Source organism: Halosimplex rarum, assembly GCF_047715405.1.
Taxonomy (GTDB): Archaea; Halobacteriota; Halobacteria; order Halobacteriales; family Haloarculaceae; genus Halosimplex; species Halosimplex rarum.
The window spans coordinates 3464974-3688302 of record NZ_CP180412.1; the positions used below are offsets into that span (position 1 = coordinate 3464974).

Here is a 223329-nt window from a genome sequence, read left to right on the forward strand (position 1 = left end):
ATCGCCGAGTACGAACTCGTCTGTCCGGTCTGTGGCACGGGTCTGGCCGGCCAGGCTATCGAGGAGTTCAACCTCATGTTCGAAACAAACATCGGCCCGGGTTCCTCCTCACCCGGCTACCTGCGTCCCGAGACCGCCCAGGGTATCTTCGTCGAGTTCCCGCAGCTCGCGGAGTACGCCCGCAACCAGCTTCCCTTCGGCGTCACGCAGGTCGGCCGCGCCTACCGCAACGAGATCAGCCCCCGGAAGTCGCTCGTGCGCGTCCGGGAGTTCACCCAGGCCGAACTCGAACTGTTCATCGATCCGGAAGAAGACGAGCCGGACCTCTCGGCGGTCGAAGACGTCGTCGCACCCTTCTATAGCGCCGAGGCACAGGAAGACGACGACGGCGAGGCCCGGGAGCTGACGATCCGGGAAGCCGTCGACGAGGGCCTCGTCGCCGACCCGTGGATCGCCTACTACCTCGGCGTCGCCACCGAGTGGTACGAGCGCATCGGCGTCGACATGGACCGGTTCCGGTTCCGCCAGCACCTCGGCGGCGAACTCGCCCACTACGCCGCCGACTGCTGGGACGCCGAGAGCTACATCACCGGTGACTGGGTCGAGATCGCCGGGTTCGCCTACCGCTCGGACTACGACCTCTCGAAACACGACGAGTACTCCGACGAGGACTACACGATATTCAAGCAGTACGACGAGCCGGTCACCGTCGAGCGCCCCACCGTCGACCCCGACATGAGCTACCTCGGGCCGGAGTTCGGCGGCGCCGCCGGCGACGTCGCCGACGCGCTGGAGACCCTCGCCGAGTCCGACCCCGACGCGTTCCGCGACGCCGCGGACGACCCCGAGGGCGACGGCACCGTCACCGTCGAGGTCGACGGCGAGTCCCACGAGGTGCCCGTCGGCCAGACCGGCTTCGCCGTCGAGGAGGTCACGGAGTCGGGCGAACACATCCTGCCCCACGTCGTCGAACCGTCGCTCGGTATCGACCGCGCGCTGTACACCGTCCTCGACCACTGCTACCGCGAGGACGAGATCGACGGCGAGGAACGGACCTTCCTCGAACTCCCGGCCGAGGTGGCGCCGACGACCGTCGGCGTCTTCCCGCTGATGGACCGCGACGGTCTGGGCGAGCGCGCCCGCGAGGTCGCGGCCGACCTGCGCGAGCAGGGCCTCTCGGTCGCCTACGACGACTCCGGCGCCATCGGCCGGCGCTACCGGCGCCAGGACGAGGTCGGCACCCCGTTCTGCGTCACCGTCGACTACGCGACCGTCGGCGAGGCGCGCGACGAGGACGAGGGCGAGCCCGGCACGGTCACCGTGCGCGAGCGCGACACGACCGCCCAGCGACGCCTGCCCATCGAGGAACTGCCCGAGACGCTCGAAGCTCTGCGGGACGGCGACCTGGAATTCGCGGAGCTGTAGGCCCGGCCGGGCCCACGGCACCGAGATCGCGACGGAATCAGTTCAATGCGCGACGAAATCGTCCGACGGCTGGTGCACGCCAGCGGGACAGCGGTGCCGCTGTCGTACCTGCTCGTCGCCGAGATCACCTGGCGGCACATCCAGGTCCTGCTGGTCGCCGGCCTCATGGTGGCGTTCGTCCTCGAAGTGATCCGCCTGATCGTCGGCCTCGACTGGCGGATCTACGAGAAGCTCACCCGCGAGTACGAGCAGGACAACCTCGCCGGCTACTTCCTCGCCGTCTTCGGGATGACCGTCGTGGCGTTAGTCTTCGAACCCGAGATCGCGGTGCCCGCACTGTTGATGCTCACCATCGCCGACCCCGTCAGCGGTCTGCTCGGGTCCGGCGAACTCCGGACCGCCAAGGACGTCTCCGTGCTGCTGGTCACGTTCGCCGTCGCGACGCTGCTCGCGGTCCCGTTCGTCCCGCCGGTGGCCGCAGTCCTCGGGGGCGTCGCCGCCACCGTCGCCGACGGGATCAAGCCCGTCATCCGCGGCTACGTCATCGACGACAATCTCACGATCCCCGTCGCCGGCGCCGTCGCGATGTTCCTCGCCATCCGGTACCTGCCCGCCAGCCCGCTCTGATCGAAAGGACGGCGACTGAGACCCGGTGTTGCCGCCGGGTCCCGCACTTGCCACGGCAGGCCGGGCGTTGATTGCCGAACCGCGGTAACCGCCGCTATGCTCGAAGCGCCAGACTGGGACGAGTACATCGGCGAGCGCGTCCGCGACCGCGGCAAGCCGGTCGGAACCGTCGTCGACTATGACGACGAGCGCGGGGAACTGTTCCTCGAACCGTCGCCCGAGATCGACGAGAACTCCTGGGACGGGCTGGGCTGGGGCGACCGCGCCGAGTACGACGTCAACTGGGAAGACGTCGACTACCAGCGCTGGCGGGACGGGGAGAGCGACCTCCCCGTCGATTACGACGAGTGGCCCTGCACGCTGCCGAACGCCCGCCTCGAAGACGGCGAGGACGGCCTCCAGCTCGTTCACCTGCCCTGACGGGGACCGACCTCGGCGGCGAGGTCGAGCCGCGACCGCCCGCGTTTTCACTTCCACCGCGCTACCTGAAGCCTTATCCACGGGCACGGCCAACCGGAACGTAATGGCGACGACCGACGAGGGGGAGGGCGTGACGGGGCCGCTGCTGGTCGACGGCTTCCTGGAGGACCGCAGGTATCAGCGCGAACTCGCCGACGCCGCGCTGCGCACGCACACGCTGGTCTGCCTCCCGACCGGCCTGGGCAAGACGACGGTGAGTCTGCTGGTCACCGCCGAGCGGCTGGCCGGCGACGTGGTCAACAAGTCCCTGCTGCTCGCCCCGACGAAACCCCTCGTCCAGCAACACGCCGACTTCTACCGCGAGGCGCTGGAGGTCCACGACGACGAGATCGTCGTCTACACCGGCGACACGCGCCCCGACGACCGCGCGGACCTGTGGTCCGGCGCACGCGTCGTCGTCGCGACGCCCGAGGTCGTCGAGAACGACCTGGTGGGGTCGCGGATCGACCTCACCGACGTCGTCCACTGCACCTTCGACGAGTGCCACCGCGCGACCGGCGACTACGCGTACAACTACATCGCCGAGCGCTACCACGAACAGGCCCGCGACCCCCTGGCAACCGGGATGAGCGCCTCCCCCGGCGACGACGAGGAGGCCATCCTCGAAGTGTGCCACAACCTCGGCCTCCGCCAGGTCGAGGTGATGACCGAGGCGGACGCCGACGTCGACGACTACACCCACGAGACCAGCGTCGACTGGGAGCGCATCGAGCTTCCGGAGACCGTGGTCGAGATCCGCGACGCGATAAACGAGGTCATCGAGGACCGCCTCGGGAAGCTCCGGGAACTGGGCGTCACGAACACGAGCAAGGCCGACGTCTCCGAGCGGGAGATCCAGAAGATCCAGGGCAAGCTCCGCGAGCTGATGAACAACGATCAGTCGGAGGGCTACGAGGGCATGAGCCTGCTCGCCGAGGTTCGAAAGCTCCGGACCGCGGTCACCTACGCCGAGACCCAGAGCGTCGAGAGCCTCCGCCGGTACTTCGAGCGCCAGAAGCAGGCCGCCCGCTCGTCGGGCGCCTCGAAGGCCGACCAGCGAATGATCTCCGAACCCAAAGTACGGGAAGCGATACGCCGCGCCGAGGACTACGACGACCTCCACCCGAAGTTCCGCCGGACGCGGATGCTCATCGCGCAGACGCTCGGCATCGAGAACGGCGAGCGCGTCATCGTCTTCACGGAGTCGCGCGACACCGCCGAGACGCTGACGGACTTCCTGAACGAGCACTTCACGGCCCGGAAGTTCGTCGGCCAGTCCGACACCGACGGCAGCGACGGGATGACGCAGACGGAGCAACAGGAGACGCTGGACGACTTTCGCGCCGGCGAGTTCGAGGTGCTCGTCTCGACGTCCGTGGCCGAGGAGGGGCTGGACGTGCCCGAAGTCGACCTCGTCCTGTTCTACGAGCCCGTCCCGACCGCGATCCGCGCCATCCAGCGCAAGGGCCGGACCGGCCGCCAGACCGAGGGCGCGGTGTCGGTCCTGCTCGCCGAGGACACCCGCGACGAGGCGTACTTCTGGAAGGCCCGCAACGACCAGAAGCGGATGAAAGACGAGTTGCGGTCGCTCAAGTCGATAACCGGCGAGATCGAGAGCGAACTGAGCAGCCAGACCGAGATGGCCGCGTTCGACGACGGCGCGAGTGGCGACGGCGGCCCGGCTGCCGACGGCGACGCTCCACACGAAACGGGGGGCGAAACCGCAACGGAGGCTGAGGAGGCCGCGTCTTCCGGTAGCGACGTCGCAAGCGGTCGAGGCGAAACCGGGAGTGACGGTGACGAGTCCGCAACTACCGCGCAATCGGCCGAGAACGACGGCCAAGCGGGCCTCGACGCGTTCGCGGGCGGCGAAGGTGGCGAGTCCAGTACGGAAGAGGGCGACGCCGACCGGGACGCCGCGGAATCGGCCGACCGCGACGATCCGGACGGGGAGATCGCGACCGCGAGCGCGGACGACGAGGAGTCGGTCGAAGTCGTGGTCGACCAGCGGGAACTGGACGCCTCCATCGCGAAAGACCTCTCGCGGAAGGACGAGATCGAGACGCGCCTGGAGACGCTCGCCGTCGGCGACTACGTCCTCTCCGACCGGGTCGTCGTCGAGCGCAAGACCGTCGCCGACTTCATGGACACGCTCACGGGCGGCGACGAGCGTTCGATGTTCGAGCAGGTGAAAGACGCGACCCGCTACTACGCCCGGCCGGTCGTCGTCGTCGAGGGCGAGGACCTCTACGGCGAGCGGAACGTCCACCCGAACGCCGTCCGCGGCGCGCTGGCTTCGCTCGCCGTCGACTTCGGCGCGAGCGTTCTCCGGACGACCGACGAGGACGAGACGACGGAGTTGCTCAGGGTGATCGCCACGCGCGAGCAGGAGACCGAGGACCGAACGGTCAGCGTCCACGGGGAGAAGAGTTCGAAGACGCTCGCCGAACAGCAGGCGTACGTCGTCGCGAGCGTCGCGGAGGTCGGGCCGGTCACGGCCGAGTCGCTGCTCGCCGAGTTCGGCAGCGTCGAAGCGGTGATGGCCGCCGACGTCGAGGACCTGCAGGCCGCCGAGGGGGTCGGCGAGGTGACCGCCGAGCGGTTCCGCGAAGTCGTCGGCAGCGACTACGACGGCTGATTCCCCCCTGATTCGGCGGCGTAGCCCGCCCGGCGACCCGAGCGTTCCACCGGACAACCCCTTCGTTTCGAGTGGAGTTTCTGACCGATCACAACAACGAATACCCCCGGGCGCGTTGGTGCCGACCACAGGGGGCTACAGATGAGCGACGGCATGCACTGGATCGTCAGGTTCGAGTTGCCGAACGGGGGGCCTGGGCCGGACACGGTCGCGAGCGAGGATCTCGCGGCCGAGTTCGACGCCGTGGTCGTGCTCCTCTTGCGAGACCACTACTGCCAGGTGTCCCGGGACCGCGCGATGGCCTACAGCGACGCGTTCGAGTCGTTCGCGGCCGAAGACGTGGCCGTCGTCGGCGCGCTCCCCGACACCGAGGACCGGGCGACGTACTGGCGTCGTCGCTACGACCTGACGTACCCGGTGCTCGCCGACTCCGCGGAACTGGCCGCTACCCCGGACGCCGACGCCGGGGCGGCCCCCGCGATGACGGACGGGACGCCACGCTTCGACGCGTTCGCGGACGTGGAGACGGGCGCCGACACGCTCCCGGGGATCGGCGTCCTCGACACGCGCTCGAAATTCCCGCGCCTCATCTACACCGAGGGCGGGGAGACGCTCCAGGAGTGTCCGAGCCCGGACGAAGCGCTCGACGCAGCGCTCGACGCGCTCGACAGATAGAATCGCAGGGGCGAAGGCGGCGGTACCGCGTCTGTTCCGCGTCAGTACGAACTGGACAGCGCCGACAGCGCCTCGGCGGCCTCGCGCGCGGCGGTGAGGTGGTCGCGAGCGCGTCGGGGGTCGTCGCAGTTCTCCGCGCGCTCGGCGTGTTTCCGGAGCGTCCGGACCAGCGACGCGCGCGCCACCCCGAAGTCGTCGCTCGAATCGGCCGGTACGCTCGGTCGGTCGGCCGGTTGCGACTGCTGACCGGTCGATGGCTGTCGGTTCGACGATGCGGGCTCGTTCTGGCCGGACGGCGGTGATTGGGAAGTACCGCCCGCGACGGTACTCTCGTCGGAACCGGTCGCGTCCGTCTGGCTGACATCGCTCGCGTTCACACCTGCCGCGTCCGCTCCGGGCGCGTCGGCCTCCGACGCGCCCGCTGCGGACTCGTCGGCCTGGTCGGCGCCAGTTCCGACGGCAGGCCCGTCGGGCTGTTTGATCTCGATGTGGTCCGGTGCGTCGCCGTTCTCGGCGTCGGGTCCGGTCTCGTCGAGACCAGTCGAATCCCCAGTGGCGTCGTCGCGATCGCCCTGCTGGTCGGTCTCGGCGGCCTCCTCGGCATCGTCGCTGGTGACGACCTGCTGGCAGGTGGGACAGAACTCGTCGCCGTCGTAGCGGAAGATGGGGTCGCCGCAGTTCCCGCAGTGGGAGTTCGTCATCGTCGCGCCCTTGAGGAGGAGGTCGCTCATCCGCTCGCTGGCTTCCCGCTTTTGCTGGTCGCGCTCGTACTTCTCCCGGAGCCGTTCGCGCTCGGCTTCCTTGTCGAAGTCGCTCATACCAGAGTGATACCAGCGACCGCCAAAAAGGCCGTCGCCACGAACCCCGACCGGTTCGGCGAGTCGGATCGTCGTCCGTCGAACCGAGAATTGACGACTGACGGGTCGAGAGGGCAGGGTCCGATAGATTTACCCACCGAACGGGGCAACGATTTACGTGGTATGACGAAAGTTAGCATCGTCGGTGCCGCAGGCACCGTCGGGGCAGCAGCGGGGTACAACCTGGCGCTTCGGGACATCGTGGACGAGCTGGTCTTCGTCGACATCCCGGACCAGGAGGACGTGACGATCGGTCAGGCCGCGGACGCCAACCACGGCGTGGCATACGACTCGAACACGACCGTCCGGCAGGGCACCTACGAGGACACCGCCGGCTCGGACGTCGTCGTCATCACGGCGGGCATCCCGCGCCAACCCGGCCAGACGCGGATCGACCTCGCGGGCGACAACGCGCCGATCATGGACGACATCGGTTCCTCGCTCGCCGAGCACAACGACGACTACGTGACCGTGACGACGTCGAACCCGGTCGACCTCCTGAATCGGCACCTCTACGAGACCGGCGACCGCGACCGCCAGCAGGTCGTCGGCTTCGGCGGCCGACTGGACTCGGCCCGGTTCCGCTACGTCCTCTCCGAGCGCTTCGACACGCAGGTCCAGAACGTCGAAGCCACGATCCTGGGCGAACACGGCGACGCGCAGGTCCCCGTCTTCTCGAAGGTCCGCGTCGACGGCCGCGACCCCGAGTTCTCCGCCGACGAGCGCGAGGAGATCCTCGAAGACCTCCAGGAGTCCGCGATGAACGTCATCGAGCGCAAGGGCGCGACCGAGTGGGGCCCGGCGACCGGCGTCGCGCACATGGTCGAAGCCATCCTGCACGACACCGGCGAGGTCCTGCCCGGTTCCGTCGTCCTCGACGGCGAGTACGGCTACGAGGACACCGCCTTCGGCGTCCCCGTCAAGCTCGGCTCGGACGGCGTCGAAGAAGTCGTCGAGTGGGAGCTGTCCGACTACGAGCACGACCTCATGGACGAGGCGGCCGAGAAGCTCTCCGACCAGTACGAGCAGATGACCAGCGAGGACTGACGGGGCTATCGCCGCTCGATTTCTACCGGCGGGGACCGTCCGGGGCGTCGTCGCTCGCTTCGCCGGCGCGTCTCAACCGCCCTGACGAGGGTCCGACCAGTCGGCGGAGCTGTCGCCCCCTGGACCCTCGTCGAGGGCCTCTTCCGACACGCGCTCGTCGAGCAGGGAGGCCCACTCTTCGAGGTGTGATCGCTGTCGGTGCACTGGAAACACTCCGTTGAGACGAGTATCGACGGCCGAGAGTATAACGATTGTGCCTGCACCGGAAACCGCACGAATACGCCCAGACTACCCCGGAATCCGGGCGGTTCCCCGCGCGTTCAGAACGGGTACCGCCTCTGTTTCCGCTGGACGGACACCCACTTCGGCTCGGTGAACTCGCGGACGACCGCCTCGCCGTTGTAACGGCCGATGCCCGAGGCCTTGCGCCCGCCGAACGGGACGTGCGGTTCCTCGTTGATCGGCTGGTCGTTGACGTGGACCATGCCCGCGTCGACGGCGTCCGCGACCGTCTCCGCCCGACCGATATCGCCGCCGAACACCGCCGCCGCGAGGCCGTATTCTGTGTCGTTGGCGAGTTCGACGGCCTCGTCGTCGTCCGCGAACGTGATGACGGGAGCCACGGGACCGAAGTGCTCGTTGCACGCCGCCGCCATGTCGTTAGTCACCTCCGAGAGGACGGTCGGCGCGACGACCAGCGAGTCGTCGAGGCCGTCGATCGAGACCGTCTCGCCCCCCGTTTCGAGTGTAGCGCCGGCTTCGACGGTGTCGTCGACGTGTTCGAGGACGCTGTCACGCTGGCGCTCGTCGATCAGCGGGCCGACGACCGTCTCCTCGTCGTGTGCGCTCCCGGTCGGGACGTCGGCGAGCCGGTCCGCGAGTCGGTCGACGTACTCGTCGGCGAGCGACTCGTGGACGAGGTGACGATTGATGGAGATGCACGCCTGACCGCTGTGGTAGACAGTTCCGTACACCGCGGCGTCGACGGCGGCGTCGAGGTCGGCGTCGTCGAGGACGACGAACGGCGCGTTCCCCCCGAGTTCGAGTGCAGGGAACGCCAGCGAGTCGACGGCGCGCTTCCCGACGCGCCGACCGACCTCCGTCGATCCCGTGAACGCGACGACATCGGCGCCGCTGTGTCCCGAAATCGCGTCCCCCACCTCCTCGTCGCGACCCGTGACGACGTTGAGTAAGCCAGGCTCCAGCCCCGCCTCCTCGAAGAGCCGGGCGAAGACGAGTCCACCCGAAACAGGGGTGTTCGGCGCGGGTTTCAGGACGACCGTGTTGCCGAGCGCGAGCGCTGGTAGGACCGCGCGGGCGGTGAGGCTGAGCGGGAAGTTCCACGGCGTGATGACGGTGACGACGCCCGCGGGGATGCGCTCGACCCGGTTGTCCTTCCCCGGGATGAGGGAGTCCTTGAGTTCGCCGGAGAGACGGGTGGGAAAGCCCGCCGCTTCCTGGGCGACGCCCTTCGCCGTCATGACCTCGAATTTGGCCTTCGTGGCGCAGCTACCCGATTCCTCCGTGAGCAGCGTCTGCAACGCTCCGAAGTGGTCGTCGAGCGCGTCGACGAACGAACGGATGACCGACGCTTTCCGGTGAGGCGGTGTCTCGGCCCATTCGGGTTGTGCCGATTCGGCCGCGTCGTAGGCCGCGTCGACGTCGTCGGTCGTCCCGGCGGGGACGGTCGCGACCCGCTCTCGCGTGGACGGGTCGAACACGTCGATTCCGTCCCGGTCCCCCCGTTCGATCCACTCGCCGTCGACGTACTGGACCCCCCAGTCGGCGTCGATGGAGAGCGACCCCTCCGTCGGCTGTGACGCCTGGCGTGTCATACGCTATCTGGGGCCGGTACCGGTAAAAAGATCGTGTAGAATTGGCCGGTCGCTCGGGGAGGTCGCCGCCGGCTCGGTGGCAGTGGGACTGTCGCGACCGATCTTCGAGAGAAGGGGCGCAGGAGGTCAGGCGTCGGCCTGGCGCCAGGTCTCGGGCACCTGGATGCTGTAGCGGCCGTCTTCCTGGAGCGCGATGATGTACTCCTCGCGGTCGTAGAGCTCCATCAGATTGAGTTCGTACTGCCCGGGTTCGAGGACGCGGATGCTCTCGAACTGGTCGTTGAGCTCCTCGCGCAGTTCCGACAGGTCCGGCCGGTCGGCGCGTTCGGCGTCGGGTTCGTCCGCCACCGTTCGGTCGGGCGCGGGCTCCTCGACCGATTCCGCGGACGGAGACGACGTCGACGCGTCCACCCCGTCGACGGTTTCGGCTGCGTCGGCGGTGGATTCGGCTGCATCGCCGTCGGCGGGGGCGACGTCGGACGCTTCCCGTTCGGCGGGATCGAAGCCCTCGGATTCGGGCATCTCGTCGGGGTCGACGAGCTGGCTCCGGGCGTCGGCCTGTGCCGTGTCTTCGCCCTCGACGGGCTCGGACTCGGCGACGATGATGTCGTCGTCGAGCGCGGTGTTCGAAGCGTCCGCGGATTCGCCAGTGGCCGCGGTCGTCGACGCGTCGGTCGCGGACGCGGACTCGGTCGACGGGGAGTCCGCGGGCGGTTTCGCTCGCGTCGCGTCGCTGCCCGCGGAACCGCTGACCAGGTCTCGGACAGTCGCGGCGGCGTTGCCGACCGTTCGCGTCATCGAGTCGCCGGGCCGGTCGGTCGGTTCCGGCGGCGACTCGGCGGTCGAGGGCGATTCCGCGGCCGCTGTCGAATCGGCGCTGCCGCTCTCGCCGCCCGACCCGCCGAAGCCGTCCGGTCGGAACTGGAACTTCGTGCCGCCACACTCCGGACAGCCCGACAGCATCTCCTTGGAGCCGTCGGAGAACGTCCGGTCGCAGTTCGTACACTGATGGGGCATACCTGGCTATTTCCGCGATACGAGGGCGCTGATGAGGGTCTCGTCCTTGTGGAGCGTCTCGATCTGATTGGCCGGGCCGATCACGGTGAGCTTCTTCGTCTCCTCTTTGCCCATGAGCCTACCGAGCAGGCTCGAATCGTCGGCCTGGGACTTGGGATAGGTCTCGATCTCGATGCCGTTGAACTCGTCGGGGCTGATCTCGGTCATCGTGACCTCGATGAGCCGCGACTCCTCGTCGGGGGTCAGGCCGGCTTCGAGGATGACGATGTTGTTGTCCCGGACGCCGTCTAAGATCATCCGGATCTTCTCCATCGTCGTCTTGCCGTCCATCCGCTCGGCACTGATCAGGTCGATCTGCACACCGTCTTCGTCTTCGGGGTGTCGTGCTTCAGCCATGATTCACCCGAAGTACTCCGCTATCTGGTCGTACACTTCGTCCATGTTGTCTCCTTCGAGCGCCGACAGCTCCGTCGTCTCGTGTTGCGGGAACGCGTTGCGGATCCGCTGGACGCTCGACTCCTCTAAGTCGATCTTGTTCGCGAGGATCAGCACGGGCAGGTCCTGGCTCTCGATGATCCCGATGAGCATCGTGTTGACCTGCGTGAACGGGTCCTCGGTCGAGTCGAGCACGTAGATGACGCCGTCGACGTCCTCGCGAAGCCAGTGCATCGCTTCGGCGACGCCCTCGGTGGCCTCGCGGGAGCGACGGACGGCGTCGTCTTTCTCCATGTCGTGTTCGAGAAACTCGGTGTAGTCGACCTTCGTCGTCACGCCGGGCGTGTCGACGATGTCGATGGTCACCGTCTTGCCGTCGCGTTCGATCTCGACGTTCTCTTTGCGGCGCGCGCGCCGCGTTTCGTGGGGAACGTGACTCTCGGGGCCGACGGCGTCGCCGGTCCAGTCGCGCGCGATGCGGTTCGCGAGCGTCGTCTTCCCCGCGTTCGGCGGGCCGTAAATACCGATGCGTTTCGGGTCTTCCTCGGAGAACAGCGTCGAAGCTGCCCGCGAGATGCTGTCTTTGAGTTCTGTGAACAGTCCCATCCTATCCTCCTGCGCCACAGGGGCGCATCTGAGCGAATAAGCCGTGCCGACTCACTTAAGCCTACGTCAGACAAATATAAATTATACGAAGTAAGGGCCGGAATTCCGGCGGCTCGGCCGTCGATTCGGTCCCTCACGAACGAGGCCGGAACTAGAGTCAGATCTGTGACGTTTCGCCGGTATCGTGGTATAGGATTGCAGGCCGACCGTTGGGCTGCCCGGTAGAAGTGCGATCCCGAGCGGCAGTCCGGAAGCCGTTCTCTCTATCTCGTGACTACCTCTATCTCGGGACTGCCTCTATCTCGGGACTGGGTCAGGACAAGTTCGGTGCGGAGTCGGTGGAGAGTCAGTGTGGAGTCAGTACGGAGCTACTTCGAAGTCGGTGCGGAGTCGAAACGAGGGGGAAATTGGAGTGATCCGTAACGTACGAGCGATATTGAGGACCCGCAGAGCCAGACAAACTGAGTCAGCCACACCCCCACCCCCTCGTTTCAGGTGGAACCAGGGAGGACCGTGGTGACCGTCCGGCGTGTTCGACGGCAGGGGATCGCAGCGGAGTGAGATGGTGATTACCCAGAGTGATTCCAAGTGATCAGGAGATACCCTCTAGACATCGTCCGATAACCACGAGACATTATAACCCTAGTCCTAGAAATAAAACCCGATGAAAATTTGTTTTCCTACTAGTGCGGGTTTGGTTTTAGTGACTAGGTAGTAAATCTTTCTCTCGACATCTGCTAATCGAAATCCTGCTGACCCCCCACCACCTCTTCTCGCGTTCCACTCGAAACGAAGGGGTGGGGGTGTTCCGGCTAGAATATCTCGAACGGTGACATGATACTTCGTTCTCCGCGGTAAGTCGCGTCGGAGTCCGATCCAGGGTGGACCAAGCGACCAGTGAAATTCTGGTAATGTTCCGTTTGAAGGCGTCACTTCCGGAATCTCTCTGTCTAGCCGAACCACCGGTGCGCTATTCACCGAAATATTTAATATCGTATCAACCACGGGTTCTTGTGGTTCAACTGGACACGCCGTCACATTCGAAACCAGTAGATGACGGCGTATCAGTCGGTTTGAGAGCGGTTCCGAGGACGCGTGGCCGTCTTTCCAGACGAAATAGAGGGGTTCGGTATCGCGGTAATCACAGAATGATGGACGGGGACGACAACGATCAGGAAACGACGCTCGATTCACCGGAGCAGGTGGATGGGGCGGACGACGAGGAGGAACCGGTACCGGCGCCATCGGACGGAGAGGCGTCGCGAACAGACGACGATCGACCGACGAATCCGACCGAGGAGGACGTCGGAGCGGACCAGTCGCCCGTTCCCAGCGAGTCGGCAGACAGCGACGGATCGACTCCGGCTGTCGGGTCCGATGCAGCCGGTGGGGGAGACGAATCGGTGGAGACGCCGCCGTCCGGTGAGGTCGGCGACGCGCCGGACTCGCCTCCTACTCCCGACACCGATTCCGATGACGCTCAGCTGTCCGGTTCGGCCGACGAGGAGTCCGACGGGATCGACTCGTCCCAGACGGTCCGCGGTTCGGCGGACTCGTCCCCGACCGTGGATATCGAGGCGGATCCGGGTTCGAGGCCGGATTCGGACGCCGACGACGGGGACGCCGACTCGTCCGTCCTCGACGAGGTGATGCTCGACGATGTCCCCTCAGACGATACCGAGGAGGCCTCCCAGGGGCTGTTCGACGACCTCCTCGCTGGCGATCCGATATTCGAGAACAAGGAGGTGCTGCGCCCCTCCTACACGCCGCGCAAGCTCCCTCATCGCGAGGAGCAGATCAACAACATGGCGACGATCCTCGTCACGGCGCTGCGCGGGGACTCCCCGTCGAACATCCTCATCTATGGCAAGACCGGGACGGGCAAGACCGCCAGCGCGAAGTTCGTCAGCACGGAGCTGGAGTCGACCTCCCAGAAGTACGAGGTCCCCTGCGAGGTCGAGTACATCAACTGCGAGGTGACGGACACGCAGTACCGCGTCCTCGCTCAGCTCGCCAACAAGTTCATCGAGAAGAACGAGGCGGTCATCGACGAGGAACTCGAAGAACTCACCGATGTTCGTGAGCGTGCGCGCGAGAACGAACGGGTTCTCGCGGAGACAGCGTACGACTCGCTCGCGGCCGTCGAGGACCGGATCGACACGCTCCGGGAGGACCGGGAGTCGTTCGAACACGTCCCCATGACCGGGTGGCCGACCGACCGGGTGTACAGCACCTTCTTCGACGCCGTCGACTACCACGAACGGGTCGTCGTCATCATGCTCGACGAGATCGACAAGCTCGTCGAGAAGAGCGGCGACGACACCCTCTACAACCTCTCGCGGATGAACTCGGAGCTCGAACGCTCCCGCGTGTCGATCATGGGCATCTCGAACGACCTGAAGTTCACCGACTTCCTGGACCCTCGAGTAAAGTCCAGCCTCGGCGAAGAGGAGATCGTCTTCCCGCCCTACGACGCCAACCAGCTCCGGGACATCCTCGAACACCGCGCCGAGGTCGCCTTCGAGGGCGACGCGCTCACCGACGACGTGATCCCGCTGTGCGCGGCCTTCGCGGCCCAGGAACACGGCGACGCCCGCCGCGCGCTCGACCTGCTCAGGACGGCCGGCGAACTCGCCGAGCGCGACCAGACCGACAACGTCAACGAGGCCCACGTCCGCAAGGCTCAGGAGAAGATCGAACTCGACCGAGTCGTCGAGGTCGTCCGCACTCTCCCGACCCAGTCGAAGCTCGTCCTCTTCTCGATCATCATGCTCGAGAAGAACGGCGTCCACAACATCAACACCGGCGAGGTGTACAACGTCTACCAGCGGCTCTGCGAGGAGATCGACGTCGACACGCTCACCCAGCGGCGGGTGACCGATCTCATCTCCGAACTCGACATGCTCGGCATCGTCAACGCCGTCGTCGTGAGCAAGGGCCGCTACGGCCGGACGAAGGAGATATCGCTGTCGGTCCCTATCGACGAGACCGAGGCAGTGCTCCTCTCGGACTCGCGGCTCTCTGACATCGAAGACACCCAGCCGTTCGTCCAGACCCGCTTCGACAACGACTGACCCGTTCGCACCCGCTCTTCTCAGCGCGATTCGAGGACCTCAGCACACCGATGACCGCCGACGCGGAATGGCGCCTATCCGGCCGTCTCGTTGCAGAGACACGACCGTTCGAAGGTGGTGGCGCCGGCGGCCGGGGCGGAGAGCCCGAGCATCCCGTCGGCACAGCCTTCGGAGCGCAGGCGGATGCAGCCCAGTTTCGGGACGCGGACTTCGGCCGTGCCGACGACCCAGGCGGGCTTGACGGGGCCACTCAGTGTCTGCGCCTGGTCGTAGACGCCGTTGGCGTCGCCCTTGGTGACGAATCCGGCGTGCGGGGCGGGACAGTTCGGCAGGGCGTCGTCGGGGGTGTCCCCGCACTCGCTGTACCGGCCGATCGACTGTTTGTCGGCCTTCTCGTACCAGTTCTCGCTCTCGTTGACCCAGAACATCGCCCGGTGGATGATCGGGGTGGCGCTTTCGCTGCCGTCCGGCTTGTAGACGATCACGTCGCCGGTCTTCGCGAACTTCCGGTAGTCGGTCCGCTCGCCCGTCTGGGCGGTGACGACGCCGGTCCCGGCGATCGCGCCGTCGCCGGGGAAGCGCTGTTCCTCCATGACGAAGACCAGGTCGCCGGTCTTCATGTGCGGGGTCATGCTCGGGCTCTCGACCGCGACCATCGGCGGCCAGACGCCGCTGACCGCGAACAGGAGCACGCCGACCAGCAAGACCGCGATCGCGCTGCTCAGAACGTCGATCACGAACGTCCGCAGCGCGCCGCTTCCCTCGCGCTCGGCGTCCGCGTCGGTCCGTCGGGCCGGCGGCGCGTCGACGGTCCCGCCGGCGCCGTTCGGAGCCACGCCGCGCTCGGTGTCGGACTCCCTCGACGGGTTCCCTTCGGATCCCGACGTCGCCGCTCTATCGGGATCGAGTGGGTCCGCAGCGGAGGAATCGTCTGTTGTCGGCTCGTCATCCGAGTGGTCCTCGCTCGGGAGGTCATCCGTCGAGTGCTCCTCGCGCAACTGGTCGTCCGCGGGGGCGGTGTGCGCGGGATCGCCGCGAGTCGAATCGTCGTCGGAGGGGGAGCCGTCGGCGGGCTGAGAGGGACCGTCGGAGGCGTTGTCGGGGAGGGAACCGTGGTCGGCGGGTCCGTCGTCCGGAGAATCCTCGCCGTCGCGGGGCGGACTCATTGACAGTCCGTTGGTGCAGCGGGCGTTTGAATGTTCTGACCGGGGTCGCGGGGCGACAGCCGAGTCGTGACAGGTCGGTTCGGCTCCACGTGTGCGGCCGTGTCAGACCCTCTCTGGCGGACTGCGAACCACTCGCTTGCAGGTTCGCTACGCTTTTGCGGACCGCCTCCGATCACCTACTGTGCCGCTCGAGACGCCGGTTCACGTCGCCAACGCGCTCGCCAGACGCGGGTACAACGCGGAACCCGAGGCGGTCACCCTGATCGCCTCCGCGCCCGACCCCGCCGCGGCCCTCGAACGGACGCTCGACGCGGTCCCCGACGGGGCCGTGAAACTCACCGCCGACCACGTCAAAGACGTCATCGAGACCCGCTCACGGTCTGGGGACCCTGCCGGCGACGTCTCCGTCGACGCGTCCCCGGAAACCGGAGATTCCGCTCGGTCCAGCGATTCCCCTGGTACCGACGACCCCTCTGTTTCAACTGGAGAGTCGAAACCCCGTTCGGCAGACACCGGTTCGGACGCTCCAGTCGAAACCGAGGGGGTTGACCGAGACGAATCCGCGGCCGCGAGCGCCGAGAGCGCGGGGGCCGCGACGGCAGGTGGAGAGCGCGAACAGACGAGCGGAGGCGAACGGACAGCGGAAGACGGGCCGACCTCGGAGGGCGGGCGGACGCCGGCCGACCCCGACGCGCAATCGATCGACATCGAGGGCGACATCTCCAGCACGGGGACCGGCGAGTACTCGGACTTCGTCGCGGTGTTCCGCGACCGCTACGAGAAACTCTCGAAGCAACTTCGGGGACGGGTCAACCACCGACCGACCGACGCCATCGAGTCGATGCCCGGTGGGAGCGAGGCCGCCATGGTCGGGATGGTCTCGGACATCCGCTCGACCGCCAGCGGCCACTGGCTGGTCGAACTGGAGGACACCAACGGGACCTTCCCCTGCCTGGTGATGAAAGACCGCGACATCGCCGACCTCGTGAACGAACTCCTGCTGGACGAGGTGATCGCCGTCGACGGGACGCTCGCCGACGACGGCGGGATCCTCTTCGTCGACTCGCTGTACTTCCCGGAGATCCCCCGCACGTACGAACCCTCGACCGCCGACCGGGAGGTCGAAGCGGCGCTCATCAGCGACGTCCACGTCGGCAGTCAGGAGTTCGAGGCCGACGCCTGGCACCGCTTCACCGACTGGCTGCACACCGCCGACGCCGACCGGGTGGAGTACCTCCTCATCGCGGGCGACATGGTGGAGGGCGTCGGGGTCTACCCCGGACAGGACGAGGAACTCGACATCGTCGACCTCTACGAGCAGTACGAGCGCTTCAGCGAGTACCTCAAAGAGGTGCCAGGCGACGTGGAGATCGTCATGATCCCGGGCAACCACGACGCGGTCCGCCTCGCCGAGCCACAGCCGGCGTTCGACGAGGAACTCCGGGACATCATGAGCGCCCACGAGGCCCGCATCTCGGGCAACCCCTCCACGGTCACCGTCGAGGGCGTCGACGTGCTGATGTACCACGGCGTCTCGCTCGACGAAGTGATCGCCGAACTCCCCGACGAGAAGGCCACCTACGAGGAGCCACACAAGCCGATGTACCAGCTTCTCAAGAAGCGCCACGTCGCGCCGCAGTTCGGCGGGCAGACCCGTCTCGCGCCGGAGACGGAGGACCACCTCGTCATCGAGTCGGTGCCCGACATTTTCCACTCGGGCCACGTCCACAAACTGGGGTACGGCAAGTACCACAACGTCCTCACCATCAACTCCGGCTGCTGGCAGGCCCAGACCGACTTCCAGAAGAGCGTCAACATCGACCCCGACGTGGCGTTCGCGCCCATCGTCTCGCTGGATACGCTCGACCTGCGGATCCACGACTTCGAGTGACGAGGTCCGGAGTCGGGACGTGGAGTGAGCCGGGCGTGCAGACGCCTTCGTTTCGGGTGGAACCGACCGATCAACCGAGCAGCGGCGTCTCCTCGCCGGCGACCACGAGGACGAACCCGAGCAACGCGACCACCGGATACGCGGGATGCGCGGCGGCGAAGGCGACCAGTGCGGTGAGCGTGCCGACGTCCGCGGTGGTCGTGACGGCGTTCGTCCCCGACTGGCTGGGTACCGAGAGCCCGTGAGGCGTGGTGATACTCGCGGCGGTGACCGCGACTGTACAGACGACCGTGACCAGTCCGGCGATACGGAGGGTCTGTTTCGCTAGCCTCGCTCCCAGTCCCCGTTTCGCTTTCCCGCCGAGCCGTTCCATCGGGCGTGTGAACGGCGGATCTGCTCATAAGTCTACGTCAGACGCCTACTGGTGTGTGTCCGAAAGCAGAACTGTCGGTCTGCCTACTCTCTCCGGACGTCCGCCCCGTTTATCCACCGAGTATCGGCGTCTCGTCGCCGGCGACGACCAGCACGAACCCGACGAGCACCGCGACCGGATAGGCGGGGTGGGCCGCCGCGAACTCGACGAGCGCGCTGGCGATGCTCACGTCGGCCGTGTACGCGGCCGTCTGGCTCTCCCCACCCACGGTGACAGCCAGTCCGTACTCGGTGGAGACGCTCAATCCCGCGACGCCGGCGGACAGCAGGACGGTGAGCAAGCCGACGACCCGGAGCACCTGCGCGCTGACGGTCGCGACCAGTCGCGATCCGATCCCCGTGTGACTCATTAGCGGACACGCGGACGCGAACGGACTTATAGACGCGTCAGACGCTCGTCGCGACGGGAGGGATCGGTACGGGCCGTCGGCACCCTGAGGTGTATCGCGCGGACGAATCGGTTCGGGCGGGCGCGAAATCCTGCCGGAACCGCCGACAACTGGCGGGAATGGCCCGCTGACCGGGACTTATGTGTCCGGAGACCCTCAACCGGTGTATCCATGTCTGATGACTGGGATCCGGCGACCGAGGCGTTGCACGTAGGACAGGAAGAGCCCGACGCGGCCACCGGCGCGCGCGCGCCACCGATCTACCAGACGACGTCGTACGTCTTCGATGACGCCGACGACGCCGCCGCGCAGTTCGCGCTGGAGAAGCCGGGCCACATCTACTCGCGGCTGATGAACCCGACGAACGCGGTCCTCGAAGAGCGCATCGCGGCGCTGGAGAACGGCGCCGCGGCGATCGCAACGTCCTCGGGGATGGCCGCGCTGAACCTCGCGACGTTTATGCTCGCGGACGTGGGCGACAACATCGTCACCGCCTCGTCGCTGTACGGGGGGACCTACACGTACTACACCCACACCGCGCCGCGGATGGGCGTCGAGGCGCGCTTCGTCGACACGCTCGACTACGAGGCCTACGAGGAGGCCATCGACGACGACACCGCCTACGTCCACTTCGAGACCATCGGCAACCCCGCCCTGGTGACGCCGGACATCGAGCGCATCGCGGACATCGCCCACGACCACGGCGTCCCGCTGTTCGTCGACAACACCTTCGCGACGCCGCACCTCTGCCGGCCCCTCGACCACGGCGCCGACTTGGTGTGGAACTCCACCACGAAGTGGATCCACGGCCACGGCACGACCGTCGGTGGCGTCCTCGTCGACGGCGGCTCCTTCCCCTGGGACGAGCACGCCGAGAAGTTCCCCGAGATCGCCGAGCCGAACCCCGCCTACCACGGCGTCAACTTCCGCGAGCGCTTCGGCGACGCCGCGTTCACCTACGCGGCGGTCGCTCGCGGCCTGCGCGACCTGGGGAGCCAGCAGTCGCCGTTCGACTCGTGGACGACCCTGCAGGGCCTGGAGTCGCTCCCGATGCGGATGGACCGCCACTGCGAGAACGCGCTCGAAGTGGCCGAGCACCTCGCCGACCACCCCGAGGTCTCGTGGGTCACCTACCCCGGACTCGACGACCACGAGACCCACGACGAGGCCAGCGAGTACCTCGACGGCGGCTACGGCGGCATGATCACGTTCGGTCTCGCCGAAGGCTACGACGCCGCCCGCACGACGGTCGAGTCGACGGAGATCGCCTCCCTGCTCGCGAACGTCGGCGACGCGAAGACCCTGATCATCCACCCGGCGTCGACGACCCACCAGCAACTGAGCGACGAGGAGAAGGCCGCCGCGGGCGTGACCGACGACATGGTCCGCCTGTCGGTCGGCCTCGAATCGGTCGACGACATCGTCGCCGACCTCGACCAGGCCATCGAGAGCGCGACGGAATAACGCCCTCGCACCGACCCGCACTGTCTCGCCCGCGACTCCCCGACGACTTTTATAGATCAAGTGCGTTCGTTTGTCCTATCGTATGGATCGGGGGCCCCAGCCGACCGAAATTGACAATCAGGCGTTCTTCGAGACGCTCGTCGGCGCCGTCGACGCTGGGATCGTGGCTTGCGACGGCGACGGACGGATCGCATTCGCAAACGAGGCCGTCGAGACGATGCTCGGCGCCGAGAGCGGGTCGCTGGTCGGCTCGCCGGTCGCCGAGACGGCGCTCGTCGATGCCGACTCCGGGGCCGAGTGGGTCGCCGGGCTCGACGGTCCGTCGACCGTCGAGCGGACGATCGAGCGCGATCCCGACGGGGTCCCGGTCCTCGACGGGGGGCCGGTGGACGGAGCCGGCTCGCCCGTGTCCGCACCGCGTACCGCCGACAGGCTGTCGGTCGCGCTCGAAGACGCGCGGGAGGTCGCGCTGGAAGTGACGGCGAAGCCGGTCGCCGTCGCCGGCGAGCGGTACGCGCTGTTGACCGTCCGGGACGTCACCGAGCGCGCGCTTCTCGACCGGGAGAGCAGCATCCTCGACACCATCTTCGAGTCGATCCCGGTGTATCTCTTCATCAAAGACGAGGAGGGCCGGCACGTCCGCGTGAGCGACTACAACTCGGAGGCGCGCGAGTACATCGGCCAGACCGACCTGGATATCTGGGGCGAGGAGGGCCGCGAGAGCTACGAGGACGACATGCGCGTCATCGAGGAGGGCGAGGAGATCGTCGACAAGGTGAGCGCCGATCCGGAGTGGAACTACTTCTTCATCACGTCGAAGGTGCCCTGGCGGGACGAGAACGGGGAGATCCGCGGGCTGATCGGTCTCACGCACGACCTGAGCGACTGGAAGCGCCAGGAACGACAGCTCGAACGCCAGAACGAGCGCCTGCGGACCGTCGCCAGCGTCATCTCTCACGATATCCGCAACCCGCTCCAGGTCGCCTCCGGCCACCTGGAACTGGCGAGCAGTGGGTCGGAGAGCGAACACGTCGACTCGGCCGCCGACGCGCTCGATCGGATGGCCGCGCTGCTCGAAGAGCTGCTCGAGCTGGTTCGCCACGGACAGTGGGTCGAGGACCCCGATCCGGTCTCACTGGAGACGGTCGCCGGGGACTGCTGGGCGACGGCCACCGGCGACGCGGGAACGCTGACGTTCGACTACGACCTCACCGTGGAGGCCGACCGCGGGCGCCTCCGACAGCTCCTGGAGAACCTCTTTCGGAACGCGGTCGTCCACGGCGGCGACGACGTGACCGTCAGGATCGGTCCACTCGGCGACTGGTCGGGCTTCTACGTCGAGGACGACGGTCCGGGGGTCCCGGCGGACGAGCGCGAGAAGGTCTTCGAGTCGGGGTACACGACCTCCGAAGAGGGGACCGGCTTCGGGCTCGCCATCGTCCAGGTCATCGCGGAGGCCCACGGCTGGCGCGTCGCGCTCGGCGACAGCGACGACTACGCCGGGCCGGAAGACGCCCCCGGAGATCACGAACCCCTCGGGGGCGCTCGCTTCGAGTTCCGCGGGGTCGAGTTTGTCTGATCGGCGCGGCTCGATCCGTTATTCGAGGACGCGTTCAGCTTCGAGGACGTCCTGCAGTTCGGCCATCGTCTCGACGATGGTGTCGCAGGCGGGCGCGACGGCCGGTTTCGGGTCGAACCCGACGGCGAGCCCGGCGACCTGCAGCATCGGGAGGTCGTTGGCGCCGTCGCCGACGGCGATGGTGTCGTCGCGGTCCTCGCCGATAGCGGCCGTGAGGACTTCCAGTGCGTCGTCTTTCGTTCCCTCGATGAGCGGACCGTCGACGGTGCCGGTCAGTTTCCCATTCGCCACCGGGAGTCGGTTCGCGACGATGGCGTCGACCTCGACCCCCTCCTTTTCGAGTGCAGCGGCGACGCCGCGGTCGAAGCCGCCGGTGAGGATGGCGACGTAGACGCCGGCCTCGCGGAGCGCCTCGATCACGTCGGCGGCGCCCGGGCGCAACTCGACCTGGTCGAAGGCTTCCTGGGCCTGTTCGTCCGGCAGGTCTTCGAGCAGCGCGCAGCGCTGGCGGAGGCTCTCGGCGTACTCGATCTCGTCGTTCATCGCTCGCTCGGTGATCTCGGCCATGTCGTCGGCCGTGCCGTTCTGGCGGCCGAGGAGGACGGTCATCTCCGAGTCCGAGAGCGTGCCGTCGAAGTCGAACGCGACTACGGTCATGGCTCACCCGTTCGATACGGGGGGATTCAAACCCCCCGGTTTCGGGTGGAACGAGCGCGCCGCTGGAGGCGCGGAAACAGGGGAGGCGGCCGTCGTGATGACGGGGTCAGTCGTCGCGGACCGGGACGTAGATCTCTCGGTCGGCGTGGGTCGAGGGGTCGCGGCGGGTCTCGTAGCGTTCGAAGATGGGATTGCGGACGCCGTCGTCGTCGTCGGTGTGGTCGAGGTCCTCCTCGTGGATCTGGAGGATCATCTCGTCGATGGACTCGTAGTCGGGCTGGAGAACGGCGTAGGTGGCCTCTGGGATCTCGACGACGGTCAGTTCCGGCGAGAGGTCGTCGGCGGAATCGACCTCGCGGCCGGCGACGTAGGTGAACTCTCCGCTGTCGGCGTCGACGTCGAACATGACCGAATAGTAGTCGGTGCCGACGGCGTGGGCGTCGAGGTCGTCCGCGTAGTCGTCGAGCGAGGCCCACAGCGCCGACTCGTCGACTTCGGTCCCGCGATGGGCGACGCCCGCGATCAGGAAGTCACCGTGCCGTTCGGTCTCCGACTCGTGTGTGTCGAGTACCATACGCTCGATTGGGGTGGAACCGGCTTACGTCCCCGGAATCGGGGGATAACCCGACGAACAGGTCGCGCCCAGCCCGCACGTACTCGCACCCACTCCTTGCAGGTTCAACGCCGCGCACGTACCGCGACAGCGCATCGACGAGCGGATCCGGCGTCAAGACGCGTCGTCACGGCCGCGGCGGCTCGCCGTCGTAGCCGTCCACGTCCTGAGAGAAGTTCAGCAGCGCGAACTTCAGCTTCTGGGGGTCGATGTCGACCATCTCGCGGGTTTCCTCCGGCGGAACGTACCCCGGACGGCGACGGGAACTATCGTCAGGAGCCGGTCGTCAAGACGAGGTCGCGGTCGGTGATCGGGGCCGCGTTTTCCGGCGGATCCAGTATTGCCTCGGCGCTGAATTCCCAGCGGGTATCGGCCTCGAGGTAGGTTTCGTTGGCCCGCCCGATCGCCCGGAAGTATCCGTCCTCGTCGTAGAAGGGCGCGAGCACCTCCAGGTAGTCGTAGGCCTCGCGGACCTCGACAGTTCCCTCGATGTCGGGATTGGAGAGGATGTCAGTCTCTATCTCCTCGGAGTCGACGATCTCCGCACCATCGGGATGCGATAGCGGAACGATCCGGTCCTGTTCACCGACCGCTGCTTCGACGGTGTCGACTTCCTCGTCCCCGTGGTACTCCCCGTACGCCCGCCAGACGGCGTTGCCGGGGACCGCCATGACGTTCACTCGGTCGGTGTCGATCGTCTCGCCGTCGGCGTCCCGGCAGACGATGTCCACCTCGGCGTAGCCGTGGTAGTTCCCGGTCGAGTTCTCTACGTCGACACACACGTACCGGTCCGGCCCGAACATGTCCTCGACGTCGGTCAGCCTCGTGTCGACGACCGTCAGGTCGCCCGGTTGCGGCGTCGGCGTCGACATCTCAGTTGGCGTCGGCGACGGCGTCGGCGCCTCTGTGGCGGTCGGCGTCCGCGTCTCCACTCGTCCGCGTCGTTCGGTTGGGCTCGGGGTCGCCGCGGTGGCTTCAGTCGACGACCGCTGCTCCGTGGGATCTAGTTCCGTCGGAGCGACCGGTTCCGGCTCTGGCGTGTCCGTCCCAGCCGATTCGATGCCGACACAGCCGCCGAGCGTGCCGAGCCCGGCCGCCAACGAGAGGAACGTTCGGCGGTCCATATTCCTGTACTCTGCTCTCAAGGTAAATAATTTGATAACTAGACACCGTTCAACGGCGTCATCCGGGCGAACTGCGGGCTACGGCGTCGGCGGTTCGCCGTCGTAGCCGTCCACGTCCTGGTGAGACCACCTTTTTCTCCTCGGGGTCGCTCCGCGACCCACTCGTCGAAAAACGTGGGCGAAAAAAGCCGGACGCTCACTGCGTTCGCGTCCGGTGACTTGACCTCACGGCCGCGGGGGGTCGCCGTCGTAGCCGTCCACGTCCTGGTAGAAGTTCAGGAGCGCGAACTTCAGTTTCTCGGGGTCGATGTCGACCATCTCGCGGCGGTCCTCCGGCGGGAACGTCCCCCGGACCGAGTAGTCCCGCATCTCGACCTCCGAGCGCTCGGTGTAGCGCCTGTCCAGCAGGATCCGCGCGCCGAAGTCCTCCGGCGAGCGCACGACCCGGCCGAGCGCCTGCCGGGTCTTCCGGACGGTCGGGATCTCGACCGCGTAGCGCCAGCCCGCTCCCTCGTCGTCACTCTCACGGCTGTTCGCACCGCCGCGACCCTGTTCGTCGTCTTCGCCGAAGGCAGCGTCGTAGGCCTCCTGGACGGCGTCCATGCGGTCGTCGAGGTGCGGGTACGGGACGCCCACGACGACGACAGTGCGAGCGTCGTCGCCGTCGAAACTCACGCCCTCGGCGAGGGTGCCCCACAGCGAGGTGAAGAGGACGGCGTCGTCGTCGCTCGTGAACGCCTCGCGGAGGTCTTTCGCGGACGTGCCCGGGCGGTCGAGGTACGTCGCCCCGCCGGCGTCGACCCGCTGGTGGTAGCGCTCGGCCTCGCTGTAGCTCGGGAAGAAGGCGAGCGTGTTGCCGGGCGTGAAGCGGGCGGCGTCCTCCAGCACCTCGGCGACGGTCGACTGGACCTCCATGTCGTCGCGCTTGCTGGCGAAGAGGGCGGGACCGTCGACGGCGTAGGTGCGACGGCGCTCCTCGGGGAACTGCGGTCCGTAGGCCAGCGTTTCCGGCTCGTCCAGCCCGAGGACGTCCTCTGTGACGTCGAAGGGCCGAAGCGTCGCGCTCATCAGGACGCCCGCGTGCAGGTCGCCGAAGAGATCCGCGGTGACCGAACTCGGAATGCACGTGTACAGCTCCGCGCGACCGTAAATCTCGCCGGCATCGCGGGATCCCCCCTCTTCCGCACGCCTGACGCTCACAACGGGGTACTGGCCCTCGGCGGCGGACTCGTCGAGCCAGTCCTCGACGAAGCTCGCGGCCTGCAGGGTCTGGCACTCCTGTCGCGTCGTCGTCTCGCCGTTCTTGTAGGCCTCCTCGTAGGACTGGTCGAGCTCCCGCCCGAGGTCGAGCGTCCGGTCGAGTTCCTCGTGGAAGCCCGGTCCGGAGTAGTGCTGCAGGAAGGCGAGGGTCAGGTCGTCGCGGGCGTCGTCGTTGTCGATCGAGAGGTCGTACCAGTGCTCGTCGACGCCCTCGCGCTCGCCGAAGGAAAAGGCCTCCTCGTAGGCGTCGACCAGCGCGTCGCGGAAGGTGGTGAGGACGTTCAGCGCGGCGTCCGCGCGGGGGTCCTCCGTCGTCTCCAGTTCGTCGACGGCCTGGTCGAGGATGGTTTCGGTGAGCGTCCGGCGGGCGTGGTCGCGGGCGGCGTCCTCGACGTTGTGGGCCTCGTCGAAGACGGCGATGACGTCCTCGGGATCGCGACCCAGCCAGCGGAAGAACTGCTCGCGGATCATCGGGTCGAGCAGGTGGTGGTAGTTGCAGACGACCAGATCGACGCCGTCCATGCCTTCCTTGAGGAGTTCGTAGCCACAGAGCCCCTCGCGGTCGGCGTAGTCGTAGACGTCCTCGGGCGTGCGGACGCCGTCGAACAGCCAGCCGTAGAACTCGTCGGTGTCGGCGGTCAGGTTGCGGTAGTAGTGGTCGCAGACGTTGCGCTCCTCGCGGATCTGGCCGATCTCCTCCTCGACGGACTCGAGTTCGTCCATCACCGCGCCGCGGGCGTCGGCGGCCTCGCTGCTCCCGTCCTGGCTCTCCTCCAGCAGGGCGCGCTGCTGTGCTTCCAGCTCTGCCCTGTTCTCCTCGGCGTCGACGAGTTCGCGCGTCGTGTCCCGGAGCGCCTGGCACTCCTCGTAGCCGACGTCGATGTGGCACATCGAGGCCTTCCCCTGGAAGACGACCGCGCGGATCGGCTCCTGGTCGGTGATCGCGGCGGCCTCGCGGACGAACTGGCGCATCTGCTGGTGGACGTTGGTCGTGATGACCACGGTCTTGCTCGTCTCGCGGGCGTATTCGAGCGCGGGCGCGAGCGCCGAGAGGGTCTTGCCGGTGCCGGTCGCCCCCTCGAAGAGGACGTTCCGCGCCTCCTCGAGCGCGTCGTAGATGCTGCCCATCGCCTCGGTCTGGTGGTCGTACGGCTCGTCGTACGGGAAAAAGCGGAGATAGTCCGGTGGGTCTGACGCGCTCGCCACTGTGGATAGCTGTTTGCGCGCCCGAATAAAAGCCCTAGCCCCATCGCGGTGAAAGTGGTCCAGGGGTCCGCACCGGACGGGCCGCCCGCCGAGCGCTACACCTCGGGTTCGAGGTAGACCGTGCGGACGCTCGCGTTCGTCGCCTTCATCTCCTCCTCGATCTCGGTGATGATGGCGTCGAGGTCTCCCCCCTGGAACCCGGGTGCGAACTCCACGTCCGCGGAGACGACGATGCGCTCGGGACCGAAGTAGACGGTTCGGAAGTCGACGATGCGGTCGACCTCCTCGCGGTCCGTGACGATGGCTCTGAGCTTGCGTTCCTCGTCCTGCGGGAGGCTCTCGCCGAGGATGAGCCGCTTGTTCTCCCAGGCGAGCGCGACGGCGAACACCATCAGCATCGCCCCGATGACCAGTGCGCCGGCGGCGTCGAACAACGGCTCGTCGAACACTCGCGCGAGGGTGATCCCGAGGAGCGCGACGACCAGCCCCAGCAGCGCGATGGTGTCCTCGGTCAGCGCCGTGAGCGTGGTCACGTCGCTGGTCTTTCGGAACGCCTCCCGGATCCCGCCCCAGTCGTTCTCAGCCATCTGTCGGCGCATCTCGGCCCAGGCCTTCTTGAACGCCCAGGACTCGAAGACGATGGCCGCGAGCAGGACCGCGACGTTGACGTAGAACAGGTCGAACCCGAACGCGGGGTCGTACGTGAACCCGAGGAACTCGATGGCCCCGCCGGCCTCGGTGCCCCCGTGCGTGAGGACGTGGTACCCGTGTTTCAGCGATTCCCAACCCGCGATGCCGAAGAGGAACACGGAGACGAGGAAGGCGTAGAAAAACTGCGCCTTTCCGTAGCCGAATGGGTGTTGCCGGTCGGCCTCGCGGCCGCCGAAGCGGAGCCCGATCAGCAGGAACACCTGGTTGCCCGTGTCGGAGATGGAGTGGTACGTCTCCGAGAGCATCGACGGGCTCGCGGTCAACAGGAATCCGATGAACTTCAGAATCGCGATCGCACCGTTCGCGAACAACGCTGCGATCACGACGCCTCTGCTACCTGCCATTTCCTGTTGAGTCGACCGGACCGGGCAAAACGCTTGGGTTAGACTCGCGGCGTTTTTGTCCGTCGACGCCCGCCTTCCGGCCGTGATCACTGTCCTCTCGGACACCCACGGCACCGACGGACACCGACTTGAGGGGCGAACCCTGGAGGCGGTCCGCGCGGCGGACCTGGTGATCCACGCCGGCGACTTCACCACGGAGGCGGTGCTGGATGCCTTCGAATCGGAGGCCGGCGCCGACGCGGACGGCGACGGCGAGTTCGTCGCGGTGTACGGGAACAACGACGACGCGGGGACCCGCGGGCGGTTGGAGGCGGCGCGGACGGTGGAGTGGGCGGGATTTCGGTTCGTCGTCGTGCACGGCCACGAGCACGACGACACCGCGCTCTCGCTCCTCGGGCGCCAGGAGCGGGCGGACGTCGTCGTGGTCGGGCACTCCCACGAGCCAGGCCGACGGGCGATGGGGGCGGTCACGGTCCTGAATCCCGGGAGCCACGCCGACCCGCGCTGGTACCGCCCGGCGCACGCGGAGCTCGACCCGACCGAGGAGGGGCTACGGGGTCGGCTCGTGGCGCCGGACGGGGAGGTCTACAGCGAGTTCGACCTGCCCGCCACAGGGCGGGAGTGACGGGGGCCGAAGCGGGCGGCGTGCATCCGTTGTTTCGAGTGGGACGGAAAAGTAGGCGACGGAAACTCAAACGCGGATTTCAGTTAGCGAGGTACCAGACGAGGAGCCCGCCGAGCAGGACGGCTGCGCCGCCGAGGAAGAAGAAGGCGCCCGGCGGCAGACCGGCGGCGGCGCCGGTCGTGGCGTCGACGGCACCGGCGTCGGGGACCGGCGTCGGGGTTCGCGCCGCGGCGGCCGCGCCGTCGCCGCCCGTCGAGCCCCCGTCGCTCCCAAACGAGGGCAGGACGGACCCGCCCGCGAGCGCCTGGACGACCAGACTGACGACGGCGAGCAGGCCGACCGCGCCGAGCAGTCGCGAGAGGGCGGTGCGGATACTTGTCGACTTCTCCTGATCGCCGGCGAAGATGACCAGCGGCTGGTCGGCGGGCGCGTAGACGTCCATCTCGCGGCCCTTCTGGGAGTAGGCGGTGTCGACGACTTCGACGGCGCCGGCCTCTTCGAGGTTTTCGAGGTGGTACTGGGCGTTCTGGAGCGAGGTGTCGACTCGCTCGGCGAGTTCGGCCGGCGGTGCGGGGTCCTCGTGGAGTTCGCTCAGGAGTCTGCGGGCGGTCCCGGAAGAGAGCGCAGAGAGGAGGTCGTCGGCGTCGTCGCTCTCGACGCCGACCACCCGCGGCTCCGCGTCTTCGGCCGCGGTGGAGTCGGGTTTGGAGGGCAGCAGCGACATCTCACGTCGCGCTTTGCACTGTGGGGCTATCAGTCTTATCACCCGATTGGCGCGTTCGCCGCCGTCGGGTGCGGCCCACGACCGCGTGACGGCGCGGCCGCGTCCGCCGTGGCGTCGCCTCGCGGGCCGACGCCCGGGGGAGGTCGTGCCGAAACCTCTTTGACCGGCGGGGCGGTAGCCCGCCCTATGCAGATCGGTGATCTGGTCTCCGGGTTCTTCGAGGACCCGGTCCTCGTCTTCATCGTCGTGGTCCTCCTCGGGTTCGTCTTCCTCGTGTACCTGTTCCTCCGCCGGACCGCACAGGGCTTCAAGGAAGGCATGAACCAGGGTCGCCAGTAGCCGACCGTCCTCCAGCAGCGTCCCGGCCACCGATACCATCCCGGCCTCACCGTTTCCTGCGCCGCTCGCCGCTCAGGCGACCGCGCGTTCGACGCCGTCGAGCGCTCGCGCTACGTCTTCGTCGTCCACGTCCCAGTGCGTACAGAAACGCACGCGGTGCTCACCGAAGGCGACGCAGCCGACGCCCTCGCGTTCGCAGGCGGCGACCACGTCCTCGGCCGGGTCGACGGTCCGCACGACGACGATGTTCGTCTCGGGTTCGGGCGCTTCCATCCCGTCGATGTCGTCGAGACCCGCTGCGAGCCGTCGCGCCCGTTCGTGGTCGGCGGCGAGACGGTCGCGGTTTTCGAGCGCGAGCAGGCCGGGTGCGGCGAGGATCCCGGCCTGGCGCATCCCGCCGCCCATGAGCTTGCGGACGCGATGGGCGCGCTCGACGAACGCCTCGCTCCCCGCCAGCACCGATCCGACGGGCGCGCCGAGCCCCTTCGAGAGACAGACCATCACCGAGTCGACCTCGCGAACGAACCGCTCTGCGGGGACGTCGAGCGCGGCCGCGGCGTTGAACAGGCGCGCGCCGTCGAGGTGGACGGAGACGCCTCGCTCGCGGGCGGCGGCCGCCGCGTCGTCGATCCGTTCGGGCGCGATGGCGGTGCCACCCTTGCTGTTGTGGGTGTTCTCCAGCGCGAGCAGACCCGTGCCGGCACGGTGGCCGTCCGCTTCGACGTACGCGTCGCGGACCTGTTCGGGGGCGACGACGCCGCGTTCGTCACCGTCGACGGGGCGAGCCTGGGCGGCAGAGTGCTGGGCGACCCCGCCGAGTTCCCACTTGTAGACGTGGCTCTCGCGTTCGAGGATCACCTCTTCGCCCCGTTCGGTGTGGGTACGCACGGCGACCTGGTTGCCCATCGTCCCCGAGGGGACCAAAAGCGCGTCCTCGGTCCCGAGCACATCGGCGACGCGGGCTTCGAGTTCGTTGACGGTCGGGTCCTCTCCGTAGACGTCGTCGCCGACCTCCGCGTCGCGAGCGGCCGTCCGCATCGCGTCGTCGGGTTTCGTGACGGTGTCGCTGCGCAAGTCGATCATGCGCTCCGATTGGCGCTCGCGGCGGAAATAGGTGGCTCGACGCGACCGCGATCGTCCGTCGACGGTGCCGACCGGCGGCTCAGTGCTGGTCGACCAGGTCGCTGGGTGAGACCTCGGTGCCGTTGTAGTCGATCCGGAAGTCGGCGTCGCCGCCGGTCCGCTGGAAGTCGGTCACGTCGCCGGTGACGGCGTAGGTGTCGCCGTAGCCGGCGTTCCCGGTGAAGCCGTCGACGGTGACGGTGCCGTCGCCGTTGTCGGTGACGGTGTCGTTGCCCCCGGCGGAGCGTTTCGGGCCGGCGTTGGTGACAGGCCTGGCGACGCCGTCGACGGTGAACTCGTAGTCGACCTCGCCGGACTCGGTGGCGACGACGGCGAGGAGGTCGGTCGCGGGCGAGGTGTCCTCGAGGATGCGCCACTCGGACTCCCGGAGCACGTAGTCGCCGGGGCCGCCGGTCTGCTCGAACGACGTGATCTCCCCGTTGACGGCGTAGACGTCGCCGTATCCGGGGTTCCCGGTCGACCCGGTGGCCGTCCACGTGCCGTCGCCGTTGTCGCTGATGGCGTCGTTGCCGTCGGGGGTGGCGCCGCGCCGGTCAAAAAGGGTGACCGCGCGCACGGGACCGTCGACCGTGAACTCGTAGTCGACGGCGCCCTCGGTCGCGCCCACGATCTCGATGCAGCGGTCCTGGCAGCTCTCCTTCCCGAGGAGGTACTTGTCGGCGGCCGGGTTGCGCACGTAGTGGGTCGTGTAGTTGAGGTCGTAGGAGATTTCGAACGCTTCGACGACCTTCCCCTCGTTCTCCCCCGTCCCACGGTAGACGCCCGGGATCTCGGTCGGCGGCCCCTCGTAGTGATACACGTTCTCGGTAGTTCCGTCCACGAAATGTAGATCGAGGGTCGAGATCAGGCTGTCCGGCGTCGCGTCGACGTCCAGGAATTCCCCGTCCCGGACCGTCACGCGCGAGTCGGTGAACGTGACCGCCTTCGCGCCCGGATCGCAGTCGGTCGGGTCGTTCGAGACCGTTCGGTCGTTGCCGTTCGAGTCGGTGAACGTGACCGATTCGACGACGCGGCCGGGCGCGCCGAAGCGGTCGGGCGTCCCATCGCCGATCGAGACGAAACTGCCGTCCCGGAAGACGGCGCGAGCGCCGGACGCGGTGTCCCAGTCGGAGACCTCGACAGTCGAGCAGGCTATCGTGAACTCGGGATCTGGCGCCGTTGCAGCCGTTTCACCGGCGCTCCCAGTCGTTGCAATTCCCCCGAGGGCCCCCAGTGCGCTCGCCGCGAGGAACGTCCGCCGCGTGTTCCGCAGTGGTCGGTCCGTCATAGCACGCTATCCCGGTAGGGCGATTCCCGTATTTCGTTATAGACACGGAACCGCGCGGTAAGCGCCGGTTACGTCGGCTCCGCTCTCCCGCCGAGCGGCCGACGGCGGACGGTTCGCCGGACGGTCTTTGTGGCTCGTTACCTAGTCACAAATTAGCATTTTACGACTCGCGTATGTGTATCGGTCGTGACGCGCCTGACCGACCACTACAAACTGGTCCGCGAACGGAACGACTACCGACCTGTAACCGGCGCCGTCGGTCCGATCCCGACGGCGCAGCGCCGGCGCTTCGTAGCGGCGGACGACCCCGGTGTGTTCGACCGCGCCACCGATCGCCGAACGCTGGTCACGACGGGCGTCGGGATGACCGGCCCACCCCACCTGGGTACCGTCGGCCAGATCCTGACCGCAGTCGAACTCCAGCGAGCGGGGCTCGACGTCCAGTTCGTGATCGCCGACCTCGAACCGTATCACAACGGCGCGCCGCTGGAGCGGGTGCAGTCCCTCGCGGAGCGCTACCGCGAGTTCATCCGCGACCTGGGGTTCGATCCCGAACAGGGCCGGCTCCGCACCCAGTCGGAGGCGCGCGACGTGATGCAAACCGCCCAGCTACTGGCGCCGTACTACGACCCGGACTCGTGGGACGACGGTGAGGACGCGGACCACTCGCGGACGGCGTGGGAACGGGCCGTCAGCGACGCCTACGAGGCGACTGACGGCGAGTGGACCGTCGAACACTCGGGGCCGACCTCTGAGGCGGCCCGAACCCACAGCGCCGTCCTCCACGGCGTCGACTTCCTCCACCCGCTGTACGCGGGCGAATACGAGCAGTTGGTCCTCTCGTTCGGGATCGACGAGCACCACCTGGCCCGCATGGCGCGCCGGTTCCGCGACGCCGCGCCGGTCGAGGGGGGCGTCGCCGGCCTCTACACCAGGATGCTGCCGGGGTTCGACGGCGCGCCGAAGATGGCGAAGTCGATCCCCGGATCGGGGGTCTCGCTCGACATGTCGCCCGAGACGATCCGCGAGCGGATCGACGGCGACGAGGGAGGCGATCCGGCGGGGTCGCCGGTATTCCAGTCGATGTGTCTCGCGTCGCGCGACGACGCCGAGCGCCTCGACGAGTTCGAAGCCGCCTGCGAGGCCGGCGGCGCGGAGTGGGAGCGGGCGAAGGAGGAGTACGCGGAGTACGTCGTCGATCTCGGCGAGCAGTGGCAGGCGACTGGGGAGTGAGCGGGCCTCGGACCGTCGGCATCGGCTCGACGACGAAACCGGTTTCACCGTTCCGTCCGAGGAGTGGGGCATGGACCCGCGCGTTCGCGAACACGCCGAGATAATCTGTGACCACTCCGTCGACCTGCAGGCGGGCGACCAGGTCGTCATCGACGCCCACCCCGAGGCCGAGGACCTGGTGACCGCGCTCCACGAGGTCATCGCCGACCGGGACGCCCTGCCGCTGGTCGTCCAGGATCGTATGGGCAAGCGCTTCCAGCGCGCCTTCCAGCGCAACCACGACGGGGACTTCGACCTGCCGGAACATCAGATGGCGCTCTACGAGGAGATGGACGTCTACATCGTCATCCGGGGCAGCGACAACGTCACCCAGACCAGCGACGTCGACCCCGAGGTGTCGACGGCCTACGCGGCCTCCCAGCAGCCCCTGTTGAACGAGCGGCTCTCGAAGCGGTGGTGTCTCACGCAGTACCCCGCGCCCGCGAACGCTCAACTCGGGCAGATGAGCACCGAGGGCTACGAGAACTTCGTCTGGGACGCCATCCTCCGCGACTGGGACGAACAGCGCGCGTTTCAGGAGAACATGGTCGAGATCATGGACGACGCCGACGAGGTGCGCATCGTCTCCGGGGACTCGACGGACGTGACCATGAGCGTCGCCGGCAACCCGACGCTCAACGACTACGGCGAGCGCAACCTCCCCGGCGGCGAGGTGTTCACCGCGCCCGTCCCCGACTCCGTCGAGGGCGAGGTCTACTTCGACAAACCGCTCTACCACCAGGGTCGGGAAGTCACCGACGTGCGGTGTACGTTCGAGGGCGGCGAGGTCGTCGACTACGCCGCCGGCAAGAACGAGGAGGTGTTGCGGAACGTGCTGGAGACCGACGACGGGTCGAACCGCTTGGGCGAACTCGGTATCGGGATGAACCGCGCCATCGACCGGTTCACGTACAACATGCTGTTCGACGAGAAGATGGGCGACACCGTCCACATGGCCGTCGGCCGCGCCTACGACGACACCGTCGGCGAGGGCAACGAACAGAACGACTCGGCCGTCCACGTCGACATGATCGTCGACATGAGCGAGGACTCGTTCATCGAAGTCGACGGCGAGGTCGTCCAGCGGGACGGCACTTTCAGGTTCGAAGACGGATTCGAGGAGTGAGAGCCACTACTTCCAAGCGGGGAACGCAGTGACCCGCGAGGACGGCTTCGAGGAGTGAGCGGCGTCAAACCCCGGCCGAAAAGGGCGCCTTACGCGTCTGCGGTGTCGGATTCGCCGTCGAAGTCGAGCAACGGGAGATCGACCTCGATCGCGTCGTACCACACGGTGGGTCGTTTCGACTGTCCGTCGGCCTCGAAGTCGATCAGGCCGAGGGTCTCCAGTTCCGTCAGGTTCCGGTGGACCTGTCGAACGTCGCGCCCGACGAGGCGGGCGGTCTCGCGGATCCCGGTCGGTTCTTCGCGGGCGATGACTCGAAGTAACTCCAGATTCTTCGGCCGCGTCACCTGATGTAACTGGTCGGAGTCGTGGAAGGTGACTTCGAAGTACGGCTCCGGTTCCTCGCCGCCGTCTATCGCGCGGAGCGTCTCTTCGATGCGGTCGCTGTTGCTCCGCTCGAAGCGGATGTGCAGGACGCGTTCTGGCTCGGTGCCCGGGTCAGTTCCAGTCGTGGCCATGGTCGTTCACCTCGGATTTGAACCGCCGATACAGGGCAGCGACGCCGTCGAATTCGACGCCGTCGACGTTCCCGTCCTCCCCGTGTCTGTGGTGATGTGGCGCATCGGGATGGTCCGGGAAGTTGTCGTACCTGACTATCGTGTCTCTGTCGAATTCACCGTATTGGAAGCTGTACTTCACTCCGTCCGGGTAGCGATCGGATTCGGGGACGTTCCACGCCTCGACTTCCGCGTACCGTTCGTCGAAGTTCTGCCGCTCTCGGATGAGGAGCGTGGCCGAGTCGTCCCCGCCCATCGGCTGTTGTTACCACCTCCAACGGCATAAGACTGTTGTCGTGCCCTCCAACGGCGGCCGATCCTACCCCACTAGCGCACCGAACACCGATCGTTCGATCTTCTGGAGGTGTTCGCCGACGGTCGCGGACGAGCAGCCGACGACCTCGGCGACGTCCTCGTGGGTGGCCTGCCGGGGCGTCTCGTAGTAGCCGACGGTGACGGCGGCCTCCAGCACTTCCCGCTGGCGGCTGGTGAGCGCGTCGACGAGCCGGCCGCCCTCGGGGTGGTAGTCGCCCGTCTTCTCGATGTCGATGTCGTAGCCCTCGGGTTCGTCGAACCGGGCGGCGCGGGCGAACGCCTCCTCGGTACCGACGAGGGTGACCCGTTGGTCGCCGCCGTCGGTGATCTCGATGGGCATGTCGCGGACGAGTTCGAGCTCGCGGTCGCGTTCGAGCATGTACTCGACGAGGGCGGTCGTCTCGACGCGTGAGTAGCCCCACGCGCGGTCGTCGTCGCCGTCGGCGACCGTGAACTCGTGGACCTCCGGGGAGTCGGCGAGGATCTGGCGGTAGCGGTCGGCGTCGCCCGTGACCTCGGCGAGCAGCGTTACCGTCCCGTCCCCGAGGTCGTTCATCCGATGGATCGCCTCGCGGGTCAGGGCCGGGTCGCGGGCGAGGCGCTCGCTGATCGGATGAAACCCCGCCCCCTCGACCGGCGAGACCACCAGTGTGACGTACCGCATGGGCGCGTCTACGCGGGCAGTGCCTAAGATTCGTCGGTCATCCGTCGGCGAGGAGAGGGGTGGTCGGCGTCATATCCTGACCCCGTCTCGCCGCTGCCTGCGGCTGACGACGACGAACGCGAGTGTGAGGAGCCCGAGCGCAGTCACGGTCACGGTCGCGACCCAGTACCCGAACAGCTCGGCCCCGACGACGAGGTACGGCAGAGCGAGCAAGGCGATGATGAGGTTCTGTCGGCGCTCGATACCGCGGAGCCGCGCCTGGAGGGCGTCGTCGTCCATACTGGGCGACGTGTTGCCGAGAAGTCATAATTCTCCCGCCCGACGCGGCGGAGCGACCCGGCCCGACCTACTTTGTGAGACCGCCACGAAATCCGGCCATGGACGAACTCACGGGCGGCGTCTACGCGCTCACGGAGACGATCGAGGCCGACGGCGGCGAACGGGCCTTCCACCCGGCGGCCGTCGAGACGGAACGGGGGCTGGTGCTGATCGACGCCGGCCTCCCGGGCCAGGCCGACGCGCTCGCGGCCGAACTCGCCGAGGCGGGGTTCGACTGGACGGACGTGTGGGCGGTGCTGGTCACCCACCAGGACGGCGATCACGCGGGCGCGCTGGCGGCCGTCCGCGAGGAGACCGGTGCGGTCGTGTTCGCCCACGAGGACTGTGCCCCCTACGTCGACGGGCGCGAGGACCCGATCAAGGGTGACGGGGAGCGCTACCCGCCGGTCCCGGTCGACGTGGAACTGGTGGGCGAGGAGCGGTTCCGGACCGCGGCGGGACCGATGGAAGTGGTGTACACCCCCGGCCACGCGCCTGGCCACGTGTCGCTGTACCTGCCCGAGGCGCGGCTGCTGCTCGCGGCCGACGCGCTGACGGCCGCCGGCGGGGAGTTACAGGGGCCTAACGACCGCTTCACGCTCGACATGGCCGAAGCCGGCCAGTCGGTCGACCGGCTGGCCGCGCTGGATGTCGAGCGGGTGCTCTGCTACCACGGGGGCGCCGTCGCGGTCGACGACGACCGGATCCCCGAGATCGGCGAGTCGATCGACGCCTGATACGTCCGGCCGTGAGCGGCGAACCGCCAGCGGTCACGACCGACGATCGGTCGGTCCCGCGCCGTCTCGCCCTGTCGGTCGACGGTCGTGCCTCACGTCTCCACCCGCCATCGTGCGCGTGCATGGTTCAACTATCACTATCAGCGCCCCGTTCTCCGGGTCCGTCATCCGCGCGTCTGACGGTCGTCCGACACCAGGTTTTCAACTCCTGAGAATCGTTCCGGCAGGTTTATAGGTGGTTGCTACATGTTGTCACACATGGCGCCGGATATGGTCGCTGAAGCCGAGGTGGAAGCGAACGCCGAGGTCATGGCCTCTGTCGAGGAGGGTCCCACCGAAACCCTCGTAATCGCCGATATCAGCTGTGACGACGCGTATCTCACAGCGCCCCTCGCCGACGCCGCCACCCTTCCGGAATGGCGGTAGGCGCACCCTCAGTTTCGACTCGTCACTTTTCTTCGTGGTAACTGACCGGTACCCGTCGTTGCCGATCGACGCCCAGTTGCGCGGTCAGCGTCTCGGCCGCTGCCAGTTCGATGTCGAGACTTCGGCCGTGAGCGCTGACCGTCTCGGTCACGCCCGGTGTCTGCTCGCAGACTGTGTCGACAGTGTCGAGTGTGTCCTCGCCTGCGTCCGGAGAAAACAAGCGTTATACCGGCTGGCGGGGATCCCACGCCCATGAAGGTACTCGTCACGGACCCGATCGCCGACGCGGGTCTGGACAGATTCCGCGAGGCGGGCCACGAGGTCGAGACAGCCTACGACGTCGAGGGCGACGCGCTCCTCGCTGCCGTCGAGGACGCCGACGCGATGGTCGTGCGCTCGGGGACGGAGGTCACCGCAGAGGTGTTCGCCGCCGCGCCGAACCTCCAGATCGTCGGCCGCGCCGGCATCGGCGTCGACAACATCGACATCGAGGCCGCCACCGAACACGGCGTCATCGTCGCCAACGCGCCGCAGGGCAACGTCCGCGCCGCCGCCGAACACTCCGTCGCGATGGCATTCGCCACCGCGCGCTCCATCCCGCAGGCGCACAACCGCCTGCGCGGCGGCGAGTGGGCCAAGGGAGACTTCCTCGGCACCGAACTCAACGAGAAGACCCTCGGCGTCGTCGGCTTCGGCCGCGTCGGCCAGGAGGTCGCCCGCCGCCTCGACGCGCTGGGCATGGATCTCGTCACCTACGACCCCTACATCAGCGAGGAGCGCGCCGAGCGCTTCGGCGCGGAACTCGTCGACTCGCTCGACGAGTGTCTCGAACGGGCGGACTTCATCACCGTCCACACGCCGCTGACCGACGAGACCGAGAACATGATCGGCGAGGAGGAGATCGCCCAGCTCGAGGGCGGTTACGTCGTCAACTGCGCCCGCGGCGGCATCATCGACGAGCCCGCCCTGGCCGAGGCCGTCGAGGACGGCCTGCTCAAGGGCGCCGCCATCGACGTCTTCGCCGACGAACCGGTCGACCCCGACAACCCGCTGCTTGCCGTCGAGGACGTCGTCGTGACGCCGCACCTTGGCGCCTCGACGGAGGCCGCCCAGGAGCACGTCGCCACCTCGACCGCCGATCAGATAATCGCCGCGTTCAACGGCGAGCCGGTCATCAATGCGCTGAACGCCCCCTCGATGGACGAGAGCGCGTTCCCCGCGGTCGAGCCGTATCTCGACCTCGCTGACACAGCCGGGACCATCGCCGTCCAGCTGTTCGATGGAGGCATCTCCGACGTGGAGGTCACTTACGCCGGCGACATCGCCGACCACGACACCGAGATCGTGACGGCGACGGCCCTCAAGGGCGTCTTCGAGGATGTCGTCGAGACGCAGGTCAACGCCGTCAACGCCGAGCGCATCGCCGAGGAGCGCGGCATCGACGTCACCGAGTCGAAGACCAGTTCCGCCGAGGACTTCCAGAGCCTCATTACCGTCACCGTCTCCGACGGCGACGAGGAGATCAGTGTCTCCGGGACGCAGTTCGCCGGCGACGACGCGCGCATCGTCCGCATCGACGGCTACCGCGTCGACGCCGTCCCGCACGGCCACATGCTCGTCGCCCGCAACGAGGACGTCCCCGGCGTCATCGGCTTCATCGGCACCGTCCTCGGCGAGGCCGACGTCAACATCGCCGGCATGTTCAACGGCCGCGAGACCATCGGCGGCGAGGCGCTGACCGTCTACAACCTCGACGACCCCGTCCCCGAGGAGACGGTCGAGCGCCTGCTCGACGACGAGCGCGTCATCGACATCACGCAGATCCAGCTCAACGGACAGTAAGAGCAGTTCTGCGGCTGTTTTGTGGTTCGTACTGCGCGGAAAAGCGGGTTCTCCTCCCCACGTGCGACGGCCGCGACTAGCTGAACAGTGCCCGGAGCCGGTCGAGCGGGCCGGTCGAACGGTCGGACGGACGGTCTCGTTCGGTTGACTCTCGGTCGGCCCGTTCGCTCCGGTGGGCGGCTTCGTCCGCGTCCGAGCGGACTGTGTCGAACTCGTCGGACACGAGTGGTTCGTCGCGGCAGGCGTCACGTTCCTGGAGAACGTGTTCGTAGCGGTCGACGACGTGCTGGAGGTCGCGCTCTTTCGATTCGAGGTCCGCTTCGAGCGTCTCGACTCTCGCTTCGAGCATCGCGATCCGTACCAGATACAGCGTCTCAGGCGTGTGATCGACGGCGCTGTCGGCCGCCTCGATCTTCGGCGTCGGTGCTACGCACGACTCGCCCGCCGACTGGCGGTCGGTGCATGGGACTTCCCCCTGATTGGGTGCGTCGGCGTTTGCGGCCATGCTTTCGAACAGAGGTGACACGCGTGCAAAAAGACCGGGCAGACGGGCACCCGACGCGCGTCTGACGATCAGTCGCATACCGGCGTTGTATTGCGATTCGTGGCGGTGTGGATCCCGTCACAACTCACTCGCTAGCAGCCGGAACGGCAGCCGACAGCAAGGGATGAAAGCCCTCGGCCCGCTCGGGCGGTCTGTGCGGGATATCCTCGGTCGCTGGCGCTCCCTCGGATAGGGCCCGCGCAGACCGCTCCACCGCGCCTCACGGCTCCCGATGGTCGCCGTTCGGCCAGCCGTGGCGCTCCCTGCGATCGCGCCACGCGCGCCTCGCCCTTTCAGTCCACCAGGAACAGCAGGACCGCACCACACAGCACCGCGCCACACGCCTCCCCAACCGATTGCGGTGCTCCCTCGCTCCGCAGGCTCCGCTCGGTGCGCTCCTCATCCCTCGCGCGACTACGTCGCGGCACGGGGGCCGCGACAGCGCGCGCCACAAGTTTGCCACATCGGCTGTGTCACCGAATGCGTCGAGCACCGGATCCGGTGGGGTTTTCCCGGCGCTGGTCTATCATTCGGCCATGACTGACCCGATCACGGAGCGCGTCGACGACCCGGATGCGGCCCGCGAGTCCGGCCGCCGGAAGATGGAGTGGGCGCGCCAGCACATGCCGATCTGCGAGTCGCTGCGCGAGGACTTCGAGGCGAACCAGCCCTTCGCGGGCGAAGTCGTCGGCATGGCGATGCACGTCGAGGCCAAGACCGCGATCCTCGCCGAACTGCTCGCCGCGGGCGGCGCGGAGGTCGCCATCACCGGCTGTAACCCCCTCTCGACGCACGACGACGTGAGCGTCGCCCTCGACGCGGTGGAGGGCGTCACCTCCTACGCCGAGCGCGAGGTCGACGACGAGGAGTACTACGCCGCCATCGAGGCGGTCATCCAGCACGAGCCGACCATCACCGTCGACGACGGGATGGACCTCGTCGCGGCGATTCACGAGGACTACCCCGAACTCATCGACTCCATCGTCGGCGGGTGCGAGGAGACGACGACCGGTGTCCACCGCCTGCGGGCGATGGACGCCGACGGCGAACTCGCCTACCCGATGTTCGCCGTCAACGACACGCCGATGAAGCGCCTGTTCGACAACGTCCACGGGACCGGCGAGTCCTCGCTGGCCTCCATCGCGATGACTACCAATCTCTCGTGGGCCGGCAAGACCGTCGTCGTCGCCGGCTACGGCCACTGCGGCAAGGGCGTCGCCATGAAGGCCAGCGGCCAGAACGCGAACGTCGTCGTCACCGAGGTCGAGCCCCGCCGCGCGCTCGAAGCGCACATGGAAGGCTACGACGTGATGCCGATGGACGAGGCCGCTGCGGTCGGCGACGTGTTCATCACGACGACGGGCAACCGCGACGTCGTCGTCGAGGAGCACTTCGAGGAGATGGGCGACGGCGTCCTGCTCGCGAACGCGGGCCACTTCGACGTGGAGATCGACCTCGACGCGCTCTCGGACCTGGCCGTTGACTCCTACGAGGCCCGCGACGGCGTGCAGGCCTACGAGCTGGAGGACGGTCGGCGCCTGAACGTCCTCGCCGAGGGGCGGCTGGTGAACCTCGCGACGCCCATCGCGCTGGGCCACCCGGTCGAGGTGATGGACCAGAGCTTCGGCGTGCAGGCGGTCTGCGTGCGGGAACTCGTGGAGTCCGGCGACGAGTACGAGGCCGGCGTCCACGACGTGCCCGACGTGCTCGACAAGGAAGTGGCGGAGATCAAACTGGAGGCCGAGGGCGTCGCGTTCGACGAGCTGACGGAGACCCAGGAAGAGTATATGGGGTCGTGGCAGCACGGGACGTAGTGAGGTCGCGAACGGAGTGAGCGACCTCCAAAGTGCGAGCGGGAGCGAACGGAGTGAGCGACACGCGACCAGTAGCGAGGCGCGAACGCAGTGAGCGCCTCGTACCGGAGCGGGGAGCGCTAGCGACCCGCGAAGGACGTAGCGTGGTTTGAGCGAGCGAAAACCACGTAAACGCGAGCAGTAGCGAAGTTCGTCGCGAGAAGGCGCACGTCGCTCTATCGAGCGAAGACCGCTCAGTCGTCGGATTCGGTGAGACAGAAGACGAGGCTGCCGTCGTCGAGGCCGGTGACGCGGGTCTGGGCGGTGAACTCCGCGCCGTCGTCGGACGCGTAGCGGCAGCCGCCGGTCCACTGCCAGTTGTCGCGGACGGTCTCGATAGCGGTCGATTCGAGGCGTTCGACCTCGTCGTCGGGGAAGCACGTCTGCCAGGGGCGGCCCGCCAGATCGTCGGGTTCGAGGCCGAGGCGGCTGGCGAACACGCGGTTGGCGAAGGTGATCGTGCCGTCGGGGCCGACGACGGCGATGCCGTCGCGGGCGGCCTCGATGGCGGTGAGGCTGCGGTTGGCCGCCTGCAGCGTGCGGTGGTGGTCGACGAGGCGACGGATCCGACCGGCGAGGATCGGCATCGCCGTCTTCGGGTCGTCCTTCCGGAGGAACTCCGTCCAGATGTCGTCGGGGAACCGCTCGGCGAGTTCCTCCTGGGTCGACCCGGTGAAGAGCACGAACGGGAGTGTCGGCGAGCGCTTGCGAACCTCGGTGTGCAGGCCGAGGCCGTCCATCCCCGGCATGTCGTAGTCGCTGACCACGCAGTCGACCTGGTCCACCGCGTCGAGCGCGGCGGAGGAGACGGTCTCCGTGCGGATCGAGAGGTCATCGTGCTCGGAGAGGGACGCCTCGATCAGCTCGAGGTAGTCGGGGTCGTCGTCGACGCAGAGAACCTCGATCGCCTCTTCGAGGCTCGGCCGCGCCGAGGCGGTCGCGTCGTGGTAGTCGGTCATCGTCATTCACTCACTCCGCGTGGCGTCGCGTGGCTCGCTCGCCGCACACCCACCCCGCGTCCTCATTGCTCGATGGGCTCGGTTCGGTCGGACTGGATCCAGGCGTGTTCGTTCTCCGGGTCGGCGATCATGGCCAGGCGCGTGTCGCCGACGTCGTACTCCTCGTAGGTCTCGCGGATCGCCTCGTCGGTGGTCTCGGTGGTGTGCGTCGACATCGTCAGGCCACCCTCCCGTCGATCGTGACCGTCCGTTCCTCGTCGACGACGACCGTGTGGCCATCGTACTCGAACTCGACCGAGGCCACCGCTCCGTTCTCGTAGAGTGAGTCGAGCGCGTCCGTGTCGACGACGTCGTACAGCGGGGGATCCATCGTCAACGGGTCCGTGCCGGTCACGGTCGCGATCGCTTCTATCACTTCGAGACTGACCTGGTCGCCGGTGTCGTGAACTGCCATGCCGTCCATTATACTTCTCCCTCCGTCGACTACCGGTATCGGTCTGGCCGCTACGTGAATAACAGGTGCCCGTGGAAAGGGGCAATATGTATAGCCCCACCTCGGAACCCGATCCACGCTGGACCGTCGAGACTCTCGCGCGTCCGCCACCGAGACAGCCGTTTGTAGCGATCCGTTACCGGTAGTAGGCCGGGGCTGCTGCGCGGGGGCGGCGCCGAGCCGCCGGAGAGCGGGGTCGGCGGGGAAGTTCCGGACGGTTACTGGTAGCGACGTGTCACGTATTCGGGAAGTAACGGTTAATTGCACGTGCTTTCAAAGGCTACCAATGGACGCTGGTTCGATCCGCGACGCTTTCGGCGGCGGCGCCGGGGACACGGGGGACCGCATCGAGCGAGCCGACGACCCCCCTCCGAGTCGAACGGGCGCAGAGTCGAATCTCGCGAGCGACCGTCGGGGGGGCGGTCGCCGCGCGGGACTGGCGCTCGTCGCGCTCGCGTTCGGGGCCGCGGCCGTCGCCGCGGTCGCCGCGCACGGGCCGTCGGCGCTGCGGGGCGGTCCGGGAGCCGTCGGGGGACTGCTCGCTACGGGCGTCGTCGCGCTGGCGGCGTCGAGCGACGGCGAGGACGCCATCGCCGCGCTGACGGAGCGGATAGAGCGCGCCCGTCGGGGAGAGGACGTCGACTTCGAGACCGACCGAGAGGGAGCGCTGGGCGAACTGACGGAGGCGGTCGCGGGGCTCGCCGACGATCTGTCCGAGTGCGAGCGCGAGCGGGACCTCCGCGAGCGGGTCATCGACTCGGCGCCGGTCGGCATCACCGTCGCCGACGCCACCGCGGAGGACTGTCCGCTGGTGTCAGTCAACGATCGATTCGAGGAACTGACCGGCTACGAGGAGGCGGAATGCCTCGGCGAGAACTGTCGGTTCCTCCAGGGGGAGGGGACCGCGGACGAGCCGGTTGCGGAGATGCGCCGGGCTATCGAGGCCGAGGAGGAGACGACGGTCGAGCTGCGCAACTACCGTAACGACGGCACGGAGTTCTGGAACCGGATCCGGCTGGCGCCGGTCGAGAACGACGCGGGGGAGGTGACCCACTTCGTCGGCTTCCAGGAGGACGTGACCGAGCGCGTCGAACGGGAGGCGGAACTACAGCGGCGCGGGTCGCTGCTCGACGCCGTCTTCGAGCAGCTGCCGCTGCACATCTACGTCAAGGACCGCGAGGCGCGCCACGTCCGCTACAGCACCGCGTTCGCGGCGGAGTCGGGCCCCGACCTGACCGAGGGCGAGATCATCGGGAAGACGGACCCGGAAGTGTTCGACGCCGAGTTCGCCGAGCAGTCCTACGAGGACGACCTGCACGTGATCGAGACGGGCGAGCCCCTCGTCAACAGGGAGGAGTACGTCGACCACGCCGACGAGTGGAACCTCACGACGAAAGTCCCCTGGCGCGGCGCGGACGGGGAGATCAGGGGCCTGCTTGGCGTCTCCCGACAGATAACCGAACGCAAGCGGCGCCAGCAGGAACTCGAGCAGTACCGGTCGTACACCGACGACATTCTGGACGCTATCGACGACGTGTTCTACGTCCTCGACAGCGAGGGGGACCTCCAGCGGTGGAACGAGACGCTGACGGAGGTGACCGGCTACGACGGCGACGAGATCGCGTCGATGCACGCGACCGACTTCATCGCCGAGGAAGACCGCGACGCCATCCGGCGGGGGATCACGAACATCGACCGGGCGGCGGGCGTGCCGCTGGAGGCGAGGATGCAGACGAAAGACGGCGAGCGGATCCCCTACGAGATCGTCGCCTCGCCCATGGAGGACCCAGACGGCGAGCGGGTCATCGTCGGGCTCGGTCGCGACATCTCCGAGCGGAGAGAGCGCGAACGACAGCTGGAGGCCATCGTCCAGAACACGGAGGACCCGATCTACATCAAGGACTGCGAGGGCCGATACGAGTTCGCGAACGAGGCCGTGGCGACGCCCTTCGACGCCGACCCGGCCGACGTGATCGGGAAGACCGACGAGGACTTCTTCGACGAGGAGACCGTCGAAGACATCCGCGCGGACGACCGGCGAGTCGTCGAGGACGGGGAGTCGGTCTCCAGGGAAGTGATCCGCCCCATCCACGGGAACGAGCGGGTCTTCCTCGACCACAAGTACCCCTACCGCGACGACGAGGGCGAGATAATCGGGCTCATGGGGATCAGCCGCGACATCACCGAGCGGAAGGCCGCCGAGCGCGAGTTGCGAGAGCGCGAGCGGCGCCTCGAAGAGTACCGGGAGTACACCGAGGCGATCCTCGACGCGGTCGACGACGTGTTCTACGTGCTCGACGCCGAAGGTGGTCTCCAGCGGTGGAACGAGACGCTGGCGGAGGTGACCGGCTACGGCGACGACGAGATGGCGTCGATGCACGCGACCGACTTCTTCGCCGACGAGGACCACGACGATATCGTCGCGGCCATCGAGACGGCGCTGGAGACCGGTGACACGGTCGTCGAGGCGCCGTTCCTGACCGCGGACGGCGAGCAGATACCCTTCGAGTTCGTCGCCTCTCGGATCGAGAACCCCGACGGCGAGACCGTCATCGTCGGCATCGGCCGGGACGTCTCGGACCGCAAGGCGGCGAAACAGGCGTTGCACGAGCGCGAGCAGCGCCTCGAGGAGTACCGGGAGTACACGGAGGACATCCTGGACGCGATCGACGACGTGTTCTACGTGTTCGACGACGCGGGGCGGATCAAGCGGTGGAACGAGAGCTTCTGCGAGGTGACCGGCTACACCGACGCGGAGATCGAGTCGATGCACGGGACGGACTTTTTCCCGGAGAGCGAACACGGGGCGATCGCCGAGGCCATCGCGTCGGTCTTCTCGACGGGCGAGGACGGCCGCGTCGAGGCGTCCGTCCTGGCGAAAGACGGCGAGCGGATCCCGTACGAGTTCGTCGCCTCGCGGCTGGAGAACCCCGACGGCGATCACGTCCTCGTGGGGATCGGCCGCGACGTCTCCGTCCGGAAGGCCCGCGAGCGGGAGCTGCGGACGACCAAAGAGCGCCTGCAGAAGTTCATCGACACCTCCCCGGTCGGGGTCGCCGCGACCGACCCGGACGGACGCGTCACGCTCTGGAACGACGCCATGGAGGACATCCTCGGCTGGACCGAGGAGGAAATACTCTGGGAGCCCTACCCCGCGGTGCCCGAGGGGGACGCGGGCGAGGTCCGCCAACGGGTGCTCGACGGCGAGTCCGTCTCCGGCGTGGAACTCCAGCGAGTCCGGAAGGACGGCGAGGTGATCGACATCTCGCTGTCGACGGGCCCCGTCCGGAACGAGGACGGTGAGGTGACCGAGATCGTCGGCTACATCGAGGACATCACCGAGCGCAAGGAGCGCGAGCGGGAACTGGCGGCCCGCTCGGCGGCGATCGAGCAGGCCAGCGACGGGATGGCGATCCTCGACGAGAACGGGGTCTACGAGTTCGTCAACCAGGCCCACGCCGACGTCTACGGCTACGACGACCCGTCGGCGTTCCTGGGCGAGACGTGGCAGATGTGTTACGACGCCGACGAGCGCGAGCGACTCACCGAGGAGGCCCTCCCGGCGCTCGCGAACGAGGGCGACTGGCGCGGCGAGGCCGTCGGGGTGACGGCCGACGGGGAGCGGTTCCCGCAGGAGCTGTCGCTGACGGTCCTCGACGACGGGCGACAGATCTGCGTGGTTCGGGACATCACCGAGCGCAAGGAACGCGAACGCGAACTCGAACGGACGACGGACCTCCTCAGCCGCGCCGAGGAGATGGCCGACGTCGGCGGCTGGACGGCCACGATCCGGGAGGACGGCGACGAGGCCCAGTGGACCGACAACGTCTACGAAATCTTCGAGGTGCCCCCCGAAGAGGGGCCGCTGATCGAAGGCCTGTTCGAGTACATCCATCCCGACGACCGGGAGAGCCACCGCCGGGATATCGAACGCGCGCGGACGGGCGGCGAGCCCTGGGACACGGAGTTCCGGGTGCTCACGGGCGAGGGGAACGAGCGGTGGGTTCACTCGATCTGCGAGCCGGTCGTCGAGGACGGGGAGGTGGTCGAGCTCCGCGGCTCGCTCCAGGACATCACCGAGCGCAAGGAGCGCGAACTCGCCCTGGAGTCGCTCCACGAGGCGACGCGGGGGCTGCTCGGCGTCGAGGACGACGCCGAGACGGCGGAGCTGGTCGTCGACACGGCCCACGCGGTGCTTGACGTGGCGGGCGTGGCGGTCTACCTGCTCGACGACACCACCAACCAGCTCGACGCGCTCGCCTGTTCGGAGGGGTTCGAGGCGCTGTGCGACGCGGCGCCGGTGGGGGCCGGCGCGGGCGACTCGCTGCTGTGGAACGCGTACGTGACGGGGACGCCGACGGTGTTCGACGACACGCAGACCGTCGCCCAGTCCAGCGTATTCGGCCCGGACGTCGGGGGTGGCCTGCTGGTGCCGATCGGTGACCACGGCGTGTTCGTCGTCGCCACGCGCGACCGGGCGGTCGACCAGGCGACCCGGCGGCTGGCGGAGACGCTCGTCGCGACGACCGAGGCGGCGTTCGACCGGCTGGCCAGCGAGGAGACGCTGCGCGAGCGCGACGCCGAACTGGAGGCGCGCAACCGCCGCCTGCGCCGGCAGATCCAGATCACCGACCTGCTCCGGCGGATCGACCAGTCGCTCATCCAGGCCGAGTCGCGCGAGGCGATCGAGTCGGCTGTCTGCGACCGCCTCGTCGAGAGCGACGACGTGGCCTTCGCGTGGATCGGGTCGCTCGATCCCGCGGGCGACCGCGTCGAACCGAGCGCCTGGGCGGGCGAGGGCGCCGACTACCTCGATACGGTGTCGCTGGCGACCGGTGGTGACGGCGTCGAACCCGGCGTCGCCACGGCCGTCTCGGAGTCGCCCACCGTCGTCCGCAACGTGGTCGACGACCTCAAGCGCGAGGACTGGCGCCAGGCCGCGCTCTCGGAGGGGTTCCAGTCGGTGCTGAGCGTCCCCATCGCCTTCGAGGAGTACTTCTACGGCGTGTTGACCGTCTACGCGTCGGAGCCGGACGCCTTCGGCGACCTCGAACGGGAGGTGTTCGCCGAACTCGGGGAGAACGTCGCCCACTCGATGAACGCCGTCGAGACCCAGCGAGCGCTCCACACCGACCAGCGGGTCGAACTCACCCTCGAGTTCGACGCCGGCGACGACGTGCTCGGTCGCCTGGCGGCGGAGGCCGACTGCGAGGTCGAGTTCGCCGGCCTGTCCACCCACTCGGATGCGGAGACCGGGCTGTTCGTCACCGTCTCCGGCGCGCCGGCCGAGCGCGTCGCCGCGGCGCTCGACGACCTCGTCTCGGTCTCGGACTACCGCCTCGTGAGCGACGGCGACGCCGAGAGCGACGGGGACGGCGACGGCGGCAGTTCGCTGTTCGAGGTGACCGTCGGCGGCGAGGCGCTGCCCTCGCGGTTCGTCCGCCACGGCGCCGGCCCGCAGTCTATCCGCGCGACCGCCGCGGGCATCGAGGCGGTCGTCGACGTGCCGACCGGGACGGACGTCCGCGAGTTCGTCGAGATGCTCGCGGAGACCCACCCGAGCGTCGACCTCGCGAGCCGGCGGACCGTCGAGCGGGGCGACGAGACCGGCGGGACGTTCGCGACCAGACTGTTCGAGGCGCTGACCGACCGCCAGCTGGAGGTACTCCGGACCGCCTACTTCGCCGGCTTCTTCGAGTGGCCCCGCACCTCCACCGGCGAGGACGTCGCCGAGATGCTCGACGTCAGCCAGCCCACCGTCAACCGCCACCTCCGCCTCGGCCAGCAGCGACTCCTCCGACAGCTCTTCGAGGAGTCCGCCGCCGAGGTCGGGCCGACGGCCGACTGACGGACCCGACTCGTCGCCGGCGCGTTCGACCGCCGGTCGACTGATCGCTCGCTTGCGAGTCCCTATCGCGCCGGGGCAACGTTCAGGGCCCGGGCGCGCCCAGTCGCGGTATGGCAGACGATGTCTCCGGGGACCGCCACGCCGACGCTCCGAACGACGGCGGCTCCGGAGCCTCCAACGACTGGGACCCCGACGCCTACGACCGCGACACCGGGTTCGTCCACGAGTACGGCGGGTCCGTCGTCGACCTGCTGGACCCGAGACCCGGCGAGCGCGTGCTCGACCTGGGCTGTGGCACCGGCCACCTGACCGCCGAGATCGCCGACGCCGTCGGCGAGTCGGGGGCGGCCGTCGGCGTCGACCAATCCGCCGAGATGGTCGAGCGGGCGCGGGAGAGCTATCCCGACTTGCGGTTCGACGTCGCCGACGCCCGGGCCTACTCGGTCGACGGACAGTTCGACGCGGTGTTCTCCAACGCCGCGCTCCACTGGATCCCCGAGGCTGACCAGGCCGCCGTGGCCGAACGAGTGCGGGAGTCGCTGGCGCCCGGTGGTCGCTTCGTCGCCGAGATGGGCGGAACCGGGAACGTCGGGACCATCGTCGACGCGGCGGTGGCCGAACTGCGCGAGCGGGGCGCCGACGCGGCGAACCCGTGGCACTTCCCGACAGTCGGGGACCAGGCCGCCGTGCTGGAGTCGGCCGGCTTCGAGGTGCGATTGGCCCGCCTGTTCGACCGGCCGACGGAACTGGAGGGCGGAGCTGAAGGGCTGGCTCGCTGGCTGGACGTCTTCGGCGACTCGCTGTTCGCCGACCTCGCCGACGACGAGAAAGCCGACGTGGTCGCCGCTGTGGAAGACAGGGTCCGCGGGGAGATTTTTGACCCCGATGCCGGGGAAGACGGGGCCTGGACGGCCGATTACCGGCGATTGCGATTCGTCGCCGTCCGGGAGTGAAGGGTACCGTTTCGGGTCGAACCGGTCCGGGTTGACAGTTTCACTCCGTGGCGGACGTTTATACGCGGTCGTGTCGACTCAGTGGTGTGATGGTGATGACACAGCGTTCGTCGGTGGTGGGACAGCGTTCAGGAGCAGTCCGGAACTCGGTGGTAGCCCGGAGTTCGGTGGTGGTCGGATGAAGTTGAGTACCGTCTACGTCGGCGTCGAGGACATGGACCGGGCGCTCGCGTTCTACGAGGACGTCTTCGAGATGGCGCCCGAGCAGGCCGAGGAGCGGTTCTCGATCTTCGAGTTCGACGGCGCCGACTTCGGTCTCTACAACGCCGGCGCCGACGGCCACGAGTTCGAGTTCGGCGACAACTGCGTCCCGAACTTCGAAGTCGACGACGTGGATTCGGAATACGAGCGGATCGCGGATCTCGCTCCCGAGATCGTCTCCGACGGGATCTTCGACATCGACGGCTACCGGGGCTTCCACGTCCGCGACACCGAAGGCAACGTCGTCGAGGTCTTCTCTGTCGACGCCGAGTGAGTTCGGCGCGTTCTCCCCTCGTCAGGAGTGGCTTTTCCGGCAGCTGACGGTGAGCGCTGAGACCTCTCTCCGCGGTCGCTAGCAGTTGCTCCGACCGGACTCGACAGTGAGAGTCGAAAGCCCTCGGCGCGCTCGCTGGCACTCGAAACAGCCGTCGACAGCATGCGATGAAAGCCCTCGGCGCGCTCGCGGCCGCTGGGCGGGATATCCTCAGTCGCTTCGCTCCTTCGGATAGGGCCCGCCCAGCGACTCCGTTCGCTACGCTCACCGCGAGCGGACCTCGCCCTTTCAGTCCACCAGGAACAGCACCGCCCCGCACAGCACCGCAGACAGCCACATTCCTCCCCAACCGATTGCGATGCTCGCAGGCTGCGCTTCTCATCCCTCGCGCGACTATTTCGAGCGGCCCGCCAAGCGGCGGGCACGCTCGACAGCGCGCGCCAGAATCAAATTCACTCGCCGAAACCCGCGTGAAACCGTCTCTCGGTCCGATTACCGGTTGTCGAGGCTCCAGTCGGGGATGGGGACCTGGCCGCCGTCGACGCGGAGTTCGTGGCCGTTGACGTAGTCGGCGGCGGGGGAGGCGAGGAAGGCGACGCCGTTGGCGATGTCCTCGGGTTCGGCGAAGTGACCGAGCGGGTTGAGCTCCGTGATCTGTTCGGTGACGGCCTCGGAGAAGCCGTCGGTCATGCGGGTGTTCACCCAGCCGGGGGCGACGGCATTGACGCGGATGCCCTCGCGGCCGAGTTCGAGCGCGAGGCTCTTGGTGAGGCCGAGGAGGCTCCACTTGCCGACGTCGTACTGCGGGGACTGGCCGACGGCGTTCTTGGTGTGGATGGAGGTGATGTTGACGATCTTGCCGTAGCCACGCTCGACCATGCCGTCGACGACGGCGCGCGTGCAGTTGATCGAGCCGAACAGGTGGACTTCGATGTTCAGCCGGAAGTCCGAGTCGTAGCCCTCGTCGAGGAACGGTCCGGCGTTGCCGACGCCGGCGTTGTTGACGAGGATGTCGACGCTCCCGAGTTCTTCCTCACCGTGTTCGACCATCGCCGCGACCTCGTCCTCGTCGGTCACGTCGGCGGCGACGCCGACGGCGTCGCTGTCGTCGTCGCGATCGCGGATGGTCTGTGCGGTGTCGTTCGCCACGTCTTCGTCGAGGTCGTTGACGACGACGTCGGCGCCGTGGGAGGCGAGTTCGAGCGCGATGGCGCGGCCGTTGCCGCGGCCGCCGCCGGTCACCAGTGCCGTCTCGCCGGTTAGATCGAGATCCATGGCCGCGAGTTCGGGGGCACCCGCCTTCAAGCCCGGTCCTCGCGGAACCGCGCCGGGGTGTCGGAAACGTTTTTTGTCGAGCCACTCGCTGTAGTGGGTATGGATTACCTGGAACTGGAGGGCGCTCGCGAGTTCGTCGCCCGCCTCGAACACGGCGCGGACTGGCGCGCCCAGATCGAGGCCTTCGCCGCCGACGAGGGAGTCGACGCCGCCTTCTTCTTCGGCCTCGGCGCGGTGCAGGACGCCGAGATACTGTACTACGACCAGGAGGACGAGGAGTACTACCCCCAGACCTTCGACGAGCCGCTGGAGATGGCCGCCTGCGTCGGCAACGTCTCCGAACTCGACGGCGAGCCGTTCGCCCACACCCACGCCGTCCTCTCGCGGGAGGACGGGACGACGCTGGCGGGGCACCTCGACAGCGCGACCGTCTTCGCCGGCGAGCTGTACGTCCGCGAGTTCGACGTGCCGCTGGAGCGGGAGTACGACGAGGAGACCGCGCTCGACCTCTGGCCGCTGTGATGGGAGCGCGACGATGAAACCCGAGGACGAGCGCTACTTCGAACGACTGGAGTCGGGGCTGGACGACGCGTTCGAGGTGGCCGAGGCGGCCCGCGAGCGCGGCGGCGACCCCACCGACGGCGTGGAGATCCCCGTCGCCCGCGACATGGCCGACCGCGTCGAGAACATCCTCGGCATCGACGGCGTCGCCGAGCGCGTCCGCGAACTGGAGGGCGAGATGAGCCGCGAGGAGGCGGCGCTCGAACTCGTCTCGGACTTCGTGGACGGCGACGTGGGGGACTACGACACCCGCGCCGGGAAGGTCGAGGGCGCGGTCCGCACCGCGGTCGCCCTGCTCACCGAGGGCGTCGTCGCCGCGCCCATCGAGGGGATCGACCGCGTCGAGATCCTCGAGAACGACGACGGCACGGAGTTCGTCAACGTCTACTACGCCGGGCCGATCCGCTCTGCGGGCGGGACCGCGCAGGCGCTCTCGGTGCTGGTCGCGGACTACGCCCGCGCGATGCTCGGCATCGATCAGTACAAAGCGAGGGACGACGAGATCGGTCGCTACGCCGAGGAGATCGACCTCTACGACAAGGAGACGGGCCTGCAGTACACGCCGAAGGAGAAGGAGAGCAAGTTCATCGCCGAGCACATGCCGATCATGCTCGACGGCGAGGCCACGGGCGACGAGGAGGTCTCGGGCTATCGGGACCTCGAACGGATCGACTCCAACTCCGCCCGCGGCGGGATGTGTCTCGTCATGGCCGAGGGGATCGCGTTGAAGGCCCCAAAGATCCAGCGCTACACCCGCAATCTCGACGAGGTCGACTGGCCGTGGCTTCAGGACCTCATCGACGGCACCATCGGCAAAGAGGAGGGCGACGCCGACGGCGAGGGGGACGGAGAGGGCGACGACGCGGAAGCAGACGACGCCGAAGCGGACGACGGCGACGAGAGCGAGGAAGCGGCCGGCCCGCCCCGCCTCGACCCTTCGAAGAAGTTCCTGCGGGACCTCATCGCCGGTCGCCCCGTCTTCTCGCACCCGAGCGAGGCCGGCGGCTTCCGTCTGCGCTACGGCCGTGCACGCAACCACGGGAACGCGACCGCCGGCGTCCACCCGGCGACAATGCACCTCGTCGACGACTTCCTCGCGACGGGCACCCAGATCAAGACCGAGCGCCCCGGCAAAGCCGCGGGCGTCGTCCCCGTCGACACCATCGAAGGGCCAACCGTCCGCCTCGCCAACGGCGAGGTCCGGCGGATCGACGACCCCGAGGACGCGCTGGAAGTCCGCAACGGCGTCGAGAAGGTGATCGACCTCGGGGAGTACCTCGTCAACTACGGCGAGTTCGTCGAGAACAACCACCCGCTGGCCCCGGCCTCTTACACCGTCGAGTGGTGGGCCCAGGAGTTCGACGAGGCCGGCGCGGACGTGCAGGCCATGCGCGACTCGACGGACGTGGATCTGTCGGACCCCAGCGCCCAGGAAGCGCTCGACTGGGCCGACGAGTACGACGCGCCGCTGCACCCCAAATACACCTACTGCTGGCACGACCTGAGCGTCGACGAGGTGTGCGCGCTCGCGGACGCCGTGGAGCAGGGCAGAGTCGCGCAGACCGACGGCGCCGTGGCGAGAGACCCGGAGGACCGCGACGACGTCGGTGCGGGAGCGGTCCAGCACGACGCCGCGACCGACGGCCACGACCGCGACGCGGGCGCCGCGGCCGCCGGCGACCTCGTGCTCCCGCGCTCCCCCCCGGTCCGCGAGGCGGTCGAACACCTGCTCGTCGAGCACACCCAGACCGACGACACGCTCGTGATCCCGGACTGGCGCCCGCTCGTCCGCACCCTCGGCTTTTCAGATTCGCTGGAACGGGAGTGGACTCCCGCCGACCTCTCGGAGCGCGCCCGGACCTACGGCGGCGGCGAGGCCAGCGACGCCCAGCTGGAATCCTCGGCGGCCTCGACCGAAGACGGCGCCAACGCGATCCTCGCGGTCAACGAGATCGCCCCCTTCCCGGTCCGCGAGCGCGCCCCGACGCGCATCGGCAACCGGATGGGACGCCCCGAGAAATCCGAGAGCCGGGACCTCTCGCCGGCGGTCCACACGCTGTTCCCCATCGGCGACGCCGGCGGCTCACAGCGGAAGGTCGGCGACGCCGCCGTCGCCGGCGACAGTTACGACGACAGCCAGGGCAAGGTCGAGGTCGAGGTCGGCCGCCAGGAGTGCACCGACTGCGGGACCCGGACGTACAAGCCCCGCTGTCCCGACTGCGGCGGCGTCTGCGAGGCCGTCTACGTCTGCCCCGACTGCGACAGCGAGGTCGCGGTCGACGAGTCCGGCCGTGCGGAGTGTTCGCGCTGCGAGACGCTCGCCCGCCCGACACAGACCGAGGTCGTCGACGTCAACAGCGAGTTCAAGGACGCGCTGGCAAACCTCAACGAGCGTCCGACCGCCTACGACGCGCTCAAGGCAGTCAAGGGGCTCTCCTCGGAGAAGAAGACGCCCGAACCGATGGAGAAAGGCATCCTCCGCGCGAAACACGGCGTCTCGGCGTTCAAGGACGGCACCGTCCGCTACGACATGACGGACCTCCCCGTCACGGCCGTCCGCCCCTCCGAGTTGGACGTGACCGCCGAGGCCTTCCGCGCGCTGGGCTACGGGGAGGACATCCACGGCCAGCCCCTCCAGCACGACGACCAGCTGGTCGAACTCAACGTCCAGGACGTCGTCCTCTCGGAGGGCGCCGCCGAGCACATGCTCAAGACCGCCGACTTTGTCGACGACCTGCTGGAGTCGTACTACGGCCTCGACCCCTTCTACAACCTCGAAGAGCGCGACGACCTCGTCGGCGAACTCGTCTTCGGGATGGCCCCCCACACTAGCGCCGCGACCGTCGGCCGTATTGTCGGATTCACGACAGCAGCAGTTGGGTACGCTCATCCCTATTTCCACGCCGCGAAGCGAAGGAACTGCGACGGCGACGAAGACTGCGTGATGCTTCTCATGGACGGGCTGCTCAACTTCTCGAAGCAGTTCCTGCCTGACCAGCGAGGGGGGCAGATGGACGCGCCGCTGGTCATGTCCTCTCGGATCGACCCGGCGGAGATCGACGACGAGGCGCACAACATCGACATCATGCGGGAGTACCCGAAGGAGTTCTACGAGGCGACCCGCGAGCTGGCCGACCCGGAGGACGTCGAGGACGTCATGACTATCGCGGAGGCGACGCTGGGGACCGACGAGGAGTACACGGGCTTCGACCACACCCACGACACGGCGGACATCGCCGCGGGGCCGGCGCTGTCGGCGTACAAGACGCTCGGGTCGATGGAGGAGAAGATGGACGCCCAGCTCAACCTCTCGCGGAAGATCCGGGCGGTCGACGAGACCGACGTCGCCGAGCGCATCATCGAGTACCACTTCCTGCCGGACCTGATCGGGAACCTCCGGGCCTTTTCCCGGCAGGACGTGCGCTGTCTGGACTGCGGCGAGAAGTACCGGCGGATGCCCCTCTCGGGCGACTGCCGGGAGTGCGGCGGCCGCGTGAACCTGACGGTCCACGAGGGCTCGGTCAACAAGTACATCGAGACCGCCACGCGCGTCGCCGAGGAGTTCGACTGTCGCACCTACACCAAACAGCGCATCGAACTGCTCGACCGGAAGATAAACCGCATCTTCGAGGACGACACCAACAAGCAGAGCGGGATTGCGGACTTTATGTAAAGACCATCTTTTTCGCCGGGGGGTGTCCTCGGTCGCTTCGCTCCCTGCGGGCACCCCCGGGCCAAAAACATGGGTGAAAAAGGCCGCATCTCGGCCTTCGACCTCGATGCGGTGTCCGCAGGAGTGAGCACCGCGAACGACTGCGGACTCGTCAGAGCGGCGCTCTGACGGTGAAACGCCTCGCTTCGCTCGGCGTATGCTCAGTACAGTGTTTTAACTAAACACAACCTTCTGTACAGAGGCTCGATCTTCGACGGCGAACAAGTTAAATCAACTGTGAGTAATGATTCGTGTGTTGACGACGAACGTTCCTTCACTATCTACCGGGCTTTGAGATAGCGTAAGACGATATGGTGATGGAGCTTGTCGTGCCGTTTCGAGAATTTTAAGCAATATCGCCGGACGGCTCGCCGAGCTGAGTGAATTGTTTACTCACCAAGCCCGAGTGATTGGAACCCTGGGAAAGTGTATATTCATCCATGTGTATAACTTATTGACTGACTAATCGAAATTTCATGCTGAGATTACTATACACAAAGCCACGTGTAACAATATGATCATCAGATTGATGAATGAGTGGAGTGATCACAAATTGCCACTCAACAGAAGAACATACCTGGGACTGTTGTCAGCAGCGGGATTGACTACGTTCGGGGTATCACGCGTCACAAGCCAAGAACAGCCGGACTCAGTCGATCTAGGGGCGGCCGGTAACTATACGATCCTAGCGAAATCGGGAATCGATAGTGTTCCCGATTCCGATGTGACGGGAGATATCGGTGTGAGCCCAATCGACTCGACTGCCATCACTGGTTTCGCTTTGGAGCTGGATTCCTCAGGCGAATACGCGACATCGGATCAAGTGGGCGGACGTGTATACGCGGCTGACTACGATGACCCGACCCCATCCGAGTTGACCACGGCTGTGAGCGATATGGAATCAGCGTATACCGATGCTGCCAACCGCGTACCTGAATTCCAAGACGTAAACGGTGGAGACATCGGCGGTGAGACCCTGGTTCCTGGGGTCTACAACTGGAGCTCGGCCGTTTCAATAAGCGACGACGTTACTCTCGAGGGTGGTCCGGATGATATCTGGATCTTCCAGATCGATGGCAATCTTACGACGGCCAGCGGCACGAACGTCGTCTTGAGTGGTGGCGCCCAGGTCGAGAACATCTTCTGGCAGGTCGCTGGCGGTGCCGGCGTGGAGATCGGAACGAACGCCCAATTCTCGGGGGTCGTACTGACTCAAGCGAAGATAGATGTGCTTACTGGAGCAACGGTGGACGGGTGCCTGTACGCACAGACTGCAGTCAATCTGCAAATGGCGACAGTTACAGGCTGCGACCACTCCACGACAGACCCCGACACGCCAGACGATACCGACACGCCAGACGATACCGACACGCCAGACGATACCGACACGCCAGACGATACCGACACGCCCGACGATACCGACACGCCAGACGATACCGACACGCCAGACGATACCGACACGCCAGACGATACCGACACGCCCGACGATACCGACACGCCAGACGATACCGACACGCCAGACGATACCGACACGCCCGACGATACCGACACGCCCGACGATACCGACACGCCAGACGATACCGACACGCCAGACGATACCGACACGCCCGACGATACCGACACGCCAGACGATACCGACACGCCAGACGATACCGACACGCCAGACGATACCGACACGCCAGACGATACCGACACGCCAGACGATACCGACGAAGATGAGAAAGAGGACGACAAAAAGAAGCCGGATGTGAAAAATGATGTTCGGTTCAAGGCGAAATGCAAAACAGACAAACGTATCAAACACGCCGTCCACAACGACACGAAACACGATCTGAAGTTCTCCTACAAGCTGAAGGGAACGAAAAAGGGCGGCAAGGTTAGAGTTGACAAGCACGACTGCAAATACTTCTGGACCAAAAACAAGAAAGACGTCTGCACAGTGATATTCATGTACGACGGCGAGAAGATCGCGACGGTCGACGTCGAGTCGATCCCGGAGTGTGGCTGCGACTGAAGGGTGAGCCTCTAGCCCGCTCGGGTCGCTTTCTCTACTTTCCGCGCAACCGAACTTATTGCCGCGGCTCGGAGCGTGTGGCAAACGTAGGCTCAACCGCTACCTGCGGCCAGTTCAGAAGTCGTCAGGTTTCACGAGCACGCCGTCACCGTAGGGGAATGTGTCTCAACACTTGGATCAACGGATCTGGTGAATCGCAGTACGGCGTCGGCTTCAACCGTTAGAACTAGGAAAGTGAAGCGGGAAACCGTCGATGTCCATGTCGAAAATTTCCCGCTTCACTGAGAAGGTCGTGACGTTAACCAAAAATGCTGTTGGTGGGCGAGGCGACGTCGCCACCCCCTTCGGGGGCGGCGGCTTGGCCGAGTATGCGGTACTGTCGCTGCACTGTCTGCGGGTTTACCTGGAGAAATCGTACGGAGAAACCCTCGACCTGCTGAGTGAGATGCCACAAATACTCGGGGATATCGGCCTCAACGCGGTCGATCTCCCCGACCACTAGACGCTAGTCAAGTGATTTGACAGGATCAAGACCGGACTCTGGCGAGTGCTGCTGCGCCTCTCGGCGCAGCTGCACGACCCGAGCGGTCACGCCGCGATCGACGCGACGTTTTTCGACCGCGAAACCGCCAGCAAACACTACTGCCGCCGGACGAATTACCGCGTCCAGACGCTCAAAACGACCGCTCTCGTCGACACAGACAGCCACGCGATTCTGGACGTTCACTGTACGACCGAGAAAACGCACGACACACAGCTCGACTGGCAGGTCGCCCGCCGCAACGCGGGCGCCTCGCCAGCCTCGCTGCAGACAAAGGCTACGACTGGATGGAATTACGCGAAAAACTCCGCGAAGAGGGGATGAGACCGCTGATCAAACACCGCGAGTTCCGGCCCATCGACTACGCGCACAACGCGCGGATCGATAGGCCTCGCTACCGCCAACGATCGACGTGTGAATCCGTCTTCTCGACGATAAAGCGCACGCTCGGCGATGCCGTGCGTGCGCGAGCGTGGTTTCGGGAGTTCCGCGAAATCGCCCTGAAGTGTGTCGTTCACAACATCAAGCGAGCCGTGACACCGTGAAATCAAGCTCTGTCTAGCGATTCGCCACGGCCGGATCAACGGAATCGAGAGTGCCAGACGACGGCAAGTGACCCGACCATCGCGAGGAGCCCAGCACCTAGCAGGACCAACCGATCGGCGACGCCGCTTGATACGAACTCACGATCCCCAGTACCGGCATCGTGATTCACCCCTGCCTCATCGTCTGCTGAGTGTGTGCTGGTGTCTGAACCGGTCGGGTCGTCTTCCGCAGACGACTCCGTGTCGTCGCTAGTCTGTTCCGGCAGCTCGGCCGACTGATCGGTGCCGCTCTCTTTGTCAACGAGTTGCAGAACCACGACGACCTGCCCGTGAGACGCCTGCGGCGTGAAGCTCCACCCTCCGCCCGTTTCCTCGTAGGATACCGGATCGACGGTTGGATCCACCGTCGAATCCCAGGTCTGTCTTGACTGTTCGATGTATCCGACGAGCTCGATTTTGTGCGCGGACGGTCCATCGATCGACGCTTCCCCGAACTCGATTGTTTCGTTACTCGAGAGCCCGTGGAACTCCACGCAATGCGAGTCGAGGTATCCGTCCCCCTGCGGGAGCTCCGGGTTCGTGCCGAACTGGTCGGCGTCAAGCGGACGGTCGTAGTGCTGGGTAAGCGGGTATTGGACCGTAATCGGATCCGCGGAACTATGCCACCCGATCGATTCGCCGGTGGGGACTGTTACCGTCGTATTCGGCACGCTCTCACCGATGATCGGTTCGCCGACTTCGTTGAGAAGGGTGACACAGATCTTTGCAGATCCATTCCCGAGGTACGGGCTGCGGTACTCGTCGCGCGGGTTGACGTAGCTTATCCACTCGCCATCGGGATCTTGGGCTTCGAAATATTGGTCGCCTGGCTCGGGGACCGGTTCGACGTAGGCGGTCTCGCTCACGTTCGTAGCGGCGATCGGACCGGCGGTTCCGCCGATTAGGAGGAGAATCGCTACGACCAACAGTGCCACCCAGAACGGAACGGGGGAGAAACGGGAGGTCCCTCTAAAGAACATCGTCATGGGCCTCCCGTTCCGCGACCTTCGGCGGTTCTCGTGTCAGAGCGCAACGAGACCACGAGCAGACGATCGGGACTGTTTGGTCCACACCATCGGGACGTTGTTCGAGCTCGTCCCACGTAGAACAGTGCGAGGACTCAACGTCGTTCTGCGGTACGTACATGCCTCGAATCAGTAATATGTTCCCCGGTAAATGGGTATGAAGAAACTAACAACCCGGAAATACGAACCTACGAAGGGACCAGGGGTCTCACACACCACTCACGCCCGTGAACCGGGGGGCGGAGCGAATGATCCACCCTGGCGATCCGTCTTCCGGTTTAATCGGTCTACACGGGTTTCGATCAGTATCTGTACAGTGCAATTGCCGTTACTGATTTGTCGACATCGATCGGCACTAATTACGGACAGGCGACTCCATTGATGTCAACGTCTATTTCCACTCGTGAGAACGCGTTTAACCAGAACGGCTTACGCAAGATACGCGCACTGTTTCTTGCCCGAATCCTCGTAGATCCCCAGAATCTATCATAAAATCCAGCGCTCAATACGCACGTGGACCGAACACCGCGAGTATCCAGCACCCAAATCCCGAAGTAGCTGTACTCGCTGTACTACCTATGGCACCCGTCCCGTGGCCAGCGGTGGCCTCGTTGCTGGCCGCGGGCGGCACCGTGCTGCTGGTCCGGTACCTCTGGCGCTACCGCGACAAGCCCGGTGCGGACTGGTTCCTCGCGAGTCTCTCCTTCCAGACTGTGTGGAGCGTCGCGTACGGGGTCGCGCTCCTCACGTTCGCCGAGCCGATCCGCTGGGCGCTGGAGGTCGTCTCGTGGGCGGCGATGGCCGGGACCGGCGTCTACTTCCTGGCGTTCGCGCTGGCGTACACCGGTCGCGGGACCATCGTCGATCGCTGGTGGCGGGGCGTCGCGGCCTTCCCGCTGCTGATCGGGCTGATCGGGGCGACGAACCCGCTCCACGGGCTGGCGTGGACCGACTTCGCGGTGGTCCCGGTCGCGGGGATGGCGGGGGCGACCTACGATATGCGGCTGTGGGCGGTCGTCGCGGCGACGGCCGGCGTCTCGCTGATCGCCGTCGGGAGCCTCGTGCTGTTCGACACGGTCGTCAGCTACGGGCCGCTCTACCGCCGGGAGGCGATCGCGGTCGGGTTGAGCACGATTCCACCGGTGGTCGCGGTGCTCGGCTGGCTCTACGGCGCGGGGCCGATCCCGGAGGTGAACCTCGCGACGGCCGCGTTCGTCCCGCACGTCGCCCTCGACGCGTACGCATTCGCCCGGAGCGACATGTTCGAGTTCCACCCGGCGACGCGACGGGCGGGCGAGCGAGCGGCGATCGACGACCTCGGCGCGCCGGTGGTCATCGTCGACGAACAGCGCCGGGTCGTCACGCTCAACGGCGCGGCGGAGACGGCCTTCGGCGTGACGAAGGCGGCGGCGCTGACGCGGCCGCTCGACGCACTGCTCGGCGAGGAAGACGCCGACTCGGCCAGCGGGGACGACCCCGCCGCCGGGGAGGGCGTCATCGGTGCGGACGACGTAGTGACGGTCCGTGACGGCGGGCGCCAGCGGATCTACGCGGTGACGGCGACCCCTCTCTCGGACGCGGGCGGGACGCACGTCGGCCACACGGTCGTCTTCCAGGACGTGACCGACGAGCGCCGGCGCGAGCAGCGCCTCGACGTCCTCAACCGCGTCCTCCGACACAACCTCCGCAACGACATGACGGTGGTGCAGGGATTCACAGAGGCGGCGGCCGAGCGCGTCGACGACGACGAGGTCCGGTCGATGCTCGACCGTGCGGCCTCGAAATCGACCGAACTGGCGGCGCTCGGGGAGAAGGCGCGGACGGTCGAGCGCGTCATCGACAGCGACCCGCGCTCGGACCGAGTCGCCGTCGACGACCTGCTCGCAGAGGTCCGAGACGAGCACGTCGACGGGAGCGAGGACGGAACGGTGACCGTCGACGCGCCCGACGTGGCGGTCACGACCGATCCCGCGGTCCTGCAGGTCGTCGTCGGGGCGCTGCTGGAGAACGCACTCGAACACGCCGGTGAGGCGCCGACGGTCGAACTCTCGGCCGAGCGGCGGGACGGGGAGGTCGCGGTCGCCGTCGCCGACGACGGGCCGGGCGTGCCGGACCACGAACTCGCCGTCCTCACCGCGGGCGCGGAGTCGGCGCTGGAACACGGGTCGGGACTCGGCCTCTGGCTGGCCGACTGGGGCGCGACGGCGCTCGGCGGGGATATCGTCGTCGACACCGCTGGCGGGACGACCGCGACGATCACCGTACCGGACGGGGAGCGACCGGTAGACGCCTGATGCGTCGGCCGGAACCGGCCGCGCTCAGAGCCGGTCTTCGAGGACGGCGCCGAAGCCGGCGGCGCCGATACAGAAGGCGACGAGGCCGCCGATGCCGGTCAGGACGAGGCCGCCGTTCATCGCGGCGGCGACGACGAGGGGTTTCAGCCAGTCGTCGCCGTCCCGGCCGACGAGGCGCTCGGCGATGGCGAGGAAGGCGACGGCGGCGCCGACGGCCCAGACGACGTAGGTGAGCAGTCCGAGACCGAGCGCGAGCGGAATCCCGATCAGCGTGAAAAAGAGGATCAGGATCGCGAGTACCGCGAAGATCAGGACGAGGAATCCGTAGACGAACGACCCGACGGGGTCGTCCAACACCGCGGCCATCCGGTCTTCGGTGAACTCCGGGGCGACGGCGACGAGAATTGCGCCGACGATCAGCGTCGTCAGGAAGGATCCGACGGCGCTCCCGACGACGTTGGCGACCGGATCGAGGTTCACGTCCACGTCGATCTGGAGGACGAACGACGAGAGATCGACGTGCAGCGCTAGCGCCGAGAGGTCGACTGCTGGGGAAAACATACTGCGAACAGTCGACGGACGCCGTTAAGAAGTCATCGGCGGGTGCGGCCCGCCGTCGTCACCGCTCGACGCAGACGTCCACGAAGTTGCGCAGGATCCGCAGGCCGGTCTCGCCGGACTTCTCGGGGTGGAACTGGGTACCGAAGACGTTGCCGCGGTCGTTGGCGACGACGGAGGCGAAGTCCGTCCCGTAGTCGGTCGTCGCGACGACGGCGTCGGCGTCGTCGGGCTCGGCGTAGTAGGAGTGGACGAAGTAGGCGTACTGGCCGTCGACCCCCTCGACGAGCGGGTGGTCGCGCTGGACGTCGAGTTCGTTCCAGCCCATGTGTGGCACCTTCAGGTCGCCCTGGAAGCGGACGTTCCGGCCGGGGACGAGGTCGAGTCCCTGCACGCCCCCCTGTCCCTCGCGCTCGGCCTCCTCGCTGCTCGTGAGGAGCATCTGCATGCCGAGGCAGATGCCGAACAGGGGCGTACCGGCCTCGGCCTGGTCGACCAGCGCGTCGCGGAAGGGGCCGGCGTTGTCCATCCCCTCGGAGAAGGCGCCGACGCCAGGGAGGACGATCCCGTCGGCGCCGTCGAAGTCACCGGGGTCGTCGCTGAGCTCGACGGTCGCGCCCGCGCGTTCGAGGCCGCGCGTGACGCTCCGGAGGTTCCCCAGCCCGTAGTCGACCACGACGACCTCGGCCGCGGTCTGTCGCGTGTTCATGGGGGAGCCTACGAACACCGCGGACAAGTCGCTTTCCGTCCGGACCGGCTCGCCGGCCGTCCGGTGGGTAGTATCGAGAGCGCGGATCCGGACCAGTCAGAAGTCGCCGATGCGCGACTGGCCGCTCGTCTCGTCGGTGAACTCGGCGGCCCGTTCCAGCGTCGACGCGAACGTGTCGCGCTGGGAAGGGTCGTACAGCGTCGCCGCAGGATGAACGCAGATCAGTACCCGCCGCCGCTCGCGCCCGAGTTCGGCCTCGACGACGTCGCCGGCCTCGTTCGTGACGCCGACGTCGCGTTCGAGCAGGTGTTCTGCGGGCACCTTCCCGAGCGTGACGACGACCTCGGGGTCGATCCGGTCGATCTCCGTTTCGAGATACCCCCGGCAGTTCGCGAGTTCGTCGTCGGTCGGGTCGCGGTTGTCGGGCGGGCGACAGCGGACGCAGTTGGTGATGCGTACGTCGCCGCGGTCGAGGCCGGCGTCGCGGAGGCCGTCGTCGAGCACGTCGCCGCTGCGGCCGACGAACGGCTCGCCCTGTTCGTCCTCGTACTGGCCGGGGGCCTCGCCGACGAACAGCAGGTCCGCGTCCCCGGGTCCGGTGCCGTTGACGATGCGGCTGCGGCACTCGACGAGCGTCGGGCACCGCTCGCAGGCGGTCACTTCGAGGCCGTCCATCGCGCCGTCGCTCATGTCTCCCCGTCCACCGGGCAGGCCTATAACCGGGTCGGTCCCCGCCCGGGAGCGACTGGTTACGCCGAGTCCGCACCGCCGAACCGCTCGTCGGCGGCGCGAGCGGCCAGCCGCGCGACCCGGAGCGGTTCCGGCCGGCCGCCCTCGGGCGTGAACGCCCTGACCACGTCGGCGGCCTCCTCGTCGTCGAGCCCCGCCGAGCGGACGTAGACCGTCTCGCCGCCGACAGTCACGGGCCGTCGGTCGGGCTGACGGCGGTAGGTCGCCAGGCGCTCGTCGAGGGCGTCGCCGTCGAAGGCGTCGCGGAGCGCGGACTCCAGGCCCTCGCTCGCCTCGAAGCTGACCGAGAGGACCGGTCGGTCGACGCGCTCGCGGATCGCCGGCAGGTCGAAGAGGTTGAACCACGCGGGCGCGATGCCCGCGAGAAGTACGTACCGCACGTCCTCGCGGTCGAGGCTATCGACCAGCGAGGCGACCGTTTCGCTGGCGTCGGTGCCGCCCACCGCGCAGGTGTCGAACGCGAACCCGTCGACGACCCGGCTCGCGCGGACGACGGCGCCGGCCAGCGTGCTGTGCTGCCCTCGGTACGATTCGGCCACACCGAGGGCGCGGACCCCTGTCTTCACGTGTTGTCCTTGATGTCCTCCAGCCGGTCCAACAGCTCGTCGTTCGAGGCGTCGAACTCGTAGGACACGTCTCCGTCGTGTGTGTTTTCTGCCGTGTTGACTCCGTCCTCGTCTTCGAGGTCGGCGTCAAGCTCCTGGTTCTCTTGTTCTGATTCGTCGTAGCTCCCGAACCCCATACGAGTGATCATAACACGGTGATCGTGAAAAATCATACGCCCGGTGGGGAGTAATGGGCAATTAACTGATCGAACATCGATTACTGTGCGACAAACGGGATGATAATCGAAAAACAGGGTGTAACACGAACGTTAGTCAAGATACCTGCCGGATAACTGTACACCCGTGAGACGCGATATCACACCGCGGGACGGTCGACTGCCCGGCGACGATCCGGGTATTTCGGACACCACGTCGCCTGAGCGGGGAAGTAATCGGGTCCTACGGGCGAGAGCGAGCCGTTACTGACAATAGAGCGACTGATACCTCGATCGAGGCCGAATTCGGAGCGACCGAAGCGGCGATATTTTGGGCCGACGATTCGGGCCGCCAGTCGGCCCGAACGGTATGACAGAATATGTATCTATAGGGTCCGGATCGGTTCGATATCCGATAGGTCACGGCGGGCGTGCGCCGCCGCGGCGCTGGATTGGTGACTGCGGGTCACTCGCCGACAGACGGGCCGAAAATCGCTGCATACCCGATTCAGACGCGGTTTTCCGGTCCGCGAGATCGGGTCCGAGAGTGTCCGTCTCGATGACCTTTTCCGCTCCCCGACCGTACCGGATGGTATGACGCGAACGACACGTCATCGAGCCCTCTCGGTCGCCCTCGGCCTCGGCAGCGGTGCGGGACTCTGGTGGCTCGGTACTGATCCCGTGCTCACGACCGCGGCCGGGATCTCTGTGCTCGTCCTCGGTCTGATCGGTGGGCGACTCGTGCGCGACCATCCCGACTACGCGAGCGTCGGCCGGAGCTGGCGCGACAACGGGTGGAGCGCTGCGGGCCAGGCGTTCGTCGTCTTGGTCGCGTTCCAGGCCGTCTACGCGGTGTCGGTCTCGTTCGCGGACCGGGTCGGACTCCTCGTCGTCGTCATCGCCACGTTCATGATCGGCTACTTCGCCGGCGGACTCGACGCGCTGGAGCGCGATTCGACCGGGACGGGCGACGGGCAGGCCGACGCCGTCGTCTCCGCGGACGACTGACCTGCCGACCCGGAGCGAGGTTCTGACCGCGGTTCTCACCCACTGCTCAGGTCCTCGGACGTGCGCTCGGGGAGGTAGATGTGCGCGTCGGGGCTCTGGTCGGCGTCCTCGGCGATGTCGTCTCGTTCGCGCGCCTCGTTTATCGCGGTGTTCGCGTCCGGGCGGTCGACCCGACCGAGGAGCATGAGCGCCTCGACGACCGCCTTCTCCGGGACGCCCCCGCCGGGGCCGCCGAGCGAGAGGTCGTCGAGGTAGTCGGGGTCCTCGTCCAGCATGAACTCGACGTACTCGCGCACGTCGGTCGACCCGCCGAGCCGCTCGTGCCACGCCGCCGGAAACAGGCTGATCCGGCGGTCGTCGACGCTGTCGCCGATCTCGTAGTACACCCCGCCTTCCCACCAGTCGGCGTCGGTCGTGTTCGCGTCGACGTGGGCGAGGAAGTCCTCCGCGTCGAAGGCGTAGTCGTCGCGCGCTTCGAGTTCCGCGGCGTAGGCCTCGACCGTCGCCCATTCGACGCCGGCCTCCCGGTGATAGCGTTCGATCAACTCGACCAGGTCGCGAGCGCCCATCGACTCCCCCTCTCGGACGGCCTCGTCGACGACCGCCTGGTTCGGTTCGCTCATGCGATCGGTTAGGCCGTCAGGCGAATAAATCACAGGCCGCTCGTGAGCACGCCGTCGGGTTCCCGCGGTCGAAGCGCGCTCCGAGGGAGGCGATTAAATACGAGCGAGGGATATCCGTGGCAATGCCAAGCGCGCTCGTCGTCGCCGACGACCTCACCGGCGCGATGGACACGGGTCACGGCTTCGCCGCGCGCGGTCGGTCCGTTCGGGTCCGCCGCGCCGTCGGGGGAGATCCCTCCGACACCGGCCACGCCGACGTGCTCGTCGTCGACACGGACAGCCGCGACGACGACCCCGCGGCGGCCGCGACCGCCGTCGCGCGCGCAGTCGACGCCCACCCCGCCGAACTCGTCTACAAGAAGGTCGACTCGACGCTCCGGGGCAACGTCGTCGCGGAGGTCGACGCGGCCGTCGCGGCGGCGCGAGCGGACCTGGCCGTCGTCGCGCCCGCGTTCCCGGCGACGGGGCGGACCACCGAAGGCGGCCGCCACCTCGTCGACGGCACGCCGCTGGCCGAGGCGGGATACGGCGCGAGCGAGTCGGCCCTGCGAACCCTGTTCGCGCCGTCCGACTATCCGGCCGCTCGCGTCGAATCGCCGACGGTCGAAGCTGGGGCGGACGCCGTCGCGGACCGACTTACCGCAATCGCGTCCAGTAACCGGCCGGCGCTGGCGATCTGCGACGCGGCCACCGACGACCACCTCGCAGCGATCGCGGACGGGGCGGCGTCGACGGGTCCGAACGCGCTCTATGTCGGGAGCGGCGGCCTCGCGGCCCGCGTCGCAGTCCCGGGTGAGTCCCCGGCGGCAGCCGATCCGCGCGCCGATTCGAGCGGCGAATCGGGCGTTCTCGGCGTCGTCGGGAGCGTCAACGAGCGGACGCTCGCGCAACTCGCGCCGGTGGACGACGCGGTCGTGGTGACACTCGATCCGGCGGCCGCAGTCCGGGACCCGGAAACGGTCGGTCGTGCGGCCGCGGACGCCCTCACCGATTCGCTCGGCCGGCGCGGGCGAGCGGTGGTGACTGCCGCGACCGGCGCCGACGACGTGAGGGTGGCCGAGCGAGGGGCTGCGGACGTCGACGCGGTGGCCGCCGACAGGATCGCGACGGCCCTCGCCGCGGCCGCGCGGGCGACCGTCGACGGCGCGGCCCTCGGCGGGCTGTTCCTCACCGGCGGCGACGTGGCCGGGTCGGTCCTCGACGCGCTCGACGCGGCGGAACTCGCGCTCGCTGGCGAGTCGGTCGCCGACGGCGTCCCGGTGGGGCAGATCACCGCGGGGCCGGCGGCGGGGACGCGGGTCGTCACGAAGGCCGGCGGCTTCGGCGACCGAAGAGTCATCCTCAACTGTCTGGACGCGGTGGGTGCGTAGCATGGAGCGACCGACAGTCGCCGTGACGATGGGCGACCCCGCGGGCGTCGGCCCGGAGGTCGTCGTCGGGGCGTATCCGGCGCTGCTCGACGCGGCCGGCCCGCTCGTCGTCGGCGACGCCGACGTGCTGCGGGCGGCCGTCGAGACGCGCGACAGCGACCTCGCCGTCGCCGCCGTCGAGTCGGCGGCCGGGGCGACCGCCGAACCCGGAACGATCCCCGTGCTCGACCTGGACAACGTCGACGCGGAGGCCCTGGAGCACGGCGTCGTCAGGGAGGCCTACGGCGCGGCGAGCCTCGACTACGTCCGACGGGCGATCGACCTCGCGACCGCGGGGGCGGTCGACGCCGTCGCGACCGCGCCGATCAACAAGCAGGCGACGCGCCTCGCGGGCTGCGAACACGCGGGTCACACCGGACTGCTCGCCGACGCGACCGGCACGGACGACTATGCGATGATGCTCGTGGAGGGCGTTGGTTCTACCAACGGAGCCAGCGTCGGCTCCACAGACGGAGAGAGCGTCGGCTCCGCAGACGGAGAGAGCGTCGGCTCCGCAGACGGAGAGAGCGTCGGCTCGGCCGCCGACTACGACCTCGCGGTCACGCACGTCAGCACGCACGTCCCGCTGACGGAGGCCTGCGACCTGGTCTCGACCGGGCGGGTCCGGACGACCGTCGACCTGACCCACGAGGGGATGCGCGACCTCGGGGTCGAGGACCCGACCATCGCGGTCGCGGGGCTCAACCCCCACGCGGGCGACGGGGGTATCCTCGGCGTCACGGAGGGCACCGAGATCGAACCGGCAGTCGACGACGCCCGCGCGGCCGGCCTGGACGTCCGTGGCCCGGAATCGCCGGACACCGTCTTCGCGCGGGCGGCCGCCGGCGACTACGACTGCGTGGTGGCGATGTACCACGACCAGGGCCACATCCCGATCAAGATGCTCGGCTTCGCCAGCGACGACGCCGTCTCGGGCGTCAACGTCACCGTCGGCCTGCCGATCGTCCGCACGAGCGTCGACCACGGCACGGCCTTCGACATCGCCGGCGAGGGCGTCGCGAGCGAGCGGAGCATGGTCGAGGCCGTCGAACTCGCCGCGCGGATCGCGCGCAACCGCGCCGCCCGCGAGGACGCCCTGGCGGCGCATTCCGGCGAGGGCCGATGAACGTCGACTTCCCGGACGCCGACGCCCTGGCCGGCGCCAACGAGTACACCGTCGACGACTTGCCCGAGTTCGCCGTCGCCCACCGCGAGCGGGACCCGGAATCCGTCGAGGACGTGGCCGCGGCCGCGCGCGACGCCGTGGACGCCATCGCGGAGTTCGACGACCTCGACGCAGGTGCGACGGTCGCGGTCACTGCCGGGAGCCGCGGGATCCACGATATGCCGGCCGCCCTCGCGGCCGCGGTCGAGCGTCTGCAGGAGCGGGGATTCGAACCGTTCGTGATCCCGGCGATGGGGAGCCACGGCGGCGCGACCGCGGAGGGTCAGCGCGAGACGCTCGCGGCGCTCGGGACGACCCCCGAGACGCTCGGCTGCGAGATCCGCTCGTCGATGGCCGTCGAGGCCGTCGGCGAGGACGACCTCGGTCGGCCGGTCTACGCCGCTCGCGACGCCCTCGAAGCCGACGCCGTCCTGCTCGCCAACCGCGTCAAACCGCACACCGACTTCCGGGGCGACGTCGAGAGCGGCCTCGCGAAGATGGCCGTGATCGGCCTCGGCAAACACCGCGGCGCCGAGTCGCTGCACAACGCCGCCATCGCGACCGACTTCGCCGACGTGATCGCCGACCGCTACGAGGTCCTGCGCCGCGAGACGCCCATCGTCGGCGGGATCGCCGTCGTCGAGAACGCGGACCACCGCGCCGCCCACGTCGAGGGCATCGACGCCGCGGACGTGCTCGACCGCGAACCCGAACTGCTGGACCTCGCTCGCGAACACCTGGCCGAACTCCCGGTCGACGACCTCGACCTCCTCGTCGTCGACGCGATGGGCAAGGACAAGTCCGGGACCGGGATGGACACGAACGTCCTCGGGCGCTACGACTTCCACGGCGAGGCCGAGCCCGACTCGCCGTCGATCACCCGGGTCTACGCCCGGTCGCTGACGGACCCGTCCCACGGCAACGCGGTCGGGTTCGGTCTGGCCGACTTCGTCCACCGCGATCTGGTCGCCGACGTGGACTTCCACGACACGTACGTCAACATCGTCACGAGCGGCGAGCCCCGGCGGGCGAAACTCCCGTTCGTCGTCCCCGACGACGCCACCGCGCTCGTGCTGGCCTGCTCGACCACCGGCGTCGCCGACCCGGCCGACCTGCGGGTCGCTCGCATCCCGAGTACGATGGATCCCGACTCGCTCGTGGTCTCGGAGCCGGTCGCCGCGGACTTGCGCCAGCGCGACGACGTGACTGTCGGCCCGCTCGCCCCGCTGGAGTTCTCGGACGGCGCGCTCGATCCGGACCCCTACTGACCGGCGTCGCCTCTCGCACGGAACTCCTGTAGACTGATCCGCCGCCATACATATGTGAGTCGAGACCTATCACGGTCCCGTGAGTACAGACGCGCCCGGTGGGCGGAACGTCGAGGGCGAGGCGCCGGTCGTCGAGGAGACGGTCGAGACCGACGAGGCGACGATCATCGACGACGCCGAACTGGAGCGGACGCTCGGGCTGACCGGCGGCCTCGCCATCGGTATCGGGACGATGATCGGCGCGGGCATCTTCGTGTTCCCCGGGCTGGCGGCGGGCGAGGCCGGCCCGGCCGCGGCGGGGTCGTTCGCCATCGGCGCGGTCGTCGCGCTGCTGGTCGCGCTCCCCACCTCGGAACTCGCGACGGCGATGCCGAAAAGCGGCGGCGGGTACTACTTCATCTCCCGCGGGCTGGGGACGCTCGCGGGGACAGTCGTCGGCCTCTCGCTGTGGTTCGGCCTCGTGTTCGCGACCGCCTTCTACCTCGTCGGCTTCGGCTACTACGCCGTCGACACGCTCGCCGAGATCGGGGTCACGGTCGGCGGCGGCCTCGTCATCCCGATCGCCCTGCTGTTCGGCGCCGGCTTCACCGTCCTGAACGTGACGGGGACCGAGAACGCCGCGAAACTCCAGAACGGCGTCGTCGCGCTCCTCCTGTCCATCCTCTCCGTCTTCCTGCTGTACGGTAGCCTCGACGCGCTCGGGGTGGTCGGCACGGCGAGCGCTCCCGAACGGTTCATGCCGTTCGGCCCGGTGTCGGTCCTGACGACGGCGGCGCTCGTGTTCACCTCCTATCTGGGGTTCGCACAGGTCGCGACGGTCGCCGGCGAGATGAAGCAACCGGGGCGGAACCTCCCGCTGGCGATGGTCGGGTCGGTCGTGATCGTCGGCGTGCTGTACGTCGTGACGGTGTTCGTCGCGACCAGCGCGTTCGAGAGCGCCCGGCTCGCCGATCTGGGCGAGACCGCGATGGTCGACGTGGGTCGGCACTACCTCGGCGGCGCGGGCGCGCTCGCCATCGTCTTCGGCGGGTTGCTGGCGACGATGTCCAGCGCCAACGCCTCGATCCTGAGTACGTCGAGAGCGATCTACGCCGTCTCCCGCGACGCCCTCCTCCCGCGGGGGGCCAGTCGTATCAACCTCAAGTACGGCACGCCCCACGTCGCGCTGGGGCTGGCCGGCGGCCCGGTGCTCGTGCTCGTCGCGACCGGGGAGGTCGAGGTCCTCGCGGAGGTCGCCTCCTTCCTGCACCTCGTCCTCTACGGGCTGATGTGCGTCGCCCTGATCATGCTCCGCCGGGACGAACCGGAGTGGTACGACCCCGACTTCCGGGTACCCGGGTACCCGGTCGTGCCGATACTCGGCGCGCTGTCGAGCTTCGCGCTCATCGGATTCATGCAACGGCTATCACAGATCATCGGGCTCGCAGTGATGCTGGCGAGCGCGGGCTGGTACTTCTATTACGCTCGCGACGTTAGTCTCAGGGGAGCGTTATGACTCGCGTCCTCGTGTCGTTGGCGATACTGGAGGGGGATACCGTCTCACCGGGGCTGATCGACCTGCTTGGGACCGTCGACGTGACGGTTCTGGGCTATCACGTCCTGCCCGAGCAGACACCGCCGGACCAGGCCCGGCTCCAGTACGAGGACCGGGCCAACGAGGCGCTCGACGACGTCGCCGAGGAGTTCGCGACCGCCGGGGGTGCGGCCGAGCGGCGCCTCGTGTTCACGCACGACCGGCGGCAGTCGATCCAGCGCGTCGCCAGGGAGATCGGTGCCGACGCGTTCGCCGTCACCGGCGCGACCGGGCCGGTCGAGCGGCTGCTCGTCCCGGTGATCGGCGACGTGGCCGTCGACCGCATCACGGCGTTCGTCACCGAACTGATCGGCGACCGCGACATCGAGGTGACGCTCTTCTTCGCGTCCGAAGACGAGGCGGAACAGACCGTCCTCGACGAGGGCGCGACGGTCCTTCGCGAAGCCGGTCTCGACGTCGAGACGGTACACGCGACCGGCGCACCGTTCGACTCGCTCGTCGACGCGGCGGTGGGTCACGACGCCGTCGTCATGGGCGAGCGCGCGCCGTCGCTCAAGTCGCTCCTCTTCGGCGACGAGGCCGACCGCGTCGCCACCGAGACGGTTGGTCCAGTGCTCGTCGTCCGCCGCGAGAACGAGGAGCGCGACTCGGACGCGGACACCGAGTGACGCGGCTCTCCCTCGGGAAACCCATCAGAGCTTCTCGGAGTTTTTGGCCTGTCGCGACCGCCGGTCGATCTGCTCGAAGCGGTTGTCGGCCGCGTTCGCCAGCCCCGGCGGGAGGTCCGAACGGGCCGCCTCCAGTCGCTCGGTCGCACGCTCCAGCCGCGAGGCCACGGCGTCGATGCTCGCGTCGGCCTGCCCGCGGTCGCCGGCCTCGGCGCGCTCGGCGGCCCGCTCCGCGGCCGCGGCGATGGCTTCGAGTACCTGTACGAGGCCCCGGAGCGAGTTGCCCGGTCCGCCGTCGCTCTCGCTGCCCCCTCCGCTCCCACCCCCACCGCCGCCCTGTCCCTGCCCCGACGAACCGGCGTCGCCGTCAACGTCGCTCTCGTCGTCGAGTTCAGCCGCGACCGCCGCTCGGGTCTCTTCGGCCACGTCGGCGAGATACCGGGCGAGCGATGCTTTTCCTGTTTGCGGCCGGTCGACGGTCACGCGCTCCTCGGTACCGGGATTGACGCGTTCGGCACCGACCTCGTCGTCCGAGTCCCTGACCTCCGCCGTGTAGGCGCCGCCGCGGTGGACGTAGACGGCGTCCGGGCCGGACAGCGGCGCGTCGTAGAGGCGCCCCGCGAAGTCGTCCTCGACGGCCAGGTCCGTCAGGTCGTCGTCGCTCTCGGTGGGGTCGACGGCGAGTTTCGTCGCGTCCTCGCGGGCGACCAGCGACACGTCGCCGCCAACGCCGGCGGCCGTCACGCCCGGTACTGGACCGCCACCGGGCGTTCCTGTCCCGACGTCGGTCGCCGCTGCCGTGCCGTCGGCCGTTTCAGTCCCGGTAGCCGAGGCGTCGCTCGGCGCCGCTTCGCCGACGGTGACGGTCTCGCTGTGCGGTGCGAGGCCGGCGCCGTTGACCGTCAGTCGGTGTTGGCCGTCGGGGACGTCCTGCGCGACGGCGATGCCGCCGAACGTCGGGACGGCCTCGGGCTCGCTCTCGACCAGCGCGACCGCTTCGACCGGTGAATCCCGCGTCGTCAGGCCTTCGTTCTCCGGCGCGTCGGGGGAGGGGACCGCTTCGACGACGCGGGCGAGGACGGTGTTGACCGGTGCGGGGTCGCCGACGGCGTCGTAGCGGTCGGCGAGCGCCCGCCGGTGGGTCGGGTCGGAGACGTCGGCGGCGGGGTTCTCGTAGCGTTCCTGCTCCCACGGCGCTCCCGGCGCCGTGAGGTGGCTCGCGACGGCGTCTTCGACCGCGCCCGGGATCGCGAACTCGAAGCTCAGTTGTGGGCCGGTGAAGTCGGTCACGTGTTCCAGGTCGGCCGTCGGCGCGAGGTCGTACGTCACGTCGGCGTCGACCGCGGCGTCGGTGTCGGCGGCCGCCGCGTCGAAGACCAGCCCGGTCGAGCGCTCCGGGAGGTCGGTCGGCGGCGACGAGAGCGCGTCGAACGACCGGATCGTCGCCTCCGCCGGCACGAGGTCGGTCGCTTCGACCGACGGGAGCCGCTCGTGTTCGTAGACCGGCGCGCCGTCGAGTTCGGGGACGACGAACGGCAGGCGACCCCCTTCGTCGCGCGGCAGGCCGTAGGCGAGCGGCAGTTCTGCTACGTCTTCGAGGCCCTCGATGGCGCTGTTGGTGATGTCGGCGAGGAGGTCGCCGCCCCCGAGCCGCTGGAAGCGGTCGGCGGCGTCGTTGACCGACAGTGCGCTCGAGTGGGAGCCGAGTTCCGAGAGGATCCGCGGTCGGCGGCCGGGGTCGGGGTCGAGGAACTCGTTGTTCGGGACGGTCCGGGAGTGGGAACTGGCGACGTACAGCTGTGGGTCGCCCGAATCCGTGTCGACGAAGACGTGCAACACCTCCCAGTCGTGCCAGTGGAAGTTGGTGGTGAACTGGTCGAACGCCGAGTAGAACCAGTACTGGACGACAGCCAGCGGCGAGTCCTCGTACGCCATGGCGTTGTAGAAGACCGTCGGGTCCGGCGGCCGCTCGCCGTCGAACGCGTCGGTGTAGCCGTCGAACGCGGCGAACCCGTCGACGACCGTCTCGCCGTCACGGTCGCGCTCGTACGGTCGGGGATCCGTCGGGAACCACCGCTCCCCCTCGTCGAAGTACAGCGTCGGTGCGAACCGCTCGGCGAGGTCCCGTGCCCGGTCGTCGGGGACGGCTGTCGTCGCGTCGTCGGCCTCGCGCTCGAAGGCGCCACAGCCCGCCAGCGCCGCAGCGCCGGCGCCGGCCACGCCGCCGAGGAGTCGCCGGCGAGTCAGCGTCTGCGGGCCGTCCGGAGTCATCGCTCCACCGCACGGACGGGTGAGTCGGACGCGCCGGAAAATCGCATGGCCAGTGCTTCGGGCGGCGGCGGATATGTCTTGTGTCGCGGTCGTCACCCGGCGTGGCCGCTCGTCGCGGGGCGCGTCGGCGCGAACGTTTATTCGCCCGCCGACACAAGATGCCGCCGATGAGTCTCTCGCCTGCCGACGGAGGGTCGTGAGCGTGGCGGGTGTCGGCTTCTGGGCGCTGGTCGTCCTGGCGACGGCCGTGAGCCTGTTGACAGCGTGGACGCTCGGCGCCAACAGCAACTCGCCGCCGTTCGCGCCCGCTATCGGCGCCAACGCCATCTCGACGATGCGCGCCGCGTTCCTCATCGGCATCCTCGCCGCCCTCGGCGCGCTCACCCAGGGCGGCGCCATCTCCGAGACGGTCGGAGCAGGCCTCATCGACGGTGTCGCGATCACCTCCCTGGCCGCCACCGCGGGCCTGCTGACCGCCAGCGCGTTCATGGCCTTCGGCATCTACACGGGATACCCCGTCCCGGCCGCGTTCGCCACGACCGGCGCGATGGTCGGCGTCGGCCTCTCGCTCGGCGGCGACCCCGCCGTCGGCACCTACCGCCAGATCGTGACGTTCTGGGTGCTCGTCCCCCCGGTTTCGGGTGGACTCGCCTACCTCACCGCGACGATCCTCCGCCGCGACGACATCCCCGAGACCGTCGGTGTCCCGCTCCTCGCCGCCGTCGTCGGCGCAATCGTCGCAAACGTCCAGTTGAGCGTCATCCCCTCGGGCCCCGACGCCACGCAGAACTCCCTGGCAGGGTTCGGTGCCGACCTGGTCGACCTGCCCGCCGTCGCGACCGTCGAGCCGATGGTCGCCGTCGTGACGGTCGCCTTCGCGGCCTTGAGCTTCCAGTTCATCCGTCGCCGGACCCAGCAGTCGGTCGACAAGGGGATCCGGACGTTCCTCGTCGTCCTCGGCAGCGTCGTCGCCTTCTCCAGCGGCGGGAGTCAAGTGGGACTGGCCACGGGGCCGCTGGAGAACCTCTACAGCGCCGAACTCGGTCTCCCGGGCCTCGTCCTGCTCGCCATCGGCGCGGTCGGGATTCTCGGCGGGGCCTGGATGGGCGCGCCGCGGCTCCTCCAGGCGACCTCCCGGGAGTACGCCTCGCTGGGGATCCGCCGCTCCATCGCCGCGCTCGTCCCCGGGTTCGTCATCGCCCAGGCCGCCATCGCGCTGGGCATCCCCATCTCGTTCAACAACATCATCATCTCCGGCGTCATCGGCGGCGGCCTCGCCGGCGGCTCGGCGGGCGTCTCCCGCCGGAAGATCGGCGTCACCCTCGCCTTCTGGCTCATCACGCTCGTCTCTTCTATCGCCATCGGGTTCGGCCTCTACCGCGTCTTCGCCGCCGTGCTCGGGTGATGGAGGTCTCCGCGGGTGGCGATAGCATGATGAACATGAGTTCTGGCGCGCGCTGTCGAGCGTGCCGAACGACAGTGAGGCCGCGAGGCGGAGTCGTGCGAGGGATGAGCAACGCAGGCGAGCGAAGCGAGCCGAGTAGCGCAGTCGGTTGGGGAGGCGTGAGGCGCGGTGCTGTTCTGCTGTTCCTGGTGGAATGAAAGGGCGAGGCGCGCTCGCGCCGCAGGGGAGTCGCTGGGCGGGCACTATTCGAGGGAGCGAAGCGACCGAGGATATCCCGGCCAGCGACCGCGAGCGGGTCGAGGGCTTTCGACACTGAACGTCGGCCGCGGTCGCGACTCCTAGTGAGCGGGCCGAGGGCTTTCATCACCTGTTGTGAACTGCTGTTTCGACTTCTAGCGAGCGGGCCGAGGGCTTTCATCGCGTGCTGTCACCAGCGAAAAGGTCGACTCAGAGACGGTCGTCGCAAGAGGTATCCACGAGGGGCGCCAGCACACGGGTATGACGTTCGATCCCAACGAGAGCCTTCCCCAGGACGAGGTCGACGAGCGCGTGGACGAGGCGATCGCGAACAACGAGGTCGTGCTGTTCATGAAGGGCACGGAGATCATGCCCCAGTGCGGCTACTCCGATCGAGCACTCACACTGCTCAAGCAGTATCGCGACGACGTCGAGGTGGTCGACACGCTCGAATCGCTCGACGAGTTCCGCGTCGCGCTCGAACGCCACAGCGGCCGGGAGACCATCCCGCAGACGTTCGTCGACGGCGAGTTCGTCGGCGGCAGCGACATCCTCAAACAGCTCGACGAACGCGGCGACCTCGAACCGAAGCTGACCGCGTAACCGCGAGCGAACCGTCCGATTTCGCTCCGGACGGCCGGGTTTCGGACGCCGGCCGCGCGCTTTTCCGCGCCGTCCCCGTACCCGGCCCATGGCCGACCGATCGGGCAGTTGGCTCGGCGTCCCGTCCGATATCGCGCCGCTCGTCCGGGCCGGCGTCGTCCTCGGGCTCGGACTCGGCGGCTTCTTCGACGGCATCGTGCTCCATCAGGTCCTCCAGTGGCATCACATGCTCTCCGCTCACCCCGACCCGAGCGTCGCGGGCGACTTGCGGCTGAACGTGCTCGCGGACGGGCTCTTCCACGTCGCGGCGTACGTCTTCACCGTCGCCGGCGTGGTGCTCCTCTGGCGGGCGTGGCGCGACCCGGTCGTGCCGCCGTCGGGGCGGGTGCTGTTCGGGGCGACGGTCCTCGGTTGGGGCGTGTTCAACCTCGTCGAGGGCGTCGTCGACCACCACTTGCTGGCGATCCACCACGTCCGCCCCGACGGCCCGGGGCCCGTGATCCTCTGGGACCTGGCGTTCCTGGCGTGGGGCGCGCTGTTCGTCGTCGGCGGGTACGCCGTCGTCCAGCGGACGAGCGCGCAGTCCGGCGAGCGCACCGGATCCTGACCGATACAGGAGAAAACACTTTCCGGCCCTCGCCGGATCGGTCCGCATGGCCCTCCCGCTCGCTCTCCGCCCGCCAGCACAGTCAGTCGGCAGCGAAGTGGCAGAGACGCTCCTCGGCATCGCCATCCTCGTGCTCGCACTGGTGTTCCCGGGCCTGTTTCTCGCGGCGCTGTGGCTCCCGTTCACGCTCTCGAAGCGCGTCCGGCGGCTGTTCGAGATGGGGCCGACGCGCAACTGGATGGGCAACTTCGTCGCCGGATTCGTGGTCGTCGGAGCGGTCCACACCGCTCTCCTGTTCGGGATGCTGACGAACGCGCCCACCGACGACGCCGTCGCCAGCATCGTCATGCTCGGCAATCCGGCCTTCGCGCTCGTCTGCTGGGCGGTCGCCGCGTTCGCGCTCCCGCTCGTCGGGTACGACTGGGTCGAAGACGCCGTGGTGTCCCGACTGTTCCTCTTCCTCGGGGCGGTCTGGTACGCCGCAGTAACGACCGTCCCGCTGTTCCTCGCGATGGTGTTTTACTACTTCCCGGGGTGAGTCGAGCGATGGTCCACGCCCGCTGGGACCGAACGACACTCGCCGGACGCCACCGAGTTTTAAGCCGGTCGCGGGCGCCCCTCCGGGTATGAAGCGTATCGTCGACACCGACGCGGCGCCCGCGGCGGTGGGCGCGTACAGCCAGGCCACCGAGACCGACGACCTCGTGTTCACCGCGGGGCAGATCCCCATGACCGCGGAGGGGGAACTCCTCGACGACGCCGACATCGACGTCCAGACCCAGCAGTCGCTGGAGAACGTCGCGGCCATCCTGGAGGAGGCGGGCGCGAGCATGGACGACGTGCTGAAGGTCACCGTCTACCTCGACGACATCGGCGACTTCGACGCGATGAACGACACCTACGAGACGTTCTTCGACGACGAGCCGCCGGCTCGCAGCGCCGTCGGCGTCGACGAACTCCCGAAGGGCGTCGGCGTCGAGATCGAGGCCATCGCGACCAAGTGATGGCCGGCGACGATGCGCCGAGCGACGGCGAGCCGTCGCGTGAGGGCACAAGAGACACCGAGCCAATCCTCGCGCCGCGGACGAAATCGAGTCTGCTGTGGGGCGTCGTGGGCGGGCTCTCCTTCCTGGTGCTCGTCCAGGGGTACGAACTCGTCGCGGATCTGTCGGTCGGCATCGGCGCGAAACTCCTCGTCGCGCTGACGGTCGCCGTCGCCGCGGCGGGACTGTCCCACGTCACCCGGGACCGATTACCGACGCCCGACGAGGGCGAGTGAGGGGCGGTCGATCGCCGACGGAGAACGAAAGCCCTTAACCGACCGACTGCGGTATCTCCAACTGAGCCAGGATGGCCGAACGGTAAGGCGCACGCCTGGAAAGCGTGTTCCCTTTGGGATTCTGGGTTCAAATCCCAGTCCTGGCGTACCACCTTTTTCCGACGGGGGTCTCCTCGCGAGCCTTCGGCTCGCTGCGGGGACCCCCGCCGCAAAAAGATGGGGCAAAAAGGCCGAGCGCGCCGTCGGCGCGCTCGGAAGAAACCGCGCTCGCTCCGCTCGCGCGGTACGCTAGTTCGCCCCGCCACCGCATCTGCAACCGCTCCCGCAACCGCAACCGCTCCCGCCACCGCAACCGCAACCGCTCCCGCAACCGCTCCCGCCACCGCAACCGCAACCGCTCCCGCAACCGCAACCGCAACCGCTCCCGCCACCGCAACCGCAACCGCTCCCGCCACCGCATCCGCAACTGCCACTGCCGCTCTGCACGCTCACTCCGCGAACGTCGCCGTCCGGCCGACGCTCAGCCGCAGGAAGACCGGCAGGGTCACGAGCGCGACGATGATCTCCAGGCCGCCGGCGACGAGGAAGGCGGTGGGGTAGTCGTAGGCGCTCGCGACGCTGCCGCCGACGACGACGCCCGCCAGGAAGCCAAGGCTCCCGAAGACGTTGAAGCCGGCCATGGCCACGCCGCGCTCGCGCTCGCCCGCCAGGTCCGTCACGAGCGCCATCGTCGCCGGCGACATCAGCGCGCCGAGGACGCCGACCGCAAGCATCCCGGCGCCCGCCAGTACCACCGTCGGCGCGCGTCCGATCGCGACGACGACGAGGCCGTAACACGCCGACCCGGCGACGATCGGCATGGTGCGGCCGATCCGGTCCGAGAGGATCCCCATCGGGTACTGCAGGAGCGCGAACGGCGCGAAAAAGAGTGCGAGCATCAGCCCCGTCGCGCCCGGGTCGAGGTCGAACCCGGCCGCCGACCGGAAGTACAGCGTCCCGACGAGCGCGAAGAAGCCGGCGGTGAGTCGGTCGAGGAAGCCGAACGCGTAGGGGACGAGGAGCGTCGGCGTCCGTCGAAGTCCCGCCATCGCGCGGGCGACCGAGTTTCGATCGCCGGAGGGCGCGCGGTCGTCGACGGCGAGCGCGAGCAGCGCGACGCCGACCAGCAGCGCGCTCGCGAGATAGAGGGGGGCGAACGGGTCGATCTCGTAGAGCTGGCCGCCGAGCGGTGCGCCCATCGCCGTCCCGCCGCCGATGGCGGCGCCCGCGGCGGCCATGTTCCGGCCGTGGCCGCCCTCTAGATCCATCAGCATCGTCATCGCGAGCGAGAACGCGCCGATGGTCGCCGCGCCCTGGAGCGCGCGGAGCACGAGGACGCCGCCGAACGACAGTGAGAGGAGGCCGGGGGCGAACGCGAGCGCCAGATAGCCGACGCTCCCCCCGAACGCGCCGGCGGCGATGAACGGCGTCCGCCGGCCGGCGCGGTCGCTCGCGGCGCCCCAGACGCCGGCGAAGGCGACGAACGCGGCGAACTCCGCGGCGAGGAACCACATGCTGGCGTCGAGGTCCGTCGTGGCGCCGAGCGCCCCGACCAGTCGGTCGACGCCGGGGTAGAGGAGCACCTGCGCCAGCAACACGGCGAAGACCATCGCCGCCAGCGACCACCGGTCGCGCGACTTCGTCATTCACCCGGTACGACGGACGAGAGCCCTATCGGTGTGTCGGATACGCGCGAGGGTCGCCACCGCTGGCGACGCTCAGAACGGCGTCCGCGACCCGTCGGGCTCGGGACCGCCGGGAACGTCGTCGTCGATCTCCGTGTCGAGTCCCGGCCCCGATCCGTCGCCGTCGCTCGTGTCCGGCATCTCCCCGGTCTCGACGTACGTCGCCTCCATCTCCCGCAGCGCGGCGTTGATCGGGGTCGACCGCTGGTGCATCGGCGCCACACGGACCCGAACGAGGTCGAACTCGTGACGGTCGGCGAGCCCGTTCCACGCCCGGAACGACCCCCTGGTGAGCGTGTCGCTCTGGGGGCAGAACGCGGTCGTCGGCGTGAACTCCGCGCGTAAGACGCGGGCGTCAGCGGGCATCTCCGCCAGATCGTCGGCGCCCGTTGGTAGGTCTCCCGTGCCGTCCGCCTCGGCGACTACATCGGCGTCCTCGACCGCGTACCGATATCCGGCGTCGGGGTGTCTGGTGTCGCAGTTCAGCCGCGCGAGGTTGTACCCGAACGTCATGTCGTACACCGCCCGCTCCTCGAACAGTTCGCGCGCCAGCCGGTGAACGGCGAGGTGACGACGGCCGTCGAGCACCCGGTGCCCGTCGAGGAACTCGCCCGGGACCGGAGCGTGCTCGGGCACGAACTCGTCGTAGGCGTCGAACGTGTCCTCGTCCGCGCCGAACGGCGATGGGACGCTGACCATACCTCCGTTTGGTTCCCTCTGGGGCTATGTCTCGTCCCGAACCCGTTCGGGGCTCCGCGGCGCGACTGCACCGTCCGCGGGTCCGGGTAGCGCCGTCGCCGTCAGTCGCCGTCGGCGTGGCGGATGCGGACGTGCCACTCGTCGTCGGCGACCTGCTCGGTCTCGTGGGTGAACCCGCGCTCGGCGAGCACGCCGTAGAGCGGTTCCGGCTCGAAGCTGTTTATCAGGCGGAGCGTGCCGTCCGCCGGGAGATCGCCGAGCGCGTCCATGATGTCGCCGAACGGTTCGCCGTCGATCTCCCGCGCGTCGAGCGTTCGCGTCGCCTCCGTGGATTCGTCGGCGGCCATATCCCGATTTGGAGGTCGGCGAGCGAGCGCGTTGTGCCGAAGACGTTCGGGTCGCTTCCCGCAGTTTCGAACGCTCGCGGGGCGACCCCGCGGGCGTCGAGACCGAACCGATGCGGCGTGACACTGACGGGGCTGGGGCGTGTCGTCGCGGGTATGCAGTCGGTCACGGTCTCGCGACGAATCGACGCCCCGCCCGAGCGAGTGCGCACGGCCATGGACGACCTGGAAGCGTTCATGCTCGCCGCCGGCTTCACCGAGGTGACCGTCGACGGCGACGAGATGCACCTGGAGAACCAGGTCGGACTCGCCACCGTGACGCTCGACCTCCGCGTCGTGGACACCGACGCCGATCTGGCCTACGAGCAGGCCGACGGCTTCTTCGAGACCATGGACACCGAGTACCGGGTGAAGGCGGTCGGCGACGGCGCGTCCGAGGTGACCGCTACGACCGACTTCGCGCTGGACGTCGCGCTCGTCGGTCAGATCCTCGACGCGACCGTGATCAAACGCCAGCGCCGCCACGAACTCGAACAGCAGTTCGACTGGCTGGAGGACGAACTGACGGAGTGAGTCCCCGCCCAGCCCCAGCCCCAGCCCCAGCCCCTGCTCCTGCCCCAGCCCCAGCCCCAGCCCCTGCTCCTGCCCCGGGTCGCCGGTGCCAGGGGCGGGTCGCCCGTGCCAGGGCCGATCGCGACAGCGTCGATTCGGAACCGAGCCGGCTACAGCGACACGGTGTCCAGCGTCTCGGAGATCTCCGCGACGTGTTCGTTGAAGGCGTCGACGAAGGCGGGGAAGTCGTCGACGTGGGCGCGCAGGTCCTTCGGCGCGGGCGGCTGGTACTGCGAGAGGACGTAGACGCCGCCCTCGCCGCCGACGCGGAGGTAGCTGGCCCGCCCCTCCTCCCACTTGAGTTCCCATCGCGAACTCCCGATGCGGGCGGAGAACGAACCGTAGTCGTTGCCCTCGACGCGGTTGAGCTGCTGGGCCATCTGGTTACAGGTCTCCCGCATCCGCGAGAGGATGCGCTCGCGCGCCTCTACGACCGAATCGACGGACTCGATCTCGGGGAGGTCGCCGGCCGCCTCGTCGAGGACGCCGTCGAGCGACCGGACGTACTCGTTGAACGATTCGACGAAGGCGTCGTAGTCGACCATCGCCTCGGCGAGGGCTTCGGGCTCGGGCGGCTGCTGTGTCGAGACGACGTAGACGTCGGCCCCGCGGCCCTCGTATCGGAGGTACTGCACGTCGCCGGCCTCGTACTTGAGCGTCCACGTCCCGCGGTCGGTCTCGAACTCCCGCTGGCCGTAGTCGCCGCCCTGGAGCCGGGCGAGTTCGCGGGCGATCCGGCCGGCGTGGTCGGTCACGTCTGCGACCACTTCGTCGCGGCGCTCGGCCGCCGCGTCGGCGCCCACCACGTCAGCATCGAGGCCTGCTGTCATCGGCGGATCGAGGGGCGCGAAGGGCATAACCCCCGCGCTCTCGGCGCGCCGGTTGCGCTCGCTTCGCGGCGCGCAGTGCGGGTGGAGGCGCCTCGCGCCTCGTCCGGATCGACATTTACTTTCGCGACTGGGGCCGAGGGTCGGACATGTACGTCGGACGCTTCGTCGTCGTCGCACCGGAGGTCGGCGCCTACCGCGTCTCCTCGCGCTCGTTCCCGAACCGAAAGGCGACCGGCCGCCAGCCGGGCACCGTCACCGTCGGCCCGACCGACGACGCCCCCGAGACGGACAACCCCTACGTCGAGTACAACTGCCTGCAGCAGACGGCTCGCGGCACAGTAATCGGCAACGGCTCGCACGTCGACCCCATCGCCGAGAAGCTCGCGCTGGGCTACCCCGCCCGCGACGCGCTGGCCGAGCCGCTGCTCGCGCTCGACTTCGAGAAGGACGACTACGACACGCCCCGCGTCGCCGGCATCGTCGGCGTTGACCCCGCCGACCCGAGCACGAACGCCGACGGCCCCGGCGCCGTGATCGGGACCGTCCGCCGCGACGCGCTGCTTGTCGAGGAAGTCACCGAGCCGACGCTCGTGGCGACCTACGAGAAGGATAGTCCTGAAGCGTTCGACTTCTCGGCAGTCGACGCCGCGAGCGCCGCCCACGAGGCCTACGACCTCGACTTCGAACACGAGGTCTGCGCCGTCGGCGTCTCCGGATCGGCCGTCGACGGGTTCGAGACTGCGATCGTGAACGGCGGCGACGAGTAACGGTCGCCGACCCGAAAATTCTCACCGTTTTGACGTTCGTCTGCCGTGGAACTAAGACGGCGGGGGGCCCAGACCACCCCATGAAAGTGGGCGTTATCTCGGACGTACACGGGAACCTCCCGGCGCTGGAGGCGGTTCTGGAGGACATGCCGACGGTCGACCGGCTCGTCTGCGCGGGCGACGTGGTCGGGTACAACCCCTGGCACGCCGAGTGCGTCGCGGCCATCCGCGGCGAGGGCGAGGCAGGGCTGAGCGAGGAGGCCGAGGCGATGCTCCCCGACGGCGAGGTGCCGACGGTGATGGGCAACCACGACCGCGCGGTCGCGTTCGACCAGGCCTACGGATTCAACGACATGGCCGCCACGGCGGTCGACCACGCCAGGGAGACCTGTTCCGACGACCAGCTGGCGTGGCTCGGCGAGCTGCCCGAACAGCGGCTCGTCTGCGACGGCCGGATGCGGCTCGTCCACGGCCACCCGAACGACCCCGACCGGTACACCTACCCCGAGGAGTACAGCGCCGACATGCTCGGCAGCGAGGACGTGCTCGTCATGGGCCACACGCACGTCCAGGGCCACGAGGTATTCGACGAGGGGCTCGTCATGAACCCGGGCGCCGTCGGCCAACCGCGCGACGGCGACCCCCGGGCCGCCTACTCGCTGGTCGACTTCGACAGCCAGGAGATCGAGGCCCGCCGCGTCGAGTACGACGTCGACCGGGTCGTCGACGCCGTCCGCGAGGCCGACCTCCCGCTCCGCATCGGGACGCGACTGCGCTCGGGGCAGTAGGGCTTCTCTGCCGGGTATCCGGTTCGCGGCCGAACTACGAATCCAGCGGCCGCAGGTCGGCCGAGAAGTGGCGAAGCTCTCTCATCGGCGGCTCATCGACGACCTCGAACCCCGTGAGTTCGTCCGATCGGTCGACGACCGCGGCCGCCGTCTCGCCGACGTGTTCGAAGTGCTCGCGGTGGTACGTGCGTCGCGGGACGGCGAAGCGGACGTACTCCGGGCGCTGGGTCTCCGGGAACGCGAAGCTCCCGAGTTCGACCGTCCGGACGCCGCCTTCGAGGTAGAGTTCGCAGGCCAGCGCCTGACCCGGGAAGGCCTCCGACGGGACGTGGTCCAGTGCCGCGCCGGCGTCGACGTAGACGGCGTGGCCCCCCACCGGTTCGTAGATGGGCAGTCCCGCGGCCGCGAGTTCGGCGCCCAGCGTCGCCACCTGCTCGACGCGGTGGGCGAGGTAGTCGTCGTCGACCGCCTCGCGCAGCCCGACGGCCATCGCCTCGATGTCCCGTCCCGCCAGGCCGCCGTAGGTGGGAAAGCCCTCGTAGAGGATGGTCCGCTGTTTCGCCCGCTCGAAGAGGTCGTCGAACCCGTCGTCGACGGCGACGAACCCGCCGATGTTCGAGAGGCCGTCCTTCTTCGCGCTCATGACGAGCGCGTCGGCGTAGCCCAGTTGCTCGCGGGCCACCTCGGCCGCGGAAGCGTCGGCGAACTCCGCTTCGCGCTCGGTGACGAAGTGGGCGTTCTCGGCGAAGCGGCAGGCGTCGATCACGAAGGTTGCGTCGACCTCGTCGGCGAAGGCGGCAACTTCGCGAGTGTTGGCGACGCTGACCGGCTGGCCGGCCGCGGAGTTGTTGGTGATCGTCAGGACGACGACGGGGACGTTCTCGGCGCCCACCTCCTGGACGCGGGCGCGAGCGGCCTCCACGTCGAAGTTCCCCTTGAAGGGGTCGTCGGCGTCGGGGTCGCGCGCGGCGGGAACCGGGCAGTCGACCGCTTCGGCGCCGTTGGCCGCGACGTGTGCGCGCGTCGTGTCGAAGTGGGTGTTGTTGAGCACGTAGTCGCCCTCGGCGACGAGCGTCCCGTAGAGGACGTTCTCGGCGCCGCGCCCCTGATGGGCGGGGAGGACGCGGTCGAAGCCCATCACGTCGTCGACGGCCTCGCGGAGCCGTCGGAACGAACTGCTGCCGGCGTAGGACTCGTCGCCGCGGTGGAGCGCGGCCCACTGGTCGTCGCTCATCGTCCCGGTCCCGCTGTCGGTCAGGAGGTCGACGAACACCCGGTCGGCGTCGAGATCGAAGAGGTTGTACCCGGCGGCGTCGAGCGCGGCGGCGCGTTCCTCGCGGTCAGGCAGGTCCGCGGGCGTCGCCATCCGCGTCGTATACGAGCGCATAGCGTCACTCCGACCGAAAACGACTTATTTCGTGCGTGACAGGAGTGTCCGCCGGTGGGGCCATCCGGCGAGCGATGGGCACGACCGTTCACCGCGTACCGCGTCGTCTCTCGGATGGACCGCGGCAAATCCGGCCGAGGGTTCAGGTCGCTGCGACTCGAAGGGCGACCGGGCCGAACGCGCGGTAATCGGCGGATTCCAGACGCATGGCAGACATCTTTCCGCTCCTCGCCGGCGTCCTCCTCGTGTTGAGCGTCGCGGCCGCCGTCCGCGTCGTCGCCGCGCGCACCAGCGAGGCGGCCTACCCGGTGTTGCTCGTCGTCGTCGGCGTCGTCCTTTCGGTCACGGGGCTCGACCCCGACTTCCGGCTCTCCTCGGACCTCATCCTGATGGTCCTGGTCCCGACGGTCCTGTTCCAGGGGTCACAGGAGACGAAATCGGAGGCGTTCGTCCGCGTGCTCCCGGTCGGCGTCCTGCTTCCGATCGTCGGGCTCCCGGTCGCGGTGATACTGCTCGGCGTGCTGGGCAGCTACGCGTTCGGGCTCCCGCTCGTGGTGACGCTGCTGTTCGCGGTCGTCATCTACCCGGTCGACCCGGTCGCCATCGTCGCACTGTTCCGGGAAGCGGACGCGGCCGAGCGCCTGTCGATCCTCGCCGAGGTCGAGAGCCACTTCAGCGACGGGTTCGCCGTCGTCACCTTCGGCGCGATGATCGGCATCGTCTCCCAGCGCTTCGAGACCGGAGCCGACCTCTCGACGCTGCTGTCCGCGGCCGACCTGGTCGGCGTGGCCGTCGAGATAACGATCGTCAGTTTCGGCGGCGTCATCGTCGGCCTGGCCGCCGGCGCGCTCGCGCTCGCCGTCCTCCGGGCCATCGAGGACCGGATGGCCGAACTGCTGACGACGGTCGTCCTCGCGTACGGGAGCTTCCTGCTGGCGGAGCACTACCTCCACGTCAGCGGCGTTCTCGCGACCGTCGCGGCCGGGCTCGTGATAGGCCTCTACGGCAAGGGCCGCGCCGTCCACCCCGACAACGTCACGTTCATGGAACGGACGTGGGACACCGCCGCGTTCATCGTGTTCACCCTGGTGTTCGTCCTCGTCGGGATCCAGGCGCCCTGGCGCCGGCTGCTGTGGAACGCGCCGACGGTTCTGCTGGCCGTCGTGCTGGTGCTCGTCGTCCGGGCGATAATCGTCTACGGCGTCACGAACGTCCTCCCGGTGACGGGCACCGAGCCCGTCCCGCTGCGCTTCCAGCACGTCCTCGTCTGGGGCGGCATGCACACCGTCATCCCGGTCGCGCTCCTGCTCAGCGTCCCCCGTGAGCTGCCGTTCCGGCCCGCGCTGGTGGAACTCGTCTTCGGCGTCGCGCTCGTCAGCATCGTCGCCCAGGGGCTGCTGTTCCCCCTCGCGCTCCGACTCACGGGGTCAAGCGAGGAACCGGACGAGGAGTCGCCCGGGCTGTTCTGGTGATCACCACGTCACGATGCGCGCGAGGACGAACACGAGCAGCGCCGAGAGCAGCGATCCGACGATCGAGAGCGTCCCGGCGAGAAAGCGCGCCCAGGCCCCGATCGGCTGGATGTCGCCGTACCCCAGCGTCGCGAACGTCACGACGCTGAAGTAGAGGCTCTTGAACAGCACGCGACCGATCCACCAGACCGGCGCGCTCGACGGGTCCTCGATGGTGTAGGTGATCGCCTGCTCGCCCTGGATCTCCATGATCCCGCCGGTCAGCGGGAAGAGGACGGCGCAGGCGACGATCGCCAGCAGCGACGCGACGAGGACCCGGTAGGGACTGCTTCCGTAGTGCATCACCCAGCGCGACAGCTCCCACTTCGCGGCGGTCAGGTACTCCCCCTGGCTCCACGCGAGTCGCCGCCGCGCGTCTTTCTCCCGTTCGTAGCTCTCGCGAGCCAGCCCCGGGAGCGCGTTGTCCTGATAGATCCGGCGGAGCTGCCGGTAGGTCCACGCGGCGGCCTCTAAGGGGTGGTCGTCGCTGAGCGTCGGTCGGACCGGCTCTCGCTCGTAGGCGGAGACGTCGCTGAACTGCGTCCCGGCGCCGACGTGGACGTCGCTGAACACCGCCTCGTTGGTCAGCACGTGCTCCAGCGTCGCCCGCCGGAGGTCCGCGTTCGTGAAGACGGCGCCTTCTAGCGTCGCGCCCGTGAAGTCCGCGCCGATGGCGGTCAGGTCGGACATATTCGCCAGCGAGAGGTCCGCACCGCCGAGGTCGGCGCCGTTGACGACGGCCCGCCTCAGGTCGGCGCCGACGAGCGACGTGTCGCCCAGCCAGTCGACGCCGACGAGCGACGCCTCCCGGAGGTACGCGCCGTCGAGCACGTCTCCCGGTTGCGCCCCGGCCTCGGCGAGCGTCTCAGCGGTCTTTCCGTCGACGGTCGCGTGCCAGACGCAGCGGTCGCGATCGTCCCACACCGGGCGCCCGCAGGTCTCCGTCTGGTCGTCCGCGTCGTCGAGTCCGACTTCCAGGCGATAGCCACAGCGGTCCGCCGTCGAGGAGTCCATGGGGCCGGTACGGGCGCGAGAAAGAAGTCGGTCGCGCCGCGGGCGCCGGCCGGCGCTCCGCCTGCCCGTCCATCCGTCCGTCCGGCCGACTGAGCGGCCCGGTCGGCGGGCGGCCGTCGCTCGTCAGTTCGCGTCGGTCGCGGCGTCGACGCCCTCCCCGGTCTGGAAGACGAACTCGTGTTCGGCGTCGGTCTCGAAGTGTGAGATGCCGTCGCCGAGGTACTGGGCCGTCCGCTTCAGTTCGAGCGCCCGCGCCGACACCTCCGCGAGTTCGGCGGCCTGCTCTTCGGCGGCGCCGGCGACCGTCTCGCTCTCCTCCATCACCGTCTCGCCGGCGCCGGCCGCCTCCTCGACAAGGTCCGAGACCGTTCGGATGTGCGCGAGCGCCCCCTCGAACTCGACGTCGCTGCGCTCGGCGTCGAGCGCTTCGAGTTCGTCCGCGACCGCGTCTATCTCCTGTGAGACCGCGGTCAGACGCTCTTTCTGCTCGTAGGCGTCGTCGGAGATCTTCTGGATCGACTCGGCGACCTGCTCGCTGGCGTCCTTGACCGTCTCGGCGCTGGTGTGGACGCCCTCGCCGCCTTCGCTGACCTCCTCGGCGAAGGTCTTGAGCTGGCCCGTCGTCAGTTCGAGCTCGCGGATCATCTCGTTGAAATCGGCGGCGATCTGGTCCATTGCGTCGTTCTCGCCGTCGGCGTCCATCCGCTGGGTCAGGTCGCCGCGGGCACAGGCCGCGAGGATCTCCGAGTAGCGCTCCGCCGTCTCGCGGAGGTACTCGTTGGTCTCGACGGCCTCGGCGCGCGCGACCTCGGCCCGCTCGCGGGCCCGTTCGGTCTCGGCGATCTGCTCGTCGAGCGCGTCGCGCATCTCGGCGAAGCCGCGGGTGAGCTGGCCGAACTCGTCGGCGCGGTCGCTCTGCAGCTCGACGTCGCGGTCGCCGTCGCGCATCGCCGACGCCGTCTCGGTCAGGTCGTCGAGTTCGCGGCCCGCGCGGCGACCGATGACGGCGCCGACGAGGCCCAGGGCCACTAGCGGGACCGCGACCAGCGTCGCCATGCTCGTCGCGATGTCGTTGCGGAGGCTGAACGCGGCCGACTTCGGCTCGTGCGTCATGACGGTCCAGCCGGTGCCGGGGACCTCGGCGTACCCCAGAATCTCGTCGCCCGCGGTCGCGACGCCGGAACTGTTGGCTGCCAGCGCCGCGGACGGCGCGGTCGCGCTGTCGGTGCCGGCCCCGCAGATGGGCCGGCCGTCCGCGTCGTGGACAGTCGTGTAGGCTGACGCCGACGGCTGGTCGAACGACTGGCCGCACGCCGAGAGGTTCGCTTCGACGACGACGAGGTGTTCCGTGTTCTTCGGCGGCGAACTGACGAACGCGAGCACGCGCTCACCAGAGGCCGGCGACTCGTAGGGCTCGCTCGCGACGTAGACGGTCGACGCGAGGTTGGTGACCCGGCCGACGCGGTCGGCCCGATCGCGCGCCCAGGGAACCCCGGCCTCCGAGAGGTTCGTCCCCTCGACGGCGTCGTTCGTACTCACCAGCACCTTCCGGCTGTGCGAGTGGACGTAGTGCACGTCGAGGATGTCCTCCCGGTACTGGCGCTGTTCCTGCAGCAGGTGGTAGTCGATGGTCGAGTGGTTGCCGCTCCGGAACGGCGGCGCCTGCGAGACGAGCCGCGTCTGGTGTGTCAACCCGTCGACCCAGCGGTTGAGTCCCTGGGCCTGTAGCTGGGCCGTCGACTCCAGTTGGCCCTCCGTGCGGTCGGTCAGCGTCGCCGTCGTCGTCCCGAAGAAGACGGCGCCGATCCCCGCGGTCAGTATCATCACCACGAGTACCGACAGGAAGAACTTGTACACGAACCGCTCCCGGATCGCCGCCGGAATCAGCCGCGCGATCCCCGAACCCGTCTCCGAACTCCGCTGGCTCATGGCGATGGGTGGCCCCGACCCACGCTTAAATACCCGTTATATATAGGGTATTGTGACATTCCGATTGTTCGGATCGGTTGCGGAGCGATCCGTACCGGAGCGAGCGGCGCGTTCGGTCGCCGGATCGGCGGCCTCGTCGGGGACAGGACTGCACGATGAGAGGGTCCGCGAGCGCAGGTCGCAGACGGTCCGGGAGGGATCTCCCGGCTACCCAGAAGCGAAAAAAGAGCGACCGCCGGTCGGCCGGCTCAGAAGGCGTCCTGGACGAGTTCGAGCGCCTGCTCGCGGTCGTCCCAGGGGACGAACACGGAGACGGAGGTCGCGGAGGTGACGACGTCGTAGAGGTGGATGTGGGCCTCCGAGAGGGGGTCGATGGTGCGCTTGACGATGCCGGGCTGGTTGGGCAGGTCGCTGCCGGTGACGCGGACGACCGCGATCTCGTCCTCGACGGTGACGCTGGAGAGGGCGTCCTCCTCGACAACGCGGTCGTGCAGCAGCGCCTCGGCGTCTTCGGCGTCTTCGACGTTGACGTAGAAGGTGATCGAGTCCATCCCCGAGGAGTTGGCGTCGATGTTGATCCCCTCGTCGCCCAGCGCGTCGGCCAGTTCGGCGAGGATGCCGGGGCTGTTGCGGATGGCCCGGCCGGCGATGGTGATGCAGGCGAGCTGGTCTTCCTGCAGGTCGATGAGGTTCTGGAACTCGCCCTCGATGGAGGTCCCGCCCGTCAGGAGGTCGTCGTGCTGGTAGTGGACGACCCGGACCCCGAGGTCGCCGCCCTTGTAGGAGAGCGCCGACGGCGCGACGACTTCCGCGCCGCGGAACGACAGCGAGCGCAGTTCGTCGACGGTGATCTCGCCGACGTTGCGGGCGCCCTCGACGACGCGCGGGTCGCCGGTCATGACGCCCTCGACGTCGGTGACGATGACGACCTCGTCGGCGTCCATGAACTTGCCGAGCATGACGGCGGAGGTGTCGGAGCCGCCGCGGCCGAGGGTGGTCACGTTGCCCTGATGGTCCTGTGCGAGGAAGCCGGTGATGACCGGCACGATGTCGCCGAGTTGCCCCCCGAGCGCGCTGGCGCGCTTGGTCGTCTCGTCGACGTCGACCTCGCCGTACTCGTCGGTGATGATCGGCCAGCCCTCGCTGCCGGGCTCGAAGAACTCGGCGTCGATGCCGCGGGCGGCGAGCGCCCCTTTGAGCATCCGGACGGAGGTCCGCTCGCCCATGCTGACGATCTCCGCGCGGTCGGCGTCGTCGGCTTCGTAGTCGATGTCGTCGAGCAGTTCGTCCGTCGTCGAGCCCATCGCGCTGGCGACGACGGCGACCTCGTGGCCGTTCTCGATGGCTTCGGCGATGGAGTCGGCCGCTCGCGTGACGCGCGAACCGTTGCCGAGACTCGTGCCCCCGAACTTCACTACGACTCGCATCGGATCACCCGCTTCGTGTGTGCGCGACGCATAGCTGGTGCAGTTGCGTTGTCCCTCTCCCCGAATAACTGTGTCCATCTCGGGGCGGTGAAACTCCGCTATCGTTGGATTTCGGCGGCAATTTCTGCGACAGCGGTGGAAATGTCGCCATCGTTCTCGTAGACGAGGACGCTCTCGCGGTCGGCCACGAGGTCGCGAAAGCGCGTCTGCCGTTCGGTGTGGCGGTCGCGGACCTCCCCGTCGTCCAGCAGCTCCGGCCGATGCGTCTCGAACCGCTCGCGGCGCGTCGCCTCGTCTATCGTCAGTAGAACCGTCAGGTCCGGTTCGACCGGCATCGCCGACTCGAACTCGGCGAGCGTCTCGGTCATGGGCACCCCGTCTCGCGCTTCGACCAGCGGCGTATCGTAGACGGCGACGCTGTCGAGGTAGCGCTCGGTGAGGACGATGTCGCCGTCCTCCAGCGCCGGACGGACCTCCGTCTCTGCCTGGTAGGAGAGACTCGCGAGCGCGCTCGCGGTCAGGGTGAGCGCCCGCTCGCGAAACGCTTCGCCGCCATATTCCGAGAGCGTTCGCTTCATGAACTCGCCGACCTCGCAGTCCGCGAACTCCGGGGCGGTCGTGACCGACTCGCCACGGGCGTGCAACTCCTCGGCGAGCGCGTCAAGCAGCGTCGACTTGCCCGTTCCCGCTGCCCCCTCCAGTGCGACGAACGTCCCCGTCATGGCTCTGGGGTGCGAGCCGACGAGGTATCAATTCAGGGGCAGTCCGCCCGTGAGTCGTCCCAGTCCGCGACCTTTTCTTCGAGAAAGTCGTGAACTCGGTCCGGCGGGTTCTCGAACCACCGCGCCTCGGCGATCTCGTCGTCGCCGATGTCGATCGCCGTCCCCTGAGCGCCGGCCTCGAACCAGACGGTGAGCATCTGGAACCGCCGCTCGGGGTCGTCCGCGCGAACCGCGGTCTTCCGACGGGCGCGGAAGACGCCGGTCAGGTCGACCTCGATTCCGGTCTCCTCGCGGACCTCTCGGTGAGCGGTCTCGGCCATGGTCTCGCCCGGTTCGTGGCCGCCGCCCGGCGTCCCCCATCGGTCGGGTTCGGCCTCGTGGCGGATCAGCAGCGCCCGACCCTCCTCGTCGGTCACGAACGCGCCGGCGTCGCCGATCCACCCTTCCTCCACCATCTCGATACCCGACTCGAAGAAGTCGGGGTCGTTTTCGACCGTCTCCTCGACGACCGGAAACTCGCCGAACTCGGCTTCGAGGCGCGCGAGGCGGCGGTCGACCTCCTCGCGGGTCCGCTCCTCGACAGTCATCGCTCGAATCGCGCCGCGAACCCGCCGTTCTCGGGGACGACCACGTCCAGCGCCTCCGCGCCGGTGACGGTCCACTCCTCGGATTCGAGGACGCCCCCCGTTTCGTCTCGGCTCGCGGGTCGTTCCTCCCCGCTCGCTCGTGCCGATGCCTCGCTTCGCTCGGCATCGTGAACCACGTGGGCCGTCCACTCGTCCGAAGCGGCCGCGTCGCCCGACCCGAGGAACGAACAGTCGACAGTCACGATCCGCTGCGGACCCGCCGTTATCGACCCGAGGAACCACTCGTCGCCGTTTCGGCGGGCGACGGTCGCCTCGACGCCGGGGTGGCCGCCGACGAATCGGGTCTCGTCCCACGCGACCGGGACCGCTTCGAGGAACCCCTCCGCTTCGGGTCGAGCGGCGTACTCGTCGATGGAATCCGCGAAGTGCTGGAGCGGCGACTCGAAGACGACTGAGAGGGCGAGTTCGTGGCCGGGCGTCGTCTGTGCGGCCTCGGCGGAGAAGGTGACTGGCGTGTAGTCCATCGGCCCGACGACGTTGCGGGTGAACGGAAGCGTGCAGTTGTGTTCGGGCGTGACGGTGCTCCACTTGTAGTACTCGGCGCCCATCACGCCCTCGTAGGTCATGACGTGCGGGTAGCGGCGCTGGAGGCCGGTTGGGACCACGGAGCCGTGGAAGTTCACGAGCAGTTCGTACTCCGCGGCGTCCGTGGCGAGTTCGTCGTAGAACTGCATCCGGCCCTGGTCGTCGTGGTCCATGAAGTCGACCTTGATCCCGGCGGCGCCCCAGTCGGCCCACGTGGAGAGCCGCTCTTCGCGCTTGGTCTCGGTGTTCAGGTCCGTCCAGTGCGACCAGAGGAAGACGTCGACGCCGCGCTCGTTCGCGTAGTCGATCAGCTCGGGGACCTCGTCGCGGCGGCGCGGCCACCCGGCGTCGACGAGGACGTACTCCCAACCGCGGTCGGCGGCGTAGTCGATGTATTCGCGCTGCCGGTCGAAGTCGTCGGGGCTGTCGGACTCGGACCACCACGACCACGCGACGCGACCGGGTTCGACCCAGTCGTCGTCGATTCCGACGTCGTCGACGAGGTCGGTCACCAGCGTCGATTCGACGACGGTCGACAGATCGCCGACGACAGCGACGCGCCACGGCGTCTCCAGCGGGAAGTGGGCGTTCAGCTGTGTCTCGGGCACGCCGAAGGTCATCTCGGACTCACCGGCGACGAGGCGGGCGCTCGCGTAGTCGCCGTCGGCACCGGCCTCGGCGAGGAGGAGCCACTGGTCGTCCACCCGAAACAGCCCCGGCGGGCAGTACTCGCCCGCGGTCTCGACGATGGGCTGCTGGCGGGCGCTGGCCTCGTGGGCTTCGTCGAAGGGGATCAGCCACGAGACTGCGTCGCGGGGGAGCGAGAACGTGGTCTCGTCGCCGGTGTGGCGTCGCATCGCCTCGCCGGTGACACGATAGCGGACGGCGACGCCCTCCGCGGCGACGCGGACGTCGACCTCGACCACGCCCATCGCGTCGGGGTGATCGTAGGTGATCGTCCGCTCCACGGCGCGGTGGCTTCGCTCGCGGGCTTTGCCCTTCGGCATCTCGTAGGTCTCGTCGACGGTCCGCTCGTCGCCGACCGTCACGTCGGCGCCGCTCCAGTCGACGCCGTGGAGTTGGCGGGAGAGCTTCCCGACGGCGAGTTCGGAGGGCGTGAGGACCGTGGTACCGTCGCGCTCGACGGCCAGCGTGGTGTCCTCGGGGTCGAACACCGCCGCCGTCGCGTCGTCGGGGCCTGTCAGTCGCATGTCTCGACCGGGGGTCGGCCGTCGCAAAAAGTTGCCGGGACGGCGGGGTCTGTGGCCGGACGAAACGGGTGATCGATTTCCCGGGTCGTCCCGCCGCTCACGTCGGGTTGACGCGGCTTCCGAGTCGCGACTCCGCTAGCGCGAAGGCGAAGGTGCTGGCGAGACCGAGCAGCGTCGCGCCGGTGAGCGTGAAGGCGAGATACGAGAGGTCGCCGAACGCGAGGACGAAGCTACACACCCCGTGGAGGATGAAGGCGATGGCGAGGACGTAGACGGGGGCGTTGAGGTGGCGCCACTCGAACTCGCCGTCGATGTAGCCGTCGACGACGCGGCCGAGGCTGCTCGTCACGCCGGCGGCGGCGAACCAGCGGAGCGACCCGTAGACCAGCGCCGCGATGACCTCGATGACGTCCAGCGCGTCGTCGGCCTGGGCCTGGAGGTCGGTGACCGTCTGGACACCGGTGAACCCGCCGATGACCAGCAGCAGCCCCGCGACGAGGTAGGTCACCAGCGACACGCGCCCGCCGTAGAGCCCCTCGCGGACGCGGTCGACGAACGCGTCGAGGCGTTTGCCGAGCGCGAGCCCCCGCGAGAGCAGGTACAAACCGATCAGCGCGGACGTGACGCCGAACACGGCGCCGGGCATGTCGAGGCGTTCGGCGACGATAGAGAGGGGATAGATGAGCAGGAGGATGCCCATCGGGATGAGCAGCGTCCCGCGCGTCTCGGGGTCGTCCAGCACCTGTTTGATGGTGTAGTACATCGATTCCAGATCCTGGGCCTGGCGGACGACGACGCGCTGGACGCCGTCGATGGGGACGCGCGAGCGGATGACCGGCAGGACCGACTCGTCCTGGGCGCCGTCGGTGACGACCATCGCGCGGACGTCCTCGCCGGTCGCCAGCCCCGCGAGCACGGTGTCGAGTTCCTCGCCGACGGCGCGGTTGGCGGCCACGTCGCTGCCGTCGACCCCAGTCACCGCGGCGACCTCCACGGACTCGTCGGTGATGCGGTCGGCGATGTGCAGCCCCTCGAAGAGGACGTTCACGTCGCTGTCTTCGGGATCTGCGGTCGCCAGGTCGACGGCGGCTGACTCGACGGCGTCGCGGCCGACGACGGGCGTGGACACGCCCGTCTTGCGCCCCAGGTCGTCGTCGAGGTCCACGCACAGGACCAGCAGCATTGGTCGGAGGTAGACTGCCGGCGTGTATCAGTCTTCGGGGCTCACGGCGGTCCGACTCGCGACGCCGTTTGTGGCTTTCGGTGATCACTCCCGCGACGCGCGGTCGCGCAACCGGTCGATGCGCCGGGCCAGCGGGGGCTCCATCCGCCGCAGGGTCGCAAGTCGCCCCCACTCCATCGGGGCGTCGTTCAGGTCGGCGAACCGGCGGATGGCCGACTCGACCGCCTCGCTGCTCGTCCGACCTGCGGCGTCGGCGTCGGCGCGATAGACGAGCCGCGTGCCGGCCCACAGCCCGACGGCGCCGGCGGTGAGGACGCAGAGGGCGGCGACCCCGTCGCTGACGCCGGGCACCGAGACCAGCCCAGCGACGAGCGCACCGGCGAGGGCGATCGCCCCGACGACGACGGCCAGGCGCGCTTCGAGGTGCATGACGCGGGCGCGGCCAGCCTGGAGGGCGAGATAGCCGCGGAGGCGCTCGTCGTCGAGTTCGGTCAGCAGGTAGTCGGTAACGAAGATGTGACGACGGCCGGGCGGGCCGCGGACGAACGCGAACGCCTGCTTCGCGTCGGCGACTTCGAGAACGCGCACGCCGCGGGGATCGAGACCGACGTCCGCACAGAGACGGTCGAGTCGCTCGCGCTCGGCGTCGGTCGGGGCGCGTGTCGACTGCGTGAGGCGGATCAGCCACGGCGAACCGGCCCACGCCAAGATCAGGAGCGCCGCGATCACGCCGAAGAAACCGGCGCCCGTCGCGAGGCCCTCGCCGAGGATACTCACGACGACGACGACCGCGGCCAGCATCGCGACCATCCCGGCGGCGTAGCGGGCGAGCCGCGTGGCGACGGTCGCGGCCGACACGTCGACCGTGCGGAGCTCTCGAATCGCCGGAAACGCGCCGAAGTAGCCCCCGGCCACGGCGGCGAGCGGCGCGGTGAGGCCGGTGACGAGCGTCAGGGCGCCGCCGACGGTCGAGTCACCACCGGGGAGCGCTCCGACGGCAGCGTCGACGGCGTCGAGCCACCCCGCAGCGACCATCGCGACGAGCGCGACGACGTAGGCGAGCGGGAGACTGATCCGGAGCGCCCGGCGGATCCGGGTCAGCGCCGCCGTTTCGTCGTCCGCGTCCCGGAAGCGGCGACTGTACGCGAAGAGCGCGAGCCCGGCGGCGAGAGCGACCACCGCGAGCGCGCTGAGGGACGCGACGGCATCGTCGAAGCCGCCGATCGCGCCTGACTGGAGTATCGTGGCCTGGGCCGAGGCTGCGCTCGGCGGATCCGGGTGGAGGGCGGGCATAGACGGTGCTGCGGCCGGTTCGGCGAAAAGGTTTGCGAGTCGACACCATCTCTTCTCAGGCGGTCCGGCGGCCCCCGCGTTCGATGCCGTCGGCGACGACCTTGTAGAGCAAGCCGAACGTCCCGCCGTACAGCGCGACGAGGCCGACGACCGACACCGCCAGCCCCACCAGCAGCCGGCCCCACTGCATGACTTCCCATCCGTTGTAGGTGTAGAGGACTGACCCGGTCGCCATGTTCGTCCCGACGAGAGTGAATACGAGCGCGACCAGCAGGACGAACCCGAACGAGGCCGTCGCCTTGAGTCCGTACGCGATGCCGTCCGTCGCGCTGACTGCGGTCATGGGGACCAGTGGTCTCCCCTTCCGGGATAAACGTACGGACGGCCCGTCGGCCCTGCGCCGCGGGGAGAGGGAAAGACAGTTGCCCGCGGCCCGTCCAGAGACGGTATGCGCATCGCCGTCCCCAACAAGGGTCGCTTGCACGACCCCGCGATCGACCTGCTGGACCGGGCCGGTCTCCACGTCGTCGACGGGGCCGACCGCAAGCTCTACGCCCAGACCGTCGACCCCGACGTGACAGTGCTCTACGCCCGCGCCGCCGACATCCCCGAGTACGTCGCCGACGGCGCCGCCGACGTGGGAATCACGGGGCTGGACCAGGCACGCGAATCCGGAACCGACGAACTCGTCGACCTGCTCGACCTGGGCTTTGGCTCCTGCCGACTCGTCCTCGCGGCGCCCGAGGACGGTGACATCGAGGCGGTCGAAGACCTGGAGGGCGGGACCGTCGCCACCGAGTTCCCGAACGTCACCCGCGACTTCTTCGCCGAGCGCGGCGTCGACGTCGACATCGCCGAGGTGTCGGGCGCGACGGAGTTGACCCCGCACGTCGACATCGCCGACGCCATCGTCGACATCACCTCGACGGGGACGACCCTCCGGATGAACCGCCTCGCGGAGATCGCCGACGTGCTGGAGTCGTCGGTCCGCCTGTTCGCCCGCGAGGACGTCGTCGACGACGAGAAGGTCCAGCAGATCCGGATGGCCCTCGAATCCGTCCTCTCGGCGGAGGGCAAGCGTTACCTGATGATGAACGTCCCGGAGGACGCCCTCGCCGCCGTGGAAGACGTCCTGCCGGGCATGGGTGGCCCGACGGTCATGGACATCGCCGGGAGCGACGACGTCGCCGTCCACGCCGTCGTCGACGAGCGCGCGGTGTTCGAGACTATCAACGCGCTCAAGGGAGTCGGCGCCAGCGACGTGCTCGTCACCGAGATCGAGCGACTGGTCGAGTAGCCCGTTCGCCGCGGTAACGCTCGGTCTGGTTCCCAGGGCGGCCGCGAAACGGCGACGTCAGGCCGCCTGCGGGACGGACTCAGACGAACTGGAAGATGTTGTTGAGCGGGATGATGAGCGCGACGGAGAACGCCAGGTGCAGCGCCGTGAGTATCGCCGTCGGTCGCCAGGAGATCCGGTAGGAGACGCTGATCGCGACGGCGTCGGCGAAGAGCGTCACGGCCAGCGCGAGGAGGAAGGCGAGCCCGGGCGGGACGAACCCGATCCCCTCCACGCCGTAGCGCCCGAGCAGGATGGAGATGACAGCCGGGACCGGCCCGACGTAGGCGGCCCGCTGGCTGGGTACGTCGCCGATGAAGAACGTCGCCGCGAGGTGGAGCGTGACGGCGTAAAACAGCGCGGTGAGCAGGAACGTGACGACCAGCGCGAATATCCCGCCACCCGTGGGGTCGACCTGGAGCGGTGCGAACGTCGCCGAACGCGCGACTCGATCGACGGCCGCGTGCTGCCCTGCGAAGTCCATAGCTGCGATAGGGAGAGCGGCCGTTTGTAGGCTGCTATCGCGGACGGCGGCGACCGACGAGGTCGACTGCCGTCGTCGTCGGGCGACGAGTCGATCCGCGGGCGCGGTCGATGGTTTCGGTGCGCTCGATTACTCGAGCAGACCGAGGTCTTCGAGGCGCGAGACGATCTTGTCGACCGCTTCCTCGGCGTCCTCGGGCTGTTTCCCGCCGGTGATGACGAGCTTCCCGGAGCCGAACAGCAGGGCGACGACGTCGGGGTCGTCGAGCCGGTAGACGAGGCCGGGGAACTGCTCGGGCTCGTACTCGATGTTCTCCAGCCCGAGGCCGATGGCGATGGCGTTGAGGTTGAGATTGCGGCCCAGATCGGCGGAGGTGACGATGTTCTGGACGACGATCTCGGGGTCCTCGTCGACCTGGATGTTCAGGTCGCGCAGCTTGTCGAAGACGATGCGCAGGCTCTCGTGGACGTCGTCGGTGCTCTTGGCGCCGGTGCAGACGATCTTGCCCGAACGGAAGATGAGCGCGGCCGACTTGGGCTCTTGCGTGCGGTAGACGAGGCCGGGGAACTGCTCGGGGTCGTAATCGGCCCCTTCAAGGTCCATCGCCACGCTCTGCAGGTCGAGCTCCTGCCCGATTCCAGTCGAGGCGACGACGTTTTCGATATTGATTGTCTCCTTGGGGTCAACCATGTCTCGACTTAAACGTTGTATTTAAGGTTTATAAACTTTCATACGACATGGTGATAGGTTACGCCGGCGAACGGGTCAGATTCGTGATGTAGTTCTCCCCGCATTGCCCCTAAAAACGCCTTTTTGTGGGGGTGAGAGTCGGTTTTATGAGGGGTCGGGGTTTCGACGGGAGCGAGCGACCGGAGCGGCGGTGGGGAGCGTGGTCGGCGGGCCACCGGTGGGTTCTTGCCCGACGGCGGGCGACTGTCGGGCGTGTACGTCCTCGAACTCGGCGGCCAGGACGACGAGTTCGCCGCTTGCGAGGCCGCGAGCGCCGCGTCCGGGGTGGAGGTCGTCGGCGCGGGGCTGGCGACCGCGCGCGCGGTCACCGACCGCGTCCGCGACCTCGCGTTCGTCCACCGCGCGAGCGAGCAGGTCGGGCGCGCGGACTCCGACGTGGCGAGCGCCCGCGCGCTCCTCTCGGCGGCGGGCATCGAGCGCGAGGGGAGCGTCGCCGTCCGCGCCGTCGACGTGCGCGCCACGACCGGTGTCGACACCCAGCGCGCGGAACGCGAACTCGGACAAGTGCTCGTCGACCGCGGGTTCACCGTCGACCTCGACGACCCCGACCACGAACTCCGCGCGCTGTTCGCAGGTCCACCAGACGCGGACAGCACGGCCGAGAACGCAGAGTCGAACGGGGAGCTACCCGAGGGCGACGGCGTCTGCGTCCTCGGCTGGCTCGAAATCGAGAGCGAGCGCGGGTTCGGCGATCGTCGGCCGACGGATCGCCCGTTCTTCCAGCCGGGGAGCATGGGCCCGATGCTCGCCCGCGCGCTGGTGAACATCGCCGGCGCGCGCGAGGGAACGACCGTCGTCGATCCGATGTGTGGCACCGGTGGATTGCTCCTCGAAGCGGGACTCGTCGGCGCGCGCGCCGTCGGCAACGACGCCCAGGCGAAGATGGCCCGCGGGACGCGCGCGAACCTGCGCGACGCGCTCGGTCCGGACGGCGACTTCGGCGTCTGCCGCGGCGACGTGACGCGCCTGCCGCTCGCGGACGACTGCGCCGACGCCGCGGTCTTCGACGTGCCCTACGGCCGCCAGTCGAAGATCGAGGGCGACTCGCTGGCCGACCTGGTCGGCGACGCGCTCGCGGAAGCCCACCGGATCGCGCCGCGGGCCGTCGTCGTTGCCGACCGACCGTGGGCCGAGGCGGCCCTCGCGGTCGGGTGGACCGTCGAGGCGCACTTCGAGCGCCGGGTTCACAACTCGCTAGTTCGGCACGTGCTGGTGCTGGATCGGGCGTGAGATGTCTGATCGGCCCCTTGGTCCCACCCGTACAGATTGACGGATCAGCCGACACGGGTGGGAATGGAAGGGGCGGCCGGTTCGATCCGGCCCGGACGACGTAAGCACGCGAACGAAGTGAGCGCGCGCAGCGAGTCCCGGACGGTCGAACGGGCCGGGACTTTCACGCTGTTGTAACTGCAAGTGTTCTCTGCGGTCTCGGGCCGTTCCCACGTCGACTCGCGCCGCCCAGCCGTTGCGGGTCGTAACTGGTAGGGTTTTACAACGACTGGGTGCAGATACGCGTCACAATGCAGCAGTACCTGGATCTCGTCCGGACGGCCATCGCCGACGGCACGTACAAGCCCAACCGGACGGGCGTGGACACGCTCTCGACGTTCGGCGCGCACTACGAGGTCGACCTGCAGGAGGGGTTCCCGCTGCTCACCACCAAGGATCTGTCGGGCTACCGCTGGAACTCGCTGATCCACGAACTCCTGTGGTACCTCTCCGGCGAGGAGCACATCCGCAACCTCCGCGAGGAGACGAAGATCTGGGACGCCTGGGCCGACGAGGAGGGCCACCTCGACACCGCCTACGGCCGGTTCTGGCGGCGCTACCCCATCCCCGAGGAGGGGCTGGAGGGCGAGAGCTGGCCCGACGACAGCCACCGCTGGGTAAACGAGGACGAGCGTACGTTCGACCAGTTCCAGTACGTCCTCGACACGCTCCGGGAGAATCCTCAGTCGCGGCGCATCGTCGTCAACGCCTGGCACCCCGCGAACGCGACGGTCAGCACGCTCCCGCCGTGTCACTATACATTCGTCTTCAACGTCCAGGGCGACCGGCTCAACCTCCACCTCACCCAGCGCTCGGGGGACATCGCCCTCGGTATCCCCTTCAACATCGCCGCCTACTCGCTGGTGACCCACATCGTCGCCCAGCGCACCGGGTTCGAGGTCGGGAGCTTCTCGCACTCCGTCGTCGACGCGCACGTCTACTGCGGCGAGGGTGCGCGCGGCGAGTGGTACAAAGCGAATCGCGAGGCGCTTCGCGACCGGATGAGCTCGGTGGACGACCGGGCCGAGTTCGCGAGCGTCAAGGACTGGATCCTGACGGAAGCGCCCGCGGAACCCGGCGCGGAGAACGCCGACCACGTGCCGAACCTGCTGGAGCAGTTGACCCGTGAACCGGGCGAGCGGCCGACCATCGAGGTCGCGGACAAACCCGTCGACGACCTCGAATACGACGACGTCGAGGTCCGGAACTACGACCCCGCGCCGGGACTGGACTTCGCGGTCGCGGAGTGACGATGGCGGACACAGCGGGGGGCGCGATGGAGATCGCCCTCGTCGCCGCCGTCGCGGAGAACGACGTGATCGGTGTGGACGGGGAGATGCCGTGGCACTACCCGGAGGATCTCGCGCACTTCAAGGAGACGACGATGGGCCACCCCGTGATCATGGGCCGGGTGACCTACGAGTCCATCTCGGGGCAACTCGGCGGGCCGCTGCCCGGGCGGACGAACGTCGTGCTCACTCGCTCGGGCGTCGAGGCTCCCGAGGAGGTCGAAGTCGTCGAGAGCATCGAGGCGGCGGTCGAGGCCGCGGCGGAGACCGGCACGGAGACGGCGTTCGTCGCCGGCGGCGCGACCGTCTACGAGCAGTTCCTGCCGCGAGCGGACCGGCTCGTGCTGACCGAAGTCCCCGGCGAACCCGATGGGGACACGTTCTTCCCCGAGTGGGACGCCGCCGAGTGGGTCGAGGTCGAGCGCCGCGAGGCCGGGGACCTGGCGTTCGTGATCTACGAGCGCGCCTGAGCGACCTCCGGGGCGGCACAATGCCTTTGCCGGTGGCGGACCGCCGGGGAGACGAGCGAGAGCAGATGAGCGAGGAGACAGACGCGACGGACGACCGGGCGGCCGACGGCGCGAACGTCGTCGCCGACCTCGAACCGCTGTTCGACTACCCCGTCAGAGACACCTCGATCTGTCGCGGACCCGACGACACGTACTACCTGACCGGGACCACCGGCGCCCCGGACTGGTGGGGCGTCACCGGCGACCTGCGGGTCTGGCAGTCGCCCGACCTCGAACGCTGGGAACCCGTGGTCACCGAACCCCGGGAGCGCTCGGTCGTCTGGAACGTCGACCGACAGGGGACCTGGCAGCGCCAGATCCTGGAGCGCGACGGCGCCCCCTTTCGGCCGCTGTGGGCGCCGGAGATCCACTACCTGCGGGACACGTTCTGGATCACCTACAGCATCCCCTGGCTGGGCAACGGGGTCCTGAAGAGCACCAGCGGTGAGGCGCACGGCCCCTACGAGTCGGCGATCGAACCGGACCTGCCGATCAGCGGCGACATCGACGCCTCGCTGTTCGAGGATGACGACGGTACTGTCTACTTCGTCTGCGGCAACGGGAAGATCGCGCCCATGAACGAGGGGATGACCGGGATCGCCGAGGACCTGACGCACCTCGCTCCGGCGAACGCGGAAGAAGTCGGGTTCGAGGGGGCGTTCCTGTTTCGAACGGAGGGGCGCTATCACCTCGCCGCCGCGGACTTCGTCGACGGCGACTACCACTGCTACGTGGCGAGCGCGGACGACCTCTACGGCCCGTACGGCGACCGCTACCTGGCGATCCCTCACGGCGGGCACAACGTCTTCTTCCGGGACGCGGACGGCGACCTGTGGAGCACGTTCTTCGGCAACGACGAGAACGCCCCGTTCCGCGAGCGGCCGGGGGCCCTCCGAGTCGAGTGCGACGGCGACGGGCGGATCCGGCCGCTCGATACGTGACTCGTGACCCCGGGCCTCGTCGCGGCCGGCCCGCAGAGATGCGAACGCCAGGACACGGCCCCTCGCGCGGACGACAGCCCTCTCGCGGTCGGCGGGTCGACTGGCAGGTGTCGTTCGGCGCGACGAATCGAGAATCGAGAATCGAGCGGTCGCGGGGCCGACGAGTCGTCGGTTACGCGTGGTCGCAGCCGAGTAGCTCGCGCGCGCGGTCGGGGTCGCCGTCCATTCGTTCGAGGAGGGTGACGAGGCGCTCGCGGACGTCCGCGTCGACGCCCACGTGGACGACGCCCTCGCCGGGCTGACCGTAGAGGACGCTCGCGCCGTCGGGGGCGACGGCGATGCCGGGCAGGGCCGCCAGGTCCTCCTCGCCGTCGACGCGGACGAGCGTCAGCTCGCCGGTCGCCAGCGCGTCGGCGAGCGCCTCCAGGAGCGCGGCGGTGAGCGTGCCCGGCGGGTTGTCGACGCGCACGACGCGGTCGAACTGCGAGTCCTCGATGGCCTCGCTGATCTCCTCGTCGACGGCCGCGCGCTCGGTGCGCTCGTCGACGAACGCCACGTCGGGGACGTGGTCGGCGGCGAGCGTGTGGTAGGTGACGATGTCGCCGACGGTGACCAGGGGGTCACCCGACTCCGCGAGGACGGCGGAGGTGTCGGTAGAAACGGGGCCGAACGGGTCTTTGAGCTCCGAGCGGAGCGCGGGTTGGAGTTCGAGGACGACGGTCACGTTAGCGGACCTTGAGCGCGTAGGCGCCGGGTTCGGTGACGCCCATCTCCTCGGCGATGCGGCTGCGGTCGGGGTGGCCGATGACGACGTAGCCCGCCCAGTCCTCCGTCAGCGACGAGGAGCCGCAGACGACGCACGTCTCGGCCTCCTCGGAGTCCTGCACGCGGTGGCACTCGCGGCAGACCAGTCTGTCGGCCATCAGTCTTCACCCGCTTCCGTCGTCGCCTCGCGCTTCTGGCGGTCCTCTTCGAGCCAGCCGTGCTTGCCGAGGCCGACCTGCTTGGCCGTCAGGCCGATCTTCGAGTCCCGCGGGTTGCGCTCGTCGATGCTCTTGGTGACGATGCGCGCCCGGACGGCGTCGCCGACACCGAGGGTGCGGTTCGAGTCCCGCGAGGAGAGCATCTGACCCTCCTCGTCGTAGGCGAGGTACTCGTCGGAGATCTGCGAGACGTGGAGCAGGCCGTCGACCGGCCCGATACCGACGAAGGCGCCGAAGTTGACGACCTCGACAATCTCGCCGTCGACGACCTCCTGCATCTCGGGATCGAAGGTCAGCGCGTCGAACTCGGCGGTGAAGTAGACCCCTTCCTCGCCGGGGACGACCGCCCCCTCGCCGATGTCGTGGACGTCGATGACCGAGACGACCGATCCGACGTCTTCGTCCATGCGCCCTTCCAGCTTGTCCTGCAGGAGCCGTTTGACCAGCCCCGGCGTCACGTCCGCCAGGTGTGCTGGCGGCACTTCGACCGTGTCGCGGAGTGTGACCCGTTTGTACATGTTATGGTTGAGTGACTGTGAGTTTGTTCTCGGCCCGTAAACTAAGTACCGGAACGCCCGCGTCGAGCAGCCGGCGCTTGAGCGGACCGTCGTTCGTGACCGCGTGCGTAACGTCCTCTCGCTCGGCGACTTCGACCAGCGCGTCGTCGGCGTAGTCCTCGTCGTGGGCGACCGACTCACAGCGGTCGCGCGCGAGGTCCAGGCCGACGCTGGCCGCGGTCGCCTCCTTGCCCCGCCCGTCGGCGAGCTTCGCGAGTTCGTCGAGGACCGCCTCGGGAACGAGCAGGTCCGTCGCGGAGACGAGCCGCTCAATCTCCTCGAACACGCGAACGTCGCATTCGACGGGCATCATCAGTGCGTTCGTGTCCATGACGACGCTCATTCCCGAAGCGTGCCGATCCCGATGAGCCGCCAGCGGCCGCCCAGCCGTCGGTTGATGGCGATCTTCGCGCCTTCGCGGGCGCAGACCGGCCGCTGGAGCGCGACCTCGGCCTCGCCGCCGCGCGCGCTGGTGACCGAGCCGACCGTCGTGGCCGTGCCGATGGTCATCATCAGCGGCTCGCCCGTCGAGATCTCCTCGACGTCGCTCGCGTTCTCGCCGACGATGCGGTCGAGCAGGTCGACGTCCATCGTGAATTGCTCGTGGGTCGGCGGCAGCGTCCCCGGCGGTCCCGCGACCTGTCCGGCGAGCGCGTCGCCTTTCGTGATCGCCGGGTCGAGGCCGGTTCCGACGCCGAGCAGTCCGCCCGGCGTCGCCTTCTCGACGGTCTGGCCGCCGGCCTGGAGCGAGCGCACCGTCGTCTCGACGGGTTGCCACTCGGTCTGGCCGCCTTCCTCGACCTCGCGGCCGGGCCGGAGCTGGATCTCGTCGTCGGCCTCGAGTTCGCCCTGGACGAGCGACCCGCCGAGGACGCCGCCCGAGAGCGCGTCCCAGGTGGTGCCAGGGCGGTTGATGTCGAAGCTGCGCGCGACGAGCATCTCCGCGTCGGCGTCGGGGTCGCGGTCGGGCGTCGGGATCTCCCGTTCGATCGCGTCGATGAGCAGATCCGTGTTGACGCCCTGCTGGGCGCTGACCGGGACGATCGGCGCGTCCTCGGCGACCGTGCCCTCGACGAACTCCTGGATCTCCCGGTAGTTCTCGCGGGCGCGCTCCTCGTCGACCAGGTCGATCTTGTTCTGGGCGACGACGATGTTGTCGATGCCGATGATGTCTAGCGCCATCAGGTGTTCCTCGGTCTGTGCCTGCGGGACGGACTCGCTTGCGCTGACGACCAGGACGGCGCCGTCCATGATCGACGCGCCGGAGAGCATCGTCGCCATCAGCGTCTCGTGACCGGGGGCGTCGACGAACGAGACCGTGCGGAGCACGTCCGTCTCGGTGTCGTGCTCGCCGCAGGTCTCCTCGACAGTGTACGAGTGGGGCGGCTCCCCCTCCGGACACTGGCGGAACGTCGCGTCGGCGTAGCCGAGGCGGATGGAGATACCGCGCTTCATCTCCTCGGAGTGCTGGTCCGTCCATTCGCCCGACAGGGCTTGCACCAGCGTCGTCTTGCCGTGGTCTACGTGACCGACGAGTCCGATGTTCACCTCCGGTTGTGTGTTCGTCGTCATCTGGAGAGTAATCTTGGGGAATCTTCGCCCTCTGCGACTGATAAACCTACTGTTTGCGCTCGTCGCGTCCGCCGACGCGCGCTCGACGCCCCTCGATCTCCGGCCGTCGCGGGCTCGCCGAACCGGTTCGAGTCGACTGACCGCGCGAGTCAGTCGCCGAGCTCGTACTCGACCGTCTCTGCTAACTGGTCGAACCCGCCGGCAGCGGGCCCCTTCCGGACGAAGCGCGCCCCGCGTTCGCGCACCTGGTCGGCGACCCGATACTCGTCCGCGACGGTGAACAGGACGAACGGCATGTCCGGATAACGTTCGCGGACGGTCTCCAGCACGGAGACGCCGTCCATCTCGGGCATTTCGTAGTCACAGACGACGCAGTCGACGGCGTCGTCGAGCTGCGCGAGCGCCTCCCGCGGGTCGGTCTCGGCCCGGACCGACACGCGGTCTAACCGCCCCAGGTAGGCGCCCGCCAGCGCTGTCAGCTCCGGGTTGTCGTCCACGACCAGCACCGTTCGGGTCTCACAGCGGCCGGTCGAGCGAAAGACGGGGCCGGAATCACTCGATGCACACATCACGGTCCCTCCTCGATCGGCGAGTGTGGTAACTCCCCGCAAGCGTTTTCTCACTCTGAAATCACCTCGAACGTGATAGATTGCGTACAAAAGGTCGTTTCAGGGAACCCTTTTGGGAGACGCTGTCGAACGATCGCGTATGAGCCGCGCCCGCGAAGACGCCGGTGAGGACGCCGCGGACGTCGACCCCGCGGAGGCGTTCGGCGTCGTCGCCAACGAGACTCGACTGGACATCCTGGAGGCGCTCTGGCGCGCCGACGAGCGGCCCGTCAGCTTCTCTGAACTCCACGACGACGTGGACATGCGCGACAGCGCGCAGTTCAACTACCACCTCCAGCAGCTCACCGACCAGTTCGTCGCCAAGAGCGACGACGGCTACGACCTGCGCCACGCCGGCGCGCAGGTCGTCCGCGCGGTCCGCGCGGGCACGTTCACCCGTCAGCCCGACGTCGACCCCTTCGCCGTCGAAGGCGCCTGCACTCGCTGCGGCGGCGGCCTCGAAGCCCGCTACGCCGACGAGCAGTTCCGCGTCGAGTGCGTCGACTGCGGGAAGTCTCACGGCGAGTACGAGTTCCCGCCCGGCGGGCTGGTCGACCGCACGAACGCGGAGATCGCCACCGCCTTCGACGAACGGGTCCGCCACCTCCACTGCCTCGCGGCGGACGGCGTCTGTCCCTCCTGCGCCGGCCGCATCCACACCGAGATAGTCCGCGGCGGCGACTGCTGTCTCGACGTCTCGCTGCGCGTGGAGCACGTCTGCGAGCGCTGCCGGAACGAGCTCTGCTCGCCCATCGGTCTCGTCCTGCTGGACGAGTCGGTCGTCTCGGCCTTCTACGAGGACCACGGCATCGACCTCTCTTCGCGCCCGTACTGGACGCTCCCGTGGTGCGTCGACGACGAGTACACCACCGTCGAGGGCACCGATCCCTGGCGCGTCACCGCCGACATCGTTCTGGCCGAGGACCGACTCACCGTCACGCTGGACGAGGGCCTCGACGTCGTCGACACCGATTGTCGCTCCTGTGACGGGTAGACGCTCGGGCGGACCGCTCGACCGGTCGGCCGAGACGACGCTCGAATCCACCGTTTTCGCCGAGTAAGCGGACCCTACTGTACCGCAACCGCCACGTCGTAACAATAATACTGGTGGAAAATGAAGTGAAGCGATACTTGACATGGTGGGTGAGCGACAACAGGGGCGTCCGGGGAGAAACGGGAGCGGCCGGGGCCGGTGGGACGGTCGGGCCGATCGGGGACAGACACTGCACGACTACACGGTGGGAATCAGCCTGTTCATCATCACGGTGAGTACCGTTCTGGCGGGGCTGTTCGGGTTCGTCGGGCCGCTGTCCACCGGGGTCGGCAGCGAGGAGGTCTCCCAGTCCGACCGGATAGCCACGACGGTCGTCCAGAACCTCACGACGGGGCGCCAGCCGAACGAACTGGACACCGAGCGCCTGTCACAGACCCTCGACCGGTCCGAGAGCGAACTCCGGACGCGGTGGGGGCTCCAGCGGTCGGCGCAGTTCAACGTGACGCTCACGACGCTGAACGGAAGTCGGATCGTCGACCACGACGGCTCGAAACTGGCCACCGGCGCGCGGTACGAGGGGAACGCGGCGGGGTCGACGGCCCGAATCGTGACGCTGGGTGAGGGGACCTGTCAGCCGGGCTGTCGGCTCGCGGTCAGGACGTGGTAAGATGGCCGGGCTCGGGACCCGCGGCCAGGCGTTCACCCTCGAAGGGCTGGCGGCCGCGCTGATCCTGCTCGGTGCGCTGTTCCTGGCGATCGGATCCGTGGTCGTCACGCCGACGAGCGGCGGCGACGTGGACCAGTCGACCCGGACCGACATCCGACAGCAGGCCGACGACATCCTCCTGATGACGTCCCGGGCCGAGACGAACGACCTCTCCAGTCTCGTGCGCTACTGGTCCCAGAGCCAGCGGACCTTCTCCGGCGCCGCCAATCCGCGTATCGGCTACGGCCCCGAGCAGTTACCGGGGTCGTTCGGCGTCCTGCTGAACGAGACGTTCACCCAGCGGTCGCAGTTTTTCAACGTGGAGGTCGCCTATCGCCCGCGGAACCTCTCGGCCGGGACCCAGACGATCCCGATGGCCCACCGCGGCGAGCCCTCGGACGACGCGGTGACGGCGAGCTACACGGTGACGCTGTACGACAACCAGACGCTGACGGCGCCGAACGCCTCGCGGAACGTCGAGCTCTGGCAGTACGACACGAACGCGACTAACAGCGAGGACGGGTACTACCCGATACCGAACGCGGTCGACGGTCCCATCTACAACGTCGTGGAGGTGCGACTGGTCGTATGGTGAGCGACACCGATGCCCGGGACCGCCGACGAGTGACCCGGGACCGCGCGCAGATGATCCTCCTCGGGGCGATCACGCTGGCGGCCGTCATCGTCGGGCTCACCGTCGTCGTCAACAGCCACTTCGTCACCCAGAACGGCGCGGTCTCCGAGGTCTCACCCCAGATCGACGAGGCCCAGGAGTTCGAGTACGAGTCCCGCAAGGGGAGCCGCTCGCTGGTCCTCCGGCTCAACCACCGCCACCGCAACCTGACCGGGGAGGACCTCGGGGAGGTGATCGAGAGCAACGTGAGCGTCTACAGCGGGCTCATAGCCGAGTCCTACGCCAGCTCCCGCGGCGAGTACGTCGACGTCACGTACAACAACGACTCGTCGCACTTCGGCTCCCGCGTCGTGCAGGAGGCCGACGGGAACGTCACGTCCGACGCCGGCCAGGGCGAGTGGCACGTCGGACGGCCGAGCGGCGAGATGCGCAACGTCGGCTGGTTCACGATGAACGTAGATGTGGACGAGACGAACGAGCAGACGACGTGGATCAACGTCACGAACGCCACGGGACACTGGGTGAACGTCTCGATCAACAAGACGACCGCCGGCACCGGCGTCAACCTCGGCGTCACCTCGAACGTGAGCCACGCCGGGAACGCCTCGACGCTGTGTGACCCCTCGCGCGAGCGGGTGCTGCTCGACGTCTTCGAGGGCAGCACCTTCACGGGCGACTGCGAGTTCAACGGGACGCGCTCGATCCAGCCACCGTACAGAGTCGACGTCTCCGGCGGGAAACACCTCGTCGCGAAGTACGAACTCGTCTTCAACGACACGATCGACTCGACGTACTACCGGCCGTGCACGGCGACCGGGCCGGTGCCGTCATCGGACCAGCCGTGCCGGGCCCCCGCGGTCTGGACCGCTAACGTGACGACGGAGTTCGGCGGCAGTCAGCTCAGCTACGCCAACGAGTACAACATCACCGTCTACCGGGAGGCACGATGAGACACCACAGCACCGACGACCGCGGCGTTTCGACGCAGATATCCCACGTGTTCGGCATCGCGATCACCAGCCTCCTCATCGTCGTCCTCCTCAACGGCGTGACGGGCTACGTCCAGGACGAGCGCGCCAGGGTCGCCGACTCGCAACTGGAGACGATCGGCAACCAGCTCGCCTCGCAGGTCGAACGCGCCGACGAGCTGGGCCAGCACGGCGGGACGGTCTCCGTCGAGACGACCGTCGACTCGACCGTCATCGGGAACAGCTACCGGGTCTCGATCGCCGAGGGCGACCCCTGCGACACGGGGACCTTCCACACCAGTTCCTGCCTCGTCCTCGACGGCGACAGCGTCGACGCCACGGCGAAGGTTCCCCTGAACCTCACGAGCGACGTGGCGATCGAGGACGAAGGCGACGGGACGTTCGTGATGACCGTCGTCGCCGGTGGCGCGGCGACGGACACGGTACGGCCCGTCGCGGACCACCAGCCGCGGATCGGCGTCGGTCGGACGTTCACGGTCGACCGCTTCGGGACCGTCGTCAGCCCCGTCAACCGGCCACCGATCGCGTCGTTCACCTTCTCGCCGGGGATGCCACGGAGCGGCGAGCCGGTTCGCTTCAGCGCCGACGACTCGCTCGACGTCGACGGGAACATCGTCGCCTACAAGTGGGACTTCGGCGCCGACGGCTCGTTCGACGCGCTCGGCAGGAACGTCTCTCGGCAGCTCGATCCCGGACCACAGGAGGTGACACTCCGGGTCGTCGACAACGAGGGCGCCACGAGCAACGTCACGCGGGAGCTCCGCGTCTCCGGGCTGGCGTACAACGGCGACCTGGAGAACACCGAAAACGGGGCGGAAGACGAAGGCGCGATATCGTTCACCGTTACGAACGAGTACGCGACCTCGATCAGCCCGTCGGTCGAGATCATCGAAGTCATGATCGATCCGAAAGACGACTCGCTGACGTCCCTCGACAACGATTGTAGCTGGAGCGACTGTCCGTTCGGGAACGGAAACAGCGGCGAACTCCTGATCGACGACGGGAACGACGGGTCCGTCGATTCGCAGACCGCGGTCACCGACACCATGCCTTCGGGCGGGCGCATCATCGACATCCCCGACAGCGAGACGGTGTCGCTGTTCGAGGGCGACAGCGCCCGGTTCTGGGTCGGCAGGTTCGACGGCCGGGACGACCTCTCCGGGACGGAGTTCGACATCGGCGTCAGGTACCGCGTCGGCGGACAGGTGAACTCGACGGTGTTCACCGACGTCGCCGGCAGTCCGAACGTCGAGGATGTCCAGATCGAACATGACCCCGACGACGGCTCTGTGAACCTCGTCGTCTACGCCGACGAGCAACTCGACACCATCGAGGCTGACGTCGGCGGCGACCTAACAGGCGTCGCCCAGAATATCGACCATACAACTCCCGTTGGGGACCGATACCGGCACGAACTGAATAGTATCGGCACCCTCTCCAGCGGGACTATCAAGGCAAACCTGACTGTTGCCAAGGTCGGCGGTGTCTCGGCATACGAGACGCGCGGGTCGAAATCGATCAACAAGACGATGACCATCCTCGACGGGGACTACGTCTGGCGCGAGGCCAGCGACTGGGACGCGGCGACCGTTTCCGACGGCGTCGTCCACGCCTCGTTCGGCGACCGCCAGGACGACCGGGTCGCGCTGGGCTACCCTGCCGAGGACCAGTTCGGGTCCGGACTGGCCGGCTACTGGACACTCGACGGCACTGCTGACGACGCGTCAGGAAACGGCAACCACGCGAGCGAAGAGAACGGTCCTGGAACCGGGCTCGGTGTCTTTGGTACTCGGAGTTACTCCTTCGATGGAACTGACGATCACCTCCGTATTGACGACGATCCGTCTCTCGAAATGAGCGACACCGACGCGGTCACCGTTTCGATGTGGGTGAACAAGGACACTACACAGAGCGGGTGGACCGCGCTGTTCCAGCACTCGGACCAGTCGTATAACCTTCAGCTAGAGAACGGAAACGAACCGAGGTTCACGATCTACGACGGTGCTTGGAACGGAGCTACGGCGGGCGCCGGCCTCGGAACGAACAAGTGGTACCACATTACCGGGGTTTTCGATGGGTCGACTGTCACGACCTACGTCGACGGCCAACCGGTCGCGACGACCACTGCGAGTGAGATCGACTCGGCGAACACAGACCTCGGAATCGCCGAGAACCTCGACGAAACTGGCCGCCACTTCGACGGCAAAATCGACGAGGTCCGGGTCTACGACAGAGCGCTGACCGACACGCAGGTTGAGTCCCTCTCCGAACACGGAGGAACTCTCGAAACGGGCTGGAAGAGCGGCACGCAACCACTGGGCCCCTCCAATGGGAGTTTGCAGTACGACGCTCATATTCCGTCTGCGACGTCGATGAACGTGACCGTCCTCGCCGACTACGACGGCGATGGTACAGTTGACGAACGGAGTGACCGCATCGAACTCAGTGACGGGCAAAACGCTGCCAGCGTAAGCGGATTATCAGGGACTGCTCGGGACTTCAAACTGGAAGTCGAACTCGATTCGAGTTCCGTCGTCAAGACACCCGTGCTCCACAAGATCGGACTCACGGAGGACGCATGAGACTCCACGGCGACGAGCGCGCGAACCGGAACATGGTCGGGTTCACGCTGACGTTCGGGATCATCATCATCTCGGTCGGACTGGTCGCGATGATGGGGTACCCGCAGATCGATAGCCTCGGCCAGACCGAGCGCCTCGACAACGCGGAGGCGGGGATGGAACTGGTCGCGTCGAACTTCGAGCAGTTGCAGGAACAGCGCGCGAGCGTGCGGACGAACGAACTGTCGATCTCGGGTGGCTCACTGACGGTGATCGACGGGCCCGAGATAACAGTCGAGGCCGAGCACACCGACTTCGACAGGGAGTTCGACGTCGGCGGGCTCCAGTACGCTCACGAGGGGACGACGATCACCTACGAGAACGGCGCCGTCTTCCGGACGTACGGCGAGGACAACATCGCGATCGTCGACGAGCCGTCGATGACCTGCACGGAGAACCGAGCGGTGGTCTCGGTCGTCCGCGTGGTCGCCGAGTCGACCAACAAGACGGGCGCCGACTACGTGTCCGTCGTCGGGTCGGCCGAGACCCGCAAACTCCACTTCCCGATCAATCGGACCGGCGAAGACAGCATCGCCGCGGCCGACGAGCTGTTCGTCACGGTCGACTCCGACCGCTCGCTAGCCTGGGACCGCCACTTCGAAGACGCCGGAAACTGGACGGCTGGTCCCACTCCCGACACGTTCCGCTGCGACGGCATCGACTCGATGTACGTCCGGGAGACGGTCGTCTCGGTGGCCTTCGACACGTAACCGAGAGGGCGACGGACGGCGCGCACCCGCAGGCCGGCGGTGCTGTCATTTACTACCGCGCGACGCGGCGCTTCTCGTGTGTGCGTCGAGCGGAGATACCGGGACACCGTGAACCGGACTCGCCTCGCTGGGGACCCGGACCGCGGCAGCGGGGCGGTTCCCGACGCGGCCCGTGGCGGGGCCACGTCGCAGAAGTGTCGGGCCGAATCGGGCGTGTCGCGGTGGAGCAGTCACCACTGCGCCCCGGAGGCGTCAGGAGTCGACTTCGACGTTGTTGACCCTGATGTTGATGACGCCTTCTGGCCTCGCTTCGGACTCGGCGAGCCCGATCTGATAGAGCAGCGCCAGCCGGTTCGTCGAGTTCGTCCCGTCGGGGTAGTCGAGGATGACCAGCGCCTGATTGCTCTTCATGTGGGTGATGTTGCTCGTGGAGTTGAGGCGGACGTCCGACCGGGAGTCGATGGCCTCCTCGATGTCCTCCTGCCACCACGCGGGGGCGTCGCCCGCGAGGAACGAGGTCATGTTGTCGCCGTCGCGGAACACCGTCGCGTCGTCCGCGCCGAGGGACTGGTCAGCGGTCGTCATGTTCGTACAGCGGGTGACCTGGTACGACGAGCCGTTGTGCGACCGCGTGATCCCGGTGCCGCGCCACTCCGCGCAGTTGTAGGTCGAGGCGTTGAACGTCAGTGATTCGTTGTCGGCGAGGGCGAAGCCGTGACTGAACAGCGTCGGCGCCGTCGGGTCGTTGATGTTCAGGTACCGCGTCCCGCCGGACGTGTTGACCGCGAGCCGGTCCGTGTCGCCGGCGATCTGGGGCGCGTACGTCTGCCCGGCGCCGGTCTGGAGGCTTGTCGATGTCGGCGTGCGAGCGATCTGTCGCGTACTGGAGATGCGGGTCGCGATGTCCTCGAAAATGTCGTCGAGTCTGCTTGCGTTGTCCGCGAAGTAGTATCGGCCGCCGGTCGATCCGTTGATGTCTTTCAGGACGTCTTGGTCGATGTAGCTCTTGTCGCCGAATCCGATCGTGTGAATCGTCGATCCCATCTCCGCGGCCTGCTGTGAGCGGTAGATCGCGGCCTCATCCAACGTGTACTCCGTTCCGTCGATCCACGTGTCATCGTCGTCGTTTGTCCCGTCAGAGAGGTAAACCACGATCCGCTTTCGAGTCTGGTTGCTCTTCAGGTGATGGACCCGGTTGGCGTCGCGGAGTCCGGCGTTCCCGTGCGTCCCGCCGTTGGCAGTCGTGTAGCCGACCGTGGTGTTGAACGCGTCGAACGAGTCGGTGAGGTACCGGCCGTTCGTTCGGTAGTACTGGGCATTGTCTGAGTCGGGATCGTAGAATCCGATGAGTCCGACCCGGTCTTTCGTCGCGTTCAGGTCGCCGACGAACATCCGTATCGCCTCCTGGACGGCTTCTCGTTTGCTCTGACAGCTCGACGTCCCCGGGCGACCCTGATGACAACCCGGTTCCGACGGGTTCGCGTCCCAGCTCATCGACCCCGATTCGTCGACCACGAACACCACGTCAAGCGGCGGCCCGGAGACGTTCTGGGCGTTCTCGATCCGCCTGATCTGCCCGATGTCGACGCGGTTCTTCGAGAGCGCTTCGACGTAGGTGCTGTAGTCGTTCGAGACGTTCTTGGTGACGCGGATCTCGTTGCCGTCGATCTCGACCTCGTCCATGTACGGCGCCTCGGACATGTTGATGACGTGGTTGCGGCTGTCGTCGACGCGCCGCGGGAGGTCGCTCTGGTTGAGGTAGGCGACGGCGGTCCGGTTCGAGGCGTAAACGTCCGTCTCGACCCCGAGTTCGCCCTGCAGGTAGTCCCCCCAGCCGACGTAGAAGTCGCTCTGGACCTCCAGCGTGACGTTGTCCGGCCGGGCGCAGGTCCCGGTGATCACCTGCTGGGAGCGGGCGGCCGACTCGCGACTGGACGTGCTCGCGTTGTAGAACGCCTGGTTCTTGTCGTTGGACACCGTGCCGGTGAGGTTCGTCACCGAGACGTCCAGGCTCCCGTTTCGGTACCGGACGTCCGGCGCCGTCTGCATCGCGCTCCCGTTATCGTTGGCCGACCAGACGCCGCCCGCCTCGTAGGCGACGACCTGCCCCTCGTCGTTCTCGTATCGGATCGAGCTCAGCGTGATGTTGGTCGCGCACGTGGCGTTCCGATTGACGGTGACGTTCAGAAAGCCCGAGCGTATCAGCCGCGCGTCGTTGCGTTCGAGGTCGCCGAGCGAGAACCGGTCGCGCGCGGAGTACTCGGAACTCGTCAGCGACGCGAGCTTCGAGTCGGCCCCCTCCATGACGACTTGCGAGCTCGCGTCCGAGCGGTCCTGCTGGAGTTCGCTGATCGCGCTCGACCCGCTCACCAGGACCAGCATCGCCCCCGTGATCACTAATCCTATCAGGATCACCATTCCGACGATCCCGGACTGCCCTCTCCCCGACCTCTCGATGGTTCCCATTTCCCACGTCACCCTAATCTCATTGCCAGTTACTCACGGCCGATCAAAAGTGTATCGGTGAACTGACGCGTCCGGCGGCGGATCGGGCGAAGGCGGTTCCGCGACCCGCCGTCGTCGGCGACGCGTCGCGCTTATGCCCGCTCGCGCCAACCCGTTCCTGTGCAGGAGTTCGCGTTCGAGCTCGCGCTGTGTGCCCACCTGGAGGCGCCCGACCGCGTCGTCGGGCGGCAGCTCGGCGCCGCGATTCACGGCCGCCGAGTCGCCGACGTGGTCTGCGTCGAGCCGGGTCCCGAGTTCGAGCGACGCGCGGCCGTCACGGCGGAGACGATCCCGCCGCTGGCCGTCGAGAGCGCGGTCGGTCCGGGCACCGCTCGCTCGGTGACCGACGCGTTCGACTGCCACCCCGAGCGCGCCCGTGCGGTGGCCGAGCGAGCGGTCGAACTGGGCTTTTTCGAGCGCGAACGCGAGGGGTCGAGCGCCGCGGTCCGCCAGACCGTCCGCTACCCCGACTGGTTCGGCTCGCTCGTGGGCATCGAGAACAAACCCGATCTCGACCGCCCCGGCGACCTGCGCGACCAGTTGCGCATCGACGTCTCGCTGGGTCTGTTCGACCGGGTCGTTCTCGCCACCGAGACGTACGTCACCCGCGCGCACCTCAACCGCTTCCCCGATCCGGTCGGGGTCTGGCGGTTCGACCCCGAGACCGGCGAGCGCGAGGTCGTCCGCGAGGCCGAGCCGCTGGCGACCGACGGTCCGGGCATCGAGCTGCTCGACCGCGAACCGGGTCGGACGGACGTCCGGCCGGTCACCGCCGCCGAGAAACGCCGCCAGCGCCGCCGCATCGCCGAGCGCGCCTACGGCAAGGGCTGGCGGACCTACGACCTGCCCGACTGCGAGCGGTGCGTCCCCGCGGACGCCGAACCCGGCGAGTACGCCGACGCGGGACTCCCGTGGTGCGACTGGCAGGACGGGCTCGTTCGGCCTGTAGCAGACTGCGGGCCCGATTGTCCGGGGTACGAACCCGTCGAGGAGGACGAAAGGGGAGGGGAGAGCGAACGACCGGAGGACGCTGACGACACGGACGCCGCCGACGCGATTCGGGCGCGGCGGAGCGCCTGGGAGCCCGATCCGGCGGGGGTCGCCCGCCGCCAGAGCGGGCTCGACCGGTTTCTGGAGTGAGTCACTCGGTGGAGTCGTCCGCCCGGGAGTCGGCAGGCTGTGACCCGTCTCCGCTGTCCCGGAGATAGCGGTTTCCGGCGACGTAGACGAGGGTGAAGATAAGGACGAACGACGCCGTCTCGGCGACCGCGACCGAGCCGTCGACGACGAGCTGGATCCCGGCGTAGACCGCCGTGGCGACGATCGCGACGAGAGCCGTCGCGACGATCGGCCGTTCCTCGACGACCGCGTCCGCCTCCACGTTCATAGCTCCGTAGAGTCCCCCTGTCGGCATAATTGTACGGGTGGGTGAGAGCGCGGGAGAATCGCCGCCCGAGGGGGTGGAAGGGGGTCGCGCTCGTTCACTCCGGTCGCGAGTAGGCGGTCGCGGAGGCGGTCTTCCGCGAGCGGACGGCGGCGACGACGGCGTAGACGAAGGGGGTGTCGACGACGGCGACGAGGAGCTTGAAGAGGTACTGGCCGGCGATGAGCGCGACGGCGTCGGAAGGCGAGGTGCTCCCGAGCAGGACGAAGCCGACGAGGATGAAGATGACCGTGTCGATGAGCTGGCTGGTCGCGGTCGACCCGATGTTGCGCAGCCAGAGGTACTCGCCGTCGGTGTAGTCGCGGATCCAGTGGAAGGCGAACACGTCCCAGTTCTGGCTGACGAGGTACGCCGAGAGGCTGGCGACGACGATGGAGGTGCTGGAACCGAGGACGCTCCGGAAGGCGGCCAGGTCGATCTGTCCGGGAATCGACGCGGCCGGCGCCTCGATGGTGCTCCAGACCAGCACGAGGAGGACGAAGTTCATCGCGAAGCCGACGTTGACGACGACGGTAGCAGCCTTCCGGCCGTACAGCTCCGAGTAGCAGTCCGAGGCGAAGAACGTCAGTGCGTAGGCCAGCGCCGCGCCCGGCAGCACGAGCGCCCCGCCGACCAGCGGCAGTTCGAACGGGAGTCCGAACGACAGGAGCTTCGAGGCGGTCACCTGCGCCGTGACGATCGCGGTGACGAACAGGCCGATGAGGCCGACCTGTACCGGCGACGGCGCGGGACGCGCGTCGCTCATTGCTCCTCCTCCAGGCGCCCCTGCCGGGAGTCGATGTCGTCGAGCATATCGAGTGTCTTCCGCATCGACGCCCGGATCGCCTCGCTCCGGTTGACGAACTTGCCGTTCTCGCCCACGTGCTCGTCCAGGTCGTCGAGCAACTCCTGGGGTACTTCCACGCTGATCTTCGGCATAGATATTCGTCAGAGGTCACTCCGAGAATATAGGCGGATCGCTTCGACCGGGTCGTCCGTCGAGGCAGATGAACGCCGCGCCGGGTCAGTCCGTCCCACTCGCGCCAGCGCCGGAGGCACGGGTGGCCGCGATCCGCGCGTCGACGAGGGCGGCGACGTTGTGGAAGAGGATCCCCACCGAGACGAGCGTCGTCAGGAGGTAGGCGATGAACGCGGGCGGACCGCCGACCGCCGCGCCGACGGCGCCGCCGGTGATGCCGACGACGGTGAGTTCCAGCCACGTCAGCAGCGTTCGCGAGAGCATGGAGGTCGACTCCGTCGCGGTGTCGTCAGTCTCGACCGCGCGGTCGTCGCTCATCAGTACGTCTCCCCTGCCTCGACGGGGCCGCTGAACGTCGAGTACAGCACCACGAAGTAGCCGAACACGAGCGGGAGCAGGACCGCGGCGCCGATCGTCATGAGGTTCAGCGGGAGCGTCGAGACGATGGCGTCGCCCACGGTCCGGCCGGTGGCGCGATCGACGTACGGGTAGGTCAGCCGTGCGACGACCCCGACGAGGGCGAAGACCAGCCCCGCGGCCGTAGCGAACGCGGCGAGGTGGCGGTCGCGGCGCATCGCGACGGCGTAGCCGCCGGCGAGCGCGACCGTCGCGACGACCAGTCCGAGCGCGAGCGGCGACGTGAGCGCCGAACGGACCGCCGGCGTCGTCGCGTAGATCGTCCCGAGCGCGAGGACGACGAGCCCGACGTACGCGACGAGCGCGCGCAGGCCCGCCCGTTCGAGATCCGTCTGGAGGCCCCCTCGCGTCTTGAGGCGGAGGAACGCCGCCCCGTCGACGACGGTGAGCGCGACGACGGCGAGGCCGACGACGACCCCCGGGACCGTGACGATCCGCGTCGCGCCGAGCACCCAGTTGGCGGCGAAGACGCCGAGGAAGAAGGGCGCGGTGACGCTCCCGACGACGAACGCGCGGCCCCACCAGCGCTTCCAGGCGTCGTCCTCGCGCTGTTCGTACAGTTCGGGCGCGAGCCCGCGGAGGATGAGCGCGCCGAGGATGGCGAACATCAGGAGGTAGTGGCGGCTGAACAGCGCCGCGTAGACGCTCGGGAACGCGGCGAACATGGCGCCGCCGAAGACGACCAGCCACACCTCGTTGCCGTCCCAGAACGGCCCGATGGCCGCGATCAACTGCTCGCGCTCGTGGGGGTCCTCGCGGGTCGCGAACAGGGCGCCGACGCCGAAGTCGAACCCGTCGAGGACGAGGAAGACGGCGAAGATGAAAAAGAGGAGGCCGAACCAGAGCTCGGGGAGCGGCAGGCCGAACAGCGGCCCGTCCGCGAGCGAGAGCGGCGGTGCCGGGAGCGAGCGGGCGGTGCCCGCGAGGTGTGCGACCGGTTCAGTCATCGACGGTCACCCCCGGGGCCAGCGCCGCGTCGGCGTCCTCGGCGTCGACGGTCCGCAACTCCTCGCGACCCGGCGGTCCGGCGCGGACGATGCGCGCGAGGACGTAGCCGTAGAGGGTCAACAGCCCGAGGTAGACGGCGGCGAACGAGAGCAGCGTGAGTGTGGCCTCGCCGCCGGTGAGGCCCGGTGAGACCCCTTCACTGGTCTGCAGGACGTTCTGGATCACCCACGGTTGGCGGCCAACCTCGGTGACCACCCAGCCGAGTTCGACGGCGAGGATCCCCAGCGGCGCCGAGAGCATCAGCGCCTTGTGCAGCAGGTCGTCGTCGAGCAGCCCGCCCCGGTACCACCTGAAGGCGCCCCAGAACGCCAGGAGGACGAACCAGAAGCCCAGCGCGACCATGATCCGGAACGACCAGAACACGACCGCCACGGGCGGGGCCTCCTCGAACTCGTTCAACCCGGTGATCGTCGCCTGGGGATCACCCCCGCTGGCGAGCCACGAGGCGCCGCCCGGTATCCCGATGCCGAAGATGTCCTTGGCCTTCGGGTTCGTCATGTCCTCGACGCTGGTCGGGAATGCGACGATGTACTCGGGGACGTACGAGTCGGTCTCCCAGACGGCCTCCATCGCCGCGAACTTCTGGGGCTGGCTCTCGGAGACGTGCCGGGCGTACACGTCCCCGTGGACCACCTGGAAGGGTGCCGTGATGACCAGTGCGACGAGCGCGATCTTCAGCGTCCGCTCCCAGAAGTCGGCGTGGGGGACCGTGTTCCCCCAGACGTGGTGACGGAAGACGTAGTACGCGCCGATACCCGCCATCACGAGGGCGACCGAGAGGACCGCCGCGTTCTGCATGTGGACGAACATGTACGGGAAGCGCGGGTTGAGGTAGGCGGCGAGGGGGTCGGTCAGTCTGACGACCTCTCGCCCGCCGGACTCGACGAGTTCGAACCCGCGGGGGGTCTGCATCCAGGAGTTAGCGATCAGGATCCACACCGCCGACAGCCAGGTCCCGAGACCGACGGCGACGGCGGAGACGAAGTAGAGGCGGTCGCCGACGCGTTCGCGGCCGAAGACGAACACGCCGAGGAAGGTGGCCTCCAGCATGAACGCCATCATCCCCTCCAGCGCGAGCGGACCGCCGAACAGCTCGCCGGCGACCGTCGAGAACGCCGCGAAGTTCGTCCCGAACTCGAACTCGAGGACGATCCCGGTGACGGTCCCCACGACGAACGAGACGGCGAATATCTTCGTCCAGAACCGCCGGAGCTGCTCGTAGACGGGGTCGCCGCCGCGGATTTCCTTCCACGTGAAGTAGACGAGGAAGGGTGCGAGCCCCATGCTCATCACGGGGAAGATGATGTGGACGATCGTCGTCAGTGCGAACTGGAGCCGACTGGCGATGACGGGGTCGATCATGGTGTGGTGGACGGACGTCCGACCGGTTCAGACCGGCCGGCACGCGTGCTCTGCTCGCCCTACGTGACCGGAGCCCCTATCGCGTACCAGCATTCCCGTCGACGTGAAATGGCCGAACATGTTTTGGTCCTGGGGGTTAAACGTCGGTAGTTGGCGAGTGTCTCGACGGGTCGGGGGTAGTCGGCGGCACGTTTATTCGGGAATGCGCTATAGAGGGTTTCATGCCGCAATCGGGGGACATCTCGACCACAGTCGCCGTCGTCGCGGCCGACGACGCGGTGCGCGACGCGGCGGTCGCCGCGCTGGAGTCGGACACCTCCCTGGCCGTTTCGACGCCGGAGGGCGACGGGGCGCGAGCGGCCAGGGCAGGGGTCGAACGCGGAGCGGTCTGCGTCGTCTGCGGGCCGGAGGCGGGACAGTACGACGCGGTCAGGGAACTCGACCGGACGCGACCGGTCGTCGTCGTCGACCCTGGGGGCGACCAGATCGCCGGCGACCTGCTCGACAGGGTGCTCGAAGACCAGTCGGCGGCGTACGTCGCCGACGACGAACACACCTCGCGGCTGGTGCGGTCGCGGGTCCGCGACTTCGTCGAGCGCGAGCGCGACGAGGTTGGCTGGCACCTCGCGGACCTGAGCGGCGAGGCCATCGTGTCCTTCGACCTGGACACCTACGCGCTCCGGGAGGCCAACGAGACCTTCTTCGACCATTGGGCGCTCGACCCGCCCGCGATCGGCGACGCGACCCTCGCGGACCTCCGCGAGACAGACATCACGCACGAACTCCGCGGCCGCGGGCGGGGCGAGCCCGGCGAGGAGGACCTGGAGTGGCTGCGAGAGGGCGGTCCCGTCGAGACGTTCGTCCAGGGGGCGCTGAACGGCGACTTCGAGCGCCGGGAGTGGCACTGCACGGGCGTCGACGGGGCGTTCAAGAGCGAGGTGGAGATCGTCGCCGACCGGTCGGCGGGGATCGGCTACCTCGTGGCGACGGTCCCCGACGACGCGGCCGCCGACAGGACGGAGGACTACGACGAGGGCGCCATGCTGCGCTCGCTGGTCGAACACGTCCCCATGTCGGTGTACTTCAAGGACGACCGGAGCCGGCACGTCCTCGTCAGCGAGGGCGTCGTCGAGCCGTTCATCGAGTCCCCGGAGGGGAAGATCCTGCAGACGCCGGAGGACGTCCACGGGAAGACGGACTTCGACCTCTACGAGGCGAGCCACGCCGAGGCGGCCGTCGACGACGACCGACAGGTGGTCGAGAGCGGCGAACCCATCCGCGGTCGGATCGAACGGGCCAGCCCGCCGAACGGGCGGGACCTGTTCTTCCAGACCACCAAGGCGCCGTGGTACGACGAGTCCGGTCGCCTCCGCGGGACGGTCGGCGTCACCGTCGACGTGACCGAGCAGAAACACCGCGAGCGCGAGCTCGACCGCCAGAACGACCGCCTGGAGGAGTTCGCGAGCATCCTCTCACACGACCTGCGGAACCCGCTCAACGTCGCCCAGGGCCGCCTGGAGCGCTACCGCCAGACGGGCGACGAGTCGGACCTCGACGCGGTCGCGGAGATGCACGACCGCATGGCGTCGCTCGTCGAGGACGTGCTCACGTTAGCTCGGGAAGGCCATCAGATCGAGGGAGCCGAGCGGGTCGAGGCGGACGAGGTCGCCACCAGGGCCTGGGCGACCGTCGACACCGGGACCGCGACGCTCGAACAGGAGTGGGCCTACCCGATCGAGGCCGACCCCGACCGACTCGGCCGCCTGTTCGAGAACGTCTTCCGCAACGCGGTCGAACACGGCGGCGCGGACGTGACCGTCCGCGTGGGCACGCTCGACGACGAACCCGGCTTCTACGTCGAAGACGACGGCACGGGCATCGAGATCGACTCGCCCGAGGAGGTGTTCGAGCGTGGCGTGAGCGCCAGCGAAGGCGGCACCGGCTTCGGCCTCGCCATCGTGCGGGAGATCGCCGAGACCCACCGCTGGTCGGTCGCGGCCGTCCAGGACGACAGCGCCGCCGGCGCCCGCTTCGAGTTCACGGGCGTCACGCGCGCGGAGTAGTATACCGGCTGGCGCGGCCCGAGGTCGTCGACTCCGGCAATCCGGTGGGGTCGACCGTTCGCGGCGGTCAGTCGGCCGCTTCGCCCTCTTTCCGGGACGTGCGCCGACCGCCGAGGGTGTAGATCCACAGCAGTCCGAGGCCGACCATGTACGCGAACGCCGTCGGGATGGAGAACACGAGCATCGTGAGGAGGCTGGAGGGGGTGATGAACGCGGCGGTCACGATGATGGCCATGACGACCGTCCGCCAGCGATCGAACATGGTCTGGAAGGTGACCAGGCCGCCGCGGTGGAACAGGAACATCGTCACCGGCACCTCGACGAGCAGGCCGACGCCGACGGTGGTGGCGACGACCAGCCAGCCGAAGTTGTTGATCCGGTAGTAGATGACCATGCTCGAACTGATAGCGTCGGCCGCGAGCCAGGAGATGATCGCCGGGGCGATGTACAGGAACCCGAGCAGGCTCCCGCCGACGATGCCGACGAGCAGGGAGACGGCCCACGCGCCGAGGACGCGTCGGTCGCCGCCGACGAGGCCCCGTTCTTTGAGCCGCGGCCAGGCGTAGTAGAGGATCAGCGGGAACGTCGCGACCAGCCCCAGCAGCGTGGCGAACTTGATCTCGAAGATGAGCGCCTCCGCGGGGTGGAGCGTCACGATGTTGGCCTGGACTTCCTGGCTCTCGGGCATCCGGCTGAAGAAGATCTCCTGGAGCCGTCCGATCCCGCCCTGGTAGAGGAAGACGAACGTCGCGGCCATCACGATACCGAACAGGCCGACGATGCGGAACGCCCGCGAGGTGAGACTCTCCAGGATGAAGGCGATGTCGTAGTAGTAGCCGCCGATGTCGTCCTCGGTGGTCTCCTCCTCGGTGAACGAGTCGACCACGCCGGCCGTCGTCGAGGTGAAGACGCCGCCCTCGTCGTCGTCGTCACCGGCGTCGGCCGTCGCTCCGCCGCTCTCGCCGCCCTCGGTGGCCTCGCGCTCCTCCTGGGCCTCCTGGACCTCGTCGAAGCGGTCGAGGATGGCCTGGGCCTTGTCGGGGTCTTCCTGTTCCTGCAGGGCCTCGCGGGCGAGTTCGGTCGCCTCGCCCTCGTTCATCTCCTCGAAGCGCTCGGGCGGCGTCGCCGGGATGGCGGCCGCGTCGAGGGCGAGCAGATCGATCTCGGAGGGCGACCCCACCGGTTCCGTCGGGTCGCGCGCCGCGTCGAGTTCGCGGATGGAGAAGACGAACAGACCGACGCCGAGCCCGACGGCCGCCACGGCGACGCCGACGGCGGCGGCGACGATCTGGGGGTCTAGCCCCGTCAGTTCGGCCAGAGTGGGGTAGGGGCCGCGCTGGTACTGCTCGGGGAGGGTGGCGAGGAGGTCGTTGACCGCGGCGACGCCGAGGCGGGTGACGAAGAGGTAGCCCGCGGCGAAGGTCAGGAGGGCGATGCCGGCCAGCTGGTTCCAGTAGTTGCGGACGACCTGCCCCGCGGAGACCTCGTCGGCCGACCGCCGCAGGAGTTCGGCGAAGCGCGCGAGCGCGAGGCTGAAGGCGTAGAGGCCGACCAGCGGGAGCGCCCACATGATCTGGGTGAGCGGGTCCGGCGGCGAGAAGAAGGCGCCGAACACGAAGATGCCCATGACCGCGTAGCGCCAGCGGTCGCGCATCGCCTGGTAACTGGCGATGCGCAGGTAGGCGAGCGAACTCATCGCCAGCGGCAGTTGCGCGGCGAGGCCGAAGGAGAAGCCGAGGAAGGCGATGAACTGCGTCCACTTGACGATAGACCACGCGGGCCTGAAGCCGGCGTTGGCCGCGTTGCCGGCGAGGAACCCGAGCATGAGCGGGAAGAAGAGGTAGTAGGCGTAGGCGAGGCCGGCGAGGAAGAGGACGACCGACAGCAGCGCCGGGAAGGCGAGTTTCCAGCGAGGGACGTCCTCGGCCGGCCACCAGCCCCGGGCCCGCAGGGCGTCGCGACCGAAGTAGACGACGACCGGGAGCGCCATCAGGACCCCGATGAACATCCCGATCTTCGCCTGAAGCAAGATCACGTCGAAGGGCGTGGTCGCGACGATCTGGATGTCCGGGTGCTGGTTGAGGTCGGCCTTGAGCTGGTCCCAGACGTAGAGCCGCAGCGCGTAGAACGTCCCCATGAACCCGATGACGAAGACCATGAACGCCTTCTGCAGGTCTTCGCGGGCGCTGCCGATCATGGACCCGAGGGTCGCGCGACCCTGTGCGACGGTCCGTTTGGTGTCCTCGTCGATCGCGGCAGCCATCTCGGGGAGTGGTAACCGAGTGACTGTTATCAATCTATTCATCACGAGACTTCACGCGGGGGTCCAGCGGCCGTTCGCCGGCCCGAGGTCGGCGCTCGACGCCGGCCGGACGGGCGAGCGAAAAGAAGGCTTACAATAGGGGAGCGCAAACCCGGCGACGAATGACTGACGAGCGGCCCGGCGACGGGGACGACGACGAGGGAGCCGCCGGTCCGCCCGACGAGTCCGTCGGCGGCGACCCGTCGGACCGCTCGGAGTCCTCGCCCGACGAGTCCGTCGGCGGCGACCCGTCGGACCGCTCGGAGTCCTCGCCCGACGAGTCACCGGACCCCGACTGGACGGACGACGCACCGTCCGAGCGCCCCGACGACGCCGGTCCCAGTGCCACGGTCCCGGACCCAGACGATGCCGAGGCCATCGCCTCCGAGCGAGATTCTTCCGAGAGCGACGCGGCCGCCGACGGCGGCTCCGACGCCACGGAGTTCGGCGGCGACATCAACCCCCACGTGGACCCGTCGACGGGCGGGCCGGCGGAGGGGGCGCCGGCCGCGCCCGAGAACGTCGGCGCGCCGGACGACCAGGAGATGCCCCTGGCCGAGCACATCGAGGAGATGGTCCGCCGGCTCGGCGTCATCGTCGTCGTGATGGCGCTGGTCTCCGGGCTGGCGTTTCCCTTCGCCGACCGCATGATCAACTTCCTGTGGTACTCGTTCATGCCGGGTTCCGCGTCGGTCTGTCCGACGACGGGCGCGTCGGCTGACGCCGCGTGTCCGCACCTCTTTCACCCGCTCGCACTGATGTTCGCTCGCCTGAAGGTCGCCTCGCTCGTCGGCTTCATCGCCGCGCTCCCGCTGACCGTCTACGAGTCGTACCTCTTCATGCGTCCCGGCCTCTACCCCCGCGAACGACGGTACTACCTCGCTTCCGTCCCGACCAGCCTCGTCCTCGCGGTCGTCGGTGTGTTCTTCGCGTATCTGCTCGTGCTCCCGACGCTGTTCGCGTACTTCACCGGCTACACGGGTCAGGCCGCCGAGATTACCTTCAGCCTGACCGAGACGTTCAACCTCATCGTGATGATGCTCGGCTTCTTCGCGCTCGTCTTCCAGATCCCGCTGCTCATCATGCTCGCGGTGATGATGGGCGTCACCTCCCGGCGCTGGCTCGCGGCCCGCCGCATCTACTTCTGGGGCGGCTTCGCCACCGTCGCCTTCCTCTTTTCCCCCGACCCGACCGGCATGGCCCCCATCCTCGTCGCCGCGACGATGATCCTCCTGTTCGAGGGGACGCTCCTGCTGCTGTACTGGACGAGCGAGGCGACGACGCTCATGGAGGCCGAGGCGGTGGCAGCCCGCCGGCCGTTCGCCTGGCTGACCGCCGCCCTCGCCGGCTACGCGGTCAGCACCGCGCCGCTTCCGCAGGGGTACTACGACCAGCTGCCCGCCGCGGTCACGTCGGCGCTGGCCGAGTTCGGCCTGACCCGCCTGACGCCGCTGTTCATCGGCATCGCGCTCATCGCGCTCTACGAGGGCGCGCTGTACCTCTCCCGCCGCGCCGGCCGACGCGGCCGCGCCTACCGGGCCTTCGCCCGGGCGCGAGTGGCCGTCTGGCCGCTCTCGCTGGCGGTCGGCTACCTCGGTAGCCCCGACCCCGAACTGCTCCAGCGGGTCGACGCCGTCGACCTCTCGACGGTCGAGGCGACGGGCGTCGTCGTCGGCCTGATCGTCGCCTTCGAGTTCCTCGTGGTCGTCCTCGACTGGTACCAGAGCCGCGAGTGACGGACGGAGACTGGGTATGAAGGGTCGAATCTACACATGACCGCGACCGTCTTGCTGGTTCGACACGGCGAGACCATCTGGAACCGCGACGGCCGGATCCAGGGCTGGGCCGACTCGACACTCACCGAGCGCGGTCGCGAACAGGCGCGAGCGCTCGGCTCGCACCTCGATTCGGAGTACGACCTCGACAGACTGGTCGCCTCCGACCTGCAGCGGACGCGCGAGACGGCGGCACTGCTGGACGAGGCCGGCATCGGACCGGATCCGGCGTTCGAGCGCGCCTGGCGCGAACGCGACTTCGGCGACTGGCAGGGGCTGACCCGCGCGGAGATCGCGGAGCGCCTCCCCGAGTACGACCCCGACGGGTCGCTGCTGGCCGTGGCGTCGGTGCCGGGCGGCGAGTCCCTCGGCGCCGCCGAACGTCGCGTCCTCGACGGCTGGGAGCGACTGGTCGCGGAGGTAGGGGACGGCGAGACGGCCGCGGTCGTCACCCACGGCGGGCCGATCCGCGCCGTGATCGCCGCGGTGTCCGGCCGCGACCTGGCCGCGGTCGCCCCGGAGTTCTCGCCCACGAACTGCGGGGTGACTGCCATCCGGTGTGCGACCGAGCCCGCCGTCGTCCGTCGGGACGCGACCGGCCACCTCTCGCTGTGACGGTGGCAGTTCGGGAAGCGAACGGCGAAGCGCGAGTGAAAAGCGACCGCGGGGTCCGTCGCGTTACAGCCAGTCGGCCGGGAGCTCGTCCGCGTGGTCGTCAAGCAGTTCCAGCAGCGGCCTGATCTCGTCGAAGTTCGGCCCCTTCGCGACCTCGTGGGCGTCCTCGTCCCAGTCGATGAACCCGTACTCCGCCAGTTTCGGCAGGTGGACGTGCTTCATCTGTATCAGCTGCTTGACTTCTATCGCCTCGGTGCCCCCGTCTCCGACGACGACCGGCCGATCGGCCTGCGGATTGTGCTCCAGCAGGGCGACGAGCAACGTCCGCCGCTGCACGTCGGCCAACGCGTCGACCATCTCGTCGAATAGAATCTGCCGGCTCGAACTCTTCATATCCGTATGTATTCTCGAACGGGTATAACACCCCGAGAATTTTCAGAGTCCTAGACGTTTGAGTAAGTGAGTGACAGCGATACTATAATATTTGTTATGAGAACCCCTCGATTCCGCCCTTCACGACCTCGTCGAGGTTCGGCCGTCTATACGCGGTTTCCGGCCCGGACACTTCGAAGAACGGGGACTTCCGTCGGTCGGATCGCATCGACTCGGTCGAGTCGGTCGTGTAAACGGACCGAACCCCCCCCGTCGCTGAGAGGTTCGCTCCCCGCTGTGACCATGTGTGTGACAACACCCGTTCGCTCGCAGTCGTTCGGTCTTCAATAGACGGCGCGGGGTGAGAGCTCTCGGCCCGCCACCGCGCTTCGCCCTTTCAGTCCCCGGAAGACTCACTCCGTTCGTCTTCCGAGCCCTGCCTCGCTCCGCTCGTCACGACGCCAGGACAGCGTCCGCCCAGCCCCGCACTTCACGCCTCCCCAACCGATTCGCTCAGTCACTCCGTTCCCTCGCTCATCCCTCGCACGGTGCTGTCGCGTCTGGCGAGAGCGAAGCTCTCGCTGACCCTCATTCGCTTCGCTCACGAGGAAGACGAGACTCGCGACAACGCGCGCCACAGCGCCACATCTCGGTGGTTCACTCAGTCGAACTTCTCCAGGAGTTCTACGTAGAAGCCGTCGCGTTCGTCGGCGAGTTTCTCGACGATGAGTTCGGGCGTCGAGCGCGCGAGGACGTCCTTGACGGGCGAGCGGTCAACCTTGAGTTCGCCGTCGACCAGGCCCTCGGCTTCGATGCCGTCGACGGCCAGATCGGAGCGGGCGGACTCCTGGATCTCGCGGGCGAGGTGGGTGACGAAGACGGCGGTCGTCTCGCGCTCGTCGAACGCTTCGAGGATGCCGGCCATGATCTTCGCGCTGGCGCCGGGTTCGGTGATGCTCTCCAGTTCGTCGACGAGGACGAGCACGCGCCCGCCCTCGCCCGAGCGGATCTCGTCGACGAGCGACCCGAACTCCCGCAGGGTGGACTCGAAGGCGCCCGCGTCGAGGGTGCCCTGGGTCTTGGCGTGGTAGTGTAGTTCCTCGACGTGCTCGACGCGGGCGCGCTCGGCGGGGACGGGCAGGCCCATGTGCGCGAGCGTGACCGTCAGGGCCACGAGGTCGAGGACGGAGGTCTTCCCCCCGCTGTTGACGCCGGTGAGGAGGGCGACGCCCTCGACGCGGTAGTCGACGGGGTCGACCTCGTCGAAGGGCACGTCGAGCATGGGCGAGCGGCCGCCCTCGATGGCGACGCCGCGGCCGCCGAACTCCGGCATCGTGCAGTCGTACTCGCGGGCGAAGCGAGCGATGGCGAGTTCGACGTCGAGTTCGAGGGCGGCCTCGGCGAGGCGCTCGGCGTCCTCGCGCGCGTCGGCGAGGTCGGAGGCGACCTCCCGCTTGAGGCGGGTCGCGCGGCGGTCCCGGGCGGTCGTGAGTTCCTCGCGCAGGCGGGAGACGACCTCCTCGTCGCGCTGGACGGGGAAGGTCGGCTGGTCGGGGAACGCGCGGCGGGCCACGTCGGCGTAGTCGTCGAGGCCGAGGGCGTCGATCAGGTGGTCGCGAGCGTCGGCGACCGCTTCGGCGTACTCGTCGGCGAGTTCGCGCTGGAGCAGCGAGTCGACGCCGGCGCCCTGCTCGACGAGCGAGAGGAGATCCGCGCCCTCGATGGTCACGTCGCGCTCCTCGATGGCTTCCCGGAGGCGGTCGTTGGCGACGCTCTCGGCGGTCGAGACGGCGGCGTCGAGGTCGTCGACGGCGTTCTGGAGGCGCTGTAGCTCCGCGTCGTCGGCGACGTTGCCCTCGGTGTCGATGCGGGCGAGGGCGCTTTCGAGCGTGTCGAGGTCGCAGGGCGCGTCGAGGTCGGCGACGCGGTGGACCTCGACGGCGGCCCGGAGGCGGTTGCGGTTGTGCGCGAAAAACGAGAGGGTGCGCTCGGGGACGACGGTCGCGGGGTCGTCGAGAGCGCTGGGCTCGACGCGGACGTCGCCCTCGACCTCGACGCCGGTGAAGGCGTCGTCGAGGGCGATGACGGTGGCGTACCCCCGGGCGAGGTCTGCGAGGCCGCGGGCGTCGTCGACGATCTCGACGCTGACCTCGGGGAGGACATCCTGGGCGCGGGCGTAGGTCTCGGCGTCGGTGGTGGCGAGGCAGCGGTCGCGGACGCGGACGTTCGGCGGCGATTCGAGGGGTTCGACCCCGGCGAGGGCGCCGCGGATCTCGTCGTCGGGTTCCCGTTCCATGGCGCGGGCGGCGAACTCGCGGGCCTCCTCGACGCGCGAGCGGGAGGGCGAGGGGTAGAAGGTTTCGAGGCGGCGCTGGGCGTAGCGGGTGACCGCGTGGTCCGCGACGAGTTCGAGGGCGTCGCGGTAGATCTCCTGGGCGCGCGAGGTCGCGGCGAAGCCGCCGGGGTCGCCGTGCTGCTGGCGGATGGCGGCGCGGGCGATGCGGGCGGCGCGGCCGTCGCTGATTCCCGGCGCGCGCGACAGCGTGGCCACGTCCCCGTCGCTGAGCGCACGCTCGGGGTCGTCGAGCGCGGACAGCGCCTCGGCCGTCTTCTCGCCGACCCCGGGGATCGTCTCGATGTCCATCTACCGGTGTCATTACCACCGGTGGAGAAAAATCCCCCGCCGCGTCGCCGGCCCGCCCCCGGTCACTCGTTCCACGGCCAGTCCTCGGGCGGCGCGAACGGCGCGACCGACACGGTGTAGCGCATCACCGTCGACACGCGGAGCAACCGAACCACCAGCAGGACGAGCGGAGCGAGCGTCACCGCGAACGCACCGCTGACGAGCCACGGAAGCGCCGATTCGGGGACCGCCGCGCCTTCCGATCGGTACAACAGCGGGACGTACACCGCGACGAGCAGGGTCGGGACGCTGATGTAGATGATCTCCCGCGAGAGCTTTGCGAGTTCCTGCTGGAGCGCGAGCGTCTTGAAGTACTGTCGCCCGACGGAGAGGTGCCCCAGGAGTTCCTCCACGCCGTCGAGGTCGTCCACGACGTCCTCGGGCAGGACCGCGCTGTCCGCGACCGCCAGCGTCTCGTTGCGGAGCCGCGCGTAGTCCGATCCGGCGGTCGTCGCGATGACGTCTATCGGGTCCATCTCCTCGGAGACGCGCTCGATCTCGTCGGCGAAGTCGCCGAGACGGTCGGCGAGGCCGTCGAGGTCGCCGCTCGCCTCCCCCGCCGCACCGCGCCGCTCCCGAAGCGACGCCGCGTGGTCGTCCAGCGCCGTCCCGATGGCGGCGATGAACTCGGACCCCCGGACGGGCGCTCGTCCGGAGGCGGCGAGTTCGGAGACCGCGTCGTGGAATTCGGCGCCCTTCTCGTAGCGGCTCCGCAGCGAGTCGGGCTGACCGAACACCTGCGAGGAGATGAGCTGGTTGACCGTCAGCGTCAGCGTGATGAGCGTGAACACGCCGGCCGTGACGCCGCTGCCGAACGCCGTCGGCACGCTGCTGCGAGGCCCGACCGCGAGCAGGTCCGCCGCGACCAGCGCGCGCGTCAGCGCGAAGATACCGAGACACACCAGACCCGTGATCAGCAGGCGGTTCCCGTCCAGAAAGACCCAGTGCCGGATCCGTCCGGCGTCGCCGTCCGAGCCGCCGGTGGAACCCCTACCGGCCATCGATCGCTCGGTTGCCCCGACCCGTCTCCACCGCACTCGACGCCACGGCGCCGGGCCGTCCGCCGCGCTCGCGACCGCGAGCGCGGCCGGCAGGGACCCGACTGCGAGGACGATCCACCATATCGGCGAGTCGACTGCCGTCCGGAAAGGCCCGCGGCAGGCACCTGCGGGGTCACCACTCCGACTGGCGTCCCCGGCACCGAATCCGTTCGCCCCGTGGCGAGCGGTCGAACAACGGGCTTTTGCCGGTTCGAGCCGAATCGCCGTCGATGAGCACTTCGGTCGCGGACAAACTCGACGCCGCGCGCGCCGACCTGGCCGACCGCGACGGCGTCCTCGTCGCCTTCTCCGGCGGTGTGGACTCCAGCGCCGTCGCCGCCATCGCCCACGACGCGCTGGGCGACGACGCCGTCGCCTGCACGGCCAAAAGCGAGACGCTGCCCGCAGCGGAACTCGACGACGCCCGGCGCGTCGCCGAGGAGATCGGCATCCGCCACGAGATCGCCGAGTTCTCCGAACTCGACAGCCAGGCGTTCGTCGAGAACGGCGACGACCGCTGTTACCACTGCCGGACGATGCGCCTCGGCGCCATGTTCGACCGCGCCAAGGAACTCGGCATCGACGTCGTCTGCGACGGCACGAACGCCTCGGACCCCGGCGAGGGCCACCGCCCCGGCCTCCGCGCCGTCGACGAACTCGACGCCTACTCGCCGCTCCTCGAACACGGCATTGTCAAGTCCGAAGTCCGGGAGATCGCCGACGAATACGGCCTCTCGGTCGCGGACAAGCCCTCGATGGCCTGCCTCTCCTCGCGCATCCCGACCGGCCTCGAAGTCACCGAGGAGCGACTTACCCGCATCGAGAAGGCCGAGACCGTCTTGCGCACCTGGGGCTTCGACCAGTTCCGCGTGCGCGACCACGACGGCATCGCCCGCATCGAGGTCGGCGAAGCCGAACTGGAGCAGGCGCTCGACCCGGACTTCGTCGCCGCCGCACAGCAGCACATCGGCGACCTCGGGTTCGACCACGTCACGCTCGATCTGGAGGGGTATCGCACCGGCAGTGTCAGTCCGGCGAACGAGGACGACGCGGACGACGAGCAGCAGCCCGGCGAACGGGACGACGGCGACGACGAACCGCTCGTCGAGGACGTGTTCGCCGCCGACTACCCCACCGCCGACGAGATCTGAGCGCCGATTTTCGCTGCGGCGCGCGCTGGCGACTGCGGAGGTACCGCCCGCGAGCTATTGCGCCGAGCCAGTTCAGCACGCGCTATCGGTCGCGCCCCGTGCCGCCCGTTCTCGCTGAGACGAACCCCGACCCTCCCCAGGGCCGAAGAGAGCGTTCGCCTCGCCTGCTACTCCGAGTTCCCGTTCGCCTCGTCTAGCCGGGTGTATCGAACCACGAGCCGCCCGTTCTCGTCCCTCGCAGTGTCGATGGCGAACTCGTCGCCGATCTCGATGTCGTGTTCGCGAGCGATCCCGGCGGGGATCGAGATGTCCTTTGTCGACGTCCCGTCTCGGCCTCGCACACCGACCGTCTTCTTCGGCATTAAACCTTCTTCCTAATTATCTTAAGATAACCTCTTTGGTCCGCCGCGCCACCATGTACATATTTGGTCAGATTTATGAAGGGTGGCGGAGACCTGCACACGTCGAACACAGAGTGCATGATACCGTGACAGCGAAGGACAGCGATACACCGTCGATGCCGCTAGACGAACCGTACACCCGCCGGATCCAGCCGGACGAGTCCCCGAGTATCGGCGTCGTCCGAACGATCGCCGCGCTGAAGAACTCCCCCAGTTGCGACCTCGACCCGCTCGCGGAGTCCATCGAATCGGACGCGTTCGACCGGCTCGTCGGACACGACGATGGGGCCGTCGTCGAGTTCGAGTACGAAGGCCTGTGCGTCACCGTGGACGGCCAAACGATCACCGTTCGCAACGCCACGGAGTGAGGACCGCATCCGCGACTCCGAGCCGCGCCGCCGACGATCGACTCGCTCCGTCGGTCGCTCTACGAATCGGCGAGACCTATCTGTGGCTGTCGTGGTTGGCCTCCCACGCTATCGAAGTAGTGCGCAAGACCCTCTCAGGCCGGGCCGTAGCCCCGTTCGACCGCGACCGAGTACCCGATCAGCGCGACGGCCCAGATCGCGACGCCCGCCATAAAGAGGTCGAAGGGCACGTCGTACCCGAGGTTCCAGGCGAGCACGAACCCCTGAACGGTCGCCAGTAGCGCGGTCGTCGCGACTTTCACCACTTCGAGGACCTGCGGTTCCTCGGGCGGATCGAAGCGCGCGACGGCGTCGAGAAACAGCGGCAACGCGACCGTCAGCGCCGGCAGCGCAGCGATCGCGACGGACTTCGGGACGAAGTTGTCCGGCCTCCCCGACGCCGAGAAGTGGACCGCCATCTCTGCCGGAAGTCGTCCCCAGACCGCCAGCCCGGCGGCCAGCGTCGCGGCCCCGATCGCCAGCGACAGCCAGTCCGCCCGGGTGGATCTGAACGCCATAGCCGTCGTTCGCCGGCCGATCTCAAGTAAGTACGCGACGAGCGCAGAGGCGCGCGGACAGAATCAGTCGCCGGCCGCACTCTGTCCGCTGTCGCTCCCACCGCTGCCGCTCGATATCGGTGTCCGTTCGACGACCGTCCCGTCGTAGGTCGGGTACTGCTGCGACCACCTTTTTCCGCTCGGGGTCGCTCCGCGACCCACTCGCGCAAAAAGATGGGGCAAAAAGGCGCCTCACTCCGTTCGGCGCGGGCGCGATCAGTCGCCCGCCGCGCTCTGCCCGCCGTCATCAGCACTACTCCCGGACAGCGGCGTCCGTTCCACTACGGTCCCGTCGTAGGTCGGGTACTGCTCGACGATTTCGCCCTTCTCCACGTCGCCGTCCTCGACCATCTCTTCGAGGAGCCACCAGGCCACCTCGACGTGGTCGGACTTCGCCGTGTAGAACTCCTCGGGCACGCCGAGGGCCTCGAAGCGCTCGGGCTCGGCCCACGTCTTCCCGTAGACGAGGGTCCCGTCGTCGGTGATCTCGTCGAACGGCCGGCGCAGGCTACGGGCCATTCGCTTGAGTCGGCGACGGTGCTGGGCGGCGTCCTTGAAGACGCTCGTGCAGAAGTACACCTTCTCGTGGTCGCCCATCTGGTCGAGGATCTCCTCGCGCGGGCTGTCGACGGCGCTCATGTGCTCGTCGCGCAACTCGAAGCCCTCCTCTTGCATCCGGCGGTAGTTCCCGTCGGACATCTCGAACTCGTTGATGTTACAGAAGTCCGCGGCGCCCTCGTCGAGGAAGTCGATGAACTCCTGTTCCGGGCGGATACCGGGGATCTCGAAGGCGGGCGTGAGGCCTTCTTCGCGGGCGACGTAGAGGATGTCTTCCCACTCGGTACCGTGTAAATCGCCCCACTGCTCGTAGGGCGGGTGGAACCGGATCTCGTCGAGGCCGGCCTCGCTCAGGCGGCGCATGTTCTCGCGGCCGCCGGTGATGCCGGTGTAGAGATGAGTATGGAAATCCTCGCCGTATTCGTCTTTCAGCAGCGAGAGGTAGCGCGTCGTGCGGCCCATCGCTTCCTGGGGTTCACCGCCGGTGATGGAGGCGCCCAGCGCGTCCATGCGCTCGGCCTCTTCGAGCACGTCCCGGTCGGACTCGACGGGGCGCTCGTTGGCGTAGACCTGCTCGACGTTCTTGCGGTTCTCGCCGAGGGGGCAGTAGAAACAGTCGCGCTGGTCGCAGTACCCGTAGACGAACAGCACCAGCTTGCCGCCTTTGGCGCACTGTTCGCAGCCCTCGGATATCATCGGCCCTACCTATCCGCCCGAGCGGGAAAAGTCGTGCGTTCCCGCGTCGGGGTGTGAGCCGGTCACATTCGCGATGGCGGCGAAGGGGTAGATTCAGGCACCCGCCGGGCCAACCCCGGGGCATGAGCGAACTCCTCGTTGCCGGCGGACAGGTGCTGCGACCCGATCTCTCCGTCGAACGGGCGGACGTGCTCGTCGACCGAGACAGCGGCGAGATCACGACCGTCGACGACCCCGGCGTACTGGAGGCCGACGAGACCCTCGACGCGAGCGACGGGCTCGTCGTCCCGGGACTCGTGAACGCCCACACGCACGTAGCGATGACGCTCCTGCGGGGCTACGCCGACGACAAACCGCTCGACGCGTGGTTGCAGGAGGACGTCTGGCCAGTCGAGGCCGAACTCACCGGCGACGACGTCGAGGTCGGCGCCGAACTCGGGCTGATCGAGATGATCAAGTCCGGCACGACCGCCCTCTCGGACATGTACTTCCACGTCGACCGTATCGCCGACGCGGTCGAACGCGCGGGCGTCCGGGCTGTGCTCGGTCATACCGCGGTCACTGTCGGGAAGGACGACGAGGCGGCCCGCGCCGACCTCCAGCAGAGCCTCGACGTGGCGAGAGAACTCGACGGCGCCGCCGACGGGCGGATCGCGACGACGTTCCAGCCCCACTCGCTGACGACCGTGGGCGAGGAGTATCTCCGCGAGTTCGTCCCGAAGGCTCGCGACGCGGATCTCGCGATCCACTTCCACGCCAACGAGACCGAGAACGAGGTCGACCCCATCGTCGACGAACACGGCGTCCGACCCCTGGAATACGCCGACGAACTTGGCCTGCTGACCGAGGACACCTACGTCGCCCACGGCGTCCACGTCGACGAGACGGAGATCGAACTCCTCGCCGAGCGCGGCACCGGCGTGGCCCATTGCCCGGCCTCGAACATGAAACTCGCGAGCGGGATGGCGCCGGTCCAGCGACTCCGCGACGCGGGCGTGACGGTCGGGATCGGCACCGACGGCGCCGCGTCGAACAACGACCTCGACGCGTTCGACGAGGTGCGCGACGCGGCGATGATCGGCAAGTTGGCGGCCGAGGACGCCAGTGCCGTCCCCGCCGAGGCGGTCGTCGAGATGGTCACGCGGGGGAGCGCGGACCTGCTCGGCTTCGACAGCGGCCGGATCGAGGCCGGCACGAACGCCGACCTGGCCGTGATCGACCTGGACGCGCCGCACCTCACGCCCGCTCACGACCTCGTGAGTCACCTCGCCTACGCCGTCCGCGGCAGCGACGTGCGCCACACGGTCTGTGACGGCGAGGTGCTCATGCGCGACCGCGAGGTCCTGACGCTCGACGAGGGTGCGGTGCGAAAGCGCGCGGCGGAGCGCGCCGAAGCGCTGGTCGACCGGGCCGAGAGCGAGGACTGAAGGGCATCGACCGGGCCGAGAGCGGCGACTGAGAGAACCGGTGTGGTGTGTCTCGGCTCATCACCGAGACGTCGCCGCTTCAGGGAGTCAGGACGACCTTGATGCAGTCGTCGTCCTTGTCGTTGAACGTCCGGTACATCTCCGGCCCCTTCTCCAGGGGCTCCTGATGGGTGACGACGAACGACGGGTCGATCTCGCTGTCTTCGATCTTCCCCAGCAGCGGGTCGAGGTAGCGCTGGACGTGTGTCTGGCCGCTCTTGACGGTCAGCGCCTTGTTCATCAGCGACCCGAACGGGATGCCGTCGACGTCGCCGGTGTAGACGCCGGGGACCGACAGCGTCCCGCCCTTCCGGCAGCAGGTGATCGCCTCGCGGAGGACGTGCGGGCGGTCGCTTTCCAGCCCCGCCTCCTGTTTCGCGCGGTCGGTCACGCCAGCCAGGCCCGTCCCGTGGGCCTCCGTCCCGACGGCGTCGACGCAGGCGTCCGGTCCGCGGTCGCCGGTCATCGCCATCAGCGTGTCGTAGACGTCCTCCTCCTCGAAGTGGATCGTCTCCGCGTCGCCGTGCTCGCGGGCCATCTCCAGGCGCTCGGGCACGCGGTCGATGGCGATCACGCGGTCGGCGCCGAGCAGCTGCGCGCTCTGGACGGTGAACTGCCCGACCGGACCGCAGCCCCAGACCGCGACCGTGTCGCCGTCGTCGATGTCGGCGTTCTCGGCGGCCATGTACCCCGTCGGGAAGACGTCAGAGAGGAACAGCACCTGCTCGTCGGGGAGGTCCGACTCGATCTTGATCGGGCCCACGTCGGCGTAGGGCACCCGCAGGTACTCGGCCTGACCGCCGGCGTACCCGCCGAGGATATGCGAGTAGCCGAACAGCCCGGCCGGGGACTGGCCCATCACCTCTCGGGCCATCTCGGCGTTCGGGTTGGAGTTGTCACAGAGCGAGTACAGTTCGCGCTGGCAGAACCAGCACTCCCCGCAGCTGATCGTGAACGGGACGACGACCCGGTCGCCTTCGTCGAGCGTCGTTACCTCGGGCCCGACCTCGACCACTTCGCCCATCGGCTCGTGTCCCATGACGTCGCCCTCGCGCATCCCCGGGATGTTGTCGTTGTAGGGGTGGAGGTCGGAGCCGCAGATCGCGGTGGCCGTGATCTCGATCACCGCGTCGTTCGGATTGACGATCTCCGGTCGCGGGACGTCCTGCACGCGGATGTCCTGTTCCCCGTGCCACGTGAGCGCTCTCATCGCTCGCTCCCGTCAGCGTCCGTTCGCCGCGAGTCAGGGGACTCGTTCGCTGGAGTGGGGTTCATGGTACGATATCTGTTCGCGCGTTTCTCCCACGAATCGGCTAAAAGTGGCCCCTGCGCGTGCAAGAGGCACTGGTGCGGCCCCGGTGCGGTCCCAGGAACGGGGCTCGACGCCAGTCCGCCAGCGGGCCGAGGGCGACGGTCGATCGCCTGCGCGACGACTCGCGACCGTCCCGAATCGTCTCGTCGCCGTCCCAAACAGCTATTCTCACGGGAGATAATGTCCGGGAAGATAGTTTACAGACGGGAAATTCAGGTTAACTCGGCGAAAACCGATCTAGGGGTAACCGGCCACTAAGTGATCTCCAGTCGTGGAGTAGTGACGTATGAGTCAACACACTCGGGCGATAGTACTGGCGGCACTGATGGTCGTCTCCGTGGCGGCACCAGCGATGGGGGCGACGACGTCGTCGGTCGACTCGCTGAGCGTCGGCGTGACACAGAGCGACGGCGTGACGGTGTCGGTCACGGACGGGAACAGCACGGGCGTCGAGAACGCGTCGGTGAACGTGACGACGGTGACGGACAACGTCACCTACGCCGGTGACGGCTCCTACGAGACGGACGCGAACGGGGCAGTGGAACTCCCGAACCCCGAGGAGAACCTGACTATCTCGGTCACCGCCGAGATCGACAACGTGACGGCGTCCACCGAGGCCGAACTGACGGCCGGCGGGAACGAGACCGGCAACGAGACGGCGACGCCGTTCGGCCTGCAGGTGACGGACTTCATCTCCGGCCTGAACGAGACCGAGGGGCCGCGCGGACTCGCGATCGCGGGCTGGGTCACGGCGAACAACCCCGGTAACGGGAGCGGCCCGCCGGACCACGCGGGCCCCGGCAACCAGACCCGCGGCCCGCCTGACCACGCCGGCAACGAGAGCGGCAACGAGACGCAGGGTCCGCCCGACCACGCCGGGGGGAACGACGACGGCAACGAGACGCAGGGGCCGCCCGACCACGCCGGTGGTAGCGACGACGGCAACGAGACGCAGGGGCCGCCCGACCACGCCGGTGGTAGCGACGACGGCGACGACGAGGGCGGCAACAACGGGAACGGCAACGGCGGCGGGAACGGCAACGGCGCGAACGGAAAAGAACAGTAGCGAGTCGACCGACGCGGAGCACATTTCCGGTTCTCTTTTCGCCGACCTTCGTCAGAACTCGTCGATGACGGGGATCCCGACGGTCTCGAAGTCGGTCATGTCGTCGAGGACGCCGGAGACGTCGTCGAGGCCGATGCGGTCGGTGATGATCGCGGCGGGGTCGAGTTTTCCGGTCGCGACCATGCGGAAGATCTCGTCGTAGCGCTCGGGGGGCATCCCCAGCGCGCCGTAGAAGTCGATCTCGCTGGTGACCATCTCGTCGGTCGGCAGTGGGAGGTTCCCGCCCGCTTCCTTCGTGGTGAGTCCGACCTGGACGTGCTGGCCGGTCTTCCCGAGGCTCTCGATGGCGTTCCGGCAGGTCGTCTCGATGCCCAGCGCGTCCATCGAGACGTCGGCGCCGCCGTCGGTGATCGCCCGGACTTCCGCGGCGGGGTCCTCGACCTCGCTCGCGTTGACCGTGTGAACGGCGCCCTGCTCCGCGGCGAAGTCGAGTTTCTCGTCCATGAGGTCGACGCCGATCACGTTGGCGCCGATGGCGTCGGCGATCTGGACCGCCGAGAGGCCGACGCCGCCGCAGCCGTGGACGACGAACCAGTCGCCCGCGCCCACGTCGGCGCGGTGAGCCAGCCCGTGGAACGCGGTCATGAACCGACAGCCCAGCCCCGCCATGTCCACGGACGAGACGCCCTCCGGGAGTTCGACGAGGTTGTGGTCGGCGTGGGGGACCGGCACCTGTTCGGCGAACGCACCCGGCGCGGCGGGCTGGAGGCCCAGCGCCTGGCGATTCTCACAGATGTTCGAGTGGCCGGTCTGGCAGAGGTGACAGGAGCCGTCGCCGAGATTGAAGGGGACGGCGACGTGGTCGCCCTCGGCGACGCCGTCGACCTCCTCGCCGACGGCGACGACGTGGCCGGCGGGCTCGTGCCCGAGGATGTGGCCTGGCACGGGGTCGAGGCCGCGCCACTCCCAGTCGCCCTGCCAGGCGTGCCAGTCGCTGCGGCAGACCCCGCACGCCTCGACGGCGACGACCGCGCCGTGTGACTCCGGCTCCGGGTCGTCGACCTCCCGCACGTCCAGCGGTTCCCCGTAGTCCGTGAAGACTGCTGCGCGCATACCTCGGGTATCGGTGTCGGCCGTCAAATACCCTCGCTTCGGGATCGTGGCTGAACGAACTATCGGAGTCGAGATCGACAGCGCTGTCCGGGACGATCCGGGATCTGCCTGGACTCGCGGGGGATCGTGGAAACAGACAGACTACCAGATCTAACCGGTGAACTGGTGGTAATCTAGCCCTTTGTGTTTCATCTCGTTGTGCTTCTCTTCGAGGAACGAGTAGACGGTGCCGTGCGGGGCGCCCTCGATGATCATCTCCGCCGCCTCGCGGACCACGTCGACCTGTTCGGGGCCGCCGATGATGCCCAGCGTGGAGCCGTAGATGACGACCGAAGCGCCGCTGAGTTCCTCCATGAGTTCGCGGGTACGACCGCCCTCGCCGATGAGTCGGCCCTTGTGTCGCTGGAGGTCGTTCTGGTTGCGCGCGGCGGCGTCGATGTCGATGATGTCGAACATCATCATCTCGTCATCGAGCAGGCGCATGGCCTCGTCGGGGGCGAACCCGCGGCCGATGGCCTTGACGATGTCGGGCCCTTTGAGCGCGGTGATGGGGTCGCCGGTCTGTTCGACCTTGACCTGCCCCGTCTCGCTGTCGACGTCGAGCCGGACCTCCGCACGGTCCTCGATCGCCCGCAGCGTCTCACCCCCCTCGCCGATGAGAGCGCCGATCCGGTCCTGCGGAATCTTCACGTGTTGCATGCCTGACCGTAGGAGACTCCGTCGTTTTAAGGCTTTGTTGGCGCGGTGCCGTGCGAACGTGTCGCGCGGACGACGGGCGACGTTCACACGGCGGCGACCGACAGTTCTGTCCTCCCCGACGACTGCGACCGACCGATTCCCGTCATCCCGGGTCCGTACCCGACGACAGTGCCCTCCTCTGGCAGAATAGTCTTGAAAAAATCATAGTAAGCAATATTATTGTTTCGAAGTCTCACGTCTGAGGAAAGACTATCTTAAATCCGCTTAGAAGTGGTGTATAGGGGTATACTATTTCTATCTGTTTAGTATTGGTTCTTTTGGATGCCCACGACAATCGATGGCAGATGCGCGATTTTCTTGCGTTTAGACTACTGATGTGCGATGATTCGACATCTGGGAAGTTAATTCGTTATACTCGGAAATATTAGTCATATCGGATACCATCTAGATTATTACTGTTTATGCAGCGTCCGGTTCGCCGTTCGCATCTGAAGCGTGGTTCCCTTTCAAAAGTCTTCTTCCTCTATTACAGGATTATGGCTGTAATCGCGATGGGTCCTCGTCCGTCAGGTCGTTTCCTGGACGCGAACAGCTGGCGCCGACCAGCAGGTAATCGGCGGGATCCCGTTCGCGGACAGGAAACGACTCAGTCCCCGCCGGTCGAGAGCGCGTTCTCGACGGACCGCGATGCACTGACGACGAGGCCCGCGATCTTCGCTTCGAGGCGGGTCTCAGAGAGGCTCTCCGCTGGCCCTGTCACGTATACCGCGCCGATGGGGTTCGCGCTGTCGTCGAGCACCGGTGACGCCACGCCGTGGACGCCCGCGCGATACTCCTCTAGCTCGGTGGCCGTTCGCTGTCCGCGAACGGACGCGAGTTCGCCGACCAATCTGGCGGCATCCGTGGTGGTTTCGGCGGTGTGTTCGGTCAACGGCTGTTCGTCGAGAACGGTCCGACGCTCGGCGTCGGGGAGGTGTGCGAGCACGGCCTTCCCGGCCGCCGTCGCGTGCAGGGGGAGCGAGTCCCCGAGCGACCCCGGCGCGTCGACGTCGGTACCAGGCAGTTCGCGGTAGACGGAGGACGCGACGCCGTTCTCGTAGACGACGAGGCTGGCGGTGTGGCCGACGGAGGCGACCAGGCTGTCCACGGTTCGCCGACCGGCCTCGACCGGATACTCCGCGCGAGCGCCGGCCCCGAGCGTCCACATCCCGAGTCCCAACCGGTATTCGCCGTCGTCCTCCGTCAGGTACCCGCGGTCCGCGAGCGTGCGGACGTGTTTGTACACGCCGCTTTTCGAGCGTCCCAGGTGGTCCGCCAGCGCCGTCGGCCCCGCGCCGCCGAGCTCGCGGATCCCTTCGAGGATCTCGAAGCTCGTCACGGCCGTTTGCACCGTCTTCCCGTCGTCCGGTGTCATACCGTTCCGTTCCGGCGGGTGATCCTTATACGTTCGCAGGTGGGAAACGACCACGGCGTCCCACGGCCGTATCGACCGTGGACCGGGGATTCGCTGGCGAGCGGTGTTCGAGAGAAAGTGGCCCCGGAACGGGTGGGATCAGTGTTCGGGTCGATCCTTGTCGTGTGGGAACACTTATTACACCGGGGTCATTTCTCACAGGAACAACCATGGAGGACGACATCGGTGGTGAAACCGAGGGACGTGGGGCCCTTGGGGCGATACGCACGGTCGTTCCGGACTTCGTCCGTAAGCGGTTCATCCTCAAGTTCGCACTGATACTGGGTGTGATGGCGCTGACGGTGGCGCTCATCGGCGCGACCGCGACGGGGAAGCTCTCGTCGCAGGTCGAACACGACGTCGAACAGGAGTACGAGGAACTGGCGACCCAGAAGGCCAACGTCGTCGAGAAGTGGATCCAGCGCAACTCCGTGTCGGTGAAGCTCGCGTCGAAAAACGCCGTGTTGACCCGCGACGGCGACAGGGCGGGCTATCAGATGCGCAACGAGCTGGCGACCACGGGGGCGAATCTCTACGGCGTCCAGTCGATCTACCTCATCAACCGCTCGACGGCGCCGGCGTCGGTCGTGGCGAGTCCGCAGTTCCCGTTCGACACCGACGTGTCGGCCATCGAGCGCGGGTGGCTGGCGAACGTTTCGATGGACGAGATGGGAGTCGCGGACGTACACACCACGGACGTCCACGTCGTCGACGGGGACAACCGGGTCATCGCGTTCGTCAGCCCGGTGCAGGGGACCGACGACCGGTATCTGGTCGTCGAGTACAAGGTCCAACAGCTCGCCAACTCCATCGATCAGGACGGGATCTCGTCGCGGTTCACCCAGGTCGTCGACTCGAACGGCACCGTCCAGGTCGCGACGGGATCGAGCGAGATCCTCCGGCAGTACGGGACCGAGGACGCGCTGCGACCGGTCAGGCTCGCGACCGAGGAGTCGGGTCCGGCCGGTGGGCCCGCGGGCGTCATCCCGCGGATGGGGCCGCACTCACAGGTGCTCGACGAGGAGTACACGGTCGGGTACGCGCCGGTTCGGGTCTTCGGCTCGGACCTCTCGTGGGTCGTGCTGGTCCACGAACCGACCAGCGACGTCTTCGGGTTCGTCCGGACTATCTCCCTGTGGGGACGGTTGTCGACGCTCGGGGGCGTCGTCTTCATCGGCCTCGTCGGGACCGCGATCGGACTCAGCACGACCCGCGACATCAATCGACTGCGGCGCCGCGCCGACGAGATGCGGGAGGGCGACCTCGACGTGGCTATCACGTCGCCCCGGATCGACAGCATCGGCCAGCTCTACGACGGGTTCGACGACATGCGTCGCTCGCTCAAAGACCAGATCGAGGCGGCCGAACACGCCCGCCAGCGCGCCGAGGTCTCCCGGGCCGAGGCGATCGAGATGAACGAGTATCTCCAGGAGAAAGCCGAGGAGTACTCCGACATCATGCAGCAATGCGCGGAGGGCGACCTGACCCAGCGGCTCGACCCCGACAACGAGAACGACTCGATGGACCGGATCGCCCGCGAGTTCAACGACATGGTCGCGGAACTGGAGAAGACGACCGGGCAACTCCGCAGTTTCGCCGAGGAGGTCGAACACTCGGGCGAGGTCGTCCAGTCGAGTTCCGAGAGCGTCAAGACCGCCAGCGAGCACGTCGCCAGCTCGGTCCAGGCGATCTCCGACGACGCACACGACCAGAAGGAGCAACTGGAGGCCGTCTCGGCCGAGCTCGACGATCTGGTCGACCTCTTCGACGAGTACGCCGCCGAACACGACGAACTCGACGTCGCGGAACCGCTCGACAACCTCGAAGAGATCGCTCAGACGGTCTCGCGCGTGGCGGAGATCAGCGAACAGACGCTGGCCGAGACGGAACTCGTCGCGGGCGCCGCTGAGGAACAGGCGGCCGAACTCAACGAGGTCACCCAGCGGGCGAACGACCTCACCCAGTACGCGGGCCCGCTCAGAGAGGTGCTCGACGGCTTCGAGACCGAGACCGAACGCGAGTTCTACTACCCCAACCGCGACGACGGCGGGTCGCCCGGCGAGGGGCCGCTATCCGGCGACGGCGACTGACCGGATCGACCCGTCCGTGCGGGACCTCTGAATCGCGGTCCGCTCCGCCGCCGGCGACCTGTCCGAAAGAAAGGGAAATCATTTTATGTGTGGTTTGTGCTACGCTGTATCATGGCAAATCTGTCCCTAGAGGCAGCTACCAAACAGTACGGTGACGGCGACCAGGGTGTCCTGGCGGTGGACGAACTGGATCTCGACATCGAGAGCGGCGAATTCCTGGTGCTCGTCGGCCCCTCCGGGTGCGGGAAGTCGACGACGCTCCGGATGGTCGCGGGGCTGGAGACGCTCTCGGACGGAGATATCACCCTCGACGGGGAGGTCATCAACACGCGGACTCCCCAGGAGCGCGACATCGCGATGGTGTTCCAGTCCTACGCGCTGTACCCGCACATGACCGTCCGCGAGAACATGTCCTTCGGCCTCGAAGAGTCGACGGACCTCCCCGACGACGAGGTCGAGGAGTTGGTCGAGGACGCGGCGGGGACGCTCGGGATCACGCCGCTGCTCGACCGTAAGCCGACGGATCTCTCCGGCGGGCAGCAACAGCGGGTCGCGCTCGGGCGGGCCATCGTCCGAGACCCGAAGGTGTTCCTGCTTGACGAGCCGCTGGCGAACCTCGACGCCAAGCTCCGGGCGGAGATGCGGACCGAACTCCAGCAGCTCCAGGACGACCTCGACACCACGACCATCTACGTCACGCACGACCAGACGGAGGCGATGACCATGAGCGACCGCATCGCGGTCCTCGACGGCGGCGAACTCCAGCAGGTCGGCACGCCCATGGAGTGTTACCACGAGCCGGCCAACCAGTTCGTCGCCGGGTTCATCGGCGAGCCCTCGATGAACTTCTTCCCGACGACGCGGGAGGGGGACGCCCTGGTCGGCGAGCACTTCGAGTACGACCTGTCGGAGGAGACGCTGGCCGACCTCGGCGACGTCGACGACGTCGTGCTCGGGATCCGGCCGGAGAACGTCGAGGTCGGGGACGACCTGTCGGGCGAGCACGTCTTCGACGGCGTCGTCGACGTGGTCCAGCCCCAGGGCTACGAGAACACCGTCCACCTGCGGTTCGCCTCTCAGGACGAGGACGCCGAGACGCTCACGGCGACCGTCGACGGGATGCGAGCGCTCCAGTGGGGCCAGGACGTCGGCATCCGTATCCCCGAGGACGCGATCCACCTCTTCGACGGCGTCACCGGCGAGGCGCTTCACAACCGAGTCCTCGAAACGGTCGAGAAAGTCGAGCAGATCGGTACAGCGTGAGGGCGGGAAGCGGGCCGCTCGCGGTCGGCTGCACTCACATTGGACAGCCGGTGGCGAGCGACCGGTGCCTCGGCCCCGCGGCGACCAATATCACGAAAATCCGGTAAGTATTTATGGGTCGCTTTAGCACGTGTGTATCGTATGTCAGACGATAGCACTGGTGGCAGTACGGATGGGTACGTGACGCGGCGTCGAGTCGTCGCCGGGACGGCGACGGGGCTCGCTGCGTCGATCGCAGGGTGTATCGGTGGTGGCGACGGTGGCGACGGCGGTGACGGTGGTGACGGCGGTACCGGTACCGACAGCGGCGACGGTGGTGGGACGCCGACGATGACGGACAACTCGATGGAGGCGTTGCACGGGTGGACCGGCGGGGACGGCGCCGCGGCGGTCGGCAAACTCGTCGACATGTGGGAAGAGCAACACCCCGACATCGAGCACGACATCAAGCCGATCGGCGGCGACGCCAACGAGAACCTCAACGCGACGGTCGCGCGCCGCCTCGCCAACCGCAACCCGCCGGACGCCTTCGCTTCGTGGCCGGGCAAGACCATGCAACAGTACGGCGGCCGGTTGATGAGCGTCTCCGACGTCTGGGAAGACACCGGCTACACGGATACGATGCACCCGAAAGCCGCCGAAGCCTGCCGGATGAACGACGCCTACCGGGCGGTGCCGCTGGGGTCGCACCGGCTCAACAACCTCTTCTACAACGTGAGCGTGCTCGAAGAGGCCGGCGTCGACCCGGAGAGCCTCACGTCCTACGACGCGTTCGTTAGCGCGCTGGACAAGGTCGACCAGAACACCGACGCGGTCCCGATGACGATGACCACCCGCGGGTCGTGGGCGAACCTGCAGTACTTCGTCGAGTTCTTCCTCGGCACGGAAGGCGCCGAGGCCTACGACGCGTTCATCAACGGTGAGGGCGACAAGCAAGCACTCGTGCGCTCGCTGGAGAAGACCAAGAACGTCATCGAGAACTACTCCAACGACGACAAATCGTCGATCAGCTTCCCCGAAGCCAACGACAAACTCATCGCCGGCAACGCCGCGTTCTTCACGATGGGCAACTGGGCCTACGGGATGTACCGCAACACCGAGGACTTCGAGTTCGACGAGGACTGGGGCTGGGTGCCCTTCCCCGGCACGGGCGACATGTACGTCTGGCACCTCGATTCGTTCCTGTTCCCGCGAGACGGCAACGCGCCGCGGAAAGCAAAAGTGTTCGCGGAGTTCCTCGGCACGAAAGACGTGCAAGTGGAGTTCAACAACCTGAAGGGGTCGATCCCGCTGCGCACGGACGTCGACGGCAGCCGCCTCACCGAGTTCCTCAGCCTCAACGTCGACGACCTCAACAACCTTGAGAAGTTCCCCCCGACGCTCGCCCACGGCCTGGCGGGTACCGCCGACCAGCTCAGCGCCTGCAAAGACGCCATCGCCTCGAACTTCATGGGACCCTACGACCCCGAAGCCACCGCCGACGGACTCATGAACGTCTTCTGACCACCCTCCAACCTTCCACTCACAATTTATGGCAAGTTCGCAAGACACCGTATCCGGTTCCCAGAGCGTCGGCAGCGGCGCCGAACGCGACTGGCGCACGAAACTCCGGGTGTACTCGAAGAGCGATTTCGTCCGGTCGTTCCCCTTCTGGTTCATCCCCTTCTCGATCATGGGGTTGGGTGTGTACGGCGGTATCGGCTACAACACGCTGATCTCGCTGACTGACTACGAAGGGTTCGGCGAAGGCCCAGATTTCAGCCTCGGTAATCTCGATCTGGACATGTACGTCCAGGCGATGAACGACCCGTGGGTGTGGACGACCGGCAAAAACACGTTCGTGCTGTTGATCGTCTTCACTACCGTGACGATGCTGCTGGGACTGTTTCTGGCGATCATGCTCGACCGGGGCATCCGCTTCAAAGAGCAGATCCAGACGGTCTACCTGCTGCCGATGGCCCTGTCGTTCGTCGTCACCGCCCAGTTCTGGCTCTGGATGTACAACGTCAACAACGGGCTCGTGAATATCATCTTGGGCGTGTTCGGCCTCGGGCCGTTCAACTGGATCGGCAACCCAGAACTGGTGTTAGGCGCGGTGATCTTCGCGCTGATCTGGCAGTTCAGCGGCTATGCGATGGTCGTCTTTCTGGCGGGATTACAATCGATCCCGGACGACCAGTTCGAAGCCGCCCAAGTCGACGGCGCCAACATCTTCAAAACCTACTGGCGCGTGATTATCCCGCAACTCAAATCGTCGTCGGTGAGCGCGGCGGTCATCCTCGTGATCTTCGCGCTCAAAGCCTTCACGTTCCTGTTCTCGATGTTCGGCCAGTACCGCGTGCCGAAGGCGACGGACATCCTGGCGACGCTGATGGTCCGCGAGGCGTTCAAACTCCAGAACTGGGCCTACGCCGCCGCCATCGCCACGATTCTGCTGCTGATGGCGCTGGCCGTGATCGCACCGTATCTCCACTACCAGCACAAACAAGGGAGCCTCTAAGATGAGCAAAGCAACCGCATCCACCGACGAGAGTTTCGCCGACATCCTGCCCGAACTCGACTACTGGAAGATCGGCCTGTCGCTCGTAATCACGTTCTTCTTCGCCTTCTTCCTGGCGCCGATCTGGACGGGGCTGGTCACGTCGTTCAAGACCAGCGCCGCGGTCACCGGCACCACACCGTTCGTGCCACCGGGAGCAAGCGGGTTCACTCTCTCGAAGTGGAGCCGCGCCATCGACCACCTCTCGACCGGCTTCGTCAACAGCCTGATCATGACGGTGCCGGCGACGGTCGCAACGGTCTTCTTCGGGAGCACGGCCGCGTACGGGCTGACGCTCGTCGACTGGGGCGACCGCGCCCAGTTCGGCGTCCTCGTCCTGTTCCTGGTGGGCATCTTCATCCCCTACCAGGCGGTGCTCGTGCCGCTGTCGGACTTCTGGATCAACGTCTTCCCGCTCGTGGAGATTCTCGCACCGGTGTGGGAACTCCCCTTCCTCGAACCCGACCACGCCCGACTGCTCTCGCTGACGATCACCCACGTCGTCTACGGGATCCCCATCTGCATGCTCCTGTTCCGCGGGTACTATCTCACCCTCTCGGACGAACTGGTCGAGGCGGCGAAGATCGACGGCGCGACGATCACGACGATCTACCGCCGGATCGTCCTGCCGCTGTCGAAACCGATGATCGGCGTCGTCTTCATCTACCAGTTCACGCAGATCTGGAACGAGTTCCTGTTCAGCCTGACGCTGATCGGCAGCTCGTCCAGCCCCGCCGCCACCGTCACGCTCGTCCTGTCCGGACTGGGCGCCGACCTGTCGGGGATCGACTTCGGGCTGCGGATGGCCGGCGCGCTGTTCGCCGCCCTGCCCACGATCATCATCTACGTGCTGTTCGCCGAGCAGTTCGCCAAGGGCCTCGCCTCCGACAACTGACCGGCGATCGGCCCCGGCGACTTCTCTCGGACGTCGTCCTGCGCTCCGCGGGACGGACTCCGGAACCGCGATCGATGCGGCGATCGGTACTGCAGTCGGATCGCGGACGCGCTGATATGTAGTAATTATACTATGAATGTTCTGTTTATGAATATTTCGTGTCTGGAACGCGCAGCCGAGACGATATCCAGAATTTGATTCTGGTGTGTCGTGAAATCAGTGGCCTGAGCGGTGAAATAACCGGGAAATGCCGCCTCCGCTTCTGTGGACGATCTCAGCGATCCGAGGAGACGAAATCCGGCCGATTCGTCGTCGGGCCTCTCGGTTTTGGGGTGTAGAAGGCGTTAAAATGTCCGTACTGTGTGGCACTGTTCTCGATCACGGCGTTCTCGCTATAAATAACAGAACTACTACTAGTTATGAATATTCTATGGTTTCTTATAGTTATGAAGGGGCCGAACTGACAGCGGTATTTCGCGGCGGACTACCTGGGCACGCCTCGGCCAGAAGTGACGATGAAACGATACCATCATGGTACACCGACGAGACGGTGGCCTGTGCCAGGGTCCCTGCTCACGTCTGCGCGCGGTGAGATCTGCATCGTCCTTGGATTCGCGCTGCTGCTCAACCCGTTCGTCGTCGGCGCGTTCGACGTCGGCGACCCGGACAGCTACACCTACGAGCCGAAGGAGGTGACCTTCTACGACAACGGGACGTACGACGCGGCTGACGGCGCGGACGTGGTCGACCCGAGGGTCGCGTGCCTGGACGATACTCTCCCGACCCGGTCGTGCGCCGTCGAACGGGCGGTCCACGCGACCGGAGGAGTCACGTACGACGGGCCGCCGTCGAACTTCCTCGACCACGACTACTGGTACGTCCACGTCTGGGGGGAAGGCTTCTTCGAGCCCGTCGCCGAGGAACTGGAGAACGGTACCGTCGAGTACGGGCTCGAACCGGTCCCGCGGTCGGAAGCGCTGGAGGCCGTCTCGACACAGATCGACGACGCGTCGAACGGCGTCCGTGAAGCGATCGAAACCGGCGAATATCGGACGAGCGACCCGCTCGACGGCGCGGACGAACTCGTGGTCCATGACGGGAGTTACTACGTCGTCACGGCCACCTCGTACCGGGCGACGGGGAGCGAGCGCCGCGGCGTCGTCGTCTTCCTGCAGTGGGCGCTCGGGGCCGGCGGCGCGTGGCTCGTCCTCCGCGGCCAGCGCCTCCGTGTGACCGGAGCGAGATTCCAGTGAACGGGGACTACTCGTACCGGAGCGCGTCGATCGGGTCGACGCGTGCTGCGCGCCACGCGGGGTAGAGCCCGGCGATAACGCCGGTCAGGACGCCGACGGCGACGGCGGCGGCGGCCCAGTCCAGCGCGAGCGTCAGCGGGATCTCCGCGTAGCGCGTCGCGACCCAGCCGCCGACGATGCCGAGCGGCACGCCGAGGAGCGCGCCCAGCGCGCCCAGCAGCACCGACTCGGCGAGGAACAACTGCATCACGTCGCGGCTGCGCGCGCCGACGGCCTTCATGATCCCGATCTCGCGGGTCCGCTCGGTGACGCTGACGAGCATGATGTTGGCGATGCCGACGGCGCCGACGACTAGCGCGATGACGGCGATACCGGTGACGAAGCGGGTGAGCCGTGAGACGATGCGCTCGATGCGGTCGACGAGGTCGTCGTTGGTCTGGGCGGACACCGCGTAGCCGTCGGGGACCAGTTGCGCGGCGTCGGACTCCTCCCCCGCGAAGTACTCGCGGACGCGCTCCTTGGTCGCGGTGGTGTCGCCGGGGTCGGTGACGACGGTCACCTGCGGGTAGACGAACTGGTTCCCGACCGCGTTGGGGCTCTCGACGACCGACTGGTAGAACGGGTCGGCGGGGAGGAACACCCGCGGCTGGTCGCTGAACGAACTGAACGGGAGCTGACCGCCGGTGCCGTTGACGACGCCGACGACGGTGACGTTCTCGCGACCGCCCGCAGCGAGCGTCACCGTCAGTCGGTCGCCGGCCGAGAGGTTCCCCTCGAACAGCCGCGCCGCGGGCCGGTTGACGACCGCCTCGCGCTCGCCGTCGCGGAACGGACGGCCCTCCTCGAACGTCGCCGTCTCGAACGCGCTCGCGCTCGTCGCGGTCACCTGGTTCCTCGCGACGGTCTGATTCCCGTGGCCGATGGCGCTGGCCGGGACGATCCCCCGCGGAACGACCCGCTGGACGCCCTCGACAGCGCGTAGCTGTTCGATGTCGTACTCGGTGAACACCGGCTGGCCCGCGCCGCCGAAGCCGCCCTCGTCGGTTTCGCCGGCGACGAGGTAGATCTCGTTGGCGCTGGAGCCCTCGATCTCCGAGACGACGTCGGCTTTCAGGCTCGCGCCGAACGTGGCGAAGGTGACGACCGCGGCGATGCCGATGACGATGCCGACCACCGTCAGCGCCGCTCGGAGCCGATGGGCGCGCAGCGAGCGGACGCTGATCCGGAGCGTCTCGACGAAGTTCATCTATTCGCTCTCCGCGACGGTCTCGATCCCCTCTATCTCGCCGTCGCGGACGTGGACGATCCGGTCGGCGTGCTCGGCGATATGGCGTTCGTGGGTGACGAGCAGGATCGTGTTGCCCGCCTCGTGCAACTCCTCGAACAGGGCCATGATCCGCTCGCCGGTCTCCGTGTCGACGTTACCCGTCGGCTCGTCGGCCAGCAGGAGCGCTGGGTCCGCCGCCAGCGCGCGAGCGATGGCGACGCGCTGGCGCTGGCCGCCCGAGAGCTCGGTGGGTCGGTGGTCGAGCCGGTCGCCCAGTCCTACCTCGGCCAGCAGTTCCGCGGCGCGCTCGCGGCGCTCCGCGCGGCCCCATCCCTGGAAGACGAGCGGGAGCGCGACGTTCTCGACGGCGGTGAGCCGCGGCATCAGGTTGAACGTCTGGAAGACGAAGCCGACCGTCCGCCCGCGGACCCGCGCGCGCTCGCCCTCGGAGAGCGCCGCGAGGTCGCGCCCGTCGAGCCGGACCGTTCCGGCGGTCGGCGTGTCCAGCCCGCCGACGAGGTTCAGCAACGTGCTTTTGCCGGAGCCGCTCGGTCCCATGACGGCGGTGTACGAGCCCTCCGCCAGCGAGAGCGAGACGCCCGAGAGGGCCTCGACCGTGTCCCCTCGCTCGTACGCCCGCGTCACGTCGGCGAGTTCGACCACCGGTTCGGCGCCGTCGCGTCCCGGCGTCGCAGCGCCCGATGGCGCGTCGGTGCCGTTCCCGGGGTCGGTCGTCTCGGTGGCGTCGGTCACACCGGATTCAGGCGGGCCACGCAAATCAATCATCGGTCCCGCGGCGGTTTGCGCCGACCGCGCCGGCGAGGAGACAGAGGACGATCCCACCGTAGAGGCCGAGGTGGACCGGGCTGTCGGGGGCGATCACGACAGCGACCGCGGCCATCCCGAGGGCGTACGCGACCGCCGAGCCGACGGCGAACTCGCGGGGCCGGACGTCGGTGATCGTCACGAAGGCGCCGCCGAGGGCGATGGCCGCGGCGGCCACGACTACCAGCGTCGGGACCTCGCCGATCCGCTCGGCCAGGACGGTCCAGTAGACCGCCCCCGGCGGCCACAGAGCGAGGCCCGCGACGGCGGCGAACACACCACTGCCCGCGACCGCTCGCGCGTCCACGTTCACGGGACCGACTTCGACGTGGGCACCCAAATTGGTTGAGGTGCGGGAATCGAGGTGCGCCAGAGCCGACCCCGCGACGGCGGGTCGTCGCGACTTCGCGCCCGACGGCGTCGTTTCGCGCCGGCCGTGTCGTTAAGCGTCTCCGAGCCTAACCGACGGTAATGACAGCCGAACGTGGGACCCTGGGGACGCGGATCGCGCCGCTGGCGGTCGGCGCGGTCGTCGTCGCCCTCCTGGCGGTCGTCGCGGCCGGCGCGCTCCCGACCGGCGACGCCGCGCCCAACGGCGAGGACGTCCTCGACCGGGTCGAACAGCGCTACGACGGCGCGGAGACGGTGGTCGGCGACGCGACCGTCACCGCCGGGAACGGCACCGCCGAGCGCTCGCTGAACTTCTCGTTCGTCGTCGAGAAGCCGGACAGCGCGCGCGTCTCCGTCTTCGGCGACGACAGCGAACGCGTCTTCGGGACGAACGGGACGGTCGCGTGGGTCTACGACCCCGCGAACGACACCGTCCGCGTCCGCGAACTCCCCGAGAACGAGACCGCGTGGAACCGCTCGGGGTCGCCCGGGAATCACACCTGGAACGGCAACCACACCTGGAACGGAACGCACGACTGGAACGGAACTCGCGGCTGGGCCGACGCGAACGACACCGGGCACCCGTCGAACGTCTCCGTCGAGCGACTCCTCGCCGAGAACGTGAGCGCCGAGGTTCTCCGGACGACGACGCTCGACGGTGCGGAGACCTACGTCGTCGGCCTCGAACCCGAGAACGCTTCGCACCGCGGGAACGCGACGCTGTGGGTCGACACCGACGACTACCGCGTCCACAGGATCCGCGCGAGCGCCGGCGAGAATCAGACGACCGTTGACTTCGCGGACGTCCAGTTCAACGTCAGCGTCCGCGAGAGCACCTTCCGCCCGCCGAACGCCTCGTCGGTGACCACCGTCTCCCAGGAGCGCTACGACAGCTTCGAGGCCGCCCAGGACGCCACCGACCTCGAACTCCAGCGACTCGACGCCGAAGGCTACGACTTCGGCGAGGCGACCGTCGTCACCCGAAACGGCGGGACGGTCGTCGCCCAGGAGTACACCGGTGAGACGAACGTGACCGTCGTCGCCGCGGCGGGCGACCTGCCGTACGACCTGAACGCGTCCGACGGCGAGTCCGTCGGCGTGAACGGGGAGAACGCGACGTACGTCGAACGCGACGACCGCTCGGCGGTCGTCTGGGAAACGGACGGCGTCACGCGCGCAGTGGTGGGCGACCTGCCGCGCGAGGACCTGATCGAACTCGCCGAAGCGGTCCGGTAACCCCGAGCCGGTCGTCCGTCGCTTCTCTCACTCGAACACCGACGGCCGCAGTCGCGCCCGCTCGTCCTCGGTGAGGCGATACGGGTCGAGTTCCGTCTCCAGATCCCCCAGCGCCGCCCGGTGCTCCTGGTGACCGGCGAGGAACTCGCCGATCCGCTCGGCGGCGATCTCCTTCAGTTCGCCCGTGAGCAACTCGCCCGAGCGGTACTGCGCGGCCAGTTCCTCGACGCGCTCGTCGTCGGGTTCGAAGAAGGTGTGGAGGTACTGGTAGGCCACGTCGACCGCGGGATCGCCGCCGTGCTCGCGGTGCTCGTCGATGTCGACGCGTCCCCCAGAGTGAGCGTAGTCCATGACCTTCTCGCGCACCGTCTTGCGGTCGTCGGTCAACTCGATCGCGGGCGCGTCCGACGAGGAGGACATCTTCCCGGGTCCGTCGAGGGCGGGGAGGAACTTCCCCAGCAGCGCGGCGGGTTTGTCCGCCGCGAAGCGCTCCTTGGCGGCCACGTCCCGGCAGACCCGGACGTGGGGGTCCTGGTCGACGGCGATGGGGACCAGCGTCGGGTGGCGCCCGTGGACCAGTTGGGGCAGGAGCAGGTGGGTGGCCTGCATCGCCGGGTAAAACGAGAGGCCGACGTTGTCGGGGTCGCCGTAGGTCGCGTCGACGGTGGACTGGGTGATGCCGGCGGCGACGCGGGCGGCCTGCGGGTAGAGCACGTCCGCGTCCAGCCGGTCGACCACGATCCGGGTGCGTTCGGGGTCGAAGCCGACGGCGAGCAGGTCGCGGAGGTTGCTGCGAGTCGCCGCCTCGATCTCGTCGAACGAGAGGTCTTTCGCATAGAACTTCTCGTCGTCCGAGAGCGGGATATAGACGTACGCGCCGGTCGCCTCCTGCAGTCGCTTCGCGAGGTAGAACACGAGGACGTGGCCGAGGTGCATCGGTCCCGAGGGGCCGATGCCGGTGACGATCGAGTGGGTCTCGCCCGCCTCGGCGGCGGCGAGGTACCGGTCGACGTCCCGGCCGGCGTAGAAGACCCGGCGGCGGAGCATCGGGTGGTCGGGGAACCGACGGATCTGCGCGTCGGTGAGTCGGTCGGCGCCGAACTGCTCCAGCAGGCGGTCGTAATCGACCGTCCCCTCGACGTCGTAGGGCGTGACGGTGAAGTCGCTCGAATCATCGGCGTCGGCGGTCTGGTTCGCTGGCTGTGCGTCGGATGTGGTGTCGTCGTGCATGTGTGTCGGTGAACGCGGCGGTGGCTGGCGGGCGGGCGAAGCGGGCGGGAGAACGAGTGAGCGCCGCGTTCAGACGACCGGGTTAGGCCCGACCGACCGCGACCGCGACACTGTCCGCTCTCGAAGCAGGCGTGCGCCAGCGCCACGCGAGAGCGGACTCCATGCTCGAGTGACTGTATCCTGTTCTCGCAAAAGTAGGTTTCGGAGTGAGGTGGCGGCGACGAGATAGCCAAAACCACCACAGCGAGAGAGTCGGACGGCAACAGCGTGAAAGCCCCCGCTCGCTGCGGTCCCGGGGCTCGCTGTGCTCCTCGTCGTTCGCTTCGCTCACGCCTGCGGTGCTTGCGTCACCCGGGTTCCCGCAGCGAGCGGCCCCTTTCATTCCCACCCGTGTCGGCTGGTCGGCCAGTCTGGGCGGGTGGGAATGAAAGGGGCGACGCGTTCGGCGTACGAGACGAAGCAAGCACCGCAGCGAACGAAGTGAGTGAGGAGCGCAGCAAGTCGCAGTAGTCGAACGCGTCGGGGCTTTCACGCTGGTTGCGGTTGCAGTCACCGCGGTCGCTGTCGTTCCGGTGTCGCACTCTCACCCGATACCGCTCGCTCGACTCCAGACTCACAACTCGAAGCGTTCGCCGTCGACCGCGAGCGGGTCCTCGAAGGCCTCGGCGGCTTCGAGGAAGTGCGAGACGTGGACGACACGCGTCTCGTCGGCGTTGAGGTCGCCGCCGAGCGCCTGCGCTCCCTCGACGGTCATGTGCTTCGTGCCGAAGGTCCGCGCGACGCCGTCGTCGTCGAAGTGCGCGCCGCCCGCCGGGTGGTGCTCGCAGTAGTCGGCCGGGACGATGCCGTCCGCCAGCAACAGGTCCGGCTCGTCGAGGACGGCGCGGGATTCCTCGCCGATGTCGTACGTCGAGTCCCCCGAAATAGAGAGTTTCGCGCCGGTCTCGGGGTCCTCGACGGCGAGGCCATAACAGACCAGCGGCGGGTGGTCGACGGGGACGAGCGTCACCTCGAACCCGCAGGTCTCGATGGGTTCGAAGGGCGTGCGCGGGAGCACCTCGACCTGGTCGAGGTAGTCGTAGCGGCGGCGGACGGTCTCGGCGACGCTCTCGCCGGTTTGCGGGTCGGTCTCGTCGGCGGCGTACACCGGGAGGTGGTCGAGCAGGCGGTAGGCGTGGCCGAGGCCGTCGAGGTGGTCGAAGTGGATGTGCGTGATCACGGCGGCGTCGGGCAGCGGGACGTCGTGCGTGAGAAACTGGTGGCGGAAGTCGGGACTGGCATCGACGAGGAGCGATTCGCCGGTGCGCTCGTTGCGGACGTGGACTGAGAACCGGGAGCGCTCGACGCCGAGCTCGTGGGCGCGCTCGCAGGTGTCGCAGTCGCAACCGGGGGTCGGCGTCCCCGTCGTGTCGCCGGTGCCGAGGAGGGTGACGTCCATCGCCCGAGGCAAAGCGAGGGACGGGCCTAAAGGGTGCGGTCGACGGCGGCGTCGGGACCGACCGTCGATCACTACGGGCGCCGCTCGATGCTGACGGCGAACGCGTTGGCGTGCGTGAGGATGCGGTCCGTCTCGGTGCCGAACTCCCGGATCGCGGCTCCGAACGTCGGGGGCACGACCGCGGGTTCGCCGGACGTCTTCTTCCAGGCGGACAGCGCCGGGTCGACGCGCCCCTTGACCGCAGGATCCACGTCCGGGAGGCGGAGCGTCGGCGGATCCGCGGCCTCCTCGACGGGCGACAGCGAGAGGACGTACCACGCCTCGGTACTGAAGAACACGGCGTCGGTCGCGTGGACCTCCCTGCAGCGGTAGGTCGTCCCTTCGTGGCGGACGTACTCGTCGAAGAAGTGCTGGCGGACCCACTCACCCGTCTCGGTCTCCGGGTAGACCGAGGGCCGTTCGCTGGACTCTTCGAGGGCGTCGACGACGAGGTCGCGGTACGCCTCGGGAAACGCCGAGACCGGCGTCGCGGACTCCCCGTCGGGCACCGACGACTCCTCTGCGTCGAGGTACATCTCGTGGCGGGGGCCGCCCTCGGCGTCGACCTCGTAGACGCCGCCCGCGTCGCCCTCGGGGTCGACGAGCTTCACCGCGTCGAACCTCGGGAGCACGGGCGTCGGCGCGTAAACGAACGCCTCGGCGCTCGCCCGGACCGTCTCCCCGGACGTGGCCGCGTCTCTGAGGATCTCGACCAGTTCAGTCGGGTAGACCGTCAGCGGGACCGCGCTCGACGGTTCGACTGGGGCGAGAACCAGGGACGGTTCGACTGGTGAGGGCGTCGGCGTCTCGCTCGGCTCCTCGGCCGCCGTTTCGGTCCGCGTCGCCACTGACGGATCCGTCGCCGTCGCCTCGGACGTGGCAGTCGGAACCTCGGTCGACGGCTCGCCGGTCGGCGTTCCCTCGTCTCCCCGGTCGAGACAGCCGGCGACTCCCGTGGCCGCGGCCGCGAGGAGCCCGAGGTAGCGTCGTCGGTCGTACTCCATCGTGTCCGGAGTCGAAGCGGGGCGGAAAATACTTTCAGGTGGCTGAAGCGACTGTTTCATCGTCGCCGAGCCGTGGCCGTCACCTGCGACAGCGCGGCGATCGCCCGTGGCGGCGCGGTACTCGGCCGCAGCGTCGCCTAACAGAGGTCGTTCGTCCGCGACCCCGCCCGCTCCAGCGACGCGAGCGGGTCCGCGCCCTCGTACTCGTAGATCAGCCACTCGCTGTCGTTCGCCGCGACGGCGTCGGCGATCCCGTTCAGGTCGAGGTCTCCCTCGCCGACGGGGACGGACTCGCCCGCCTCCACGTCGTAGTCCTTCAGGTGGACCAACTGCGAGCGGTCGCCGAGTGCGTGCAGTCGCTCGACCACGTCGTCGCCCGCCGCGAGCGCGAGACCCAGGTCGAGTTCGATCCCGAACGAGGTCTCGTCGACGAACGCGTCGAAGCCCGTCTCGTCTCCGAGGTCGGTGAACTCGTGGTCGTGGTTGTGGTAGTGCAGCGCCATTCCGTGGGCGGAGAGCTCGTCGGCGAGTTTCGCCAGGCGCGCGGCCGCGGCCTCCACCGCCTCGACGGACTCGAAGTGTTCGGCGTCGAGCCACGGGACGACGACGTTCTCGACGCCCAGTTCGTCGTAGAACGCCACGGTCTCCTCGAAGTCGTCCTCCAACTCGTCGATAGGGACGTGGGCGCCGGCGACCTCCAGCCCCGTCTCGTCGAGCGTCTCGCCGACCGCGTCGGGGTCGGCGTCGGTGACGCGGTAGGCGAACTCGACGCCGTCGAACCCGGCGTCGGCGACGAGTTCGAGCACCTCGCTGAACGGGCGGTCGACGTCGCGGAGCGTGTACAGCTGGACGGCGGAGCGCGTCATACCCGGAGTGTCGCCCGGCCGGCTCAAAGGCGTTCGCGTCCCGGTTCGGTGCACCGGTTCCCGCCCCGCTCCACTCGAAACGGGGGGCGGTGCCGGGTCAAGAGTTTAGGTGTGCGAAGCCGTCGCACACTGTATGGACAGTCGCGAGTACGCGTTCGAGGGGACCGAACCGGAGGTCCACGGCTACGCCCACGTCAGTCGCGAGGCGACGGTCGTGGGCGACGTGACGGTGGAGGCCAACGCCAACGTCTGGCCGGGCGCGGTCCTCCGCGGCGACGTGGGGCCGGTACGCGTCGGCCGGGAGTCGGCCGTCGGCGACAACGCCACCGTCCACGTCTCGGCGATCGGCGAGAAGGTCATGGTCGGCCACGGCGCCGTCCTCAACGACGCCACCGTCGAAGACGGCGCCCTCGTCGGCTTCAACTCCACCGTCAGCGACGCCACGATCGGCTCGTGCAGCATCGTCGCCATGGGCACCGTCGTCCCGCCGGGCTACGAGGTCCCGCCCGAGTCGTTCGTCCGCGGCATGCCCGCCTCGGTCACGCCGCTCTCCGAGACCGCGATCGACCCCGAGGCCGTCTTCGAGGCCTTCAACTCCGGTGACTACGCCAACCTCGCCGACCGACACGAGAACCTCTTCGCGCTGCCGGACGCGGGCGACGAGTAGTCACTCCCGCTCGACGGACAGCTCTCGCTCCGACGCGTTCGAACCGCCGCCGCTCGCGTCCACGTCCTCGACCTCGACCAGTCGCTCCACCCGCCGCTCGAACTCGACGTCGTCGATCTCTCCGCGGGCGTAGCGCGCTTTGAGTTCTTCTAGCGGGTCGTCGGCGTCGTCGTCGGCCGCCGCTCGATCTGCACTCCCCGACCGCTCGCGCAGCGCCGGCCAGATCTCGTTGCCGACGATGGGGATCAGCGGCGTGAGGAGGAACCACCCGAGGATGAACACCACGGCCGCGACCTCGAAACTCACGAACAGCCCCGCCAGCAGCCCGAGCGGGAGCGTCAGGATCGCGACGACCGCCGTGACGCCGCCCAGGAGCCGTTGGTCCATAGGTGACCGTTCCGACGACGACCTGAAAACGGTTGTTGTCAGGTACCAACAGCCACGGTCGAGTCCGTACGGGGCGGCGACAGCCTCGAACGAACCGGTAAGGACCTGCTAGCTTTGCGGGTGGCGGTCGAACACCGCCCCAGCGATGGCCGAAGACGGCACCGACAACACGGAGGACCAGTTCGATTCCCACTCGAAAACTGTCGACACGGAGGAGGCGATGGCAGGCCTGACCGGCAACTTCTACCGCGGCGAGGTGGAACGCACGGCGTCGTGGCGGGGCCGCCTGGACCAGACGACCAACTGGGCAGTCGTGGTCGTCGGTGCGATCCTGACCTGGGCGTTCTCCAGCGGCGACAACCCCCACTACGTGATCCTGATCGGGGTATTCGGCGTCACGGCGTTCCTCGTCATGGAAGCCACCCGGTACCAGGAGTACGACGTCTGGCGCAAACGGGTTCGAATCCTCCAGACGGGCCTCTTCGCCGAGATGTACTCGCCGTCGGCGGAGGGGACTGACTGGCAGCGTCAGCTCGGTGACGACCTCCGGGACCCCGAGTTCCATCTGACCATGCGCGAGGCGCTCACCCACCGACTCCGGCGATCGTACCTCGCGTTGCTCTTGCTCCTCCTTGCGGCCTGGGTCGCCCGCGTCACCGTCTACGAGGCCTCGGAGCCGTGGACGGAGACGGCGTCGATCCTCGGCGTCTCCGGCGTGCTCGTCGCGGCCGCCGTCGGGCTGTTCTACGCCGTCGCCGTCCTCGTCGCGGCGGTGTCCGTCCGCGGCGAGACCGTCATGGAGTTCCAGGAGTAACGCGGGGCGGTTCGACTCGACCGCTCCCGAAAAAATCGGCCGCTCAGAGCCCGCTCTTGGTCATCACGCTGGAGACGTCCCGCCAGTTGCGGACCGTCCAGTAGCCGAGACCGGACGCGATCATCGCCGCCGACAGCAGGTACGCCGAGAGGTGCGACGCGACGACGGCGTCGGGGTTCGTCAGCCCGTAGACGACGCCTTCGGTGCCGAGACCGATCATCACGAAGCCGACGATCCCGACGAGCGCCGCCGTGACGAGCGCCTCGCGGCCGTAGTATTCCGAGTGCTCCGCGGCGAGCAGGGCGGCGACGAAGCCGACCGACCCCGCGAGCACGTAGACGGGGAGTCGCCCGACGAGGCCTCCCGCGTTGCCCGATGCGATCCCGACGATGCCCAGAAAGGCCGCCGTCAGCGCGAGCGTCGTCGCGCAGATCAGCGGCCCCGCCTGTACCAGTACGTCCCGCTCGAAATACCCGTTCGCCGACGTAGCCATCGGCCTAACAACGGCTGTTTCCCCACAAAAAGCCCCGTCAGCCGCGCGTCAGCCACATGTGAGCTGAGCGAACGGTCGACGTCCGCGCCAGCGGGTTTTTTGAGCGCGCTGGTCCACCTCTCACCAATGACCGACCACGTGTCGCTCGTCCGGCGCTCGCTCGCCGGGACGGACGAGTTCGACCGCCGCGTCCGCGACCAGGGCGACCGCCTCAGCGCCGCGCTCGACGAGGGCGCCTTCGACAACGACGCCGCGACGCTCGGCCTCGAACTCGAAGTGTACGCGCTCGACCGGATGGGCGAATCGCCGACGCTCGCGCCCGTCCCCGAGGGCGTCTACGAGGGACCGGCCGACAAGGAACTCGGCCTGCACAACGCCGAACTCAACGCCGAACCCAGCCGGTTCGACGACGACGGCGTCGCCGCACAGGCCGACGAGATCGCCGCCGACCTCGCGGCGACCCGCGAGCGAGCGCGCGAACACGGCCTCGAAATCGTCCTCGACGCGATGCCCGCCGTCGCTCCCGAACCGGGGACCCACGAGTACCTCGACGACGTGGAAATCCGGGGGACCGACGCCGACCCGAACGGCCCCGGAGCGTCGACCGACCGGCCGGTCGTCGTCCCCGGCGACGGCCCCGACGACCCCGTCATCGTCGCCAGGAACATGCGGAAGGACCCGCGATACGGCGCGCTCGACAACGTGGCCGTCCGGCGGGCGGGCGGCGAGATCGAATTCTCCGTACCGGGCGCCACGGCCGGCTATCGAACGATCCTCTTCGAATCGCTCGCGACCTCGATCCAGCCCCACGTGCAGGTGCCCGACCCGAGCGAGTTCCCCCGCTATCACAACCTCGCGGTCCGGACGCTCGGGCCGCTGCTCGCGCTGTCGACCAACTCGCCGTTCCTGCCCGGCGACTGCTACGGGGACGGCGTCGACCCCCGGGAACTCGTCGAGGACACCCACCACGAACTCCGGATCGCCGCCTTCGAGCAGTCGATGAACCAGGGGTGTCGGAAGGTCCGGGTCCCGGAGGATCTCGACGACCCCGCCGACGCGGTCGAACACGTCGTCGCCGACGACTCGTTCGCGCCGTTCCTGCGCGAGTGGATCGAGGACGAGGACGACGTGGAAGAGGAAGGACAGAAGGGCGGTGACCCGACTAGCGCGGCGTGGGAGTTCGACTACAAGCGCGGCACCTTCTGGCGGTGGGTCCGCGGGGTCGCGGGCGGCGACGCCGTCGACGGCGCCTGCGACCAGCAGTCGCTCCGCATCGAGTACCGCCCGCTTCCGACCCAGCCCACCGTCCGCGACATCGTGGGACTGCAGGTGCTCACCGCGGGGCTGCTCCACGGGCTCGTCGCCGCCGACCACCCGCTCGGGGACCTACCCCACGAGGTCGCCGAGGAGAGCTTCTACGCGGCCGTCGAGGAGGGTATCGACGCCGATCTGGTGTGGGTCACCGCCGACGGCGAGCGAACCGACGATTCCGAGACGATATTCGCCGAAGTCTTCGAGTTCGCCCGCAGCGGACTCGACGAGCAGGGCGTCGCCGACGCAACGCAGGACCGCTACCTCGACCCGATCGAAGCGCGCTGGGAAGCGGCCGTCACGCCGAGCGAGTGGAAGAAGGGACGAGTTAGCGACCATCTGGACGACGGGGACGACCTCGAAACGGCCCTCGCGTCGATGCAGGAGGAGTACGTCGAACTGAGTCGCGAGCGCGAGTCGTTCGCCGAGTGGATATAAGGGCGAAATCCGTCGTTCCGCCAGTTCCGTGCGGAACCTGTGCCGATTCGTTGCAGGCTCGTCATCCGACATAACTGTGCCGCACTCGTGCGCCGTGACAGCACGGGCACACGTTCGCGTCGATTTCTTTCACCCGTCGGGAGTCGCTTCGAGCATGTCCACTGCGACAGAGACGACGGGACAGACCGAGACGACGAACGAATCGTGGCAGGCAGGCGTCGTCGGGGGGATCCTCGGCGCGCTCGCGATGGGCGCGCTGATCCTCGCGATGAACGAACCAACGCTCGCGGTCGCGATTCCTTCGCTGTACACGCTGGCGCCGCCGCCGAACGTCGCCGCGGGGATGTTCGTCCACGTCTCCCACGGCGCCGTGCTCGGCGTCGCCTTCGCCGCCATCGTCGGCGCGCTCGACCTCGATTCGACGGGGAAACTCGTCGGCGCTGGCGCGGTGTGGGGCGTCCTCACGTGGGCGGTGTTCGCCGCGCTGGTCATGCCCGTTTGGCTCTCGACCGTCGGATCGCCCGCCTCGCCACCGTTCCCGAACTTCGCGCCGCCGTCGCTGCTGTGGCACCTCGTCTACGGGCTGGTGCTGGGCGGGGTCTACGCCGCGACCGTCGACCGGCTGTAGCCCCCGGTAGGTATCAATCGTCGGCTTCGATCGCGCCGGTCCCCGGCCGATCGACCGCACTCAGATCGATCTCGCCGCCGGGCATCGGGACGCCGTCGAACGGGTCAGCGGCGAGCAGGAGCGACCCGTCGAGGTCGACGTAGTCGAACGGCGGTGCGAGGTGCGAGCCCGCCGCGATAGAGGCATTCGACGCGACCATGCACCCCAGCATCGCCTCGCACCCGTGGGCGTGCGCGACCGCGGCGACTTCTCTCGTCGCCCGCAGGCTCCCGCACTTCTGGACCTTCGCGACGACGATGTCCACGGAGTCCGCCACCCGGGCCGCGTCCGCCGCCGTCTCGACCGACTCGTCGGCCGCGACCGGGACAGCCCCGCGTTCGCGGACGTGTCGCAGTCCGTCGAGGTCGTCGCCGGGGACCGGCTGTTCGACGAACTCGACGCCGTGATCGGCGAGCATATCGGTCTTCGCGACGGCCTCGGCGGGGGTCCACGCGCCGTTGGCGTCGACCCTGATCCGCGCGTCCGGCGCGCCCTCGCGGACGGCCGCCAGTCGCTCGGCGTCTCGACCGGTCCCAAGTTTCACCTTGAGGACCGAGTACCCGCCTGTGACCGCGCGCTCGGTCTTCGCGCGCATCTCGTCCGGCTCGGCGGACCCGATGGAGAACGACGAAATCGGGGCCGCTGCGGGGTCGAGCCCCCACTGGCGATACAGGGGCACGTCGAGTCGTTTGGCGGCAAGGTCCACAAGCGCGATGTCCACTGCGGCCCGCGCGGCGGGATTGCGACCGACGACCTGGCGCATCTCGCGCTCGATCCGCTGGCGGGCGTGCGGGTCGCCGACGGCTTCGACCACGTCGAGCAACGCCGGGAGAACGGCCTCGACCGTCTCGGGCGTCTCGCCGTAGTACGACGACGGCGCGGCGGCGCCGATCCCTTCGTGGGCCCCGTCGCTGATCCGGACGAGGACGTTCTCGGCGGTCTCGGTTGTCCCGCGGGCGATGGTGAACGGATCCGCGAGCGGCAGGGAGAGCCGCTCGAACTCTGCATCGAGCTCCGGGGACACGGCGTCTCACTCCTCCCCTAGCACGGCGGGCAGTATCTCCGCCACGTCGAAGCGGAGGGGGTCGGTCGCCGGAGCACCGATGGCCTCGCCGTACTCCTCGACGGCCGCGCCGGCCGCGCCGTCGTCCAGGTGCTGGGTGTTCAGCGCCCCCGCGATTACCTCGGCCGGCGCGACCGGTTCGGCCATCGACTCGTACAGCGCCGCGTACTCGCCGGGCGGCGGGATAGCGACGTGCTCGTAGCCGTGGACGGCCTCGCGGCCGGCGACGTGACAGAGCACCAGTCGGTCGGGCATCGCCCCGTGGAGGATGCTCGTCGTCACGCCCGAGTACGCGGGGTGGGCGAGCGCGCCTTGCCCCTCGACGAACAGCACGTCGTAGTCTGCCGCACGCTCCTCGACCATCCGCTCGACCGCGCCGGCGGCGAAGTCGGCGACGACGCGGTCGACGGCGGTGCCGTAGTTCTCGATGGCGATCCCGGTCTGGCCGGTGGGGACCACGCCGGCGTCGACGCCCCGCTCACGGGCCGCTGCGGCGAGTTCGAACGTCGTCGTCATCTTCCCCGACGAGCAGTCCGTGCCGACGGTGAGCACCACCTCGGCGTCGACCTCGCTCGCGGTGCCGTCGCTGACGGTCAGGTCGTCGGGCGGCCGGCGCAGGTCCCGGAGGTCGCAGCCGTGTTCGTCGGCCAGTCGAGCGAACTCTTCGTCCTCGGCGAGGAAGTAGTGGAGCCCGGCGATCACGTCACAGCCACGTTCGAGCGCGCCGCGCACGTCGGGCCGCCAGGTCTCGTCGAACCCGCCGCCGATGGGCGCGATGCCGACGAGGAGGGCGTCGATGGGTTCGTCCACGTCGTCGATACCGGCGACGATGGGGGCGTCCTGCACGTCGGGCACGTGGTCGCGGACGCGCTCGCCGGCCCGAGTTCGGTCGAGGATCGCCGCCACCTCGTCGTCGCCGTAGCGCAGGACGCCGACGGCCGTCTTCGCGCGGACGGGGAACTGCTCGTGAGCGAGGATGGCGACGCGCATGGATCGGTGTTCGTGTGCGCGAGGTATAATCGCACGGTGGGTCGAGGAGTTGGAACCACGACCACTACCGCAGTCACAGCAACCGACAGCACCGCCGGCTCGATCGTGGCCAGGAACAGCGTGAAAGCCCCCGACCGCTCCGGTCGAGGGGCTTGCTGCGCGCTTCACTCGCTTCGCTCGTTCCAGTGCTCGCGTCGCCCGTCTTCCCGGAGCGGCCGGCCCCTTTCATTCCCACCCGTGTCGGCTGATCAGCCAATCTGTGCGGGTGGGAATGAAAGGGGCGACGTGTTCGGCCCGGCCCGGGCGACGTAAGCACGCGAACGGAGTGAGCGCGCGCAGCGAGCCCCGGACGGTCGAACGCGTCGGGGCTTTCACGCTGTTTGCGGTTGCGTTTGCTCCGGCAGTCGTCCCACTGACTCATTCACTTGTTACAGAGCCCGCAACTGGACACGCCAGAACTCCCGAAAGGCCTTCTCCAGCGCGGGTTCGGGGTCACCGCTCGCGGACACTGCCGACACCGTGTCGGCCACGTCCTCGAACTCGTCGAGGACGGTGCGCTCGCCGACGACGATCAGCCGGTCGGTCTCGCTGTCGTCCAGCGCGACCTGGCACCGTTCGAGGTGGTTGTCGATCTGCTCGTCGCGCAGGCGCTCGAAGCGGGCCTGCGAGTAGCCGCCCTTCGAGTGTTTGCTCTTCAGGTCGGAGTCGAACCCCTGGAAGGCGACCCGCTCGTCGCCGTCGTACTCGCCCATGGCGAAGAGATCCGAGCGGACGAGCGTGAACGTGAACGACCCGGTCGGCTCGAACCACGACCGCTCGAACGCGAACGCGTCGTCCCACGTCGCGAAGGGCTCCGGCGGGTTCGGGACGGAGAGGCAGGCGTCGACGAGCGCGGCGTCGTCGGTCACGGCGAGGCAGGGCGCGGCCCGCCCCACGAGCGCGGCGCGGTCGCCGAAGGCCTCCCGTACCGACTCCGAGAGGTCGTGGCCGTCGGGGACGTACGCGGTGAAGGCGCCTTCCGGATCGGTCTCGACGGACTCCAGGCGGTCGAGGACGGCCCGGAGCCGACCGTCCTGCAGGGTCTCGGTGCGGGCGAACGAGCGGTCGACGCCGGCCTCGTCCGAGCGGCGGCGCTCGACCTCGCCTTCGAGTTCTGCGATGCGGTCTTCGAGGCGGTTGACCCGCTGTTCGGCCTCCTGGCGCTCGCTGGCGGCGTCGGCCCGGCGCTCCTGCTCGGCCTCGAGCTGGCGCTCGCGGTGTTCGAGCTCCTCCTCGAGCTCCTCGATGCGCTCTCTGAGCTGGGCCCGACCGAGCACCCGGTCTAACATCACCGGATGGGGGCGCCGCTGGCGGTTAAAACTACAGGTCTCCGACGGATCCCCCTCGCGCGGAGCGATCCGCTGGGGAGCCGCCCGACCCCGGGAACGGCGCCGCCGGTCAGATCCCGGTCGGGCCGTCGAAGGTACCGCTATCGAACCGCCCGTCGCCGAACGATCCGTCGTCGAACGCGTCGCCGCCGACGGGGTCGTCGGGGACGAACTCGTCGATGGCCTCGTCGCTGGTGGGCGTCCCGGCCGCGACCGAGAGGAGTTGCTTCGCCCGCTCGGCCTTGGCGAGGAACACCTCCCGGAGCGACGGCGGGTTGCGGATGCGCGTCTCTTCGACGAGTTCCTCGGGGACCGCGACGGTGTCTGCGGGGACGCTGTCGTCCCCGTATACCGTGAAGTGTGTGTTCTCCAGTTTCATCACCAGCGGGAGATCCGTCCGCTGGATCCCGCCGTCCGCGTAGAGTTGCCGGTTGACCTGCTCGTGCTGGGCACGCGAGATTGCCGCCGCGTCGCCCTCGCTGGGCTCGACGTAGAGTCTGCCCAGGTAGTAGCCGCTGGAGAACTGTTCGAACATTTCTGTGCGTGTGATACACACGCATGGATGATGATAAGGCTTGCCCGGCACGCTTATATCGGCGCGCTTTCAGACCGCCCGACGCGAGGCTGACGCCGCCGTTTCGCGGCTCGCACTCCCGGGTCCGATACGGCTTTGTGTCCGGCAGCCTCCTCGTCGGGCATGGAGTGGCCGCTGGCCGGTGACGAGCGGACGGACGTGATCCCGCGACGGTGGGCGCGGTACTACCTGGAGAACGCGCCCAGCCTCGTCTGGCTGATCTTCGCCAACGTCGCCGGCGTCTTCGTCGGCGTCTTCTTCTACCTCGAGACGCTCCCGGAGGTCGAGACGCTGGCCTGGCCGCTGTACATGGATTCACCGGTCGCGACGCTGCTGATGGCGCTCGCGCTCGCGACGCTCCTGCCGAACCTCGGCCGCCGGCTCGACGCGGCACCCGCCAATCTCGTCCTCGCGTACCTGCACACGATCGCGTTCGTCTGGCTGGTCGAGACCGGCCTGTGGACGGCGCTGGCGCTGAACCTCCACGTCGGCCTGTACTTCCCCGACCTCTGGCGGTACTTCGGCGTCCTCGTCACTCACGTCCTCTTCGTCCCAGAGGCGTACCTCCTGCCGCACTTCGGCCGGACGACGCCCGGCGCGCTCGGCCTGGCACTCGCACTCGCGCTCGTCAACGACGTGCTGGACTACGGCTTCGGACTCCACCCGCCGCTCCGGTACGAGCCCGGTCTCGTCCTGATCGCCGGGAGCGTCGCGACCTCGCTCCTCGCCGTCGGACTTGCCGCCCACGCGTTCGGACGACTACCGGCCGATCGCGGCGGTTGATCCGCGGCTGATCCATGGCCGCTGATCCGCGCCGGTCGATACGCGGCCGCGAGACGGCGTCGGCGCCGTGGGATACGCTTATCAGTCTCGACCGCGAACCTCAGGTGAATGGACTCCGCCGAACTGCTCGACCTGCTCGGCAACGCCAACCGACGGCGGATCCTCCGATTGCTCGCGCACAAGCCCTGTTACGTCACGGAGATCAGCGAGTACATCGGCGTGAGCCCGAAGGCGGTCATCGACCACCTCGAACGGCTGGACGACGCCGGCCTCGTCGAGAGCAGCGTCGACGACCAGCGCCGGAAGTACTTCCGCATCGCCCGGAACCTCCGCCTGGAAGTCACCGTCTCGCCGTACCAGTTCGGCACCAAGAGCGCCTATCCCGGCAGCTCCATCGACGTCGCCTCCTGCAGACACGTCTCCATCGACGCCGAGGTCGAGGAGGGCCGCGACGCCCGCGAACTCGCGGCGGAACTGGACCGCCTGCAGGCCCTCGACCGGGAGCTCTCGCTCGCCCAGCGGTGGGTCCACGGCCGGCTCTCGGAGGTCATGGAGGAGCTCACCGACCAGTTCGAGGGGGAGGACGCCCGCCTGCTCGGCGACGTGGTCTCGGCGCTCGCGACGCGCTCGGGCTCCGTCGAGGAGGTCAGCCGCCGCGTCGAGGCACCTCCCGAAGTCGTCGAGGAGGCCCTCGAACGGTTGGCGGAGGAAGGAGTCGCCGAGCGCGACGGCGACGAGTGGCGCCTGCCGGAGTGAGGCGGCCGCTCCCGTCGCAGTCAGTTTTCGATCTCGTACTCGCGCTCGGCGTCCCGACGGAGCGCGTTGCGCTCGACGAGTTCTGGGACCATCTCGTCGTCGTCAGCCCCGGTAACGGACACGACACTGACGAAGACGACACCGCCGGCCACGCCGATCAAGAGCGAATCAGCGAGAACCCCGTAACCGATGCTCGCGAGCGCGACGACGCCGGCGATCAGGTACCGCAGGAGCCGTCGCTTGCGGAGTTCTCGCTCGTGGGCGTCGACGACGACCTCGCCGCGGCCCGCTTCGATAGTTCGATAGACCGGCCCGTCGTCGGTCGCGTAGCGGAGCACGTCGACGGGGCCGCCGTCGGAGTCCATAGACCGTCCGTGTTCGCGCAGGGATTAAACGTCGCGGGTCAGGCCGTCGCGCAGGTCCCGGCCGAAGTAGTGGCCGAGCAACGCGACGAGGATTCCGGTCGTGGCGCCGACGGCCGCGAACTGCGTCAGCCCCACGTCAGAGAGGAGTGCGAACCGGACGAACGCGCCGGACATGACGGAGATGACGGCGGCTGCCGCGCCCGCCACCGCGACGGGGAAGTACCGGCGCTGTCCGCTCGCTAGCCCGAGGAGGAAGGCGCCGAGGAAGATCCCGGCCACGCCGGCGATCGACCCGACGAGCGGGACCGCGCTCCCCGCCAGCATCCCGCCGACCACGGCGACCAGCGCGAGCAGGAACGAGCCGACGGAGGGCACGTTCGGCGCGAGGCTCGGTAGCGAGAGTGACGGACGGCTCAGCGAGGGGGTCAGCCGTGAGAGCAGGCCGGGTCCCGACGCCGACTCTGACCCGGCCGCGGACGAACCCGCGTCGTCCGACGTCGATCCGTCGCTCGCGCCGCCCACGTCGCTCGTCAGCGCGTCGACGTCGACGCCGAGTTCGTCGTCACTGAAGCCGACCTCCTCGCCGCCGCCGGCGTCGATGTCGCCACCGAACTCGTCGTCGAGGAGGTCGTCGACGTCGTCCCCGGACGTCCGTTCGTCCGTCCGCTCTGACATACTCGCAACTCCGCGCCGAGGCCCCATGTGCCTTTTCCTCCCGTCGCCGCGGCGGGGACACAACCGTCCGACGGCGGCTGCGGGCCGACCGATCGCGTCCGCACCGGTTTCCGGCGCCCGCACGTTTTTGCGGTCGATCCGCGTACGGGGTGACATGACGGTCGAGACGCGGCTGCCGGAGGAGTGGACCGAGGGCTTCGTCGAGGTCGACGACGGGATCAGACTGCACTACGCGCGGACCGGCGGCGACGGCCCGCCGCTGGTCGTCGCTCACGGCGTCTTCGACGACGGGCTCGCCCGGATCCCGCTCGCTCGTGATCTGGCCGACGAGTACGACGTGATTCTCTACGACGCCCGCGGCCACGGCCAGTCGGACGCGCCGGAGTCGGGCTACGGCGCCGCCGACCGCGCCGCCGACCTCGTCGGGTTGCTCGACGGCCTCGACATCGAGCACCCGCTCCTGCTGGGCCACTCGATGGGCGGCGACACCGTGCTCGCAACCGCCGCGAACTACCCCGACCGCCCGAGGGCAGTCGTCGCCGTCGATCCCGCGGGACTGCTCGCGCACAACCGCGACAACCGCGGCGGCGACGGCCCCGGCGAGGAGGAGATAGAGGGCGTCCGCCAGCAGGTACTGTGGTGGCACGACCACTCGAAGGCCGAGCTGCTCGAGGCCGACGACGAACTCGCCGGCCACGTCGAAGCGGGCGAGGAGGAACTCGCGAGCCTGCTGGCCGACGCGCGCCTGCGCGTCAGCGCCACCATCACCGAGGTGTTCCGGAGCGGCTGGGCCGAGCCCGACGAGTTCTACCCCGATATCGACGCGCCGACGCTCGTCCTCCGCGCGGACGTGGACGAGGAGGCCCGGGAGCGAGACCGCGAGAGCGTCGACCTGATCCCGGACGGGCGAATCGTCCACGTCGACGACGCGGGCCACTGCGTCTTCCGCGACCAGCGTTCGGTCGCGACCGAGGAAGTGCGCTCGTTCCTCGTCGACCGCTGAGCCGCTTCGTTCTCGGGTTCAACCGCGCCCCGGCTCGCTGCCTGCTGGTGCAGGGCGGAGACTGACGAGGAGACCGTTCGAGGATCGGATCCGAGCGTCGCCGCCCGCATCCGACGCGAACGGCGTCGACGCGCCAGCGCACGGTCACGGCGATCCGTGGGCCGTGCGGGTGAGCTTTCCATGACCAGTCAAACCACACAGCCGGGCGAACGCGAGTCGTCGGACGCCGCGGGACCCGGTCGTTCGACCAGTGGAACCGACACACGACGACGGAACCGCGCCGCGGCCGGCATCGCCGGCGGCGCGCTCCTCCTCTACGGGATCAGCAAGCGGTCGGTCCGCGGCCTCGCCGCGGCCGTCGCGGGCGGATGGCTGCTGAACCGGGCGATCCGCGGCGGCGACTCGGCCGGCGGGTCCGGGAACTGGAGTTCCCGACGTGAACAGTCGCCGACGGGCGCGCCCCTCGACGCGCCGGACGTCCAGCGATCGATCACCATCGAGCGTCCCGCCGAGGAGCTGTACGACCGCTGGCGCGACCCGGAGACCCACGAACAGATCTGGGCGCACTTCGCCGCGGTCGAACAGACCGGCGAGGACCGCCAGCACTGGGCCGTCATCGGGCCCCGAGACACGACCGTCGAGTGGGACGCCGAGACCGTCGCCGCCGAGCCGGGGGAGTTCCTGCGCTGGAAGTCTCTCCCCGGCGCGCGAGTGCCTAACGAGGGGTCGGTCCGGTTCGAGTCGCGCGCGGACGGCGAGTCGACCGAGGTGACGCTCCACCTGCGCTTCGACCCGCCGGGCGGCCGCGTCGGCACCGCCCTGATGGAGCGGTTCGACCTCCTCCCCGACGCGGCCGCGGGGACGGCGCTTCGCCGGTTCAAGAGCCTCGTCGAGACGGGCGAGATACCCACGCTCGAACGCAATCCCTCGGCCCGCGGGGAGGGCGATCTGCTGTGAGCGACGCCACCAGCGGGACCGAGGCGACGGGAATCGGGTCGATGCGGGCGCTGTGCTGGCACGGCACCGACGACCTCCGCGTCGACTCGGTTCCGCGGCCGTCGCTCGTCAACCCGAAGGACGCGGTGCTGCGGGTGACGGCCTCGACCGCCTGCGGCTCCGATCTGCACATCGTCGACGGCTACATCCCGACGATGCGCGAGGGGGACGTGCTCGGCCACGAGTTCGTCGGCGAAGTCGCCGAGACCGGCGAAGCGGTCGATAGCGTCGAGGCCGGCCAGCGCGTAGTCGTCCCCTCGTTCATCGGCTGCGGCGCCTGCGCCTACTGCCGGGACGACCTCTGGTCGCTCTGTGACAACACGAACCCCAACGCCGAGATGCAGGAGCCGATACTCGGCGACTCGACCGCCGGCATCTACGGCTACACGCACGCTTTCGGCGGCTACGCCGGATCGCACGCCGAGTACATCCGCGTCCCGCACGCCGACGAGAACTGCTTCGCGGTGCCCGACGAACTCGACGACACGCAGGCGCTCTTTGCCTCCGACGCGTGGCCGACGGGCTACATGGGCGCCGACTTCTGCGACATCGAGGACGGCGACACCGTCGCCGTGTGGGGCTGTGGTGGCGTCGGCCTGATGGCCCAGCAGAGCGCCGCCCTCATGGGTGCCGAGCAGGTCATCGGCATCGACCGCTTCCCCGAGCGCCTGGAGGCCGCCCGCGAACACGCCGGTGCCGAGACTATCGATTACACGGAGGTCGACAGCGTCGTGAAGCGACTGGACGCGATGACCGGCGGGCGCGGTCCGGACGCCTGCATCGACGCCGTCGGGATGGAGGCCCACGGGACCGGCATCACTCACCGCTACGACCGGGCGAAACAGCAGTTCGGCCTGCACACCGACCGCGGCGAGGCGCTCCGGCAGGCCATGGTCGCCTGTCGGAAGGGCGGCACCCTGTCGATCCTGGGCGTCTACGGCCTGATGGACAAGTTCCCGATCGGCGTCCTGATAAACAAGGGGATCACCGTCCGCACGGCCCAGCAGCACGGCCAGCGGTACGTCCCCGACCTGCTCGACCTCGCCGTCGAGGGGGAGATGGACCCCTCCTACCTGGCGACCCACGAGTTCGCGCTGGAGGACGGACCCGAGGCCTACCGGATGTTCCGCGAGAAGGAAGACGGGATGATCCGGCCGGTGTTCCGTCCCTGACCGGGGGCGGCGAAACGAATGGGTTCAAGTTGGCGGCGGCGGTACGGCGGGACATGAACGCAGGAGACCGCGTCCGCGTGGAACGCGCGGACCAGACCCACGAGGGCGTCCTCATGCCCTCGACGACCGGGGAGCATCTGGTCGTCAAACTCGAAGGAGGGTACAACGTCGGGATCGACCGCGACGAGGCCGACGTGGAAGTCCTCGAATCCGACGTGTACGACGTCGAGGAGGCCCAGGCCGAGAGCGAGCAGTCGACCATCGAGTTCGACGACGACCTGCCCACGGTCTCGCTCATCTCGACCGGCGGGACCATCGCCTCGACCGTCGACTACCGGACGGGCGCGGTCACCGCCCAGTTCGACGCCGAGGACGTCCTGCGCGCCGTCCCGGACCTGGCGGGGATGGCAAACTACCGCGGCCGCGTCGTCGCCAACATCCTCTCGGAGAACATGACGCCCGACGTCTGGCAGGACCTGGCGCACGCGATCCACGAGGAGATCGAGGCCGGCGCCGACGGCGTCGTCGTCATGCACGGCACCGACACGATGCAGTTCACCGCCAGCGCGATGGCGTTCATGCTCGACACGCCGGTCCCCATCGTCTTCACGGGGAGCCAGCGCTCTGCAGATCGCCCGTCTTCGGACAACGTGATGAACGCCGTCTGCGCGGTCGAGGCCGCCAAGTCCGACTGCGCGGAGGTCCTGATCTGCATGCACGCCGACGAGTCCGACGACCGGTGCGCCCTGCATCGAGGCGTCCGCGCGCGGAAGAACCACACCTCCCGCCGGGACGCCTTCGAAACGGTCGGTGCGAAGCCACTGGGCGAGGCCGACTACAGCATCGACGGCGACCCGGAGATCACCTTCCGCCGCGAACACCGCGAGCGCGACGCGACCGATCTCGACGTCGACCCGGACATCGAGACCGACGTGGACCTGCTGAAGTTCACCCCCAGCACCGACCGGGCGTTCCTCGATGCCCTCGACGGAAAGTCGGGCGTCGTGCTGGAGGGCACCGGCCTCGGGCACGTTCACACCGACTGGATCCCGGCCATCGAGGATCTGGTCGACGACGGGACGACGGTCGTGATGACCAGCCAGTGCCTCGAAGGGCGGGTCTGCGACCGGGTGTACGACACCGGGCGCGACCTGCTCGAAGCGGGCATCGTCGAGGGCGAGGACACCCTTCCCGGCACGGCGAAGGTCAAGCTGATGTGGGCGCTCGCGAACGTCGAGAGCGTCGAGGAGGCCATGTCCACGTCGCTCGCGGGTGAGATCCAGGACCGCTCGGTCCCCTGGACCTGACGTGGCGATGGAGGTCCGTCAGGCCCGCGCCGCCGACCACAGGGACATCGCGGCGTTCACCAGTGACACCTGGAGCGACCGCTTCGACCGCGGCGACTACATCGCCGACGTGTTCCCCGAGTGGGTCGAGAGCGACGGCCCCGGCCAGCGCACCGTCGTCGCCGCGGAGGACGACCAGGTAATCGGCGTCTGTCAGGTCGTCCTGCTCTCCGAGCACGAAGCGTGGGCCCAGGGGATGCGCGTCGACGAGGACGCCCGGGCGAAGGGCGTCGCCGAGGCGATGAACGACGCCTGCTTCGACTGGGCGCGCGAGCGCGGCACGACCGTCTGTCGGAACATGGTGTTCTCGTGGAACGTCGCCGGCCTCGGCGCCGCCCGCGGCGTCGGCTACGACCCCGCGACGGAGTTCCGGTGGGCCCATCCCGACCCGGACGTCGACGCCCGGGCCGACGAACCTGTGAAGGGACGGGACGGCGCGGGTGAGTTCGACGTGGTTCCGGACCCCGACGCGGCGTGGAGCTACTGGCAGCGCAGCGACGCGAGCCGCGAACTCGCCGGCCTGGCGCTCGATCCCGGGGAGTCGTGGGCGCTCTCGGAGTGCTCCCGAGAACGGTTCCGCGAGGCCGCCGACCAGACGGCGGTGTTCGCCGTGCAGGACGCCGACGGGACGCGCGGCGCCGCGTACCGAACCCGGGACTACGAGCGTGAGAGTGGGGACGGGGACGGTGAGGGCGACGGAGAGACCGAGTTGTGGGTCGAGTACGGCGTCGGCGCGTGGGACGACGTCCCCGCCGCGCAGGCGTTGTTCGCCGCCATCGCGCGGGACGCCGCGGAGATGGGGGCCGACCGGACCAGAGTGCTGATCCCCGAGACGCCCCGGCACGTCTCCGACGCCGCCTACGCCGGTATCCCCGTCAGCGAAGACCCCGACTTCGTCATGGCAGCGGATCTGACTGGCCGGGTTTGAGGAGCTGATGAATACGGTCACGGCACCGCGAGGGACCGCTGATCCGAGAACAGCGTGAAAGCCCCGACCCGCTGGACTCGGGCGGCTCTCACGGTTCGCTTCGCTCACCGTTCGAGCGACCGTGGCGCTCCCGTCGGTCGCGCCACGCGCTCGCTGCGCTCCTCGGCTTCGCCTGCGGTGCTTGCTTCGCCGGCCTTCGTCCAGCGGGTCGCCCCTTTCATTCCCACCCGCACAGACTGACCGGCCAGCCGACACGGTGGGAATGAAAGGGGCGGCCGGTTCGAGGTGCGAGACGACGCAAGCACCGTGGTTCGAGAGAGCGAAGCTCTCTCGTCATCACGAAAGAGCGCTCCGCGCTCTTTCGAACGACAACGGAGTGAGGAGCGCAGCGAGTCGCAGCCCTCGAACCGGTCGGGGCTTTCACGCTGTACTGATCCACGATCACGAGTGCGGTGCTGTCTCCAGCAACACGACCATTTTCCTCAGTAAATCCCGATCTTCGACCGGAGATTTACACAGAGCCGGCCCGAACCACTCACACATGGACGTCGAGACCTTCTTCGAGGAGATGCCGTTCGCGGACCTCCTCGGGATCGAACTCACCGAGATCGACGACGGGCACGCCGAAGGACGGCTGGAGATGCGACAGGACCTCTCGTGGCATAGCGAGCGCGTGCTCGCCCACGGCGGGGTCACGTACACGCTCGCGGACACCGTCGGCGGGGCGGCGCTGGTCTCGCTGGTCGACCGGCCGGTCCCGACGGTGGACATGCGGATGGACTACCTCGAAGCGGGAACCGGCGACCTGACCGCCGAGGCCGACGTGCTCCGGCGGGGCAGCGACGTGGGCGTCGTCGACGTCGACGTCTACGCCGACGCGGGCGACTCCGCCGACGAGGGCGCCACCCACCTTGCGAGCGCTCGCGGCGTGTACAAGACCGGCGGATCGGGGTGAGAGTCCATCGATAGTGACTCTCCCGTTTATAAGCATCACCTGACCAGAAGGGAACACGGGTACCTCACGGAGTCGTCCAGTTCGTGTGCGGATTGACCGCAACTCTTTACGGGAGAGAGCAGATACTTTTCATATGGGAATTGAATTCGCCCTTGCTGTTGTTTTTCTATTCGGTATCATTTATGCTGGCCTCCGGTTGCTATGGGACGATGAACTGCCCAACGTGGTCGGTTGAATCGCTGTACTGAGCATCTGCGCGACCGAAGACACCTTCGGCGAAAGATGGATTTATAGCTGCGGCGCAACCTCGTCGCCAAGTCGTCGGATACACTCGACCATGGTCTCCGTTCCGATGCCGGGGTAGTAGGTCCGCAGGATGACGTGGATATCGTCGCCCAGCGCCTCGCCGTACTCCGCTAACTCCGCGACTACCTCGTCCGGCGTGCCGAAGACGGCCCCCCGTTTCAACTCCGCGCGACGCGCTTCGGGGAGTTCGTCGATCGGTTCGCCCTCGTACCACTCGGCGTAGCGCCGCTGGAGGTAGAAGTAGCCGTCGCGCATGGTCTCCCAGGCGGCTTCTCTGGAATCGCCGACGAACCCGTGTTTGATGACGTATATCTGGAAGTCGCCGTCGATCCCTTCCTCGTCGCGGACGCTTCGGATATCTTCGACCCGCTTTTTCACTCCGTCCAGCGAGAGCGACGAGGGGGCGCACCAGCCGTCGCCGACGCGGGCCGCCCGGCGGACGGCAGGTTTCGCGGCGCCGCCGAGGAATATCGGCGGATCCCCGGATGGTTTGGGAGTCACGGTCGTCTCGGCGTCGATGGCGTGGAAATGGGGATCCACGCCGAGCGGCCCTTCCGACCACGCGCCCCGCAGGATCTCGACGGTTTCTTCGGTGCGCTCGGTGCGCTCGGCCTTCGGTACCCCGAAGTTCTCGAACTCGGCGTCGCGGTAGCCGATGGAGAGTCCCACCGCGAGCCGTCCGCTTGAGAGGAGGTCGACGGTCGCGGCGTCCTCGGCGAGGCGGACGGGGTCGTACAGCGGCGCGAGGGCGATGCAGGTCCCGATAGTGATCTCGTCGGTCGCGGCGGCGAGCGCGCCGAGGGCTGGCATCGTCCCCGAGAGGTAGCCGTCGTCGGCGAAGTGGTGTTCGGAGACCCACGCCGAGTCGAGGCCGGCGTCGTCGATGACTTCGCCGAGTTCGAGCAACTCGTCGTAGATGGCTTCGTGAGAGCGGTCGTCGTCGGGGCGGCGCTGGCAGGTGAACAGACCCGTGCCGAGGTCCATAGCGGCCGTTGGGCCGGGTGCGTGAAATAGTCACACGACAAGTGCGCACAGTTATCTCTCCTGGACGCGTACTGTCCGGTACGGGAGCTCTCTCGCCCGAGAATGGGCGCGCTCACGGAATGATACCTCTGTTCGAACATCTCCCAGGGTTCGCCTCCCGATCGAGCGGGCGCACCGAAAGCGGACGCTCGGACGGCGGGGGCTCCGATGGCGAGCGGCGAGTCCGCACCGACGGCGGATTCGACCGCGTACTCGCGGACCCGGACCTGGTCGTGGCGGGGATCGACGCCCTCGACGACGTGTTCTACGTCTACGACGAGGACGCGCGACTGGTCGCCTGGAACCGACGGCTCAACGACGTCCTCGGGCTGGACGACGACGAACTCCGCGGCACCCGCGCCGAGGACTTCTTCATCGAGGCCGACCGCGAGCGCGTCCGCGAGGCCGTCGCGGACGTCTTCGAACGCGGCGAGACGACCGTGGAAGCGAGGGTGAAGACGGGCGGGCCGGTCGTTCGCTTCCAGCTCTCGGGCCACAGACTCGTCGACGACGACGGGACGGTGGTCGGTTTCAGCGGGATCGGCCGCGACGTGACCGAGAAACACGAGCAGGCGGTCCGGCTCTCGCTCCAGAACGAGCGGCTGGAGTCGTTCGCCGGCACGGTGAGCCACGACCTGCGGAACCCGCTCCAGGTGGCGACCGGACTGATAGAACTGGAGCGCGGAGAGCGCGAGTCCGCGCGACTCGACCGGGTCGGACGGGCGCTCGACCGGATGGAGCGGATCGTCGCCGACGTGCTGACGGTCGCCCGAGAGGGCAGCGCGGTCAAAGACCCAACCGGGGTCGCGCTGGCGACCGCCGCGCGGCGGGCCTGGGACACCGTCGAGACTGACGACGCGACGCTCGACGTCCGGACCCAGACCGTCGTCGAGGGCGACCCCGACCGACTCGACCGACTGTTCGCGAATCTCTTCCGCAATGCGGTGGAGCACGGTGGTCCCGGCGTCGCGATCTCGGTCGTCGACACCGACCGCGGGTTCGCGGTCGAGGACGATGGCCCGGGCATCCCCGAGGCCGACCGCGAGCGCGTCTTCGACAGCGGCGTCTCCGGCACGCGCGACGGCACCGGGTTCGGCCTCGACATCGTCAGGGGGATCGCCGAAGCTCACGGGTGGACGGTCGCGGTCACCGACCGCGGGAACGTGGACGGTTCGAACGACTCGGACGGCGCGCGCTTCGAGTTCGACCTCGGACTGGTGGGCGGGGCGGACTGACCCGCGGGGCCCGCGACCCCCCTCGCCCGCCCGCTCAGTGATCGATGCGCGTGATCTCCTCGACCGGCCACTGACTCAGCACCTCGACGCCGTCCTCGCGGACGACGACCATCTCCTCGACGCGCACGCCCTGTCGATCGGCGGGTTCCTGCGTTTCGACGGCCATCGTCATCCCCTCCTCGATCTCGATGGGGTGATCGGGCGAGATGCCGCGCCAGATCAGTGGCACCTCGTAGAGCTGGAGCCCGAGGCCGTGAGCCCAGTGATTGGTGGTCAGCTGCCAGTGCTCGTCGGCGTCGTACCAGTCGGCGTGTTCGCCCTCCATGTCCGGGAACGCCTCGGCCACCTCGTCGGTCGTGACCCCGGGTTCGATCCGCTCCAGCACCCGGTAGAGGGTGTCGACGGCCGTCTCGTAGGCGTCGCGCTGGGCCTCGGTCGGCTCGCCGAGGGAGAAGGTGCGGTAGTAACAGGAGCGATAGCCGAGGTAGCCCACGTTGTAGAAGTCGGCGTAGACGAGGTCGCCGGGCCGCATCGCCCGGTCGGTCGTGTTGGCCTGGTGTTTCGGCCACGTGTTCGGTCCCGAGGTGAGGTAGCCACCGCCGACGGTCGCGCCGTGGCGCCAGAGCTCCCTGACCGCTTCGCCCCACACCTCGGACTCTCGCTGGCCGGGGCGGGCCGTCTCGGCGATGCGCTGGAAGCCCGCCTCGCAGATCGCGGCGACCTGCCGGAGACACTCGATCTCGTCGCGAGTCTTGGTCTTCCGGGCGTCGTGCATGAGGTCGACGGCTTCCTCCGTCCGGGTCTCGACGCCCCGCTCGTCGAGGGCGTCGTGCAGCCTTCGGGCGCCCACGTCGACGCCCAGCGCGAGGTCGGCGACGCCGTACTCCGCCATCGCGTCGGCGACGAGACCGGCCATCTTCCACGCGAGGAACGATCGCGCGGAGTCGCTGCCCGACGCGCGCGGGACGTTGCCGAGGCCGGGCGCCGCGTATCTGACGTCGTCCAGCCACGGGCAGTTGTACCGCTGGTTCGCGGCGTGGTCGGCGGTGTCCCAGTGAACCACGTCGCCGTCTTCGGTGAGCAGCGTGTAGTGGTCGGCGCCGCTCCCACCGGTCATCGCCAGCCCCGTCACGTAGCGGATGTTCGGGTCCGAGACGAGCAGGAGCGCGCCCAGCGAAGAGTCCTCCAGCCGTGCGAGCGCCCGCTCGTAGCGCTCGCGGCGCATGCGCTGGACGTCGATGCGCTCCTCCCAGTCGACGGCCATCGTCCCCCGCGTTCCCGCCATGAACTCGCGCTCGTGCATGGGGCCGAATACGCTCGGACTCCCCATCAAGTTACGGCAACATTTGCGAGCGCTGGCCCGGCGATCACTCCGAGGGATCCGGAGTGATCGGCTGGCTCTCCGTCGCGGTCGGGGTGTCGGTCGCCCCGCTGGTCCCGGTTTTTCCCGGTTCGGTTCCCCCTGGTTCGGTCCCCTGCGTCCGGGTTCCGTCGGGCGAGTTCGTCCCCACATCGACCGTCACCTGCCGGTCCTCCGAGTCGTCGCGCCAGTACAGCCAGAGGCGCAGTTCGCCGCTCCCCTCGTACCCCACGTCGTCGACCGTGACCTCCCGCTCCCACGTCGCGGTCTCGCCGGCCGCGACCGGCAGTCGGATCGACGCGACGGGTGCGTACGCCGGGAAGTTGCGGTTCACCGCGCCGACGAACGTGCCGTCCACGTCGCCGGTGTTCTCGACGGTGAGCGAGAGCGTGAACGTCGTCCCCTGCGCCGCGGACTCGGGCGCCTCGAAGGACGCTATCTCGAACGAGGCGGGCGGCCGGGCGAGGTCTGCGAGGACGTCGTCCCCGAGGGGGTACTCTCCGCCGGGCCACGTGATCGCGGCCTCCGCAACATCCAGGGGCTTAGACACCCGGAAGACGACCCACCCAGACGGGTTGTCGGAGGGGAGGTACGCACCGCCGTAGTCGAACAGCGCCCAGCCTCCGTATCCGACACTGTTCCGTGCGTCGGCCGACGTTCCGTCCGCGAGCAGCGTTATATCGTCGACGGCAGGGCGCGAGGCCGACGCTCCGTCCAGCAGTGCGACCACGTACTGCTCGTCGCGGGCGCCGTAGACGCCGAACGAGTCCGGCGAGTTCGGCGCGGCCAGTTCGGGGACGGCGAACGCCTCGCGGACGAAGTCGCCGGACGCGGTGCCGGTGTCCGTTTCAGTGTCTGCGGGCGTCCCGCCGTCCGTCCCTTTTGCGACCGTCCCTGTCGGCGTCGCCGTCGGCGACGAGTCGCTCGCGTCGCTCGAACCGTCGAGACAGCCGGGAACGGCGACCGCGCCGGCGGCGAGCACCGCCAGGAGTTCGCGTCGGTTCACGTTTCGTCCGTCGCTCCTGTCGGATAAGTGCCTTCAGGAGGATACGACGGCCGTTTGAGCCACGGACCGGTGAGTCGCACACCGCTGCTCAGGCCAGCTCCATCCCGTCGAGCGCGTCGGCCAGGGCGTCGCTCTCGGCGACCTGATCGCGGACGCCGAGCGGCGAGACGCTCACGTCGCCGTCGGCGAGCGCGCGGCGGTCGGTCTCGCCCTCGTCGGGCGGAAAGTCGACGTCGAGGTCCTCCCGGAGCGGGTCGTAACTGCGGTCCTCGAACGAGACGGCGTCGCCGTCTCTGGAGACCGTCACGTCGAACGCCTCGTTCGGGCGGGTGATCCGGACCGCCGGCGCGTCCGCGCGCCGGGTCGGCACGTGGACGTTCAGGTAGTCGACGGCCTCGAACGCGCCCGAGTCGGGGAGGCGCTCGCAGAGGGCCGCGGTGAACTCAGCGGAGCGGGCGAACGACTCCGGAGTGGGGTCGTCGAGTTCGCCGCCGACGGGGTCGTACGTCGAGACGGCTATCGCCGGCGTTCCGAGGTGTGCCGCCTCCACCGCCGCGCCGACGGTCCCCGACCGGCCCAGTCGGTGGAGCGCGATGTTCGGTCCCGGGTTCGCGCCGGAGACCACGAGGTCGGGTCGATCGTCCAGCCCGCGGAGGCCGAACGCGACGCAGTCGGCGGGCATCCCCTCCACGACGTACCCCCACTCGTGGTCGCGCAGACCCGCGTAGTAGGAGTTGCGCCGGCCGACGCCGCTCTGGTCCTCGGCCGGCGCGACGACCGTCACGTCGACCGACTCCGAGAGGCGCTCGTACAGGACTTCAAGCCCGAGGTCGTCGATCCCGTCGTCGTTCGTCAGGAGGACGTGCGGTGTCTCGTCCATCGTCGGCGGTTCGGTCGGAGACGATACCGGTCTATCGGTCGACACGAAACTCACCGCGGCCGGCAAGTATCGCCGGAAAATTCATCCGCCGCCCGGTCGGTTTGTGAGATATGTACAAGCACGTCGCTCTGCTGGTCCGGCGGGAGGGACTGAGCCACGACGAGTACCGCGAGCGCTGGCTCGGCGGGCACACGCCCATCGCACGCGACATCGAGGGGGTCGTCCGCTACCACACTGTCGTCCCCACCGACCCGGAGGCCGCCGAGTTCGACGGGATCGCCGAACTGTACTTCGAGTCGCTGGAGGAGTTACACGACGCGCTGGGGTCTCCCGGGTCGCGGGACTACGACCCGACCAAGGAGGTCGCCGCGAAGGCGCGCGCGGACGTGGACAACTTCCTCGCCGTCGCGGAGCGCCCGCGGTTCATCGGCGAAGAGGTCGTCCAAACGGACGAGACCGGGAACGCAACGGGCTACGGCGACACGGACGGCCTCTACAAGCACTCGGCGTTTCTCGTCCGGAAATCCGGGATGAGCCACGAGGAGTTCCGCGACTACTGGGAGGCCCAGCACACCCCACTGGCCCGCGACATCGAGGGAGTCGTCCGCTACCACACCGTCTATCCCACAGACCCCGAGGCGTCGGAGTTCGACGGAGTCGCGGAGCTGTACTTCGAGTCGCTCGACGACCTCCACGACGCGCTCGGGTCGCCCGGGTCGCGCGACTACGACCCCACCAGGGAGGTGGCCGCGAAAGCACGGGCGGACGTGGACAACTTCCTCGCCGTCGCGGAGCGCCCGCGGTTCATCGGCCGCGAGACCGTCCAGAAAGACGTGACGGACAGCGGAGGCGGCTAATGCCAGCCCACCCCGACTACGAGGAGCAGGTCCGCGACGCCTTTCCCGAACTCGACGCGGTCACCGACGACCGACTCCGGGAGCGGGTCGTCGAGGCGTGGGTGCTCGGGCTCCGCCGCGGCGGCTGGCGCGACGTCGAGGACGTGCCCTACGCGTGGAACATCGACGAGGTGAGCAACGTCGAGCACACGCGCGGCGTGACGGAGATCGCCGTCGAGTCGGCCGCCGTCCAGCGGACGCGCCACGGCGCCGAGGTCGACACCGACGCCGTGATCGCGGCCTGTCTGCTCCACGACGTCGGGAAGTGCTACGAGTACGTCGACCACGTCGACGACGACCTCGTCGACCCCGACCCGACCTACGCCGGCGAGGTGATCCCCCACTCCCTGTCGGGCTACGCGCTGGCCCACGAGGCCGGCTGTCCGCTCGCCGTCCAGCGGGCGATCCCCCACTTCATCGGGGAGATCCCCGACCGGACGCTCGAAGCCGAACTCGTCAAGAGCGCCAACGCCGCCTCCTCGAACGCGATCACGCAGGCGACGATGGGCATCTCTCTCGACGAGTGGGTCGAAGAGTACTCCCAGACGAGCGGGTGACCCCGGTCCCCGCCGCCGCGGCCATCGAAGACGGGCCTACCCCTCGGTTGGCCGACCATATCGGAAATAGCGCGTCGATAACAATCGGTCGGGCCGCCCTCGCCGAGGTATGGACGGTAAACTTTCAGCAGTTGCACTGACCGGGATCGTCCTCCTGAGCGTCGTCGGCATCGGCGGCGCCGCGGCCCTCGCCGACGGGACGCAGGCCGCCGGAAACGACAGCGCCGAGGTCTCCGTCTCGGCGTCTGGTTCGGTGTCCGCCGAGCCCGACCGGGCCGTCGTCTCCGTGGCGGCGACGGCCGAGGGCGAGACCGCGAGCGCGGCGACCGACCGGCTGGCGAACTCGTCGTCGACACTACGTGACGCGCTCGGGGACGAGAACCTCTCCGTCGAGTCGGTCCGGACTACCGGCTACACGGTGTATCAGCAGGAGACCAACGGGACGACCACCTACGTCGCGCGCCAGTCGTTCGCCGCGACGACGAGTAACACCAGCGAGGCCGGCGCCTTGATCGACGCCGCAGTCGCGAACGGGGCGACCGAGATCAACGGCGTCACCTTCACCCTCTCCGACGATCGCCGACAGGACCTCCGTGCCGACGCCATCGACGCCGCCGTCGACGACGCCCGCGGCCAGGGCGAGGCGGTCGCCGAGAGCACCGGTCTCACCCTCGGCAGCGTTCGTTCCGTCTCGACCGGGGAGGGCGGCGGCTTCCTCGGCGAGCGCGTCGGCGCCGACGCGGAGACGACTATCGACGCCAGCCCCGTGACCGTCTCGGCGACCGTCGACATCACCTACAACGCGACTGCGGACTGAATCTCAGCCGCGTATTCGATAGATCACGACGAATACACTCCTCAGAGCGGATCCAACCCGTGTTCCTCGCGGAGTACGGAGACGTACTCGCGGACGCCCGCCTCGAGGTCGTACTCGGGGTCGTAGCCCAGGTCTTCCCGCGCACGAGCGGTATCCAGCGTCTGCGTCCACGGGAGTTCGCCCTCGTCCGAGACGGAGACGTCGGCGTCCGGGACGACAGACTCGACGGTCTCGGCGGCCTCGCGGATCGTCGCGCACTCGCCGCGGACGTTGTAGATCCGCTGTGATAGGTCCGATTCGGACGCGAACGCTGCCTTCCGGACTGCCTGGGCGACGTCGCGGACGTACTGCCAGTCGATCACCTGGTCGCCGTACTCGACGGCGAACGACTCCCCCAGCGCGGGCTTCTCGATGAGGTCGACCAGGAACGCCGAGCCGCCGGTCTCGCGGTACGGACCGTACGCGACCGTGGGCCGCAGGCCGACGTGGGAGACGCCGTACTCCTCGTGATAGACGCGAGCCTGGTGCTCGTTGTACTCCTTGGTCGCGCCGTAGAGGGTGTCCGGGTAGACGAGGTCGTCCTCGGTGACCCAGCCGTCGCGGTCGTTGTCGGCGTAGTTCTTGGGCGGAGCGTAGACGGCCGCCGAAGAGGCCCACGCGACACGCTCGACCTGGTCAGAGAGGGTCCGCGCCGCCTCGAAGACGTTGTTCGTCCCGCCGCAGTTGACCTCCAGCGCGGCCCGGGGATTCTCTCGCGCACCGTCGGTCAGCAGCGCCGCCAGGTGGACCACATGCGTGGCGCCCGTCTCTCCCACGGCGCGGACGACCGCCGTCGGGTCGGTCACGTCGCCGCGGACGACCTGCACGTCGTCGTCGACGCCGAGTTTCGACAGCCGCGTCTCGTCGGTCGAGAGGTCGAACGCGACCGGGTCGTGGCCGTATTCGACCAGATCGGCCGCGACGTACGCGCCGATGAACCCGGTCCCGCCGGTCACGAGTACCGTTGCCATACGTCCCGTTCGCTCACTGGCTGGAAAAAGTTGCCGCTAAATTCCGCGCTGACATTTATCCGTGAGGGCGCGACCACCGCCGTCCATGTCCTGACGAGCCGGCGCGGAGCGGTCAGCGGGCGCGTGGCACGCCGCTTCGCGGGTCGGAGTTCGCCACCTGTTCGCCCCCGGAAGCCGACCGAGCGCCGCGATCACTCGTGGAGGCCGCCGACGTCCTCGTAGAACGACGAGGCCAGCTGGTCGGCCATCGCTTCGTCCCGGTCGATGCGCACGTCGACGACGCTGGGGCGGTCCGCCGCGCGTCCGGCTTCGAGCACCGATTCCAGGTTCGCGGGGTCGGTGACTCGCTCGCCGCGACCCCCCATCGCCTCGGCGAGCGCGACGAAGTCGGTGTCGTGGAACTCCGTCCCCGGCAGGTCGTCGTCCATCTGGCGGACCATCCCGAGCGACGTGTCGTTGAGGACGACGAACAGCGGCGCGACGCCCTGCTGGACGGCCGTCTCGACGGCTGTCATCGTCATCGCGAAGCCGCCGTCGCCGGCGACCGCGATCGCCTGCCGGTCCGTGACCAGCGCCGCCGCGACCGCCGCCGGCGCGGCCCACCCCATCCCGCCGACGCCGCCGCTCCCGAAGTACGTCCGGCGCGCTGGCGTCTGCAGGTAGTTCAGCAACCAGAAGCGGTTGTTGCCCGAGTCGGCCGTCACGACCGTCTCCGCGTCGACGATCGACTCGACGGCCGCGACCGCTCGCTGGGGCTTGATCGGGGCCGCGTCCGACTCGCAGGCGGGCACGGTGAAGTCCTCACGGGCGTCTTGAGCCCGCTCGAGCGCCCAGTCCACGGCGGTCGACGAACCGTCCCGGCCAGCCAACGTTTCGGCCAGCGCGTCCAGCGTCGCCCGCGCGTCACCGATCAACCCGATGTCGGCGGGGTAGACCCACCCCGCGTTGCGCGGGTCGACGTCGGCGTGAAGGATCGTCTGTTCGTGGGGCCGGATAAAGGACGCCGCGCTCCAGTTGGTGTCCATCGGGTTCAGTCGACAGCCGACGACGAGCAGTACGTCGGCCTCGCTGACGACCTGGTTGGCGCCTTCGTGGCCGAACGATCCCACGACGCCCGCGGCGCGCTCGTGCGTCTCGGCGATGGCCGACTTTCCGAGGTAGGAGGTGACGACGACGGCGTCAGCGGCCGCGGCGACCGCTTCGAGTTCGTCGTAGGCGTTTGCGGCGTGGACGCCGTTGCCCGCGAGCACCACGGGGCGGTCCGCGTCGGCGAGCGCGTCGGCCGCCCGCGAGAGGTCACCGTCGACCGGTCGTGCGTCCCAGGTCCGGGTCTGGGCCGCGTCGTCCCACAGCGGCGGCGTCGGGCCGTCTGGCACTTCCTCGGTCACGGCGTCGCCGTCGAGGACGACCGCGCAGGGCCCGGGCCGCCCGGCCGTGGCGTGTTTGAACGCCAACTGGAGGCTTCGGATCGTCTCCACGGGCGTCCGAGGTTCCCAGTGCTCCGCGGTCACGCCGTCGAGGATCGACGGCAGGTCGAGGCCGCCGTAGTCGCCGCGGGCCTGCTGGTACGGCGCGAGCGTGGAATAGTCGCCGCGCTCGCTCATCTCCGTCAGGACGACCATCGGCGAGGAGCCGAGTCGCGCTTCCATCTGGCCGATGGTCCCGAGGCTCCCGATCCACGGTCCCTGGCCGGCGAGCACGCCGGCGTCGCGGGTGATCCGCCCCGCCGCTTCGGCCATGACGCTGGCCTCGCGCTCGTCGCGCGGCCGGACCACCTCCACGTCGGACTCCGCCAGGGCATCGAACACCTCGATCACGCGCCCGCCGGGGTAGCCGAAGACGTACTCGACGTCGAGCGCTTCCAGCGTCGCGACGATCCGCTCGGCCGTGTCCATGCACCGTGGTACCACGGCTACCGCCTTGGTAGTTCCGCGGCGGGGGTCAGCCGGTGTTCAGACGGGCCGACGACGCCGCTCCCGTCGAAACGAGCGATCCCGGCGTCCTGCTCGACGTCGACACGTCCGCGGACCTCGACCGCTGCGACGAGCAGCGATCCGTTCCTCAGAGCACGTCGGTATCGACCAGCGAGACGGGCTCGCCCACGTCGTGTTCGTCGGCGTACTCGTAGACGACGTGGCTGGCGGCCACGTCCTGGGTCGCTAGTCCGGTCGAGTCGAAGACGGTGACGCCGGTCTCGGGCGTCCGGCCGGGTTTCTCGCCGACGACGATTTCGCCGAGTTCCGCGTGGAGGTCGTCGTCGCCGAGGACGCCCGCGCTCCAGGGGACGTTGATCTCACCGGAGTGGGTGCACTGCTCGTAGTCGTCGATGACGAGCGTGGCGTCGAGCAGAATCTCGTCGGCGATCTCGTGTTTGCCGGCGGCGTCGGCGCCGATCGCGTTGACGTGCGTGCGCTCGCCGACGCTGTGGACGATCGGCTCTTCGACGGGCGTCACCGTCGAGAGGACGTCGCACCGGCCGGCCTCCTCGATCGACCCGCCGCGGACGTCGAACCGGTCGTCGAAGGCCTCCACGAACTCGGCGACCCGCTCGTCGTCGCGGTCGGCGACGACGACTTCCTCGATGGGCCGCACGGTCGCGACGGCTTCGAGTTGCGTGTACGACTGGACGCCGGCGCCGACGATGCCCATCGTCCGGGCGTCCTCGACGGCGAGGTAGTCGGTCGCGACGGCGGCTGCAGCGCCGGTCCGCTCGCGGGTGATCGTCGTCCCGTCGAGCAACGCGAGGGGGAACGCCGTCTCGGGATCGGAGTAGACGACGGTGCCCATCACCGTCGGGAGGGCGTGGTCCGCGGGGTTGTCGGGGTGGACGTTGACCCACTTGACCGCCGCGGCGTCCCAGTCGCCGGCATCCATGTAGGCGGGCATCGACCGGAAGTCGCCGTTGTACTCGGGCAAGTCGATGTAGGATTTGGCAGGCATCTGGACGTCGCCGCGGGCGCCGGCCGCGAACGCCTCCTCGACGGCGTCCACGACCGCCGGCATCTCCGCGGCTTCCTCGACGGCGTCTGGGTCCAGCAGAAGCGTCTGCATACCGATCCTTCCGTCGCCCGGCACTTAGAAGTTCGACCGCGACCGGGTCCGCGCCAGGGCGGGGGAACCTCGTCCGACGGGACGGCCCCGGGGGAACAGTTTAGGCGACTCTTGCCGTATCTTCGCACGGGTGACACACCCATGTACACAGTCCTGTTGCCGGTCGACACGGCGGAATCGCGGGCGACGGCACAGGTAGAGACGGCGATCGAGTTACCGAACGCCGGCGCGGAGGTCGAGGTGGTGCTCCTGCACGTGTTCAGCGAGGCCGATCGCGCGGAGAAAACGTCGCCGATCCAGCTCAGAGCGGGAGAGCGGGCGCACGAGCGACTGCGGGACGCCGGCGTCGCGGTCGAACCGATGAGCCGGCACGGCGACCCCGCGACGGAGATCCTCGAGGCGGCCGAGGAGGTCGGTGCGAACATGATCCTGCTGGGCGGACGCAAGCGGTCGCCGCTCGGGTCAGTCCTGTTCGGAAGCGTCAGCCAGGAGGTCACGCTCGACGCGGACCGACCGGTCGTCGTCACGGGGGACCGACGACAGCAGCGGACCCCGAGTCACCGCTGTCGGAGCTGCGGCGAGGAGTACTACACCGACCACGATCTGGACATCCCGTCGTGTCGCAACTGCGGCGGGACGAAGGTGGAACCAGTGAGCGGTCAGGAGTCCGACGAACCGACGAAGGCGGCCTGACGCGCCAGCGGGTCCGGGCCCGTCTGGTCTGGCTGGCCCGGGATTCCCGGCACGGGCCCGACCGGGGTCCGCCCAGTCGCCTGCCCGAATCTTCAGCCCACCAGAATCTACACGGTCGTTCCGCCCGGAGTGTCACGTATGACAGCCACGGACGCGACCCTGCTCGAGTCGCCCTCCGCCGAGTCGGTGCGCCGGACCGTCAACGGCGTCGACCTGCACGTCGTCACGGCCGGCGACCCCGCCGACCCGCTCGTCGTGTTGCTCCACGGCTTCCCGGACTTCTGGTACGGCTGGCGCCACCAGATCCCGGCGCTCGTCGACGCGGGGTTCCGGGTCGTCGTCCCCGACCAGCGCGGGTACAACCTCAGCGAGAAGCCGCGGCGTCTCGACGCCTACCGCATGCGGGAGCTCTCGCGGGACGTCGTCGAACTCGTCGCCGCCGAGGACCGCGACCGCGCGCACGTGATCGGTCACGACTGGGGCGCGGCGGTCGCCTGGGACCTGGCGCTTCGCCACCCGGAGTCCGTCGACAGACTCGGGATCATCAACGTCCCGCATCCGGCCGTCATGCGGCGGGCGCTCCGGTCGAATCCCCGGCAGCTGCTCCGGAGCTGGTACATGTTCGCGTTCCAGATCCCGCGCGTGCCGGAACTGTTCCTCGGACGCGACGACGCCCGGGGGATGCTCGACGTCCTCGAAGAGAGCGCCAACCCCGGCGCGTTCACCGACGAGGACCTGGCGCACTACCGCGACGCCTGGCGCCGACAGGGGTCTATCCGCGGCGCGGTGAACTGGTACCGGGCGCTCGTCCGCCGCCCGGACGAGCCGCCGCGCGAGACTGTCGACGCGCCGACGCTCGTCGTCTGGGGCGACGAGGACGTGGCGCTGCTCCCGAAGCTCGCCGCCGAGAGCGTCGGCTACTGCACGGACGGTCGGCTCGAACGGATCCCGTGGGCCTCTCACTGGGTCCACGACGAGGAACCCGACCGGGTCAACGACGCGCTGATCGCGCACCTTAAAGCCGAACCCGAGTCGGGGTCAGACGACTGATCAGTTCAGCGCCCAGAACTGGTAGTTCAGGACGGCGGCGAACGTGACCCACGCGAGGTAGGGGACGAGCAACAGCGCCGCGCGGCGGTCGACGCGGTCGAACGCCCAGATGGTCGCGAGCACTGCTGGCCACAGCGCGACGATGACGACCAGTCCCGCCAGCAGGTTCTCCGCGGCGAAAAACGCCGGCGTCCACGCGACGTTGAGGACCATCTGCCCCGCGAACAGCGCGAGCGCGAGCCGGCGACCGCTCCAGCCGGCCCCGTCCCCGTCGCCGGTCCCGTCCGACAGCCAGACCAGCGCGAGGGCGACCCCCATGAGCGTGAACAGGAGCGTCCAGACGACGCCGAACAGCCACGGCGGCGGATAGATCGCCGGTTTCGCGAGCGCCTGGAACCACGCCGATCCGGGCCCCGACAGGACCGCCGGCGCGGCGCCGACGACGTTCACGAGAACGATCCCGGCCACGACCGCCAGCGCGCTCCGGCGGCCGTTCCCGCCGGATCCCAGGGTTTGCGTTCGGGTCATGCACACCAGTTGGGCCCGCGCACGCAAATCACCCCGCCTTGGCCTCCCACCGGGAGTGTCCTCCATCGTTCGTCTCCCCGCTCGCCACCACTCCGGTGCTCGCCGCGTTCACTGCACTCACCGGTTCCCGTCGCCGTCTCTCGCCCCGAGACTGCGGAGTATCGTATATAAATGCGAGTTTGATACTAATTCGCACACATCGCTCGGGCGTCCAGCGAACGGAACGCCGTTTACCACCGACACCTTTATATAGAATCACAATCAATCTTTCTCTTGACTATGGCTCAGCAGATGGGTAACCAACCCCTCATCATCATGTCCGAGGACTCGCAGCGAACCTCGGGGAAGGACGCACAGTCCATGAACATCACGGCCGGGAAGGCCGTGGCCGAGTCCGTACGGACGACACTCGGCCCGAAGGGGATGGACAAGATGCTCGTCGACGACTCCGGCGGGGTCGTCGTCACCAACGACGGCGTCACCATCCTCGAAGAGATGGACATCGAGCACCCGGCCGCCAACATGATCGTCGAGGTCGCCCAGACCCAGGAGGACGAGGTCGGCGACGGCACGACGACTGCGGTCGTCATCTCCGGTGAACTGCTGGGCAAGGCCGAGGACCTCCTCGACCAGGATATCCACGCCACCATCCTCGCGCAGGGGTACCGCCAGGCCGCGGAGAAGGCCAAGGAGTCCCTCGAAGAGATCGCCATCGACGTCGACGCCGGCGACACCGAGATCCTCGAATCCATCGCCGCCACGGCGATGACCGGCAAGGGCGCCGAGAACGCGAAGGACACCCTCTCGACGCTCGTCGTCAACGCCGTGCAGGCGGTCGCCGACGAGGACGGCGTCGACACCGACAACATCCAGCTCGAGACCGTCGTCGGCGGCTCCATCGACGAGTCCGAGCTCGTCGAGGGCGTCATCATCGACAAGGAGCGCGTCCACGAGAACATGCCCTACGCCGTCGAGGACGCCGACGTGGCGCTGCTCGACACGGCCATCGAGGTGCCCGAGACCGAGCTCGACACCGAGGTCAACGTCACCGACCCCGACCAGCTCCAGCAGTTCCTCGACCAGGAAGAGGAGCAGCTCAAGGAGTACGTCGACGAGCTCGACGAGGCCGGCGCCGACGTCGTCATCGCCCAGAAGGGCATCGACGACATGGCCCAGCACTACCTCGCCCAGCGCGGCATCCTCGCGGTCCGCCGCGCGAAGAAGTCCACGATGAAGGCGCTCTCGCGAGCCACCGGCGGCCGCATCGTCTCCAACATCGACGACATCGAGGCCGACGACCTCGGCCACGCGGGTAGCGTCGCCCAGAAGGACGTCGCCGGCGACGAGCGCATCTTCGTCGAGGACGTCGAGGACGCGAAAGCGGTCACCATGATCCTCCGCGGCGGCACCGAGCACGTCGCCGACGAGGTCGAGCGCGCCATCGAGGACTCGCTCGGCGTCGTCTCCGTGACCCTCGAAGACGGGCAGGTCCTCCCGGGCGGCGGCGCCCCCGAGGCCCACCTCGCCCTCGAACTGCGCGACTTCGCCGACTCCGTCGGCGGCCGCGAGCAGCTGGCCGTCGAGGCCTTCGCGGACGCCATCGACGTCGTCCCGCGCACGCTCGCCGAGAACGCCGGGCTCGACCCGATCGACTCGCTGGTCGACCTGCGCTCTCAGCACGACTCCGGTAACCACCAGGTCGGCCTCGACGCCTACACCGGCGACACCGTCGACATGGTCGAGGAGGGCGTCGTCGAGCCCCTCCGCGTGAAGACCCAGGCAGTCGAGTCCGCGACGGAAGCGGCCGTCATGATCCTCCGCATCGACGACGTCATCGCTGCCGGCGACCTGAAGGGCGGCGCCACCGGCGACGACGACGACGGCGGCGCGCCCGGCGGCCCCGGCGGCGCGCCCGGCGGCATGGGCGGCGGCATGGGCGGCATGGGCGGCGGCATGGGCGGCATGATGTAAAAGTCGGCCACTGCCCAACTGCTACCCCGACCCCGAATCGCCGTCGACCACTGCGGACTCTCTACATTCGCGGTTTCTCCCGTTTTCGCCCGGTGAGTGACGAAGCCGGTTACCGTGCGGGAAGCTTATGTCATACTGACACCACCGCCCGGTATGCGCGAGCGCTCGCTCTCCGCTGTCCGCTTCGCCTCCCTCGCCCTCGTGGTCACCGCCGCGGTGCTGGCGGGCTGTGCAAGTCCGCTCTCGGGCCCGGGATTTTCGGACGAGAACGCGACCGAACGGGCACTCGCCGCCGAGGAGGCGTTCGTCTCGGAGCGCCTGTCGAACGCCACCTGCGTCGACGAGTGGGGAACCGACCCGACCGTCGTCGACCGCGAGGCGGTCGTCACCGACCGTAGCGCCGAGGCCCTCTCGGTGAACGTGACGCAGCCCTACTGGTACGGGACGGCAGAAGACGAGGCGGACGACGCGTCACGGGCGCGATACCGCGTGACCGCGAACGCGACCGAGCGCGTCGGGGGCGATGCGGTGTCGCCCTGTTGATACCGACTACTCCGTGTCGAGTTCGAACTGCTCGTGCTCGGAGGCGGCGTTGAGCACGACGCTGGTGTTGGACTCCTTGATCTCGGGGTCGACGAGCAGCTCCTTGATGTGCTCGTTCATGCCGTCGGTGTCGGTGAACTTGCCGATGGCGATGATGTCGTAGTCGCCGGTCACCTCGTAGACCGAGACCATCTTGTCGTGTTCCCGCAGCGACTCGGTGACCTCCGGGAGGGAGCTCCCCTCCACTTTGAGCTGGAGGATCGCGGTCACGTCGTAGCCGAGCTTGTCGTAGTCGACCTTCGGCGTGTACCCCTGGATGATACCGTCTTCTTCCAGATCCGAGAGGTGATTCGAGACGGTCGTCACCGACACGTCGAGGTCTTCGCCGAGGCTTCGGAGGCTCGCCCGTCCGTCGCCCAGCAGCGCGTTTACCAACTTGCGGTCGAGATTTTCGTACGTCATTACACCCAGCAACTATCCCCGGGCATTAGAATTTTACGAATATTCAATTCCGTTCGATGAAGGGGAAGAATTGCGCAGATGGACAGGATTTTAATACTATGGGTCTACCCTTCGGGTGTCGATAAACATGACAAGCGAAAACGCGCAACCGGACGGGGGTCTCTCCGCCGAGGCACAGGACGTGCTCGACGAGATCGAAGAAGAGAACGTCGACTTCCTGCGCCTGCAGTTCACGGACATTCTGGGGACAGTCAAGAACGTCTCGGTACCGGCCGACCAGGCCGAGAAGGCGTTCACAGAGGGTATCTACTTCGACGGGTCGTCGATCAACGGCTTCGTCCGCATCCAGGAGTCGGACATGCGCCTGGACCCGGACCCATCGACGTTCGCCATCCTGCCGTGGCGCAACGACGACGACAGCGCGGCCGGTCGCCTCATCTGTGACGTGATCGACACCTCCAGCGGCCAGCCCTTCTCGGGCGACCCGCGCGGGGTGCTCAAGCGCGCCATCTCGCGCGCCGAGGAGATGGGTTACACCGTCAACGCCGCGCCCGAGCCCGAGTTCTTCCTCTTCGAGGAGGACGAGGAAGGTCGCGCGACGACGAAGACCAACGACGCCGGCGGGTACTTCGACCTCGCGCCGAAGGACCTCGCCCAGGACGTGCGCCGCGACATCATCTTCGGGCTGGAGGACATGGGCTTCGATATCGAGGCCTCCCACCACGAGGTCGCCCAGGGCCAGCACGAGATCAACTTCACCTACGACGACGCGCTGTCGACGGCCGACAACGTCGCCACCTTCCGCTCGGTCGTCCGCGCCATCGCCGCCGAACACGACCTGCACGCGACCTTCATGCCCAAGCCCATCCCGCGCATCAACGGGTCTGGCATGCACACGCACTTCTCGCTGTTCGCCGACGGCGAGAACGCCTTCCACGACGAGGACGACGAGTTCAACCTGAGCGAGACGGCCAAGCAGTTCACCGCCGGCATCCTCGACCACGCCGAGGCCATCGCCGCTGTCTCCAACCCGACGGTCAACTCCTACAAGCGACTCGTCCCGGGCTACGAGGCGCCCGTCTACGTCGCCTGGTCCGACCGGAACCGCTCGGCGCTCATCCGCAAGCCCGCCGCGCGCGTCCCGGCCGCCTCGCGCATCGAGGCGCGCTTCCCGGACCCGTCGTGTAACCCCTATCTCGCCTTCGCCGCGCTCATCCACGCCGGCCTCGACGGCATCGAGCGCGGCCTCGACTGCGACGACCCGGTCCGCGAGAACATCTACGAGTTCGACGAGGCGAAACGCGAGGAGTACGGCATCTCCACGCTGCCGTCGAACCTCGGCGAGGCGCTGGACGCCCTCGAATCCGACGAGGTCATCCAGGACGCCCTCGGCGAACACGTCTACGAGAACTTCGTCGAGGCGAAGACCCAGGAGTACGACGACTACCGCGTCGACGTCTCTGACTGGGAACTCGACCGCTACCTCGAAACGTTCTAAGTCGCCGCCGCACCTCTATTCTGCCGTTTCCACGGGTCTGACGCCCTCGCGGCCGACGACCCGCCTGCTTCTGTTTCCCGAACGGTTTCGGCTAGCGGTGGCTGCCGCCGCTCTGTCTCTCCAGCAGGTCGACAGGTCACCGTCGCCTTTATAAGTCCATACCGGTTCTATCCCCCCAACGACGGTCGGTCGCCTCCACGGGCGACGGAGAACGTGTGAAGATACTCTCGTGTAACGCCGGTTACCTGCTCGATTACGACGGATCGCTCCGTGAATACGCGCTGAAACCCCATCGGGGGTTACTCGGCAGCGACGCCGCCGAGGAACGCGCCACCGAACGCCTCGCGGACGTCATCGCCGAGGAGCGCCCCGACGTGGTCTGCCTCCTCGAGGTCGACCAGGGGTCGATGCGCACCATGACCGAGGGACAGGTCACCCGCCTCGCGGAGATGCTGACCGAGCGCGGCATGGCCTACCACGCCCGCGCCGACGCGAAGTACGGCGACGGCAACGTCCTCGGCCAGCTGCCGGTCCTCTCGCACCTCTCGAACGGCCTGCTCGTCCGCGATGACCTCGACGCGACCATCGAGGCCCACTATCTCGACACCGGCCCGAAACGGCTCGTGACCGAAGTGCGTGTGAACGGTCTCTCCATCTTCGGCGTCCACCTCGCGATGAGCGGGCGCGGCCGACGCAAGCAACTCGACGAGATCGCCGCCATCGTCGCCGAGCGAGATCGCGTCGTCGTCTGCGGCGACTTCAACGCCTACGACGGCCTCGGCGAGGTCGAGGAGGCACTCGAAGAGACGGGCCTGGTCCTCCACAACCCCGGCGAGACCGTCCCCAAACGCCCCTTCGACACCATCGTCTCCGAGACCCGGACGCTGGATTTCTTCCTCGCTTCCCCCGATATCCAGCCCACCCGCTGCGACGTCATCGACGTGCAGATCTCGGACCACCGCCCCGTCGTCTTCGAGTTCGACGAGTGAACGCGGGTCGGTTCGGCGAACTGTCCTTCCGTCGTGGCGCGCGCTGTCGCGGCCTCCGTGCCGCGACGAGGCCGCGCGAGGGATGAGGAGCGCAGCGGAGCGAGCACCGCAATCGGCTGGGGAGGCGTGAGGTGCGGTGTCGTGCGGTCGCGGTTCCTGGTGGACTGAAAGGGCGAGGCGCGGTCGCGGCGACCGCAGGGAGCGGAGCCGCTGGTCCGGCTCTATCTGAGTGAGCGAAGCGAACGAAGATATCCGGACCAGCGGCCGCGAGCGGGCCGAGGGCTTTCATCGCCTGGTGTCGACTGCTGTTTCGATCACTACTGAGGGAGTTGAGGACTTTCATCGCCTGTCGTTGGCAACTGGAAATGTCTCTGCTAGCGAGCGTGCCGAGGGCTTTCGACGCTTGCTGTCACCCGCGGTCACGACAACTCCGAGCGAGCGGGCAGAGAGCTTGCACGGTTCACAGCCGATTCCGACCGCAGCCACACGAACACCTCGCGAGACAGATCGGTGGACACATGCACGACCGAAGAGCAATCCAGCACTATGAGTATCGAGTGGCGGGAGCGGGCGGGCGAGATCTGGACCGTCCCGAACCTCATTTCCCTCTCCCGACTGCCGCTGGTCGCGGGGATCGCCGTCACCCTCGACTCCCCGGTGCGGTACGTCCTCTTCGCACTCATTATCCTCTCGGACGGGATCGACGGCTGGGTCGCCCGCAAACTCGACCAGACGACGGAACTCGGCGCCATGCTGGACCCGGCGCTGGACAAGCTGACGGCGCTGATCGTCGTCGCGATTTTGTTCCCGCGGCTGGACCTCCCGCTCGCGTATCTCGTCCTCTTTTTCGCCCGCGACGCCTTCGTCGTCTCGCTGGCGCCGCTGGTGCCGCTGTACGGCTTCGACACGAGCAAGGTGCAGGCCAGACTTCCCGGGAAGGTCGTCACCAACTTGCAGTTCCTGGCGATGGTGGCGATGCTGGTCCCGGCGGTCGCCGCCACGGAAACGCTGCTGTGGGCGCTCGCGCTCGCGTCGGCGGCGGCGATCACCGACTACGTCGTGTTCGTGGCGCGCGAACTCTCTGGCCGGCCGTGGGTCCACGACCGGCGAGGGCTCGTCGCCGCCGCAGTCGCCGTCGCCGCGGCGTTCGCGCTCGTCGTTGGGCTCCTGCTCTACGGTGAACTCGCGGACTGGCTGGCGGCGCTGGGATAGAGCGTCGTCGGCGTCCGCGGGTCCGCCCGTCGCTCACCGATAGGCGTTCATCTCGGCGAAGCGGTCGGGGTAGTCGCCGGCGGGGTGGGTGGGCTCGTTGCCTTCCAGGACGACGCGTTTGAACTTGTCGTAGGTGTTCTCCCAGCCGAGGTGGGCGAACTCGACGCGGCGCTTGAGGAGGTGGCTCAGGCCGTCGCGGTGGTACATCCGTCGCGGCGCGTTTGAGCGCAGCGCGTCGACGAGGTCTGCGGCGGAGTCGATGGCGCGGTCGAACTCGACCCAGGCCTCGCCGATGGTGGTCGTGAGGTGGGCGTACGATGAGATGAACGTCTGGAGGCCGGAGTCGCGGGCGATCTCGCGGGCGCGGCGGTCGTCCCAGGGCCAGTGTTTCGGGTTGTACACCTCGATAGCGTCGACGCGGTCGGCGTAGGCGGCGATGTCCGACTCGGTCATGCTGAGGGTGAGGAACTCGGGATGGGGGACGAGGATACCGGTGTCCTGGCCGGCGATCTCGGCCATCGTGTCCTCCAGGGTGAGGAAGTCGGGGACGGGTTCGTCGGGGTCGACCGCGAGGACGTGCTTGCGATTGGTCCACGTGTCGGTGAAGAACTCCCGTCCGGGGACGACGAGGAGTTCGTCGTCGGAGAAGCGGGCGGCGCGCTCGCGGATGGTCGAGAGGTGCTCGAAGTGGGGGGCGTAGACGAGGGCGTCGAGACCGACGGCCTTGGCCCGGCGGACGACCCCTTCGTCGAGGATCTTGACGTGGAGGTCGACGCGGGACTCGCCGTCCGTCGATACGCCACCCGTAGCCATGCATTTGAGTACGCAAGGCGGACTTTAGGTGTTACGAAGGGGCCGAGACCGCCGGCGGACGGCGGGGCCGGGGAGCGGTCGGTGAGTGGTCCAGCCGAGGAGCGGTGCGCGGGTTCGCGTCGTCGCGGACCGGCGGTGTCACCGGAACTTGCCGACGAGGTCGCGCAGGCCGGCGGCCTTGCGGCCCGCGGCGAGGAACGAACTCACGACGACCATGAAGACGTAGAGGCCGAGCGTGGAGAGCCAGACGACGAGCATGGCGGCGACGGCGACCCAGTTGCCGAGGTAGTAGAAAGCGGCGACGGTCATCGCGGTCCCGTAGAGGAGGACGAGGTACGGGCCCCAGCCGGTGGCGTGGCCGCGGCGCTGGCGCTTGCGGACGTAGCGGCGCAGCTCCGACCGGATGTCGTCGCGGTGGACCGTCTTCTCGTCGATTCGCGTTCGCAACGCCTCCAGTTCGTCGCGCAACTCTGCGACCTCGTCGGGCGCTCCGCGGTCAGCGGTGTCGCGCGCGTCTGGGCCTCCGCGCTCACCCGCGCTTCCCCCGTCGGTCCCGGCCGCGCGATCGGCGGCCGGGTCGGGGTCCGGGGACGCGGTCGGTTCGTCCTCCCCGGTGGACGCGTCGTCGTCTGCACCAGTATCGGCGGTCATATGCGCGTGTTTCGTCTCTCGCCTGGCTCCCCCTTGGTGTTGGTGGTCGCACGCGCTTGCTCGGCCAGTACCGCGTTGAGCGCCGCGCCGACCAGAACGACGATGCTCCCCGCGTAGTACCACGTCACCAGCAACAGCACGACCCCGAACACGCCGTAGACGTCGAACTGCCCGGCCATACCCGCGTAGACGCGGAACGCCGTCCCGAGGAGCGTCCACCCGACCGCCGCGAACACCGTCCCCGGCGCCGCCTCGCGGGCGGTCCCGTCGGTGTCGGGGAAGACGTAGAACAGGGGGTAGAAGACGACGGTGAGGACGACGACGAGCGCGACGGTCCCGAGGAGGCCGACGAAGGCGACGCCGGAGTAGCTGACGAGCGTGCCGACCACGACGAGCGCCGCCAGTCCGATACCGACCGCGCCGAGCGCGACGACGGCGTCGCGGACCCGGCCGACCAGCGACGCGGCCGCCTCCGTGCCGTAGATCCGCGAGAACGCGACATCCAGCCCGCGGAACACCTTGAGCGTGCTCCAGGCGAGCAGCGGGAGGCTGACGACCGTCGCCGGCGCCCGCCCGGAGGCGTCGACCAGCGTCGTCCGGACGAGGTCCCGCCCGACCGGCGAGAGCGCGTCGCCGGTGGCCGCGACGACCTGTGCGGCCAGGTCCTCCCCGCCGATCGCCGACGCGACGACCAGCAGTAGCATGAGCGACGGGATCAGGGAGACGAAGGCGTAGTAGGCGATGCCGGCCGCCAGGAACGTTACCTCTCGCTCCTGGACGAGCGCGACGACACCTTTCACCACGGCGACGGCGTCGCGCCCGCTCGCGACCGCGCGGTCACCGACTGAATCGCGCTGCACGCTTCCGACTGCGGCCCTGTCCCACAAATAGCCCGGGCACCGAACCGCCGGTCTCAGGCCGGCGTCCGAGAGATCGATACCGGCGGTCGACAGATCGGGATCGGCGTCCGAGAGATCGGGACCGGCGCAGTGACGAAAGGACCAAGACGCGGCCGCCGCGACGATGGGTATGGACCGCACGCTGGACGGGGTCGTGATGCGCGCGACCGTCGTCCTGCTCGTCGCCGGCCTCTGTCTCGTCACCGCCGGAACGGCGGGGATCGAGAGCTCGCTCCCGCTCGCGTTCGCCGTCGCCGTTCTCGGCGCCGGACTGCGCCTCGTCGCGACGACCGTCGACGCGCCCGACGGCGGCGGCATCGGCGTTCGGGAAGTCGCGACCGACCTCTGGATCGGCCCGGTGCTCGCCGCCGTCGTCCTCGTCGCCTGGCTCGACGCCTCGCCCGGCGAAGTGCAGGCGCTGGGCGGAGTCGTCGGCCTCCTCGGCATGCTGAACTACTTCCTGCGCCCCTTCTACCACCTCCTCTACGGTATCGCCGGTCGCGTCGCGGGCGTCTGATCCGTGCCGCGCGCCCGTTCACACCGGACCGCGCGCCCGTTCACTCCTCGTCCAGCGCCGCCGCGCGGATCTCGGTCACGTCGGCGTCGGTCTTGAACGTCGTCCCGCCGTAGTGGGTCCGCGACGCCGCGTGGCCCGCGCCGCGCAACTGCTCGAGGAACTCGTCCATCGCCACGGCGCCGACGCCCCAGCGCTTGCACAACCGGTGCTGGTCGTAGTGGGTCGGCTCGTCGATCTCCGCCGCGACCGTCTCGCAGAGCTCCCGCGCTTCCTCGGCGGTCCCCATCCCGTCGTCGACGGCGTCGCGGACCGTCTCGGCGAACGCCGGGTCGCAGGTCCGCCCGAGCCAGATCGGCCCGGCCGTCTGGATGGCTTCGTCGCACTCGGGACACCAGTCGACGGGGTCGGCGATCAGGCCCGGCGTCGCCTCGCGGAAGAGGCAGTGCTCGCAGTGGTCGACGTACCCCAGTTCGTCGATGAGCGCGTCGGCGGCCTGCGCGCCCGAGTCGAGGCGGAGGTACGTCCGCGCGTAGTGCTTGGTGGCGTGGCTGAACACCGGTTCGGCGGCCAGGTCGTAGCGCGCCGCGGTGCGGACGAGCGCCGAGATGAGGACTCGGAGGCCCATCTCGGCGTGGTATTCGGTGTTGCGCGGGACCGCCGAGTAGTGGCGGACGCCGCTCTCGAAGTGGGCGCCACAGAGGGGCGCGGTGTCGGTCGCGGTGATGCAGACCAGCCGGCTCGCGCCGCGGAACGCCGCGTCGGCGAAGGGGATCGGCGTGCCGAACGGGTCGACGTCGACCACGTCGAACGTCTCCTCGTGCATGAGCGCGTTGGCGTCGCGGTGGGCGACCCGCCCGTCGAGATCGTTGCGAGCCAGGTTCTCGCGGCACAACTCGACCGCGTCGGGGTCGACGTCACACAGCGTCGCGTCGTAGCCCTCGGCGGCGGCGCGGACGCCCCGGATCCCCGAGGCGGCGTTGGCGTCGAGGTAACTGGGGGTTCGCTCGCCGTCACCGTCGCGCTCGTCTTCCAGCGCACGCAGGACGGCGACTGTCAGGTCGCGGTTCAGCTCCTGGACGGGGTTGAAAAAGACGTCCTCGCCGACGCCGGCGTCGGCCTGCTCGGGCACCTCGACAGCGACCGTCCCCTCGGTGACGCGCATACGTCGGTCCTGGCCGGCGACCGCGAAAAGGGATGCGTTCTCGGACCGCCACCGGCGCGGCGCCCGGTTCTCCGACACCCCCGACGACCTCCCACTCGCCACCCCCCTCGCGACTCCGGACCGTTCACGCCGTCTTACTCGCTCCCGCTCGGCGGTACGCCCGAATTTCCGTCGCGCGCACCGAACCTGTTTAGTCCGGGTGTCCCAAAGAGGCGATATCGTGAACGCGGTCGACCGCTGGGAGACCGCGCTGGCCGAGTCGGGGGAGCTCACCCCCGACGCCGTCGACCTGATCCTCGACGCCCACGGCGAGCGCGGCGCCCGCGCGATCGAAGCCGTCTCCGAGCGGCGCGTCAAGGAGTACCGCGACTTCACCGTCGTCGTCGGCCACGACGACGAGTACGTCGTCGAAGACGACTCCTGTGACTGCAAGGACGCCACCTACAACCTCGACGACGAGGACCCCGAGGAGCTGTGCTGGCACGCCATCGCCGTCCGCGTCGCCCGCGCCATCGACGCCCTCGACCACCACGACATGTGGTACTCCGAAGTCCGGGAGTTCCTGTGACCATCTTTTTCCCGGCCGGGTTTCCTCGCGCGCCGTAGGCGCGCTGCGGGAACCCGGCCAGCAAAAACATGGGTGAAAAAGCGCGGACTCGGCTTCGCCTCGTCCGCGTGAACCGCGCTCGCTCCGCTCGCGCGGATGCTTGCCACAACCCACTTCGCTCGGGGTCGTTCCTACCTGCACACCGCAACTCGAATCACAGCCACGGCACCGCCCCCGAAACTCTTGGACCGTCGGTCCATTGGGGTCGCTATGCAAACGCCGGTCGGGTTCCTGGTCGATCTCGTGGCCGAGACGGTAAACGAGTTGGCGGCGGCGCTCATGGCCGCTATCCCCCGGCTCGTGATGGCCGTCATCTTCGTCTCGCTCGCCTACGTCGCGATCAAGGTCGTCCTCACCGTCCTCCGCCGGTTCCTCCGCGGCGTCTACCCCGACGACCAGGACCTCATCGCGCAACTGTGGGTCACCGTCGCCGGCGTCTTCCTCTGGTTCGGCGCCGCGCTCGTGCTCTTGAACATCCTCGGGATGGGCGCGGTGGCCGCGAGCCTCGGCACCGCCACCGGCTTCCTCGCGCTCGGCGTCTCCTACGCCCTCTCGGATATGATCGAAGACGCGGTCTCCGGCGTCTACCTCCTCCGCGATCCGGACTTCAACCCGGGGGATCGCGTCACGACGCAGTCGATCACCGGGACTGTCCGGACCATCGAACTCCGAAAGACCCGGTTCGAACTCGACGACGGGGACACCGTCGTGCTCGCGAACAACGAGGTCGAGAAGCGCTGGACGAAAGAGGCCCGCGGGGGCGACTGACCGGCGGGCGGCGTCGACCGGTCGGACTTCACGGACGGCGACGCCGTTCAGTCGCGGACCGCCGCCCGCTGCTCGGGGATCAGGTCGAACCGCTCGTTCGTGTCGCCGAGCACCAACAGTGCGTAGTACCGCAGGTACGTGATCACCGGCACCTGCACGAACGCGGCGACGGCGATCACCGCGAGGGCGAACAGAATGCCGACGACGACGAACGCGGCGATCCCCACGGGCTCGGCGAGGACGAACAGGCCGAACGCCAGCGCCGCCAGGACGCCGAAGGGGATCAACAGCAGGACGGCGAGGATCGCGGTGACGATGCCGACCAGCGCGCTGCCGACGATTCCGAGGACGAACGCGAGGACGGCGTACGCGAGGTATTCCGTCCACTGCCCGGTGAGGGTGGACCAGAAGCGCCGCCAGCCCGCGAGCACGCCGCAGTCCTCGACCATCATCACCGGGACGACGAACGCCGTCGTGAACCCGCCGACCACCGCGGCGACGAGCGCGAGCGCGACGAACGCCGGTACCAGCAACACCGCGAGAATGAGCGTCGATGCCACCATGTCGCCGAGCGCCAGCGGCACGAAGACCAGCGCCGCGAGCAGTGCTACGGCCGCCAGGACCGCCAGCCCGACGATCAGTCGGAAGCCGAACAGCCGAAGCCCGCGCCGGAAGTACCGCCGCCAGTAGGCGCGGATCTCGACGTGCTCCTCCCGGAGCGACTCGACCAGCACGAACTCCATCACCGAACTGACGAGCAGGAGGACCAGCGCGACGGCGATCGCCACCACGACCGCGACGGCGACCGCGATCCAGGCCTCGACCGGGACGTCGACGGGCGCGTCGACCGGGCCGCCGGGCATCGGCGTCTCGTCGGTGGGTCCGGTCCCGCCGAACTGGGCACCGCCCGCGTTCGCCGTCGGGAGGCCGACGAACAGGCCGATCAGCGCGAGCTTCGCCCACCGGGTCCGGTCGACGGGTCGGAGGAACCCGCTGGTCGCCCGATAGGCGTCGTCGATCGCGTCGAGCGCGGACAGTGACATGTCTCACCGTCCGCACGAACGCGAGAAAAGTATGCGTCGGGTAGTCGGCACGTAGCGCGGCCATACCACGCCGTAACGCTGGATTATTCCGATCCGGGATCGAGCCGGTAGCGGACCGTGGGCTGGCCCTCGAACGTGGGACCGCCGCCGGCGCGTTCGAACCCCGCGTCTTCCGCCGACTCGCGCGTCTCGCTCTCGGCTTCGGGGACGAGGAGTTCGACGGTCATGCTCTCCGCCGTCGCGAAGCGGATAGGCTCTTCGAGCAGGCTGTCCCGGACGGCCGCCGTCCCTTCGAGCTGCGTGACGTGGACCGTGTCTTCGCGCGCGTCGTAGCTCACGAACCCCTGTATCTCCTCGTCGTCGGTCGCGACGCGGACGGTCCGGTCGTGGACCAGGTTCCGCATCACGTCCCTGGGAGAGTCCGTGAGTTCCGCCAGCCGCTCCGCGTCCGCTTCGACTGCGTCCCGGATGTCCATACCGCCACCAGGCTCTCTGCGCCATTAAATCCCCGCCTAGGAGCGGCTGTTCGCGTCTGCTGGTTCGCCTGCTCACGAGCGACCGCGGAGGACGTGACGACCTCGACCGCAGACAGCAGCAGTACCGGCACTGCAAACAGCGTGAAAGCCCCCGGACGCTCCGGTCCCGGGGCTCGCTGCGCGCGCTCCCTGCGGTCGCGTGCTTACTTCGCCCGGGTTCCCGGAGCGTCCGGCCCCTTTCATTCCCACCCGCACAGACAGGCCGACCAGCCGGGACGGGTGGGAATAAAAGGGGCGACCGGTTCGGCGAAGCCCGGGGAAGCAAGCACCGCAGGGCGAAGCCCGAGGAGCGCAGCGACCCGCGCGAGTCGAACCGGTCGGGGCTTTCACGCTGTCCTCGTTGCTGTTTCCGGTCGTAGTCGCAAACACACCGACGCGAATCCCTCGTACCCAAACCGTTTACTCCGCACCGGCCGAAGCGCGGGCGTGAGCGACGAGGACCGCGCCTGCTGTAGCCCCGCACGCGAGACGGACCACACCGGCCACGGCGACGCTTCCACTGCGGACCCGGACTGGCGGACCGAACCCGCCACGGAGGACGACGAGCGCACGGCCCGGATGGTCCGAATCGACGGCGGAACCTTCCGGATGGGCACCGACGAGGCCGTGGGCTTCCCCGAGGACGGCGAGGGGCCGGTCCGCGAGGTCACGACCGAGCCCTACTACGTCGACAGATACGCCGTCACGAACGCCGAGTTCCTGGCGTTCGTCCGCGAGACCGGCTACACCACTGACGCCGAGCGCTTCGGCTGGTCGTTCGTCTTCGAGGACTTCGTGGCCGAGGGCGACCGCGAGCACGCACAGGATCGCGTCCCCGGCGCGGACTGGTGGCTGGCGGTGGCGGGCGCCGACTGGTTCCACCCTCGCGGCCCGAGTTCGAGCGTCGTCGACGACGACCTCCTCAAACACCCGGTCACGCACGTCTCCTGGGCCGACGCGGCGGCCTACGCCGAGTGGGCGGGCAAGCGCCTCCCCACCGAAGCCGAGTGGGAGCGAGCGGCCCGCGGCGGCCGCGAGGGCACTCGGTTCCCGTGGGGCGACGAACTCGAACCGGGCGGTGAACACCGCTGCAACGTCTGGCAGGGCGACTTTCCCGAGCGCAACACCGGCGCCGACGGCTACCTCGCCACCGCGCCGGTCGACGCCTACGAGCCCAACGGATTCGGGCTGTACGACGTCTGCGGCAACGTCTGGGAGTGGTGTCGCGACTGGTTCAGCCCAGATCACCACACCACCGACGCCTACGACCCCGAGAACCCCACCGGGCCGGAGTCGGGCGACGAGCGGGTGATGCGCGGCGGGTCGCACCTCTGTCACGAGTCGTGGTGCAACCGGTACCGGCTGGCCGCCCGGTCGAGCAACGACCCCGAGAGCTCGACCGGCAACGTCGGCTTCCGCTGCGTCGTCGACGCCGCGCGATAGCTATCGGACGCCCAATAGAAATCGCGTTCGCCACACGCTGAAGTCCCCGCCGGGCCTCGGTCGATCTGATGACGGCGTTCGACCCCGAACCACCCTCCACGACCGACGCTCGCTCGCGCAGAACCGTCCTCCGGACGCTCGCCGGCCTCGCCCTGGCCGGCGGGCTCGCGGGCTGTAACGACACCTCCGGCGCCTCCACCGACTCGCCTGTGGCTAGGCGAACCGGGACCGCGACGCCGGGATCTACCGCGATGCCCACGCCGACGGTGACTGCGCCGCCGATGGAGACGCAGACGCCTTCTCCGACGTCCACTGACACGTCAACGCTCACGCCCACGGCGACCGCGACGGGATCTCCGACGCCGGCGGGGCGGGAGACTGCTCGCAAGTTCGTCGCGCACCTCCGCGCCGACGAGTTCGACGTCGCGCACTCGCTGTTCACCGACACTCTCGCGTCGCAGATGCCCCGGTCGACGCTCGAACGCTACTGGCTCGGTCTCACCGGCCAGCACGGTGCGGTCGAGTCGGTCGGAAGCGTCGAAGCGGACACCCGAGACGGCGCGGAGACGCTCGTCGTCCCCGTCGACTGCGCCGAAGGGGACCAGCCGATCGAACTCGTCGTCGACGGCGAGGGACGCATCTCGGGGCTGTGGTTCCCGTCGGAGTACTCGTCCCCCGACTACGTCGACGAGTCGGCGTTCGCCGAGCGGACGCTGACGCTCGAACCCGAGGGCTGCTCGCTCCCCGCGACGCTCTCGGTGCCCGCGAGCGACGACGGGGGGACGACGACCGCGACGGCGACGGCTGCGGCGACGACCGCCAGCACCACGACCGCTGACGGGTCGGCCACTGACACGGCGGGCGCCGATACCGCAGACGGCGTCCCCGGCGTCGTTCTCGTCCACGGGAGCGGTGCCCACGACCGCGACGAGACCATCTACTCGAACAAGCCCTTCCGAGACATCGCGCAGGGCCTCGCCAGCCGCGGCGTCGCAGTCCTGCGCTACGAGAAGCGAACGTACGCCTGTGACCTCCCCCGCTCGGAGTGGGCCATCGACGACATCATCGTCGACGACGCCGTCCACGCGCTTGGCGTCCTCCGGGAACAGGACGAGGTGGACCCAGAGCGGGCCGTCGTGGCGGGCCACAGCGTCGGCGCGACGTGCGTCCCCCGGATCGCCGAGCGCGACGGCTCGGTGGCGGGCGGCGCGATCCTCGCCGGCAACGCCCGCCCGTTCACCGAGGTCTACCCCGAACAGGTGAAACACATCTTCGAGGTCCAGGGCGGGCTCTCCGCGCGGGAGGAGCGCCAGCTCTCGACAGTGAAACAGCTCATGTCCGCCGTCGAGGACGGCTCCGTGGCCGACGACCGAGAGATCGGTCCGCTGCCCGGGATCTGGTGGAAGACGCTGTACGAGTACGACCAGGTGGCGACCGCCAACCGCGTCGACGCGCCCCTGTTCGTCGCCCACGGCGGGCGGGACTTCCAGATCCCTATCGATCCGGCGCTGTCGGGCTGGCGCGAGGGGCTGGACGACCCCGACGCCCACCGATTCGAGCGCTATTCCCCCCTTTCGCACCTGTTCCAGTCCGGAACGGAACCCTCGCTGACGACCGAGTACGTCTTCCCCGACAACGTGGAGGAGACTCTCGTGACGGATCTCGCCGACTGGGTGGCCGGACTGTAGGGCAGCCGTTCGCTCGTCTGGTCCCAGCGACTCGGCGATGGACTTGTGAGCGTCGGCCGCGAACCGTCGAGGCATGCGACGGGAACCCTCCCGTGTGTCGCGGCCGTGAGCCCGTCGGGAGAGGAGTCCTCGGGGCGCGGCGACGACTCCGCAGAGTCAGGCGCGTCCGACGACTCGCACGTCGACCCGTCGGAGGCGTTCGCGGCGCTGTCGGACCCGCTCCGGGTGGACATCCTCCGCGCGCTGGCCGCCTTCCACCGCGAGTCGGCGGCCGAGTCGGTCGGCTTCGCCGAACTGCGCAAGCGCGTCGACGTGCGCGACTCCGGGCGCTTTCGCTATCACCTGAACGAGCTCCGCGACCACTTCGTCCGCAAGGACGGCGGCGGCTACCGGCTCACCCACGCTGGTATCAAAATCGTCGCCGCCATCCTCGCCGGGACCTACACCGACCGCGGGTCGATCGGTCCGGAACCGCTCGACAGCGACTGCTCGCACTGTGACGCCCGGGCGGTCGCGGTCTACGAGGACGGCTACTGTGCCGTCTCCTGCGAGAACGACCACACCCTGTTCGCCTGGAGCGTCCCACCCGCCGCGGCCACCGACGCGTCGCTCCCCGAAATCGTCTCCCACGCCGAACTGTTCGCCCGGCAGGCCATCGAGCGCACGTTGGCGGGCATCTGCCCGAAGTGCTCCGCGCCCGTCGACCCCGCCGTCGTCGAAGACGAGACCGCCCCCACGCCTCGCCTTCGCACCCGCTGTGACACCTGCGGCGCCACCATGGCGGGCCCGGTCGGCTTCTGCCTGCTCGTCGATCCCGCGGTCGAGTCCTTCTACCGCCGTCACGATCGGCCGCTCGACGACCTGTACGTCTGGGAACCCGCGTTCGTCGCCGACGACTCGACCGTCTCCGTCGCGGCGACCGACCCGCTCCGCGTCGAGATCTCGGTCACCCTCGACGCCGAGACGCTCACCGTCTCCGTCGACGAGGCCGGCCGCGTGTCCGTAGACGAGTCCGACCACGCGTCCGCCGACGAGTCGAGCCGCGGCGACGAGTGACAGATCGCGAATAGAAATCTCGTTCGCCGAGCGCTGAAGTGAGCGCCGGTCGTAGATCCTCGTATGTCCGTGAACAGTCCCGACTCAGGTGAGCCGAGCCTGATCGCCGAAGCGAAGTCGATGACGGCGTCGCCGCTACTGTACATCGGTGCGATCACGGTCGTCGTCGGCCTCGAGATCGCCGAACTCCTCCCGCTGTCGGACACCCTCACGGCGCTGGCGCTCCTCCCGATCGCGCTCGCGCTGCTGTACGGGCAACTGGCGCTCCTGGCGTTGCTGCGCCGCCGCGGCTACGCCGGAATGTGTGGGTGACCATGTACGCCGACCCCGACCCCGAGTGCGACGACACGGAGTGGGGGACGGTCCGGGCGGTGGCGGTACCCGTCGCCGTCGCCGCCGCGTTCGCCGGCGCCTACCTGGCCGTCTACGGACTCGACCGCTACCTCGACTACGCGGCGATGCTCGGTCCCCGCGGCGAGTGGCTCCAGTTCGCCGTGATGGCCGGCGTCGTCGGTCTCCACGGCGCCGTCCACGCCGCCGCCTACGCGCTGCTCGGCGAGGGGTCGTGGCGCGACGTGACGGCCGAGATGTCGCTGTTCCCCGGTGGTATCGACCCCGTGCGGGTCTCTGTCCGCCCGGACGGGCCGATCCGCCGCTCGGCGTATCTCGCCGGCATCGCGGCGCCCGGCGTCCTGCTGGGATTCGTCCCCGCCGCGTGGGCGCTGGCGACCGGCAACCCGCTCGCGCTGTTCGTCGGCCTCGTGGGGGTCCTGCTGACCGGCTCGGACGTGGGCGAACTGCTCGATACGATGCGGTCGCCGGACGCCGCGGGCGCGGTGGAGTTCGCGGCCTCTTGAGGAGGGCGTCGAACGACGCTACTCCTCGCGGTTCCCTGCGGTCACCGGGAGACTCGCTCCGCTCGTCTCCCGAGCCCTGTCTCACTTCGTTCGACAGGACCCCGCTCGGTATCCGTGGTCCTCACTGCCTTTGGACCACGCTACTCACGGCTCCCTGCGGTCACCGGGAGACTCGCTCCGCTCGTCTCCCGAGCCCTGTCTCACTTCGTTCGACAGGACCCCGTTCGCCATAACGTGGTTCTCCCTGCGGTCGAACCACGCTACTCCTCACGGGTCGCTTCGCTCCCCGTTCGGATTTCGGAGACGCTCCCTTCGGTCGCGTCTCCCTATTCTTCGAACGTCGCCGAGAGAAATCCGTCGTCGACGGTGACGATCTCGCCGGTCGTGTAGCTGGCGGCGTCGCTCGCCAGGTAGATCGCCGCGCCCGCGATCTCCTCGGGCCGACCCAGCCGCTCCTGGGTCGTCCGGTCTGTGATGGTCTCGAAGCGCGGCTCGCCCTCGGTGTAGGTCCCCTGCGTCTGCTCGCTGACGATAAAGCCCGGCCGCACGGCGTTGACCCGGATCGCCGGGCCGAGCTCCTCCGCGGCGACGCGGACGAGCGTGTCGAGCCCGCCCTTCGCCACCGAATAGGCCGCGAGATTCGGGATCGCGCTCTCGGCCGACGCCGACGCGACGTGGAGGATCGACCCTTCGTCCATCGCCTCGGCGAAGATCTGCGTCGCCCGGTAGGCACCCTTCAGTTGCACGTCGAAGACGTCGTCCCACTGGTCGTCGGTGACCTCGTCGATGGGCTTGCGGGCGATGTAGCTCGGCGCGTAGACGAGGACGTCGACGGACCCGAACTCGGCTTCGACCGCGTCGCGGAGCGCAGTGATGTCCGCGCGCTCGGTAGCGTCGCAGGTCACTTCGAGCGTCTCGGCGCCGCGCTCGCGGAGTTCGTCGGCGGTTCGGGCGACGCGGTCTTCGTCGCGAGAGGTGGCGACGACGTCCGCGCCCTCCTCGGCGAAGCCCAGAGCGATGGCCCGACCGATCCCGCTCGTCGCACCGATCAGGACCGCGGTCTTCCCCTCGACCGTGACCGGCGTGTGGGAGTACTCGAGTGGCATATCTCCCAGTCGGCGCGGTGGGACTTGGTGGTTCGTTTCGCGGCCGATTTCGGGTTCGCGATGGCGGGAAAACCAGGTCGGCGTGGCTACCGCTCGCTGGCTCCCCGGTCGACGGGGATGCCACGCTGTTCGAGCGCCGCCAGGAGGTGAGGCAGGTCACAGTCACCGATCACGTCGGCGACGGTGAGCCGTGAGTCGAACGGGACCGCCCGGCGCGTCGCCATCTCGTAGAAACTCGGTCCGAGGTCCGAGAGTTCGACGCGGGCGACGTTCTCCGCGACGGCCGCCGCGTACAGGGCGTGGTAGCTCCCGACCCCCTCGCCGACGAACGAGACCTGCGCGGCGCCGGTCTCCGAGCGGAGAACGTCAGCGGCCCGGAGCACGTCGAAGACGCGCATCGCCAGGAGCGACGTGTCCAGCAGCAACGCGTCGTTGGCGAACTTGAACTCGGTGCCGAACGTCCCGTAGTAGTCGTCCGCCCAGGACGGAACCGGGATGGTCCGGTTGCGCACGGCGCCGACGCCGCGCGGGTCGAACACCAGCACCGCTCCGTACGCCTCCGCGAGCGAGGCGACCGCCTCGCTCCGCTCCGGGAGTTCCGCGGTCCCGCGGTCGAACAGGACGACCGCTGGCGACTCCGGGTCGGTCTCGGGATCCGATGCCAGAACGCCAGCGACGACGGCGTCCGGGTCTCGCTCGGTCCTGAACCAGACGCGCTCGACGGCCACGCCGTCCTCCGTCGTTCGGTGGACGACCCGCGGATGCAGGTCACAGGCCTCTCTGTCGAGGTCGAAGCGCTCGGTGACGGTCGCTCGCAGTTGCTCGCCGTAATCACCGCCGTCGTCGACCCGCGGGCTCGCCCCCCCGTCGGGATACCTCGCCGTGACGTGGGCCGCTATCACCTCGTCAATCGTCCGTTCGTCGGCGTATTCGTCGAGGACGTTCCCCGATTCGGTGCAGCGCACCGCGGACTCGTCGAGCGGTGCCAGGTCGCGGACGGGGCGGTACTCGCCGGCGTCGAGGCGGTCGCACAGCCACTCGAACACGTCGTCGCGAAACTCCCACACGGCGCAGTGCGGCGCGTCGGCGACGGTCAGGTCGACCTCGTCTTCGGCGTCGTAGCAGGCGTAGACGTCACGGACGCGGTCGAACGCGTCGTGGACGCCTTCGATGGGGAAGTATCGGTCATGGGCCGCCGCGCCGACGCGGAGTGGGAGCGGCGCCAGGGCGGCGAGGAGGTCATCGTAATCGATTCCGCGGTCGACGCTGCCGACGAGCGCCTGCTCGGCGTGCGTCCGGTTCCCGGTTTTCAGTTGCTCGTACCGTTCCGAGACCGAACAGCAGGGCGCGGCGGCGTCGACCCGGTCGTCGAGCAGAGAGAGATAGATCGTCTGCAGGCCACCGCCAGAGGTCCCGGTGACGCCGATCCTTTCCTCGTCGACGTCGGGGCGCCCGCAGAGGTAATCGAGAGCGCACCGGTCGTCGTGGATCACGTACCGAGCGAGATTCGTTCCGGCGTAGAAGCACTTCTGGCCGGCGTAGCTGTGCGGGAAGACCCCACCGCCACCGCTGACTTTCGCGTCGTCGTGGTCCAGGTCCTCGTACTGCCGGCGTTCCCCCTGTCCGAGCGGGTCGACGACGAGCACGACGAACCCGTTTTCCGCGAGGTCGATGCACGCTCGCTGGTTCCACTCGTCTTCTCTGGCCGGTCCGGCGTGTCCGCAGAGGAAGAGGATCCCCGGGTGCGGCCCGTCGCCGTCGGGCACGTAGCAGTTCGCAGTCACGTGGTAGTCCGGGCGACTCTCGAACGTCACGCACTCGACGCCGTACCCCTCGCGCTCGCGGCGGTCGGTGGTCTCGACGCCCAGGTCGGCAGGCCGGTCGGGGAGGCCGCCGATACTCGCCGTCAGGAACGAGCGGACCCGCTCTCGGTGGGTCTCGGCGTCGGCCCGCGACTCGACGTCGTCCAGGGTCCCGGTCCCGCCGCTGCTCCCGAGTCGCGCTTCCGCCCGTCGGAGGAGATAGCGCGACAGCTGGTCCTCGACGTCGAAGTACCCGTCGACGGCGTCGCCGAACCCGTCCATACATCCTGAGCGGTCGCTCGACGCGCACATAAGGATTGTTCAGGGGTGTCACGGCGTGGCGCGCAGCGACGGACGGAATTTCGGAATGTGACGACAGCGCGCCCTGACCGACAGATCGCGGCAGAAACAGCGGTCAGCGGGATCCGCAGGTCACCGATTCAGCGTGTGGATGGCTTCGCCGAGCGCGTTGGCGCAGGCCTCGCGGACGGCCTCGGAGAGGGTGGGGTGGGTGTGGACCGTCGCGGCCACGTCTTCGAGTTGCGCCCCCATCTCGACGGCGAGGGCGAGTTCGGCGACGAGTTCCGAGGCCTCGGGCGCGACGACCTGCGCGCCGAGGACGAACTCGCTGTCGACGTCGGCGACGACGCGGACGAATCCCTCGTCCTCGCCGTGGGTGAGCGCGCGGCCGTTCGCCCGCAGCGGGAACTCGCCGACGAGCGGGTCGAAGCCGGCCTCCTCGGCCTCGCTCTCGGTCATCCCGACGGTGCCGATCTCGGGGTCGGTGAACACCGCGGCGGGGATGGCCTGATGGTCGAGCGCGGACGGTTCGCCGGCGATGACTTCGGCGGCGACCTCGCCCTCGGCGCTGGCCTTGTGCGCGAGCATCGGCTCGCCGGCCACGTCGCCCACGGCGAAGACGTGCTCGACGTCCGTGCGGGCCTCGTGGTCGGTTTCCAGGAAGCCGTCCTCGTTCGGTTCCAGCCCGACGGCGTCGAGTTCGAGGGTGTCCGTGACGGGTCGGCGACCGACGGCGACGAGGCACGTCTCGGCGCCGAACTCCTCGATATCGCCGTCCTCGTTTTCGGTGCGGACCGTGATGCCGTCGCCGGCCTCTTCCCAGTCCTGGGCAGCCTGCCCGAAGTAGAAGTCGACGCCGAGGTCCTCGGCGCGCTCGCGGACCACGCGCGAGACGTCGTCCTCGTAGCCGGGGAGGACGTCGTCGAGCATCTCCACGACGGTCACGTCGCAGCCGAGCTTCTGGTAGACCGTCGAGAGTTCCATGCCGATGTAGCCGCCGCCGACGACGACCATGCTCTGGGGAACGGCGTCGAGCGCGAGCGCCTGCCGCGAGGAGAGGACGTGCTCGCCGTCGAACTCGAAACCCGGTACCTCGATGGGTTTCGAGCCGGTCGAGACGATGGCGTGCTCGAACTCGATGGTCTCCGAGCCCTGGCCCTCGCCGCCGTGGACGATGCGGGCCTTGTTCTCGCCGGCGAACTCCGCGCGACCCTCGACGAGGTTCACGCCGTTGGCCTTGCAGAGCTTCTCGACGCCGCCGGTGAGCTGGTCGACGACGCCGTCTTTCCACTCGACCATGCCCTGCAGGTCGACCGCGGGGTCGGCGTAGATACCCATCTCCTCGGCGTGGCCGGCGTCGTGGGCCACGTCCGTCGCCGAGATCATCGCCTTCGACGGGATACAGCCGTGGTTCAGGCAGGTCCCTCCGTAGGCGTCTTTCTCGACGAGCGTGACGTCCAGATCGAGTTGCCCGGCGCGGATGGCGGCGACGTAGCCGCCCGGTCCCGCGCCGATGACCAGTACGTCGGTTCCAGTAGTGACGTCTCCGACGACCATTGTCGGAGAGAGGAGTGCCCCGGTAAAAAGAGGCGGGTGTGGCGACGCGCCCGTGAGACGTCCGCCGCCTACTCCAGCAACAGCAGCGTCGGGTCTGCGAGGTACTCCTTCAGCGTGTTGACGAACCGAGCGGCGTCGGCGCCGTCGACGACGCGGTGGTCGATCGACAGCGAGAGAGTCAGTACGTCCCGCGCTACCACTTCGCCGTCGACCGCCATCGGCCGCTCCTCGATGGCGCCTAATCCGAGAATGGCCGTCTCGGGGTAGTTGATGATCGGCGTGGCGTACTCGCCGCCGATGGCGCCGAAGTTGGTGATCGTGAACGTGCCGCCCTGCATCTCCTCGCGGGCGATCGACCGCTCGCGGGCCTTCGAGACGAGTTCGTTCGTCTCCGAGGCCAACTGGAGCAGGCCCTTCCCGTCGACGTCTTTCACGACCGGGACCATCAGCCCGGCGTCGGTCGCGGTCGCGACGCCGACGTTGTGTTCGGACTTGAAGACGATCTCGTCGTTCTCCTCGTCGAGTTGCGTGTTGAGAACCGGGTGCTCGGCCAGCGCGGCGGCGACGGCCTTCATCACGAACGGCATGTAGGTCAGCTTCACGCCGCGCTCTTCGGCGCGCGGTTTGAGCTTCTCCCGCAGCTCGACCAGCGCCGTCGCGTCGACCTTGTCGTGGTGGGTGACGTGGGGCGCGGTGAATTTCGAGCGCTCCATCGCCTGTCCGATGGTCTTGCGGACGCCCCGGTAGGGCTCGCGGCGGTCACCCTCCGCGGCCGCGACGGCGTCGGGTCCGGCGCCGCTCTCTGCCGTCGTCGTCGGTGGCCCCGCTTCGCCGTCGCTCTCAGCCTCGGCGAGCGCCTCGGCGTCGGCCTCCTGCGCCCGCTGCTGACCCTCCGCGTACTCACGGACGGCCGCCTCGTCGACGTAGGGCTCGCCGTCGCGCATCTCGTCGGTCGGCACGTCGTCGATGTCGACGCCGAGTTCGTCCGCAACGCTCCGTGTGGCCGGCGCTGCCAGCGTCCTGTCGCGCCCGGCCGCCTCGATGGTCCGGGCCGCGGCGCCCGCGCTGCCGGCGCCTGCGCCCGCCGACTCGCCTGCGTCGCCGTCGTCGATACGCGAAACGGCGGATTTCAGCCCGCCGCTGTCCTCCGACTGGCCGTCTCCGGCGGACCCCCCGCTCTCGTCGTCACCGATCCGACTGACGGCGGATTTCAGCTGTTTGCCTCCGTCGTCGCCCTCGCTACTCTCGGCGTCCGCACTCGCATCGCCACTCTCGGCCGCGGTCCGCACGTCAGCTTCGGTGACGCGACCTCCCGGACCGGAGCCGTCGATCGCGGCGATGTCGACGCCGAGTTCGCGGGCGACTCGCCGTGCGCTCGGCGCGGCGAAGATTCGGCCGCCCTGGCCGTTCACGGACGACGCGGCCGCGTCGCCGGCCGATTCGTCGCCCGACTCGTCGGAGACGGCCTCAGTCTCCGTGTCGGCGGTGGCGTCCTGCTCGCTGTCCGCTACTGGTTCCCCCTCGACGTCGAAGGTGATGATCACCGTGCCGACGGGGACCACCTCGCCGGGCTCGGCGAGCAACTCGCGGACGGTGCCGTTGACGGGTGAGGGGACGTCGACGACGGCCTTGTCGGTCTCCACGTCGGCGACGACCTGGTCCTCCGTGACTGCGTCACCGGGCTCCACGTGCCACTCCAGCAGCTCGCCCTCGGCGACGCCCTCGCCCACGTCCGGCAGCTTGAACTCGCGGACCATGCGTCAGAACTCGAAGGCGTCCCTGATGCCGTCTTCGATGCGCTCCGGTTCGGGCAGGTAGTAGTCCTCCAGCGCGTATAGCGGGTAGGGTACGTCGAAGCCGGTGATCCGTTCGATGGGCGCTTCCTGGTACAGCAGCGCCTCTTCCTGAATCGTCGCCGTGATCTCCCCGGCGAGCCCGCCCGTCTTGGGCGCTTCGTGGACGACCGCGGCGCGACCGGTCTTCTTGAACGACTCGACGATGGCCTCCTCGTCCAGCGGCGAGAGCGTCCGCAGGTCGACGACCTCGACGTCGATCTCGCCGGCGAGGTTCTCGGCAGCCTCCATCGTCGGCCGGGTCATGGCACCCCAGGTGAACACGGAGACGTCCTCGCCCTCGCGGCGGACTGCCGCTTCGCCGAGCGGGACGGCGTACTCGTCCTCCGGTACGTCCTCGCGGAACGCCCGGTAGATCAGTTTCGGTTCGAGGAAGATCACCGGGTCGGGGTCACGGATCGCCGAGGCGAGCAGCCCCTTCGCGTCGTAGGGCGTGCTCGGGATGACGACCTTGAGACCGGGTTCGTGGACGAAGAAGGCCTCCTTCGATTCGGAGTGGTGCTCCGGCGCGCGGATGCCCCCGCCGTAGGGCGCCCGGATCACGAGCGGGCAGGTGAACTCGCCGCGCGAGCGCGTCCGCAGGCGCGCCGCGTGCGAGACGATCTGGTCGAACGCGGGGTAGATGAACCCCATGAACTGGATCTCGGGCACCGGGCGCAGGCCGTAGGCGGCCATGCCGATGGCGGTGCCGACGATGCCAGATTCGGCGAGCGGCGTGTCGACCACGCGGTCCTCGCCGAACTCGTCGAGCAGTCCCTCGGTGGCGCGGAAGACGCCGCCGTTCTCGCCCACGTCCTCGCCCATCACGATGACGCGGTCGTCCCGTGCCATCTCAGTCTGCAGGCCGTCGCGGACCGCCTGTACAAGGGTCAGACTCTCCGTCTCGCCGCTCGATGCGTCCGCCTCGTCCTCGGTGTCGGTGGTCTGGCTCATGATTACTCCAGGAGCGCCTCGTCGCCGTGTCGCTCGCGCAGTCGCTGCAGGTAGTCGATCTGTTCGTCCAGCCGCTTGGGCATCCCCTCGTAGACGTGTGCGAACATCTCCGACGGGTCGGGCCGCTTGACGCCCTCGGCGCCCGAGATCGCGTCCGCCACCGCCTCCTCGACCTCGCTCTGGATGGCGTCGACGCGCTCGTCGTCGAGCACGCCCCGGTCGCGCAGGAACGCCTCCATCCGCGGGATGGGGTCCTTCGCGCGCCACTCCTGCACCTCGGCCTCGTCGCGATAGACCGAGGGGTCGTCGGCGGTGGTGTGGGCGCCGTAGCGGTACTGCACCGCCTCGATCAGCGTCGGTCGCAGCTCGTCGGGATTGGGGTGTTTGGCCTTCTCGACGGCGGCTTTGGTCACCTGGTACACTGCGAGCGGGTCCATCCCGTCGACCTGCACGCCCTCGAAGCCGTAGGCGTCGGCCTTCTGGGCGAGCGTCGCGCTCCGGGTCTGGCGCTCGCGGGGAACCGAGATGGCCCACTGGTTGTTGTTGCAGAAGAACACCGCGGGCACGTCGAACACGCCCGCGAAGTTCAGCCCTTCGTGGAAGTCGCCCTCCGACGTGGCGCCGTCGCCGAAGTAACAGAGGAATGCCTTGCTCTCGTCTTTGAGCTTCGACGCCCACGCGGCCCCGGTGGCGTGGGGAATCTGCGTCGCGATGGGCACGGCGACCGAGAAGATGTTCTCGTCCTCCCGGACGTTGCCCTCCTCGTGGCCCATCCAGTACAGCAGCGTCTGCTGCAAGGAGAGCCCCTTGTGGAGCATCGCCGCGTGCTCACGGTAGCTCGGGAACAGCCAGTCGTCGTCGGCCAATGCGTGGACGCTGCCGATCTGGGCCCCCTCCTGGCCCGACAGCGGGGGATACGTGCCCATCCGCCCCTGGCGCTGCAGGCTCACCGCCCGCTGGTCGAAGTGCCGGGCCAGCTTCATCTCCCGGTACATCTCGACGAACGTCTCGTCGGGCAGGTCCGGAACGGTCGCGCCGTCCCGGACCTGTCCCTCCTCGTCGAGGATCTGGACCCGGTCCTCCGGGTCGCGCTGTAAAGTGCTCATAGAACCCTCCGAAACATACCCGAACCAAGCGGGGCTGTCGGCTTAAGGATTTTCGTAAATAGCTTACGTTGCATCCCAATCTTGCCGGGCGCGGTGGACGAAATCGTACGTGATGGCCCGATGTCGTCGGGAAGCGGGGCGTGATGTGCAACATGAGTGGACACTCGTCCATTCGACGATCGGGCTGCCTTCGTAGGTATCCCCTCGATGGGGCGTCTATAGCGCACCGGACGACCGACTGCCCGTCCGCCCGCGATCGCGGATCACTCTCAATACCACTATTGTCGCGTACCCGGCGGTACGTATGGTTTGAATCCGGTGATTCGGCGCTATAGCCCTCATACCAGCGGTTAAGGGCCGAGTCGCTGGATCGCTGCCCGTATGGCAACGACCGCATCGACGGAATCGGGCGGCGTCTTCAGCTTCGACCACAGGGACATGATGGTGTTCATCCTCGTCATGTCGCTGCACGGTCTGCAGAGCATGATCACGGAGCTCCTGCCGGAGTTCTCGGTGGGGGGTCTCGGCGTCTCGATCGGGCCGTTCTGGTTCGTCGCGATGTCGGTCGTCCTCCTCTTCCGGTCGTTCTGGGCGTGCCTGGCGATCCCGGTCGGCGGGATCGTCTTCGGCGAGATCCTCATCGGCGACTTCAGCGCGCTGGGCGCCGTTGAGGGGCTCGTCGTCATCACCACGTCCTGGTTCTTCGCGATGTCGCTGATCACCGACCCGTCCGACGTGAAGCAGATCGCGGCGGTCGGCTTCCTCGCGAAGGCCATGGAAGAGACGGCCGCGTGGTTCATCGACGTGGGGAAGTTCTACGTCGGCGTCGAGGAGCTCGAGGCCATCTCCTGGCTCCCCGAGACGGTGTGGGCGACCGAGGGGATGGGGGCGTTCATCCAGATCATCGTCGCCGGCGTCGTCTTCGGCGCGGTCCCGACGCTGTTCCTCTACCCGCGCCTGCGCGGGAAGATCGAGCCGCTGCTGGGGATGAGTCCCGTCGAGGGTCGCGACGGACCGATGTTCACGCGCTCGTCGCTGAAGCGGCTCGTCGCGTGGGTCGGGCTGCTGCCCGTGGCGTTCGCGGTCGAGACGCTCAGCGAGACCAGCGGTGGCCTCATCACGTTCACGCCGGAGTTCGTCGAGACCTACGGCCAGACGTTCCTGTTCGTGCCGATCGTCGCCGCGGCCCTGATCGCGTTCGGCCTCGTCGCCTATCGCCAGCGCAAGGTCGAGGGCGGAGCGTAACACGGGCGATTCCGTTTTCATGCGTTCATCAGACATCGTCGTCGAGGATCTGACGTTCCAGTATCCCGGGGGCGACGAGCCGGTGTTGCACGACGCGAACCTGCGGATCGAGCCGGGGGAGTTCACCGCCGTCGTCGGCGGCAACGGCAGCGGCAAGACCACGCTGTGCAAGACGTTCAACGGGCTCATCCCCCACTTCTTCGAAGGTCGGTTCGACGGGCGCGTGTCCGTCGCGGGCACGGACACCCGCGAGTCGGACGTGGCGGAACTCTCGCGGACCGTCGGGTACGTCTTCCAGGACTTCGAGAACCAGCTCGTCCAGGAGACGGTGCGCGACGACGTGGAGTTCGCCCCGCTGAACTACGGCCTCGAGGACTACGCCGAGCGGGCGACCCGCGCGCTCGAACTGGTGGGACTCGACCACCTGGCGGACCGCTTCGTCTGGGAACTGTCCGGGGGGCAGCAACACCTCGTCGCGCTCGCGGGCGTGCTCGCGATGGACCCCGAGTTCGTCTTCGTGGACGAACCCGCCGCGCAACTTGACCCTCAGAACGCCCGCGAGACGTACGACCAGCTCCGGCGACTCCACGAGGACCACGACAAGACGGTGATCGTCATCGAGCACCACTCGGAGTTCATCGCCGACTACTGCGAGGAGATGGTGCTGGTCTCCGACGGCGGCGTCGCCTGGAAGGAGTCCGTCGAGGTCGGCCTCAACAGACTCGACGACCTGGAGGCCCACGACATCCACCCGCCGCAGGTCACGGGGGTCGCCGCCGACCTGCCGGCCGGAGCGGGCCGACTGGGTGACGGTCGATACCCCGTCACGGTCGACGAGGCCGCGACGGCGTTCCCTGCTGCCGACGCGGGCGACCGGCAGGCCACTGCCAACGGCGGCGAGCGGCGCGAACGTCGCGAGAAGGCCGCCGGCGACGGCGACCCCCTGGTCACGCTCGACGGGGTCGGCCACGGCTACCCGACGCTCCGCGAGGGGTACAACCGCGTCCTCGACGGCGTGGACCTCGAACTCTACGCGGACGACCGGGTGGCGCTGGTCGGCGCCAACGGCGCGGGCAAGTCGACGCTGTTGCGGCTTATCACCGGCCTCGAATCCCCCCACGAGGGGACGGTCACGGTCCTAGGGAAGGACACGAGCGAGACCCTCCCGGAGACGCTGGCCGACGACACGGTCTACATCCACCAGAACCCCGAGGAGATGTTCGTCGAGGACACCGTCCGGAAGGACATCGGCTACTACCTGAAGGACCGCGGCGACCCGGACGTCGACGAGCGCGTCGACGAGATCGTCTCCTACCTCGACCTCGAAGGGTTCGCCGACCGCGACGGGCGCCTGCTGAGCCTCGGCCAGCAGCGGCGCGCCTCGCTGGGGATCGGCCTCGCGACCGACCCGACGGTGGTCCTGCTGGACGAGCCGACCGGGAGTCTCGACCTGCAGAGCCGGCGCGAGGTGACCGGGATGCTCCGGAAGGCCGAGAGCCGCGTCGAGACAGTTGTCATCGCCTCGCACGACCTGCAACTGGTCGCCGGCTGGGCCGACCGGGTCGTCGTCATGGGCGACGGCGAGGTGCTCACCGACGCCCCGCCGGGCGTCGTCTTCGACGACCCCGACCTGCTGGCCCGGACCGGCCTGCGCCGCCCGCAGGTCGTCGAACTGAGCGACCGCCTGGGCGTCGACCCGCCCGCGCTGACCGCCGAGGCACTGGTCGGGCGCCTCTCCAGGGACGAGCCGACCGAAGCCCGCGCAGACGGCGGGACGGGTCGCGGAGGCGAGGGGCGATGAAGTACGTCGACGCGGTCACCGACATCTCTATCGCGGACATCAAGGTCGACCTGATGCGGACGGCCTACGACAACGACCGCGCGCTGTTGAACACGTTCGACCCCCGCGTGGTCCTGGTGTGGAGCGTCCTGTTCATGATCGTGCCGTGGCTGTTCTACGACCCGCTCCCGCTCGCGATCTTGCTCGGGGCGGCGTTCGTCCTCGCGGCGCTCTCGCAGGTCAGCAAGTACCTGCTCGCCCTGCTGTTGTTCGGCCAGGTCACGAACATCGGCTTCTTCGTCGTCATGGTCCCGGCGATGGGCGGGGCGATCCAGGCGTTTAGTTACCTCGGGGACAACTCCGGCCGCGTCACCGAGGCGCTCGCGACGCTCGACCCCGCCGTCTTCGGCGAGGTCTGGTCGATCGCCGCCGGGGCGACCGCCCGCGGCGTCGACACCGCGCTCACCAGTCAGGAGGTCGGGATCGACGCCGTCGGCGCCGTCGTCCCCTTCTTCCTCAAGCTGACGATCATCTCGGTGA

Annotated in this window: 213 protein-coding genes, 1 tRNA gene and 1 pseudogene (2 of these 215 cut by a window edge); 104 read left to right on the forward strand and 111 right to left on the reverse strand. The window is 68.5% G+C overall.

Annotated features, from left to right (window positions below; translation table 11 throughout):
- From glyS to ACMGFH_RS16560, 5 genes are all read left to right on the forward strand, one after another.
- A protein-coding gene (gene glyS / locus ACMGFH_RS16540) for a glycine--tRNA ligase (RefSeq protein WP_415379555.1) crosses the window boundary here: on the forward strand, nt 1-1425 show its 3' portion. 369 nt of this gene lie to the left of the window's left edge; 1425 of the gene's 1794 nt are visible here — the last part of the coding sequence; its start codon lies off the left edge, out of view; the stop codon is at nt 1423-1425.
- Between the two features lie 45 nt (nt 1426-1470).
- Nucleotides 1471-2052 (forward strand): dolichol kinase, encoded by a 582-nt coding sequence (locus ACMGFH_RS16545; protein ID WP_415379556.1) that lies wholly within the window; start codon nt 1471-1473, stop codon nt 2050-2052.
- 96 nt (nt 2053-2148) lie between these two features.
- Nucleotides 2149-2472 carry a hypothetical protein gene (locus tag ACMGFH_RS16550; RefSeq protein WP_415379557.1) on the forward strand — a complete coding sequence of 108 codons (324 nt, stop codon included), beginning with the start codon at nt 2149-2151 and terminating at the stop codon, nt 2470-2472.
- A gap of 103 nt (nt 2473-2575) precedes the next feature.
- Nucleotides 2576-5149, forward strand: coding sequence for a DEAD/DEAH box helicase (locus tag ACMGFH_RS16555; protein ID WP_415379558.1), 2574 nt, complete (start codon nt 2576-2578; stop codon nt 5147-5149).
- 141 nt (nt 5150-5290) lie between these two features.
- The gene (locus ACMGFH_RS16560) at nt 5291-5824 is read left to right on the forward strand and encodes a redoxin domain-containing protein (RefSeq protein WP_415379560.1); all 534 of its coding nucleotides are present in this window, start codon (nt 5291-5293) and stop codon (nt 5822-5824) included.
- 41 nt (nt 5825-5865) lie between these two features.
- On the opposite strand, the gene ACMGFH_RS16565 is transcribed toward ACMGFH_RS16560, so the two are convergent.
- On the reverse strand, nt 5866-6642 hold the full coding sequence (locus ACMGFH_RS16565) for an Sjogren's syndrome/scleroderma autoantigen 1 family protein (RefSeq protein ID WP_415379561.1): 777 nt from the start codon (nt 6640-6642) through the stop codon (nt 5866-5868).
- 162 nt (nt 6643-6804) lie between these two features.
- On the opposite strand from ACMGFH_RS16565, the gene mdh reads away from it, so the two are divergent.
- The gene (gene mdh / locus ACMGFH_RS16570) at nt 6805-7728 is read left to right on the forward strand and encodes a malate dehydrogenase (RefSeq protein ID WP_415379562.1); all 924 of its coding nucleotides are present in this window, start codon (nt 6805-6807) and stop codon (nt 7726-7728) included.
- 72 nt (nt 7729-7800) lie between these two features.
- On the opposite strand, the gene ACMGFH_RS16575 is transcribed toward mdh, so the two are convergent.
- The 5 genes from ACMGFH_RS16575 to ACMGFH_RS16595 all read right to left on the reverse strand — a co-directional run bounded on the left by ACMGFH_RS16575 (nt 7801) and on the right by ACMGFH_RS16595 (nt 11621).
- Nucleotides 7801-7932: a hypothetical protein gene (locus ACMGFH_RS16575; RefSeq protein WP_415379563.1), complete on the reverse strand. Its 132-nt coding sequence runs from the start codon at nt 7930-7932 to the stop codon at nt 7801-7803.
- 116 nt (nt 7933-8048) lie between these two features.
- On the reverse strand, nt 8049-9563 hold the full coding sequence (locus tag ACMGFH_RS16580) for an aldehyde dehydrogenase family protein (RefSeq protein WP_415379564.1): 1515 nt from the start codon (nt 9561-9563) through the stop codon (nt 8049-8051).
- 126 nt (nt 9564-9689) lie between these two features.
- The gene (locus ACMGFH_RS16585; protein WP_415379565.1) at nt 9690-10580 is read right to left on the reverse strand and encodes a Zn-ribbon containing protein; all 891 of its coding nucleotides are present in this window, start codon (nt 10578-10580) and stop codon (nt 9690-9692) included.
- 6 nt (nt 10581-10586) lie between these two features.
- The gene (locus tag ACMGFH_RS16590) at nt 10587-10976 is read right to left on the reverse strand and encodes a DUF2073 domain-containing protein (protein WP_049930009.1); all 390 of its coding nucleotides are present in this window, start codon (nt 10974-10976) and stop codon (nt 10587-10589) included.
- Between the two features lie 3 nt (nt 10977-10979).
- A complete protein-coding gene (locus tag ACMGFH_RS16595) occupies nt 10980-11621 on the reverse strand; it encodes an Era-like GTP-binding protein (RefSeq protein WP_274321957.1) in 642 nt (213 codons plus the stop codon).
- Nucleotides 11622-12772: 1151 nt separating this feature from the next.
- On the opposite strand from ACMGFH_RS16595, the gene ACMGFH_RS16600 reads away from it, so the two are divergent.
- Nucleotides 12773-14695 (forward strand): AAA family ATPase, encoded by a 1923-nt coding sequence (locus tag ACMGFH_RS16600; RefSeq protein ID WP_415379566.1) that lies wholly within the window; start codon nt 12773-12775, stop codon nt 14693-14695.
- A gap of 74 nt (nt 14696-14769) precedes the next feature.
- Here the strand turns inward: ACMGFH_RS16600 and ACMGFH_RS16605 are convergent, their stop codons facing one another.
- Entirely contained in the window at nt 14770-15861 is a 1092-nt protein-coding gene (locus ACMGFH_RS16605; RefSeq protein ID WP_415379567.1) for a S26 family signal peptidase, read from the reverse strand.
- Between the two features lie 181 nt (nt 15862-16042).
- Here ACMGFH_RS16605 and ACMGFH_RS16610 point away from each other — a divergent pair, with 181 nt between their 5' ends.
- Complete coding sequence (locus ACMGFH_RS16610) at nt 16043-17752, forward strand: DNA-directed DNA polymerase II small subunit (RefSeq protein WP_415379568.1); 1710 nt, start codon at nt 16043-16045, stop codon at nt 17750-17752.
- A gap of 70 nt (nt 17753-17822) precedes the next feature.
- Here the strand turns inward: ACMGFH_RS16610 and ACMGFH_RS16615 are convergent, their stop codons facing one another.
- Both ACMGFH_RS16615 and ACMGFH_RS16620 read right to left on the reverse strand, forming a co-directional pair.
- On the reverse strand, nt 17823-18125 hold the full coding sequence (locus tag ACMGFH_RS16615) for a hypothetical protein (protein ID WP_415379570.1): 303 nt from the start codon (nt 18123-18125) through the stop codon (nt 17823-17825).
- A 109-nt stretch (nt 18126-18234) separates the two neighbouring features.
- The gene (locus ACMGFH_RS16620; RefSeq protein ID WP_415379571.1) at nt 18235-18534 is read right to left on the reverse strand and encodes a hypothetical protein; all 300 of its coding nucleotides are present in this window, start codon (nt 18532-18534) and stop codon (nt 18235-18237) included.
- Nucleotides 18535-18744: 210 nt separating this feature from the next.
- Here ACMGFH_RS16620 and ACMGFH_RS16625 point away from each other — a divergent pair, with 210 nt between their 5' ends.
- Together ACMGFH_RS16625 and ACMGFH_RS16630 are read left to right on the forward strand one after the other, a co-directional pair.
- Complete coding sequence (locus ACMGFH_RS16625) at nt 18745-20037, forward strand: O-acetylhomoserine aminocarboxypropyltransferase/cysteine synthase family protein (RefSeq protein WP_415379572.1); 1293 nt, start codon at nt 18745-18747, stop codon at nt 20035-20037.
- An 82-nt stretch (nt 20038-20119) separates the two neighbouring features.
- Nucleotides 20120-21616, forward strand: coding sequence for a PAS domain-containing sensor histidine kinase (locus tag ACMGFH_RS16630; RefSeq protein WP_415379573.1), 1497 nt, complete (start codon nt 20120-20122; stop codon nt 21614-21616).
- An 18-nt stretch (nt 21617-21634) separates the two neighbouring features.
- Here the strand turns inward: ACMGFH_RS16630 and serB are convergent, their stop codons facing one another.
- The 5 genes from serB to ACMGFH_RS16655 all read right to left on the reverse strand — a co-directional run bounded on the left by serB (nt 21635) and on the right by ACMGFH_RS16655 (nt 27531).
- On the reverse strand, nt 21635-22273 hold the full coding sequence (gene serB / locus ACMGFH_RS16635) for a phosphoserine phosphatase SerB (RefSeq protein WP_415379574.1): 639 nt from the start codon (nt 22271-22273) through the stop codon (nt 21635-21637).
- Between the two features lie 106 nt (nt 22274-22379).
- Nucleotides 22380-22847, reverse strand: a complete 468-nt coding sequence (locus tag ACMGFH_RS16640) for a GyrI-like domain-containing protein (RefSeq protein ID WP_415379575.1) — start codon at nt 22845-22847, stop codon at nt 22380-22382.
- A gap of 311 nt (nt 22848-23158) precedes the next feature.
- Complete coding sequence (locus tag ACMGFH_RS16645; protein ID WP_415379576.1) at nt 23159-24010, reverse strand: FxLYD domain-containing protein; 852 nt, start codon at nt 24008-24010, stop codon at nt 23159-23161.
- A 225-nt stretch (nt 24011-24235) separates the two neighbouring features.
- Nucleotides 24236-26476: an ATP-dependent DNA helicase gene (locus ACMGFH_RS16650; RefSeq protein ID WP_415379577.1), complete on the reverse strand. Its 2241-nt coding sequence runs from the start codon at nt 26474-26476 to the stop codon at nt 24236-24238.
- Between the two features lie 95 nt (nt 26477-26571).
- Nucleotides 26572-27531, reverse strand: a complete 960-nt coding sequence (locus tag ACMGFH_RS16655; protein WP_415379578.1) for a cation diffusion facilitator family transporter — start codon at nt 27529-27531, stop codon at nt 26572-26574.
- Between the two features lie 82 nt (nt 27532-27613).
- Between ACMGFH_RS16655 and ACMGFH_RS16660 the strand changes: the two genes are divergently transcribed.
- A complete protein-coding gene (locus ACMGFH_RS16660) occupies nt 27614-28156 on the forward strand; it encodes a metallophosphoesterase (protein ID WP_415379579.1) in 543 nt (180 codons plus the stop codon).
- Between the two features lie 79 nt (nt 28157-28235).
- Here ACMGFH_RS16660 and ACMGFH_RS16665 read toward each other — a convergent pair whose 3' ends face one another.
- Nucleotides 28236-28880, reverse strand: a complete 645-nt coding sequence (locus tag ACMGFH_RS16665; RefSeq protein WP_415379581.1) for an ArsR/SmtB family transcription factor — start codon at nt 28878-28880, stop codon at nt 28236-28238.
- Nucleotides 28881-29066: 186 nt separating this feature from the next.
- Between ACMGFH_RS16665 and ACMGFH_RS16670 the strand changes: the two genes are divergently transcribed.
- Entirely contained in the window at nt 29067-29219 is a 153-nt protein-coding gene (locus ACMGFH_RS16670) for a hypothetical protein (protein ID WP_415379582.1), read from the forward strand.
- A gap of 72 nt (nt 29220-29291) precedes the next feature.
- Here ACMGFH_RS16670 and ACMGFH_RS16675 read toward each other — a convergent pair whose 3' ends face one another.
- Together ACMGFH_RS16675 and ACMGFH_RS16680 are read right to left on the reverse strand one after the other, a co-directional pair.
- Entirely contained in the window at nt 29292-30302 is a 1011-nt protein-coding gene (locus ACMGFH_RS16675) for a threonine aldolase family protein (protein ID WP_415379583.1), read from the reverse strand.
- Nucleotides 30303-30381: 79 nt separating this feature from the next.
- A complete protein-coding gene (locus ACMGFH_RS16680) occupies nt 30382-31629 on the reverse strand; it encodes a hypothetical protein (RefSeq protein WP_415379584.1) in 1248 nt (415 codons plus the stop codon).
- Nucleotides 31630-31815: 186 nt separating this feature from the next.
- On the opposite strand from ACMGFH_RS16680, the gene ACMGFH_RS16685 reads away from it, so the two are divergent.
- A complete protein-coding gene (locus ACMGFH_RS16685; protein WP_415379585.1) occupies nt 31816-32862 on the forward strand; it encodes a hypothetical protein in 1047 nt (348 codons plus the stop codon).
- 70 nt (nt 32863-32932) lie between these two features.
- Nucleotides 32933-34027 (forward strand): aminopeptidase, encoded by a 1095-nt coding sequence (locus ACMGFH_RS16690; RefSeq protein WP_415379586.1) that lies wholly within the window; start codon nt 32933-32935, stop codon nt 34025-34027.
- A gap of 89 nt (nt 34028-34116) precedes the next feature.
- Here ACMGFH_RS16690 and ACMGFH_RS16695 read toward each other — a convergent pair whose 3' ends face one another.
- The 4 genes from ACMGFH_RS16695 to ACMGFH_RS16710 all read right to left on the reverse strand — a co-directional run bounded on the left by ACMGFH_RS16695 (nt 34117) and on the right by ACMGFH_RS16710 (nt 35839).
- Nucleotides 34117-34542, reverse strand: coding sequence for a transcriptional regulator (locus ACMGFH_RS16695; protein ID WP_415379587.1), 426 nt, complete (start codon nt 34540-34542; stop codon nt 34117-34119).
- A complete protein-coding gene (locus tag ACMGFH_RS16700) occupies nt 34523-34837 on the reverse strand; it encodes a DUF6516 family protein (RefSeq protein WP_415379588.1) in 315 nt (104 codons plus the stop codon). Before ACMGFH_RS16700 ends, ACMGFH_RS16695 begins: the two co-directional genes overlap by 20 nt.
- A 63-nt stretch (nt 34838-34900) precedes the next feature.
- Nucleotides 34901-35560 carry a helix-turn-helix domain-containing protein gene (locus ACMGFH_RS16705; protein ID WP_415379589.1) on the reverse strand — a complete coding sequence of 220 codons (660 nt, stop codon included), beginning with the start codon at nt 35558-35560 and terminating at the stop codon, nt 34901-34903.
- Nucleotides 35561-35629: 69 nt separating this feature from the next.
- A complete protein-coding gene (locus ACMGFH_RS16710) occupies nt 35630-35839 on the reverse strand; it encodes a hypothetical protein (protein WP_415379590.1) in 210 nt (69 codons plus the stop codon).
- Nucleotides 35840-35937: 98 nt separating this feature from the next.
- On the opposite strand from ACMGFH_RS16710, the gene ACMGFH_RS16715 reads away from it, so the two are divergent.
- The gene (locus ACMGFH_RS16715) at nt 35938-36615 is read left to right on the forward strand and encodes an MBL fold metallo-hydrolase (protein WP_415379591.1); all 678 of its coding nucleotides are present in this window, start codon (nt 35938-35940) and stop codon (nt 36613-36615) included.
- A 258-nt stretch (nt 36616-36873) separates the two neighbouring features.
- Nucleotides 36874-37041, forward strand: coding sequence for a hypothetical protein (locus tag ACMGFH_RS16720; protein WP_415379592.1), 168 nt, complete (start codon nt 36874-36876; stop codon nt 37039-37041).
- A gap of 22 nt (nt 37042-37063) precedes the next feature.
- On the opposite strand, the gene ACMGFH_RS16725 is transcribed toward ACMGFH_RS16720, so the two are convergent.
- Nucleotides 37064-37192: a hypothetical protein gene (locus ACMGFH_RS16725; protein ID WP_415379593.1), complete on the reverse strand. Its 129-nt coding sequence runs from the start codon at nt 37190-37192 to the stop codon at nt 37064-37066.
- A 101-nt stretch (nt 37193-37293) separates the two neighbouring features.
- Here ACMGFH_RS16725 and serA point away from each other — a divergent pair, with 101 nt between their 5' ends.
- The gene (gene serA / locus ACMGFH_RS16730; RefSeq protein ID WP_415379594.1) at nt 37294-38883 is read left to right on the forward strand and encodes a phosphoglycerate dehydrogenase; all 1590 of its coding nucleotides are present in this window, start codon (nt 37294-37296) and stop codon (nt 38881-38883) included.
- Between the two features lie 76 nt (nt 38884-38959).
- On the opposite strand, the gene ACMGFH_RS16735 is transcribed toward serA, so the two are convergent.
- The gene (locus ACMGFH_RS16735) at nt 38960-39388 is read right to left on the reverse strand and encodes a hypothetical protein (protein WP_415379596.1); all 429 of its coding nucleotides are present in this window, start codon (nt 39386-39388) and stop codon (nt 38960-38962) included.
- 575 nt (nt 39389-39963) lie between these two features.
- Here ACMGFH_RS16735 and ACMGFH_RS16740 point away from each other — a divergent pair.
- Nucleotides 39964-41241, forward strand: a complete 1278-nt coding sequence (locus tag ACMGFH_RS16740) for an adenosylhomocysteinase (protein ID WP_415379597.1) — start codon at nt 39964-39966, stop codon at nt 41239-41241.
- Nucleotides 41242-41474: 233 nt separating this feature from the next.
- On the opposite strand, the gene ACMGFH_RS16745 is transcribed toward ACMGFH_RS16740, so the two are convergent.
- The 3 genes from ACMGFH_RS16745 to ACMGFH_RS16755 all read right to left on the reverse strand — a co-directional run bounded on the left by ACMGFH_RS16745 (nt 41475) and on the right by ACMGFH_RS16755 (nt 42702).
- The gene (locus tag ACMGFH_RS16745; protein WP_415379598.1) at nt 41475-42239 is read right to left on the reverse strand and encodes a response regulator; all 765 of its coding nucleotides are present in this window, start codon (nt 42237-42239) and stop codon (nt 41475-41477) included.
- 62 nt (nt 42240-42301) lie between these two features.
- Nucleotides 42302-42454, reverse strand: coding sequence for a hypothetical protein (locus tag ACMGFH_RS16750; RefSeq protein ID WP_415379599.1), 153 nt, complete (start codon nt 42452-42454; stop codon nt 42302-42304).
- Between the two features lie 2 nt (nt 42455-42456).
- Nucleotides 42457-42702: a HalOD1 output domain-containing protein gene (locus ACMGFH_RS16755; protein ID WP_415379600.1), complete on the reverse strand. Its 246-nt coding sequence runs from the start codon at nt 42700-42702 to the stop codon at nt 42457-42459.
- Between the two features lie 316 nt (nt 42703-43018).
- Here ACMGFH_RS16755 and ACMGFH_RS16760 point away from each other — a divergent pair, with 316 nt between their 5' ends.
- From ACMGFH_RS16760 to ACMGFH_RS16770, 3 genes are all read left to right on the forward strand, one after another.
- The gene (locus ACMGFH_RS16760; protein ID WP_415379601.1) at nt 43019-48580 is read left to right on the forward strand and encodes a PAS domain S-box protein; all 5562 of its coding nucleotides are present in this window, start codon (nt 43019-43021) and stop codon (nt 48578-48580) included.
- 110 nt (nt 48581-48690) lie between these two features.
- A complete protein-coding gene (locus ACMGFH_RS16765) occupies nt 48691-49533 on the forward strand; it encodes a class I SAM-dependent methyltransferase (protein ID WP_415379602.1) in 843 nt (280 codons plus the stop codon).
- 178 nt (nt 49534-49711) lie between these two features.
- Nucleotides 49712-50068, forward strand: a complete 357-nt coding sequence (locus ACMGFH_RS16770) for a VOC family protein (protein WP_415379603.1) — start codon at nt 49712-49714, stop codon at nt 50066-50068.
- Between the two features lie 492 nt (nt 50069-50560).
- Here ACMGFH_RS16770 and ACMGFH_RS16775 read toward each other — a convergent pair whose 3' ends face one another.
- Complete coding sequence (locus ACMGFH_RS16775) at nt 50561-51343, reverse strand: SDR family NAD(P)-dependent oxidoreductase (protein WP_415379605.1); 783 nt, start codon at nt 51341-51343, stop codon at nt 50561-50563.
- Between the two features lie 99 nt (nt 51344-51442).
- Between ACMGFH_RS16775 and ACMGFH_RS16780 the strand changes: the two genes are divergently transcribed.
- The 5 genes and pseudogenes from ACMGFH_RS16780 to ACMGFH_RS16800 all read left to right on the forward strand — a co-directional run bounded on the left by ACMGFH_RS16780 (nt 51443) and on the right by ACMGFH_RS16800 (nt 58716).
- Nucleotides 51443-51865, forward strand: coding sequence for a PPC domain-containing DNA-binding protein (locus ACMGFH_RS16780; RefSeq protein ID WP_415379606.1), 423 nt, complete (start codon nt 51443-51445; stop codon nt 51863-51865).
- Nucleotides 51866-51878: 13 nt separating this feature from the next.
- A complete protein-coding gene (locus tag ACMGFH_RS16785) occupies nt 51879-55577 on the forward strand; it encodes a DNA polymerase II large subunit (RefSeq protein ID WP_415379607.1) in 3699 nt (1232 codons plus the stop codon).
- A 781-nt stretch (nt 55578-56358) separates the two neighbouring features.
- A complete protein-coding gene (locus ACMGFH_RS16790; protein ID WP_415379608.1) occupies nt 56359-57630 on the forward strand; it encodes an ice-binding family protein in 1272 nt (423 codons plus the stop codon).
- A gap of 253 nt (nt 57631-57883) precedes the next feature.
- Nucleotides 57884-58132 (forward strand): hypothetical protein, encoded by a 249-nt coding sequence (locus ACMGFH_RS16795; protein ID WP_415379610.1) that lies wholly within the window; start codon nt 57884-57886, stop codon nt 58130-58132.
- 45 nt (nt 58133-58177) lie between these two features.
- Nucleotides 58178-58716 (forward strand): annotated as a pseudogene (locus ACMGFH_RS16800) (IS5 family transposase).
- A 35-nt stretch (nt 58717-58751) separates the two neighbouring features.
- Here ACMGFH_RS16800 and ACMGFH_RS16805 read toward each other — a convergent pair.
- A complete protein-coding gene (locus ACMGFH_RS16805) occupies nt 58752-59741 on the reverse strand; it encodes a PGF-CTERM sorting domain-containing protein (RefSeq protein ID WP_415379611.1) in 990 nt (329 codons plus the stop codon).
- 617 nt (nt 59742-60358) lie between these two features.
- Between ACMGFH_RS16805 and ACMGFH_RS16810 the strand changes: the two genes are divergently transcribed.
- The gene (locus ACMGFH_RS16810; RefSeq protein ID WP_415379612.1) at nt 60359-62074 is read left to right on the forward strand and encodes a histidine kinase N-terminal 7TM domain-containing protein; all 1716 of its coding nucleotides are present in this window, start codon (nt 60359-60361) and stop codon (nt 62072-62074) included.
- 24 nt (nt 62075-62098) lie between these two features.
- On the opposite strand, the gene ACMGFH_RS16815 is transcribed toward ACMGFH_RS16810, so the two are convergent.
- The 5 genes from ACMGFH_RS16815 to ACMGFH_RS16835 all read right to left on the reverse strand — a co-directional run bounded on the left by ACMGFH_RS16815 (nt 62099) and on the right by ACMGFH_RS16835 (nt 64833).
- Complete coding sequence (locus tag ACMGFH_RS16815; RefSeq protein ID WP_415379613.1) at nt 62099-62635, reverse strand: hypothetical protein; 537 nt, start codon at nt 62633-62635, stop codon at nt 62099-62101.
- Nucleotides 62636-62693: 58 nt separating this feature from the next.
- Entirely contained in the window at nt 62694-63341 is a 648-nt protein-coding gene (hisH, locus tag ACMGFH_RS16820) for an imidazole glycerol phosphate synthase subunit HisH (protein ID WP_415379614.1), read from the reverse strand.
- A 96-nt stretch (nt 63342-63437) separates the two neighbouring features.
- Complete coding sequence (locus ACMGFH_RS16825) at nt 63438-64031, reverse strand: uracil-DNA glycosylase (protein WP_415379615.1); 594 nt, start codon at nt 64029-64031, stop codon at nt 63438-63440.
- A gap of 59 nt (nt 64032-64090) precedes the next feature.
- Entirely contained in the window at nt 64091-64657 is a 567-nt protein-coding gene (locus ACMGFH_RS16830; RefSeq protein ID WP_415379616.1) for a DUF99 family protein, read from the reverse strand.
- Nucleotides 64654-64833 carry a DUF5786 family protein gene (locus ACMGFH_RS16835; RefSeq protein ID WP_274321919.1) on the reverse strand — a complete coding sequence of 60 codons (180 nt, stop codon included), beginning with the start codon at nt 64831-64833 and terminating at the stop codon, nt 64654-64656. Before ACMGFH_RS16835 ends, ACMGFH_RS16830 begins: the two co-directional genes overlap by 4 nt.
- Before the next feature lie 612 nt (nt 64834-65445).
- Between ACMGFH_RS16835 and ACMGFH_RS16840 the strand changes: the two genes are divergently transcribed.
- Nucleotides 65446-65859 (forward strand): hypothetical protein, encoded by a 414-nt coding sequence (locus ACMGFH_RS16840; protein ID WP_415379617.1) that lies wholly within the window; start codon nt 65446-65448, stop codon nt 65857-65859.
- Nucleotides 65860-65894: 35 nt separating this feature from the next.
- Here the strand turns inward: ACMGFH_RS16840 and ACMGFH_RS16845 are convergent, their stop codons facing one another.
- A complete protein-coding gene (locus tag ACMGFH_RS16845; protein ID WP_415379618.1) occupies nt 65895-66482 on the reverse strand; it encodes a hypothetical protein in 588 nt (195 codons plus the stop codon).
- Nucleotides 66483-66604: 122 nt separating this feature from the next.
- On the opposite strand from ACMGFH_RS16845, the gene ACMGFH_RS16850 reads away from it, so the two are divergent.
- From ACMGFH_RS16850 to ACMGFH_RS16870, 5 genes are all read left to right on the forward strand, one after another.
- Entirely contained in the window at nt 66605-67852 is a 1248-nt protein-coding gene (locus tag ACMGFH_RS16850; protein ID WP_415379619.1) for a four-carbon acid sugar kinase family protein, read from the forward strand.
- 1 nt (nt 67853) lies between these two features.
- Nucleotides 67854-69017, forward strand: a complete 1164-nt coding sequence (locus tag ACMGFH_RS16855; RefSeq protein ID WP_415379620.1) for a PdxA family dehydrogenase — start codon at nt 67854-67856, stop codon at nt 69015-69017.
- Nucleotides 69014-70324: a DUF362 domain-containing protein gene (locus ACMGFH_RS16860; protein ID WP_415379621.1), complete on the forward strand. Its 1311-nt coding sequence runs from the start codon at nt 69014-69016 to the stop codon at nt 70322-70324. The genes ACMGFH_RS16855 and ACMGFH_RS16860 overlap by 4 nt, the downstream gene beginning before the upstream one ends.
- Nucleotides 70325-70403: 79 nt before the next feature.
- Complete coding sequence (locus ACMGFH_RS16865; protein WP_415379622.1) at nt 70404-71819, forward strand: APC family permease; 1416 nt, start codon at nt 70404-70406, stop codon at nt 71817-71819.
- Nucleotides 71816-72526, forward strand: coding sequence for a universal stress protein (locus ACMGFH_RS16870; protein ID WP_415379623.1), 711 nt, complete (start codon nt 71816-71818; stop codon nt 72524-72526). Before ACMGFH_RS16865 ends, ACMGFH_RS16870 begins: the two co-directional genes overlap by 4 nt.
- Before the next feature lie 24 nt (nt 72527-72550).
- On the opposite strand, the gene ACMGFH_RS16875 is transcribed toward ACMGFH_RS16870, so the two are convergent.
- A complete protein-coding gene (locus ACMGFH_RS16875) occupies nt 72551-74797 on the reverse strand; it encodes a hypothetical protein (RefSeq protein WP_415379624.1) in 2247 nt (748 codons plus the stop codon).
- 202 nt (nt 74798-74999) lie between these two features.
- Here ACMGFH_RS16875 and ACMGFH_RS16880 point away from each other — a divergent pair, with 202 nt between their 5' ends.
- The 7 genes from ACMGFH_RS16880 to ACMGFH_RS16910 all read left to right on the forward strand — a co-directional run bounded on the left by ACMGFH_RS16880 (nt 75000) and on the right by ACMGFH_RS16910 (nt 79074).
- Nucleotides 75000-76202, forward strand: a complete 1203-nt coding sequence (locus ACMGFH_RS16880; protein ID WP_415383275.1) for an inorganic phosphate transporter — start codon at nt 75000-75002, stop codon at nt 76200-76202.
- Between the two features lie 498 nt (nt 76203-76700).
- Nucleotides 76701-77042, forward strand: coding sequence for a glutaredoxin family protein (locus tag ACMGFH_RS16885; protein WP_415379625.1), 342 nt, complete (start codon nt 76701-76703; stop codon nt 77040-77042).
- An 88-nt stretch (nt 77043-77130) separates the two neighbouring features.
- The gene (locus tag ACMGFH_RS16890; protein WP_415379626.1) at nt 77131-77649 is read left to right on the forward strand and encodes a DUF2243 domain-containing protein; all 519 of its coding nucleotides are present in this window, start codon (nt 77131-77133) and stop codon (nt 77647-77649) included.
- Between the two features lie 46 nt (nt 77650-77695).
- Nucleotides 77696-78187 carry a hypothetical protein gene (locus ACMGFH_RS16895; RefSeq protein ID WP_415379627.1) on the forward strand — a complete coding sequence of 164 codons (492 nt, stop codon included), beginning with the start codon at nt 77696-77698 and terminating at the stop codon, nt 78185-78187.
- An 88-nt stretch (nt 78188-78275) separates the two neighbouring features.
- Nucleotides 78276-78653, forward strand: coding sequence for a Rid family detoxifying hydrolase (locus ACMGFH_RS16900; protein ID WP_415379628.1), 378 nt, complete (start codon nt 78276-78278; stop codon nt 78651-78653).
- Complete coding sequence (locus ACMGFH_RS16905) at nt 78653-78928, forward strand: hypothetical protein (RefSeq protein WP_415379629.1); 276 nt, start codon at nt 78653-78655, stop codon at nt 78926-78928. The genes ACMGFH_RS16900 and ACMGFH_RS16905 overlap by 1 nt, the downstream gene beginning before the upstream one ends.
- 65 nt (nt 78929-78993) lie before the next feature.
- Nucleotides 78994-79074, forward strand: a tRNA-Ser gene (locus ACMGFH_RS16910).
- 342 nt (nt 79075-79416) lie between these two features.
- Here the strand turns inward: ACMGFH_RS16910 and ACMGFH_RS16915 are convergent.
- The 3 genes from ACMGFH_RS16915 to ACMGFH_RS16925 form a co-directional block, all read right to left on the reverse strand.
- On the reverse strand, nt 79417-80613 hold the full coding sequence (locus ACMGFH_RS16915) for an MFS transporter (RefSeq protein ID WP_415379630.1): 1197 nt from the start codon (nt 80611-80613) through the stop codon (nt 79417-79419).
- Between the two features lie 72 nt (nt 80614-80685).
- A complete protein-coding gene (locus tag ACMGFH_RS16920; RefSeq protein WP_415379631.1) occupies nt 80686-81351 on the reverse strand; it encodes a hypothetical protein in 666 nt (221 codons plus the stop codon).
- 101 nt (nt 81352-81452) lie between these two features.
- The gene (locus ACMGFH_RS16925) at nt 81453-81698 is read right to left on the reverse strand and encodes a DUF2249 domain-containing protein (RefSeq protein ID WP_415379632.1); all 246 of its coding nucleotides are present in this window, start codon (nt 81696-81698) and stop codon (nt 81453-81455) included.
- A gap of 153 nt (nt 81699-81851) precedes the next feature.
- On the opposite strand from ACMGFH_RS16925, the gene ACMGFH_RS16930 reads away from it, so the two are divergent.
- Nucleotides 81852-82268, forward strand: coding sequence for an SRPBCC family protein (locus ACMGFH_RS16930; protein ID WP_415379633.1), 417 nt, complete (start codon nt 81852-81854; stop codon nt 82266-82268).
- 149 nt (nt 82269-82417) lie between these two features.
- Here the strand turns inward: ACMGFH_RS16930 and ACMGFH_RS16935 are convergent, their stop codons facing one another.
- Nucleotides 82418-83137, reverse strand: a complete 720-nt coding sequence (locus ACMGFH_RS16935; RefSeq protein ID WP_415379634.1) for a hypothetical protein — start codon at nt 83135-83137, stop codon at nt 82418-82420.
- Nucleotides 83138-83283: 146 nt separating this feature from the next.
- Between ACMGFH_RS16935 and ACMGFH_RS16940 the strand changes: the two genes are divergently transcribed.
- Both ACMGFH_RS16940 and ACMGFH_RS16945 read left to right on the forward strand, forming a co-directional pair.
- On the forward strand, nt 83284-83904 hold the full coding sequence (locus tag ACMGFH_RS16940) for an IMP cyclohydrolase (RefSeq protein WP_415379635.1): 621 nt from the start codon (nt 83284-83286) through the stop codon (nt 83902-83904).
- An 80-nt stretch (nt 83905-83984) separates the two neighbouring features.
- Entirely contained in the window at nt 83985-84692 is a 708-nt protein-coding gene (locus ACMGFH_RS16945) for a metallophosphoesterase family protein (RefSeq protein WP_415379636.1), read from the forward strand.
- 34 nt (nt 84693-84726) lie between these two features.
- Here the strand turns inward: ACMGFH_RS16945 and ACMGFH_RS16950 are convergent, their stop codons facing one another.
- On the reverse strand, nt 84727-86079 hold the full coding sequence (locus ACMGFH_RS16950) for a tryptophanase (protein ID WP_415379637.1): 1353 nt from the start codon (nt 86077-86079) through the stop codon (nt 84727-84729).
- Nucleotides 86080-86285: 206 nt separating this feature from the next.
- Between ACMGFH_RS16950 and ACMGFH_RS16955 the strand changes: the two genes are divergently transcribed.
- Nucleotides 86286-87551, forward strand: coding sequence for a cation:proton antiporter (locus ACMGFH_RS16955; RefSeq protein ID WP_415379638.1), 1266 nt, complete (start codon nt 86286-86288; stop codon nt 87549-87551).
- On the opposite strand, the gene ACMGFH_RS16960 is transcribed toward ACMGFH_RS16955, so the two are convergent.
- From ACMGFH_RS16960 to ACMGFH_RS17000, 9 genes are all read right to left on the reverse strand, one after another.
- Nucleotides 87552-88604, reverse strand: coding sequence for a pentapeptide repeat-containing protein (locus ACMGFH_RS16960; RefSeq protein ID WP_415379639.1), 1053 nt, complete (start codon nt 88602-88604; stop codon nt 87552-87554).
- Nucleotides 88605-88727: 123 nt separating this feature from the next.
- Nucleotides 88728-90533 (reverse strand): HAMP domain-containing protein, encoded by a 1806-nt coding sequence (locus tag ACMGFH_RS16965; protein ID WP_415379640.1) that lies wholly within the window; start codon nt 90531-90533, stop codon nt 88728-88730.
- Between the two features lie 248 nt (nt 90534-90781).
- On the reverse strand, nt 90782-91960 hold the full coding sequence (locus ACMGFH_RS16970; protein WP_415379641.1) for an aspartate kinase: 1179 nt from the start codon (nt 91958-91960) through the stop codon (nt 90782-90784).
- Nucleotides 91961-92058: 98 nt separating this feature from the next.
- Nucleotides 92059-92682, reverse strand: coding sequence for a dTMP kinase (locus ACMGFH_RS16975; RefSeq protein ID WP_415379642.1), 624 nt, complete (start codon nt 92680-92682; stop codon nt 92059-92061).
- A gap of 32 nt (nt 92683-92714) precedes the next feature.
- Nucleotides 92715-93269 carry an NUDIX hydrolase gene (locus ACMGFH_RS16980; RefSeq protein ID WP_415379643.1) on the reverse strand — a complete coding sequence of 185 codons (555 nt, stop codon included), beginning with the start codon at nt 93267-93269 and terminating at the stop codon, nt 92715-92717.
- Nucleotides 93266-95065: a glycoside hydrolase family 97 catalytic domain-containing protein gene (locus tag ACMGFH_RS16985; RefSeq protein WP_415379644.1), complete on the reverse strand. Its 1800-nt coding sequence runs from the start codon at nt 95063-95065 to the stop codon at nt 93266-93268. The genes ACMGFH_RS16980 and ACMGFH_RS16985 overlap by 4 nt, the downstream gene beginning before the upstream one ends.
- A 97-nt stretch (nt 95066-95162) precedes the next feature.
- The gene (locus ACMGFH_RS16990; RefSeq protein WP_415379645.1) at nt 95163-96248 is read right to left on the reverse strand and encodes a DUF373 family protein; all 1086 of its coding nucleotides are present in this window, start codon (nt 96246-96248) and stop codon (nt 95163-95165) included.
- 84 nt (nt 96249-96332) lie between these two features.
- On the reverse strand, nt 96333-97541 hold the full coding sequence (locus ACMGFH_RS16995; RefSeq protein WP_415379647.1) for a M48 family metalloprotease: 1209 nt from the start codon (nt 97539-97541) through the stop codon (nt 96333-96335).
- A gap of 55 nt (nt 97542-97596) precedes the next feature.
- Nucleotides 97597-97884, reverse strand: a complete 288-nt coding sequence (locus ACMGFH_RS17000; protein WP_415379648.1) for a hypothetical protein — start codon at nt 97882-97884, stop codon at nt 97597-97599.
- 105 nt (nt 97885-97989) lie between these two features.
- Here ACMGFH_RS17000 and hisG point away from each other — a divergent pair, with 105 nt between their 5' ends.
- Complete coding sequence (gene hisG / locus ACMGFH_RS17005; protein WP_415379649.1) at nt 97990-98838, forward strand: ATP phosphoribosyltransferase; 849 nt, start codon at nt 97990-97992, stop codon at nt 98836-98838.
- 79 nt (nt 98839-98917) lie between these two features.
- On the opposite strand, the gene ACMGFH_RS17010 is transcribed toward hisG, so the two are convergent.
- Together ACMGFH_RS17010 and ACMGFH_RS17015 are read right to left on the reverse strand one after the other, a co-directional pair.
- Nucleotides 98918-99361 carry a hypothetical protein gene (locus ACMGFH_RS17010; protein ID WP_415379650.1) on the reverse strand — a complete coding sequence of 148 codons (444 nt, stop codon included), beginning with the start codon at nt 99359-99361 and terminating at the stop codon, nt 98918-98920.
- Between the two features lie 129 nt (nt 99362-99490).
- Nucleotides 99491-100051: a TATA-box-binding protein gene (locus ACMGFH_RS17015; protein WP_123535123.1), complete on the reverse strand. Its 561-nt coding sequence runs from the start codon at nt 100049-100051 to the stop codon at nt 99491-99493.
- Between the two features lie 252 nt (nt 100052-100303).
- On the opposite strand from ACMGFH_RS17015, the gene ACMGFH_RS17020 reads away from it, so the two are divergent.
- From ACMGFH_RS17020 to ACMGFH_RS17035, 4 genes are all read left to right on the forward strand, one after another.
- On the forward strand, nt 100304-101341 hold the full coding sequence (locus tag ACMGFH_RS17020; protein WP_415379651.1) for a TIGR01177 family methyltransferase: 1038 nt from the start codon (nt 100304-100306) through the stop codon (nt 101339-101341).
- A 290-nt stretch (nt 101342-101631) separates the two neighbouring features.
- Complete coding sequence (gene thyA, locus ACMGFH_RS17025; protein WP_415379652.1) at nt 101632-102630, forward strand: thymidylate synthase; 999 nt, start codon at nt 101632-101634, stop codon at nt 102628-102630.
- Between the two features lie 2 nt (nt 102631-102632).
- Nucleotides 102633-103139, forward strand: coding sequence for a dihydrofolate reductase (locus ACMGFH_RS17030; RefSeq protein WP_415379653.1), 507 nt, complete (start codon nt 102633-102635; stop codon nt 103137-103139).
- Nucleotides 103140-103204: 65 nt separating this feature from the next.
- The gene (locus tag ACMGFH_RS17035; protein ID WP_415379654.1) at nt 103205-104119 is read left to right on the forward strand and encodes a family 43 glycosylhydrolase; all 915 of its coding nucleotides are present in this window, start codon (nt 103205-103207) and stop codon (nt 104117-104119) included.
- Nucleotides 104120-104291: 172 nt separating this feature from the next.
- Here the strand turns inward: ACMGFH_RS17035 and ACMGFH_RS17040 are convergent, their stop codons facing one another.
- From ACMGFH_RS17040 to ACMGFH_RS17065, 6 genes are all read right to left on the reverse strand, one after another.
- Nucleotides 104292-104843 carry a GTP-dependent dephospho-CoA kinase family protein gene (locus ACMGFH_RS17040; protein WP_415379655.1) on the reverse strand — a complete coding sequence of 184 codons (552 nt, stop codon included), beginning with the start codon at nt 104841-104843 and terminating at the stop codon, nt 104292-104294.
- Nucleotide 104844: 1 nt separating this feature from the next.
- Nucleotides 104845-105045, reverse strand: coding sequence for a transcription elongation factor subunit Spt4 (gene spt4 / locus ACMGFH_RS17045; RefSeq protein WP_382261862.1), 201 nt, complete (start codon nt 105043-105045; stop codon nt 104845-104847).
- A complete protein-coding gene (locus tag ACMGFH_RS17050) occupies nt 105042-105620 on the reverse strand; it encodes a DNA-directed RNA polymerase (protein ID WP_415379657.1) in 579 nt (192 codons plus the stop codon). The genes spt4 and ACMGFH_RS17050 overlap by 4 nt, the downstream gene beginning before the upstream one ends.
- A 1-nt stretch (nt 105621) precedes the next feature.
- Nucleotides 105622-105990: a twitching motility protein PilT gene (locus ACMGFH_RS17055; RefSeq protein WP_415379658.1), complete on the reverse strand. Its 369-nt coding sequence runs from the start codon at nt 105988-105990 to the stop codon at nt 105622-105624.
- 8 nt (nt 105991-105998) lie between these two features.
- Nucleotides 105999-107231, reverse strand: a complete 1233-nt coding sequence (locus ACMGFH_RS17060; RefSeq protein ID WP_415379659.1) for a translation initiation factor IF-2 subunit gamma — start codon at nt 107229-107231, stop codon at nt 105999-106001.
- 149 nt (nt 107232-107380) lie between these two features.
- Nucleotides 107381-107800: a response regulator gene (locus ACMGFH_RS17065; RefSeq protein ID WP_415379660.1), complete on the reverse strand. Its 420-nt coding sequence runs from the start codon at nt 107798-107800 to the stop codon at nt 107381-107383.
- Nucleotides 107801-107939: 139 nt separating this feature from the next.
- Between ACMGFH_RS17065 and ACMGFH_RS17070 the strand changes: the two genes are divergently transcribed.
- The 6 genes from ACMGFH_RS17070 (at nt 107940) to ACMGFH_RS17095 (ending at nt 114493) form a co-directional block, all read left to right on the forward strand.
- Nucleotides 107940-108833: a helix-turn-helix domain-containing protein gene (locus ACMGFH_RS17070; RefSeq protein WP_415379661.1), complete on the forward strand. Its 894-nt coding sequence runs from the start codon at nt 107940-107942 to the stop codon at nt 108831-108833.
- A gap of 244 nt (nt 108834-109077) precedes the next feature.
- Nucleotides 109078-109500 carry a hypothetical protein gene (locus tag ACMGFH_RS17075; protein WP_415379662.1) on the forward strand — a complete coding sequence of 141 codons (423 nt, stop codon included), beginning with the start codon at nt 109078-109080 and terminating at the stop codon, nt 109498-109500.
- Between the two features lies 1 nt (nt 109501).
- A complete protein-coding gene (locus ACMGFH_RS17080; protein WP_415379663.1) occupies nt 109502-110134 on the forward strand; it encodes a hypothetical protein in 633 nt (210 codons plus the stop codon).
- The gene (locus tag ACMGFH_RS17085; protein WP_415379664.1) at nt 110128-111123 is read left to right on the forward strand and encodes a hypothetical protein; all 996 of its coding nucleotides are present in this window, start codon (nt 110128-110130) and stop codon (nt 111121-111123) included. Before ACMGFH_RS17080 ends, ACMGFH_RS17085 begins: the two co-directional genes overlap by 7 nt.
- Nucleotides 111120-113744 carry a LamG-like jellyroll fold domain-containing protein gene (locus ACMGFH_RS17090; RefSeq protein WP_415379665.1) on the forward strand — a complete coding sequence of 875 codons (2625 nt, stop codon included), beginning with the start codon at nt 111120-111122 and terminating at the stop codon, nt 113742-113744. The genes ACMGFH_RS17085 and ACMGFH_RS17090 overlap by 4 nt, the downstream gene beginning before the upstream one ends.
- Nucleotides 113741-114493: a hypothetical protein gene (locus ACMGFH_RS17095; RefSeq protein WP_415379666.1), complete on the forward strand. Its 753-nt coding sequence runs from the start codon at nt 113741-113743 to the stop codon at nt 114491-114493. The genes ACMGFH_RS17090 and ACMGFH_RS17095 overlap by 4 nt, the downstream gene beginning before the upstream one ends.
- A 252-nt stretch (nt 114494-114745) precedes the next feature.
- On the opposite strand, the gene ACMGFH_RS17100 is transcribed toward ACMGFH_RS17095, so the two are convergent.
- The gene (locus tag ACMGFH_RS17100) at nt 114746-116959 is read right to left on the reverse strand and encodes a vWA domain-containing protein (RefSeq protein ID WP_415379667.1); all 2214 of its coding nucleotides are present in this window, start codon (nt 116957-116959) and stop codon (nt 114746-114748) included.
- A gap of 159 nt (nt 116960-117118) precedes the next feature.
- Between ACMGFH_RS17100 and ACMGFH_RS17105 the strand changes: the two genes are divergently transcribed.
- A complete protein-coding gene (locus ACMGFH_RS17105) occupies nt 117119-118138 on the forward strand; it encodes a DUF5787 family protein (protein ID WP_415379668.1) in 1020 nt (339 codons plus the stop codon).
- A gap of 1 nt (nt 118139) precedes the next feature.
- On the opposite strand, the gene ACMGFH_RS17110 is transcribed toward ACMGFH_RS17105, so the two are convergent.
- From ACMGFH_RS17110 to ACMGFH_RS17135, 6 genes are all read right to left on the reverse strand, one after another.
- A complete protein-coding gene (locus tag ACMGFH_RS17110; protein WP_415379669.1) occupies nt 118140-118385 on the reverse strand; it encodes a hypothetical protein in 246 nt (81 codons plus the stop codon).
- A gap of 94 nt (nt 118386-118479) precedes the next feature.
- A complete protein-coding gene (locus ACMGFH_RS17115) occupies nt 118480-119187 on the reverse strand; it encodes a queuosine precursor transporter (RefSeq protein WP_415379670.1) in 708 nt (235 codons plus the stop codon).
- On the reverse strand, nt 119184-119360 hold the full coding sequence (locus tag ACMGFH_RS17120) for a ribbon-helix-helix domain-containing protein (protein WP_415379671.1): 177 nt from the start codon (nt 119358-119360) through the stop codon (nt 119184-119186). Before ACMGFH_RS17120 ends, ACMGFH_RS17115 begins: the two co-directional genes overlap by 4 nt.
- An 85-nt stretch (nt 119361-119445) precedes the next feature.
- On the reverse strand, nt 119446-119718 hold the full coding sequence (locus ACMGFH_RS17125; protein WP_415379672.1) for a hypothetical protein: 273 nt from the start codon (nt 119716-119718) through the stop codon (nt 119446-119448).
- A complete protein-coding gene (cydB, locus tag ACMGFH_RS17130; RefSeq protein WP_415379673.1) occupies nt 119718-120764 on the reverse strand; it encodes a cytochrome d ubiquinol oxidase subunit II in 1047 nt (348 codons plus the stop codon). Before cydB ends, ACMGFH_RS17125 begins: the two co-directional genes overlap by 1 nt.
- The gene (locus tag ACMGFH_RS17135) at nt 120757-122187 is read right to left on the reverse strand and encodes a cytochrome ubiquinol oxidase subunit I (RefSeq protein ID WP_415379674.1); all 1431 of its coding nucleotides are present in this window, start codon (nt 122185-122187) and stop codon (nt 120757-120759) included. The genes cydB and ACMGFH_RS17135 overlap by 8 nt, the downstream gene beginning before the upstream one ends.
- 221 nt (nt 122188-122408) lie before the next feature.
- On the opposite strand from ACMGFH_RS17135, the gene ACMGFH_RS17140 reads away from it, so the two are divergent.
- A complete protein-coding gene (locus ACMGFH_RS17140) occupies nt 122409-124250 on the forward strand; it encodes a sensor histidine kinase (RefSeq protein ID WP_415379675.1) in 1842 nt (613 codons plus the stop codon).
- Nucleotides 124251-124317: 67 nt separating this feature from the next.
- Here the strand turns inward: ACMGFH_RS17140 and ACMGFH_RS17145 are convergent, their stop codons facing one another.
- Nucleotides 124318-126513: a twin-arginine translocase subunit TatC gene (locus ACMGFH_RS17145; protein WP_415379676.1), complete on the reverse strand. Its 2196-nt coding sequence runs from the start codon at nt 126511-126513 to the stop codon at nt 124318-124320.
- Nucleotides 126514-126674: 161 nt separating this feature from the next.
- Between ACMGFH_RS17145 and ACMGFH_RS17150 the strand changes: the two genes are divergently transcribed.
- Nucleotides 126675-128288, forward strand: coding sequence for a twin-arginine translocase subunit TatC (locus tag ACMGFH_RS17150; RefSeq protein WP_415379677.1), 1614 nt, complete (start codon nt 126675-126677; stop codon nt 128286-128288).
- A 36-nt stretch (nt 128289-128324) separates the two neighbouring features.
- Nucleotides 128325-128942: a histidine phosphatase family protein gene (locus tag ACMGFH_RS17155; protein ID WP_415379678.1), complete on the forward strand. Its 618-nt coding sequence runs from the start codon at nt 128325-128327 to the stop codon at nt 128940-128942.
- Nucleotides 128943-129005: 63 nt separating this feature from the next.
- Here ACMGFH_RS17155 and ACMGFH_RS17160 read toward each other — a convergent pair whose 3' ends face one another.
- From ACMGFH_RS17160 to ACMGFH_RS17170, 3 genes are all read right to left on the reverse strand, one after another.
- Nucleotides 129006-129335, reverse strand: a complete 330-nt coding sequence (locus ACMGFH_RS17160; protein ID WP_415379679.1) for an ArsR family transcriptional regulator — start codon at nt 129333-129335, stop codon at nt 129006-129008.
- Between the two features lie 640 nt (nt 129336-129975).
- Nucleotides 129976-131958 (reverse strand): MutS-related protein, encoded by a 1983-nt coding sequence (locus tag ACMGFH_RS17165; RefSeq protein WP_415379680.1) that lies wholly within the window; start codon nt 131956-131958, stop codon nt 129976-129978.
- A gap of 62 nt (nt 131959-132020) precedes the next feature.
- Nucleotides 132021-132998: a hypothetical protein gene (locus ACMGFH_RS17170; protein WP_415379681.1), complete on the reverse strand. Its 978-nt coding sequence runs from the start codon at nt 132996-132998 to the stop codon at nt 132021-132023.
- A gap of 269 nt (nt 132999-133267) precedes the next feature.
- Here ACMGFH_RS17170 and larE point away from each other — a divergent pair, with 269 nt between their 5' ends.
- Nucleotides 133268-134188, forward strand: a complete 921-nt coding sequence (gene larE, locus ACMGFH_RS17175) for an ATP-dependent sacrificial sulfur transferase LarE (RefSeq protein ID WP_415379682.1) — start codon at nt 133268-133270, stop codon at nt 134186-134188.
- Nucleotides 134189-134355: 167 nt separating this feature from the next.
- Here larE and ACMGFH_RS17180 read toward each other — a convergent pair whose 3' ends face one another.
- Complete coding sequence (locus tag ACMGFH_RS17180; RefSeq protein ID WP_415379683.1) at nt 134356-134550, reverse strand: AbrB/MazE/SpoVT family DNA-binding domain-containing protein; 195 nt, start codon at nt 134548-134550, stop codon at nt 134356-134358.
- Nucleotides 134551-134705: 155 nt separating this feature from the next.
- On the opposite strand from ACMGFH_RS17180, the gene ACMGFH_RS17185 reads away from it, so the two are divergent.
- Nucleotides 134706-134957: a HalOD1 output domain-containing protein gene (locus ACMGFH_RS17185; protein WP_415379684.1), complete on the forward strand. Its 252-nt coding sequence runs from the start codon at nt 134706-134708 to the stop codon at nt 134955-134957.
- 134 nt (nt 134958-135091) lie between these two features.
- On the opposite strand, the gene ACMGFH_RS17190 is transcribed toward ACMGFH_RS17185, so the two are convergent.
- Nucleotides 135092-135514 (reverse strand): DUF1648 domain-containing protein, encoded by a 423-nt coding sequence (locus ACMGFH_RS17190; RefSeq protein WP_415379685.1) that lies wholly within the window; start codon nt 135512-135514, stop codon nt 135092-135094.
- Nucleotides 135515-135769: 255 nt separating this feature from the next.
- Entirely contained in the window at nt 135770-136807 is a 1038-nt protein-coding gene (locus ACMGFH_RS17195) for a radical SAM protein (protein WP_415379686.1), read from the reverse strand.
- A gap of 122 nt (nt 136808-136929) precedes the next feature.
- Between ACMGFH_RS17195 and ACMGFH_RS17200 the strand changes: the two genes are divergently transcribed.
- On the forward strand, nt 136930-138234 hold the full coding sequence (locus ACMGFH_RS17200; RefSeq protein ID WP_415379687.1) for an amidohydrolase: 1305 nt from the start codon (nt 136930-136932) through the stop codon (nt 138232-138234).
- 79 nt (nt 138235-138313) lie between these two features.
- On the opposite strand, the gene ACMGFH_RS17205 is transcribed toward ACMGFH_RS17200, so the two are convergent.
- Entirely contained in the window at nt 138314-139483 is a 1170-nt protein-coding gene (locus tag ACMGFH_RS17205) for a zinc-dependent alcohol dehydrogenase (protein ID WP_415379688.1), read from the reverse strand.
- Between the two features lie 388 nt (nt 139484-139871).
- Between ACMGFH_RS17205 and ACMGFH_RS17210 the strand changes: the two genes are divergently transcribed.
- The gene (locus ACMGFH_RS17210; RefSeq protein WP_415379689.1) at nt 139872-140651 is read left to right on the forward strand and encodes a hypothetical protein; all 780 of its coding nucleotides are present in this window, start codon (nt 139872-139874) and stop codon (nt 140649-140651) included.
- Nucleotides 140652-140702: 51 nt separating this feature from the next.
- On the opposite strand, the gene ACMGFH_RS17215 is transcribed toward ACMGFH_RS17210, so the two are convergent.
- The 3 genes from ACMGFH_RS17215 to ACMGFH_RS17225 form a co-directional block, all read right to left on the reverse strand.
- Complete coding sequence (locus ACMGFH_RS17215) at nt 140703-141764, reverse strand: zinc-dependent alcohol dehydrogenase family protein (RefSeq protein ID WP_415379691.1); 1062 nt, start codon at nt 141762-141764, stop codon at nt 140703-140705.
- Between the two features lie 150 nt (nt 141765-141914).
- On the reverse strand, nt 141915-142463 hold the full coding sequence (locus ACMGFH_RS17220; RefSeq protein ID WP_274321853.1) for a KH domain-containing protein: 549 nt from the start codon (nt 142461-142463) through the stop codon (nt 141915-141917).
- 646 nt (nt 142464-143109) lie between these two features.
- Nucleotides 143110-143877 carry an IclR family transcriptional regulator gene (locus ACMGFH_RS17225; protein WP_415379692.1) on the reverse strand — a complete coding sequence of 256 codons (768 nt, stop codon included), beginning with the start codon at nt 143875-143877 and terminating at the stop codon, nt 143110-143112.
- A gap of 209 nt (nt 143878-144086) precedes the next feature.
- Between ACMGFH_RS17225 and ACMGFH_RS17230 the strand changes: the two genes are divergently transcribed.
- From ACMGFH_RS17230 to ACMGFH_RS17255, 6 genes are all read left to right on the forward strand, one after another.
- Entirely contained in the window at nt 144087-146006 is a 1920-nt protein-coding gene (locus tag ACMGFH_RS17230; RefSeq protein WP_415379694.1) for a HAMP domain-containing protein, read from the forward strand.
- A gap of 111 nt (nt 146007-146117) precedes the next feature.
- A complete protein-coding gene (locus ACMGFH_RS17235) occupies nt 146118-147269 on the forward strand; it encodes an ABC transporter ATP-binding protein (RefSeq protein WP_415379695.1) in 1152 nt (383 codons plus the stop codon).
- A 141-nt stretch (nt 147270-147410) separates the two neighbouring features.
- Nucleotides 147411-148772, forward strand: coding sequence for an ABC transporter substrate-binding protein (locus ACMGFH_RS17240; protein ID WP_415379696.1), 1362 nt, complete (start codon nt 147411-147413; stop codon nt 148770-148772).
- A gap of 28 nt (nt 148773-148800) precedes the next feature.
- Nucleotides 148801-149769, forward strand: a complete 969-nt coding sequence (locus ACMGFH_RS17245; protein ID WP_415379697.1) for a carbohydrate ABC transporter permease — start codon at nt 148801-148803, stop codon at nt 149767-149769.
- 1 nt (nt 149770) lies between these two features.
- Nucleotides 149771-150703 (forward strand): carbohydrate ABC transporter permease, encoded by a 933-nt coding sequence (locus ACMGFH_RS17250; RefSeq protein ID WP_415379698.1) that lies wholly within the window; start codon nt 149771-149773, stop codon nt 150701-150703.
- Nucleotides 150704-151260: 557 nt separating this feature from the next.
- The gene (locus tag ACMGFH_RS17255; protein WP_415379699.1) at nt 151261-151956 is read left to right on the forward strand and encodes a hypothetical protein; all 696 of its coding nucleotides are present in this window, start codon (nt 151261-151263) and stop codon (nt 151954-151956) included.
- A gap of 7 nt (nt 151957-151963) precedes the next feature.
- Here the strand turns inward: ACMGFH_RS17255 and ACMGFH_RS17260 are convergent, their stop codons facing one another.
- From ACMGFH_RS17260 to ACMGFH_RS17270, 3 genes are read right to left on the reverse strand one after another with little or no spacing between them, the layout of a single operon-like run.
- Nucleotides 151964-153202, reverse strand: a complete 1239-nt coding sequence (locus ACMGFH_RS17260; protein WP_415379700.1) for an ABC transporter permease — start codon at nt 153200-153202, stop codon at nt 151964-151966.
- A complete protein-coding gene (locus ACMGFH_RS17265) occupies nt 153203-153976 on the reverse strand; it encodes an ABC transporter ATP-binding protein (protein ID WP_415379701.1) in 774 nt (257 codons plus the stop codon).
- A gap of 25 nt (nt 153977-154001) precedes the next feature.
- On the reverse strand, nt 154002-154361 hold the full coding sequence (locus ACMGFH_RS17270) for a hypothetical protein (RefSeq protein ID WP_415379702.1): 360 nt from the start codon (nt 154359-154361) through the stop codon (nt 154002-154004).
- A gap of 158 nt (nt 154362-154519) precedes the next feature.
- Between ACMGFH_RS17270 and ACMGFH_RS17275 the strand changes: the two genes are divergently transcribed.
- Nucleotides 154520-155674: a DUF4367 domain-containing protein gene (locus ACMGFH_RS17275; RefSeq protein WP_415379703.1), complete on the forward strand. Its 1155-nt coding sequence runs from the start codon at nt 154520-154522 to the stop codon at nt 155672-155674.
- Between the two features lie 27 nt (nt 155675-155701).
- Here ACMGFH_RS17275 and ACMGFH_RS17280 read toward each other — a convergent pair whose 3' ends face one another.
- The 4 genes from ACMGFH_RS17280 to ACMGFH_RS17295 form a co-directional block, all read right to left on the reverse strand.
- The gene (locus ACMGFH_RS17280; RefSeq protein WP_415379704.1) at nt 155702-156904 is read right to left on the reverse strand and encodes a tryptophan--tRNA ligase; all 1203 of its coding nucleotides are present in this window, start codon (nt 156902-156904) and stop codon (nt 155702-155704) included.
- 613 nt (nt 156905-157517) lie between these two features.
- Nucleotides 157518-158342, reverse strand: coding sequence for an MBL fold metallo-hydrolase (locus ACMGFH_RS17285; protein ID WP_415379705.1), 825 nt, complete (start codon nt 158340-158342; stop codon nt 157518-157520).
- A gap of 71 nt (nt 158343-158413) precedes the next feature.
- The gene (locus tag ACMGFH_RS17290) at nt 158414-159385 is read right to left on the reverse strand and encodes a hypothetical protein (protein ID WP_415379707.1); all 972 of its coding nucleotides are present in this window, start codon (nt 159383-159385) and stop codon (nt 158414-158416) included.
- Nucleotides 159386-159522: 137 nt separating this feature from the next.
- Nucleotides 159523-160251, reverse strand: coding sequence for a sugar phosphate isomerase/epimerase family protein (locus ACMGFH_RS17295; RefSeq protein WP_415379709.1), 729 nt, complete (start codon nt 160249-160251; stop codon nt 159523-159525).
- A 133-nt stretch (nt 160252-160384) separates the two neighbouring features.
- On the opposite strand from ACMGFH_RS17295, the gene ACMGFH_RS17300 reads away from it, so the two are divergent.
- Entirely contained in the window at nt 160385-160918 is a 534-nt protein-coding gene (locus ACMGFH_RS17300) for a gamma carbonic anhydrase family protein (RefSeq protein ID WP_415379710.1), read from the forward strand.
- On the opposite strand, the gene ACMGFH_RS17305 is transcribed toward ACMGFH_RS17300, so the two are convergent.
- Nucleotides 160919-161305 (reverse strand): SHOCT domain-containing protein, encoded by a 387-nt coding sequence (locus tag ACMGFH_RS17305; protein ID WP_415379711.1) that lies wholly within the window; start codon nt 161303-161305, stop codon nt 160919-160921.
- 145 nt (nt 161306-161450) lie between these two features.
- Here ACMGFH_RS17305 and ACMGFH_RS17310 point away from each other — a divergent pair, with 145 nt between their 5' ends.
- Complete coding sequence (locus ACMGFH_RS17310; RefSeq protein WP_415379712.1) at nt 161451-162119, forward strand: DUF2270 domain-containing protein; 669 nt, start codon at nt 161451-161453, stop codon at nt 162117-162119.
- Nucleotides 162120-162162: 43 nt separating this feature from the next.
- Here ACMGFH_RS17310 and ACMGFH_RS17315 read toward each other — a convergent pair whose 3' ends face one another.
- Nucleotides 162163-162612, reverse strand: coding sequence for a hypothetical protein (locus ACMGFH_RS17315; protein ID WP_415379713.1), 450 nt, complete (start codon nt 162610-162612; stop codon nt 162163-162165).
- A gap of 126 nt (nt 162613-162738) precedes the next feature.
- Here ACMGFH_RS17315 and ACMGFH_RS17320 point away from each other — a divergent pair, with 126 nt between their 5' ends.
- Both ACMGFH_RS17320 and ACMGFH_RS17325 read left to right on the forward strand, forming a co-directional pair.
- The gene (locus ACMGFH_RS17320; RefSeq protein WP_415379714.1) at nt 162739-164361 is read left to right on the forward strand and encodes a hypothetical protein; all 1623 of its coding nucleotides are present in this window, start codon (nt 162739-162741) and stop codon (nt 164359-164361) included.
- Between the two features lie 154 nt (nt 164362-164515).
- Nucleotides 164516-164989 carry a DUF6789 family protein gene (locus ACMGFH_RS17325; RefSeq protein ID WP_415379715.1) on the forward strand — a complete coding sequence of 158 codons (474 nt, stop codon included), beginning with the start codon at nt 164516-164518 and terminating at the stop codon, nt 164987-164989.
- Nucleotides 164990-165002: 13 nt separating this feature from the next.
- Here ACMGFH_RS17325 and ACMGFH_RS17330 read toward each other — a convergent pair whose 3' ends face one another.
- The 4 genes from ACMGFH_RS17330 to ACMGFH_RS17345 all read right to left on the reverse strand — a co-directional run bounded on the left by ACMGFH_RS17330 (nt 165003) and on the right by ACMGFH_RS17345 (nt 168983).
- Nucleotides 165003-166052: a dipeptide epimerase gene (locus tag ACMGFH_RS17330; RefSeq protein WP_415379716.1), complete on the reverse strand. Its 1050-nt coding sequence runs from the start codon at nt 166050-166052 to the stop codon at nt 165003-165005.
- A 6-nt stretch (nt 166053-166058) separates the two neighbouring features.
- Nucleotides 166059-167081 (reverse strand): DUF1611 domain-containing protein, encoded by a 1023-nt coding sequence (locus ACMGFH_RS17335; protein ID WP_415379718.1) that lies wholly within the window; start codon nt 167079-167081, stop codon nt 166059-166061.
- Nucleotides 167082-167509: 428 nt separating this feature from the next.
- Nucleotides 167510-168409 (reverse strand): Vms1/Ankzf1 family peptidyl-tRNA hydrolase, encoded by a 900-nt coding sequence (locus ACMGFH_RS17340; RefSeq protein ID WP_415379719.1) that lies wholly within the window; start codon nt 168407-168409, stop codon nt 167510-167512.
- 109 nt (nt 168410-168518) lie between these two features.
- Nucleotides 168519-168983 carry a DUF5802 family protein gene (locus ACMGFH_RS17345; RefSeq protein ID WP_415379720.1) on the reverse strand — a complete coding sequence of 155 codons (465 nt, stop codon included), beginning with the start codon at nt 168981-168983 and terminating at the stop codon, nt 168519-168521.
- A gap of 162 nt (nt 168984-169145) precedes the next feature.
- Between ACMGFH_RS17345 and ACMGFH_RS17350 the strand changes: the two genes are divergently transcribed.
- Both ACMGFH_RS17350 and ACMGFH_RS17355 read left to right on the forward strand, forming a co-directional pair.
- Entirely contained in the window at nt 169146-169805 is a 660-nt protein-coding gene (locus ACMGFH_RS17350) for a DUF1405 domain-containing protein (RefSeq protein ID WP_415379721.1), read from the forward strand.
- Nucleotides 169806-169913: 108 nt separating this feature from the next.
- Complete coding sequence (locus tag ACMGFH_RS17355) at nt 169914-170561, forward strand: ArsR/SmtB family transcription factor (protein WP_415379722.1); 648 nt, start codon at nt 169914-169916, stop codon at nt 170559-170561.
- A gap of 20 nt (nt 170562-170581) precedes the next feature.
- Here ACMGFH_RS17355 and ACMGFH_RS17360 read toward each other — a convergent pair whose 3' ends face one another.
- The gene (locus tag ACMGFH_RS17360) at nt 170582-170926 is read right to left on the reverse strand and encodes a hypothetical protein (protein ID WP_415379723.1); all 345 of its coding nucleotides are present in this window, start codon (nt 170924-170926) and stop codon (nt 170582-170584) included.
- Between the two features lie 24 nt (nt 170927-170950).
- A complete protein-coding gene (locus ACMGFH_RS17365) occupies nt 170951-171601 on the reverse strand; it encodes a hypothetical protein (RefSeq protein ID WP_415379724.1) in 651 nt (216 codons plus the stop codon).
- 154 nt (nt 171602-171755) lie between these two features.
- Here ACMGFH_RS17365 and ACMGFH_RS17370 point away from each other — a divergent pair, with 154 nt between their 5' ends.
- The 6 genes from ACMGFH_RS17370 (at nt 171756) to ACMGFH_RS17395 (ending at nt 178001) form a co-directional block, all read left to right on the forward strand.
- The gene (locus ACMGFH_RS17370; protein ID WP_415379725.1) at nt 171756-172604 is read left to right on the forward strand and encodes an alpha/beta fold hydrolase; all 849 of its coding nucleotides are present in this window, start codon (nt 171756-171758) and stop codon (nt 172602-172604) included.
- A 180-nt stretch (nt 172605-172784) separates the two neighbouring features.
- The gene (locus ACMGFH_RS17375) at nt 172785-173561 is read left to right on the forward strand and encodes an SRPBCC family protein (protein WP_415379726.1); all 777 of its coding nucleotides are present in this window, start codon (nt 172785-172787) and stop codon (nt 173559-173561) included.
- A 41-nt stretch (nt 173562-173602) separates the two neighbouring features.
- On the forward strand, nt 173603-174772 hold the full coding sequence (locus ACMGFH_RS17380; RefSeq protein WP_415383276.1) for a zinc-dependent alcohol dehydrogenase: 1170 nt from the start codon (nt 173603-173605) through the stop codon (nt 174770-174772).
- A 53-nt stretch (nt 174773-174825) separates the two neighbouring features.
- Nucleotides 174826-176079, forward strand: coding sequence for a Glu-tRNA(Gln) amidotransferase subunit GatD (gene gatD / locus ACMGFH_RS17385; protein ID WP_415379727.1), 1254 nt, complete (start codon nt 174826-174828; stop codon nt 176077-176079).
- 7 nt (nt 176080-176086) lie between these two features.
- Entirely contained in the window at nt 176087-177046 is a 960-nt protein-coding gene (locus ACMGFH_RS17390; RefSeq protein ID WP_415379728.1) for a GNAT family N-acetyltransferase, read from the forward strand.
- Between the two features lie 541 nt (nt 177047-177587).
- A complete protein-coding gene (locus ACMGFH_RS17395) occupies nt 177588-178001 on the forward strand; it encodes a PaaI family thioesterase (RefSeq protein ID WP_415379729.1) in 414 nt (137 codons plus the stop codon).
- Nucleotides 178002-178289: 288 nt separating this feature from the next.
- Here ACMGFH_RS17395 and ACMGFH_RS17400 read toward each other — a convergent pair whose 3' ends face one another.
- Nucleotides 178290-179291, reverse strand: coding sequence for an LLM class flavin-dependent oxidoreductase (locus ACMGFH_RS17400; protein WP_415379730.1), 1002 nt, complete (start codon nt 179289-179291; stop codon nt 178290-178292).
- A gap of 119 nt (nt 179292-179410) precedes the next feature.
- On the opposite strand from ACMGFH_RS17400, the gene ACMGFH_RS17405 reads away from it, so the two are divergent.
- Entirely contained in the window at nt 179411-180565 is a 1155-nt protein-coding gene (locus tag ACMGFH_RS17405; protein WP_415379731.1) for a sensor histidine kinase, read from the forward strand.
- A 34-nt stretch (nt 180566-180599) separates the two neighbouring features.
- Here ACMGFH_RS17405 and ACMGFH_RS17410 read toward each other — a convergent pair whose 3' ends face one another.
- The 3 genes from ACMGFH_RS17410 to surE all read right to left on the reverse strand — a co-directional run bounded on the left by ACMGFH_RS17410 (nt 180600) and on the right by surE (nt 183811).
- Entirely contained in the window at nt 180600-181868 is a 1269-nt protein-coding gene (locus ACMGFH_RS17410) for a M24 family metallopeptidase (RefSeq protein ID WP_415379732.1), read from the reverse strand.
- 64 nt (nt 181869-181932) lie between these two features.
- Entirely contained in the window at nt 181933-182931 is a 999-nt protein-coding gene (locus ACMGFH_RS17415; protein ID WP_415379733.1) for a hypothetical protein, read from the reverse strand.
- Between the two features lie 88 nt (nt 182932-183019).
- Nucleotides 183020-183811, reverse strand: coding sequence for a 5'/3'-nucleotidase SurE (gene surE / locus ACMGFH_RS17420; protein ID WP_415379734.1), 792 nt, complete (start codon nt 183809-183811; stop codon nt 183020-183022).
- Between the two features lie 110 nt (nt 183812-183921).
- Here surE and ACMGFH_RS17425 point away from each other — a divergent pair, with 110 nt between their 5' ends.
- The 3 genes from ACMGFH_RS17425 (at nt 183922) to ACMGFH_RS17435 (ending at nt 186081) form a co-directional block, all read left to right on the forward strand.
- The gene (locus ACMGFH_RS17425; RefSeq protein ID WP_415379735.1) at nt 183922-184668 is read left to right on the forward strand and encodes an EthD domain-containing protein; all 747 of its coding nucleotides are present in this window, start codon (nt 183922-183924) and stop codon (nt 184666-184668) included.
- Nucleotides 184668-185264, forward strand: coding sequence for an HD domain-containing protein (locus ACMGFH_RS17430; RefSeq protein WP_415379736.1), 597 nt, complete (start codon nt 184668-184670; stop codon nt 185262-185264). The genes ACMGFH_RS17425 and ACMGFH_RS17430 overlap by 1 nt, the downstream gene beginning before the upstream one ends.
- A 109-nt stretch (nt 185265-185373) precedes the next feature.
- Nucleotides 185374-186081 carry an SIMPL domain-containing protein gene (locus ACMGFH_RS17435; RefSeq protein ID WP_415379737.1) on the forward strand — a complete coding sequence of 236 codons (708 nt, stop codon included), beginning with the start codon at nt 185374-185376 and terminating at the stop codon, nt 186079-186081.
- A 41-nt stretch (nt 186082-186122) separates the two neighbouring features.
- On the opposite strand, the gene ACMGFH_RS17440 is transcribed toward ACMGFH_RS17435, so the two are convergent.
- The 3 genes from ACMGFH_RS17440 to ACMGFH_RS17450 form a co-directional block, all read right to left on the reverse strand.
- The gene (locus ACMGFH_RS17440; protein WP_415379738.1) at nt 186123-187091 is read right to left on the reverse strand and encodes an NAD-dependent epimerase/dehydratase family protein; all 969 of its coding nucleotides are present in this window, start codon (nt 187089-187091) and stop codon (nt 186123-186125) included.
- Nucleotides 187092-187282: 191 nt separating this feature from the next.
- Nucleotides 187283-188986 carry a thiamine pyrophosphate-binding protein gene (locus tag ACMGFH_RS17445; protein WP_415379740.1) on the reverse strand — a complete coding sequence of 568 codons (1704 nt, stop codon included), beginning with the start codon at nt 188984-188986 and terminating at the stop codon, nt 187283-187285.
- A gap of 166 nt (nt 188987-189152) precedes the next feature.
- On the reverse strand, nt 189153-190142 hold the full coding sequence (locus ACMGFH_RS17450) for an ornithine cyclodeaminase family protein (RefSeq protein ID WP_415379741.1): 990 nt from the start codon (nt 190140-190142) through the stop codon (nt 189153-189155).
- Between the two features lie 141 nt (nt 190143-190283).
- Here ACMGFH_RS17450 and ACMGFH_RS17455 point away from each other — a divergent pair, with 141 nt between their 5' ends.
- Both ACMGFH_RS17455 and ACMGFH_RS17460 read left to right on the forward strand, forming a co-directional pair.
- Nucleotides 190284-190835 (forward strand): universal stress protein, encoded by a 552-nt coding sequence (locus ACMGFH_RS17455; protein ID WP_415379742.1) that lies wholly within the window; start codon nt 190284-190286, stop codon nt 190833-190835.
- Nucleotides 190836-190973: 138 nt separating this feature from the next.
- On the forward strand, nt 190974-191885 hold the full coding sequence (locus ACMGFH_RS17460; RefSeq protein ID WP_415379744.1) for an alpha/beta fold hydrolase: 912 nt from the start codon (nt 190974-190976) through the stop codon (nt 191883-191885).
- Here ACMGFH_RS17460 and ACMGFH_RS17465 read toward each other — a convergent pair whose 3' ends face one another.
- Nucleotides 191886-192413 carry a TspO/MBR family protein gene (locus ACMGFH_RS17465; protein ID WP_415379745.1) on the reverse strand — a complete coding sequence of 176 codons (528 nt, stop codon included), beginning with the start codon at nt 192411-192413 and terminating at the stop codon, nt 191886-191888.
- A gap of 291 nt (nt 192414-192704) precedes the next feature.
- Between ACMGFH_RS17465 and thsA the strand changes: the two genes are divergently transcribed.
- Together thsA and ACMGFH_RS17475 are read left to right on the forward strand one after the other, a co-directional pair.
- Complete coding sequence (gene thsA / locus ACMGFH_RS17470) at nt 192705-194384, forward strand: thermosome subunit alpha (RefSeq protein ID WP_415379747.1); 1680 nt, start codon at nt 192705-192707, stop codon at nt 194382-194384.
- A gap of 153 nt (nt 194385-194537) precedes the next feature.
- Complete coding sequence (locus ACMGFH_RS17475; RefSeq protein WP_415379748.1) at nt 194538-194927, forward strand: hypothetical protein; 390 nt, start codon at nt 194538-194540, stop codon at nt 194925-194927.
- Between the two features lie 6 nt (nt 194928-194933).
- Here the strand turns inward: ACMGFH_RS17475 and lrp are convergent, their stop codons facing one another.
- On the reverse strand, nt 194934-195389 hold the full coding sequence (gene lrp / locus ACMGFH_RS17480) for an HTH-type transcriptional regulator Lrp (protein WP_415379750.1): 456 nt from the start codon (nt 195387-195389) through the stop codon (nt 194934-194936).
- A gap of 127 nt (nt 195390-195516) precedes the next feature.
- Here lrp and glnA point away from each other — a divergent pair, with 127 nt between their 5' ends.
- The 3 genes from glnA (at nt 195517) to ACMGFH_RS17495 (ending at nt 199088) form a co-directional block, all read left to right on the forward strand.
- Nucleotides 195517-196887: a type I glutamate--ammonia ligase gene (glnA, locus tag ACMGFH_RS17485; protein WP_415379751.1), complete on the forward strand. Its 1371-nt coding sequence runs from the start codon at nt 195517-195519 to the stop codon at nt 196885-196887.
- 215 nt (nt 196888-197102) lie between these two features.
- Complete coding sequence (locus ACMGFH_RS17490; protein WP_415379752.1) at nt 197103-197876, forward strand: endonuclease/exonuclease/phosphatase family protein; 774 nt, start codon at nt 197103-197105, stop codon at nt 197874-197876.
- A gap of 546 nt (nt 197877-198422) precedes the next feature.
- The gene (locus tag ACMGFH_RS17495) at nt 198423-199088 is read left to right on the forward strand and encodes a CDP-alcohol phosphatidyltransferase family protein (protein WP_415379753.1); all 666 of its coding nucleotides are present in this window, start codon (nt 198423-198425) and stop codon (nt 199086-199088) included.
- A 33-nt stretch (nt 199089-199121) separates the two neighbouring features.
- On the opposite strand, the gene ACMGFH_RS17500 is transcribed toward ACMGFH_RS17495, so the two are convergent.
- The 3 genes from ACMGFH_RS17500 to ACMGFH_RS17510 form a co-directional block, all read right to left on the reverse strand.
- The gene (locus tag ACMGFH_RS17500) at nt 199122-199901 is read right to left on the reverse strand and encodes a PHP-associated domain-containing protein (RefSeq protein ID WP_415379754.1); all 780 of its coding nucleotides are present in this window, start codon (nt 199899-199901) and stop codon (nt 199122-199124) included.
- Nucleotides 199902-200039: 138 nt separating this feature from the next.
- The gene (locus ACMGFH_RS17505; RefSeq protein WP_415379755.1) at nt 200040-200552 is read right to left on the reverse strand and encodes a ribonuclease BN; all 513 of its coding nucleotides are present in this window, start codon (nt 200550-200552) and stop codon (nt 200040-200042) included.
- A complete protein-coding gene (locus ACMGFH_RS17510) occupies nt 200549-201412 on the reverse strand; it encodes a YihY/virulence factor BrkB family protein (RefSeq protein WP_415379756.1) in 864 nt (287 codons plus the stop codon). The genes ACMGFH_RS17505 and ACMGFH_RS17510 overlap by 4 nt, the downstream gene beginning before the upstream one ends.
- Nucleotides 201413-201581: 169 nt before the next feature.
- Between ACMGFH_RS17510 and ACMGFH_RS17515 the strand changes: the two genes are divergently transcribed.
- Nucleotides 201582-201968 (forward strand): hypothetical protein, encoded by a 387-nt coding sequence (locus tag ACMGFH_RS17515; protein WP_415379758.1) that lies wholly within the window; start codon nt 201582-201584, stop codon nt 201966-201968.
- 40 nt (nt 201969-202008) lie between these two features.
- Here ACMGFH_RS17515 and ACMGFH_RS17520 read toward each other — a convergent pair whose 3' ends face one another.
- Nucleotides 202009-203130, reverse strand: a complete 1122-nt coding sequence (locus ACMGFH_RS17520; protein WP_415379759.1) for a tRNA (guanine(26)-N(2))-dimethyltransferase — start codon at nt 203128-203130, stop codon at nt 202009-202011.
- A 220-nt stretch (nt 203131-203350) separates the two neighbouring features.
- Between ACMGFH_RS17520 and ACMGFH_RS17525 the strand changes: the two genes are divergently transcribed.
- Complete coding sequence (locus ACMGFH_RS17525; RefSeq protein ID WP_415379760.1) at nt 203351-203698, forward strand: hypothetical protein; 348 nt, start codon at nt 203351-203353, stop codon at nt 203696-203698.
- Nucleotides 203699-203947: 249 nt separating this feature from the next.
- Nucleotides 203948-204505 (forward strand): mechanosensitive ion channel family protein, encoded by a 558-nt coding sequence (locus ACMGFH_RS17530; RefSeq protein ID WP_415379761.1) that lies wholly within the window; start codon nt 203948-203950, stop codon nt 204503-204505.
- Nucleotides 204506-204552: 47 nt separating this feature from the next.
- On the opposite strand, the gene ACMGFH_RS17535 is transcribed toward ACMGFH_RS17530, so the two are convergent.
- Together ACMGFH_RS17535 and ACMGFH_RS17540 are read right to left on the reverse strand one after the other, a co-directional pair.
- Nucleotides 204553-205548: a hypothetical protein gene (locus ACMGFH_RS17535; RefSeq protein WP_415379762.1), complete on the reverse strand. Its 996-nt coding sequence runs from the start codon at nt 205546-205548 to the stop codon at nt 204553-204555.
- A gap of 83 nt (nt 205549-205631) precedes the next feature.
- Nucleotides 205632-206024 (reverse strand): hypothetical protein, encoded by a 393-nt coding sequence (locus tag ACMGFH_RS17540; protein ID WP_415379763.1) that lies wholly within the window; start codon nt 206022-206024, stop codon nt 205632-205634.
- A gap of 486 nt (nt 206025-206510) precedes the next feature.
- Here ACMGFH_RS17540 and ACMGFH_RS17545 point away from each other — a divergent pair, with 486 nt between their 5' ends.
- The 5 genes from ACMGFH_RS17545 to ACMGFH_RS17565 all read left to right on the forward strand — a co-directional run bounded on the left by ACMGFH_RS17545 (nt 206511) and on the right by ACMGFH_RS17565 (nt 211107).
- Nucleotides 206511-207506: a formylglycine-generating enzyme family protein gene (locus ACMGFH_RS17545; protein WP_415379764.1), complete on the forward strand. Its 996-nt coding sequence runs from the start codon at nt 206511-206513 to the stop codon at nt 207504-207506.
- 68 nt (nt 207507-207574) lie between these two features.
- Entirely contained in the window at nt 207575-209194 is a 1620-nt protein-coding gene (locus ACMGFH_RS17550) for an alpha/beta fold hydrolase (protein WP_415379765.1), read from the forward strand.
- Nucleotides 209195-209299: 105 nt separating this feature from the next.
- Nucleotides 209300-210250, forward strand: a complete 951-nt coding sequence (locus tag ACMGFH_RS17555; RefSeq protein WP_415379766.1) for a winged helix-turn-helix domain-containing protein — start codon at nt 209300-209302, stop codon at nt 210248-210250.
- A 63-nt stretch (nt 210251-210313) separates the two neighbouring features.
- Nucleotides 210314-210562: a hypothetical protein gene (locus tag ACMGFH_RS17560; RefSeq protein WP_415379767.1), complete on the forward strand. Its 249-nt coding sequence runs from the start codon at nt 210314-210316 to the stop codon at nt 210560-210562.
- A gap of 2 nt (nt 210563-210564) precedes the next feature.
- Nucleotides 210565-211107, forward strand: a complete 543-nt coding sequence (locus tag ACMGFH_RS17565) for a hypothetical protein (RefSeq protein ID WP_415379768.1) — start codon at nt 210565-210567, stop codon at nt 211105-211107.
- Between the two features lie 326 nt (nt 211108-211433).
- Here ACMGFH_RS17565 and ACMGFH_RS17570 read toward each other — a convergent pair whose 3' ends face one another.
- The 6 genes from ACMGFH_RS17570 to pdhA all read right to left on the reverse strand — a co-directional run bounded on the left by ACMGFH_RS17570 (nt 211434) and on the right by pdhA (nt 219764).
- Nucleotides 211434-212213 carry an SDR family NAD(P)-dependent oxidoreductase gene (locus ACMGFH_RS17570; protein ID WP_415379769.1) on the reverse strand — a complete coding sequence of 260 codons (780 nt, stop codon included), beginning with the start codon at nt 212211-212213 and terminating at the stop codon, nt 211434-211436.
- A gap of 86 nt (nt 212214-212299) precedes the next feature.
- Nucleotides 212300-214297 (reverse strand): alpha/beta hydrolase family protein, encoded by a 1998-nt coding sequence (locus ACMGFH_RS17575; RefSeq protein ID WP_415379770.1) that lies wholly within the window; start codon nt 214295-214297, stop codon nt 212300-212302.
- A gap of 150 nt (nt 214298-214447) precedes the next feature.
- Nucleotides 214448-215872 carry a dihydrolipoyl dehydrogenase gene (gene lpdA / locus ACMGFH_RS17580; RefSeq protein ID WP_415379771.1) on the reverse strand — a complete coding sequence of 475 codons (1425 nt, stop codon included), beginning with the start codon at nt 215870-215872 and terminating at the stop codon, nt 214448-214450.
- 68 nt (nt 215873-215940) lie between these two features.
- A complete protein-coding gene (locus tag ACMGFH_RS17585; protein WP_415379772.1) occupies nt 215941-217629 on the reverse strand; it encodes a dihydrolipoamide acetyltransferase family protein in 1689 nt (562 codons plus the stop codon).
- A gap of 3 nt (nt 217630-217632) precedes the next feature.
- Nucleotides 217633-218658: an alpha-ketoacid dehydrogenase subunit beta gene (locus tag ACMGFH_RS17590; protein ID WP_415379773.1), complete on the reverse strand. Its 1026-nt coding sequence runs from the start codon at nt 218656-218658 to the stop codon at nt 217633-217635.
- Nucleotides 218659-218660: 2 nt separating this feature from the next.
- Complete coding sequence (gene pdhA / locus ACMGFH_RS17595) at nt 218661-219764, reverse strand: pyruvate dehydrogenase (acetyl-transferring) E1 component subunit alpha (protein ID WP_415379774.1); 1104 nt, start codon at nt 219762-219764, stop codon at nt 218661-218663.
- Between the two features lie 381 nt (nt 219765-220145).
- Between pdhA and ACMGFH_RS17600 the strand changes: the two genes are divergently transcribed.
- The 3 genes in view from ACMGFH_RS17600 to ACMGFH_RS17610 are tightly spaced (at most 19 nt apart) and all read left to right on the forward strand, a layout consistent with a single transcriptional unit that may run on beyond the window.
- Nucleotides 220146-221009 carry a hypothetical protein gene (locus tag ACMGFH_RS17600; RefSeq protein WP_415379775.1) on the forward strand — a complete coding sequence of 288 codons (864 nt, stop codon included), beginning with the start codon at nt 220146-220148 and terminating at the stop codon, nt 221007-221009.
- A gap of 19 nt (nt 221010-221028) precedes the next feature.
- Nucleotides 221029-222810 carry an ABC transporter ATP-binding protein gene (locus ACMGFH_RS17605; RefSeq protein WP_415379776.1) on the forward strand — a complete coding sequence of 594 codons (1782 nt, stop codon included), beginning with the start codon at nt 221029-221031 and terminating at the stop codon, nt 222808-222810.
- Nucleotides 222807-223329 carry the 5' portion of an energy-coupling factor transporter transmembrane component T family protein gene (locus ACMGFH_RS17610; RefSeq protein WP_415379777.1) on the forward strand. 437 nt of this gene lie beyond the right edge of the window, so only the first 523 of its 960 coding nucleotides appear in the window; it begins with the start codon at nt 222807-222809; its stop codon lies beyond the right edge, outside the window. Before ACMGFH_RS17605 ends, ACMGFH_RS17610 begins: the two co-directional genes overlap by 4 nt.

What these genes read in the sequence shown, in the direction of transcription:
- ACMGFH_RS17355 (WP_415379722.1), top strand. Translation starts at nt 169,914, where the DNA reads ATGGACTCCGCCGAACTGCTCGACCTGCTCGGCAACGCCAACCGACGG.
- ACMGFH_RS16930 (WP_415379633.1), top strand. Translation starts at nt 81,852, where the DNA reads ATGCAGTCGGTCACGGTCTCGCGACGAATCGACGCCCCGCCCGAGCGA.
- ACMGFH_RS17310 (WP_415379712.1), top strand. Translation starts at nt 161,451, where the DNA reads ATGGCCGAAGACGGCACCGACAACACGGAGGACCAGTTCGATTCCCAC.
- ACMGFH_RS17115 (WP_415379670.1), bottom strand. Translation starts at nt 119,187, where the DNA reads ATGAGCGACGCGCGTCCCGCGCCGTCGCCGGTACAGGTCGGCCTCATC.
- ACMGFH_RS17015 (WP_123535123.1), bottom strand. Translation starts at nt 100,051, where the DNA reads ATGGTTGACCCCAAGGAGACAATCAATATCGAAAACGTCGTCGCCTCG.
- ACMGFH_RS17460 (WP_415379744.1), top strand. Translation starts at nt 190,974, where the DNA reads ATGACAGCCACGGACGCGACCCTGCTCGAGTCGCCCTCCGCCGAGTCG.
- ACMGFH_RS16785 (WP_415379607.1), top strand. Translation starts at nt 51,879, where the DNA reads ATGAAACCCGAGGACGAGCGCTACTTCGAACGACTGGAGTCGGGGCTG.
- ACMGFH_RS16995 (WP_415379647.1), bottom strand. Translation starts at nt 97,541, where the DNA reads ATGCCCGCCCTCCACCCGGATCCGCCGAGCGCAGCCTCGGCCCAGGCC.
- ACMGFH_RS17465 (WP_415379745.1), bottom strand. Translation starts at nt 192,413, where the DNA reads ATGACCCGAACGCAAACCCTGGGATCCGGCGGGAACGGCCGCCGGAGC.
- ACMGFH_RS16595 (WP_274321957.1), bottom strand. Translation starts at nt 11,621, where the DNA reads ATGGGACTGTTCACAGAACTCAAAGACAGCATCTCGCGGGCAGCTTCG.
- lpdA (WP_415379771.1), bottom strand. Translation starts at nt 215,872, where the DNA reads ATGGTCGTCGGAGACGTCACTACTGGAACCGACGTACTGGTCATCGGC.
- ACMGFH_RS17070 (WP_415379661.1), top strand. Translation starts at nt 107,940, where the DNA reads ATGAGCCGCGCCCGCGAAGACGCCGGTGAGGACGCCGCGGACGTCGAC.
- ACMGFH_RS17140 (WP_415379675.1), top strand. Translation starts at nt 122,409, where the DNA reads ATGCCGCAATCGGGGGACATCTCGACCACAGTCGCCGTCGTCGCGGCC.
- thyA (WP_415379652.1), top strand. Translation starts at nt 101,632, where the DNA reads ATGCAGCAGTACCTGGATCTCGTCCGGACGGCCATCGCCGACGGCACG.
- ACMGFH_RS17240 (WP_415379696.1), top strand. Translation starts at nt 147,411, where the DNA reads ATGTCAGACGATAGCACTGGTGGCAGTACGGATGGGTACGTGACGCGG.
- ACMGFH_RS16690 (WP_415379586.1), top strand. Translation starts at nt 32,933, where the DNA reads ATGGACCCGCGCGTTCGCGAACACGCCGAGATAATCTGTGACCACTCC.
- lrp (WP_415379750.1), bottom strand. Translation starts at nt 195,389, where the DNA reads ATGACGTACGAAAATCTCGACCGCAAGTTGGTAAACGCGCTGCTGGGC.
- ACMGFH_RS16625 (WP_415379572.1), top strand. Translation starts at nt 18,745, where the DNA reads ATGTCTGATGACTGGGATCCGGCGACCGAGGCGTTGCACGTAGGACAG.
- ACMGFH_RS16895 (WP_415379627.1), top strand. Translation starts at nt 77,696, where the DNA reads ATGGCCCTCCCGCTCGCTCTCCGCCCGCCAGCACAGTCAGTCGGCAGC.
- ACMGFH_RS16905 (WP_415379629.1), top strand. Translation starts at nt 78,653, where the DNA reads ATGGCCGGCGACGATGCGCCGAGCGACGGCGAGCCGTCGCGTGAGGGC.
- ACMGFH_RS17365 (WP_415379724.1), bottom strand. Translation starts at nt 171,601, where the DNA reads ATGTCAGAGCGGACGGACGAACGGACGTCCGGGGACGACGTCGACGAC.
- ACMGFH_RS16970 (WP_415379641.1), bottom strand. Translation starts at nt 91,960, where the DNA reads ATGCGAGTCGTAGTGAAGTTCGGGGGCACGAGTCTCGGCAACGGTTCG.
- ACMGFH_RS16550 (WP_415379557.1), top strand. Translation starts at nt 2,149, where the DNA reads ATGCTCGAAGCGCCAGACTGGGACGAGTACATCGGCGAGCGCGTCCGC.
- ACMGFH_RS17505 (WP_415379755.1), bottom strand. Translation starts at nt 200,552, where the DNA reads ATGACCGCCGATACTGGTGCAGACGACGACGCGTCCACCGGGGAGGAC.
- ACMGFH_RS17375 (WP_415379726.1), top strand. Translation starts at nt 172,785, where the DNA reads ATGACCAGTCAAACCACACAGCCGGGCGAACGCGAGTCGTCGGACGCC.
- ACMGFH_RS16960 (WP_415379639.1), bottom strand. Translation starts at nt 88,604, where the DNA reads ATGGACTCCTCGACGGCGGACCGCTGTGGCTATCGCCTGGAAGTCGGA.
- ACMGFH_RS16565 (WP_415379561.1), bottom strand. Translation starts at nt 6,642, where the DNA reads ATGAGCGACTTCGACAAGGAAGCCGAGCGCGAACGGCTCCGGGAGAAG.
- ACMGFH_RS16710 (WP_415379590.1), bottom strand. Translation starts at nt 35,839, where the DNA reads ATGGACGACGACGCCCTCCAGGCGCGGCTCCGCGGTATCGAGCGCCGA.
- mdh (WP_415379562.1), top strand. Translation starts at nt 6,805, where the DNA reads ATGACGAAAGTTAGCATCGTCGGTGCCGCAGGCACCGTCGGGGCAGCA.
- ACMGFH_RS16745 (WP_415379598.1), bottom strand. Translation starts at nt 42,239, where the DNA reads ATGACCGACTACCACGACGCGACCGCCTCGGCGCGGCCGAGCCTCGAA.
- ACMGFH_RS17450 (WP_415379741.1), bottom strand. Translation starts at nt 190,142, where the DNA reads ATGCAGACGCTTCTGCTGGACCCAGACGCCGTCGAGGAAGCCGCGGAG.
- ACMGFH_RS16580 (WP_415379564.1), bottom strand. Translation starts at nt 9,563, where the DNA reads ATGACACGCCAGGCGTCACAGCCGACGGAGGGGTCGCTCTCCATCGAC.
- ACMGFH_RS17235 (WP_415379695.1), top strand. Translation starts at nt 146,118, where the DNA reads ATGGCAAATCTGTCCCTAGAGGCAGCTACCAAACAGTACGGTGACGGC.
- ACMGFH_RS17605 (WP_415379776.1), top strand. Translation starts at nt 221,029, where the DNA reads ATGCGTTCATCAGACATCGTCGTCGAGGATCTGACGTTCCAGTATCCC.
- ACMGFH_RS17220 (WP_274321853.1), bottom strand. Translation starts at nt 142,463, where the DNA reads ATGCAACACGTGAAGATTCCGCAGGACCGGATCGGCGCTCTCATCGGC.
- ACMGFH_RS17210 (WP_415379689.1), top strand. Translation starts at nt 139,872, where the DNA reads ATGAGTCAACACACTCGGGCGATAGTACTGGCGGCACTGATGGTCGTC.
- ACMGFH_RS17570 (WP_415379769.1), bottom strand. Translation starts at nt 212,213, where the DNA reads ATGCCACTCGAGTACTCCCACACGCCGGTCACGGTCGAGGGGAAGACC.
- ACMGFH_RS16585 (WP_415379565.1), bottom strand. Translation starts at nt 10,580, where the DNA reads ATGCCCCATCAGTGTACGAACTGCGACCGGACGTTCTCCGACGGCTCC.
- ACMGFH_RS17195 (WP_415379686.1), bottom strand. Translation starts at nt 136,807, where the DNA reads ATGATATCCGAGGGCTGCGAACAGTGCGCCAAAGGCGGCAAGCTGGTG.
- ACMGFH_RS16750 (WP_415379599.1), bottom strand. Translation starts at nt 42,454, where the DNA reads ATGTCGACGCACACCACCGAGACCACCGACGAGGCGATCCGCGAGACC.
- ACMGFH_RS17425 (WP_415379735.1), top strand. Translation starts at nt 183,922, where the DNA reads ATGTACAAGCACGTCGCTCTGCTGGTCCGGCGGGAGGGACTGAGCCAC.
- ACMGFH_RS16630 (WP_415379573.1), top strand. Translation starts at nt 20,120, where the DNA reads ATGGATCGGGGGCCCCAGCCGACCGAAATTGACAATCAGGCGTTCTTC.
- ACMGFH_RS17305 (WP_415379711.1), bottom strand. Translation starts at nt 161,305, where the DNA reads ATGGACCAACGGCTCCTGGGCGGCGTCACGGCGGTCGTCGCGATCCTG.
- ACMGFH_RS16935 (WP_415379634.1), bottom strand. Translation starts at nt 83,137, where the DNA reads ATGACAGCAGGCCTCGATGCTGACGTGGTGGGCGCCGACGCGGCGGCC.
- ACMGFH_RS16990 (WP_415379645.1), bottom strand. Translation starts at nt 96,248, where the DNA reads ATGCTGCTGGTCCTGTGCGTGGACCTCGACGACGACCTGGGGCGCAAG.
- ACMGFH_RS16600 (WP_415379566.1), top strand. Translation starts at nt 12,773, where the DNA reads ATGGACGGGGACGACAACGATCAGGAAACGACGCTCGATTCACCGGAG.
- ACMGFH_RS17050 (WP_415379657.1), bottom strand. Translation starts at nt 105,620, where the DNA reads ATGTACAAACGGGTCACACTCCGCGACACGGTCGAAGTGCCGCCAGCA.
- ACMGFH_RS17575 (WP_415379770.1), bottom strand. Translation starts at nt 214,297, where the DNA reads ATGGACGGGTTCGGCGACGCCGTCGACGGGTACTTCGACGTCGAGGAC.
- ACMGFH_RS17360 (WP_415379723.1), bottom strand. Translation starts at nt 170,926, where the DNA reads ATGGACTCCGACGGCGGCCCCGTCGACGTGCTCCGCTACGCGACCGAC.
- ACMGFH_RS17300 (WP_415379710.1), top strand. Translation starts at nt 160,385, where the DNA reads ATGGACAGTCGCGAGTACGCGTTCGAGGGGACCGAACCGGAGGTCCAC.
- ACMGFH_RS17340 (WP_415379719.1), bottom strand. Translation starts at nt 168,409, where the DNA reads ATGTTAGACCGGGTGCTCGGTCGGGCCCAGCTCAGAGAGCGCATCGAG.
- ACMGFH_RS16955 (WP_415379638.1), top strand. Translation starts at nt 86,286, where the DNA reads ATGGCAGACATCTTTCCGCTCCTCGCCGGCGTCCTCCTCGTGTTGAGC.
- ACMGFH_RS17245 (WP_415379697.1), top strand. Translation starts at nt 148,801, where the DNA reads ATGGCAAGTTCGCAAGACACCGTATCCGGTTCCCAGAGCGTCGGCAGC.
- ACMGFH_RS17190 (WP_415379685.1), bottom strand. Translation starts at nt 135,514, where the DNA reads ATGGCGTTCAGATCCACCCGGGCGGACTGGCTGTCGCTGGCGATCGGG.
- ACMGFH_RS16720 (WP_415379592.1), top strand. Translation starts at nt 36,874, where the DNA reads ATGGCGCCGGATATGGTCGCTGAAGCCGAGGTGGAAGCGAACGCCGAG.
- ACMGFH_RS17515 (WP_415379758.1), top strand. Translation starts at nt 201,582, where the DNA reads ATGGACCGCACGCTGGACGGGGTCGTGATGCGCGCGACCGTCGTCCTG.
- ACMGFH_RS17560 (WP_415379767.1), top strand. Translation starts at nt 210,314, where the DNA reads ATGTCCGTGAACAGTCCCGACTCAGGTGAGCCGAGCCTGATCGCCGAA.
- serA (WP_415379594.1), top strand. Translation starts at nt 37,294, where the DNA reads ATGAAGGTACTCGTCACGGACCCGATCGCCGACGCGGGTCTGGACAGA.
- ACMGFH_RS17325 (WP_415379715.1), top strand. Translation starts at nt 164,516, where the DNA reads ATGTCCACTGCGACAGAGACGACGGGACAGACCGAGACGACGAACGAA.
- ACMGFH_RS17000 (WP_415379648.1), bottom strand. Translation starts at nt 97,884, where the DNA reads ATGACCGCAGTCAGCGCGACGGACGGCATCGCGTACGGACTCAAGGCG.
- ACMGFH_RS16940 (WP_415379635.1), top strand. Translation starts at nt 83,284, where the DNA reads ATGTACGTCGGACGCTTCGTCGTCGTCGCACCGGAGGTCGGCGCCTAC.
- ACMGFH_RS16875 (WP_415379624.1), bottom strand. Translation starts at nt 74,797, where the DNA reads ATGACTCCGGACGGCCCGCAGACGCTGACTCGCCGGCGACTCCTCGGC.
- ACMGFH_RS17200 (WP_415379687.1), top strand. Translation starts at nt 136,930, where the DNA reads ATGAGCGAACTCCTCGTTGCCGGCGGACAGGTGCTGCGACCCGATCTC.
- ACMGFH_RS17280 (WP_415379704.1), bottom strand. Translation starts at nt 156,904, where the DNA reads ATGCACGACGACACCACATCCGACGCACAGCCAGCGAACCAGACCGCC.
- ACMGFH_RS17315 (WP_415379713.1), bottom strand. Translation starts at nt 162,612, where the DNA reads ATGGCTACGTCGGCGAACGGGTATTTCGAGCGGGACGTACTGGTACAG.
- serB (WP_415379574.1), bottom strand. Translation starts at nt 22,273, where the DNA reads ATGACCGTAGTCGCGTTCGACTTCGACGGCACGCTCTCGGACTCGGAG.
- ACMGFH_RS16810 (WP_415379612.1), top strand. Translation starts at nt 60,359, where the DNA reads ATGGCACCCGTCCCGTGGCCAGCGGTGGCCTCGTTGCTGGCCGCGGGC.
- ACMGFH_RS16870 (WP_415379623.1), top strand. Translation starts at nt 71,816, where the DNA reads ATGACTCGCGTCCTCGTGTCGTTGGCGATACTGGAGGGGGATACCGTC.
- ACMGFH_RS17530 (WP_415379761.1), top strand. Translation starts at nt 203,948, where the DNA reads ATGCAAACGCCGGTCGGGTTCCTGGTCGATCTCGTGGCCGAGACGGTA.
- ACMGFH_RS16805 (WP_415379611.1), bottom strand. Translation starts at nt 59,741, where the DNA reads ATGACGATGTTCTTTAGAGGGACCTCCCGTTTCTCCCCCGTTCCGTTC.
- ACMGFH_RS17290 (WP_415379707.1), bottom strand. Translation starts at nt 159,385, where the DNA reads ATGGAGTACGACCGACGACGCTACCTCGGGCTCCTCGCGGCCGCGGCC.
- ACMGFH_RS17010 (WP_415379650.1), bottom strand. Translation starts at nt 99,361, where the DNA reads ATGGACTTCGCAGGGCAGCACGCGGCCGTCGATCGAGTCGCGCGTTCG.
- ACMGFH_RS17055 (WP_415379658.1), bottom strand. Translation starts at nt 105,990, where the DNA reads ATGGACACGAACGCACTGATGATGCCCGTCGAATGCGACGTTCGCGTG.
- ACMGFH_RS17110 (WP_415379669.1), bottom strand. Translation starts at nt 118,385, where the DNA reads ATGAACGTGGAGGCGGACGCGGTCGTCGAGGAACGGCCGATCGTCGCG.
- ACMGFH_RS16885 (WP_415379625.1), top strand. Translation starts at nt 76,701, where the DNA reads ATGACGTTCGATCCCAACGAGAGCCTTCCCCAGGACGAGGTCGACGAG.
- ACMGFH_RS16700 (WP_415379588.1), bottom strand. Translation starts at nt 34,837, where the DNA reads ATGGGCGGGGACGACTCGGCCACGCTCCTCATCCGAGAGCGGCAGAAC.
- ACMGFH_RS17390 (WP_415379728.1), top strand. Translation starts at nt 176,087, where the DNA reads ATGGAGGTCCGTCAGGCCCGCGCCGCCGACCACAGGGACATCGCGGCG.
- ACMGFH_RS17410 (WP_415379732.1), bottom strand. Translation starts at nt 181,868, where the DNA reads ATGCACGAGCGCGAGTTCATGGCGGGAACGCGGGGGACGATGGCCGTC.
- ACMGFH_RS16890 (WP_415379626.1), top strand. Translation starts at nt 77,131, where the DNA reads ATGGCCGACCGATCGGGCAGTTGGCTCGGCGTCCCGTCCGATATCGCG.
- ACMGFH_RS17225 (WP_415379692.1), bottom strand. Translation starts at nt 143,877, where the DNA reads ATGACACCGGACGACGGGAAGACGGTGCAAACGGCCGTGACGAGCTTC.
- ACMGFH_RS17600 (WP_415379775.1), top strand. Translation starts at nt 220,146, where the DNA reads ATGGCAACGACCGCATCGACGGAATCGGGCGGCGTCTTCAGCTTCGAC.
- ACMGFH_RS17085 (WP_415379664.1), top strand. Translation starts at nt 110,128, where the DNA reads ATGGTGAGCGACACCGATGCCCGGGACCGCCGACGAGTGACCCGGGAC.
- ACMGFH_RS16795 (WP_415379610.1), top strand. Translation starts at nt 57,884, where the DNA reads ATGTCCATGTCGAAAATTTCCCGCTTCACTGAGAAGGTCGTGACGTTA.
- ACMGFH_RS16900 (WP_415379628.1), top strand. Translation starts at nt 78,276, where the DNA reads ATGAAGCGTATCGTCGACACCGACGCGGCGCCCGCGGCGGTGGGCGCG.
- ACMGFH_RS16560 (WP_415379560.1), top strand. Translation starts at nt 5,291, where the DNA reads ATGAGCGACGGCATGCACTGGATCGTCAGGTTCGAGTTGCCGAACGGG.
- ACMGFH_RS17135 (WP_415379674.1), bottom strand. Translation starts at nt 122,187, where the DNA reads ATGATCGACCCCGTCATCGCCAGTCGGCTCCAGTTCGCACTGACGACG.
- gatD (WP_415379727.1), top strand. Translation starts at nt 174,826, where the DNA reads ATGAACGCAGGAGACCGCGTCCGCGTGGAACGCGCGGACCAGACCCAC.
- ACMGFH_RS16670 (WP_415379582.1), top strand. Translation starts at nt 29,067, where the DNA reads ATGCAGATCGGTGATCTGGTCTCCGGGTTCTTCGAGGACCCGGTCCTC.
- ACMGFH_RS17405 (WP_415379731.1), top strand. Translation starts at nt 179,411, where the DNA reads ATGATACCTCTGTTCGAACATCTCCCAGGGTTCGCCTCCCGATCGAGC.
- ACMGFH_RS16545 (WP_415379556.1), top strand. Translation starts at nt 1,471, where the DNA reads ATGCGCGACGAAATCGTCCGACGGCTGGTGCACGCCAGCGGGACAGCG.
- ACMGFH_RS17065 (WP_415379660.1), bottom strand. Translation starts at nt 107,800, where the DNA reads ATGTGTGCATCGAGTGATTCCGGCCCCGTCTTTCGCTCGACCGGCCGC.
- ACMGFH_RS16840 (WP_415379617.1), top strand. Translation starts at nt 65,446, where the DNA reads ATGACGCGAACGACACGTCATCGAGCCCTCTCGGTCGCCCTCGGCCTC.
- ACMGFH_RS17230 (WP_415379694.1), top strand. Translation starts at nt 144,087, where the DNA reads ATGGAGGACGACATCGGTGGTGAAACCGAGGGACGTGGGGCCCTTGGG.
- ACMGFH_RS17275 (WP_415379703.1), top strand. Translation starts at nt 154,520, where the DNA reads ATGACAGCCGAACGTGGGACCCTGGGGACGCGGATCGCGCCGCTGGCG.
- ACMGFH_RS17400 (WP_415379730.1), bottom strand. Translation starts at nt 179,291, where the DNA reads ATGGACCTCGGCACGGGTCTGTTCACCTGCCAGCGCCGCCCCGACGAC.
- ACMGFH_RS16855 (WP_415379620.1), top strand. Translation starts at nt 67,854, where the DNA reads ATGGAGCGACCGACAGTCGCCGTGACGATGGGCGACCCCGCGGGCGTC.
- ACMGFH_RS17125 (WP_415379672.1), bottom strand. Translation starts at nt 119,718, where the DNA reads ATGAGCGACGACCGCGCGGTCGAGACTGACGACACCGCGACGGAGTCG.
- ACMGFH_RS16645 (WP_415379576.1), bottom strand. Translation starts at nt 24,010, where the DNA reads ATGGACCGCCGAACGTTCCTCTCGTTGGCGGCCGGGCTCGGCACGCTC.
- ACMGFH_RS16715 (WP_415379591.1), top strand. Translation starts at nt 35,938, where the DNA reads ATGGACGAACTCACGGGCGGCGTCTACGCGCTCACGGAGACGATCGAG.
- ACMGFH_RS16605 (WP_415379567.1), bottom strand. Translation starts at nt 15,861, where the DNA reads ATGAGTCCGCCCCGCGACGGCGAGGATTCTCCGGACGACGGACCCGCC.
- ACMGFH_RS16620 (WP_415379571.1), bottom strand. Translation starts at nt 18,534, where the DNA reads ATGAGTCACACGGGGATCGGATCGCGACTGGTCGCGACCGTCAGCGCG.
- ACMGFH_RS17165 (WP_415379680.1), bottom strand. Translation starts at nt 131,958, where the DNA reads ATGGACATCGAGACGATCCCCGGGGTCGGCGAGAAGACGGCCGAGGCG.
- ACMGFH_RS16780 (WP_415379606.1), top strand. Translation starts at nt 51,443, where the DNA reads ATGGATTACCTGGAACTGGAGGGCGCTCGCGAGTTCGTCGCCCGCCTC.
- ACMGFH_RS16965 (WP_415379640.1), bottom strand. Translation starts at nt 90,533, where the DNA reads ATGAGCCAGCGGAGTTCGGAGACGGGTTCGGGGATCGCGCGGCTGATT.
- ACMGFH_RS17445 (WP_415379740.1), bottom strand. Translation starts at nt 188,986, where the DNA reads ATGGACACGGCCGAGCGGATCGTCGCGACGCTGGAAGCGCTCGACGTC.
- ACMGFH_RS17500 (WP_415379754.1), bottom strand. Translation starts at nt 199,901, where the DNA reads ATGGCTACGGGTGGCGTATCGACGGACGGCGAGTCCCGCGTCGACCTC.
- ACMGFH_RS17590 (WP_415379773.1), bottom strand. Translation starts at nt 218,658, where the DNA reads ATGAGCCAGACCACCGACACCGAGGACGAGGCGGACGCATCGAGCGGC.
- glnA (WP_415379751.1), top strand. Translation starts at nt 195,517, where the DNA reads ATGACAAGCGAAAACGCGCAACCGGACGGGGGTCTCTCCGCCGAGGCA.
- ACMGFH_RS16835 (WP_274321919.1), bottom strand. Translation starts at nt 64,833, where the DNA reads ATGGGGTTCGGGAGCTACGACGAATCAGAACAAGAGAACCAGGAGCTT.
- ACMGFH_RS17205 (WP_415379688.1), bottom strand. Translation starts at nt 139,483, where the DNA reads ATGAGAGCGCTCACGTGGCACGGGGAACAGGACATCCGCGTGCAGGAC.
- ACMGFH_RS17295 (WP_415379709.1), bottom strand. Translation starts at nt 160,251, where the DNA reads ATGACGCGCTCCGCCGTCCAGCTGTACACGCTCCGCGACGTCGACCGC.
- ACMGFH_RS17440 (WP_415379738.1), bottom strand. Translation starts at nt 187,091, where the DNA reads ATGGCAACGGTACTCGTGACCGGCGGGACCGGGTTCATCGGCGCGTAC.
- thsA (WP_415379747.1), top strand. Translation starts at nt 192,705, where the DNA reads ATGGGTAACCAACCCCTCATCATCATGTCCGAGGACTCGCAGCGAACC.
- ACMGFH_RS17540 (WP_415379763.1), bottom strand. Translation starts at nt 206,024, where the DNA reads ATGGACATCCGGGACGCAGTCGAAGCGGACGCGGAGCGGCTGGCGGAA.
- ACMGFH_RS17565 (WP_415379768.1), top strand. Translation starts at nt 210,565, where the DNA reads ATGTACGCCGACCCCGACCCCGAGTGCGACGACACGGAGTGGGGGACG.
- ACMGFH_RS17095 (WP_415379666.1), top strand. Translation starts at nt 113,741, where the DNA reads ATGAGACTCCACGGCGACGAGCGCGCGAACCGGAACATGGTCGGGTTC.
- ACMGFH_RS17495 (WP_415379753.1), top strand. Translation starts at nt 198,423, where the DNA reads ATGAGTATCGAGTGGCGGGAGCGGGCGGGCGAGATCTGGACCGTCCCG.
- ACMGFH_RS17585 (WP_415379772.1), bottom strand. Translation starts at nt 217,629, where the DNA reads ATGGTCCGCGAGTTCAAGCTGCCGGACGTGGGCGAGGGCGTCGCCGAG.
- ACMGFH_RS16640 (WP_415379575.1), bottom strand. Translation starts at nt 22,847, where the DNA reads ATGGTACTCGACACACACGAGTCGGAGACCGAACGGCACGGTGACTTC.
- ACMGFH_RS17185 (WP_415379684.1), top strand. Translation starts at nt 134,706, where the DNA reads ATGCCGCTAGACGAACCGTACACCCGCCGGATCCAGCCGGACGAGTCC.
- ACMGFH_RS16985 (WP_415379644.1), bottom strand. Translation starts at nt 95,065, where the DNA reads ATGCGACTGACAGGCCCCGACGACGCGACGGCGGCGGTGTTCGACCCC.
- ACMGFH_RS17435 (WP_415379737.1), top strand. Translation starts at nt 185,374, where the DNA reads ATGGACGGTAAACTTTCAGCAGTTGCACTGACCGGGATCGTCCTCCTG.
- ACMGFH_RS16740 (WP_415379597.1), top strand. Translation starts at nt 39,964, where the DNA reads ATGACTGACCCGATCACGGAGCGCGTCGACGACCCGGATGCGGCCCGC.
- ACMGFH_RS16850 (WP_415379619.1), top strand. Translation starts at nt 66,605, where the DNA reads ATGCCAAGCGCGCTCGTCGTCGCCGACGACCTCACCGGCGCGATGGAC.
- ACMGFH_RS17350 (WP_415379721.1), top strand. Translation starts at nt 169,146, where the DNA reads ATGGAGTGGCCGCTGGCCGGTGACGAGCGGACGGACGTGATCCCGCGA.
- ACMGFH_RS16980 (WP_415379643.1), bottom strand. Translation starts at nt 93,269, where the DNA reads ATGACTGTCGAGGAGCGGACCCGCGAGGAGGTCGACCGCCGCCTCGCG.
- ACMGFH_RS16770 (WP_415379603.1), top strand. Translation starts at nt 49,712, where the DNA reads ATGAAGTTGAGTACCGTCTACGTCGGCGTCGAGGACATGGACCGGGCG.
- ACMGFH_RS17345 (WP_415379720.1), bottom strand. Translation starts at nt 168,983, where the DNA reads ATGTTCGAACAGTTCTCCAGCGGCTACTACCTGGGCAGACTCTACGTC.
- ACMGFH_RS16555 (WP_415379558.1), top strand. Translation starts at nt 2,576, where the DNA reads ATGGCGACGACCGACGAGGGGGAGGGCGTGACGGGGCCGCTGCTGGTC.
- ACMGFH_RS17150 (WP_415379677.1), top strand. Translation starts at nt 126,675, where the DNA reads ATGACTGACGAGCGGCCCGGCGACGGGGACGACGACGAGGGAGCCGCC.
- ACMGFH_RS17320 (WP_415379714.1), top strand. Translation starts at nt 162,739, where the DNA reads ATGACCGACCACGTGTCGCTCGTCCGGCGCTCGCTCGCCGGGACGGAC.
- ACMGFH_RS16680 (WP_415379584.1), bottom strand. Translation starts at nt 31,629, where the DNA reads ATGACGGACCGACCACTGCGGAACACGCGGCGGACGTTCCTCGCGGCG.
- ACMGFH_RS17395 (WP_415379729.1), top strand. Translation starts at nt 177,588, where the DNA reads ATGGACGTCGAGACCTTCTTCGAGGAGATGCCGTTCGCGGACCTCCTC.
- ACMGFH_RS16655 (WP_415379578.1), bottom strand. Translation starts at nt 27,531, where the DNA reads ATGGCAGGTAGCAGAGGCGTCGTGATCGCAGCGTTGTTCGCGAACGGT.
- ACMGFH_RS16915 (WP_415379630.1), bottom strand. Translation starts at nt 80,613, where the DNA reads ATGACGAAGTCGCGCGACCGGTGGTCGCTGGCGGCGATGGTCTTCGCC.
- ACMGFH_RS17120 (WP_415379671.1), bottom strand. Translation starts at nt 119,360, where the DNA reads ATGCCGAAGATCAGCGTGGAAGTACCCCAGGAGTTGCTCGACGACCTG.
- ACMGFH_RS17145 (WP_415379676.1), bottom strand. Translation starts at nt 126,513, where the DNA reads ATGGCTGCCGCGATCGACGAGGACACCAAACGGACCGTCGCACAGGGT.
- pdhA (WP_415379774.1), bottom strand. Translation starts at nt 219,764, where the DNA reads ATGAGCACTTTACAGCGCGACCCGGAGGACCGGGTCCAGATCCTCGAC.
- ACMGFH_RS17380 (WP_415383276.1), top strand. Translation starts at nt 173,603, where the DNA reads ATGCGGGCGCTGTGCTGGCACGGCACCGACGACCTCCGCGTCGACTCG.
- ACMGFH_RS17475 (WP_415379748.1), top strand. Translation starts at nt 194,538, where the DNA reads ATGCGCGAGCGCTCGCTCTCCGCTGTCCGCTTCGCCTCCCTCGCCCTC.
- ACMGFH_RS17180 (WP_415379683.1), bottom strand. Translation starts at nt 134,550, where the DNA reads ATGCCGAAGAAGACGGTCGGTGTGCGAGGCCGAGACGGGACGTCGACA.
- ACMGFH_RS16815 (WP_415379613.1), bottom strand. Translation starts at nt 62,635, where the DNA reads ATGTTTTCCCCAGCAGTCGACCTCTCGGCGCTAGCGCTGCACGTCGAT.
- hisG (WP_415379649.1), top strand. Translation starts at nt 97,990, where the DNA reads ATGCGCATCGCCGTCCCCAACAAGGGTCGCTTGCACGACCCCGCGATC.
- hisH (WP_415379614.1), bottom strand. Translation starts at nt 63,341, where the DNA reads ATGAACACGCGACAGACCGCGGCCGAGGTCGTCGTGGTCGACTACGGG.
- ACMGFH_RS17520 (WP_415379759.1), bottom strand. Translation starts at nt 203,130, where the DNA reads ATGCGCGTCACCGAGGGGACGGTCGCTGTCGAGGTGCCCGAGCAGGCC.
- ACMGFH_RS17090 (WP_415379665.1), top strand. Translation starts at nt 111,120, where the DNA reads ATGAGACACCACAGCACCGACGACCGCGGCGTTTCGACGCAGATATCC.
- cydB (WP_415379673.1), bottom strand. Translation starts at nt 120,764, where the DNA reads ATGACTGAACCGGTCGCACACCTCGCGGGCACCGCCCGCTCGCTCCCG.
- ACMGFH_RS17550 (WP_415379765.1), top strand. Translation starts at nt 207,575, where the DNA reads ATGACGGCGTTCGACCCCGAACCACCCTCCACGACCGACGCTCGCTCG.
- ACMGFH_RS17430 (WP_415379736.1), top strand. Translation starts at nt 184,668, where the DNA reads ATGCCAGCCCACCCCGACTACGAGGAGCAGGTCCGCGACGCCTTTCCC.
- ACMGFH_RS17030 (WP_415379653.1), top strand. Translation starts at nt 102,633, where the DNA reads ATGGCGGACACAGCGGGGGGCGCGATGGAGATCGCCCTCGTCGCCGCC.
- ACMGFH_RS17455 (WP_415379742.1), top strand. Translation starts at nt 190,284, where the DNA reads ATGTACACAGTCCTGTTGCCGGTCGACACGGCGGAATCGCGGGCGACG.
- ACMGFH_RS17370 (WP_415379725.1), top strand. Translation starts at nt 171,756, where the DNA reads ATGACGGTCGAGACGCGGCTGCCGGAGGAGTGGACCGAGGGCTTCGTC.
- ACMGFH_RS16765 (WP_415379602.1), top strand. Translation starts at nt 48,691, where the DNA reads ATGGCAGACGATGTCTCCGGGGACCGCCACGCCGACGCTCCGAACGAC.
- ACMGFH_RS16615 (WP_415379570.1), bottom strand. Translation starts at nt 18,125, where the DNA reads ATGGAACGGCTCGGCGGGAAAGCGAAACGGGGACTGGGAGCGAGGCTA.
- ACMGFH_RS16705 (WP_415379589.1), bottom strand. Translation starts at nt 35,560, where the DNA reads ATGCGGTACGTCACACTGGTGGTCTCGCCGGTCGAGGGGGCGGGGTTT.
- ACMGFH_RS17335 (WP_415379718.1), bottom strand. Translation starts at nt 167,081, where the DNA reads ATGCGCGTCGCCATCCTCGCTCACGAGCAGTTCCCCGTCCGCGCGAAG.
- ACMGFH_RS17285 (WP_415379705.1), bottom strand. Translation starts at nt 158,342, where the DNA reads ATGGACGTCACCCTCCTCGGCACCGGCGACACGACGGGGACGCCGACC.
- ACMGFH_RS16860 (WP_415379621.1), top strand. Translation starts at nt 69,014, where the DNA reads ATGAACGTCGACTTCCCGGACGCCGACGCCCTGGCCGGCGCCAACGAG.
- ACMGFH_RS17535 (WP_415379762.1), bottom strand. Translation starts at nt 205,548, where the DNA reads ATGTCACTGTCCGCGCTCGACGCGATCGACGACGCCTATCGGGCGACC.
- ACMGFH_RS17170 (WP_415379681.1), bottom strand. Translation starts at nt 132,998, where the DNA reads ATGGCCGGTAGGGGTTCCACCGGCGGCTCGGACGGCGACGCCGGACGG.
- ACMGFH_RS17260 (WP_415379700.1), bottom strand. Translation starts at nt 153,202, where the DNA reads ATGAACTTCGTCGAGACGCTCCGGATCAGCGTCCGCTCGCTGCGCGCC.
- ACMGFH_RS16775 (WP_415379605.1), bottom strand. Translation starts at nt 51,343, where the DNA reads ATGGATCTCGATCTAACCGGCGAGACGGCACTGGTGACCGGCGGCGGC.
- ACMGFH_RS16945 (WP_415379636.1), top strand. Translation starts at nt 83,985, where the DNA reads ATGAAAGTGGGCGTTATCTCGGACGTACACGGGAACCTCCCGGCGCTG.
- ACMGFH_RS16825 (WP_415379615.1), bottom strand. Translation starts at nt 64,031, where the DNA reads ATGAGCGACGGCGCGATGGACGGCCTCGAAGTGACCGCCTGCGAGCGG.
- ACMGFH_RS16760 (WP_415379601.1), top strand. Translation starts at nt 43,019, where the DNA reads ATGGACGCTGGTTCGATCCGCGACGCTTTCGGCGGCGGCGCCGGGGAC.
- ACMGFH_RS17155 (WP_415379678.1), top strand. Translation starts at nt 128,325, where the DNA reads ATGACCGCGACCGTCTTGCTGGTTCGACACGGCGAGACCATCTGGAAC.
- surE (WP_415379734.1), bottom strand. Translation starts at nt 183,811, where the DNA reads ATGGACGAGACACCGCACGTCCTCCTGACGAACGACGACGGGATCGAC.
- ACMGFH_RS17060 (WP_415379659.1), bottom strand. Translation starts at nt 107,231, where the DNA reads ATGACGACGAACACACAACCGGAGGTGAACATCGGACTCGTCGGTCAC.
- ACMGFH_RS17035 (WP_415379654.1), top strand. Translation starts at nt 103,205, where the DNA reads ATGAGCGAGGAGACAGACGCGACGGACGACCGGGCGGCCGACGGCGCG.
- ACMGFH_RS17160 (WP_415379679.1), bottom strand. Translation starts at nt 129,335, where the DNA reads ATGAAGAGTTCGAGCCGGCAGATTCTATTCGACGAGATGGTCGACGCG.
- ACMGFH_RS16735 (WP_415379596.1), bottom strand. Translation starts at nt 39,388, where the DNA reads ATGGCCGCAAACGCCGACGCACCCAATCAGGGGGAAGTCCCATGCACC.
- ACMGFH_RS16675 (WP_415379583.1), bottom strand. Translation starts at nt 30,302, where the DNA reads ATGATCGACTTGCGCAGCGACACCGTCACGAAACCCGACGACGCGATG.
- ACMGFH_RS17250 (WP_415379698.1), top strand. Translation starts at nt 149,771, where the DNA reads ATGAGCAAAGCAACCGCATCCACCGACGAGAGTTTCGCCGACATCCTG.
- ACMGFH_RS16755 (WP_415379600.1), bottom strand. Translation starts at nt 42,702, where the DNA reads ATGGACGGCATGGCAGTTCACGACACCGGCGACCAGGTCAGTCTCGAA.
- ACMGFH_RS16590 (WP_049930009.1), bottom strand. Translation starts at nt 10,976, where the DNA reads ATGGCTGAAGCACGACACCCCGAAGACGAAGACGGTGTGCAGATCGAC.
- ACMGFH_RS17080 (WP_415379663.1), top strand. Translation starts at nt 109,502, where the DNA reads ATGGCCGGGCTCGGGACCCGCGGCCAGGCGTTCACCCTCGAAGGGCTG.
- ACMGFH_RS16925 (WP_415379632.1), bottom strand. Translation starts at nt 81,698, where the DNA reads ATGGCCGCCGACGAATCCACGGAGGCGACGCGAACGCTCGACGCGCGG.
- ACMGFH_RS16695 (WP_415379587.1), bottom strand. Translation starts at nt 34,542, where the DNA reads ATGGCCACGACTGGAACTGACCCGGGCACCGAGCCAGAACGCGTCCTG.
- ACMGFH_RS16845 (WP_415379618.1), bottom strand. Translation starts at nt 66,482, where the DNA reads ATGAGCGAACCGAACCAGGCGGTCGTCGACGAGGCCGTCCGAGAGGGG.
- ACMGFH_RS16975 (WP_415379642.1), bottom strand. Translation starts at nt 92,682, where the DNA reads ATGACGGGGACGTTCGTCGCACTGGAGGGGGCAGCGGGAACGGGCAAG.
- ACMGFH_RS16950 (WP_415379637.1), bottom strand. Translation starts at nt 86,079, where the DNA reads ATGCGCTCGTATACGACGCGGATGGCGACGCCCGCGGACCTGCCTGAC.
- ACMGFH_RS17100 (WP_415379667.1), bottom strand. Translation starts at nt 116,959, where the DNA reads ATGGGAACCATCGAGAGGTCGGGGAGAGGGCAGTCCGGGATCGTCGGA.
- ACMGFH_RS16920 (WP_415379631.1), bottom strand. Translation starts at nt 81,351, where the DNA reads ATGGTCAGCGTCCCATCGCCGTTCGGCGCGGACGAGGACACGTTCGAC.
- ACMGFH_RS16665 (WP_415379581.1), bottom strand. Translation starts at nt 28,880, where the DNA reads ATGTCGCTGCTGCCCTCCAAACCCGACTCCACCGCGGCCGAAGACGCG.
- larE (WP_415379682.1), top strand. Translation starts at nt 133,268, where the DNA reads ATGAGCACTTCGGTCGCGGACAAACTCGACGCCGCGCGCGCCGACCTG.
- ACMGFH_RS17215 (WP_415379691.1), bottom strand. Translation starts at nt 141,764, where the DNA reads ATGCGCGCAGCAGTCTTCACGGACTACGGGGAACCGCTGGACGTGCGG.